Annotated in this window: 208 protein-coding genes and 1 pseudogene (2 of these 209 cut by a window edge); 98 read left to right on the forward strand and 111 right to left on the reverse strand. The window is 69.2% G+C overall.

What is annotated here, in order from left to right; translation table 11 throughout:
- From hisD to hisIE, 7 genes are all read left to right on the forward strand, one after another.
- Positions 1-1249 carry the 3' portion of a histidinol dehydrogenase gene (hisD, locus tag JHW38_RS00925; RefSeq protein WP_207526204.1) on the forward strand. 101 nt of this gene lie to the left of the window's left edge, so the window shows 1249 of its 1350 coding nt (coding positions 102-1350); the start codon falls outside the window, past its left edge; it ends in the stop codon at positions 1247-1249.
- Positions 1250-1314: 65 nt separating this feature from the next.
- Positions 1315-2433: a histidinol-phosphate transaminase gene (gene hisC, locus JHW38_RS00930; protein ID WP_207524173.1), complete on the forward strand. Its 1119-nt coding sequence runs from the start codon at positions 1315-1317 to the stop codon at positions 2431-2433.
- On the forward strand, positions 2430-3566 hold the full coding sequence (hisB, locus tag JHW38_RS00935; protein ID WP_207524174.1) for a bifunctional histidinol-phosphatase/imidazoleglycerol-phosphate dehydratase HisB: 1137 nt from the start codon (positions 2430-2432) through the stop codon (positions 3564-3566). The genes hisC and hisB overlap by 4 nt, the downstream gene beginning before the upstream one ends.
- Complete coding sequence (gene hisH, locus JHW38_RS00940; RefSeq protein WP_207524175.1) at positions 3566-4174, forward strand: imidazole glycerol phosphate synthase subunit HisH; 609 nt, start codon at positions 3566-3568, stop codon at positions 4172-4174. The genes hisB and hisH overlap by 1 nt, the downstream gene beginning before the upstream one ends.
- A gap of 2 nt (positions 4175-4176) precedes the next feature.
- Positions 4177-4926: a 1-(5-phosphoribosyl)-5-[(5-phosphoribosylamino)methylideneamino]imidazole-4-carboxamide isomerase gene (gene hisA / locus JHW38_RS00945; protein ID WP_207524176.1), complete on the forward strand. Its 750-nt coding sequence runs from the start codon at positions 4177-4179 to the stop codon at positions 4924-4926.
- 11 nt (positions 4927-4937) lie between these two features.
- Entirely contained in the window at positions 4938-5726 is a 789-nt protein-coding gene (hisF, locus tag JHW38_RS00950) for an imidazole glycerol phosphate synthase subunit HisF (protein WP_207524177.1), read from the forward strand.
- Entirely contained in the window at positions 5726-6379 is a 654-nt protein-coding gene (gene hisIE / locus JHW38_RS00955; RefSeq protein ID WP_207524178.1) for a bifunctional phosphoribosyl-AMP cyclohydrolase/phosphoribosyl-ATP diphosphatase HisIE, read from the forward strand. Before hisF ends, hisIE begins: the two co-directional genes overlap by 1 nt.
- Before the next feature lie 198 nt (positions 6380-6577).
- On the opposite strand, the gene JHW38_RS00960 is transcribed toward hisIE, so the two are convergent.
- On the reverse strand, positions 6578-7372 hold the full coding sequence (locus tag JHW38_RS00960; RefSeq protein WP_207524179.1) for a hypothetical protein: 795 nt from the start codon (positions 7370-7372) through the stop codon (positions 6578-6580).
- 244 nt (positions 7373-7616) lie between these two features.
- On the opposite strand from JHW38_RS00960, the gene JHW38_RS00965 reads away from it, so the two are divergent.
- The 4 genes from JHW38_RS00965 (at position 7617) to JHW38_RS00980 (ending at position 10717) form a co-directional block, all read left to right on the forward strand.
- A complete protein-coding gene (locus JHW38_RS00965) occupies positions 7617-9266 on the forward strand; it encodes a calcineurin-like phosphoesterase C-terminal domain-containing protein (RefSeq protein WP_207524180.1) in 1650 nt (549 codons plus the stop codon).
- Positions 9263-9856 carry a YdeI/OmpD-associated family protein gene (locus JHW38_RS00970; protein ID WP_207524181.1) on the forward strand — a complete coding sequence of 198 codons (594 nt, stop codon included), beginning with the start codon at positions 9263-9265 and terminating at the stop codon, positions 9854-9856. Before JHW38_RS00965 ends, JHW38_RS00970 begins: the two co-directional genes overlap by 4 nt.
- 168 nt (positions 9857-10024) lie before the next feature.
- Positions 10025-10492 carry a type II 3-dehydroquinate dehydratase gene (locus JHW38_RS00975; RefSeq protein ID WP_207524182.1) on the forward strand — a complete coding sequence of 156 codons (468 nt, stop codon included), beginning with the start codon at positions 10025-10027 and terminating at the stop codon, positions 10490-10492.
- A 12-nt stretch (positions 10493-10504) separates the two neighbouring features.
- Positions 10505-10717 carry a hypothetical protein gene (locus JHW38_RS00980; RefSeq protein WP_207524183.1) on the forward strand — a complete coding sequence of 71 codons (213 nt, stop codon included), beginning with the start codon at positions 10505-10507 and terminating at the stop codon, positions 10715-10717.
- 195 nt (positions 10718-10912) lie between these two features.
- Here the strand turns inward: JHW38_RS00980 and mtnC are convergent, their stop codons facing one another.
- The 5 genes from mtnC to JHW38_RS01005 form a co-directional block, all read right to left on the reverse strand.
- On the reverse strand, positions 10913-11608 hold the full coding sequence (gene mtnC, locus JHW38_RS00985) for an acireductone synthase (protein ID WP_207524184.1): 696 nt from the start codon (positions 11606-11608) through the stop codon (positions 10913-10915).
- A gap of 130 nt (positions 11609-11738) precedes the next feature.
- Positions 11739-12296, reverse strand: a complete 558-nt coding sequence (locus tag JHW38_RS00990; protein ID WP_207524185.1) for a 1,2-dihydroxy-3-keto-5-methylthiopentene dioxygenase — start codon at positions 12294-12296, stop codon at positions 11739-11741.
- Positions 12293-12931: a methylthioribulose 1-phosphate dehydratase gene (locus JHW38_RS00995; RefSeq protein WP_207524186.1), complete on the reverse strand. Its 639-nt coding sequence runs from the start codon at positions 12929-12931 to the stop codon at positions 12293-12295. The genes JHW38_RS00990 and JHW38_RS00995 overlap by 4 nt, the downstream gene beginning before the upstream one ends.
- Positions 12932-13230: 299 nt before the next feature.
- Positions 13231-14664 (reverse strand): amino acid permease, encoded by a 1434-nt coding sequence (locus JHW38_RS01000; RefSeq protein ID WP_207524187.1) that lies wholly within the window; start codon positions 14662-14664, stop codon positions 13231-13233.
- A 249-nt stretch (positions 14665-14913) separates the two neighbouring features.
- Positions 14914-16395: an amino acid permease gene (locus tag JHW38_RS01005; RefSeq protein ID WP_207524188.1), complete on the reverse strand. Its 1482-nt coding sequence runs from the start codon at positions 16393-16395 to the stop codon at positions 14914-14916.
- Positions 16396-16577: 182 nt separating this feature from the next.
- Here JHW38_RS01005 and JHW38_RS01010 point away from each other — a divergent pair, with 182 nt between their 5' ends.
- The 3 genes from JHW38_RS01010 (at position 16578) to JHW38_RS01020 (ending at position 19179) form a co-directional block, all read left to right on the forward strand.
- Positions 16578-17183: an NUDIX hydrolase gene (locus JHW38_RS01010; RefSeq protein ID WP_207524189.1), complete on the forward strand. Its 606-nt coding sequence runs from the start codon at positions 16578-16580 to the stop codon at positions 17181-17183.
- Between the two features lie 173 nt (positions 17184-17356).
- Positions 17357-18637, forward strand: coding sequence for an esterase/lipase family protein (locus tag JHW38_RS01015; protein WP_207524190.1), 1281 nt, complete (start codon positions 17357-17359; stop codon positions 18635-18637).
- A complete protein-coding gene (locus JHW38_RS01020; RefSeq protein WP_207524191.1) occupies positions 18634-19179 on the forward strand; it encodes a demethoxyubiquinone hydroxylase family protein in 546 nt (181 codons plus the stop codon). Before JHW38_RS01015 ends, JHW38_RS01020 begins: the two co-directional genes overlap by 4 nt.
- A 529-nt stretch (positions 19180-19708) precedes the next feature.
- On the opposite strand, the gene JHW38_RS01025 is transcribed toward JHW38_RS01020, so the two are convergent.
- The 6 genes from JHW38_RS01025 to JHW38_RS01050 form a co-directional block, all read right to left on the reverse strand.
- Complete coding sequence (locus JHW38_RS01025; protein WP_207524192.1) at positions 19709-20452, reverse strand: class I SAM-dependent methyltransferase; 744 nt, start codon at positions 20450-20452, stop codon at positions 19709-19711.
- Positions 20453-20506: 54 nt separating this feature from the next.
- Complete coding sequence (locus JHW38_RS01030) at positions 20507-22594, reverse strand: phosphocholine-specific phospholipase C (RefSeq protein ID WP_207524193.1); 2088 nt, start codon at positions 22592-22594, stop codon at positions 20507-20509.
- A gap of 336 nt (positions 22595-22930) precedes the next feature.
- Entirely contained in the window at positions 22931-23392 is a 462-nt protein-coding gene (locus JHW38_RS01035) for a GNAT family N-acetyltransferase (RefSeq protein WP_207524194.1), read from the reverse strand.
- Positions 23393-23462: 70 nt separating this feature from the next.
- Complete coding sequence (efpL, locus tag JHW38_RS01040) at positions 23463-24029, reverse strand: elongation factor P-like protein EfpL (RefSeq protein ID WP_207524195.1); 567 nt, start codon at positions 24027-24029, stop codon at positions 23463-23465.
- A 154-nt stretch (positions 24030-24183) separates the two neighbouring features.
- Positions 24184-24954 (reverse strand): SDR family NAD(P)-dependent oxidoreductase, encoded by a 771-nt coding sequence (locus JHW38_RS01045; protein WP_207524196.1) that lies wholly within the window; start codon positions 24952-24954, stop codon positions 24184-24186.
- A 201-nt stretch (positions 24955-25155) separates the two neighbouring features.
- On the reverse strand, positions 25156-25614 hold the full coding sequence (locus JHW38_RS01050; RefSeq protein WP_242691117.1) for a GNAT family N-acetyltransferase: 459 nt from the start codon (positions 25612-25614) through the stop codon (positions 25156-25158).
- Positions 25615-25823: 209 nt separating this feature from the next.
- Between JHW38_RS01050 and JHW38_RS01055 the strand changes: the two genes are divergently transcribed.
- A complete protein-coding gene (locus tag JHW38_RS01055) occupies positions 25824-27251 on the forward strand; it encodes a hypothetical protein (protein WP_207524197.1) in 1428 nt (475 codons plus the stop codon).
- A gap of 212 nt (positions 27252-27463) precedes the next feature.
- Positions 27464-27709 carry a hypothetical protein gene (locus JHW38_RS01060; protein WP_207524198.1) on the forward strand — a complete coding sequence of 82 codons (246 nt, stop codon included), beginning with the start codon at positions 27464-27466 and terminating at the stop codon, positions 27707-27709.
- A 180-nt stretch (positions 27710-27889) separates the two neighbouring features.
- On the opposite strand, the gene JHW38_RS01065 is transcribed toward JHW38_RS01060, so the two are convergent.
- On the reverse strand, positions 27890-28120 hold the full coding sequence (locus JHW38_RS01065; protein WP_207524199.1) for an XAC0095 family protein: 231 nt from the start codon (positions 28118-28120) through the stop codon (positions 27890-27892).
- A 424-nt stretch (positions 28121-28544) separates the two neighbouring features.
- Between JHW38_RS01065 and JHW38_RS01070 the strand changes: the two genes are divergently transcribed.
- Complete coding sequence (locus JHW38_RS01070; RefSeq protein ID WP_207526206.1) at positions 28545-29516, forward strand: trypsin-like peptidase domain-containing protein; 972 nt, start codon at positions 28545-28547, stop codon at positions 29514-29516.
- Between the two features lie 280 nt (positions 29517-29796).
- Here the strand turns inward: JHW38_RS01070 and JHW38_RS01075 are convergent, their stop codons facing one another.
- Positions 29797-31011, reverse strand: a complete 1215-nt coding sequence (locus JHW38_RS01075) for a glycosyltransferase (RefSeq protein ID WP_207524200.1) — start codon at positions 31009-31011, stop codon at positions 29797-29799.
- An 89-nt stretch (positions 31012-31100) separates the two neighbouring features.
- On the opposite strand from JHW38_RS01075, the gene JHW38_RS01080 reads away from it, so the two are divergent.
- Together JHW38_RS01080 and JHW38_RS01085 are read left to right on the forward strand one after the other, a co-directional pair.
- Positions 31101-31619 (forward strand): hypothetical protein, encoded by a 519-nt coding sequence (locus tag JHW38_RS01080; RefSeq protein WP_207524201.1) that lies wholly within the window; start codon positions 31101-31103, stop codon positions 31617-31619.
- A 22-nt stretch (positions 31620-31641) separates the two neighbouring features.
- Positions 31642-32091 (forward strand): hypothetical protein, encoded by a 450-nt coding sequence (locus JHW38_RS01085; protein WP_207524202.1) that lies wholly within the window; start codon positions 31642-31644, stop codon positions 32089-32091.
- 73 nt (positions 32092-32164) lie between these two features.
- Here the strand turns inward: JHW38_RS01085 and JHW38_RS01090 are convergent, their stop codons facing one another.
- A complete protein-coding gene (locus JHW38_RS01090; RefSeq protein ID WP_207524203.1) occupies positions 32165-32383 on the reverse strand; it encodes a hypothetical protein in 219 nt (72 codons plus the stop codon).
- Positions 32384-32495: 112 nt separating this feature from the next.
- Positions 32496-32711, reverse strand: coding sequence for a hypothetical protein (locus JHW38_RS01095; protein ID WP_207524204.1), 216 nt, complete (start codon positions 32709-32711; stop codon positions 32496-32498).
- Between the two features lie 196 nt (positions 32712-32907).
- Between JHW38_RS01095 and JHW38_RS01100 the strand changes: the two genes are divergently transcribed.
- The 5 genes from JHW38_RS01100 to JHW38_RS01120 all read left to right on the forward strand — a co-directional run bounded on the left by JHW38_RS01100 (position 32908) and on the right by JHW38_RS01120 (position 36489).
- A complete protein-coding gene (locus JHW38_RS01100) occupies positions 32908-33933 on the forward strand; it encodes a hypothetical protein (RefSeq protein ID WP_207524205.1) in 1026 nt (341 codons plus the stop codon).
- A 235-nt stretch (positions 33934-34168) separates the two neighbouring features.
- The gene (locus JHW38_RS01105) at positions 34169-34759 is read left to right on the forward strand and encodes a hypothetical protein (protein ID WP_207524206.1); all 591 of its coding nucleotides are present in this window, start codon (positions 34169-34171) and stop codon (positions 34757-34759) included.
- Positions 34760-34951: 192 nt separating this feature from the next.
- Positions 34952-35452, forward strand: coding sequence for a hypothetical protein (locus JHW38_RS01110; RefSeq protein ID WP_207524207.1), 501 nt, complete (start codon positions 34952-34954; stop codon positions 35450-35452).
- A complete protein-coding gene (locus tag JHW38_RS01115; protein ID WP_207524208.1) occupies positions 35449-35892 on the forward strand; it encodes a hypothetical protein in 444 nt (147 codons plus the stop codon). Before JHW38_RS01110 ends, JHW38_RS01115 begins: the two co-directional genes overlap by 4 nt.
- Before the next feature lie 123 nt (positions 35893-36015).
- Complete coding sequence (locus JHW38_RS01120; RefSeq protein WP_207524209.1) at positions 36016-36489, forward strand: hypothetical protein; 474 nt, start codon at positions 36016-36018, stop codon at positions 36487-36489.
- Positions 36490-36493: 4 nt separating this feature from the next.
- Here JHW38_RS01120 and JHW38_RS01125 read toward each other — a convergent pair whose 3' ends face one another.
- On the reverse strand, positions 36494-37420 hold the full coding sequence (locus tag JHW38_RS01125; protein WP_207524210.1) for a LysR substrate-binding domain-containing protein: 927 nt from the start codon (positions 37418-37420) through the stop codon (positions 36494-36496).
- A gap of 99 nt (positions 37421-37519) precedes the next feature.
- Here JHW38_RS01125 and JHW38_RS01130 point away from each other — a divergent pair, with 99 nt between their 5' ends.
- The 3 genes from JHW38_RS01130 (at position 37520) to JHW38_RS01140 (ending at position 39458) form a co-directional block, all read left to right on the forward strand.
- The gene (locus tag JHW38_RS01130; protein WP_207524211.1) at positions 37520-38344 is read left to right on the forward strand and encodes an aminotransferase class IV family protein; all 825 of its coding nucleotides are present in this window, start codon (positions 37520-37522) and stop codon (positions 38342-38344) included.
- A 79-nt stretch (positions 38345-38423) separates the two neighbouring features.
- Positions 38424-38954, forward strand: coding sequence for a hypothetical protein (locus JHW38_RS01135; RefSeq protein WP_207524212.1), 531 nt, complete (start codon positions 38424-38426; stop codon positions 38952-38954).
- Between the two features lie 312 nt (positions 38955-39266).
- Positions 39267-39458, forward strand: a complete 192-nt coding sequence (locus JHW38_RS01140; RefSeq protein ID WP_207524213.1) for a hypothetical protein — start codon at positions 39267-39269, stop codon at positions 39456-39458.
- 62 nt (positions 39459-39520) lie between these two features.
- Here JHW38_RS01140 and JHW38_RS01145 read toward each other — a convergent pair whose 3' ends face one another.
- A complete protein-coding gene (locus tag JHW38_RS01145) occupies positions 39521-40429 on the reverse strand; it encodes a LysR family transcriptional regulator (RefSeq protein ID WP_207524214.1) in 909 nt (302 codons plus the stop codon).
- A gap of 130 nt (positions 40430-40559) precedes the next feature.
- Here JHW38_RS01145 and JHW38_RS01150 point away from each other — a divergent pair, with 130 nt between their 5' ends.
- Both JHW38_RS01150 and JHW38_RS01155 read left to right on the forward strand, forming a co-directional pair.
- Positions 40560-41228: a DUF1989 domain-containing protein gene (locus JHW38_RS01150; protein WP_207524215.1), complete on the forward strand. Its 669-nt coding sequence runs from the start codon at positions 40560-40562 to the stop codon at positions 41226-41228.
- Positions 41225-42049, forward strand: a complete 825-nt coding sequence (locus JHW38_RS01155) for an agmatinase family protein (protein WP_207524216.1) — start codon at positions 41225-41227, stop codon at positions 42047-42049. The genes JHW38_RS01150 and JHW38_RS01155 overlap by 4 nt, the downstream gene beginning before the upstream one ends.
- 138 nt (positions 42050-42187) lie before the next feature.
- On the opposite strand, the gene JHW38_RS01160 is transcribed toward JHW38_RS01155, so the two are convergent.
- From JHW38_RS01160 to JHW38_RS01180, 5 genes are all read right to left on the reverse strand, one after another.
- Positions 42188-44764 carry a sensor domain-containing protein gene (locus tag JHW38_RS01160; RefSeq protein ID WP_242691119.1) on the reverse strand — a complete coding sequence of 859 codons (2577 nt, stop codon included), beginning with the start codon at positions 44762-44764 and terminating at the stop codon, positions 42188-42190.
- Positions 44761-45681, reverse strand: coding sequence for a hydroxymethylglutaryl-CoA lyase (locus tag JHW38_RS01165; protein ID WP_207524217.1), 921 nt, complete (start codon positions 45679-45681; stop codon positions 44761-44763). The genes JHW38_RS01160 and JHW38_RS01165 overlap by 4 nt, the downstream gene beginning before the upstream one ends.
- A complete protein-coding gene (locus tag JHW38_RS01170) occupies positions 45678-46295 on the reverse strand; it encodes a hypothetical protein (protein ID WP_207524218.1) in 618 nt (205 codons plus the stop codon). Before JHW38_RS01170 ends, JHW38_RS01165 begins: the two co-directional genes overlap by 4 nt.
- A 156-nt stretch (positions 46296-46451) precedes the next feature.
- Positions 46452-48497, reverse strand: a complete 2046-nt coding sequence (locus JHW38_RS01175; RefSeq protein ID WP_207524219.1) for an acetyl-CoA carboxylase biotin carboxylase subunit — start codon at positions 48495-48497, stop codon at positions 46452-46454.
- Positions 48498-49190: 693 nt separating this feature from the next.
- Entirely contained in the window at positions 49191-49973 is a 783-nt protein-coding gene (locus tag JHW38_RS01180) for an enoyl-CoA hydratase-related protein (RefSeq protein WP_207524220.1), read from the reverse strand.
- A 133-nt stretch (positions 49974-50106) separates the two neighbouring features.
- On the opposite strand from JHW38_RS01180, the gene JHW38_RS01185 reads away from it, so the two are divergent.
- Genes JHW38_RS01185 through JHW38_RS01195 form a run of 3 tightly spaced genes read left to right on the forward strand, consistent with a single transcriptional unit; the run spans position 50107 to position 52527 of the window.
- The gene (locus JHW38_RS01185) at positions 50107-50385 is read left to right on the forward strand and encodes a FeoA family protein (protein ID WP_207524221.1); all 279 of its coding nucleotides are present in this window, start codon (positions 50107-50109) and stop codon (positions 50383-50385) included.
- Positions 50386-50402: 17 nt separating this feature from the next.
- The gene (gene feoB, locus JHW38_RS01190) at positions 50403-52274 is read left to right on the forward strand and encodes a ferrous iron transport protein B (protein WP_207526207.1); all 1872 of its coding nucleotides are present in this window, start codon (positions 50403-50405) and stop codon (positions 52272-52274) included.
- A gap of 10 nt (positions 52275-52284) precedes the next feature.
- Positions 52285-52527 (forward strand): DUF6587 family protein, encoded by a 243-nt coding sequence (locus JHW38_RS01195; protein WP_207524222.1) that lies wholly within the window; start codon positions 52285-52287, stop codon positions 52525-52527.
- 101 nt (positions 52528-52628) lie between these two features.
- Here JHW38_RS01195 and JHW38_RS01200 read toward each other — a convergent pair whose 3' ends face one another.
- The 12 genes from JHW38_RS01200 to JHW38_RS01255 all read right to left on the reverse strand — a co-directional run bounded on the left by JHW38_RS01200 (position 52629) and on the right by JHW38_RS01255 (position 65934).
- Positions 52629-53168, reverse strand: a complete 540-nt coding sequence (locus JHW38_RS01200) for a hypothetical protein (RefSeq protein WP_207524223.1) — start codon at positions 53166-53168, stop codon at positions 52629-52631.
- Between the two features lie 38 nt (positions 53169-53206).
- Positions 53207-53581: a hypothetical protein gene (locus tag JHW38_RS01205; RefSeq protein ID WP_207524224.1), complete on the reverse strand. Its 375-nt coding sequence runs from the start codon at positions 53579-53581 to the stop codon at positions 53207-53209.
- Positions 53578-54192: a bactofilin family protein gene (locus JHW38_RS01210; protein WP_207524225.1), complete on the reverse strand. Its 615-nt coding sequence runs from the start codon at positions 54190-54192 to the stop codon at positions 53578-53580. The genes JHW38_RS01205 and JHW38_RS01210 overlap by 4 nt, the downstream gene beginning before the upstream one ends.
- A gap of 323 nt (positions 54193-54515) precedes the next feature.
- A complete protein-coding gene (locus tag JHW38_RS25345; RefSeq protein ID WP_242691120.1) occupies positions 54516-55874 on the reverse strand; it encodes a J domain-containing protein in 1359 nt (452 codons plus the stop codon).
- An 11-nt stretch (positions 55875-55885) separates the two neighbouring features.
- Positions 55886-57418 (reverse strand): hypothetical protein, encoded by a 1533-nt coding sequence (locus tag JHW38_RS25350; protein ID WP_242691122.1) that lies wholly within the window; start codon positions 57416-57418, stop codon positions 55886-55888.
- Positions 57415-59034, reverse strand: coding sequence for a hypothetical protein (locus JHW38_RS25355; protein WP_242691123.1), 1620 nt, complete (start codon positions 59032-59034; stop codon positions 57415-57417). The genes JHW38_RS25350 and JHW38_RS25355 overlap by 4 nt, the downstream gene beginning before the upstream one ends.
- Positions 59031-60041, reverse strand: a complete 1011-nt coding sequence (locus JHW38_RS01230; RefSeq protein WP_207524226.1) for a J domain-containing protein — start codon at positions 60039-60041, stop codon at positions 59031-59033. Before JHW38_RS01230 ends, JHW38_RS25355 begins: the two co-directional genes overlap by 4 nt.
- A complete protein-coding gene (locus JHW38_RS01235; protein WP_207524227.1) occupies positions 60038-61732 on the reverse strand; it encodes a molecular chaperone HscC in 1695 nt (564 codons plus the stop codon). The genes JHW38_RS01230 and JHW38_RS01235 overlap by 4 nt, the downstream gene beginning before the upstream one ends.
- Positions 61733-61767: 35 nt before the next feature.
- Positions 61768-63378 (reverse strand): carboxyl transferase domain-containing protein, encoded by a 1611-nt coding sequence (locus JHW38_RS01240; protein WP_207524228.1) that lies wholly within the window; start codon positions 63376-63378, stop codon positions 61768-61770.
- Between the two features lie 259 nt (positions 63379-63637).
- On the reverse strand, positions 63638-64066 hold the full coding sequence (locus tag JHW38_RS01245) for a hypothetical protein (protein ID WP_207524229.1): 429 nt from the start codon (positions 64064-64066) through the stop codon (positions 63638-63640).
- Positions 64067-64257: 191 nt separating this feature from the next.
- Positions 64258-64635 carry a hypothetical protein gene (locus tag JHW38_RS01250; protein WP_207524230.1) on the reverse strand — a complete coding sequence of 126 codons (378 nt, stop codon included), beginning with the start codon at positions 64633-64635 and terminating at the stop codon, positions 64258-64260.
- 123 nt (positions 64636-64758) lie between these two features.
- Complete coding sequence (locus tag JHW38_RS01255) at positions 64759-65934, reverse strand: thiolase family protein (RefSeq protein WP_207524231.1); 1176 nt, start codon at positions 65932-65934, stop codon at positions 64759-64761.
- 576 nt (positions 65935-66510) lie between these two features.
- Here JHW38_RS01255 and JHW38_RS01260 point away from each other — a divergent pair.
- Entirely contained in the window at positions 66511-69315 is a 2805-nt protein-coding gene (locus tag JHW38_RS01260) for an autotransporter serine protease (RefSeq protein ID WP_207524232.1), read from the forward strand.
- Between the two features lie 218 nt (positions 69316-69533).
- On the opposite strand, the gene JHW38_RS01265 is transcribed toward JHW38_RS01260, so the two are convergent.
- The 3 genes from JHW38_RS01265 to JHW38_RS01275 all read right to left on the reverse strand — a co-directional run bounded on the left by JHW38_RS01265 (position 69534) and on the right by JHW38_RS01275 (position 72691).
- Positions 69534-70691: an isovaleryl-CoA dehydrogenase gene (locus tag JHW38_RS01265; protein ID WP_207524233.1), complete on the reverse strand. Its 1158-nt coding sequence runs from the start codon at positions 70689-70691 to the stop codon at positions 69534-69536.
- 1 nt (position 70692) lies between these two features.
- A complete protein-coding gene (locus JHW38_RS01270; RefSeq protein ID WP_207524234.1) occupies positions 70693-71454 on the reverse strand; it encodes a carbonic anhydrase in 762 nt (253 codons plus the stop codon).
- A gap of 133 nt (positions 71455-71587) precedes the next feature.
- Positions 71588-72691, reverse strand: a complete 1104-nt coding sequence (locus JHW38_RS01275; RefSeq protein ID WP_207524235.1) for a Glu/Leu/Phe/Val dehydrogenase — start codon at positions 72689-72691, stop codon at positions 71588-71590.
- A 418-nt stretch (positions 72692-73109) separates the two neighbouring features.
- Here JHW38_RS01275 and JHW38_RS01280 point away from each other — a divergent pair, with 418 nt between their 5' ends.
- Positions 73110-75239, forward strand: coding sequence for a C1 family peptidase (locus tag JHW38_RS01280; protein ID WP_207524236.1), 2130 nt, complete (start codon positions 73110-73112; stop codon positions 75237-75239).
- A gap of 357 nt (positions 75240-75596) precedes the next feature.
- Here JHW38_RS01280 and JHW38_RS01285 read toward each other — a convergent pair whose 3' ends face one another.
- Positions 75597-75914, reverse strand: coding sequence for a YXWGXW repeat-containing protein (locus tag JHW38_RS01285; protein ID WP_207524237.1), 318 nt, complete (start codon positions 75912-75914; stop codon positions 75597-75599).
- A gap of 572 nt (positions 75915-76486) precedes the next feature.
- On the opposite strand from JHW38_RS01285, the gene JHW38_RS01290 reads away from it, so the two are divergent.
- The 4 genes from JHW38_RS01290 (at position 76487) to JHW38_RS01305 (ending at position 83205) form a co-directional block, all read left to right on the forward strand.
- Positions 76487-80068: a methylmalonyl-CoA mutase family protein gene (locus tag JHW38_RS01290; RefSeq protein WP_207524238.1), complete on the forward strand. Its 3582-nt coding sequence runs from the start codon at positions 76487-76489 to the stop codon at positions 80066-80068.
- A gap of 82 nt (positions 80069-80150) precedes the next feature.
- Positions 80151-80597: a TonB C-terminal domain-containing protein gene (locus JHW38_RS01295; protein WP_207524239.1), complete on the forward strand. Its 447-nt coding sequence runs from the start codon at positions 80151-80153 to the stop codon at positions 80595-80597.
- 32 nt (positions 80598-80629) lie between these two features.
- Complete coding sequence (locus tag JHW38_RS01300) at positions 80630-80863, forward strand: hypothetical protein (protein ID WP_207524240.1); 234 nt, start codon at positions 80630-80632, stop codon at positions 80861-80863.
- Between the two features lie 242 nt (positions 80864-81105).
- On the forward strand, positions 81106-83205 hold the full coding sequence (locus tag JHW38_RS01305; protein WP_207524241.1) for a phosphocholine-specific phospholipase C: 2100 nt from the start codon (positions 81106-81108) through the stop codon (positions 83203-83205).
- 169 nt (positions 83206-83374) lie between these two features.
- On the opposite strand, the gene JHW38_RS01310 is transcribed toward JHW38_RS01305, so the two are convergent.
- Positions 83375-84313: an aromatic alcohol reductase gene (locus JHW38_RS01310; RefSeq protein WP_207524242.1), complete on the reverse strand. Its 939-nt coding sequence runs from the start codon at positions 84311-84313 to the stop codon at positions 83375-83377.
- Positions 84314-84394: 81 nt separating this feature from the next.
- On the opposite strand from JHW38_RS01310, the gene JHW38_RS01315 reads away from it, so the two are divergent.
- The 10 genes from JHW38_RS01315 to JHW38_RS01360 all read left to right on the forward strand — a co-directional run bounded on the left by JHW38_RS01315 (position 84395) and on the right by JHW38_RS01360 (position 92900).
- Positions 84395-84826, forward strand: a complete 432-nt coding sequence (locus JHW38_RS01315; RefSeq protein ID WP_242691125.1) for a winged helix-turn-helix transcriptional regulator — start codon at positions 84395-84397, stop codon at positions 84824-84826.
- 50 nt (positions 84827-84876) lie between these two features.
- Complete coding sequence (locus JHW38_RS01320) at positions 84877-85434, forward strand: DUF3228 family protein (RefSeq protein WP_207524244.1); 558 nt, start codon at positions 84877-84879, stop codon at positions 85432-85434.
- A 178-nt stretch (positions 85435-85612) separates the two neighbouring features.
- Positions 85613-86485, forward strand: coding sequence for a DUF4145 domain-containing protein (locus JHW38_RS01325; protein ID WP_207524245.1), 873 nt, complete (start codon positions 85613-85615; stop codon positions 86483-86485).
- A 131-nt stretch (positions 86486-86616) separates the two neighbouring features.
- Positions 86617-88035, forward strand: coding sequence for a hypothetical protein (locus JHW38_RS01330; RefSeq protein WP_207524246.1), 1419 nt, complete (start codon positions 86617-86619; stop codon positions 88033-88035).
- Between the two features lie 155 nt (positions 88036-88190).
- Positions 88191-89246, forward strand: a complete 1056-nt coding sequence (locus JHW38_RS01335) for a DUF262 domain-containing protein (protein ID WP_207524247.1) — start codon at positions 88191-88193, stop codon at positions 89244-89246.
- Positions 89247-89248: 2 nt separating this feature from the next.
- A complete protein-coding gene (locus tag JHW38_RS01340; protein WP_207524248.1) occupies positions 89249-89890 on the forward strand; it encodes a hypothetical protein in 642 nt (213 codons plus the stop codon).
- Complete coding sequence (locus JHW38_RS01345) at positions 89887-90561, forward strand: hypothetical protein (RefSeq protein ID WP_242691127.1); 675 nt, start codon at positions 89887-89889, stop codon at positions 90559-90561. The genes JHW38_RS01340 and JHW38_RS01345 overlap by 4 nt, the downstream gene beginning before the upstream one ends.
- Before the next feature lie 349 nt (positions 90562-90910).
- Complete coding sequence (locus JHW38_RS01350) at positions 90911-91144, forward strand: DUF2188 domain-containing protein (RefSeq protein ID WP_207524249.1); 234 nt, start codon at positions 90911-90913, stop codon at positions 91142-91144.
- Positions 91145-91228: 84 nt separating this feature from the next.
- Positions 91229-91915 carry a hypothetical protein gene (locus JHW38_RS01355; protein WP_207524250.1) on the forward strand — a complete coding sequence of 229 codons (687 nt, stop codon included), beginning with the start codon at positions 91229-91231 and terminating at the stop codon, positions 91913-91915.
- Positions 91916-92087: 172 nt separating this feature from the next.
- Positions 92088-92900 (forward strand): hypothetical protein, encoded by an 813-nt coding sequence (locus tag JHW38_RS01360; RefSeq protein WP_207524251.1) that lies wholly within the window; start codon positions 92088-92090, stop codon positions 92898-92900.
- Between the two features lie 26 nt (positions 92901-92926).
- Here the strand turns inward: JHW38_RS01360 and JHW38_RS01365 are convergent, their stop codons facing one another.
- Positions 92927-93535 (reverse strand): M949_RS01915 family surface polysaccharide biosynthesis protein, encoded by a 609-nt coding sequence (locus JHW38_RS01365; RefSeq protein WP_207524252.1) that lies wholly within the window; start codon positions 93533-93535, stop codon positions 92927-92929.
- Between the two features lie 221 nt (positions 93536-93756).
- Between JHW38_RS01365 and JHW38_RS01370 the strand changes: the two genes are divergently transcribed.
- Positions 93757-95247, forward strand: coding sequence for a serine hydrolase (locus JHW38_RS01370; RefSeq protein WP_207524253.1), 1491 nt, complete (start codon positions 93757-93759; stop codon positions 95245-95247).
- Positions 95248-95341: 94 nt separating this feature from the next.
- On the opposite strand, the gene JHW38_RS01375 is transcribed toward JHW38_RS01370, so the two are convergent.
- The 6 genes from JHW38_RS01375 to JHW38_RS01400 form a co-directional block, all read right to left on the reverse strand.
- Positions 95342-97162: a peptidoglycan-binding domain-containing protein gene (locus JHW38_RS01375; protein WP_207524254.1), complete on the reverse strand. Its 1821-nt coding sequence runs from the start codon at positions 97160-97162 to the stop codon at positions 95342-95344.
- 21 nt (positions 97163-97183) lie between these two features.
- Positions 97184-98098 (reverse strand): hypothetical protein, encoded by a 915-nt coding sequence (locus tag JHW38_RS01380; protein WP_207524255.1) that lies wholly within the window; start codon positions 98096-98098, stop codon positions 97184-97186.
- Positions 98099-98504: 406 nt separating this feature from the next.
- Entirely contained in the window at positions 98505-99725 is a 1221-nt protein-coding gene (locus tag JHW38_RS01385) for a S1 family peptidase (protein WP_207524256.1), read from the reverse strand.
- 418 nt (positions 99726-100143) lie between these two features.
- Positions 100144-100440, reverse strand: coding sequence for a hypothetical protein (locus JHW38_RS01390; protein ID WP_207524257.1), 297 nt, complete (start codon positions 100438-100440; stop codon positions 100144-100146).
- A gap of 199 nt (positions 100441-100639) precedes the next feature.
- On the reverse strand, positions 100640-100987 hold the full coding sequence (locus tag JHW38_RS01395; RefSeq protein WP_207524258.1) for a helix-turn-helix domain-containing protein: 348 nt from the start codon (positions 100985-100987) through the stop codon (positions 100640-100642).
- Positions 100988-101457: 470 nt separating this feature from the next.
- A complete protein-coding gene (locus tag JHW38_RS01400; protein WP_207524259.1) occupies positions 101458-102948 on the reverse strand; it encodes a S8 family serine peptidase in 1491 nt (496 codons plus the stop codon).
- A gap of 416 nt (positions 102949-103364) precedes the next feature.
- Here JHW38_RS01400 and JHW38_RS01405 point away from each other — a divergent pair, with 416 nt between their 5' ends.
- Positions 103365-105383, forward strand: a complete 2019-nt coding sequence (locus JHW38_RS01405) for a M13 family metallopeptidase (protein ID WP_207524260.1) — start codon at positions 103365-103367, stop codon at positions 105381-105383.
- A 42-nt stretch (positions 105384-105425) separates the two neighbouring features.
- Here the strand turns inward: JHW38_RS01405 and JHW38_RS01410 are convergent, their stop codons facing one another.
- The 6 genes from JHW38_RS01410 to JHW38_RS01435 all read right to left on the reverse strand — a co-directional run bounded on the left by JHW38_RS01410 (position 105426) and on the right by JHW38_RS01435 (position 110845).
- A complete protein-coding gene (locus tag JHW38_RS01410) occupies positions 105426-105671 on the reverse strand; it encodes a hypothetical protein (RefSeq protein ID WP_207524261.1) in 246 nt (81 codons plus the stop codon).
- Between the two features lie 9 nt (positions 105672-105680).
- The gene (locus JHW38_RS01415; protein WP_207524262.1) at positions 105681-106919 is read right to left on the reverse strand and encodes a nuclease-related domain-containing protein; all 1239 of its coding nucleotides are present in this window, start codon (positions 106917-106919) and stop codon (positions 105681-105683) included.
- A gap of 98 nt (positions 106920-107017) precedes the next feature.
- Positions 107018-108196, reverse strand: a complete 1179-nt coding sequence (locus JHW38_RS01420; protein WP_207524263.1) for an XVIPCD domain-containing protein — start codon at positions 108194-108196, stop codon at positions 107018-107020.
- Positions 108193-108750: a hypothetical protein gene (locus tag JHW38_RS01425; protein ID WP_207524264.1), complete on the reverse strand. Its 558-nt coding sequence runs from the start codon at positions 108748-108750 to the stop codon at positions 108193-108195. Before JHW38_RS01425 ends, JHW38_RS01420 begins: the two co-directional genes overlap by 4 nt.
- 295 nt (positions 108751-109045) lie before the next feature.
- Positions 109046-109888, reverse strand: a complete 843-nt coding sequence (locus tag JHW38_RS01430) for a class I SAM-dependent methyltransferase (protein WP_207524265.1) — start codon at positions 109886-109888, stop codon at positions 109046-109048.
- 81 nt (positions 109889-109969) lie between these two features.
- Positions 109970-110845 (reverse strand): alpha/beta fold hydrolase, encoded by an 876-nt coding sequence (locus JHW38_RS01435; RefSeq protein WP_207524266.1) that lies wholly within the window; start codon positions 110843-110845, stop codon positions 109970-109972.
- 113 nt (positions 110846-110958) lie between these two features.
- On the opposite strand from JHW38_RS01435, the gene JHW38_RS01440 reads away from it, so the two are divergent.
- Complete coding sequence (locus tag JHW38_RS01440; RefSeq protein WP_207524267.1) at positions 110959-111522, forward strand: CGNR zinc finger domain-containing protein; 564 nt, start codon at positions 110959-110961, stop codon at positions 111520-111522.
- An 81-nt stretch (positions 111523-111603) separates the two neighbouring features.
- Here the strand turns inward: JHW38_RS01440 and JHW38_RS01445 are convergent, their stop codons facing one another.
- Complete coding sequence (locus JHW38_RS01445) at positions 111604-112065, reverse strand: hypothetical protein (RefSeq protein WP_207524268.1); 462 nt, start codon at positions 112063-112065, stop codon at positions 111604-111606.
- Positions 112066-112252: 187 nt separating this feature from the next.
- On the opposite strand from JHW38_RS01445, the gene JHW38_RS01450 reads away from it, so the two are divergent.
- Entirely contained in the window at positions 112253-114316 is a 2064-nt protein-coding gene (locus JHW38_RS01450; RefSeq protein WP_207524269.1) for a M13 family metallopeptidase, read from the forward strand.
- A 308-nt stretch (positions 114317-114624) separates the two neighbouring features.
- On the opposite strand, the gene JHW38_RS01455 is transcribed toward JHW38_RS01450, so the two are convergent.
- Positions 114625-115629, reverse strand: a complete 1005-nt coding sequence (locus JHW38_RS01455) for a hypothetical protein (RefSeq protein WP_207524270.1) — start codon at positions 115627-115629, stop codon at positions 114625-114627.
- A gap of 192 nt (positions 115630-115821) precedes the next feature.
- On the opposite strand from JHW38_RS01455, the gene JHW38_RS01460 reads away from it, so the two are divergent.
- From JHW38_RS01460 to JHW38_RS01475, 4 genes are all read left to right on the forward strand, one after another.
- Positions 115822-116355 (forward strand): YciI family protein, encoded by a 534-nt coding sequence (locus tag JHW38_RS01460; RefSeq protein ID WP_207524271.1) that lies wholly within the window; start codon positions 115822-115824, stop codon positions 116353-116355.
- 137 nt (positions 116356-116492) lie between these two features.
- A complete protein-coding gene (locus tag JHW38_RS01465) occupies positions 116493-116915 on the forward strand; it encodes a YqaA family protein (protein WP_207524272.1) in 423 nt (140 codons plus the stop codon).
- 145 nt (positions 116916-117060) lie between these two features.
- Complete coding sequence (locus JHW38_RS01470) at positions 117061-117987, forward strand: M14 family metallopeptidase (RefSeq protein WP_207524273.1); 927 nt, start codon at positions 117061-117063, stop codon at positions 117985-117987.
- A 34-nt stretch (positions 117988-118021) separates the two neighbouring features.
- Entirely contained in the window at positions 118022-118474 is a 453-nt protein-coding gene (locus JHW38_RS01475; RefSeq protein ID WP_207524274.1) for a SecDF P1 head subdomain-containing protein, read from the forward strand.
- Positions 118475-118661: 187 nt separating this feature from the next.
- On the opposite strand, the gene JHW38_RS01480 is transcribed toward JHW38_RS01475, so the two are convergent.
- Complete coding sequence (locus tag JHW38_RS01480; protein ID WP_207524275.1) at positions 118662-119126, reverse strand: hypothetical protein; 465 nt, start codon at positions 119124-119126, stop codon at positions 118662-118664.
- Positions 119127-119137: 11 nt separating this feature from the next.
- On the opposite strand from JHW38_RS01480, the gene JHW38_RS01485 reads away from it, so the two are divergent.
- The 3 genes from JHW38_RS01485 to JHW38_RS01495 all read left to right on the forward strand — a co-directional run bounded on the left by JHW38_RS01485 (position 119138) and on the right by JHW38_RS01495 (position 122035).
- Positions 119138-120880 carry an FG-GAP repeat domain-containing protein gene (locus JHW38_RS01485; RefSeq protein ID WP_207524276.1) on the forward strand — a complete coding sequence of 581 codons (1743 nt, stop codon included), beginning with the start codon at positions 119138-119140 and terminating at the stop codon, positions 120878-120880.
- A gap of 103 nt (positions 120881-120983) precedes the next feature.
- Entirely contained in the window at positions 120984-121346 is a 363-nt protein-coding gene (locus tag JHW38_RS01490; protein WP_207524277.1) for a YciI family protein, read from the forward strand.
- 179 nt (positions 121347-121525) lie between these two features.
- Positions 121526-122035, forward strand: coding sequence for a hypothetical protein (locus tag JHW38_RS01495; protein ID WP_207524278.1), 510 nt, complete (start codon positions 121526-121528; stop codon positions 122033-122035).
- A gap of 124 nt (positions 122036-122159) precedes the next feature.
- Here the strand turns inward: JHW38_RS01495 and JHW38_RS01500 are convergent, their stop codons facing one another.
- Together JHW38_RS01500 and phaZ7 are read right to left on the reverse strand one after the other, a co-directional pair.
- Positions 122160-122534 carry a CVNH domain-containing protein gene (locus JHW38_RS01500; RefSeq protein WP_207524279.1) on the reverse strand — a complete coding sequence of 125 codons (375 nt, stop codon included), beginning with the start codon at positions 122532-122534 and terminating at the stop codon, positions 122160-122162.
- Positions 122535-123193: 659 nt separating this feature from the next.
- Positions 123194-124327: an extracellular native short-chain-length polyhydroxyalkanoate depolymerase PhaZ7 gene (phaZ7, locus tag JHW38_RS01505; RefSeq protein ID WP_207524280.1), complete on the reverse strand. Its 1134-nt coding sequence runs from the start codon at positions 124325-124327 to the stop codon at positions 123194-123196.
- A 230-nt stretch (positions 124328-124557) separates the two neighbouring features.
- Here phaZ7 and JHW38_RS01510 point away from each other — a divergent pair, with 230 nt between their 5' ends.
- Positions 124558-125160, forward strand: coding sequence for a DUF6445 family protein (locus JHW38_RS01510; RefSeq protein WP_207524281.1), 603 nt, complete (start codon positions 124558-124560; stop codon positions 125158-125160).
- Positions 125161-125190: 30 nt separating this feature from the next.
- On the opposite strand, the gene JHW38_RS01515 is transcribed toward JHW38_RS01510, so the two are convergent.
- From JHW38_RS01515 to JHW38_RS01530, 4 genes are all read right to left on the reverse strand, one after another.
- Entirely contained in the window at positions 125191-126312 is a 1122-nt protein-coding gene (locus tag JHW38_RS01515; RefSeq protein ID WP_207524282.1) for an alpha/beta fold hydrolase, read from the reverse strand.
- Positions 126313-126556: 244 nt separating this feature from the next.
- Positions 126557-127021, reverse strand: a complete 465-nt coding sequence (locus tag JHW38_RS01520) for a hypothetical protein (protein WP_207524283.1) — start codon at positions 127019-127021, stop codon at positions 126557-126559.
- Positions 127022-127112: 91 nt separating this feature from the next.
- Positions 127113-127688 carry a hypothetical protein gene (locus JHW38_RS01525; protein ID WP_207524284.1) on the reverse strand — a complete coding sequence of 192 codons (576 nt, stop codon included), beginning with the start codon at positions 127686-127688 and terminating at the stop codon, positions 127113-127115.
- Positions 127689-127789: 101 nt separating this feature from the next.
- Positions 127790-128077, reverse strand: coding sequence for a response regulator transcription factor (locus JHW38_RS01530; protein WP_207524285.1), 288 nt, complete (start codon positions 128075-128077; stop codon positions 127790-127792).
- Positions 128078-128618: 541 nt separating this feature from the next.
- Between JHW38_RS01530 and JHW38_RS01535 the strand changes: the two genes are divergently transcribed.
- Positions 128619-128960, forward strand: coding sequence for a hypothetical protein (locus tag JHW38_RS01535; protein WP_207524286.1), 342 nt, complete (start codon positions 128619-128621; stop codon positions 128958-128960).
- A 71-nt stretch (positions 128961-129031) separates the two neighbouring features.
- Here the strand turns inward: JHW38_RS01535 and JHW38_RS01540 are convergent, their stop codons facing one another.
- The gene (locus tag JHW38_RS01540; RefSeq protein WP_207524287.1) at positions 129032-129550 is read right to left on the reverse strand and encodes a hypothetical protein; all 519 of its coding nucleotides are present in this window, start codon (positions 129548-129550) and stop codon (positions 129032-129034) included.
- Positions 129551-129896: 346 nt separating this feature from the next.
- Between JHW38_RS01540 and JHW38_RS01545 the strand changes: the two genes are divergently transcribed.
- From JHW38_RS01545 to JHW38_RS01555, 3 genes are all read left to right on the forward strand, one after another.
- Positions 129897-132032, forward strand: coding sequence for a right-handed parallel beta-helix repeat-containing protein (locus tag JHW38_RS01545; RefSeq protein WP_207524288.1), 2136 nt, complete (start codon positions 129897-129899; stop codon positions 132030-132032).
- A 317-nt stretch (positions 132033-132349) separates the two neighbouring features.
- Positions 132350-133339, forward strand: a complete 990-nt coding sequence (locus JHW38_RS01550) for a lipase family protein (RefSeq protein ID WP_207524289.1) — start codon at positions 132350-132352, stop codon at positions 133337-133339.
- A gap of 292 nt (positions 133340-133631) precedes the next feature.
- Positions 133632-133925, forward strand: coding sequence for a putative hemolysin (locus JHW38_RS01555; RefSeq protein WP_207524290.1), 294 nt, complete (start codon positions 133632-133634; stop codon positions 133923-133925).
- A 200-nt stretch (positions 133926-134125) separates the two neighbouring features.
- On the opposite strand, the gene JHW38_RS01560 is transcribed toward JHW38_RS01555, so the two are convergent.
- The gene (locus tag JHW38_RS01560) at positions 134126-135004 is read right to left on the reverse strand and encodes a plasmid replication/partition related protein (RefSeq protein ID WP_207526208.1); all 879 of its coding nucleotides are present in this window, start codon (positions 135002-135004) and stop codon (positions 134126-134128) included.
- 186 nt (positions 135005-135190) lie between these two features.
- Here JHW38_RS01560 and JHW38_RS01565 point away from each other — a divergent pair, with 186 nt between their 5' ends.
- Together JHW38_RS01565 and JHW38_RS01570 are read left to right on the forward strand one after the other, a co-directional pair.
- Positions 135191-136003, forward strand: coding sequence for a hypothetical protein (locus tag JHW38_RS01565; protein WP_207524291.1), 813 nt, complete (start codon positions 135191-135193; stop codon positions 136001-136003).
- Complete coding sequence (locus tag JHW38_RS01570; RefSeq protein ID WP_207524292.1) at positions 135976-136803, forward strand: hypothetical protein; 828 nt, start codon at positions 135976-135978, stop codon at positions 136801-136803. The genes JHW38_RS01565 and JHW38_RS01570 overlap by 28 nt, the downstream gene beginning before the upstream one ends.
- A gap of 18 nt (positions 136804-136821) precedes the next feature.
- On the opposite strand, the gene JHW38_RS01575 is transcribed toward JHW38_RS01570, so the two are convergent.
- Together JHW38_RS01575 and JHW38_RS01580 are read right to left on the reverse strand one after the other, a co-directional pair.
- Positions 136822-137424 carry a hypothetical protein gene (locus tag JHW38_RS01575; protein ID WP_207524293.1) on the reverse strand — a complete coding sequence of 201 codons (603 nt, stop codon included), beginning with the start codon at positions 137422-137424 and terminating at the stop codon, positions 136822-136824.
- Positions 137425-137474: 50 nt separating this feature from the next.
- On the reverse strand, positions 137475-138110 hold the full coding sequence (locus JHW38_RS01580) for a hypothetical protein (RefSeq protein WP_242691128.1): 636 nt from the start codon (positions 138108-138110) through the stop codon (positions 137475-137477).
- Positions 138111-138253: 143 nt separating this feature from the next.
- Between JHW38_RS01580 and JHW38_RS01585 the strand changes: the two genes are divergently transcribed.
- Together JHW38_RS01585 and JHW38_RS01590 are read left to right on the forward strand one after the other, a co-directional pair.
- Positions 138254-139201, forward strand: a complete 948-nt coding sequence (locus tag JHW38_RS01585; RefSeq protein ID WP_207524294.1) for a hypothetical protein — start codon at positions 138254-138256, stop codon at positions 139199-139201.
- Between the two features lie 205 nt (positions 139202-139406).
- Positions 139407-140279: a LysR family transcriptional regulator gene (locus JHW38_RS01590; protein WP_207524295.1), complete on the forward strand. Its 873-nt coding sequence runs from the start codon at positions 139407-139409 to the stop codon at positions 140277-140279.
- A gap of 33 nt (positions 140280-140312) precedes the next feature.
- Here JHW38_RS01590 and JHW38_RS01595 read toward each other — a convergent pair whose 3' ends face one another.
- Entirely contained in the window at positions 140313-140684 is a 372-nt protein-coding gene (locus tag JHW38_RS01595) for a VOC family protein (protein ID WP_207524296.1), read from the reverse strand.
- A 150-nt stretch (positions 140685-140834) separates the two neighbouring features.
- A complete protein-coding gene (locus JHW38_RS01600) occupies positions 140835-141398 on the reverse strand; it encodes a TetR/AcrR family transcriptional regulator (protein WP_242691130.1) in 564 nt (187 codons plus the stop codon).
- 122 nt (positions 141399-141520) lie between these two features.
- Here JHW38_RS01600 and JHW38_RS01605 point away from each other — a divergent pair, with 122 nt between their 5' ends.
- On the forward strand, positions 141521-141946 hold the full coding sequence (locus JHW38_RS01605; RefSeq protein WP_207524298.1) for a VOC family protein: 426 nt from the start codon (positions 141521-141523) through the stop codon (positions 141944-141946).
- 43 nt (positions 141947-141989) lie between these two features.
- Here JHW38_RS01605 and JHW38_RS01610 read toward each other — a convergent pair whose 3' ends face one another.
- Both JHW38_RS01610 and JHW38_RS01615 read right to left on the reverse strand, forming a co-directional pair.
- Complete coding sequence (locus JHW38_RS01610) at positions 141990-142415, reverse strand: GNAT family N-acetyltransferase (protein WP_207524299.1); 426 nt, start codon at positions 142413-142415, stop codon at positions 141990-141992.
- Positions 142416-142470: 55 nt separating this feature from the next.
- Positions 142471-143364, reverse strand: coding sequence for a DMT family transporter (locus tag JHW38_RS01615; protein ID WP_207524300.1), 894 nt, complete (start codon positions 143362-143364; stop codon positions 142471-142473).
- Between the two features lie 524 nt (positions 143365-143888).
- Here JHW38_RS01615 and JHW38_RS01620 point away from each other — a divergent pair.
- On the forward strand, positions 143889-145427 hold the full coding sequence (locus tag JHW38_RS01620) for a tetratricopeptide repeat protein (protein ID WP_207524301.1): 1539 nt from the start codon (positions 143889-143891) through the stop codon (positions 145425-145427).
- A gap of 40 nt (positions 145428-145467) precedes the next feature.
- Here the strand turns inward: JHW38_RS01620 and JHW38_RS01625 are convergent, their stop codons facing one another.
- Complete coding sequence (locus JHW38_RS01625; RefSeq protein WP_207524302.1) at positions 145468-146352, reverse strand: DUF1684 domain-containing protein; 885 nt, start codon at positions 146350-146352, stop codon at positions 145468-145470.
- Between the two features lie 295 nt (positions 146353-146647).
- Complete coding sequence (locus tag JHW38_RS01630) at positions 146648-146941, reverse strand: cyclic-phosphate processing receiver domain-containing protein (protein ID WP_207524303.1); 294 nt, start codon at positions 146939-146941, stop codon at positions 146648-146650.
- Between the two features lie 672 nt (positions 146942-147613).
- Between JHW38_RS01630 and JHW38_RS01635 the strand changes: the two genes are divergently transcribed.
- The 3 genes from JHW38_RS01635 (at position 147614) to JHW38_RS01645 (ending at position 150316) form a co-directional block, all read left to right on the forward strand.
- On the forward strand, positions 147614-147913 hold the full coding sequence (locus tag JHW38_RS01635; RefSeq protein ID WP_207524304.1) for a PAAR domain-containing protein: 300 nt from the start codon (positions 147614-147616) through the stop codon (positions 147911-147913).
- A 79-nt stretch (positions 147914-147992) separates the two neighbouring features.
- Positions 147993-148586, forward strand: coding sequence for an HAD family hydrolase (locus tag JHW38_RS01640; protein WP_207524305.1), 594 nt, complete (start codon positions 147993-147995; stop codon positions 148584-148586).
- A 335-nt stretch (positions 148587-148921) separates the two neighbouring features.
- The gene (locus tag JHW38_RS01645; RefSeq protein ID WP_207524306.1) at positions 148922-150316 is read left to right on the forward strand and encodes a hypothetical protein; all 1395 of its coding nucleotides are present in this window, start codon (positions 148922-148924) and stop codon (positions 150314-150316) included.
- A gap of 51 nt (positions 150317-150367) precedes the next feature.
- On the opposite strand, the gene JHW38_RS01650 is transcribed toward JHW38_RS01645, so the two are convergent.
- From JHW38_RS01650 to JHW38_RS01660, 3 genes are all read right to left on the reverse strand, one after another.
- Positions 150368-150820, reverse strand: coding sequence for a hypothetical protein (locus JHW38_RS01650; protein WP_207524307.1), 453 nt, complete (start codon positions 150818-150820; stop codon positions 150368-150370).
- A 247-nt stretch (positions 150821-151067) separates the two neighbouring features.
- Complete coding sequence (locus JHW38_RS01655) at positions 151068-152411, reverse strand: S41 family peptidase (RefSeq protein WP_207524308.1); 1344 nt, start codon at positions 152409-152411, stop codon at positions 151068-151070.
- Positions 152412-152481: 70 nt separating this feature from the next.
- Positions 152482-153612 (reverse strand): linear amide C-N hydrolase, encoded by a 1131-nt coding sequence (locus JHW38_RS01660; RefSeq protein ID WP_207524309.1) that lies wholly within the window; start codon positions 153610-153612, stop codon positions 152482-152484.
- Between the two features lie 563 nt (positions 153613-154175).
- On the opposite strand from JHW38_RS01660, the gene JHW38_RS01665 reads away from it, so the two are divergent.
- Positions 154176-155702, forward strand: coding sequence for a PhoPQ-activated pathogenicity-related family protein (locus tag JHW38_RS01665; protein ID WP_207524310.1), 1527 nt, complete (start codon positions 154176-154178; stop codon positions 155700-155702).
- A 30-nt stretch (positions 155703-155732) separates the two neighbouring features.
- Positions 155733-156332: a hypothetical protein gene (locus JHW38_RS01670; RefSeq protein ID WP_207524311.1), complete on the forward strand. Its 600-nt coding sequence runs from the start codon at positions 155733-155735 to the stop codon at positions 156330-156332.
- Between the two features lie 165 nt (positions 156333-156497).
- On the opposite strand, the gene JHW38_RS01675 is transcribed toward JHW38_RS01670, so the two are convergent.
- The gene (locus JHW38_RS01675) at positions 156498-157448 is read right to left on the reverse strand and encodes a chitinase (RefSeq protein WP_207524312.1); all 951 of its coding nucleotides are present in this window, start codon (positions 157446-157448) and stop codon (positions 156498-156500) included.
- Between the two features lie 426 nt (positions 157449-157874).
- Between JHW38_RS01675 and JHW38_RS01680 the strand changes: the two genes are divergently transcribed.
- Both JHW38_RS01680 and JHW38_RS01685 read left to right on the forward strand, forming a co-directional pair.
- Positions 157875-158561, forward strand: a complete 687-nt coding sequence (locus JHW38_RS01680; RefSeq protein WP_207524313.1) for a hypothetical protein — start codon at positions 157875-157877, stop codon at positions 158559-158561.
- Between the two features lie 65 nt (positions 158562-158626).
- The gene (locus JHW38_RS01685) at positions 158627-158974 is read left to right on the forward strand and encodes a RidA family protein (RefSeq protein WP_207524314.1); all 348 of its coding nucleotides are present in this window, start codon (positions 158627-158629) and stop codon (positions 158972-158974) included.
- Between the two features lie 29 nt (positions 158975-159003).
- Here JHW38_RS01685 and JHW38_RS25840 read toward each other — a convergent pair.
- From JHW38_RS25840 to JHW38_RS01710, 6 genes and pseudogenes are all read right to left on the reverse strand, one after another.
- Positions 159004-159171: pseudogene (locus JHW38_RS25840) on the reverse strand (DUF6053 domain-containing protein); the annotation flags it as partial.
- Between the two features lie 51 nt (positions 159172-159222).
- Complete coding sequence (locus JHW38_RS01690) at positions 159223-160470, reverse strand: peptidoglycan-binding protein (protein ID WP_207524315.1); 1248 nt, start codon at positions 160468-160470, stop codon at positions 159223-159225.
- Between the two features lie 48 nt (positions 160471-160518).
- The gene (locus tag JHW38_RS01695; protein ID WP_207524316.1) at positions 160519-160947 is read right to left on the reverse strand and encodes a lysozyme inhibitor LprI family protein; all 429 of its coding nucleotides are present in this window, start codon (positions 160945-160947) and stop codon (positions 160519-160521) included.
- A 59-nt stretch (positions 160948-161006) separates the two neighbouring features.
- Positions 161007-161321: a DUF4189 domain-containing protein gene (locus JHW38_RS01700; protein ID WP_207524317.1), complete on the reverse strand. Its 315-nt coding sequence runs from the start codon at positions 161319-161321 to the stop codon at positions 161007-161009.
- Between the two features lie 183 nt (positions 161322-161504).
- Positions 161505-162557 carry a type IV secretion system protein gene (locus JHW38_RS01705; protein WP_207524318.1) on the reverse strand — a complete coding sequence of 351 codons (1053 nt, stop codon included), beginning with the start codon at positions 162555-162557 and terminating at the stop codon, positions 161505-161507.
- 361 nt (positions 162558-162918) lie between these two features.
- Positions 162919-163626 (reverse strand): helix-turn-helix transcriptional regulator, encoded by a 708-nt coding sequence (locus tag JHW38_RS01710; RefSeq protein WP_207524319.1) that lies wholly within the window; start codon positions 163624-163626, stop codon positions 162919-162921.
- A 52-nt stretch (positions 163627-163678) separates the two neighbouring features.
- Here JHW38_RS01710 and JHW38_RS01715 point away from each other — a divergent pair, with 52 nt between their 5' ends.
- Entirely contained in the window at positions 163679-164119 is a 441-nt protein-coding gene (locus tag JHW38_RS01715) for a VOC family protein (RefSeq protein ID WP_242691131.1), read from the forward strand.
- Between the two features lie 65 nt (positions 164120-164184).
- Here the strand turns inward: JHW38_RS01715 and JHW38_RS25845 are convergent, their stop codons facing one another.
- The 5 genes from JHW38_RS25845 to JHW38_RS01740 form a co-directional block, all read right to left on the reverse strand.
- Positions 164185-164655, reverse strand: coding sequence for a DUF4189 domain-containing protein (locus tag JHW38_RS25845; protein ID WP_428995280.1), 471 nt, complete (start codon positions 164653-164655; stop codon positions 164185-164187).
- A 162-nt stretch (positions 164656-164817) separates the two neighbouring features.
- Positions 164818-165210 (reverse strand): type IV secretion system protein, encoded by a 393-nt coding sequence (locus tag JHW38_RS01725; RefSeq protein ID WP_242691133.1) that lies wholly within the window; start codon positions 165208-165210, stop codon positions 164818-164820.
- 128 nt (positions 165211-165338) lie between these two features.
- Entirely contained in the window at positions 165339-165797 is a 459-nt protein-coding gene (locus JHW38_RS01730; protein WP_207524322.1) for a DUF4189 domain-containing protein, read from the reverse strand.
- Between the two features lie 38 nt (positions 165798-165835).
- A complete protein-coding gene (locus JHW38_RS01735; RefSeq protein ID WP_207524323.1) occupies positions 165836-166933 on the reverse strand; it encodes a type IV secretion system protein in 1098 nt (365 codons plus the stop codon).
- A gap of 30 nt (positions 166934-166963) precedes the next feature.
- Entirely contained in the window at positions 166964-167722 is a 759-nt protein-coding gene (locus tag JHW38_RS01740) for a hypothetical protein (RefSeq protein WP_242691135.1), read from the reverse strand.
- 520 nt (positions 167723-168242) lie between these two features.
- Between JHW38_RS01740 and JHW38_RS01745 the strand changes: the two genes are divergently transcribed.
- Complete coding sequence (locus tag JHW38_RS01745; protein ID WP_207524324.1) at positions 168243-170318, forward strand: S8 family serine peptidase; 2076 nt, start codon at positions 168243-168245, stop codon at positions 170316-170318.
- Between the two features lie 172 nt (positions 170319-170490).
- On the opposite strand, the gene JHW38_RS01750 is transcribed toward JHW38_RS01745, so the two are convergent.
- From JHW38_RS01750 to JHW38_RS01770, 5 genes are all read right to left on the reverse strand, one after another.
- Positions 170491-171291 carry a gamma-glutamyl-gamma-aminobutyrate hydrolase family protein gene (locus JHW38_RS01750; protein ID WP_207524325.1) on the reverse strand — a complete coding sequence of 267 codons (801 nt, stop codon included), beginning with the start codon at positions 171289-171291 and terminating at the stop codon, positions 170491-170493.
- A gap of 9 nt (positions 171292-171300) precedes the next feature.
- Positions 171301-172467 carry a carboxylate-amine ligase gene (locus JHW38_RS01755; protein ID WP_207524326.1) on the reverse strand — a complete coding sequence of 389 codons (1167 nt, stop codon included), beginning with the start codon at positions 172465-172467 and terminating at the stop codon, positions 171301-171303.
- A gap of 332 nt (positions 172468-172799) precedes the next feature.
- Positions 172800-173663: an AraC family transcriptional regulator gene (locus JHW38_RS01760; protein WP_207524327.1), complete on the reverse strand. Its 864-nt coding sequence runs from the start codon at positions 173661-173663 to the stop codon at positions 172800-172802.
- A gap of 236 nt (positions 173664-173899) precedes the next feature.
- Positions 173900-174706: a hypothetical protein gene (locus JHW38_RS01765; RefSeq protein ID WP_207524328.1), complete on the reverse strand. Its 807-nt coding sequence runs from the start codon at positions 174704-174706 to the stop codon at positions 173900-173902.
- 836 nt (positions 174707-175542) lie between these two features.
- Positions 175543-176625 (reverse strand): oxidoreductase, encoded by a 1083-nt coding sequence (locus JHW38_RS01770; RefSeq protein ID WP_207524329.1) that lies wholly within the window; start codon positions 176623-176625, stop codon positions 175543-175545.
- A 184-nt stretch (positions 176626-176809) separates the two neighbouring features.
- On the opposite strand from JHW38_RS01770, the gene JHW38_RS01775 reads away from it, so the two are divergent.
- Positions 176810-178096 (forward strand): MFS transporter, encoded by a 1287-nt coding sequence (locus tag JHW38_RS01775; protein ID WP_343225440.1) that lies wholly within the window; start codon positions 176810-176812, stop codon positions 178094-178096.
- A 104-nt stretch (positions 178097-178200) separates the two neighbouring features.
- Here JHW38_RS01775 and JHW38_RS01780 read toward each other — a convergent pair whose 3' ends face one another.
- Together JHW38_RS01780 and JHW38_RS01785 are read right to left on the reverse strand one after the other, a co-directional pair.
- Positions 178201-178722 carry a YgjP-like metallopeptidase domain-containing protein gene (locus tag JHW38_RS01780; RefSeq protein ID WP_428995281.1) on the reverse strand — a complete coding sequence of 174 codons (522 nt, stop codon included), beginning with the start codon at positions 178720-178722 and terminating at the stop codon, positions 178201-178203.
- Positions 178723-178864: 142 nt separating this feature from the next.
- On the reverse strand, positions 178865-180355 hold the full coding sequence (locus JHW38_RS01785; RefSeq protein ID WP_207524332.1) for a phospholipase D family protein: 1491 nt from the start codon (positions 180353-180355) through the stop codon (positions 178865-178867).
- Positions 180356-180605: 250 nt separating this feature from the next.
- On the opposite strand from JHW38_RS01785, the gene JHW38_RS01790 reads away from it, so the two are divergent.
- A complete protein-coding gene (locus tag JHW38_RS01790) occupies positions 180606-181823 on the forward strand; it encodes a glycosyltransferase (protein ID WP_207524333.1) in 1218 nt (405 codons plus the stop codon).
- 95 nt (positions 181824-181918) lie between these two features.
- Here JHW38_RS01790 and JHW38_RS01795 read toward each other — a convergent pair whose 3' ends face one another.
- Together JHW38_RS01795 and JHW38_RS01800 are read right to left on the reverse strand one after the other, a co-directional pair.
- Complete coding sequence (locus JHW38_RS01795; RefSeq protein ID WP_242691136.1) at positions 181919-183295, reverse strand: MFS transporter; 1377 nt, start codon at positions 183293-183295, stop codon at positions 181919-181921.
- A 209-nt stretch (positions 183296-183504) separates the two neighbouring features.
- Positions 183505-184506 carry an NADP-dependent oxidoreductase gene (locus JHW38_RS01800; protein ID WP_207524335.1) on the reverse strand — a complete coding sequence of 334 codons (1002 nt, stop codon included), beginning with the start codon at positions 184504-184506 and terminating at the stop codon, positions 183505-183507.
- Positions 184507-184627: 121 nt separating this feature from the next.
- Between JHW38_RS01800 and soxR the strand changes: the two genes are divergently transcribed.
- The 4 genes from soxR (at position 184628) to JHW38_RS01820 (ending at position 187916) form a co-directional block, all read left to right on the forward strand.
- The gene (soxR, locus tag JHW38_RS01805) at positions 184628-185116 is read left to right on the forward strand and encodes a redox-sensitive transcriptional activator SoxR (RefSeq protein ID WP_207524336.1); all 489 of its coding nucleotides are present in this window, start codon (positions 184628-184630) and stop codon (positions 185114-185116) included.
- A 64-nt stretch (positions 185117-185180) separates the two neighbouring features.
- Positions 185181-185690, forward strand: coding sequence for a DUF1993 domain-containing protein (locus JHW38_RS01810; RefSeq protein ID WP_207524337.1), 510 nt, complete (start codon positions 185181-185183; stop codon positions 185688-185690).
- Positions 185691-186189: 499 nt separating this feature from the next.
- A complete protein-coding gene (locus JHW38_RS01815) occupies positions 186190-186756 on the forward strand; it encodes an Ig-like domain-containing protein (protein WP_207524338.1) in 567 nt (188 codons plus the stop codon).
- Positions 186757-187622: 866 nt separating this feature from the next.
- Positions 187623-187916 (forward strand): DUF6916 family protein, encoded by a 294-nt coding sequence (locus tag JHW38_RS01820; protein ID WP_207524339.1) that lies wholly within the window; start codon positions 187623-187625, stop codon positions 187914-187916.
- Positions 187917-188021: 105 nt separating this feature from the next.
- Here JHW38_RS01820 and JHW38_RS01825 read toward each other — a convergent pair whose 3' ends face one another.
- The 4 genes from JHW38_RS01825 to JHW38_RS01840 form a co-directional block, all read right to left on the reverse strand.
- Positions 188022-188591 (reverse strand): GNAT family N-acetyltransferase, encoded by a 570-nt coding sequence (locus JHW38_RS01825; protein ID WP_242691138.1) that lies wholly within the window; start codon positions 188589-188591, stop codon positions 188022-188024.
- On the reverse strand, positions 188588-189118 hold the full coding sequence (locus tag JHW38_RS01830; protein WP_207524340.1) for a phage tail protein: 531 nt from the start codon (positions 189116-189118) through the stop codon (positions 188588-188590). Before JHW38_RS01830 ends, JHW38_RS01825 begins: the two co-directional genes overlap by 4 nt.
- Before the next feature lie 66 nt (positions 189119-189184).
- Complete coding sequence (locus tag JHW38_RS01835; RefSeq protein WP_207524341.1) at positions 189185-189715, reverse strand: phage tail protein; 531 nt, start codon at positions 189713-189715, stop codon at positions 189185-189187.
- 70 nt (positions 189716-189785) lie between these two features.
- Positions 189786-190316 (reverse strand): phage tail protein, encoded by a 531-nt coding sequence (locus JHW38_RS01840; protein WP_207524342.1) that lies wholly within the window; start codon positions 190314-190316, stop codon positions 189786-189788.
- 422 nt (positions 190317-190738) lie between these two features.
- Here JHW38_RS01840 and JHW38_RS01845 point away from each other — a divergent pair, with 422 nt between their 5' ends.
- Together JHW38_RS01845 and JHW38_RS01850 are read left to right on the forward strand one after the other, a co-directional pair.
- A complete protein-coding gene (locus JHW38_RS01845) occupies positions 190739-197335 on the forward strand; it encodes a putative Ig domain-containing protein (protein WP_207524343.1) in 6597 nt (2198 codons plus the stop codon).
- 174 nt (positions 197336-197509) lie between these two features.
- Positions 197510-198181: an HD domain-containing protein gene (locus JHW38_RS01850; protein WP_242691140.1), complete on the forward strand. Its 672-nt coding sequence runs from the start codon at positions 197510-197512 to the stop codon at positions 198179-198181.
- Between the two features lie 638 nt (positions 198182-198819).
- Here JHW38_RS01850 and JHW38_RS01855 read toward each other — a convergent pair.
- Positions 198820-199131, reverse strand: a complete 312-nt coding sequence (locus JHW38_RS01855) for an HPF/RaiA family ribosome-associated protein (protein WP_207524344.1) — start codon at positions 199129-199131, stop codon at positions 198820-198822.
- A gap of 210 nt (positions 199132-199341) precedes the next feature.
- Here JHW38_RS01855 and JHW38_RS01860 point away from each other — a divergent pair, with 210 nt between their 5' ends.
- Complete coding sequence (locus tag JHW38_RS01860) at positions 199342-200082, forward strand: sulfurtransferase (RefSeq protein WP_207524345.1); 741 nt, start codon at positions 199342-199344, stop codon at positions 200080-200082.
- A 166-nt stretch (positions 200083-200248) separates the two neighbouring features.
- Entirely contained in the window at positions 200249-200881 is a 633-nt protein-coding gene (locus JHW38_RS01865; protein ID WP_207524346.1) for a hypothetical protein, read from the forward strand.
- A 109-nt stretch (positions 200882-200990) separates the two neighbouring features.
- Here JHW38_RS01865 and JHW38_RS01870 read toward each other — a convergent pair whose 3' ends face one another.
- Positions 200991-202241: a TIGR03862 family flavoprotein gene (locus tag JHW38_RS01870; protein WP_207524347.1), complete on the reverse strand. Its 1251-nt coding sequence runs from the start codon at positions 202239-202241 to the stop codon at positions 200991-200993.
- 239 nt (positions 202242-202480) lie between these two features.
- Between JHW38_RS01870 and JHW38_RS01875 the strand changes: the two genes are divergently transcribed.
- On the forward strand, positions 202481-204103 hold the full coding sequence (locus JHW38_RS01875) for a serine hydrolase (RefSeq protein WP_428995338.1): 1623 nt from the start codon (positions 202481-202483) through the stop codon (positions 204101-204103).
- A gap of 309 nt (positions 204104-204412) precedes the next feature.
- Here JHW38_RS01875 and JHW38_RS01880 read toward each other — a convergent pair whose 3' ends face one another.
- Positions 204413-205324: a LysR family transcriptional regulator gene (locus JHW38_RS01880; protein ID WP_207524349.1), complete on the reverse strand. Its 912-nt coding sequence runs from the start codon at positions 205322-205324 to the stop codon at positions 204413-204415.
- Positions 205325-205509: 185 nt separating this feature from the next.
- Between JHW38_RS01880 and JHW38_RS01885 the strand changes: the two genes are divergently transcribed.
- The gene (locus JHW38_RS01885; RefSeq protein WP_207524350.1) at positions 205510-206844 is read left to right on the forward strand and encodes a PQQ-dependent sugar dehydrogenase; all 1335 of its coding nucleotides are present in this window, start codon (positions 205510-205512) and stop codon (positions 206842-206844) included.
- A gap of 119 nt (positions 206845-206963) precedes the next feature.
- Here JHW38_RS01885 and JHW38_RS01890 read toward each other — a convergent pair whose 3' ends face one another.
- Positions 206964-207644, reverse strand: coding sequence for a hypothetical protein (locus JHW38_RS01890; RefSeq protein ID WP_207524351.1), 681 nt, complete (start codon positions 207642-207644; stop codon positions 206964-206966).
- 127 nt (positions 207645-207771) lie between these two features.
- Between JHW38_RS01890 and JHW38_RS01895 the strand changes: the two genes are divergently transcribed.
- Positions 207772-208134, forward strand: a complete 363-nt coding sequence (locus tag JHW38_RS01895; RefSeq protein WP_207524352.1) for a hypothetical protein — start codon at positions 207772-207774, stop codon at positions 208132-208134.
- Positions 208135-208170: 36 nt separating this feature from the next.
- Here JHW38_RS01895 and pbpC read toward each other — a convergent pair whose 3' ends face one another.
- Both pbpC and JHW38_RS01905 read right to left on the reverse strand, forming a co-directional pair.
- The gene (pbpC, locus tag JHW38_RS01900; RefSeq protein WP_242691142.1) at positions 208171-210471 is read right to left on the reverse strand and encodes a penicillin-binding protein 1C; all 2301 of its coding nucleotides are present in this window, start codon (positions 210469-210471) and stop codon (positions 208171-208173) included.
- A gap of 100 nt (positions 210472-210571) precedes the next feature.
- Positions 210572-216499: an alpha-2-macroglobulin gene (locus JHW38_RS01905; RefSeq protein WP_207524353.1), complete on the reverse strand. Its 5928-nt coding sequence runs from the start codon at positions 216497-216499 to the stop codon at positions 210572-210574.
- A gap of 309 nt (positions 216500-216808) precedes the next feature.
- Here JHW38_RS01905 and JHW38_RS01910 point away from each other — a divergent pair, with 309 nt between their 5' ends.
- From JHW38_RS01910 to JHW38_RS01920, 3 genes are all read left to right on the forward strand, one after another.
- Positions 216809-216961 carry a hypothetical protein gene (locus JHW38_RS01910; RefSeq protein ID WP_207524354.1) on the forward strand — a complete coding sequence of 51 codons (153 nt, stop codon included), beginning with the start codon at positions 216809-216811 and terminating at the stop codon, positions 216959-216961.
- An 83-nt stretch (positions 216962-217044) separates the two neighbouring features.
- Complete coding sequence (locus JHW38_RS01915) at positions 217045-217524, forward strand: hypothetical protein (protein WP_207524355.1); 480 nt, start codon at positions 217045-217047, stop codon at positions 217522-217524.
- Positions 217525-217923: 399 nt separating this feature from the next.
- The gene (locus JHW38_RS01920) at positions 217924-218913 is read left to right on the forward strand and encodes an LLM class flavin-dependent oxidoreductase (RefSeq protein ID WP_207524356.1); all 990 of its coding nucleotides are present in this window, start codon (positions 217924-217926) and stop codon (positions 218911-218913) included.
- A gap of 56 nt (positions 218914-218969) precedes the next feature.
- On the opposite strand, the gene JHW38_RS01925 is transcribed toward JHW38_RS01920, so the two are convergent.
- The 4 genes from JHW38_RS01925 to JHW38_RS01940 all read right to left on the reverse strand — a co-directional run bounded on the left by JHW38_RS01925 (position 218970) and on the right by JHW38_RS01940 (position 222121).
- On the reverse strand, positions 218970-219449 hold the full coding sequence (locus tag JHW38_RS01925; protein ID WP_428995339.1) for an FKBP-type peptidyl-prolyl cis-trans isomerase: 480 nt from the start codon (positions 219447-219449) through the stop codon (positions 218970-218972).
- 91 nt (positions 219450-219540) lie between these two features.
- Positions 219541-220092, reverse strand: coding sequence for an SRPBCC family protein (locus JHW38_RS01930; RefSeq protein WP_207524357.1), 552 nt, complete (start codon positions 220090-220092; stop codon positions 219541-219543).
- A 23-nt stretch (positions 220093-220115) separates the two neighbouring features.
- A complete protein-coding gene (locus JHW38_RS01935; protein ID WP_207524358.1) occupies positions 220116-220592 on the reverse strand; it encodes an ArsR/SmtB family transcription factor in 477 nt (158 codons plus the stop codon).
- A gap of 713 nt (positions 220593-221305) precedes the next feature.
- Complete coding sequence (locus tag JHW38_RS01940; RefSeq protein ID WP_207524359.1) at positions 221306-222121, reverse strand: helix-turn-helix domain-containing protein; 816 nt, start codon at positions 222119-222121, stop codon at positions 221306-221308.
- A gap of 120 nt (positions 222122-222241) precedes the next feature.
- Between JHW38_RS01940 and JHW38_RS01945 the strand changes: the two genes are divergently transcribed.
- Both JHW38_RS01945 and JHW38_RS01950 read left to right on the forward strand, forming a co-directional pair.
- Entirely contained in the window at positions 222242-222646 is a 405-nt protein-coding gene (locus JHW38_RS01945; RefSeq protein WP_207524360.1) for a hypothetical protein, read from the forward strand.
- A gap of 6 nt (positions 222647-222652) precedes the next feature.
- On the forward strand, positions 222653-222850 hold the full coding sequence (locus JHW38_RS01950; RefSeq protein WP_207524361.1) for a hypothetical protein: 198 nt from the start codon (positions 222653-222655) through the stop codon (positions 222848-222850).
- A 138-nt stretch (positions 222851-222988) separates the two neighbouring features.
- Here the strand turns inward: JHW38_RS01950 and greB are convergent, their stop codons facing one another.
- A complete protein-coding gene (greB, locus tag JHW38_RS01955; protein ID WP_207524362.1) occupies positions 222989-223501 on the reverse strand; it encodes a transcription elongation factor GreB in 513 nt (170 codons plus the stop codon).
- Positions 223502-223699: 198 nt separating this feature from the next.
- Between greB and JHW38_RS01960 the strand changes: the two genes are divergently transcribed.
- On the forward strand, positions 223700-224730 hold the 5' portion of the coding sequence (locus tag JHW38_RS01960) for a rhomboid family intramembrane serine protease (RefSeq protein ID WP_207524363.1). It continues 445 nt past the right edge of the window; only the first 1031 of its 1476 coding nucleotides appear in the window; it begins with the start codon at positions 223700-223702; the stop codon falls past the right edge of the window.

A 224730-nucleotide genomic window follows, 5' to 3' on the forward strand; every position in this document is an offset into this window, starting at 1 on the left:
CGCGATCGTCGCCGAAGTGCGCGCCGACGGCGACGCCGCGTTGCGCCGTTTCGCCGAACGTTTCGACGGCGCCGCGCCCGCCGACTTCGCCGTCAGCGCGGCCGAATTCGAAGCCGCCGAAGCCGCCGTCAGCGCGCCGCTGCGCGCCGCCATCGACGAGGCCGCGCGCCGGATCGAACGCTTCCACGCCGCCGGCATGACCCCGGCCTACGCCCTGGACACCGCCGAAGGCGTGCGCTGCGAGCGCGTGCTGCGGCCGATCCCGCGGGTCGGCCTGTACGTGCCGGCCGGCTCGGCGCCGCTGCCGTCGACCGCGCTGATGCTCGGCGTGCCGGCGCGGCTGGCCGGCTGCCGCGAAGTGGTGCTGTGCACGCCGGCGCGCAAGGACGGCAGCGCCGATCCGGCGGTGCTGTGCGCGGCCCGGCGCTGCGGCATTGGCACCGTCTACAAGGTCGGCGGCGCCCAGGCGATCGCGGCGATGGCGTTCGGCACGCAAAGCATCGGCAAGTGCGACAAGCTGTTCGGGCCCGGCAATGCCTACGTCACCGAAGCCAAGCGCCAAGTCGCGTTGCTGGAAGGCGGCGCCGCCATCGACATGCCGGCCGGCCCGTCGGAAGTGCTGGTGATCGCCGACGCCGGCGCGCGCGCCGACTTCGTCGCCGCCGACCTGCTGTCGCAGGCCGAGCACGGCGCCGATTCGCAGGTGATCCTGCTCAGCGACGACGCCAGCCTGCTCGATGCGGTCGACGTCGAACTCGAAGCGCAACTGGCGCGGCTGTCGCGCGCCGACACCGCGCGCACCGCGCTGGCCAAATCGCGCTCGATCCGGGTCGACTCCATCGCCACCGCCCTGCAAGTCAGCAACCGCTACGCGCCCGAGCACCTGATCCTGGCCCTGCGCGACGCACGCGCGTGGCTGGCGCAGGTCGAGGCGGCCGGCTCGGTGTTCCTCGGCGACTGGGCGCCGGAAGCCCTCGGCGACTATTGCAGCGGCACCAACCACGTGCTGCCGACCAGCGGCGCGGCGCGTTATGCCGGCGGCCTCAACGTGGCCAGCTTCCAGGTCGCGATCACGGTGCAGGAAGTGCAGCCGCGCGGGCTGCTGGAAATCGGCCCCTGCGCGGTGACCCTGGCCGAGGCCGAGGGCCTGGACGCGCACCGCGAGGCGGTGGCGCTGCGCCTGGCCGCGCTGGAGCAGGCGGCGTCGGCGCAGCATGCGCACGCCCCGCCGCACCTGCGGCGCGCCTGAGCGAGTCCGCCCGGCCGCGTTCCGGACGAATGCACACTCTGTAGCGAATCAATATCGGCACTTCCATGTCCCAGACCCGCGACGACAACCCCCTCGACCTGCTGCGCGACGACCTGCGCGATTTCGCCGGCTACAAATCGGCGCGCAGCGACACCCGCAGCGGCCGGGTCTGGCTCAACGCCAACGAGGCCGCGTGGCCGAGCGTGGCCGACTGCGACGGCGCGGTGCGGCGCTATCCCGACCCGCAGCCGGCGGCGCTGCGCGCGGCGCTGGCGCGGCTGTACGGCTGCGCGCCCGAGCAACTGCTGGCCGGGCGCGGCAGCGACGAGGGCATCGACCTGCTGGTGCGCGCGCTGTGCCGCCCCGGCGGCGACGCCATCGCGATCGCGCCGCCGACCTTCGGCATGTACGCGGTCAGCGCGCGCCTGCACGGCGTACGCGTGGTCGAAACCCCGCTGCGCGACAGCGCCGACGGCTTCGTCTGCGATTTCGACGCGCTGGCCGCGACGGCCGAGCGCGAGGCCGCCAAGCTGGTGTTCGTCTGTTCGCCGGGCAATCCCTCCGGCACCCTGCAGCCGCTGGCGGCGATCGACGCGCTGGCGCAGCGCCTGAGCGGCCGCGCCGTGGTCGTGGTCGACGAGGCCTACATCGAATTCGCCGACGGCGCGTCGGCGGTGAGCCTGCTGCCGCGGCGGCGCAACATCGCGGTGCTGCGCACCTTGTCCAAGGCCCACGCCCTGGCCGCCGCGCGCATCGGCAGCACCATCGCCGACGCCGGCCTGATCGCCGCGCTGCAACGCTGCCAGGCGCCGTACCCGCTGCCGACGCCGTGCGTGAACCTGGCCCTGCGCGCGCTCGGCGAGGTGCCCGGCAATACCACCAAGGCGCGCGTGGCCACCGCGATGAGCGAGCGCGAGAAGCTGTACCAGGCGCTGCGCGCCTTGCCCGGTGTGCGCCGCGTCTATCCCTCGCAGGCGAATTTCCTGCTGGTGCGCTTCGACGACGCGCAGGCCGCGCTCGACGCCCTGCTCGACGCCGGCGTGGTGGTGCGCGACTTCCGCCACGCGCCGGGCCTGGGCGATGCGCTGCGCATCAGCCTGGGCACGCCGGAACAGAATTCGGCGGTGATCGAAGTGCTGGGCCGCGCGCTGCGCGCCGCGGCGGTCGCGGGAGCGGCCGCATGAGCGCGCTCAAGCCGATCCTGTTCGTCGACCGCGACGGCACCCTGATCGAGGAGCCGGCGGATTTCCAGATCGACAGCTACGCCAAGCTGCGCTTCGTGCGCGGCGTGATCCCGGCGCTGCTGAAGCTGCGCGACGCCGGCTACGAATTCGTCATGGTCACCAACCAGGACGGCCTGGGCACCGAGTCGTTCCCGCGCTGGGCCTTCGACGGTCCGCACCAGCTGATGATGCAGGTGTTCGAAAGCCAGGGCATCGTGTTCCGCGACGTGCTGATCGACACCAGCTTCGCGGCCGAAAACCTGCCCACGCGCAAGCCCGGCATCGACCTGGCGCTGCCTTTGCTGAAGGACCGCGGCATCGACTGGGAACGCTCGGCGATGGTCGGCGACCGCGAGACCGACAACGGTTTCGCCGCCAACCTCGGCATCCGCGCGTTCCAGCTGCGCACCGCGGAATTCGGCGGCGAATGGGAATGGACCGGCATCGCCCACGTGCTGGCCGAGCGCCCGCGCACCGCGCAGGTGACGCGCAACACCAAGGAAACCCGGATCCAGGTCGGCGTCGACCTCGACCGCGCCGCCGAGCCCCAGGTCGCGACCGGCCTGGGCTTCTTCGACCACATGCTGGAACAGCTCGGCAAGCACGGCGGCTTCGCCCTGGAACTGCGCTGCGAGGGCGACCTGCACATCGACGAGCACCACACCATCGAAGACAGCGCGCTCGCGCTGGGCCAGGCGCTGCGCGAGGCGCTCGGCGACAAGCGCGGGATCGGCCGCTACGGCTTCGAGCCGCGCCCGGGGCAGGGCGAGGCCGCGGCCGCGCCGGCCGCGCACGAATTCGTGCTGCCGATGGACGAGACCCTGGCGCGCGCGGCGCTGGATTTTTCCGGCCGGCCTTACTTCGTTTTCTCCGGCAGCTTCGCCCGCGACAAGGTCGGCGATTTCCCGACCGAGCTGCTGCCGCATTTCTTCCGGTCGTTGTGCGAAACCGCCGGGCTGAACCTGAATCTGAACGTGGAAGGTGATAACGATCACCACAAGATAGAGGCTTGTTTCAAGGTCGTCGCGCGCGCGCTGCGGCAGGCCATCGCCCGTCAAGGGCGCGAACTCCCGAGTACCAAGGGAGTTCTGTGATGACGGTTGTAGCTGTCATCGATTCGGGTGGGGGGAACATCGGCTCGGTGCGTTATGCATTGGAGCGGCTGGGTGCGCGGTCGATGCTGACCGCGGATCCCGCGACGATCGCCTCCGCCGATCGCGTGATCTTGCCGGGCGTGGGCGCCGCCGCCCCCGCGATGGCCCGACTGCGCGAACTCGACCTGGTCGACACGATCCGCCGCTTGCAGCAGCCGCTGCTCGGGATCTGCCTGGGCATGCAGCTGTTGTACGAGTCCTCGGAGGAGGGCGAGGTCGAATGCCTCGGACTCCTTTCGGGCCGTATCACCAGGCTGCCCCCCGGACCAGGAGTACGAGTGCCGCATATGGGATGGAATCTCCTTCAGAAGCATGAATCGGCCGTCGCCGACCGTTTGCTCGCCGGTATCGGCGAGCGCGATCAGGCCTATTTCGTGCACAGCTACGCCGCCCCCGTCACCGCCGACACCCTGGCCAGCGCCAGTTACGGCGCACGCTTCACCGCGGTCGCCGGGCGCGGCCGCTGCTTCGGCGCCCAGTTCCACCCCGAGCGTTCCGCCGCGGTCGGTTCGCGCCTGCTCGCCAACTTCCTGGCGTTGGAGGCATGAACATGGGCAACAGCACCCTCTACCCCGCGATCGACGTTCGCGACGGACGCGTCGTGCGCCTGCACCAGGGCGACTACGCGCAGGAAACCCGCTACGAAACCGAGCCGCTGGCCCTGGCCACGCGCTACGCCGAAGCCGGCGCCAAGTGGCTGCACCTGATCGACCTGGACGCCGCGCGCTACGGCGGCTACACCCTGGCGCCGCTGCTGCGCGCGATCACCACCTCCAGCTGGATGCGCGTGCAGACCGGCGGCGGCGTGCGCAGCGAGGCCGACGTGGAAGCCATCCTCGACGCCGGCGCCGACCGGGTCGTGGTCGGCTCGCTCGCAGTCAAGGACCCGGACCTGGTCATCGCCTGGCTGCGCCGGTTCGGCGCCGAACGCATCACCATCGCGCTCGACGTGCGCCAGAACGAGCAGGGCGAATGGGAACTGCCGGTGTCCGGCTGGACCGAGGACAGCGGCGTGCGCCTGGAGGCCTTGCTGCAGCGCTACGCCGAAGCCGGCCTGCGCCACCTGCTGTGCACCGACGTCTCGCGCGACGGCACCATGGCCGGGCCGAACCTGGACCTGTACAAGCACATCCGCGACATCGCGCCGGACGTGCAGTTGCAGGCCTCCGGCGGCATCCGCGACATCGCCGACATCGTCGCCGCCGACAGCATCGGCTGCTCCGGCGCGGTCCTCGGCAAGGCCTTGATCGAAGGCCGCTTCCAACTCACCGACGCCTTGAAGCAGGTCCGCCGTTGCTGAACTCCACGCCCATGCCGTCCACGTCGCTCAGCCGCCGTATCGTCCCCTGCCTCGACGTCCGCGACGGGCGCGTGGTCAAGGGCGTGCGCTTTCGCGACCATGTCGACATGGGCGACATCGTCGAGCTGGCGCTGCGCTACCGCGACGAAGGGGCCGACGAGCTGGTGTTCTACGACATCGCCGCCAGTCCGCAGGGGCGCAGCGTCGACCGCGACTGGGTCGAACGGGTCTCGCGCGCGATCGACATTCCGTTCTGCGTCGCAGGCGGCATCCGTTCGGTCGCCGACGCGCGCGGCGTGCTCAACGCCGGCGCCGACAAGATCTCGGTCAACACGCCGGCGCTGGAACGGCCCGAGTTGATCGGCGAAATCGCCGCCGAATTCGGCGTGCAGTGCGTGGTCGTCGGGATCGACAGCCTGCGCGACGCCGACGGCGAATGGCGGGTGCGCCAGTACACCGGCGACCCCTCGCGCACCCAGGCGCTGCCCAAGCGCACCCTGGACTGGGTGGTCGAGGCGCAGCGGCTCGGCGCCGGCGAGATCGTGCTGAACTGCATGGGCAGCGACGGCGTGCGCAGCGGCTACGACATCGAGCAGCTCAGCGCGGTGCGCGCGATCTGCGAGGTGCCGCTGGTGGCCTCCGGCGGCGCCGGCGCGATCGAGCATTTCGGCGAAGTGTTCCTGCAGGCCGACGTCGACGCCGCATTGGCGGCGAGCGTGTTCCATTCCGGCAGCATCCGCATTCCCGAACTCAAGCGCGCGCTGAGCGGGCAGGGCGTGCCGGTGCGCGAGCTGCACTGATGGACATCGCGTTGAGCCCGCACGAGATCGACGCCCTGGCCTGGGACAAGCAGGACGGCTTGCTGCCGGCGGTGGTCCAGGACGCCGACAACCAGCGCGTGCTGATGCTCGGCTACATGGATCGCGCCGCGCTGCAGACGACGCTGAGCAGCGGCCACGTCACCTTCTACAGCCGCAGCAAGCAGCGGCAGTGGACCAAGGGCGAAAGCTCCGGCCACTACCTGGATCTGGTCTGGATCGAGACCGACTGCGACCGCGACACCTTGCTGGTGCGCGCGCGGCCGCACGGGCCGACCTGCCACCTCGGCCGCGACAGCTGTTTCGCCCACGCTCCGGGCGCCAGGCTGGCGTTCCTGAGCGAGCTCGACGGCCTGATCGCCGAGCGCGAACGCACCCGCCCGGCCGGCAGCTACACCACCGGCCTGTTCGAACGCGGCGTGCGCGCGATCGCGCAGAAAGTCGGCGAGGAAGGCGTGGAGACCGCGCTGGCCGCGGTCGCCGAGGACGATGCCGCGCTGGTCGGCGAAGCCGCCGACCTGTTGTTCCACCTGCAGGTGCTGCTGCGCGCGCGCGGCCTGTCGCTGAGCGACGCGGTCGAGGTGTTGCAGCAGCGGCACGGCAAGCCGCATCGCGGGTTCAAGCCGGCGGAGTGACCGCCCGCTGATGTCCGCAATCTACCTGTAGGAGCGGCGCGAGCCGCGACCGCGAAAACTCGACTACGCCGCAACTCCCATCGCGCGAAATGCCTGCGGGCCGTAGCCCGGCGAACCTGCGCGGGCTGCGGCAAGGTCTGTTGCAGCTGCGTTGTCGCGGTCGCGGCTCGCGCCGCTCCTACAGGGGGCTTCGGCCGGTCAACTCACATCGTTCTCGAACGCCGCCCGCGCCAGCCCGCCGATGGTCACCGAACTGTCGCTGAGAAAGGTCTTCTCGAACCAGTTCAGCGTATCCCACTGATCGTCGATGCCCTTGTGCATGTACTCCTTCTGCAATTCGGAGTACGGCGACACCGGCCCCGGGCCGTTCTGCGGGATCTCGCCGGCCTGCTTCTTGTCCAGGTAGGTATCGACCATGATCCCGGACACGATGTTGTTCGACTTCTGCGTCTCCCAGCGCGCGCGCAGGTAATCGGCGGCGATGGCGAGGTTGGAATCGTAGAAATGGCCCGGCGTCCAGCGCAGGTCGCGCAACTGTTCGAACGCGCCCTGGATGTCGTCGCCGTGCGCGTCCATCGCGGTCTTGATGTAGGCGTCGACCTTGCCGCGGTCTTCCGGCGTCCAGGTGGTCGCTTCTTTCCTGTAATCGCCGATCGCGCCTTCGATGGTTTCGCGCGACGCCGCCGGCAGGTCGGGGTGGCGGTCGAGGATGTCCTGGCCGTACTGGTCGACCAACTGGGCGACGGTCGGCTCGCGTTCGGCCTTGCTGCGGCCGGGCAGGCCGTAGATGTTCAGTTGCACTTCCAGCGCGACCGCCTTGTCGATGGCGGCGCGGTCGTCGGCCAGTTGCGATGGCGCGACGCCGTTCTTGGCGTCGGTTTCGTACTTGGCGATGGCCTGGTCGGTCAGCTCCGAGGCGGTCGGCGGCTCCGGCGGCTCGGGGCGGTGGCGGTAAAGATCGGTGCGGGCGGCGGCATCCAACGAGGGCAGCATGGCGGTTCTCCACGCTTGGGGGGAGTCTGCGACGCTAGACCTGCGCGCGGCTTCGGACCATCCGGGCCGACCCTAGGCGTTTGTTAAACCGCCGCTGCCGTCGTCGAACCGCCGCGTCCGTCGCGGCGGCTTTGGGTCGGCCTCTGTCCGCGATTGCGCCCGCGACCGGCGAACGGTCCGATCAACCCAAGCCGCCGCCGCCGCGTCCGCCGCATAATGCCGGCTTCGTACCGGAGACCGTTCCATGCGCTTGCGCGTCTGCCTTCTCGCCGTGTCCCTGTGCGCCGCCGCGTCCGCGGCGCAGGCCCAGTCGTTGCCGCCGCCGTGCGAAGGCGGCACGGTGTTCGAGGACCGCAACGGCAACGGCCGCCGCGATCCCGGCGAGCCCGGGCTGGCCGGCCAGCGCGTCTCGGACGGGCGCCGCATCGTCCTGACCGACGCGCAGGGCCGCTACGTCCTGCCGCTGAGCGAGCGCAGCAGCCAGTTCCTGATCAAACCGGCCGGCTACCGCGTCGCCGCGCGCGCCGACAGCGGCCTGCCGGATTACTGGCTCAACGTGAGCTTGAGCGAAGCGCCGCCGCTGAGGTACGGCGGCATGCCGCAGGCCGCGCCGACCTGCCGCGACTACGCGCTGATCCCGCAGGCGCGCAACGCGCGCGGCGGCGACCTCGACGTGCTGGTGTTCGCCGACCCGCAGACCAAGAGCGCCGTCGACGTCGGCTATTACCGCCGCGACATCGTCGAACCGTTGCTGGCGCAGCGCAAAGGCAAGGCGCCGGTCGCCGATCTCGGCCTGAGCCTGGGCGACATCACCCACGACGACCTGTCGCTGTACCCGCAGCTCAACGCAGTCACCGCGAGCCTCGGCGTGCCGTGGCTGCACGCGCCCGGCAATCACGACCTCGACTTCGACGCCAAGCGCGACGAAGACTCGCTGCTGAGCTATCGCCACGTGTTCGGCCCCGACACCTACGCCTGGGAAGAAGCGCAGGCCAACTTCGTCGTGTTCGACGACGTGGTCTATCGGCCGGGTTCCAAGCCCGAATACATCGGCGGGCTGCGGCCGGAGCAGTTCGAGTTCCTTGAGGCGTATCTCGCCCATGCCGACAAGCGGCGCCTGTTGGTGCTGGCGATGCACATCCCGCTGTTCGACGCCGCGCCGGGCCGCGAAACCTTCCGCCATGCCGACCGCGAGCGCCTGTTCGGCCTGCTGCGCGAGTTCCCGCACGTGCTGGTGCTCAGCGGCCACAGCCACGCCCAGCGCCACGTCTATCACGGCGGCGACAGCGGCTGGCGCGGCGCGGCGCCGCTGCACGAGTACAACGTCGGCGCGGCCTGCGGCGCGTTCTGGTCCGGAGTGAAAGACGCCAACGGCCTGCCCGACACCACCATGAGCGACGGCACGCCGAACGGCTACGCGCGCCTGCGCGTGCGCGGCGACGCCGGTTACGCGTTGAGCTGGCATCCGGCGCCGTCGGCCGGACGCGCGCTCGATGCGGCCGCGGTCGCCAACGATTACCTGCGGCTGTACGCGCCCAAGACCCTGCGCCAGGGTTCGTATCCGATCCGCGGGATTTACGCCAACGTGTTCATGGGCCGCGACGACAGCCGCGTGGAATACCGCATCGACGGCGGCGAATGGAAGCCGATGCGGCGCGTCGAGCAAGCCGACCCGGCGCTGCTGGCCGAGAACGCGCGCGACGACGCCGCTACGCAACTGCGCAGCTTCGACCGCGCGCCCATCGCCACGCCGACGCCGCACCTGTGGAGCGCGCCGCCGCTGCCGACCGATCTGCCCGTCGGCGAGCACGCCATCGAAGTGCGCAGCTTCGACGCCTGGCAGGGCGAGCAGCGCCTGGGCAGTTCGTATCGCTTGATCGAGGCCGCGCCATGAGCGCCAAACCGACCGGACCGGCCGACGACCTGCCGGTGCTCGCGTTCGCCGATGCGGAAGCGTTCGAGCGTTGGCTGGAAACGCCGCCGGCCAAGACCGGGCTGTGGCTCAAGATCGCCAAGAAAGGCTGCGGCGTAGTTACCGTGAACTATGCGCAGGCGCTGGACGTGGCGCTGTGCCACGGCTGGATCGACGGGCAGAAGCGCAGCCTCGACGAGACCTACTTCCTGCAGCGCTTCGTGCCGCGGCGCGCGCGCAGCCTGTGGTCGCAGATCAACATCGGCAAGTGCGAGCAATTGATCGCGCAGGGCCGCATGCGCGCCGGCGGCCAGCGCGAGATCGACGCGGCCCAGGCCGACGGGCGCTGGCAGGCGGCGTACGCGTCGGCGAGCAAGATCGAGATGCCGGAGGATCTGGCCGCGGCCTTGGCGAAATCGCCGAAGGCGCGCAAGTTCTTCGATGCGCTCGACGGTTCCAACCGCTACGCGGTGCTGTGGCGGGTGACGACGGCGAAGAAGGCGGACACGCGCGCGGCGCGGATCGCCAAGCTGGTGGAGATGCTGGCGCGCGGCGAGAAGATCCATAAGTGAGGCGGGGCCGCCGCCCGGCGACCGACGCCGAAACCATACGCCCGCAGCCGCGCAAGAATTGATGCGGGCTTTACGCCCGCGACCGGCGGCCGGCATAGCGCGTTTACGCCCGCACTTCCTACAGTGACTCCCGTGGCGCACCGCTCCGAGTGCGCAGCGAGTCCGAACGTGTCGATCCTGATCTTGCGTGGTCCCAGCGGGCGTGGTCCGAACACCGGCGCGGCCGTCGATTCGATGGTCCCGCCGCTGGCCGGCGAAGTGCGCGCGACCCTGGTCGAGCGCGCCGCCGGCGCCGGCAAGGCGCTGGCTTTGCGCAGCTGCCGCAGCGAGCGCGAACTGGTGGACTGCATCCGCGGCATGCGCGCGGCCAACGCCGAACTGCTGCTGCTCGACCCGGGCGCCTGCGCGCCGGCCAGCGCCGAACTGCGCGGCGCGCTGGAGCAACTGGCGGTGCCGTACATCGAAGTCCACGACGACGACACCAACGCGCTGGAACCGAGCCTGGCCCCGGGCTGCGGCCGCCGCCTGCGCCTGATCCACGGCTACTCGGCGCAAAGCTACACCCTGGCGCTGTCGATCGCGCTGGAACACCTGGGCTGCGCCGAAAGCGGCAACGACATCCACGTCGGCACCTGAGCCGGCGCCGGCATGGACACGCATTACTGCTACTTCGCCGACTACGAAATCCTGGTCGGCGGCCGCTTCATCGTCTGGGGCCAGACCACGCTCGACTACGCGCCGAGCGCGCCGGGACGATTCGACCCGGCCGAACTGCTGGACTGCATCCGCCGCCGCGCCGCCGCCGAACACGGCGTGGAGCGCGACGAAGTGCGCGTGCGCAACCTGAGCCGCCTGCTGTAGCCCGGTGGGCTACCTGTAGGAGCGGCGCGAGCCGCGACCGCGACATCGCATACACGACAGACCCTGCCGCAGCCGTGCGATTTCACGGACTGCGGCTTGGGGCGTTTCGCGCGTTCGGAGTTGCGGCGTGGTTGGGTTTTCGCGGTCGCGGCTTGCGCCGCTCCTACAGGGAGCCCAGGTAGGCGCCGCGAATGCTCAGAGGACGATCTGGTCGAACGCCGTCGCGCGCGTATGCCCGTGGGTCGCGTCGCCTTCGCGCGGCTGCGGGTAGTCGTCGAGCCGGTCCAGCAGCACCGTGCCGAGGCCGGCTTCGCGCGCGGCGTCGAGTTCTTCGACCACGTCGGACAGAAACAGGATCTCGTCGCCCGGCAGGCCGATGCTGTCGCGGATGTGCGCGTAGCTCGCCGCTTCGCGCTTGCCGCCGACCTCGGTGTCGAAGAAGCCGGAGAACAGTCCGGTCAGGTCGCCGGCGTCGCTGTGGCCGAACAGCAGCCGCTGCGCCGGCACGCTGCCGGAGGAATAGACGTACAGGCGCAGGCCGGCGTCCTTCCACTGGCGCAGCGCCGGCGCCGCGTCGGGGTACATGTGCGAGGTGAAGTCCGCGCTCTTGTAGCCGTCGGCCCAGATCATGCCCTGCAAGGCCTTCAGCGCGGTGTGCTTGCGGTCTTCGTCGATCCAGCCCTGCAGCACCTCGACGATGACCGAATCCTGGCAGGCGCCGCCGTTCTCCAGCGCGACCGTGTCCAGCCACTTGCGCACGTTCGGCTCGCGCCCGCGCGCGGCGACGAAGCCCGGCAGGGCGCGGCGCGCATACGGGAACAGCACGTCCTTGACGAAGGAAATGCTGCTGGTGGTGCCTTCGATGTCGGTGAGGATGGCGCGGATAGGCATAGGGCTGGGAGATAGCGGATAGGAGTTGGGAGATAGCGAGAGGCGTGAAGCGGAAGCAGGGCGAACGGAGGGAGGAAACGGCTTTCGCTATCTCCCAGCTCCTATGCGCTATCTCCTGCTTCAACCCGCTTCAACCCGCCTGGCCGCGCTCGTAGCGCGGAAACTGCTGGGCGATATCGGTACCGGTGAAGTACCCGACCCAGCCGTCCGGCTCGGTGAAGAAGCGGATCGCGACGAAGCTCGGTTCCGGGCCCATGTCGAACCAGTGCAGGGTGCTGTCGGGCACCGAGATCAGGTCGCCCTGTTCGCACTTGATTTCGTAGACGTTGGGTTCGACGTGCAGGGTGAACAGGCCCGAGCCGGCGACGAAGAAACGCACTTCGTCTTCCTTGTGGTAGTGCTCGTCGAGGAACTTGCCCCGCATGGTTTCGCGCTGCGGGTTGTCCGGGGCGATGCTGACCACGTCGACGGTCTTGAAGCCGCGCTCGACCGTGATGCGGTCGATGTCGGCGCGGTACGCGGCCATGATCGCCTCGGGCGTGTCGCCCGGCTTGACCGGCTGGGCGGCCTGCCATTGCTCGAAGCCGACGCCGATCTTGGCCAGCTCGCGCGCGATCTCGCCCTGGTCGCTGGTGCTCAGCGTCGGCGCGTCGGGCTGGTCCTGGGGAAAAATACGCAAACGGCTCATCGGCGCAGCCTCCGCAGTTCGAGTTCGCAGCCCAGCAGGAATTCGAAGGCCTCCAGGTGGCGGCGGGCCTCGCCCATGTCGCGGCCCCACGCGTACAGGCCGTGGCCGTCGATCAGGTAGCCCCACAGGGTCTGCTGGTCCAGGGTGGCGTCGACCTGGGCGGCCAGGGTCGGCATGTCCTGGGTGTTCGGGTAGACCGGCAGGTCCAGCTCGGTGTCGTGGGTGGTGGTGCCGGCGAAGGCCTTGAGCAGCTCGTAGCCTTCCAGGTGCACGTGGCCCTGGCCGGCGTACAGGCGCGAGGCCACCGTCTGGGTCTGCGAATGGGTGTGCAGGACGCAGCCGATCTCGGGGTAGCGCTTGTACAACTGGGTGTGCAGCAGGGTCTCGGCGGACGGGCGGTGGCGGGTCGCCACCGGCGCGCCGTCCAGGTCGACGACCATGATGTCTTCTTCGGTCAGCCGGCCCTTGTCGCGGCCGGAGACGGTGATGGCGACGTGCCCGGCATCGATGCGGCGCGAGAAATTGCTGCTGGTGGCCGGGGTCCAGCCGCGCTGGGCGAGCTCGCGCACGTTGACGATGATCTCGCCGGCGCAGTGCGCCAGGCGCTGCGGGTCGTAGGGCAGGGGGCTGTTCATGCCGGTCAGTTTAGCGCCGGGATGTGGCGCTTGCCGCGTTTTTGGCATAACGCAGCGTTATGGCGGCAGAGCCGGCAAGCCGCCCCGGGCGGGCCGGAGCCCGGGCGGAAGCGCCTTCAGGCCCGGTGCTTTCGCCTCGGCTCGCCGCGACGGCAGCGCAAGCCTCGGGCCCGCAGGCCCGCCTGCCCACGTCGCGCCCGCCTGCCAGGGCGGCCCCGCAAAAGCGAAAGGCCGGCCCCGGGACGCCGGGGCCGGCCTTGGCCGGTTCTCTCGCAGCCGGGCGGTTACCCGCCCAGCGCTCAGCCGCGCGCCTTGCGCAGCTTGCTGTACTTGTAGCCGTAGGCGAAATAGATCGCAAAACCAATGACCGTCCACACGCCCATCAGCATCCAGTTGTGCGCGGTCATCGTCGACAGCAGCACCAGGCAGCTGACGATGCCGGCGATGCAGATCGGCCACGCGAACGGGATCCGGAACGGCCGCGGCAGGTCCGGCTGGGTACGGCGCAGGATCAGCACGCCGAGGCAGACCGCGGCGAACGCGATCAGGGTGCCCATCGAGGTCATGTCGCCGAGGATGTCGAGCGGGAACAGCGCCGCCAGCAAGGCGATGCCGATGCCGGTGATGACGGTGTTGATGTGCGGCGTGCGGTACTTCGGATGGATCTTGGTGAACACCGGCGGCAGCAGGCCGTCGCGGGCCATGATCATGAAGATGCGCGGCTGGCCGATGATCATCACCAGCACCACCGACGACAGCCCGACCAGGGCGCCGACCTCGACCACGATGCGCAGCCAGTTCAGCGCCGGATGCGCGGCGATCGCGGTCACCACCGGCTCGTCGGTGCCCAGGGTGTAGTACGGCGCCAGGCCCGTCATCACCGCGGCCATGCCGATGTACAGCACCGTGCAGATCGCCAGCGACGCCATCATGCCGATCGGCATGTCCTTCTGCGGCTTGTGCGATTCCTGCGCCGCCACCGACACCGCCTCGAAGCCGATGTAGGCGAAGAACACCATCGACGCGCCGCGCAGCACGCCTTCCCAGCCGTACTTGCCGTGGCCCTGCGATTCGGGAATGAACGGCTGCCACAGGTCGGGATTCACGTACTTCCAGCCGACCGCGATGACCAGCACGATCAGGCCCGACTTCAGCACCACCATCGCCATGTTCATCGCCGACGACTTGCGGATGCCGACATAGCACAGCCACGTCAGCAGCAGCACGATCGCCGCCGCCGGCAGGTTGGCGATGGCGCCGGTCGGGCGCAGCTTGGCGTCCAGCGGCGCCTGCACCAAGGCCGCGGGCAGGGTGATGTCGAAGTGTTGCAACAGACTCAGGAAGTAACCGGTCCAACTGACCGCCACCGCCGAAGCGGAGACGCCGTACTCCAGGATCAGCATCCAGCCGATGAACCAGGCCGACAGCTCGCCCAGGGTCGCGTAGGTGTAGGTGTAGGCGCTGCCGGACACCGGCACCATCGCCGCGAACTCGGCATAGGCCAGCGCGCAGAAGGTGCAACAGATCGCCGCGAGAATGAAGGACAGCATGATCGCCGGCCCGGCGTGCTCTGCCGCGGCCTTGCCGGTGATGACGAAGATGCCGCCGCCGATGACCGCGCCGATGCCGAGCGCGGTCAGGCCCCAGGGGCCGAGGGTGCGGTGCAGGCTCAGTCCCTCGGCCTCGGTGTGGGCGGCGTGCGGGTGTTTGGTCGCCCGGAGTTGTTCCAGCATGGTGGTTCGTCCTGGTGTTGCGTGTATCCGCGCGTTGCGATCCTTCGGCCGTCATTCCCGCGAAGGCGGGAATCCAGAGACTTCAGAGCCATGTGTCGGTGAAGCCCTGGATTCCCGCCTTCGCGGGAATGACGGCTTCAAAGAACGACGCACTCGGGTTCGCGGTCGCTGCGGTGGAAACGTCGCTGCATAAAAAGGAAAAAGGCCGGCGGGAAATCCCGCCGGCCTCGAATCATGGATGCGCCGGGCTCAGGCCTTGCCGCCCGCCGCCTTGCGCAGCTTGCTGTTGTGGTAGCCGTAGCCGAAGTAGATCAGCATGCCGATCGCGGTCCAGCCGGTCATCAGGTGCCAATGCTCGGCGAACGGCTTCCAGAACAGGTACAGACAGGCCGCGGCGCCTAGCGGGCAGACCACGACGGCCAGCGGCACGCGGAACGGACGCGGCAGGTCGGGGCGGGTGTTGCGCAGGATCAGCACGCCGACGCAGACCGTGGCGAACGCCAGCAGGGTGCCCATCGACACCAGCTCGCCGAGCAGGTTGATCGGGAACAGGCCGGCCAGGATGCAGGCGAACACGCCGACGATGATCGTGCCCACGTACGGGGTCTGGAACTTCGGATGCACCTTGGCGAAGAACTTCGGCAGCAGGCCGTCTTTCGCCATCGAATAGAAGATGCGCGGCTGGCCCATCAGCATGACCAGGATCACCGAACTCAGGCCGGCGATGGCGCCGACTTCGACCACCAGCTTGAGCCAGCCCAGCGCCGGATAGGCTTCCAGCGCGGTCGCGACCGGCTTCGGCGTGCTCAGCATGTGGTACGGCAGCAGGCCGGTCAGCACGCCGGAGACGATGATGTAGATGATGGTGCAGATCACCAGCGAGCCGAGGATGCCGATCGGCATGTCGCGCTGCGGGTTCTTGGCCTCGCCGGCGGCGGTGGAGACCGCGTCGAAGCCGATGTAGGCGAAGAACACCACCGAGGCGCCGCGGATCACGCCGTCGATGCCGTACTTGCCGGGGCCCTGGTTTTCCGGGATGAACGGCACCCAGTTGTCCGGGTTGACGTACTTGGCGGCGAACGCGACGAACAGCGTGATCACCACGACCTTGATCGCGACGATGATCGTGTTGATGAAGGCCGACTGGGTGATGCCGACGTAGCACAGGCCGCTGAGCGCGGCGACGATGACCACCGCCGGCAGATTGACCAGCCCGCCGGTGTAGACGAACGCGCCGTCGACCATGTTGAGCGGCGCGGCCGACAGCGAGGCCGGCAGGCCCATGCCGAAGGTGGTCAGCAGGCTGTTGAGGTAACCCGACCAGCCGACCGCGACGGTCGAGGCGGCGAACAGGTATTCCAGCACCAGGTTCCAACCGATGAACCAGGCGACGAACTCGCCGAGCGTGGCATAGGAATAGGAGTAGGCGCTGCCCGACACCGGCAGCATCGCCGAGAACTCGGCGTAGCACAGGCCGGCCAGTGCGCAGGCGAAGCCGGCGACGATGAAGCTCAGCACGATCGCCGGGCCGGCGTGTTCGGCGGCGGCGTGGCCGGAGAGGACGAAGATGCCGGCGCCGATGACCGCGCCGATGCCCAGCATCACCAATTGGGTCGCGGTCAGAGACCGTTTCAGCGTTGCCTCGCCTTGGAGGCTGCCCTCTACGGGCTCACCGGCGTCCACATGACCGGCGGGTGCCACCGGCTTGGTGATGAACAGGCCTCTCGACATCGAACTCCCCTCTCTCTCGTAAGAAGTGATCTGTGCCCGTCGTTCTGGCGACGACGTGACCGACCCCGGTACGGGGCGGCGGGCCACCTTAACTCAGGGTGTAAATAAGCGGCAAGCGCACACGGTCATGGTCCGGGCAGCGATAATCCGGCCTCCCGTTCCTGAATCGCCAGCCCGTCTCCATGCCAGCGCAACGCCCCGACGCCATCGCCGAACTTCGTTCCACACTGACCGACTATGCGCGCCGCTGGCCGGAAGAAGCCGAACATACGGCGCCGTTCCTGCAACTGCTGAGCGAGGCCGAGGATTTCGACGCGGCGCATGATGCAGCGCAACATATGCCGGCCGACCCGTTCCGCCGCGACCGCCTGGCCGGCCATTTCACCGGCGGCGCGTGGCTGGTCGACCGCGCCGGCGCGCGCGTGCTGCTGACCCACCACCGCAAGCTCGGCCGCTGGCTGCAACTCGGCGGCCACGCCGACGGCGACCGCGACATGGCCGCGGTGGCGCTGAAGGAAGCCGAGGAAGAATCGGGCCTGAGCGGCCTGCGCGTGGACGCGGAGCTGTTCGACCTCGACCGCCACTGGATTCCCGAACGCCGCGACGTGCCCGGGCATTGGCATTACGACTTGCGCTATGTCGTGCACGCGGGCGACGACGAAACCTTCGTGGTCAGCGAGGAATCGCTGGATCTGGCCTGGCGCGGCATCGACGAGGTGCTGAGCGATCCCGACAGCGACGAATCGATGCGCCGGCTCGCGCGCAAGTGGCTGGCGCGCGCGGGCTGAGCGCGGCGCGCGCGCCTGCCCGTTTGTTTCCTGCGCACGCTGACGACGCGCGGGCGCCGCGCCGCCCGGCCCCGGCCCGAAGCCGCGACCGCGAAAGCGCCCAAGCCGCGGCCGCCGCCTCCGCCGCGCAAGCAACTGCGCTACGCTGAGCTCCCATCCGCCCGCGCCGCCGCATGTCGACCAAACGCTCGGCCCCGAACCCCACCGGCTACGGCGGCGATTTGCGCGGCATCGGCCGCCTCACCATCGACGCGATCACCGGCGTCACCGACCTGGTCGAATCCGTCCACGCGACCATCGCCGCCTTGCCGAGCCCGCTCGGCGCGCCGGTCTACGACCCGACCCGCGGCCTGACCGGGCAGGTGTACCGCGGCGTGCGCGGCATCACCCGTCTGGTCGGCAGCGCATTGGACCTCGGGCTGGCGCAGGTCGCGCCGTGGCTGGACCGGATCGAATCGTTGCCGCAACGCGACGCGGCGATCAGCGCGCTCAACGGCGTGCTCGGCGATCACCTCGACGACACCGGCAACCCGCTGGCGATCGGCATGCGCCTGTGCCGCGACGGCCGGCCGTTGCCGTCGGGCCGCAAGGCCTTGAGCGCGGCGCTGCCGCAGGCCAGCGGCAAACTGGTCGTGCTGGTCCACGGCCTGTGCATGAACGACCGCCAGTGGCGCTGGAACGGCCACGACTACGGCGCCGAACTGGCCCGCGACGCGGGTTGGACCCCGGTCTATCTGCGCTACAACAGCGGCCGCCACATCTCGTTCAACGGCCGCGACTTCTCCGCCCGGCTCGAACGCCTGCTGCGCGATTGGCCGGTGCCGGTGGAACGCCTCGCCATCGTCTGCCACAGCATGGGCGGCCTGGTCGCGCGCAGCGCCTGCCACGCCGCCGCGCAGGCGCGGCACCACTGGATCGACAAGCTCGACAGTCTGGTGTTCCTCGGCACGCCGCATCAGGGCGCGCCGCTCGAACGCGCCGGCAGTTGGTTCGACACGGTGATCCAGCTGAGCCCGTACACCGCGCCGTTCGCGCGCCTCGGCAAGATCCGCAGCGCCGGCATCCAGGACCTGCGCCACGGCAACCTGCTCGATTCGGACTGGCGCGCATACGCCGACCGCAAGCGCGCCGGCGCCGACGCGCGCGCCGACACGCGCACCCCGGTGCCGTTGCCCAAGGGCGTGCGCAGCTACGCGATCGCGGTGTCGACCGACGCGCAGCGCGCGCGCGACGAAGGCGACCAGCGCCGCGACGACCCGCCGTCGGGCGACGGGCTGGTGCCGGTCGCCAGCGCGCTGGGCCAGCACCGCAATCCCGCGTTCGACCTGCGCATTCCCGCGTCGCGGCAATGGCTCGGCTACGGCCTGCATCATCTGGACCTGCTCGGCGACGCGCAGGTGTACGCGCAACTGCGGCGCTGGCTGAAAACCCCGCGCCGGGCGCGAACGCCATGAACGCCGTCGTCCAGCACGCCGGCAGCGACACCGACCTCGGCAGCCGCATCCTCAAGGTCAACCACGCCGGCGAACACGGCGCAGTCAACATCTACGCCGGCCAGATCCGCATGGCCCGGCTGACCGCGCCACACCTGCTCGAAGAACTCAGCGCCTTCCGCGCCGACGAACAACGCCACCGCGCCCTGTTCTGGGCCGAACTCGAACGCCGCGGCCGCCCGCGCTGCCGCAGCTACGGGCTGTGCGGCTTCGGCGGCTACACCCTGGGCCTCATCACCGGCCTGTTCGGCGCGCGCGCGATCGCCGCGACCACGGTCGCGGTGGAGCGGGTGGTGCTGCGCCATCTGGCCCATCAACTGGAAAGGCTGGAAGGCCGCGACCCGGCCGCAGCGACGGCGATTGCCGCGATCCTCGACGAGGAGCGCGAACATCACGACACCTCGGCGGAGCACCTGCACGAAGACCGCTTCTGGTCGCGGCTGCTGTCGCCGGTGGTGTCGGCTTCGACCGAGACGGTGATCTGGCTGGGGATGAAGCTGTAGCGCGGCGAAACCGACGCCGTGCCGGGCGAGTTCGCGGTCGCGGCTCGCGCCGCTCCTACAGGAAGAAACGTCGCCTCCGTAGCCCCCTGTAGGAGCGGCGCAAGCCGCGACCGCGCCAACGCAACCACGGCGCACCATTCACCGCGCAGCGCAACCGCGAATGAAGAAACGCAACCTTCGCGAACGACGCGGCCGCCTACGCCCCCTGTAGGAGCGGCGCAAGCCGCGACCGCGCCAACACAACCACGGCGCACCATTCACCGCGCAGCGCAACCGCGAATGAAGAAACGCAACCTTCGTGGACGACGTGGTCGCCTATGCCCCCTGTAGGAGCGGCGCAAGCCGCGACCGCGCCAGCACAACCACGGCGCACCATTCACCGCGCAGCGCAACCGCGAATGAAGAAACGCAACCTTCGTGGACGACATGGCCGCCTATGCCCCCTGTAGGAGCGGCGCAAGCCGCGACCGCGCCAATCCAACTACGCCGCACCGCTCACCGCGCTGCGCCACCGCCGGAGCTGCGATCCTCACCCGCCCTTGCGCACCATCACGCTGCGCCAAGGCCGCTGTTCGCTATCGATGAAGCTTTCCCACTCCACCGCGAACCCCGCCCGCCGCAACCGCTCATCCATCGCCGCCGCCGACCACCGCACCACCCGGTAATCGCCCGCATCGCCTTCCCACTCGTCGCCTTCCCCGAGCATGTGCGACAGCAGCGCCACGCCGCCCGCATGCAACGCCTGCGCCAGCTTGCCCAGCACGCCGTCCAACTGATCGCGCTCGAAGTGCTGCACCACGTACAGCATCAAGACCCCGTCGTACGTCCCTTCGATCTCGTCGGCCAACAGATCCAGCGGATACGCCCGCTTGCCGCGCTCGATCTGAAACCGCACGAACGCCGCCGTAACATCGGTACGCCGCACCTGCGCGCCCAAGGTTTCGAGAAAATCCGCATCCCACCCCGGCCCCGAGCCGATGTCGAGCACCCGCGCCGGCGGCGCCAACGCGGCGGCGAAGCGGCGCAGATCCTCGGCCGCCTGCGCCGACGGCGTGGCCGACACCGCGGCGGCATAGCCGCGCGCATACCCTTCGTACGCCGCGACGGTGCGGCGGTTGTTGCGGCGGTCGGCGGCGCTCATCGGCAGGCTCCGGTTGCGGCTGGCCTGCAACGTAGCAAAGGTCGGGCCGGCGGGTGAGGGCGTTCCGCCTCGATTCGATGTGCGAAACGCAGGGGCGAGGGGAGCGGGAACGCGGCGATTGCGCGTTCCCACCGTTCCCCGCGTCCCTTGTTCCCTAAGGCGCCGCGCCAGTGCGGCGCCCCCGGATCAAACCCCGATCGCCGGATCGCTGACGCTGTCCTCGCCGTTCTCCGCATGCCCGGCGAAGCGGCGCAGATACTGCGTGTCCTTGTTCGAGGTGACGCTGAGGTCGTACCAGCGCTTGCCGCCCGCCAGCGGCCAGCTGTCGCTGCGCTTGGCGCCCGGCGCCAGCGTGTAGGTACGCGCGGCGGCGCCGCTGTAGCGGTTCGGCTTCAAGGTCAGCGTGCACGCCGCCTTGCCGGTGTTGACCAGTTCCAGCAGCAGGCGCTCGCCGGCGACGTCGTGGCGCACCGTCACTTCCGGGTTGGCGCCGTCGGCGGCCAGGGCCTTGTTGAGGTCGCCGCGGAACGCGCGCAGGAAGCCGTTGGGGCCGTAGGCCGACAGATCGTAGACGCCCTTGGTGACCTGCTTGGCGCTCCAGTAATCCGACAGCGCCGTGCCCGGGTCGAGCGTGTAGTACCACGGCCCGTCGCCGCGGTTGCCCGCATACACGTTGAAGCAGGCGCCGGCGACGCCGCTGTTGCCGAAGTCGAGCCAATAGCGCCCGCTGGACGCTTCGATGCGGCCGCCGACCTGCAACTCGTACGGCAGCGCGCGCGCCGGGCGCTGGCCGCGTTCCTGCTTGGGCAGGCGCTGCTGCGCCGGCGGCTTGGGCACGGCGAGGCGGCAGCTGGCGTCGGCGTTGCTCATGCTGTCGTCGGTGTCCGGCAGCGCCGGCCACGCCGCGTTCGGCGTGGCGAAATCGAACGCGGTGCTGAGGTCGCCGGCCACCGTGCGGCGCCACGCGCTGATGTTCGGCTCGGCGACGCCGAAGCGCGCTTCCAGGAAACGCAGCACCGAGGTGTGATCGAACACCTGCGAATTGACCCAGCCGCCCTTGCTCCACGGCGAGATCACGAACATCGGCACGCGCACGCCGAGCCCGACCGGAATGCCGTTGTAGTTCTCGGTCGCGGTGTCGACGGTGCTCTTGCCGAGGTCGGCGTTGATCGCCGGCAACGGCGCCGGCAGATGGTCGAAGAAGCCGCCGTTCTCATCGTAGTTGATGATGAAGACGGTCTTCGACCACACCTCGGGATTGGCCACCAGCGCCTCCAGCAGGCGCGCGGTCAGCGATTCGCCATAGGCCGGGGTCGCCGACGGATGCTCGCTCATGATGTACGACGGCACGATCCACGACACCGCCGGCAGGGTGCCGTTGCGCACGTCCTTGGCGAATTCGGCGATCAGGTGCTCGCCGCGCGAGGTCTTGGCGTTGGCTTCGTTCGAGCCCGGCACGATCGCGCGGCCGCGCTTGTACAACTGCGAACTCGGATCGAGCTTGCGGAACGCGGCGAAGTAAGCGAGCGAGTTGTCGCCGTAGTTGTCGTGTTCCTGATACACGCGCCACGGAATCCCGGCGTTCTGCAAACGCTCGGCGTAGGTGGTCCACTTGTGCCCGGCGAAATTGGGATTGTCGCGCGAGGCGTCGCCGGTCCAGTTGCCGTCGTCGGCGTTGTTGACCGCCTGCGGCCCGAGGTCGCCGACGGTCATGCCGCTGGTGCCGGCGAACAAATGCATGCGGTTGGGATTGGTCGGGCCGTGGTGCGAGCAGTAATACGCGTCGCAGACGGTGAACGCGTCGGCCAGCGCGTAATAGAACGGCATGTCCTCGCGGGTGAAGTGGCCCATGCACATCGGGCCCTTGACCGAGATCCAGGCGTTGTAGTCCTTCCAGCGCGAATACGCGCCCTTCCAGCTGTGGTCGATGTCGGCCAGGCAGTGCGCGGCGGTCTGGGCGGTGTCGAGGTGGAACGGCAGCACGAACTCGTTGGGCTTGCTCGCCGTCTTGGGCTGCTCGAACACGGTCTTGCCGCCGGGCAGCGGGATCGGCCGCGGGTCGTCGAAACCGCGCACGCCGCGCAACGCGCCGAGGTAATGGTCGAAGGACCGGTTCTCCTGCATCAGGATCACCACGTGCTGCACATCCTGGATGGTGCCGGTGACGCGCGCGGCCGGCGTGGCCAGGGCGGTGCGGATGCTGGGCGGCAGCAGGCTCAGCGCGGCGGCGGAGCCGGCGAGCTTGAGGAAATCGCGACGGGTGGGAGATGACAAGGCCTTGCTCCAAGCTGGGCGCGGCGCGGACGCGCCGCCGGGGAAACGATAAAGCTTGGGAAGCGCAGATTGCAGATTCGTGGCAAGGTTTGCGGCGCGTGCGCGATCACGGAATGGCAAGCCGGCGGCGCGGTTTTTTCGGGATTTTTATGTGAAAGCGGTCGCTGCTATCGATGTCGGGCGTTGTGCGGTTTGAGGTTCGACGGGCGCGGCGCTTGAGGATTCAGCGCAACGAAAGCAGGAGCCGATTTTTTCTTTCGTTTTCGATTGAGCTGTTCGATCCGGCGAAGTATGGCCATGGATCGAACAGCGCCGGCGCTGAAGCCCTTCCGCGATTCAGCCGCGCAACCACAAGGTCATCAATCGCCGCGGATGCGCCACATACCCCGCGCGCTCGTAGATTCCGCGCGCATGCGCATTGTCGTCGTTGACTTCCAGCCGCAACGCGTCCAACCCTTCGGCCCGGCACAGCGCCTCGACTTCGGCCAACGCGCGCTTGGCCAGCCCGCCGCCGCGATGCGCCGGCAGCACGAACAACTCGTCGAGCAAGCCGAAGCGCCCGCCGAATTCAAGGCTGAAGCAAAACCCCAGCACGAAGTAACCGGCGATCTCGCCTTCGCGCACGATCAGCCGCAGCCGCCCCGCATTCGGATCGCTCACCAACGCGCCGAGCGCGCGCCGCAGCGCCGGCTCGTTCCACGGCAGATGTTCGACGGCGTAGAACTCGCGCAGCACCGGAATCAACCGTTCGATATCGGCGGCGGTGGCGGAGACGAAGCGGTAGTCGTTGTTTTGCATGAAGCTCACCTCAGAAACGAACCGGCCCGCACGAGGCGGGCCGGCGTCTAGCGAAAAATCCCGGCCTTGCTCAGTCCGCGCGCCCGGCGAATTCGCCGGTGGCGGTGTTGACCAGCACGCGCTCGCCGGTGCCGATGTACTCCGGCACCATGATTTCGAGCCCGGTTTCCAGCTTGGCCGGCTTCGGCCGCTTGGTCGCGGTGCCGCCTTTGAGTTCCGGCGGGGTTTCGACGACTTCCAGCGACACGTTGGCCGGCAACTGCAGGCCGACCGGCAGGTCGTCGATGATCTGCACGTAGAACCCGGACAGGTCGGCGATGATGTAGCCGGCCGCGTCGCCGACCACATCGGCGTCGAGGGTGTACGGCGTGTAGTCCTCGTCGTCGAGGAACACGAACGCGTCGCCGTCCTTGTACGAATACGTCGCCTGACGGCGGCTCAGCTCGACTTCCTTGAGCTCGTCGTCGCCGCCGACGCTGAGGTCGAACTTCACCCCGGCCGGGACCGAGTACATGGTGAAGCGGAACTTCACGTTGCCGCCGCGGCCTTGCGGCGAGCTGCGTTCGATGTCGCGCACCTGATACACGGTGCCGTTGTGTTCGATGACGTTACCTTTCTTGACGTCGTAGGCTTTCATTGCGTCGATTCCGATCGATGTGTTCGTTGCGTATCCGACTGTAGGCGCTGCGCAAGCTGCGACCGCGGGTCATCCGGTCGCGCCGAAAGTTTCGGCGTAGTTGCGTTGTCGCGGTCGCGGCTCGCGCCGCTCCTACAGGTAGAACGGGTGGGGTTTACTTCGGGGCCAGACGGGTCGCGCCGTCCAGGCGGATGGTCTCGCCGTTCAAATAACGGTTGCCGAGAATGTAGGCGACCAGATCGGCGAACTCCTCCGGCCGGCCCAGGCGCGAGGGGAACGGGATCGAGGCCGACAGCGACTGCTGCACCGACTCGGGCATGCCGTCGACCATCGGGGTCCAGAAGATGCCGGGGGCGACGGTCATCACCCGGATGCCGAAGCGCGACAGCTCGCGCGCCATCGGCAGGGTCATGCCGACCACGCCGCCCTTGCTGGCCGAATACGCGGCCTGGCCGATCTGGCCCTCGTACGCGGCCACCGACGCGGTGTTGACGATCACCCCGCGCTCGCCGTCGTCGCCGGCCTCGTTGTGCTGCATCAGGTTGGCCGCGGCCTTGGCCACGTTGAAGCTGCCGACCAAGTTCACCATCACCGTGGTCTGGAACTGCCCCAGCGGCATCGGCGCTTCCTTGCCGAGCACCCGGCCCGCGCCGAGGATGCCGGCGCAGTTGATCGCCGCGTTCAGGCCGCCGAGGAACTCCTTGGCCGCCTGCAGGTTCGCCGCCACGCCGGCTTCGTCGGTGACGTCGGTGCGGAAGTAGCGGGCGTTGGCCTCGCCCAGCGCGGCCACGGCCTGCGCGCCCTTGTCGTCGTTGACGTCGAACAGCGCGACCTTGCCGCCGGCGGCGACCAGATGCTGGGCGACGGCGAAACCGAGGCCGGAGACGCCGCCGGTGATCGCGGCGCGGGCATTTTGCAGTTGCATGGGGCGGTCCTGAGGGCGGAAAAGGCGCCATTCTAAAGGACCGGGCGACCCGCCGCCGCTGCGCGGCCGGGCGGGCGCGCCGGGAACGCCGCCGAAACCGGACCGGATCGGGCTTTTCGGCGATTTCGCCGCGATGCGCCTGTGGCCCGGCGCGCGCGTTCAGGTCGTGGCGAGGCCGCGCCGGCTGCGGCGCGCCCGCGCTCAGATCGAACGCAAATACCAGGTATTGCTGCCGCGCAACTCGCCGTAACCCAACGGCGCTTGCAGCAACTGGAAGCTGTTGGCCTCCAGCAGACGGTGCGCCACCGCCATGCGGTCCAGCGCCTCGACATAGCACTGCCCGTAACCGAAGCCGCGCGCGGTCAGCAGGCACTTGTCCAGCAGCGCCTGACCCAGGCCCATCCCGCGCACGCCCGGCAGCAGATAGAACTTGCGCAGCTCGCAGATGCCCTCGTCGCCGCCGAGCAGCGGCGCGATGCCGGCGCCGCCGCCGAGCCGGCCGTCGCGCTCGACCACGAAGTAGGCGCTGCGCGGCCGGCTGTAGGCGCGCTGCATCGCATCGATCTCCGGATCGCTGGCCAACCCCGACCCGAACTCCGCCAGCACTTGTCGCGTGACCGCCGCCACCGCCGCATCGTCGCGCGGCAGGATCGGACGCAAAACGACTCCGGGCGGCAAGGTCATAGCGGGCGGGGTCTCGGCAGGGACGCGGCGTTCATCCTCGCTCAGATCGCCGCGTTTGCGAAGCCGCCCGCCACTGCGCGCCCGGTCGCGGTGTGAGCGAGGGTGAGGCCGCCGCCGCGGCCGCGCTGGCCTCGGGCCGGACGCGTTCGCGTTAACAGGGTCAATCCACAGGGGAAGACATCACGATGAAGACCGCACTGACCGTAGCGGTGATTGCCTTGACCTGCGCGCTCGGCGCGGCCGTATCGCAGGAACGCACCGCCGCGCCCGCCGGCGCCGCACCCGCCGGCGCCGCCGCGAGCGCCGCGCGCTTCCCCAGCTACGACCCGCGCTACCCGCCGCCGCCGGGCACGCCGCCGGCGCAGGTGTTCCGGCTCAGCCAGGACTTCCCCAAGACCTACGCCGCCGACACCTTCCCGTGGGAGAAGATCGACTTCAAGGCCTTCCCCAACGAATACCTGCGTTCGGTGCTGAACTACTGCCTGGAAGGCAACGTCGACGTCGACTTCCGCGTGCAGGACAACCCGGTGCGCAAGTGGTACCACGCGCCGTGGCTGCACGACGACGGCGCCCAGTTCGGCGGCGGCCGCGAATGGCGCCGCGGCATGACCCGCGAACGCATGTCGCGCCCGTTCGAACTGCACACCAAACAGACCGGCCGCGGCCAGAACTGGGCGGTCGGCTTCTACAACGACCGCGGCGGCGTCGGCCTCGGCAAGGTCTGGCTGACCGCCGACGGCCGCCCCGACCCGAGCAAGTCCACGTTCCCGCCGAACACCGTCGCCTGCAAACTGCTGTTCACCGACGCGCCGGTCGAACAAGTGCCGTACCTGCGCAACGGCAAGGTGTGGACCGCCAACATCTACCCCGACACCAACTACGACAAGCCGCGCGTCGACCGCGAGATGCGCCTGCTGCAACTCGACGTGGCGGTCAAAGACCCGCGCCTGGCGCGCAGCACCGGCTGGGTGTTCGGCACCTTCGTCTACGACGGCGGCTCGCCCGGCAAGACCGTGTGGGACCGCATGAGCCCGGTCGGCCTGAGCTGGGGCGACGACCAGGCGGTGCGCACCGACGCCCAGCGCAACGGCGTGTTCGTCAACACCGCGCTGACCCAGACGCGGATCAACAGCTTCCTGGTCGAACAGCCCGGCTGGGACTACGGCGACCGCGCCTACGTGCGCCATCACGGCCTCGGCGGCCGGGTCAACGGCCCGATCGACAGCCCGGTGTCCTCGTGCGTGTCCTGCCACGGCCGCGCCGGCACCTTCGCCAACGCCGCCGACCCGGTCAACCGCGGCCGCCCGATGGCGATGGCGGTGTTCAGCGCGAGCAAGCCCAGCGAATACCCGATGGACAAGTTCGACGAGTTCTTCAAGCCGATCCCGGACGGGGCGCATGTGGAGACGCAGGACGGGAGTCAGTTCATGACCACCGACTACTCGTTGCAGGTGACCGGTGGGATCCGCAACTACTACCAGAACCTGCGCAGCCAGCCGGTGGCGCCGGTGGCGGCGGAAGCGGGGCGAGCGACGCGGAACCTCAAGGCGACCGTGCCGGTGGATTTGAGCAACGCGCCGGCGTTGCCGCGGGTGGATCGGGACGCGGATTGAGGGGCGGTTGGGGCGGGGAGGGCGGCGCGCAGGCGCCGCGATGCTCCTCGCGGGCCGCAGCGGCTTGCGCGCAAGCCGCGCACCGTTGCGCACAAGCCGCGCGCGCTTGCGCGCAAGCGCGGCGGCCTTGGCCGCAAGCCGTAAAGTCCCGGCGTTGCCCCAAAATGGAGCGGCGCCGGGCAGGGCGGGACTCGCGCGCAAGGCGGTTTGGCTTGCGCGCAAGCCGCGAAGGCTTGCGCGCAACCCGAAAAGCGCCGCTGGAAATCGTTCAGGCGCCGATTCGCGAGGCATTTTGCCGCGCGCGCAAGCCGTTGCGGCTCGCGCGCGACGCTTTTCGGCTTGCGCGCAAGCTGTGTGGGGTCGGCGTTGAACCAAGTTGGTGCGAGGGTCGGGGAAAAAGGCTTGCGCGCGAGCTATTGGGCTTTGCGGCTGAGCTACAGAAGTATGCGGACAGCTGAATTCGTGCCGGGTGTGCGGCGGAATTCTTTGCGTCCAGGGGCATGCGCGTTACAAGCTAAGAAAAAAGAGTTGCGATTCGATCGAGCTATGTCGCGTGCGAGATAAAAGAGCGTGCGCCACTCCATATGGGCGTGGTGCACGCTGCGTAGACGCCGGTAACGAGCCGTCGCTTCCGTAGATCAATCGGAACGAACGTCGTCCAGGCCGGCCCGAACTTGATTTGCCCAGACACGAAAGACAGATGCTAAGGCGCGACGCCGCGCGTACTCGGTTTTACGCGGGGTAGCTTGCAGCGAGGTTGCAGAGTCAATCGTGTCGGCTGCAAGCAGCATTTCATCATGAAGCGTGCAGAGGGCTTTATAGGCATCGACAGAGAGGCGAAGTGCGGCAGGAGCGGATTTGCGAGACATTAAGCGGAACTCCCAGGTGAGAGGGCGGCCATCGCTTCGTCGACGGCGGTGCGCTGTACGGGAGTTCCGAGGCTCCGGAGGCCAATGTCCGCGAACTTCTGCCTTCAGTCAATGGTGAAAAAATCTTCAAACGTATCTTGGCGACGAACCGTGCTTCTAGATCACTTTTGCTATGTAGTGCGTATGGTGCTTTGGTTGCATTGCGATGTCCCTACCCGAAGTCCTCAGGGCGTCGCTCCCGATCAGGTTCGGACTTGGCAAAGTGACGTCGTCACGCGCATCGACGCTGTTGTCGACCTGGGCCTCCCTCGGTTAGTGAAAGTAACGGCTGCACCTGACGGTCGCGGATTAAATATGCATTGGTCAACTTGCCGAGTGTGTAGCCAGTGGTGATGGTGTGGATAGAGTAATGTTTGATTGACTCATGTTTTTCGTGTCTAGGACTATAAGTAAATATCTTGGAGCTAAGCCTGTGTCGAAATTTTCACACCCTCTTTCAAAGTTAGTGCATGGAACGGTTAGAATTGAATGCATTGGGCGCGACGGTTCTGTGTCGTCAGGCACAGGATACGTTTATGGGTTCTGCGAGAGTGAAAAGGGCTGTCGTCCTGGAGTGGTTACTAATAAGCACGTTGTGAGGGGGGCGGCTCGCGTGATATTTCATCTTACTTTGCGAAAAGAGGATGGAAGTGCTGATTTAGGATCGCATGAGGCTGTGGCTGTCGATAATGTGGCGCAATGTTGCGTCTATCACCCGGATCCTGGTATTGATTTGGTTGCGTTTCCTATTGGGAGTATTCTTAATGACGGCGTCAGTGGACGGCAATTCTTCTTCACGATGATAGGAAAGGATACCGTTGCTGCGGATGATCTGCTTGAGTCGCTATCTCCAATGGAGGAGATAGTGATGATTGGTTATCCGAACGGGCTTTGGGATGAATTTCACAATCTCCCAATTGTCCGAAAGGGGATAACTGCTACCCATCCAAGGCTGAGGTTGAATGGTAAGCCTGAATTCCTTATCGATGCCGCTTGTTTTCCTGGGTCTTCTGGTTCCCCTGTTTTTTTAGCGAATATAGGGACTTATTTAGACTCCAATGGGTTGCTTCACGCCGCCACAAGAATTGCTTTACTTGGGACTTTATATTCTGGTCCGCAGTATACTGCGGCTGGAGATGTGAGGGTCGTAGATGTCCCGACAGATACAAGGGTTGTTTCATTTAGCTCTATTCCTAGCAATTTAGGCTATGTGATTCAGGCTAGAGAGTTGTTTGTGCTGGATGAGGCGATAGCTAAGGCGCAAGAAGAGGGAGGCAATGGACGCCTGCCTTCTAGGAACTCCGACTGTCCTTGTCATAGTGGGTTGAAATATAAGGAATGCTGCGGAGTGATTTGACAATAATAATGGTGGTGGTGTTGTGGGTTGGGGGCGGACTATCACTATGTCGGCATAACGAACTGCGCTGGCGATGCGATGGTCGATGACATCAATTCGGCGTTACAACTCCAGCAAAGCGTGCAACAGGGCTCAAGCACGGGACTATCAGTGGTTGGCCTAGAGTCAAGAGAAGGGGGCAGTCAGTCTCGAATAGTCTTGGCAGCGCGATCTGCTCTACCGACCTTATGAAAAGCTAAGCGCGCGGCGGCCACCCGAACGTGCGCTCAGCGGTTCTCGCTTAGTTATTGACCGAATTAATCAACCGCTTGGCCGCCACCGCCGCGCCATCTCCGCGCACCATTTCAGCGACCACCCGCGCACGCGCCCGCGTCTCCGGGCGCAACGCCGCAGCCAACGCTTCGCCCAGCGATTCCACGCTGGCGATAGGCCCCGCATGCGCCACCCCCATGCCGAGGTCGGCGACGCGCCCGGCCCAATACGGCTGATCGGCAATCTGCGGCACGATCACCTGCGGCGTCCCCGACCGCGTCGCCGCCGTCGTCGTCCCCGCGCCGCCGTGATGCACGATCGCCGCCATGCGCGGGAACAACGCCTGCTGATTGACTTCGCCGACCGCGAAGCAGTCCTCGCCCGCATCGACCGGCGCCAACCCGGCCCAGCCGCCGGAGAGCACGATGCGACGACCGAGCCCGCGCGCCGCGTCGATGGCGACGCGCGCGGCGTCGCTCCACGCATGCAACCCCATGCTGCCGAAGCCGACGTACACCGGCGCGTCGCCGGCCTCGATGAAGTCGCGCAGGTCCGGCGCCAGCGGGCGGTCGTCGGGCAGGATCCACGCGCCGGTCTGCTCGACTTCGCACAGGCTGGTCGGCGCCCATGGGCTCAGCACCGGGTCGGAGGCGAGCCAGGGGCGGTCGGTGAAGACGCGGTCGCGCAGGCGGTCGGCGGGCGGCAGGCCGAGCGCGGCGCGGTGGCGGTTGGCGGCGTCGCCGAACACGTCCTGCATGATCGTCGTGTTCAGCGCCCAGCGTTCGCGGTTGTCGGCGCTGTCCGGCGGCGGCGGGCGGTCCGGGAACTGAAACGGACGGTGGTGCGCCGAGGGCAGGTAGATCGGGCAGTAGCCGGCGTAGACGTAGCGCAGGCCGTAGCGCTCGGCGACCGATTGGGCGGCGACGGTGGACGGGAACAGGCCGGTGGCGAGGATCGCGTCGCAGCCTTCGGCGGCGCGCGGCAGCGCGTCGAAATACATGTCCATGACCTGCGCGCCGCGTTCGCGGATGTTGGGCTTGGGGTCGGCCATCACCTCGCGGATCCAGTCGCGCACGGTGGGGCCGACCGGGAACAGCTCCACCCCGGCCTGCTCGAAGCGCGGGGCGAAGTCCGGCGCCGTGCACACCCGCGCCTGCGCGCCTTGCGCCTGCAAGGCCGCGGCCAGGGCGGCCAGGGGCTCGGCGTCCCCGCGCGAGCCGAACGTCGATAACAAAACACGCATGGCCTTACTCCCGTTTGCGCCGACAGCGGCGGACGGCGGCGATCCTGCGCCCGCGCGGGGGGCTTGCTGCAATCCCTGGAGGCGGTACTATGTTGATACCGGGAAGGGCGAAAGCCCTTCCCGTTTTGTTTTTCGGGGCGGTTTCGCGGCCCCGTGGCGGCTGCGACAGTCGCGGCGAGCCGTTCGTCGCGGGCTTCGCGCATACTGCGCGCATGGACGAATCGATCGAGCAGGGATGGAAGCCGTTGCTGCGCGGGACGGCGCTGGCGGCCGCGGTCGCCGGTGTGGCGCTGGCCTCGACTGAGCCGCTCAGGCGCGGCAGCCTGGAGCTTTCCGATTTCGGCATGGCGCTGTTCGCGTTCTACTTCGCGTTGCCGGCGGTGATCGTGATCGGGGTGCCGCTGTTCCTGACTCTGCGCTGGTTGGGCTGGGCGCGGTGGTGGTCGTCGGCGTTGGCGGGCGTCGCTGGCGGCGCGGCGATAGCGGCGATCGTGCGTTGGCCCGGTGCGCCGAGCCTGAGCGACCTTCCCTTGTTGTGCGCCGTGGGCGCTGCGTCGGCGTTGGCGTTCTGGTGGGCGGTGCGGCGCAAGCCGGCGAGCCGCGGATGAGTCGAACGCAGGCGCGCCGGCAATGAGCGAGATAGCGCTGCGTTACGGCGTTTGGTTGCTGGATCTTCCTGCGCCCTTGGAGGACCGCCGATACTGGGCGGAGAACGAAGACGGGAGTGGGTGCGCGACTTCTTTTTCCAGGGCCCTGGGTATTGCGTCGCATCTCGACGGATCGCTTTGCTTCAGCGGTGGAATCGGGCAGTTTTCCCGCGCCGCTGGGCCGCCGGTCTCGCTTGCGGCGTTGCTGAAGGACCACTTCGGTACGCAACTGCGCGGCATCGTGCCGCGCTTGCCTGCTGCGGCGCTGGCGCAGCGTCTTCGCCGTGCCGGCGGCTATGCCGTACTCGCTGGCCCTGGGCTGCGCATGCGGTCGGTGCCGGGCTTGGCCGGTTTCGTTGCGACGGCATGGGTTCGTACGTCCACCGATGAGCGGCCCGGGTGCGAGGAAACCCGATGGCGATGCTTGCGCTGAGTCGACGAGGGCACCCGCTTGGACGACCGCGAGCCGCGCATGCCTGGCAGGCGCGGATCGCGGAGTGAAGCATTCAGCGCGGCATCGGGCACGGCCGCTGCCCATCGCCGTATTTCAGGCATGCCACATACCACGTAAAGCATTGCGGCTCGCTGGTGCCGCTGGACACGCAGGACTCGTAATTGTTCTCGCAGCGCTTGCACACATCGGTGGCGGCGTTGGCGCCGAGCGATGCGGCCAGGCCGAAGGCGAACGTCGCCAGCGCCAGACGCAGGCGGGTCGGGGTTTGCATCGAAGTCTCCTGAAGTCGGAATGCCGGCGCACGCGCATCGGGCTTTAGCCACGGCGCCGGCGAAGGCGTCCGCGCCGGATGCGCTCCGGCGCGGACGCGGCGCGGGTCCGGATCAGAGCGGGCAGGGCGCGTGGCCGTCGCCGCGCCGCATGCAGGCCAGATAGTTGGTCGTGCACTGCTGGTCGGTGAGGATGTTGGCGTCCAGGCATCGCTGGTACGTCGTCTCGCAGATCACGCAAGGGTTGGGCGCGGCGAACGCGCTGAGCGAGAGCGACAGGCCGAAGGCGAACACGGCCAGGGCCAAGCGGGGGATTCCTTGCTGCTTCATCGAAAACCTCCTGGAAAGTGGCGAAGCCGCTCGCGGACGCCCGACCGGGCGGTCCTTGCGCGGCCGGTCCATGCTAGGAGCGGGGCCTGTTGCGATTTGTGCTGGAAAGCGCAGTTTTCCCGGCGCAAGATGCCGCCGGGCGGAGCCCGCCCGGAAACGCGCGGGTTCAGCGGACGGGCCCAAGGAGCCTCAAGCGATGTATTGGAAGGATATCGAGAGCGATAAAGGCCGCTGGGTCGGACTGCAGATCAAGTGCGGCGAGCGCGAGCCCGGCCTGCGCAAGGCCGCGCTGCGCCTGGAGAGCGGCGCCGACGGTTGGTTGCGGCTGGTCCAGGACTGCGTCGGGTCCGACGAGCTGCGGGTGCGCTTGTGGGCCAGGCAAGAACCGGAGTTCGATGGCGTCCATCTGCTGCGCAGCGATGCGGCGGTGGCATCGCCGGTGCCGGCGTCCGTGCTGGACTCGGCCACGCTGCAGCGGCACGCGGCGCTCGAACCCGAGCTGCGCATGGCCAGTTGGAGCCGTGTGTTCGCCAGAGCCTTGGCCGATGCGTCCACGTCGTTCCTGCACTCGGGCGACTGGGTGTTGCTGGGAGCGCACGAAGCCAAGGACTGGCAGTTCGAGACCGGGCCGCTGCGCGGCATGGAGCCGTATCGCTATCGCTGGGTCGAGAACCTGCGCGAGGCCTTGCGCGAGGATCCGTTGACCTATCTGGACTGGTGGCGTCCGCGGCGCGAAGTGTTGAGCCTGCGCGCCTTGACCGACGCCGACGAAGGGCGCATCGATGGGTGGCGCAAGAAATCGAGGGAGGGCGTGTTGCCGCCGGTGCTGCTGTGGTATCTCAGCTGCCTGGAGGCTTACGTGATCGTCGACGGGCACGCGCGCTTGCAGGCCGCGCTGCTGGAAGATCGGGCGCCGGACCTGCTGGTCGCCCACTCGGTCTACGAACGGGCGCATGAGCGCGATCCGCATGAGCGGCAGCGCATTCTCGAAACCGTGGCGAGGCATGCGGAAGAACTGGAGCTTCGCGTTCCCGGCCGCCGGCCGATCGCTACGGATTCGTTGAACGACCTGCTGATTTCGGCGTTCGACGATCGCCCCTGGGTGTTCGCGCAGACCTACGGTTGGGCGACCCGGCGCAGCGAGGCGCAATGGCTGGGCGAAGTCGGGGCGCGGCTGCGCGAGCTCGGCCGCGACGATGCGTTGGCGTCTTTCCGCCGCTGAGCGGCGGCATCGACCGCACCGCGTCGAAGGATGCGCGGCGCCGCGCTGCGCGGCGATTCAATGCCCGCACGCCGCGACCGCAAGCCGCGCATCTGCGCGGCGGGCCTCGTTCCGCCGCGTTCACGCGTTCCGGCCCGACGCGTTGGAACCGATGCGCGCCGCCGCAGCCCCGATCCGCGGGCCGCGCCGCGCGTCCGTCCCCCGCGGCCGCCGGCCGCGCAGCCAGGAGCGTTCCATGCCCATCGATATCTACCGCGGCGACTCGCGTACGCCGGCCCAGATCCGCGCCGACCAGGGGTTCCGCCCGCGCGTCGCCACCGACGCCGCCACCGGCCGCGGGATCATCACCCGTTGCCTGGTGCCGCGCACGCCGGCGCCGCATCTGCCGCCGCCGGCGAACCAGACCACCTTGCAGGCGTTGTTGCTGACCGACACGGTCAAGCTCATCGACGTGTTGCGCGACATCAAGACCGAGAAGAACCAGCGCACGGTGCACGTGTCCACCGACACCTCGCCGTTGTGCGGCGGTTATTCCAGCGGCTACGTCTACCGGATGCGCTTCACTCTCAACGTGCAGGCCAACGGCATCGGCGCGATCGCCGCGGTCAACGATCCGCTGCAGTTGCAGAGCCGGGTCAGCGGCAATGTGTTCTTCGACGGCGCGACCCTGGCGACCTCGAACCTGTTCGGCATCAGCGGCGGCTCGGTCGATCCCGGCGTGGAGCTGGCGTTCCTGGCGATGATTCCGATGGCCTACATCACCCATTACTGCGATCCGGGCATCGCCGATCCGGGATCGGCCGGCCGGCCCTGGCGGGTGTTCTGACGGGCAGGGTCCGCTGCGGCGAGGCGTTGCGCCGCAGCGGATCGCCGCCGGGCGCGGCGTCTGCGCCGGCGTCCGGGCCGGCGCGGATCCGTCATCGCGGACGGGGCCGCGCCGCGCGGCCGTGCGCCGCGCCGCGGGCCGGGCTAGGATGGCGCGCGTGCCGCGCCGCGGCCCCGTATCGCTGGAGTCCGTATGCAATCGGATCTGCCCCTGCTGGTGTGCAAGGTCGATCAACCCGAGGGCCCGGTGGCCTATGTCACGCTGACGCCGCAGGACCAACTGAGCGTGCGCGGCATCGCGCCGCAGGAAATCGTCGGCCAGATCATCGATCCCAACCTTCCCGGCGTCGCGCCGGACAACTTCGCCCGCAACCGGGTGTTCGTCGAGTTCCTGCATGCGGTGATCGCCCGCCACGGGCCTTCGCTGCCGGGGTTGATCGACGAAGCGCAGCGCCAGGGCGAGGGATTGGTGGTGATCGTCGACGGCCGCGCCGAAACGCCGGCGGACGCGGTGCCGCCGGAGGACGTGGTCGGCGCGTTCCAGGTCGCCGACGGCCGCATCGTCGCCGACAGTTATCGGGCCAATCCGAATCACCGCATTCTCAGCGCGCGCGGGTTTTTCCGCATCGATCCGGAGTTGCAGCGGCATTTGCTTGAGGATCTGGCGGCGAGCGCTGCGGGCGAGCAGGCATGAGGCGCCTGATCGCGGTCGCCGCGATCGTCGGCGCGTTGTGGGCCAGCGGCTGCGCCAGTACGCGGCTGGTCGAGGGGGAAGATCCTCCGATTTGTCATCCCGACACCGGTTACTGCGAGGTCTACGATCTGGCGTCCGCCGATGAGGCGGCGCTGCGCGCGAACCCGCAGGCGGTTGAGGTCAGTTGCAGGGATCTGGCGAACACCGGGACGATCGAGGCGCAACGCGCGCAGTGCGTCGAGTTGATCGCTGCCGCGCTGGTGCTGTTGAACAGCCGTTTTTCCGGCGACTTGGCGCCGGTCTCTGCGGAGCAGGTGAGTTACGAGAAACGCAGCGCGTGCGCGGACACTTTCATTCCAGGACGCGAAGGCCTGGATTGCTTCGATTGGATCGAAGCGCGGGTGCCGCTGCGTTGGCTGAAGCCGCCGTCGAGGCGCTGACTTCGGCCGCTCCGGCGCGACGGCTCTTGTCTGTTGTGTGTCCGGGTTCGAACGGCGTCGCCAGCGCACCGACTACAATGGCCAAGGCCGACTCTCCCACGCGGGGCCGACAGGAGCGAATCAGTGCAGGAACACAAGGTTAGCCGCTACTCGATCAAAGCCACCGCCATGGTCGCGGCCTGCCTGCTGAGCGCCTGCGCCGGCAAGCAAGTGGTCGACAAAGCGCCCGACGCTTCGCCGTGCCTGCCGGGCAGCGCGCAATGCGCGATCTACGACTTCGCGATGGCCGACGAGATCGTGTTGCGGGCCAACGGCGAGGCGATCCGGGTCGACTGCCCCGAATCGCTCGAGGAAGCCTCCGCCGAGCAGCGCCAGATGCGTTGCGCGGCCTTGATCGAAGTGGCCCTGAGCCTGGTCGCCACGCGTCTGCCGGATGCGCTCGGGCCGATTCCGCCGGAAGGCGTGCGTTACGAACCGGCGCAGGCTTGCAAGGCCGCGCCCGCGGCCTGCGCAGGGCGGATGCAGGCGAGAGTGCCGCTGCCGTGGATCGTGACCGCGCCGGGCCAGGCGCCGGCGGCGGCCAGCGAAATTCGCTGAGCGTTCAATCCGGCGCGCGCCGCGCTTCGTCGAGCAGCCAGTCGCGCACCGCGGCGACGCGGGCGTCGTCGTCGCGCTGCGGCGCGTGCACTACGCGATAGGCGTAGCCGTCCGGCATCGGCACGGCGATGTCGAATAGCCGCAGCAGCCGGCCCTGGGCCAGATCGGCGCCGATCAGTTCCAGTTCGGCCAGCCCGACCGCATGCCCGTCGAGCGCGGCCTGGACCACGTGCGCCGAATCGGCGAAGCCCATGCACGCGCTGTCGTCGAAATCGGCGATGCCGGCCGCGGCCATCCACTGCGGCCAGTCCGGCCACACCGTTTCGCCGCTGCGCCAGACCACGTGGCTCAGGCACAGGCCGCGTTCGAGCAGATCGCGCGGCTGCCGCAGCGGTGCGTCTTCGCGCAGCAGCGCGGGGCTGCAGACCGCGACGATGGTCGGCGCGAACAGCGTCGCGCTGCGCAGGCCGGCGTCTGAGCCGGCGTCGAAGCGGATCGCCAGATCGATGTCGTCGGCGTCGAAATCGCGCAGCTCGTCGCTGACGTCGAAACTCAAGCTCAGCTCGGGATGCGCGGCCTTCAAGCGCGGCAGGCGCGGCAGCAGCCAGTTGCTGGCGATGCGCGCGCTCAGCGACAGCCGCAGCGGGCCGTCGCCGCGCGCCAGCCGCCGGGCGCGGCCGAGCGCGCGTTGCAGCGTGCCCAGCGCCTCGACCGCGGCGCGGTGCAGTTCGGCGCCGGCGGCGGTCAGCTGGATGCTGCGGCTGTTGCGCACGAACAGGGTCACGCCGAGTTGGTCTTCCAGTTCCTTGATCTGGTAGCTCACCGCGGCCGGGGTCAGCCCGACCTCCTGCGCGGCGCGGGTGAAGTTGAGATGCCGCGCGGCGGCTTCGAACGTACGCAGGGCGCGGGTGCCGGGCAGGGTGCGGGCCATCGATCTTCAAGCGGAATTTGACGGTGCGGCGAGAACTACTCGTTTCCCCGCGCGCGGTCAATCTTCGATAGTCGCCGCATCGTTCTTCGGAGTGTCGCCATGTCCGCTGTTTTCCCCGACCCGTTCGTCGCTTTGGCCCGCATCGACGGTCGCGACGCCGCGGCCGCCGCGCTGGCGCCGCTGGCGTTCGCCGGCCACGCCCATTTCACCGCGATGCAGGTCCGCGACGGCGGCGTGCGCGGGCTCGACCTGCACCTGCGCCGCTTGCGCGAGGCCTCGCTGGCGCTGTACGGCCGAGCGCTGCCCGACGAGATCGTGCTGGACCGTCTGCGCGAGGCCTTGCAGCGCTCGCCGCGCGATCTGTCGCTGACCGCGACGGCGTTCCTGCCGGCCGGCGAGTTCACCGCGGCCGACGACGGCGCGCCGCCGTCGCTGCTGGTGCGCACCGCGCCGCCGTCGGACGGCCCGCGCGGGCCGCTGGCGCTGGCGGCGGTGGAGCACGAGCGGATGCTGCCGCAGTTCAAGCACGTCGGCGAAAGCGCCAAGACCTACCACCTGCGCCGCGCGGTCGCGCAGGGTTTCGACGATGCGGCGTTCGTCGACCGCGCCGGCCGTTTCAGCGAGGCGACGATCTGGAATCTGGCGTTCTGGGACGGCGAGGCGGTGGTGTGGCCGCAGGCCGCGATGCTGGCCGGCACGACCCAGGGCATCGTCCGCCGCCAGCTCGAACGCCAGGGCATGCCCCAGCGCGAGCGCGCGCTGACGCCGGCCGACTTGCCGGCGCTCAAGGGCGCGGCGGTGATGAACTCGTGGACGCCGGGCGTGGCGGTGCGGCGCATCGGCGAGACCGCGCTGCCGCCGGCGCCCCAGTTCCTGCGCGCGCTGCACGCCGCGTTCGCCGCCGAGCCGGCGCAGGCGCCGTGAGGCCGCGCGCGGCCGCCGCGTGCGGTATCGTGGCCGGCAACGCAGCCGCGCCGCGGCCGCTTCCGCCACGGACCTTCGCATGCTTCGCGCCGCCGCCTCGCTGACCCTGTGCTTCGCCCTGACCGCCGCCTTCGCCGCGCACGCGCTGGAACCCGCCGTCGCGGCGAAACCCGCCGACGGCGCGGCCAAGCCGGCGCTCAGCGCCACCGCGCGCGCGGTTTCGGGCGGCATCGTCGCCGGCATCCGCCAGGGCGCGCAGCAGGACCGCAACGCCAAGCCGGCGCAACTGCAGTGCGTGCGCGCGATCGCCGACGATGCGGTGGCCGCGCCGGTGCAGGAGGTGATCGACGCCAGCCTCGGCGCCGACGACCGCGCGGCGCTGGAGACCTTCTACGCCAGCGCGCTCGGCGCCAAGTACCAGGCGGCGATGCTGGCCAACGCCGATCCGGACAAGACCTTCACCCCGGAGGAATGGGCGCAGGCCAAGGCGACGATGGAGTCGCCGGCGTACAAGAAGCTGCGCGCGGCGACGGTGTCGTCGAATCCGCTCGCGGCGCAGAAGATCGGCGGCGTGCTCAATCCGCTGCTGGGCGGCTGTTTCAAGGACTGATTCGCGCCCGAACGCCGCGGCCGCAGGCGCGCCTCGCAGCGCGGCCGGCCCGCGCTGGGCCGAATCCGCGTTCCAGCGCTGAAACCGGCGCTGCGACCGTGACGCAGTGGGCGGCTTGGCGTTGCGTGCGCGTGTGCGGTGGCCGCCGCCGCAGTGCGCTCTGGCAGCCTGGGCGCAGCTCCGGGTCGGGGCGCTGCCGGGTCGCGCCGGGCCGCGTTCTGCCGCCGTATCGAACCGGACAAGGACGTCGCCTCAGCCGGCCGCGTTGCGCGCCAGGGACGGTAGCGCGCGGTTCCCATCAGGAGACGCAACATGAAGAAGTTCGGTTCGCGGATGAAGTCGGCGCTGTTCGCCGCGCTCGTTGCCGGTTCTTTCAGCTTCGGCGCGGTGGCGGTGCAGCCCACCTTCGTCGACGGCAAGTGCGTGCACCCGGAGACCGGGTGCAAGTGCCGCGCCGGTTGCACCTACGGCGGCGACCGCCTGAGCTGCTGCCTCATTCCGTAAGCGGTCGGCGCGAAGCGCTCCGCTGCGGCGGGGCGCTTCGTCGCTGGATTCGAACCCGTAGTTCAGCGCGCGTCCGCCGCGACGACTTCGCGCAACTCCGCCAGCAAGGCGCGCACCAGCGGCGATTCGGCCAGCGCGTCGCGGGTCCAGGCGTGGATGCGCCGGGTCGGCGGCGCGCCGCGCACCGCGCGCACCGCCACCGCTGCGGCGCTGGGCGCGCGCAGCGCCAGCTGCGGTACGAAGCCGATGCCGAAACCGGCCGCGACCATGCGCAGCATCAGGTCGTAATCGTCGATGGTGTGGGCGATGCGCGGGACGAAGCCGGCCGCGGCGCAGGCGCGTTCGGCCAGCAGGCCGTCGTCGCTCTGGCGCGCGCCGACGATCCAGTCCTGGCGCGCGAGCCGGCGCAGGTCGACCGCGCCGCCGCGGTCGCGCCACGTCGCCGGCAGCGCCAGCAGCACCGGTTCCTCCAGCAGCGCTTGCGCGCTCAGGCCGGCGACCGGCGCGCGCGGCACCAGGTTGTAGGCGAAGCTCAGCGCCAGATCGCAACGGCCTTCGCGCACCGCGGCCAGCGCATCGTCGGATTCCAGTTCGCTCAGGCGCACGCGCAAGCGCGGGAAGCGCCGCTGCGCGCGCGCGACCGCCGGCAGCAGGTAGTGCTTGGCGAAGGTGGAGAAGCCGGCGACTTGCAGCTCGCCGGCCGGTTGCTGGGCGAATTCGCGCAGTTCCAGCGCGGCCGCGTCGAGCTGGCGCAGGACGGTGTCGGCATGCGCGGCGAGCCGCTCGCCCTGCGCGGTCAGGCGCACCCGCCGCCCGACCTGTTCCAGCAATTCGACCCCGGCCTCGCGCGCCAGCGTGGCCAGTTGCTGCGATACCGCCGACGAGGTCATTCCCATCGCTTCGGCCACCGCGGTCATGGTGCCGCGGTGGGCGAGTTCGCGCAGCAGGCGCAGGCGGGTCAGGTCGAACATGCAGAAAATCTTACAGCGATCCTTAGCTTCGTGAAGTGGACCTGCGAAATCGGGGCGGCTAAGGTCGGCGCCGGGTCGGACTGAGGCGGGCCGCTTGGGGCGGGCCGCAGCGACCCGCCAGGACTCGCCCATGCCTCCGATGCCTCCCGTTGCGGCCGCGCCCGCCGCGGCCGCGACGCCAATCCCCGCCGCCGGCGCGGTCGCGCTGCGCCTGCGCGCGGGCCAGCGCCTGCGCGTCTACGACCCGCACGGCGGCCAGAGCGGCGACCTGATGGCGTACTCGGCCGACGGCCGCGAACGGCTCAGCAACGGCTGCACCTTCGACTACGCCGGCACCGTGCTGCTCGGCCGCGGCGATGCGCTGTGGTCGGACCATAGCCGGCGCATGCTGACGATTCTCGACGACCGCGTCGGCCGCCACGATTTCCTGCACGCGGCGTGCAGCGCGCCGATGTATCGCCTGCAGTACGGCCTTGAAGGCCGGGGCATCGAAGGCGAGCCGCGCAACTGCCGCGACAACCTGTGCGCGGCGCTGCGTTCGCTGGGGCTGGCGCCGGAGCCGCTGCCGACGCCGTTCAATCTGTTCATGCACGCCGACCTCGGCGCCGACGGCCGGCTGACGATCCGGCCGCCGCGCTCGCGCGCCGGCGACTGGATCGAACTGCGCGCCGACATGGACCTGGCCGTCGCGGTGTCCGCGTGCCCGGCCGCGACCTGCAACGGCGGCGCGCCGCCGCGGCCGCTGGCGTACCGCATTTTCGACCCCGAACCTTTCATCGACACCAGGATTTCGCGATGACTCCGATCGCGCTGTTGGGCGTTCCCAACGACGAGAATTCTTCCTACCTGCGCGGCCCGGCCGACGCGCCGGCGGCGATCCGGCGCGAGCTGTTTTCCGACGCCTATGCGCAGTGCAGCGAAAGCGGCGTGGATCTGTCGGTGCCGGGCCGCTGGATCGACAACGGCGATGTGGCGTTCGAGGCCGGGCTCGATCCGTGGCTGGCGATCGAAACCGCGGTGGCGCGCGCGCTGGAACCCGGGCATCCGCTGATCTCGCTCGGCGGCGATCATGCGGTGACCCATCCGATCCTGCGCGCGGTGCGGCGGCGTCATCCGCGCCTGACCATCGTGCATGTCGACGCGCATCCGGATCTCTACGACGCTTACCAGGGCAATCCGCGTTCGCACGCCTCGCCGTTCGCGCGGATCATGGAAGAAGGGCTGGCCGACCGCCTGATCCAGGTCGGGCTGCGCGCGACCAGCGCCGAGCACCGCGCGCAGTTCCGCCGCTTCGGCGTGGAGACGGTCAGCGCGGCGCAATGGACCGGCGAACTGCGGCTGAAGATCGACACGCCGGTGTACCTGTCGCTCGACCTGGATGCGCTGGACCCGGCGTATGCGCCGGGCGTGTCGCACCGCGAACCGGGCGGGGTGACGCCGCGGCAGGTGATCGGGCTGATCCAGGGGCTCGGCGCGCCGTTGGTGGCGGCCGATGTGGTCGAGTACAACCCGCGTTGCGATATCGGCAACGCGACCGCGCTGGTCGCGGCGAAGCTGGTCAAGGAGATCGCCGGGATGATGGCGGGCGGGACGCGCGAGGCGGCGCATCTGGCGGCTTGAGGCCTTCGTCGTCGCGACGATGGAAGCCCGACTGTAGGAGCGGCGCGAGCCGCGACCGCGACCTCCGGCTTGCGACGCAAGCGAGGTTTCGCGGTCGCGGCTTGCGCCGCTCCTACAGTTTGAAACGAGCTTGCGCGGTCAGTGGGCGGACTGCGCGAGGCAGTAGTCGCGCAATTCGTCCGGCGCCAATCCGGGCGCGAACAAAAAGCCCTGGCCGATCAGTACGCCGAGCTCGCGCAGGAACGCGCGCTGGCGCTGGGTTTCCACGCCTTCGGCGACCAGGCCGAGGCCGAGGCTGCGGGCGATGCCGGTCACCGCCTGGCAGACCGCCACATCGGACTGGTTGTCGGGCACGCCCTGGACGAACAACTGGCTGAGCTTGAGCCCGTGGATCGGCAGGCGGCGGATGTAGTTCAGCGCGCTGTAGCCTTCGCCGAAGTCGTCGATCGACAGGCTGACCCCGAGTTCGCGCAGGCGGGCGAAGGTGCGCACGGTGTCGGGCGCGTCCTCGATCAGCACGCGCTCGGTGAATTCCAGTTCCAGCGCGCTGCCGGGCAGGCCGTGTTCGGCCAGCGCGGCGGCGACGGTGTGGCCGAGGTCGTCGCCGAGGAACTGGCGGTACGAGACGTTGACCGCGACGCGTTCGATGCCCAGGCCCTGGTCGCGCCACTGGCGCAGCTGGCGGCAGGCTTCGTGCAGCACCCAGCCGCCGATGCCGACGATGTCGCCGGTGGTTTCGGCGTGGTCGATGAAGCGGTCCGGGCTCATTTCGCCGAGCGAGCGGTTGCGCCAGCGGATCAGCGCTTCGGCGGCGACCACGCGGCCGTCGTGCAGGTTCACCTGCGGCTGGTAGACCAGATGGAACTCGTCGTTGTGCACGGCGCGGCGCAGATGGGTTTCCAGCTGCAGGCGGTGCAGCTGCTGCTCGGCCAGTTCCGGGGTGAACGCCTGCCAGCTGTTGCGGCCGCGGCGCTTGCTGTCGTACATGGCCACGTCGGCGCTCTGGATCAGCTGCTGCGCGGTGCGGCCGTCGAGCGGCGACTGGGCGATGCCGATGCTGGCGGTGATGGTGAATTCCTCGCCGTCGACGCGGAAGGTGTCGCCGAAGACTTCCAGGATCGCGTCGGCGAGGCGCTCGGCGCAGGTCGGATCGCCGTCGAGCGAGCACACCACCAGGAATTCGTCGCCGCCGAAGCGGGCGATCTGGGCGCGGTCGCCGACCGCGTGGCGGATGCGCCGCGCGGCCGAGGCCAGCAGGCGGTCGCCGGCGGCGTGGCCGAGGATGTCGTTGACCACCTTGAAGCGGTCCAGGTCGATGTAGAGCACGCCGAGCGGCGCGTGCGGGAACGCGTCCAGGCGCCGCTCCAGTTCGTCCTGCACCGCGTCGCGGTTGAGCAGGCCGGTCAGCGGGTCGCTGCGCGCCTGGATCCGCAACTGATCTTCTTCGAGCTTGCGTTCGGTGATGTCTTGCAGCGTTCCGGTCAGCACCTGGCGGACCACGTCGCCGAGGCCGGCGTCGGCGATCGCGCGCACCCAGAACGCGCTGCCGTCGGCGCGCAGGCCCTGCAGTTCCAGGTCCAGGCTGCGGCCGCCGGCGAGGGTGCGTTCGAGCGCGTTGCGCAGGCGGTGGCGGTCCAGCGGCTGCAGGCAGCCGATCAGTTCCTCGATCTTGGTCGGCGCGGGTTCGCGGCCGAGGATGCGCTGGGCTTCGAAGGTGAGGTAGAGCCGGTCGCGGCCGGCGTCCCATTCCCAGCCGCCGATCTGGGCCAGGGCCTGGGCGCGGTCGAACAGGGCGCTGTCGCGCTTGAGCACGGTGATGTTGGAGAACAGCGCGAACACCTGATGCGGGCGGTCGCCGCCGGGCGGGAACTGCGGCACCGCGGTGATCGCCAGCCAGATCAGTTCGCGGCGCACGCGGTGGTAGAGCCCGAGCACGGTGCTGGCGACGACCGCGCCGGTGTCCAGGGCGACGCGCGAGGGGTAGCGTTCCGGCGCCAGCTCGTGGCCGTGTTCGTCGACCACCATCCAGTCGCCCGAGCGCAGTTCGTCGGCGATGCTCTCGCCGCTGTGCAGCGACAGCAGGCGCATCGCCGCGCTGTTGGCGTAGACGATGCGCAGCGCGTCGTCCTGCACGATCAGGCCGCGGTCGATGGATTCGACCAGTTCGCGGAAGCGCAGCTCGTTCTCCTCGCGGCTGCTGAGGTCGCGCGCGACCGCGATGATCCGGCGCGCGCCGTCGTGGACGAAGCCGGCCGAATGCACTTCGACCGGGAAGCGGGTGCCGTCGCCGCGCTTGTTGGTGACTTCGATGATGTAGCTGTCGCCGCGGTTGAGGCTTTCCCACACCGGCGCCAGGTGGTCCGCGGGCAGTTCCGGGTTGAGCACGTGGATCGGCTGGCCGACGATGTCCTCGCGCAGGCGCCGGTGCGCGCGCATGCCGTGGCGGTTGATCTCGACCACGGTGCCGTCTTCGTCGAGCACGGTGACCAAGTCGGGAATCGCGTCGAAGGCTTCGCGGATCAGGGCCGCGCCGTCGCGCTCGCGGCGCAGCGCGTCGGCGGCGCGTTCGAGCCCGTCGCGCAGGTGCGCGGGCAGTTGCGGGTCGCGCAGGGCCGCGTCCAGCGCAGCCAGCGCGTCGGCCGCGCCCGCCTGCGGCGCCGCATCCGCAGCGGCGCAGGCGGCCGTACCGGCGGGCGCGGGCGGTTCGGGCTTCACGCCGCGGCCAGCGCCTTGCCGACCTTGCTGCCGGTCTCGCGGCCGAGCAGGGCGGCCAGCCAGCGGCCGGTGTCGGCCAGCGCGTCGAGGTCGACGCCGGTGCGGATGCCGAGGCCGTGCAGCATGTAGACCACGTCCTCGCTGGCGACGTTGCCGCTGGCGCCCTTGGCGTAGGGGCAGCCGCCGGCGCCGGACACCGCCGAGTCGACGACCGCCACGCCTTCTTCCAGGCACGCCAGGATGTTCGACAGCGCCTGGCCGTAGGTGTCGTGGAAATGCACGGCCAGCGCCGCCACCGGCACTTCGGCGGCGACCGCCTTGAACATCGCGCGGGCCTTGCCCGGGGTGCCGACGCCGATGGTGTCGCCGAGCGAGATCTCGTAGCAGCCCATCTCGTGCAGGGCGCGCGCGACCCGCACCACGTCGTTGAGCGGCACCTCGCCCTGGTAAGGGCAGCCGAGCACGGTCGAGACGTAGCCGCGCACGGCCACGCCGTCGGCCTTGGCGCGCGCCATCACCGGCGCGAAGCGCGCCAGCGATTCGTCGATGGAGGCGTTGATGTTGGTGCGGTTGAAGGCTTCCGAGGCGGCGGTGAACACCGCGATTTCCTCGACCCCGACCGCGCGCGCGCGCTCGTAGCCCTGTTCGTTCGGCACCAGCACCGGGTAATGCACACCGGGCTTGCGATGGATGCCGGCGAACACGTCGGCGGCGTCGGCCAACTGCGGCACCCACTTGGGGCTGACGAAGCTGGTCGCTTCGATGCTGCGCAGGCCGGTCGCCGAGAGGCGGTCGATCAGGGCGATCTTGTCGGCGGTGGCGATCTGCGCCTTTTCGTTCTGCAACCCGTCGCGCGGGCCGACTTCGACGATGCGCACGGACGCGGGCTGATGCGGGAGGGGGCTCGGCTGGTTCATCGGGAATCCTGGCGGGCGGCCTTGGCGCGTTCGAACACCATGGCCTTTCTGTCGGTGTCGTACAAGAGATTCAGGCGTTGCGCGAGGGTATCGCGCAACTGCTCGGGCGTGCCCTGGACCAGGGCGAAACGTTCGTCGAGTTTGCGCCCGGCGAGCTCGCCGCGGGCGATCGCGGCGAGCGCGCGCTGCGAGTCGGGCAACCAGGCGTCCAGGCTGCCGCGCGCGTTGATGCGGTACAGCACCAGGAACACCGAATCCTTGGGCGCGGTGGCGGTCAGGCTGCCGGTGTCGGCGCCGATCGCGCGCTGGGCCTGCTCGGGCGTGAGCACGATGTAGCGGTCCTGGCCGACGACGAAGCCGGTCAGCTCCAGCGTGGTCGGCTTGTCGCCCATGCCGGGCCAATCCTCGCTGCGGCAGCGGGCGTCGACGTGTACGGTCTTGTGCGCGTTGCCGCCGGCCTTGACCGTCCAGGCGCCGGCGAGGTCCGGGTCGCAGCTCAGCTCGGCGACCGGCGCGCGCTCGAAGGCGACGCAGGCGGACAGGCCGGCCGCCAGCGCGACGGCCAGGGCCGGGCGCAGTGCGGCTTGGAACGCGGTGTGCTTGAGCAGGTTCATGGCGGGCGACTCGCGCAGGAAGAGCGTCCAACGGGGTGAACGTGAAATGGCGGCGGCTACCGGCCGCGGCAAGCGCGCAGCGGACGCGGCGACACAGCGTTGCGCGCCCAGGGTCGCGGCGACGTGTCGGCCGCGCCCCCCGGGTTCAGGCGGCCGTCACGCGCTTTCCAGGGTCACCAGCACCGCATCGGCCTCGACGAAGTCGCCGGCGGCGGCGCGGATTTCGGCGACGGTGCCGGCGCGCGGGGCCTTCAGGCTCAGCTCCATCTTCATCGCCTCGATCACCATCACTTCCTGGCCGGCTTCGACCGCGTCGCCTGGGGCGGCCTTGACCACCACCACCCGGCCCGGCATCGGCGCGTTGACGCTGTGGCCGGACCCGCCGGCGGCGCCGCTTTCGTGGCGGTACACCGGCACCGCGTCCAGGCGCAGGCGGCGCTCGCCGTCGTGCACGACCACGCGCGCGCCGTCGCCGAGGGTGCGCAGGCGGCGCGCGCGGCCGTCGATGCGCAGGCTCAGCTCGTCGCCGGCCAAGCGCGCGCCGCGCACTTCGACCGCGGTTTCGCCGCTGCCGCTGCCGTCGCTGCCGTCGATGCGGTGGATGCCGTCGATGCGGTAATCGCCGCCACTGCCCTGCGCCGACAGTTCCAGGCGCTGCTCGCGGCGCAGGAAGGCGAGGCTGCGGCGGCCGCCGTGGCCCAGGCGCCAGCCGTCGGCGATGGCCCAGGGCGAGGTCGGGTCGGTGGATGCGGCGGCGTCTTCGCGCGTGCGGCGTTCCTGCGCCAGCAGTTCCGCGACCGCCGCGCCGGCCAGCAGGTCGGCGTCGGCGGCCTGGTCGGCCTGCGCGGCCGGCATGAATTCCTCGAGGTGGCGGTCGAGATAGCCGGTGTCGATGGTGCCCTCGACCACCGCCGGATGCCGCGCGAGCCGTTCGAGGAATTCGATGTTCGACTTCGGCCCGGCGATGTCGCTGTGCGCCAGCGCCGCGCGCAGCCGCGCCAGCGCGCGCGGGCGGTCGGCGTCGGAGACGATCAGCTTGGCGATCATCGGGTCGTAGAAGATCGTCACCGTGTCGCCTTCGACCACGCCCGAATCCAGGCGCACGTGCGCGTCGGCGGCCGGCAGGCGCAGGCGTTCGAGCTTGCCCGAGCCGGGCAGGAAGCCGGCTTCCGGGTCTTCGGCGTACAGCCGCACTTCGATCGCGTGGCCGCGCTGGACGATCTGTTCCTGCGCCAGCGGCAGCGCTTCGCCGGCGGCGACGCGCAGCTGCCATTCGACCAGGTCCAGGCCGGTGACGAGTTCGGTGACCGGGTGCTCGACCTGCAAGCGGGTGTTGATTTCCATGAAGTAGAAACCGCCGTCCTGACCGACGATGAACTCGACGGTGCCGGCGTTGACGTAATCGATGGCGTGGCCGGCCTGGACCGCGGCGGCGCCCATCTGCGCGCGCAGCTCGGGGGTCAGGAACGGCGAGGGCGATTCCTCCAGCACCTTCTGGTAGCGGCGCTGGGCCGAGCATTCGCGCTCGTTGAGGTGGATCACCTGGCCGGCGCTGTCGCCGAAGATCTGGATTTCGATATGGCGCGGGCGCTCGACGTAGCGTTCCAGCAGCACCCGGTCGCGGCCGAAGGCGTTGCGCGCTTCGCGCTGGCAGCTTTCCAGATTGGCGGCGAACTCGGCCGACGCGCGCACGATGCGCATGCCCTTGCCGCCGCCGCCGTGCGCGGCCTTGATCATCAGCGGGTAACCGATCGCGTCGGCTTCGCGTTGCAGCCGGGCCGGGTCCTGGTCTTCGCCGGTGTAGCCGGGCACGACCGGCACGCCGGCGGCCTGCATCAGTTCCTTGGCCCCGGCCTTGCTGCCCATCTTGCGCATCGAGGCGGCCTTGGGGCCGATGAAGGCGATGCCGGCGGCTTCGACCGCGTCGGCGAAATCGGCGTTCTCGCTGAGGAAGCCGTAGCCCGGATGGATCGCCTGCGCGCCGCTGCGCAGCGCGACTTCGATGATCGCATCGCCGCGCAGATAGCTGTCGGCCGGACGCGGGCCGCCGATGGGATAGGCCTCGTCGGCCTGGCGCACGTGCTGGGCGTCGGCGTCGGCTTCGGAATAGACCGCGACGGTGCGGATGCCGAGCGTGCGGCAGGTGCGGATCACCCGGCAGGCGATTTCGCCGCGATTGGCGATCAGGATCTTCTCGAACATGGGCACTTCGCAGGTCGGTGGCGCGCGGACGCGCGTGAAGGGAAGGCGGACGGCCGCGGCGGCGGGCCGGCGCGAACCTGGGGATTTTGGCCGATGCGGAGGCGGCTGTCGCCTGATGGCGAAGCCTGGGTGCGGCGGTTGCGCGACGGGGCGCCCGGTTACAGCGTCTGGCGGTGTGTTTGCGGTGCCATACGGTGCAGTGCTGGGGTAGGGCGGGGAGTGCTTGCGGCGTGAAGCATCTTTAGGTTCGTCACTCCGGTAAAACCCGCGACCTGTTTCGCCTTTGCCCTTAGCTTTTCGCTCCCCCCGTCGCTGCGAACTCGCCACAGGCAACCGTAGACCCGAAGGGCGCGCGCATGGATGCGCGCGTGCGGGACCGGGCCAGGATGGCCCTTGTCCCGCATCCCTGCGCAAGCACCGAACCTTAGTGGCTCTTGATTCGAAAACAAGGAAAGCGCCTTTCTTTGGTTACTTTCTTTGGCAAGACAAAGAAAGTGACCCGGCCGCTTGCGGACGGAAGCTCTGGATCTTGGCTTGTCCTCACTCGTCGTTGCGAGTTCCGAAACAGGTTCGTATCCGACTGTAGGAGCGACGCAAGTCGCGACCGCTCCAACACAACGACGCCGAACGCCTCACGCGCCCGTCGTCGCTCGCCGCCTGCGCATCACATACGCCGACGCCGCACAAACGCACTCACACCGTCCACGACGGCGAGCGCTTGCCCAAGAACGCCGACAACCCTTCCTGGCCTTCCGCCGAAACCCGCAACCCCGCGATCAACGCCGCGTTGTCGTCGTCGAGCTTGCCGCCGTCGCGCTCGCCCGCGACGCGCCGGACCAGGGTCTTGGCGGTGGCCGCCGCATGCGGGCCGGCCTTGAGCAGCAGGCCGGTCTGGCGCGCGACCGCGGCGTCCAGCGATTCGGCCGGCACCACTTGATGCAGCAGGCCGATGCTCTGGGCCACGGTCGCGTCGAAAATCTCCGCGGTCGCGAACCAGCGCCGCGCCTGGCGCGCGCCGATGGCTTCGATCACGTACGGCGAGATCACCGCCGGCAATAAGCCGAGCTTGCTCTCGGTCAGGCCGAACTTGGCCTCCGGCACGCCGATGGCGATGTCGCAGCAGGCCACCAGGCCGACGCCGCCGCCGAAGGCCGCGCCGTGGACGCGGGCCAGGGTCGGCTTGGGCAGTTCGTTGAGCGTGCGCATCAGCCGTGCCAGCGCCAGCGCGTCTTCGCGGTTCTCGGCTTCGCCGGCCGCGGCCATGCCGCGCATCCAGTTCAGGTCGGCGCCGGCCGAGAACGAGGCGCCTTCGCCCTCGATCACCACCACCCGCACGCCGGGATCGGCGCCGGCGGCTTCCAGCGCGCCGGTCAGCGCGGCGATCAGCACCGCGTCGAAGGCGTTGTGCAGCTCGGGACGGTTCAGGCGCAGACGGGCGATCGGACCGTCGCGCAGGCTCAGCAGCGGGTGGTTCATCGGGTCGGGGGAGTTTGTGGGAGTTGGCCGAATGATACCGTTCAGCTTGCTCCCTCCGCCCCTGTACGGCGGTCGGTGCTAGAATGAGAACAATTCCCATTTGGGACGCCACCGACTCGTGGAAGCCTCCCCATTGAAGCTGTCCGAATTGCCGCACCGTACCGCGGCGACGGTCGAGACCGTCGATGACCAAGCACCAAACGACACCATCGCAAGACGCCTGCGCGAACTCGGCTTCGTCGCCGGCGAGCGGGTGGAAGTGATGGCCGCCGGCCCGGTCGCCGCCGAACCGCTGCTGGTGCAGGTCGGCTACACCCGTTTCGCCCTGCGCCGCAGCGAGGCGGCGCGGGTGCGCGTCGCGCTGTTGCGCAACGACGGCGCGGAGAACGGCGCCACGGAGAGCGCGGCATGAGCGCCGCCGCCCCCGCGATGAGCGCGCCGCGCGAAGCCGCCGGCGCCAACCTGCGCGTCGCCCTGGTCGGCAATCCGAACTGCGGCAAGACCGCGCTGTTCAACCTGCTGACCGGCAGCCGGCAGAAGGTCGCCAACTACGCCGGCGTGACCGTGGAGCGCAAGGAAGGCCGGCTGCACGCGCCGTCGGGCCGGCACTACGCCGTGCTCGACCTGCCCGGCGCCTACAGCCTCAGCGCCGCCAGCCTCGACGAAGCGGTGACCCGCGACGTGCTGCGCGGTTTCTACCCCGGCGAGCCGGCCCCCGACGTGCTGCTGTGCGTGGTCGATGCGACCAACCTGCGCCTGCACCTGCGCTTCGTGCTGGAACTGCGCGAGCTCGGCCGGCCGATGATCGTCGCGGTCAACATGATGGACGCGGCCAAGCGCCGCGGCATCGGCATCGATCTGGCCGCGCTGGAAAGCGAGCTCGGCGTGCCGGTGGTGGCGACGGTCGCGGTCAAGCGCGGCGGCGCGCGCGAACTGGTGGCGACGCTCGATCAAGTCGCCGCCGCACCGCACGAGCCGCGCGCGCGCCTGGCCGAAGGCGCCGACCTGCACGCGGAAACCCGGCGCCTGCTCGCGCTGACGGTGACCATGCCGACCCGCACCGCCAAGATCGACGACGCGCTCGACCGCTGGCTGCTGCACCCGGTGCTTGGCCTGCTGTCGCTGGCGGTAGTGATGTTCCTGATCTTCCAGGCGGTGTACGCCTGGGCCACGCCGCTGATGGATGCGATCGAGGCGGGCACCGCCTGGGTCGGCGCGCACGTCGGCGAACTGCTGCCCGACGGGCCGCTGCGCAGCCTGCTGGTCGACGGCATCATCGCCGGCCTCGGCGGCGTGGTGGTGTTCCTGCCGCAGATCCTGATCCTGTTCGCCTTCATCCTGGCGCTGGAGGAATCGGGCTACCTGCCGCGCGCGGCGTTCCTGCTCGACAAGATGATGGCCGGCGCCGGCCTGTCCGGGCGCTCGTTCATTCCGCTGCTGTCGAGCTTCGCCTGTGCGATTCCCGGGATCATGGCCACGCGCTCGATCCAGGACCCGCGCGACCGCCTCGCCACGATCATCGTCGCGCCGTTGATGACCTGTTCGGCGCGCCTGCCGGTGTACGCGCTGCTGATCGGCGCGTTCATTCCGCAGCAGAAGGTCTGGGGCGCGTTCAACCTGCAGGGGCTGGTGCTGTTCGGCCTGTACATGGCCGGCATCGTCAGCGCGCTGATGGTGTCGTGGGTGATGAAGAAGTGGCGCCGCGACAAGAGCGAGCATCCGCTGCTGCTGGAGCTGCCGTCCTACCGCATTCCGCACCTGCGCGATCTGGCCATCGGCCTGTGGGAGCGCGCGTGGATCTTCCTGCGCCGGGTCGGCGGCATCATCCTGGCGCTGACCGTGCTGCTGTGGTTCCTGCTGTCGTTCCCCGGCGCGCCGGAAGGCGCGACCCAGCCGGCGATCGACTACAGCTTCGCCGGCCGCATCGGCCACGCGCTGTCGGCGGTGTTCGCGCCGATCGGCTTCAACTGGCAGATCTGCATCGCGCTGATCCCGGGCCTGGCCGCGCGCGAAGTCGCGGTGGCGTCGCTGGCGACGGTGTACGCGCTGTCGGCGGCCGACGACGACGCGGCCGCGCAGGCGCTGACCCCGATCATCACCGACACCTGGTCGCTGGCGACCGCGCTGTCGCTGCTGGTGTGGTTCATCTACGCGCCGCAGTGCATCTCGACCCTGGCCACGATCCGGCGCGAGACCGGTTCGTGGAAGCAGGTGGCGATCAGCGCCGGTTATCTTTTCGCGCTGGCGTATCTGGCTTCGTTCCTGACCTACCAGATCGCGGTCGCGTTGGGCGCGGGCTGAGGAGAATGAGATGAGCGCCGGACTGTTCGCGCAATACGTGGTGATCGCGATCGCGGTGCTGGTCAGCGCGGTCGTGGTCGCGCGCAAGCAGTTCCCCGGCGGCGTGCGCCGCCTGCGCATCGCCTGCGCGCTGCCGCTGGTGCGCGACGGCCGTCCGGCGTGGATGCGCGCGCTCGGCAAGCGCATCGCGCCGCCGGCGCGCGCGGGCGGTCCGAATTGCGCCGGTTGCGACAGCTGCGGGCCGTCGGATTGAGTCGCGCGCGGCGGGGGTTACCGCAGCCGCGTGGCCGCATGGCCCACCTGTAGGAGCGGCGCAAGCCGCGACCGCGACAACTCAACTGCGACGAACCGTGCCTACCCCGCACGGTTCTGCAAATAATCCCAAGCCTCCTGCAGATACGCCCGCGCCTCGTCCAGATGCTCCGGCGCGCAGCTCTCCTCGAACCGGCTGGCGCCGTCGCCGAACCGCAGACAAGCGTTGATCTCCTCCTCGCCCCAGAGGAAATCCAGGATCACCACGAAGTCGTCGGCGTCCGGGTCGTTGAAGCGCGCCGCGCCGCGCAGCGGCGTCAGCAGGCGCAGCATCTCGTGATAGTTCTCCGACGCCTGCAGCATGGCGATGCGCAAGGTGCGCCGGATCTCGTCGTACTCGACCGGCGGGGTGCCGGTCCAGGCGTCCTCGCGCCAGGCCTTGACGACCTCGGCCACGCTGGCCGCGTCGAGGTCGGCGAGGATTTCCGGCGGCACCCGGTTGCCGCCGCTCATCTGCTGGCGGTCGAACCAGGGCTGCCAATCGTCGAACCCGGCCGGACGCGCCGGCGCGGAGCTCATGAAGGCTTGGTACTGCTCGTGGCTGAGGGTGAAACGGGCGTACAACGATGCGGGTTCCGACATCGGCGGGATCCTTTCCTGTGACACCGGCGCGCCGCCGCTCAGCGGCGCAGCCGGCCCTTGCCGGCGGCCTTGTAGCCGACCGCTTCGAACGCTTCGACCGAGAGCGTGAAGGTGCGCTCCTCCCCCGAAAACAGCGCGCCCACGCCGACGACCTGGCGGGTGATCTCCTCGCCGCGGTCGTTCTTGATCGACAGCACCATCGAGTATTCCCACGCGCCGTCGCTGGGCGGGTGGCGGATGGTGCCCTCTACGCTGAGCGGCGAAAACCGTTTCGCCGCCAGCGCGTTGGCGTCGGAATCGAAGCGCAGGTGGTGCCGGCAGGCCGGGCACACGCTGGCCGATTCCAGGATCGTCGCCTTGCAATGCGGACAAACGCGCGTCGCCCCGGGCATGCCCTGGCGTTGCGCGCTCATGAGTCGGCGCCGGTCTCCGCCTTGGCGTTCTTGTCGGACTTGCCGTTGTCGGACTTGTCGCTCTTGTCGTTGCGCGCGACCGCCTTGCCGCTGTCTTCCCAACCGAACTCGACCTGGCCGCGCACGCGCGCGCCGGCGGCGACGGTGACGTTGCCGGCCTTGACGTCGCCGACCACCACGCCGGTTTCCAGCAGTTCCACGCGCTGGGCCGAATCGATATTGCCTTCCAGTTCCCCGGCGATCACGACCTTGCGCGCGCGCACGCCGCCGTTGACCTTGGCGCCGAGTTCGACGGTGAGGTCGCCGTCGACCTGCACGTCGCCCTTGAAGCGGCCGGCGATGCGGATGTGGCCGGCGCCGTGGATCTTGCCTTCGATGGTCAGGTCGGCGGCGATCAGCGATTCCTTGACCGTCTCGCGCGGCTCGGCCTGACGCTGCGGCGCGGCCTGCTGCGGCGGCGGCGCGCTGATCGGCGCGGGCGCCGGCGCGCTGGGCTGGCCGAAGCTGAATTCGGTGGCCGCGTCGGGCTCCTTCTTGAGGGCGGTTTCCGGCTGCAGCGGCGGCAGCGGAGTGTCGCGCTTGGGCGGTGCGGGCTGGTTGAAAATGGCCATGACGCGGTGTTCCTCAGGTCGGGGGATCAGGTGATGACACGCGTGAACTTTGGAGCCTAACACGCTGATACGAAGCGCCCACTGTGACGAATCTCACCGTTTCGCAGCGGCTGTGAAGGCCTGTGCGGATTCAGTTTCGACCCCTCGCGCGCGGCCTTGCGGCGCCTGCGTGCGCGCGTTCGCGGCGCGCGCGAGAACGCGCGCACGCACGACAGTGATTAAGAAACATTTCAGATCGATGAATGCGGCGCGCGGCGGCACGGTCGCATCGGATCAGGCCGCGGCGGCCGGCCGGGGCCGGCGGTCGGGCGCAGCGGAAACGCTCAGGCCGGGTCGCCGGCGCCGCCCGGATCCGGCTCGCTTGCGGCGGGCCGGATCGGCCGCGGCGGCGCCGGGCCGTGGCCGAGCACGCTGTCGTAGGCCAGCCAGCCGACCTGCGCCAGCAGCACGCCGCCGGCGTAGGACGCGGCCCGGACCGGATCCATGAACCAGCACAGCGGCAGCAGCACCAGCGCGGTGCGCAACAGATAGATCGCCCAGCGCCACAGCCCCCAGTAGCCGCGATAGGCCAGGCGCGCATGGAACAGGTATTGGCGCGGATCGATCGACGCCGGCAGTTCGCCGCAAGCCTGGCGCAACTGGCCGCCGAGACGGGCGACGGCGAGCGAGAGTTCGGCTTGCAGCGTCGCCACGCGCAGCGCGCGCCACGACGAGTACGGCCGCTTGAGTTCCTCCACCACCTTCGGCGAGGGATGCCCGAACGCGCGCGCGTCTTCGTGCGTCAGCGCCCACAACGCGTTGTTGCGCAGGCGCAGCGGGTCGTTTTCGGGATAAGCGAAGAATTCGCCGACCAGTTGCATGGCTTCGGGCGGCAGCGTCGAGGCGCCGCGGGCGGCCTCCAGCTCGCGGTACAGCAGCGCGCCGACATAGTCGCGCAGGTCCGGGTCGCGCACTTCTTCCCGATACATCAGCCAGTTGCGCAGCGATTCCGGATTGCGGTGCGCGCAGCGCTCGCGCAGTTCGGCCAGGAACGCGTCGAAATCGACGCCGCTGCGCCGGCGCAGGCGGTGCAGCAGCCAATGCCCTTCGGTGTCGAGCGTGCCGAGCGTGTCCAGGTCGAAGAAGCGCGCGATCGCTTCCAACTGCGCGCTGGGCAGTTGCGGCGCCTGCGCCAGCGCGCGCGGCAATTGCGGCGCGATCACGTCCTTGACGTAGAGCGAGTACAGCGGCGGGAATTCGCGCAGCCACGCTTCGTAGTCGGCCGGCGACAGGCGCAGGGCGCCGACGATGACGGCGTTGCCGATCTGGTCGATCGACAGTTCGATGCGGTCGTCGTCTTCGTCGCTGTCGTTGGTCGAGGCCGCGTCGGCGGGTGCGGCGGCCGGCGGCGCATCGGCATGGCTTCCCGCGGCGCCGGCGGGCGGCGTCGGCGGCGGCGGCGAAGCGTCGGCGCCGGCCTCGGCGTTTTCGTCCTGCGCCTGTTCGGCCTCGCGCTGCTGCAGCCAGCGCTCGTACTCGGCCTGGCGCAGCATCGACAGCGCGGCCTGATACGCCTCGTGCAAGGTCTGGAAGCCCTGCGCGTCCTCGTCCGGGCGGGTCTCGCGCAGCGCCCGCGCGTAGGCGCGCTTGATCGCGCGCTCGTCGGCGTCTTGCTCCAGGCCCAGGCGTTCGTGCGGGGTCATGTCGGCTCGGCTCAGTGCAACAGGTAACCGGCCACGGCCACCGCCGCCAGGATCTGGGCCAAACGCCAGAGCTTGCCGGCGCCGGCGCGGATCTCGGCCAGCGTCACGCCGAAACGGCGGGCCAGGGCGAAGTCGTGCAGCGGCAGCACCGCCGCGGCGGCGACGGCGACCAACGGCACCGCCGCGTCGTAGGCCAGCGCGGACGGCGGCGTCGCCGCCAGCGCGGCGAGCGTGGCGGTCAGCAGGCAGATCACCGCCGGCACCGGCGTGGCGCGCGAACGCGCCTGCACGAAGCCGACGATGCCGGCGATCAACGTGGCCTGGAACGGCAGCCAGTACGCGCCGGCCGCGCACGCGGCGAGCAGGACCAAGGTGTACGCGCTGAGCGGATCCCAGCGCATGCGCTGGGCCATCCAGCGCTGCGCGCGGCACAGCCCGATCCAGGCCAGCGCCGCGGCGGCCCAGCCGGCGAAGATCAGGCCGATGTTGCGCGCGGCGTTCTCGCGCGGCGCCGGGTCGAAGCCCATCAGCATCGAGACGAACCAGACCGTGGCCAGGTAATACAGCGGAATGCGCGCGGCGGCGATGGCGATGCGGCGCGGGTCCAGGCGCTCGGGATCGCAGGCGCGCAGCCAGAAGCCGACCGCGCCGGGGTTCAGGCGCTGCCCCAGCCACTCCGGGCCGACCCGTTGCAGGCGCAGCAACAGGCCGCGCAGGCGGCTCGGCAGCGTCGGGATCAGCGCGATCAGCGCGCGCCGCGGCCAGAACGCCGGCCGTTGCAGTTCGCCGAACAGCCAGCGGTCGACCAGCCGGTCGTGGGCGTTGCGGTACTCGCCGAGGATGCGCTCGAACGCGACGCTGCGCGCGCCGCGGTCGGTGGCGACCGCGAGCCAGTGGCGCAGGCGCGGGTCGGGATCGTACAGCGCGCCCAGATCGAAGTATTCGGCGATCGCGTCGGTCGCCGCCGGCGCCAGCGGCGGCTCGCATTCGGCCAGCGCATGCGCGACCGGCGCGCGCAGCGCGTGCTTGAGTTCCAGCGAGTACAGCGGTTCGCAATCGCGCAGCCAGCGTTGCAGGTCGACGGCGAGGCGGCGCTGGGCGAAGTCGAACAGTTCGGTCAGGAAGGCGCGCAGGTCGAAGTAGCGCGGCTGCGGTTCCGGCTCGTCGGCGTGTTGCGGTTCGTGGCGCGGTTCGGGCTGCGGCTCGGTCGCGGGCCGAGGCCGCGGGGCGTCGCCTGCGGGCACGGCTGCGCGCGTGGGCGCTGCGGGCGGCGAGGGCGGCGCAGGCGCGGCAGGACGAGGCATCGCTTGCGCCGCTGCGTCGGCCTGCGCGCCAGCGCCGTCGCCTTCCTCGTCCTGCGCGACAGCGAGCGCGAACGCGCGTTGCGCCGCGATGTGCAGGCATTGCTGGTAAGTCTCGTTGAGCGCCTGGAACCCCTCCGGATCGTCGTCCGGCCGGCAGCGCTTGAGCTCGCGCGCATACGCGCGCTTGATCGCGCGTTCGTCGCTGTCCGGCGCGAGGCCCAGGCGCTGGAACGGCGTCATGCGAGCGCCGTTCCTGTGACGATGGCGATGCACGCGGCCAGGGCAAGCCCGGCCGCGGCCAGCAGCGCCCACGGCCGCGCCGCCATTTCTCGCGCGTAAACCAAATCGATGCGTTCGCGTCCGGCGCGCCACAGATCCTGCAGCACCGGCGTGGCCGCAGCGAACAGCAAGCACGGCGGCACCCAGCCGATGCGGCCGCTCGGGTCGCTTTGCAGGCCTGTCAGCCAGGTTTGCGGCGAGGGCCGCTCCGGCAAAGCGAAAGCAGCGCCGAACAGTTGCGGAACGCACATCGCCAGCAGGAGGCCCGCGACGTGCGCAGCCAGGGTCCGGGGGACGCGCTCGCGGCCGCGCGCAATCAGCCATATCCAACCGGCGCCGACCGTGGTCAGGGCGGCGAAACCGGTCGAGACCGGCAACAGCGCGAGGCTGGCGATGGCGAAGCCGACAAACAATTGCAGCGGCGCATCGCGCCAGACCGGCACGACCTGGCCGCGCTGGAGAGCGATCAGCCAGCGCAGCCACAGCATGCGGATCGTCGAGCCCAGCAGCCACAGCGCAGCCAGTGTCAGGCAGATCGTCAGCAGTCCATCCGGCGACCCTTTGGCCCTGTCGAGCGAGATCGGGCCCAGCAGCGGCAGGGGATAGAGCAGCATCCGCAGCAATACCACGATCAGGCGCGGCAACGCGATCCGGGTCGGGTCGGCAGCGCGTTGCCATAGCTCGACGCTTTCGTGGTCCAACTGCTGTGCGGCGCGATCGCGATCTGCGCGCAGCAAGTTCATCGCCAGTCTTGCGGCGCGTCCGGGCTGGCCGGGAAACAACGCGATCGTCAATCGTCGCCACCACGAGCGCGGCCCGTGCAATTCGCGCAGCAGCATCAAATCGAGCGAGGTTCCTTGCGGCGGCTGATATTGGGCAAGGATGCGCTCGTACTCCTGCGCGCCGTCGGCGCGAGCTTGGGCGCGACGGGTGTACTCCAGCAACTGCGCGTCGCGCGCGCCGACTTGGTCGAGGGCGAAGAAGGCGAACACCATGCGCAGCACGTTCGGCGGCAACCGCGGCTCGATCTGGGCCAGCGTCTGCGCCAACGGTTCGCGCAGTGCGTATTTAAGTTCGAGTGAATACAGCGGCTTCAGGTTTTGCAGCCAATTCTCAAGCTGCTCAGGCGAAGTCTCTCGCGCGCGCTGCAGCAACTCGTGCATGAACGCGTCGGCGTCGAAGCGCTGCGCGGAGAGCGGCGCGAACCTGCCGTCTGAGGCCGCGTGGGAAGCTGGGGAAGACGGGGGCGAAAACGGACGGGCGATGTCCGAGTCGGAAGCAGCGTCGGGCTGGTCGGGCACATCGACCTCAGCGCCTTCGTCGCCGGGCGCGGCGGGGAACACCGCCGGGCCGTCCTCTCCGAGCGCGATGGTGCAGTTGTCGACGTCGATGTCGCCCGCCCCGACGATCCGCAGTCGTGCGGCGTGGTGCAGGCACTCGCGATAGGCCTCCTGCAGCGCCTGGAATCCCTCCGGATCGTCGTCCGGCCGGCAGCGCTTGAGCTCGCGCGCATACGCGCGCTTGATCGCGCGTTCGTCGCTGTCCGGCGCGAGGCCCAGGCGCTGGAACGGCGTCACGGCTGTCCCGGTCCCATCAGGTACTGCAGCATCGCGCCGATCACGCCGAGCGACAGCATCACCAGCACCACCGTTCGCAGGCGCAGCCCGCGTTCGGGAAACAGGCCGGGCTGGCTGCGCCCGCGCGCGGAGCCGAACTGGACGCCGCTCAGGTCCGCGCCGCTGCGGCGCGCACGCGCGCGCAGTTCGACGATGCGCGCCTGCAGCCCGGCCGAATGCGCGTGCACGGTGTCCAGGTCGAAAAAGCGCAGCAGCGCGTCCAGTTGCGGCAGGTACAGCGGCGCGCGCGCGCTCAGGTGGGCGATCAGCGCCGGCGCCAGCGCGTGCTTGCGCTCGAGCTGGTACAGCGCCGGGTGCTTGACCAGCCAGCGCTCGAGCCCGGCGACGCTGCCGGTTTCGGCGTGGCGGTAGAGCTCGTCGAGGAAGTGTCTGGCGTCGAATTCGGCTTCAGGCGCCTCGGCAATGTTCGCCGGCGCGGCCTGCGCGGCGGCGCCCGCGGACGCGCTCGGCGGCTTCGGCGCGGCGGGCGCAGGCGGCGGCACCGGGACCGGCGCCGCGGGAGCGCTCGGCGCGACCGGCACGGACGCAGCGGCAGGCGCGCTCGGCGGCGAGGGTTGCGCCGGCGCCGGCGGCGCCACGAACGGCGCCCTGGGTGCGGGCGGTGCGGACGGCAGCGGCGCGGCGGGCGGCGTCGGCGCGGTCGAGCCGCCGGCGGGCGCGAGCGGAATCGGCGCCGGCCGCGGCGCCGGCGGCATGCGCATGCCTTGCGCGAGCGCGTCGTCGTCTTCTGCGTCGTCCTCGTCTTCGAAGGCGTCCGTCGCCATCGCGACCTCGGCCGCAACGCGCCGCCGCGCCCATTCCAGGCATTGCTGATACGCCTCGTTCAAACGCTGGAACCCGGCCGGATCGTCGTCGGGCCGGTTCGCGCGCAGCAGCCTGGCGTAGGCGCGCTTGATCTGCGCCTCGTCCGCGTCGGCGGACAGGCCCAGCGCGGCGAACGGGTTCATACGCCGCCGGCCTGCGCCTCGACCGCGTCGAGGAAGTGGGCGAAGTCGCGGCGGTGCTCGGCGATCATCGCGTCGTCCTGCAGATCCAGCACGCCGCGGAAACGGACCAGCGCCGTCTGCACCTGCTCGCGCGCCCACAGCAGTTCTTCATACAGACGCTCGGCGCGCGCGATCAGCGCGACGTTCTCCTGATGCTCGCGCGGGTGCACCTTCAGCGCCGCCAGCGCCTGCAGGCGCTCGCGGATCTGCTCGGGACTCAGCACGCCGGGATTCTTCTCCAGCACCACCTCGTGCTTGAAGCCGCTGGCGACCGCCTCGGCCTCGACCTGGAGCAGGCCGTTGATGTCGTAGGTGAAGCGCACATCGATGGGATTGTCGTGGCGCGCCTTGGCCGGCAGCTCGATGGTGATCGCGCCGAGCCGCACGTTGTTCTCCACCCGCGGGCTTTCGCCCTGGTAGATCTCCAGCTCGACCTTGCGCTGCTGGTCGCGCACCGGGTAGTAGCGCTCGATCCGGCTCACCGGCACGGTGCTGTTGCGGTGGATGATCGGCGAGAACAGGCCGTTGACGAAGCGCCCGTCGACTTCCTGGCCGGTGCTCACGCCGAGGCTGTGCGGGCACACGTCGGTCAGCACCACTTCTTCCAGCGCCTGGTTGCGCGCCTTCATCCCGGCTGCGACGCAGGCGCCGTGGGCGATCGCCTCGTCCGGGTTGAGGTGGCGCAGCGGCAGCCGGCCGAACATGCGCGAGACCAGCTTGGCGCACAGCGGCATGCGCGAGGCGCCGCCGACCAGGACGATCTGGTCGAGCTGCCCCGGCGCCAGCTTGGCGTCGCGCATCGCCCGTTCCAGCGGCGCGCGCAGGCGCTGCACCAGCGGTTCGCACAGGCGGGCGAAGCCGTCCTCGTCCAGGCGCCAGCTGCGCGCCTGGCCGGACAGGGTGAGTTCGAGCGCGGCCTCGCCGCCGCTGGCGAGCTGCTGCTTGAACGCCTCGATGCGCCGCTCCAGCACCGCCAGTTCGCCGAGCGGCAGCGCGCTGGCCGACAGGCCGTGTTCGCGCAGGAAGCCGTCGAGCAGGGCGCGCGAGAAATCCTCGCCGCCGAGGAAGTTGTCGCCGGCGCTGGCGTGCACTTCCATGATCCCGTCGAACAGCTCCAGGATCGATACGTCGAAGGTGCCGCCGCCGAGGTCGAAGATCAGGTAGCGGCCGCCGTCGTCGCTCTGTTGCAGGCCGTAGGCCAGGGCCGCGGCGGTCGGCTCGTTGATCAGCCGCTCGACCTTGATCCCGGCCAGTTCGCCGGCGATGCGCGTGGCCTTGCGCTGGCTGTCGGAGAAATAGGCCGGCACGCTGATGACCGCCTCGGCCACGCGCTCGCCGAGGTCGGCCTCGGCGTCGGCGATCAGCGACTTGAGCACCAGCGCCGACAGCTCCTCCGGACGGAACCGGTGCGAGCCCAGCGCGGTGACCCGGTCGCTGCCCATCCAGCGCTTGAACGCGGCCACGCTCTGGCGCGGGTGCGAGACCAGGCGCTCGCGCGCGGCCTGGCCGACGATGACGCGGTCGTCCTCGTCCACGCTGACCGCCGAGGGCGTCAGCAGCGCGCCCAGGGCGTTGCGGATCAGGCGCGGGCCGTCGGCCCCGTACACGCCGATCAGCGAATGAGTGGTGCCCAGGTCGATGCCGACGATCATACGAACCTACAGTCCATTGCGATGGAGCGCACAGATTACATGCGGAACACGCCGAAGCGGGTGCGATCTTCGATCGGCGCGTTGAGGCTGGCCGACAGGCCCAGGCCGAGCACCCGGCGGGTGTCGGCCGGATCGATGATGCCGTCGTCCCACAGCCGCGCGGTGGCGTAGTAGGGGTTGCCCTGGTGTTCGTACTGTTCGCGGATCGGCGCCTTGAAACCGTCCTCGTCCTCGGCCGACCACTGCTTGCCGGCGGCCTCGATGCCGTCGCGGCGCACCGTCGCCAGCACCGAGGCGGCCTGCTCGCCGCCCATCACGCTGATGCGCGCGTTCGGCCACATCCACAGGAAGCGCGCGCCGTAGGCGCGGCCGCACATGGCGTAGTTGCCGGCGCCGAAGCTGCCGCCGAGGACCACGGTGAACTTGGGCACGTGCGAGCACGCCACCGCGGTCACCATCTTGGCCCCGTCCTTGGCGATGCCGGCGTTCTCGTACTTCTTGCCGACCATGAAGCCGGTGATGTTCTGCAGGAACACCAGCGGGATGCCGCGCTGGTTGCACAGCTCGATGAAGTGCGCGCCCTTGAGCGCGCTCTCGGCGAACAGGATGCCGTTGTTGGCGACGATGCCGACCGGATAGCCGTGCAGGTGGGCGAAGCCGGTGATCAGGGTCTTGCCGTAGCGCGCCTTGAATTCCTGCAGCTCGCTGCCGTCGACGATGCGCGCGATCGCTTCGCGGATGTCGAACGGCTTGCGCGTGTCCTTGGGCACGATGCCGTACAGCTCGTCGGCCGGGTACAGCGGCTCGCGCGCGGGCCGGGTCGCCACCGGCAGGGTTTTGCTGCGGTTGAACGTGGCGACGATGTCGCGCGCGATCTGCAGCGCGTGGCGGTCGTCTTCGGCGAAATGGTCGGCCACGCCGGACACCGCGGTGTGCACGTCGGCGCCGCCGAGCGCTTCGGCGTCGACCACTTCGCCGGTCGCGGCCTTCACCAGCGGCGGGCCGCCGAGGAAGATCGTGCCTTGTTCCTTGACGATGACCGACTCGTCGCACATCGCCGGCACGTAGGCGCCGCCGGCGGTGCAACTGCCCATGACCACCGCGACCTGCGGGATGTTCTCGGCGCTGAGCCGCGCCTGGTTGTAGAAGATCCGGCCGAAGTGTTCCTTGTCCGGAAACACCTCGTCCTGCAGCGGCAGGAACGCGCCGCCGGAGTCGACCAGGTAGACGCAGGGCAGGCGGTTCTCGCGCGCGATCTCCTGCGCGCGCAGATGCTTCTTCACCGTCATCGGGAAATAGGTGCCGCCCTTGACGGTGGCGTCGTTGGCGACGATGACCACTTCCAGCCCCTGCACCCGGCCGATGCCGGCGACCATGCCTGCGGCCGGCGCGGCGTCGTCGTACATGCCTTCGGCCGCGAGCGGCGCGATTTCCAGGAACGGCGAACCCGGGTCGAGCAGGGCGGCGATGCGGTCGCGCGCGAGCAGCTTGCCGCGTTCGGTGTGCTTGGCGCGGGCCTTGTCGCCGCCGCCGTGGGCGGCGCGCGCCAGACGCGCATCCAGTTCTTCGACCAGGGCGCGGTGGTAGGCGACGTTGTCGCGGAAGTCCTGCGAGCGCGGGTCGAGCTGGGAAGTGATCGCGGGCATTGCGGGAACGGCCGGAAGCGGGAGACGCGGCATCAAAACATAAAGCGCCTGCGCCGGCCAATGGCTTCGGCGGGCGTCGCGGCGGCAAACGCCGGCGTATGCGCACGGAATGCGACATGCGCGCTTGGTTTGTGTGAGCGGCTCGGGCCGCTGCGTCGCAGGCCGCCTCTGCCGCAAGCGCGCTGCCGCAACGAGCGCTGGCGCAAAAAAGAAAGGCCCGCACCAGGCGGGCCTTTCAGCGAACGAGAGCGCAAGCCGATTAGTGCTTGGCTTCTTCCTTCTTGGCTTCGGCGGCAGCGGCGTCGGCCTTGTCGGCGACCTTCTGCGCAGCGTCGGCGGTCGCGTTGGCGGCCTTGGAAGCAGCGTCGGCGGCGCCGGCAGCGGCGGCGTCGGTCGCGGCGGCGGCAGCGTCGCCGGCCTTGGCGGCGGCGTCGCCCGCAGCGGCGGCGGCGTCGTTGGCGCCGGCAGCGGCAGCGGCGGCGGCGTCGGACGCGGCAGCGCCGGCGGCTTCGGCGCCAGCGGCGGCGGCGGCGCCGGCCGAATCAGCGGCCTTGGCGGCGTCGGCACCGGCCTGCTCGGCGGCGGCCGAGGCTTCGGCAGCGGCGTCCTTGGCTTCTTCGGTCTTCTGGGCGCAAGCCGACAGGGCCAGAACGGCGGCGGCGAGCAGGACGTAGAGATGGGTCTTCATGAGCTGTCTCCTGAGGAGTTGTCTGAGAAATGGAGCTGTTTGGATCTGTCAGGCAACGCCAGTGCTCGCAGCGGTCCGGCAAGCCGGCTTCGATCGTTCACTGACCTTACGGAAAAAGCCGCCGGAGAACCGGCGGCTTTCCCGTTCGACGCGGATCCCGCGTCGGAACTAGCAGTATCGCTTGCGCGATATTACTTCTTCGCTTCTTCCTTGGCAGCTTCCGCCGGAGCGGCAGCGTCCTTGGCGGCGCCAGCGGCGTCCTTGGCAGCGTCGGCGGCGCCAGCGGCGGCGTCGGCAGCAGCGTCGGCAGCGGCCGGGGTCGCGGCGTTGGCAGCGGCGTCGGCCGAGGTGGCGGCGGCGTCGGCGGCGGTGGCAGCGGCGTCGGCCGAAGCAGCGGCGGCGTCGGCGGTGGCGGCGTCGCCAGCGGCGGCGGCGGTGTCGGCGGCGGCCTGGGCTTCGGTCGAAGCGGCAGCAGCGTCGGCGGAAGCATTTTCAGCCTGCTTCTGGTTCGAGCAAGCGGCCAGGGCCAGACCCAGAGCCAGGGCGATCAGCGCCTTGTTGAAATTCATGATTCGGTTTCCTCGTCGTTTAGTTAGGCAACGCGCAAAAGCGCGCCGATAACATGATGACAAGCCGGTGACGTGTGTCAAGCGGCATGCCGGGTTTTTTTTGTGCAACGCGTTTTTAACTTTTTACAGCAATTCGATAGCGATCGCCGTGGCTTCGCCGCCGCCGATGCACAGCGAGGCGACGCCGCGCTTGCCGCCGCGAATGCGCAGGGCGTTGATCAGCGTGACCACCAGGCGCGCGCCGCTGGCGCCGATCGGGTGGCCCAGCGCGACCGCGCCGCCGTGCACGTTGAGCTTGTCGTGGGCGATGCCGAGCTCGGTCATCGGCGCCATCGCGACCACCGAAAACGCCTCGTTGATCTCGAACAGATCGACGTCTTCGACCTTCCAGCCGGCCTTTTCGAGCACGTTTGAAATCGCTTTCACCGGCGCGGTGGTGAACCATTCCGGGGCCTGCGCGTGGCCGGCGTGGGCGACGATGCGCGCCAGCGGCTTGAGCCCGCGCGCGGCGGCTTCCTGCGCGCTCATCAGCGCGGCCGCGGCGGCGCCGTCGGAAATCTTCGACGAGGCCGCGGCGGTCAGCACGCCGTCCTTGCCGAACGCAGGACGCAGGGTCGGAATCTTGCTGACGTCGATCTTGGCCGGCTCCTCGTCGGCGTCGACGACGACGTCGCCCTTGCGGCCCTTGACCGTCACGGAAACGATTTCATCCTTGAAGTGGCCGGCCGACTGCGCGGCCTGGGCGCGCTTGACGCTCTCTTCCGAATACGCGTCGATGGCGGCGCGATCGTAGCCGTACTTGGCGCAGGCGGCGTCGCCGAACACGCCCATCGCCTTGCCGTCGTACGGGTTGGTCAGGCCGTCCCAGGCCATGTGGTCGAGGAACTCAGCGCTGCCGTAGCGGATGCCGGTGCGCGAGTTGTTGAGCAGGTGCGGGGCGTTGGTCATCGACTCCATGCCGCCGGCGACGACGACCTTGGCCGAGCCGGCCTGGATCAGGTCGTGGGCGAGCATGATCGCCTTCATGCCCGAGCCGCAGACCTTGTTGATGGTGGTGCAGCCGGCCGAGGTCGGCAGGCCGGCGCCGAGCGCGGCCTGGCGCGCCGGGGCCTGGCCGAGGCCGGCCGGGAGCACGCAGCCCATGATGACTTCGTCGACCTGGTCGGCGGCCACGCCGGCCTGTTCCAGCGCGCCGGCGATCGCGGCGCTGCCCAGGGTCGGGGTCGGGACGCCGGTGAACTGGCCGAGGAAGGAACCGATGGCGGTGCGCTTGGCACCGACGATGACGACATCGCTCATGGCGGAACTCCGGAAATCTGTGGCTGTGGGGGCCGGCGCCGGACGGGGCCGGGGACCGGAACCCGCCGATTATGCGGCGCCGTGTTGCGGTGCCGCAAATGTCCGTTCGGGCAGGGGGAAAGGGGATGCCGCGGATAACGAAAAACCAACAAATCCGACGACAAGCCCGGCCCGCGACTGAATTCGGCGCCGGCCTGTGGAAGGGGTTTCAGCGCCGGCGCCGGTGTCTCATGTCGCGGTGATCTGATTGTGGAAGGGGCTTCAGTCCCGACGCTCCGGTTTCGGATCGCGGCGACCGGGCCGGGAAAGCGTCGGGACTGAAGTCCCTCCCGCAGATCCTCGGCCACGCTCGCGTGTCCTCTCCGGCCGCGGTAAAGCGATGCGCCCAAGCGCCGTCCCCGGACTTCTCGCGCTTTTGCTTCGCCGCCGCCCGATTCGTTTGTCGGCCGCCGGTGTTTGCATTAAAACGAGCGGGTTCGGATTGAAAAACGCCGGTGCCGCGCGCTGCGGCCCGTCGCGGCCGGCCGCTGCGGGAGCGGCCGCGTCTTCCTGATCCAGAGCAGCTCGGGGTGAGCCATGAAACGATTCGAACCGGCAGTGCGGCGCAAGACGCGTTGGGCGTTGTGCGCGCTCGCGGCGGCGGTGCTGACCGCCTGCGGCGGCGGCGGAGGCGGCGGCAACGTGCGCCAGGACCCGCCGCCCGGCAATCCGAACACGCCGACCAATCCGCCGACCACGCCGCCGCCGCCGATCGGCGCGCACCTGGATCTGACCAACGCGCGCTCGGCGCAGGCGTTGGGGCTGACCGGGGCCGGCGTGCGCATCGGCGTCGTCGACAGCGGCGTGCGCCGCGACCATCCCGCGCTCAACGGCCGGGTCGGGCCGATGCTGATCTACACCGACCCGCGCAGCAACAACCACCGCGTCGACGACGTGCTCGGCCACGGCACCTACGTTTCGCAGATCATCGCCGGCACCCCGGTCGGCGCCTGGCCGGGCGGCATCGCGCCGGGCGCGACCATCGTCTCCGCACGCATCCTCGCCGACACCCGGCCCAGCGACGACGGCTCGGGCATGGGCAACCAGGCCACCGGCAACGGCGGCCTCGACATCGTCAGCCGCGACCTCATGAACGCCGGCGTGCGGATCATGAACAACTCCTGGGGCGGGCTGTACTGGACCGGCGACAACGTCACCCGCAGCTTCATCGACGCGTACAAGCCCTTCATCGACAACGGCGGGCTGGTGGTGTTCGCGACCGGCAACGAATCCAAGGCGCAGCCGTCCGACAACGCTTCGCTGCCGAGCCAGGGCGCCGGCGCCGACGTGCTCGAGCGCGGCTGGATCGCCGCGGCCGCGCTGGACTCGCTCAACCCGACCCGGCTGGCGAGCTATTCCAACGCCTGCGGCATCGCCATGAACTACTGTCTGGTCGCGCCCGGCGACGTGCAGGCCACCGGCGTCACCGACGCGGTCGGCAATCCCAGCTACTGGGTGGTGCGCGGCACCTCGTTCGCCGCGCCGCAGGTGTCGGGCGCGGCGGCGCTGGTGTGGCAGGCGTTCCCGTACTTCAACAACGATCTGGTCCGGCAGGCGCTGCTCGGCAACGCCAAGGACCTCGGCGCATCGGGCGTCGACCCGGTGTTCGGCCAGGGCCTGCTCGACGTCGGCGCGGCGGTGCGCGGCCTGCACCGGCTCGACTTCGGCAACGTGCGCGTCGCCTTCGACGGCAGCTCGACCTGGAGCAACCCGCTGACCGGCGCCGGCGGCCTGACCAAGGACGGCAGCGGCACGCTGCGCCTGGACAGCGCCGCCGCGCATACCTACACCGGCCCCACCGACGTCGCCGGCGGCACCTTGCGCCTGATCGACGGCGGCAGCCTCGCCTCGCCGGTGACCGTGCGCAGCGGCGCGGTGTTCTCCGCCGGCAACGGCGCCAAGGTCGCCAACCGGGTCGACAACCAGGGCGCGGTGCGGGTCGAAAACGCGGGCCTGCGCATCGACGGCGACTACGCGCAGTCGGCGGCCGGCCAGTTGCAGTTCTTCATCGGCGGCAAGCTCGACGTCGGCGGCAACGCCGCGCTGGCCGGCAATGCGTTCGTGCTCGGCCAGTTGCAGGGGTATGTGCGCTCCAGTCGCGAGGTGTTCCTCAACGCCGGCAGCATCAGCGGCCAGTTCGACAGCCTGTCGAGCGCGTCCGGCGTGTTCCTGACCGCGACGCTGGGCTACAGCAGCACCCAGGCCTGGCTCGACATCAGCGCGCTGAACATCAGCGCCACCGCGCAATCGCTGGGCATGCAGGCGGCCGACGTGGCTTCGGCCGCGCGCGTGGACGCGGCCTTGAACCGCCTCGGCAACGGCGCGGCGGTGACCGCGCCGGGCGGGGCGGCCGCGTTCGAAGGCGCCGCCGGCGCCTTGCAGCGTTCGGCCAGCGCGCAGGCGGCGCAGCAGTCGCTGGCGAGCCTGTCGGGCGAGTTGCACAGCGCCGACGCGGCGTTCGCATTGATGGCGATCGAAGGCAACCGGCGCGCGCTGGAATCGCGCCTGGACGCGCAATACCTCGACGGCACCCGCTTCGGCGCGTGGAGCGACAGGCTCGACGCGCGCCGGGCGATGGCCGGGCGCTTCGACCTCGACGCGTCGGGCTGGATCGTCGGCCACGACCAGCGTTTGGGCGAGTGGAGCGTCGGCGCGGCGCTGAGCCAGACCGATGGCTACGCCTACAGCGCGCAGCGCCGCGACCGCGAGCGCAACCGTCAGGTCGAAGGCCAGTTCTACGCCGCCTGGAACCGCGACGACCGCTACCTGCTCGGGCGCGCGGCGTTCGGCCACATGGATCGGTATCTGCAACGCGAAGTGCAGCTCGGCGCGGCCCAGTTCGGCACCGGCAGCGATTACGGCGAGCGCTATCTGAGCTTGAACGTGCAGGCCGGCCAGCACCTGCGCATCGGCGAGGGCGTGCTGACGCCGTACGTCGGCGCGCAGACCCTGCGTCTGGAACGCGGCGGTTTCGAGGAAGCCGGCGCGGCCGGGTTCGGCCTCAGCGCCGGCGATTCGACCCTCAGCGCGACCCAGTTCCTCGCCGGCGCGCGGCTGGAGCGGCAATGGCGGCTCGGCGCGGCGCGCCTGAGCCTCAGCGGCCGCGCCGAATGGCAACGCACGCTGGCGCAGTCGGGCCGTTACATCGATGCGCGTTTCACCGGGATGGAAGTGTGGTCGCCGATCGTCGGCGACGCGTTCGCGCGCGAGGCCGGCGTGCTGGGCGTGAGCTTCAATGCGCGCTTCGCCCGCGCCGGCGTGTTCGGCCTGGACTTCGACAATCGTTATGAGTTCGGCCGGCAGTATCCGCGCGCGTTCGCGAGTTGGTCGGTGCCGTTCTGAGCGTGGGTTCGGCTGCTACCTGTAGGAGCGGCGCGAGCCGCGACCGCGAAGCCGCGCCGTCCGGCGCGGGCCTGGGGTGCGAGGATACGGGCCGCGTTGGCGTTCGTTGCGGTTGAGGTTTCGCGGTCGCGGCTTGCGCCGCTCCTACAGGTAGGCCATGTACGAAAACGCCGCCGTGTTGCCACGGCGGCGTTTGTTTTTGCGAACCCGCGGCCCGCTCAGCTCTTGCCGTCGAACAGCTCGCGCCCGATCAGCATGCGCCGGATCTCATTGGTGCCCGCACCGATCGCGTACAGCTTGGCGTCGCGCAGGATCCGGCCGGTCGCGAACTCGTTGATGTAGCCGTTGCCGCCGAGGGTCTGGATCGCTTCCAGCGCCACCTCGACCGCGGCGTCGGAGGCGTGCAGCAGGCACGAGGCGGCGTCGACGCGGCTCTTGTAGCCCGAATCGAAATCGCGCGCGACCTGATAGGCGAACGCGCGGCTGGACTGCAGCGAGGTGTACATGTCGGCGATCTTGCCCTGCATCAGGCCGAAGGTGCCGATCGCCGCGTCGAACTGCTTGCGCTCGCGCACGTAGGGCAGGGCGATGTCCATCGCCGCCTGCATCAGCCCGAGCGGGCCGCCGGTCAGCACCAGGCGCTCGGTGTTGAGGCCGCTCATCAGCACCTTGACGCCCTGGTTGACCTCGCCGACCACGTTCTCGGCCGGGATCTCGCAGTCCTCGAACACCAGCTCGCAGGTGTTGGAGCCGCGCATGCCGAGCTTGTCGAGCTTCTGCGCGGTGCTGAAGCCCTTCATGCCCTTTTCGACGATGAACGCGGTCATGCACTTGCTGCCCGCGGACTTGCCGGCCGTGCGCATGTAGACCAGCAACACGTCCGCCTCGGGGCCGTTGGTGATCCACATCTTGTTGCCGTTGGCGACCCACACGCCGTCGCGCAGCTCGGCGCGGCAGCTCATCGAGCCGACCACGTCGGAACCGGCGCCCGGCTCGCTCATCGCCAGCGCGCCCTTCCATTCGCCGCTGCACAGCTTGGGCAGGTACTTGGCGCGCTGGGCCTGATTGCCGTTGGCGTAAAGATTGGACACGCACAGGTTGGAATGCGCGCCGTAGGAGAGACCGACCGAACCGGAGGCGCGCGAAATCTCCTCCATCGCGACCAGATGGGCCAGATAGCCCATCTCGCTGCCGCCGAACTCACCCGGCACGGTCATGCCGAGCAGACCCATCTCGCCGAGCTTGGGCCACAGGTCCTGCGGGAACGCGTTGTCGTGGTCGATGCGCTCCGCGCGCGGAGCGATTTCGGCTTCGGCGAAACGGCGCACGGCATCGCGCAGCGCGTCGATCTCTTCACCCAGGGGAAAACTACGCATATCAGCCCTCGTAACGAATCAGCGGCCGCCCATTGAGCGGTTGGATGTTGCGGTTGTTGCGGCGGTAGTGGGAAAGGAAGCCGTCGATCTGCCGCTTCGACATGGTGACCGGCGCCGGCATCACGTACCACTCGACATTTTCCGTCAGCGGCGGGGTCGTGAGCGAGCCCAGGTAGTGGTAGTAGCCGTGCGATTTCGGAATCAGCCCCTCGATATCGATCTCCTGCTGGGCCGGCTTGGCCTTGCCGGGCTTGAGATCGTCGAGCACGTCCTGCGCCACCGGATTGGCCGCGCCCTGTTCATACATCACCCCGACCACCGCCAGCCGGCCGTCCTGGGCCTTGAACACGAAGTGGCCTTCGAGCGGGAAGTGCTTGCCGTCGAGGGTGTGCTCGCTCTGGGCGTGGAAGTGGAACTGGGCCAGCTTGAAATGGCGGCCGCGGATGATCGCCTCGGTGGCGTGGGTGTCGACCTGGACCGCGTGGCCGTTGTCCTCGACCTTGTCGACCGCGCCGTGGGTGTGGCTGAACTCGATCGCGCGCGGCTCGCCGGGATCGGCGGCGGTGGCGCCGGCGCTGACGATGTCGATCGGCGACTGCGACTTGTCGTGCAGCGCCTGCCAGGCTTCCTGGTGATCGTAGTCGTAGACCTCGTGATGGCCGGCGGCGGCCGCCGGCTTGGCCGGCTCGCTGGCGCCGGCGGCGCAGGCGAGGGCGATGGACAGCGCAGCAACGGCAGGCACAGCGAAAGCGGACGAACGCATGGCTTGGCTCCAGGGGCTGGCGACGCTATGAGGGGGATGTTGCATAACGCGTGCGTCCTGCTAAACGCAGAAACGCACGCAAAACCCTACCGCGAATACGACGACGGGGCCGTTGGCCCCGTCGAAGTGTGCTTCAGTGGCCGCTGCGGATGCGTCCGCGGAAGCTCGGGTTGGAGCGTCCGAGCGGCAGCTTGAGCTTGCCGATCGCGCTGATGCGCTCCTCCGCCAGACGGTCGGCGGCGGTGTAGGTCGGGATGCTGTCGCGCTCGGCGATCTCGAAGATGCGGCCGAGGTTGTGGTAGATCGTGCGCATCATGCGCATGGCGCGCTCGCGGTTGTAGCCGTCGAGTTCCAGCGCCACGTTCATCACGCCGCCGGCGTTCACGGCGTAGTCCGGCGCGTACAGGATGCCGCGCTTGGCCACTTCGTCGCCGATGGCGTTGTTGGCCAGCTGGTTGTTGGCGGCGCCGCAGATGATCTTGGCCTTCAGGCGCGGCAGGGTCTGCTCGTTGACGGTGCCGCCGAGCGCGCACGGCGAGTACACGTCGGCGTTGACGTCGTAGATCTCGTCCAGGCCGACCGCTTCGGCGCCGTACTCGGACACGGCCTTGTCGACCAGGCCCTTGTTGATGTCGGTGACGAAGATCTTCGCGCCGCGCTCCTTGAGCAGCTTGACGAATTCCATGCCGACATGGCCCAGGCCCTGCACGGCGTAGCTGTACTTGCCGACTTCCTCGTCGCCGAAGCGCTTGTTCAACGACGCCATCAGGCCCTGCAGGGTGCCGTAGGCGGTGAACGGCGACGGGTCGCCCGAACCGCCGTGGACCTGGTGCACGCCGGTGACGTACTCGGTCTCGCGGTAGACGTATTCCATATCGTTGACGTCGATGCCGACGTCTTCGGCGGTGATGTAGCGGCCGCCCAGCGAATCGACGAACTTGCCGAACGCGCGGAACAGCGCTTCGGACTTGTCGGCGGACGGGTCGCCGATGATGACCGCCTTGCCGCCGCCGATGTTGAGGCCGGCGACCGCGTTCTTGTAGGTCATGCCGCGGCTCAGGCGCAGCACGTCGTTGAGCGCGTCCTGCTCGGTCTTGTACGGCCACATCCGCAGGCCACCCAGGGCCGGGCCGAGCACGGTGTTGTGAATCGCGATGATGGCCTTCAGGCCGGCGTCCTTGTTATGGCAGAACACGACCTGCTCATGGCCGAAGGTGTCGAGGGTTTCGAAAATCATCGGGTGCTCCGAACCGGGCGGGTTGCGCGGCGCTGATGCGAGCGCGGTTTCGCCTGGCTGTGGGTTAAGTCGTTGAAATGAGTAGAAATCGCCTGTGCGGCGGCGGAACGTCGGCCGGCGCAGGGCCGCTAGTCTAAAGCAATCGGGCAATACGGCTAGGTATGCCCGGCGTACTGGCGCGGCGTATACCCGAGCGCTCGCGGCGCGGGTTTGCCGGGCTTGTTGTTTGGCTCGATCCAAAATTCGCCGCGGCGCGTCGGCGGCGGCGGGCAAGCGCGCCCGACTCGCAACGGTTATGTCCGTCGAACACGATAATGGCGCAAGCGTTGTGTCCGGGCCGGCCGCGCGGCGGCGTTTCCCCGGATGCACCTGCTCTTGCCCGTATTCGCACTCGCCCCATTCAGGACGCCGTTCCCCCATGGCCACCGCAAGGACCGCCGCCGCGCGCAAGCCGGCCCGAGCCGCATCCACATCCACATCCGCCGCCGCCCGCGCCAAGGCCGGCGTGCGCAAGCTCAACACGCGCCTGCTCGACGCCCGCCCCGACACCGCGGACTTCCGCGACCGCATGTTCGAACCGACCCTGGTCGACGTGCCCGCGCACAAGCCGCTGAGCGAGCACCTCAAGCTGCGCCTGCCGATCCTCGACCAGGGCGACGAAGGCGCCTGCACCGCGTTCGGCCTGGCCACCGTCGCCCACGCCCTGCTGCGCAAGCGCAACCCGCGCGCGGCGCTGCGGCCGGTCAGCACGCGCATGTTCTACGACATGGCGCGGCGCTACGACGAATGGCGCGGCGAGGACTATTCCGGTTCCAGCTGCCGCGGCGCGATGAAAGGCTGGCACCACCACGGCGTCTGCGCCGAAACGGTGTGGCCGTACCGGCCCGGCCAGCGCCTGGAGACCTACACCGAGCAGCGCGCGCGCGACGCCGCGCAGCGGCCGCTGGGCGCGTACTTCCGGGTCAACCACAAGGACCTGGTGGCGATGCACGCGGCCTTCGCCGAAGTCGGCGTGCTGTACGCCTCCGCCGCCGTGCACGACGGTTGGGACGATCCGCGCCGCGGCGTCATCGCCTGGACCCAGCAGGACATCGCCGGCTACCACGCCTTCGCCATCGTCGGTTACGACGAAGGCGGGTTCTGGATCCAGAACTCCTGGGGCAAGACCTGGGGCCGCGGCGGCTACGGCTACGTCAGCTACGACGAGTGGCTGGAACGCGGCACCGACGTGTGGGTCGCGCGGCTGGCGGTGCCGGTGCGGCTGCACAGCGCGCAGTCCAGCGCGGTCAGCCATTCCAGCCTGGCGCGCCAGTCCACCGGCTATTCGCAGGCCGACCTGCGCCCGCACATCGTCAGCCTCGGCAACAACGGCGCGCTGCGCGACGACGGCCGCTTCGGCACCACGCTCGACGACGTGCGCAACCTGATCCGCAACGACCTGCCGCGGATCACCGCGAAGTGGGCGAAAAAGCGCGTACTGCTGTACGCCCACGGCGGCCTGGTGGCGGAACAGGCCGCGATCCAGCGCGTCGCCGATTACCGCAACGCGCTGCTGGAACAGCAGATCTATCCGCTGTCGTTCGTCTGGAAGACCGACGCCTGGACCACGCTCGGCAACATCCTGCGCGACGTCGCCAAGCCGCGCAGCGAAGGCATCGTCGACAGCGCCAAGAACCTGTTGCTCGACCGCCTCGACGACACCTTGGAACCGCTGGCGCGGGTCGCCGGCGGCAAGCTGCTGTGGGACGAGATGAAGGAGAACGGCCAGCTCGCGACCACCGCGCGCACCGTGGCCGCCAACGGACAGGCGCAGGAAGCCGGCGGCGCGGCGCTGGTCGCGCGCTTGCTGCACGAATGGAAGGCGCGCGACAAGCAGGTCGAACTGCACCTCACCGGCCACAGCGCCGGCTCGATCCTGCTGGCGCCGCTGGTGCAGCTGCTGACCGCCGACGGCATCGTCCCCAGCGGCCCCGCGGTCGGCATGCAAGGGCTGGGCATGACGATCGAAAGCGTCAACCTGTGGGCGCCGGCGATCACCGTCGAACTGTTCCTCGACACCTACGCGCCGGCGCTGCGCAGCGGCAAGATCAAGCGCATGGCCTTGTTCACCCTGACCGACAAGGCCGAGAACGACGACCACTGCGCCAGCATCTATCACAAGTCGCTGCTGTACCTGGTCGCGCACGCGTTCGAACAACAGCCGCGCAGCTGGATCAACCGACGTTTGCGCAACGGCACGCCGCTGCTGGGCATGGCGAAGTTCCTCGACCGGGGCGCCGAACAGGGCTCGGCCGAATTGCGCGAACTGCTCGACCGCGGCCTGATCGACTGGGTGCAATCGCCGACTTCAGGTCAGGCCGAAGGCTCGCCGCACGCCGCGTTCGCGACCTCGCACGGCGGCTTCGACGAAGACCGCGCGACCTTGGCGGCGACGCTGGCGCGCATTCTCGGCCGCGCCAGCGCCAAGAGCGGTTTCGATCTGCATCGTTCCGAGTCCGGCATCGCCGAGCGCCGCGCCAAGATCGCGCACGGGCTGGCGAAGCGGTAAGCGGACGGCGCCGCAGGGAGGCGGCGCAGGGCAGGGAAGCGGACGCCGCGCAGGCGGCGGGCAGGGACGCGGGGCGTCGCGCAGCGGCGCGGCAAGGACGCAGCGCAAGCAGGCGCGGCAACGCAGGGAACGCAGGTTCGACGCGCGGATACGGTGCCGCGTTAGAACCGGGCCGCAGGACGCGGCACGGCGGACAGTGCGCGACGCGCCCGGATCGAGGCGCGTCGCGCAGGGGAGCCGCCGCATCGGAACTACCCCGCCGCCGTTGCGGCGACGGCCTCGAATCTACCCGACCGTGGTTCCGGCAAAAATCGAAAGGCTTTCAGCTTTGCGGTCGCTGCAAGATCCCGCCGCGGCTCAGCGCCGCACCCAGCGCCCCGCATGGAAACGCCACGCCGGCCCGTACGACACCCAGCGCGGACCGACATAGGCATAGCCCGGCCGCGCGACCACATAACTGCCGCCGATCCAGACGTGACGGCGCCCGTTCCAGCTCCAGTAGCCCGGCGTCCACACATAGCCCGGCCGCACCCGCACCCGCTCGTAACGCGGCGCCGGCGGCGCCACCCGCACATCCACATCGACGTACGCGCGCGCCTGCGCCGGCGTCGCATGCACGCCCGCCATCGTCGCCAGACCCATCGCCGCCGCCACCATCAAAGGACGCATCGCCATGATCTTCTCCTCGTTCCAGCGGCCACCCGCCGGTTCGGGAATGGCAACGTCGCGCCCGCCGCGTGTGTTGACGCAGCGCAGGCGCGCGTTCACGAACGCGCCGGATTGCTGAAGCCGGGCTTGCTGGAAAACGGTTGCGGGGCAGGGCGGTTGACCGCGACCAAGCATTGCTGCGCCCGCACACCCATTCGGCAATGCCGGCAAACCCCCTGTAGGAGCGGCGCGAGCCGCGACCGCGCCAACGCAATTACGGCGAAAGGTTCGGCGCAAGCGGCTACCCCGCGGTCGCGGCTCGCGCCGCTCCTACAGCGGGACTGCGGACAGCGCGCTGAATCGCGCAACTGGCGACGGTGTCGTTCCGGCATAGCGGATCCGTCCAAACCGCCCGCACCATCGCCACTTGCGACCCGCCCGGCAGTTCCCGCACCGCCGCCACACGGCCGCCCTATTGACGCCGCCGCCCCGTCTTCGCTAGCGCCGCCGCCCCCTACGCCCCCGAATGCGCGCCGCAAACCGGGCCGCCGCGCACAGAGCTACAATACGCGCAGACCGTCCTGCGTATCGAGATGCCCATGAGCACCACCGCCGCGAACATCCCCGCCGCCCAGCCCGACGCGACCCCGCTGCGCTTCGTCACCGCCGCCAGCCTGTTCGACGGCCACGACGCCGCGATCAACATCATGCGCCGGCTGATCCAGGGGCAGGGCGCCGAAGTCGTCCACCTCGGCCACAACCGCTCGGTCGAAGACGTGGTCCGCGCCGCGCTGCAGGAAGACGCCGACGGCATCGCGCTGTCGAGCTACCAGGGCGGCCATGTCGAATACTTCAAGTACATGGTCGACATGCTGAAAGAACGCGGCGCCGGCCACATCCGCGTGTTCGGCGGCGGCGGCGGCACGATCACGCCGGAAGAAATCCGCGAGCTGCAGGCCTACGGCGTCGAGCGCATCTACCATCCCAACGACGGCATGCACATGGGCCTCGTTGCGATGATCGAAGACGTGGTGCGCCGCGCCAGCGACGCGCGCCTGGCGACCGAATCCAGCCCGCAGGTCTCCAGCATCGACGACGAGATCAGCATCGGCCGCACCCTCAGCGCGATCGAGGAAGGCGCGTTCGACGAACCGCAGCTCGCGCATCTGCGCAAGCAGTGGCAGCTGGCCGGCGGCAAGACCCCGGTGGTCGGCATCACCGGCACCGGCGGCGCCGGCAAGTCGTCGGTCACCGACGAACTGCTGAACCGCTTCCTCGCCAACTTCCCCGACATGCGCATGGCGGTGATCTCGGTCGACCCGACCCGCCGCCGCACCGGCGGCGCGCTGCTTGGCGACCGCATCCGCATGAACTCGCTGCGCAGCCACCGCGTCTACATGCGCTCGATGGCCACACGCCGGCAGAACTCGGCGACCAACACGGTGCTGAAGGATTGCATCGGCTACCTGCGCAGCCTCGGCTACGATCTGGTCATCGTCGAAACCGCCGGCATCGGCCAGAGCGATTCGGAAATCGTCGATCTGGTCGATTTCCCGATGTACGTCATGACCAGCGACTTCGGCGCGCCGAGCCAGCTGGAAAAGATCGACATGCTCGACTACGCCGAACTGGTCGTACTCAACAAGTTCGACAAGCGCGGCGCCGAAGACGCGCTGCGCGACGTGCGCAAGCAGTGGAAGCGCAACCGCGTCGCGTTCCAGACCAAGGACGAGGACGTCCCGGTCTACCCGACTATCGCCAGCCAGTTCAACGACCCCGGCATCAGCTGGATGTTCGCCAACCTGTGCCGCCTGCTGCGCGAGAAGCTGTCGCTGCCGGCCGACAAGTGGACGCCGGACGTCAACACCGACCTCAAGGAACCGCGCGCCACCGTGCTGATTCCCGGCGCGCGCGTTCGTTACCTCGCCGAAATCGCCGAGCAGGGGCGTTCGATCAACCGGCAGATCGAGACGCAGTCGGAAATCGCCGATCGGGCGCAGTCGTATTGGCAGTCGCTGCACGATCTGGGCGATCAGGTGCCCAACGCGCTCGATCTTTATCACTCCGACGCGCTGCTGCCCTCGAAGGACGAACCGGCGGCGCCGTCCGACGACGACGTCGACGCCGCTTTGCAGAATGTCGATCCTGCCGTCCGCGAACAATTCGCTGCGACGCGCCAGCGGATCCGCGAGATCGAGGCGCGCGCGCTCGCCAAGGGGCGGTCGGTCGACCGCACCCTGCTGACCCTGCGCCAACGCTACAACGACGCCGTCCAGTCGCTGACCTCCGACGCGCTGAAGCTGCTGCGCGACTGGCCCGCGCGCCTGAAGTCGATCACCGACGAAGTCAACGAATACAAGGTCCGCGACAAGGTCATCCGGGTCGAGAACTACCGCGTATCGCTGAGCCACCAGCAGATCCCGAAGATCGCCGCGCCGACCTACAAGAGCTGGGGCGAGCTGCTGACCTTCCTGCAAAAGGAAAACCTGCCGGGCTATTACCCCTACACCGGCGGCGTCTACCCGTACCGCCGCACCGGCGAAGACCCGATCCGCATGTTCGCCGGCGAGGGCACCCCGGAGCGCACCAACCGCCGCTTCCATTACCTGTCCGTCGGCCAGCCGGCCGCGCGCCTGTCGACCGCGTTCGACAGCGTCACCCTGTACGGCGAAGACCCGGCCGTGCGCCCGGACATCTTCGGCAAGATCGGCAACTCCGGCGTCAACATCGCCTCGCTCGACGACATGAAGAAGCTGTACTCGGGCTTCGACCTGTGCGCGCCGAGCACCTCGGTGTCGATGACCATCAACGGCCCGGCGCCGATCATCCTGGCGATGTTCATGAACACCGCCATCGACCAACAGGTCGAGAAATACCTGCGCGAAGACCAAGCGCGTTGGGACGCCGCCCACGACAAGATCGAAGCCCTGTTCGAAGGCCGCAAGCGCCCCGAGTACAGCGGCCTGCTGCCGGAAACCAACGACGGCCTCGGCCTGGGCCTGCTCGGCATCACCGGCGACCAGGTCGTCGACGCCGAGACCTACCAGCGCATCCGCGACCAGACCTTGGCGACCGTGCGCGGCACCGTTCAGGCCGACATCCTCAAAGAGGACCAGGCCCAGAACACCTGCATCTTCAGCACCGAGTTCGCCCTGCGCATGATGGGCGACATCCAGCAGTTCTTCGTCGACAAGAACGTGCGCAACTTCTACTCGGTGTCGATCTCGGGCTACCACATCGCCGAAGCCGGCGCGAACCCGATCAGCCAGCTCGCCTTCACCCTGTCCAACGGCTTCACCATCGTCGAGTACTACCTCGCGCGCGGGATGAAGATCGACGACTTCGCGCCGAACCTGTCGTTCTTCTTCTCCAACGGCATGGACCCGGAATACACCGTCATCGGCCGCGTCGCCCGCCGCATCTGGGCGCGCGCCATGCGCGAGCGCTACGGCGCCGACCCGCGCAGCCAGATGATGAAGTACCACATCCAGACCTCGGGCCGCTCGCTGCACGCCCAGGAAATCCAGTTCAACGACATCCGCACCACCTTGCAGGCGCTGTACGCGCTGTTCGACAACTGCAACAGCCTGCACACCAACGCCTACGACGAAGCCATCACCACCCCGACCGAAGAAAGCGTGCGCCGCGCGGTCGCGATCCAGATGATCATCAACAAGGAGTTGGGGCTGAACTTCAACGAGAACCCCTGGCAGGGCAGCTTCATCGTCGACAAGCTCACCGACATCGTCGAGGAGGCGGTGTACAAGGAATTCGAAGCGATCAGCGAGCGCGGCGGCGTGCTCGGCGCGATGGACACCATGTACCAGCGCGGCAAGATCCAGGAAGAAAGCCTGTACTACGAGCACAAGAAGCACGACGGCTCGCTGCCGCTGGTCGGCGTCAACACCTTCCTGCCGAAGGACCACGGCGGCGACATCGTCACCGAGATCGAACTGATCCGTTCGACCGAGGGCGAGAAGGGCCAGCAGATTGACAACGTCAAGGCCTATCAGGCCGGCCGCAACGCGTACGCCGCCGAAGGCCTGCGCGGCCTGCAGGCGGCGGCGCGCGAGCGCCGCAACGTGTTCGCCAGCCTGATGGAGGCGGTGAAGACGCATAGCCTGGGGCAGATCAGCCATGCCTTGTACGACGTGGGCGGCGAGTACCGGCGCAACATGTAAGCGGCGGCAAGGCAAACACAGGCCAGTCACGGGACCCGCGAACGCGGGTCTCGTGCGATGGGCCGGTCGCATCGGGGGAGCGATGAGTAATTGGATACGGGGAGCGTCGCTGGGCCTGGGCCTGTGCGCCGCCACGGCCGGCGCGCAAACGGCAGCGGACGCGAACAACGAGCGCTTGCTGCAACGTTACGTGGCGGCCTTGAGCGAAGCGGTCGAACAGCAATGGGTGCGCCCCGACAGCGTGACCCTCGAACAGGTGTGCCCGGTCGAGGTCCGGATGCTTCCGGGCGGTTACGTGATCGTCGCGACGGCGAGAGTCGATTGCGAGTTCGACGCCGCCGGCCGCCGTTCGGTCGAAGCCGCCGTGCGCAAGGCGGAGCCCTTGCCTTACGCCGGCTTCGAAAGCGTGTTCCGCCGCTCCGTGGTGCTGCGGTTCCACGCCCGGGACAAAGCGCCTGGGTCCGACGCTGCGGTCGCCCCGCGCGAACCTGGCGCCGACAACGCGGCGCCGGACGAATCGCGACGCTGAGTTCGCGAACCTACGATTCCTTGGGGGAAGGCGTGGTCTGGTGGAGAGGGAACGGCCTGTGGATAGGCTTGCTGGTTGCGGCGGGCATCGCCTCGGCGAACAAGTGCTTGGGCCCTATCGGCGTGGCGATCGCATGCCTGGCATCGGCTGCGATATTGTTCGGCGTGAGGGGCTCGCTTGAGGATTCGTCGCTGTTCTCGATCCCCACGCGGTTCTGGTGGCCGGTGCTGCTGGTGCTTGGCATCCTGGTTCTGTTCAAGGGGTAAGCGCATCGGCCGGACCCGCTTCTAGGGCCGGCCCACGGCGCAAGCGACTGCCGCGGCGCGTCGGACTTCGCCGCGCGGTGCGCACCGCCGCGCAAGCGGCGAGGTCTCCAGGGAAACCTGAAGCGCGCAGCCGATTCCGGTTCCGGACAAAACTCCCGCGCGTCCGCCGATCGGCGGCGCGTCGTCATTCGCGGGTCATCCGCGCTGGTTAGCGTCCTGCGTTTTGCCGCGCAGGCCCGCCCATGTCCGCTCCCACCCGCCGCGACTTCCTCCGCCTCGCCGGCCAATCCGCCGCCGCCCTGGCCGCCGGCGCAATGCTGCCGCCGTCGATCGCCAAGGCCCTGTCGATCGCGCCCGCGCGCGTCAGCGGCACGCTTCAGGATGTTCAGCATGTGGTGATCCTGATGCAGGAGAACCGCTCGTTCGACCATTACTTCGGCACCCTCGGCGGCGTGCGCGGCTTCAACGACCCGCGCGCGATCCGCCGGTCCGACGGCCGGCCGGTGTGGCAGCAGAACTACAAGGGCCGCGACTACACCCCGTACCACCTCGACACCAGCAAGACCTGGGCGCAGTGGCTGGAGAGCAACGACCACGGCTGGAGCGGCCTGCACGACTGCTGGAACCAGGGCCGCAACGACCAGTGGATGCACGTGCAGTGGCCGCAGGCGATGGGCTACTTCACCCGCGCCGACCTGCCGTACTACTACCCGCTGGCCGACAGCTTCACCGTCTGCGACGCCTACCACGCGTCGATGCTCGGCCCGACCAATCCCAATCGCCTGTACCTGATGAGCGGCCGCGCCTCGGCCCAGGGCGACGGCAGCGGCGTGCACACCGGCAACGACATGGCCGACACCGGCGGCTCGGTGAACTGGACCAGCTACGCCGAGCGCCTGCAACAGGCCGGCGTGTCGTGGCGGATCTACCAGCAAGGCGCGGTCGGCTCGTACAACGCGGCGCTGAACTTCCTGCTCAGCCGCTACAAGATCGACGACAACAACAACTACGACTGCAATGCGCTGGCCTGGTTCGGCCAGTTCAAGAACGCCCCGCGCGCCTCGCAGTTGTGGGAGCGCGCGATGACCGTGCGCGGCCTCGACAGGCTGCGCGAAGACGTGCTCAACGACGCACTGCCGCAAGTGTCGTGGCTGGTGCCGTCGTTCTCTTCGTCCGAACACCCGTGGTGGGGCCCGGCGTTCGGCGAGCTGTATGTGGCCAAGATCATCGAAGCGCTGACCGCGAAGCCCGAAGTCTGGGCCAAGACCGTATTCCTGCTGACCTACGACGAATGCGACGGCTTCTTCGACCACATGCCGCCGCCGACGCCGCCGTGGGCGCAAGGCAAGGGCGCCTCGACCGTGCACACCACCGGCGACATCGAAGCCGCCTCCGGCCTGCCGGTCGGCCTCGGCCATCGCGTGCCGATGCTGGCGATCTCGCCGTGGAGCAAGGGCGGCTGGGTCAGCTCGGAAGTGTTCGACCACACCTCGGTGATCCGCTTCCTCGAAGCGCGCTTCGGCGTCGCCGAGCCGAACATCAGCGAATGGCGGCGCGCGGTATGCGGCGACCTTACCTCGCTGTTCGACTTCAGCGTCGACGCCGCCGACGGCGCCGCACCCGCGAGCGCGCGCGACGTCGAAGCGGCCGCCAAGCATATGAACGACGCGTACTGGAAACAGTACTACTACGCCAAACCCGACTACCCGGCCGCCTCGCCGGCGCTGCCGCCGCAGGAGCCCGGCATCAAGCCCGCGCGCGCCGTGCCGTACGACCTGTACGTCAGCTCCTGGAGCGAACCGGCGCAGCGCGAGTTCTGGCTGGAATTCTCCAACGAAGGCCAACGCGCGGCGGTGTTCCAGGTCTACGCCGCCGACGGCAGCGCCGGCCCGTGGACCTACACCGTCGAAACCGGCAAGCAACTCAGCGACTACTGGAAGGCCGACGCGCAAGGCGCTTACGACCTGATCGTCTACGGCCCCAACGGCTACGTCCGCCGCTTCGCCGGCCGCGTCGCCGCCGCCGGCGCGCGCCCGGACGTGATCGCGATCTACGACAAGGCCCGTGCGCGCCTTGCGCTGGCGATCGAAAACAGCGGCGACGTCGCGTGCACGGTGAAGGTCGCCGCCAACGCCTACAGCGCCGAGCCCGCGCGCAGCTACCGCATCGAGCCCGGCCAGACCGTCAACGTGCATTGGAGCTTCGCCGACAGCGGCGGTTGGTACGACCTGAGCGTCACCAGCGATGCGCCCGCCGGCTTCGTGCGCCAACTGGCCGGGCATATCGAAACCGGCGCGGCGAGCATCACCGACCCGCTGCTGAGCGGCGCGCCGGCCGTCTGACCTCGGCGCGGGGTTGCGCCGCGACCTGCAACCCCGCGGTCGCGGCTCGCGCCGCTCCTACAAAAAGCCATCAACTACGCGATCCCACTGTAGGAGCGGCGCAAGCCGCGACCGCGCCGCCACCCCCGCCGGCGTCACCCGCCCGCAAACCCACGACCCACTCCACACCTCAACCCGCCACCAAGCGCTCCCGCACCCACTGCTCCGCGCCCACCACCGCAATCCCGTTGCGCGCGTTGTACGTCCGCGCCACCTCCCACGCCACACCCCGGCCCAGCCCGAACACCGCGCGATACTTGCGCAGGTTGTCGTCCGGCGCCTCGGCCAGATCGGCCAGCAACTGCGGCACGCTGCGCACCTGCCGCTCGAACCTGCGCCCGGTCGCGCGTTCGAGCAGATCCGCCAACTCGCCATAAGTGAGCGTATCCCCAGCGGTGTACACCACCTCGTTGGCGATACGCGGCCGCTGCAACACGATCGCCGCAGTCAACCGCCCGATATCCTCCGGCGTAGTCACCGTCACCGCCGTGTCCAGACTGCCCAACGCAGTCACCCGCGCACCGGCCAGATCCACCACCCCGAACGCAGGCTCGAACAGGAAACTGGTGAACATCCCCGTCGAAATGACGATCCACTCGGTCCGCCGCTGCGCCCGCAGCATATCGCGCACATCGAGCTGCTCATCGAACCCATCCTGCGGGCTGCCGCGGCCGATCGCGTCGTAGTCGACGCCGAACTGCCAAGGCACATAGCGCGCAACACCCGCGTCCAACACCGCCTGAGTCAACTTGCGCTGCATGCCGCGCCCCGCGGCGAAACCGACGCACCCGATCACCGTGTCGTAGCGCGCGAACACCGCCGCCAACTCCGCCACCGACGCGGCTGCGACATCGGCCGGTTCGACCGCGACGCCCAACGCGCGGATCTCGTCGAGTTCCGCAAGCTTGCCCGGCGCCTGACTGCTCACCGTCGCGGGACGCAGCAACACCGCGATGTCCGCCTGCGTTCCGCCCTCGTGCGCAGCCAGCCCGCGCAACACCGCCAGCCCCAGCTCGCCCGCACCCACCACCAAAATCCGCTGTTTGACCTGCGCCGCATCGCCTTGCATCGTGCACTCCTGCGTACATCGCTTCGAATCGAGGCCGGAGATGCTGTCATGCCGCACGACCCATCAGAAGTAGGCACACCGGTGATACCGCACGGCCTCGACCCGCGCGAGATCGTCCGCCGCTCGCAAGCCGCCTGCGCCGCGCTCAGCGACGACCACGACGGCCTCAAGCGCGACATCCTCGGCCACGCCGGCAACCGCTGGTCGCTCGGCGTGGTCTACGCACTGGGCGTAACCAGTCCCTTGCGCCACGCCGAACTGCGCCGACAACTGCCCGGCGTCACCCAGCGCATGCTGACCCGCACCCTGCGCCAGCTCGAACGCGACGGCCTGATCGAACGCCGCGACTTCCACGAAGTCCCGCCGCGGGTCGAATACAAGCTGACCCCACTCGGCCTGGGCCTGCTCGTACAGATGATCCCGCTGTGGACCTGGGTGATCGACAACGCCGACGCCTTCGCCGCCGCGCGCCGGCGCTTCGACGCCCAACCCGGCGCCGCCCCCGCGCCCTGACGCCCGCGTCCGCAGTTCCGCGCACCGGCCGACCGACCGATAATCCCCGCATGACCATCACCCTGACCGACTTCGCCCGCCCGCGCCTGTTCCCGCGCGAACCGCGCCGCAACACCATCCAGGACATCACCCCCGAACAGTTCGAGCGCCACCTCAACGAAACCCCGCCGCTGGCCGTGCTCGACGGCTACGCCCCGTTCTGCAAACTGCACGTCCACCGCAACTGGACCAGCACCCGCTGCCTCGCCGTACCGATCACCGACGCCAACCGCCACCTGCTGCGCAGCGGCTACGACGCCCGCACCAAGGACGAGCTGCCGGTGCTGACGCGCTGGTTCGAAGACATCGACCCGCCGGTGGCCGAGTACCTCATCGTCATCCTCTACAGCCGCGAACAGCTGGCGAAAGAGGGCACCGCCACCGACGCCGACTGGGGCGTGGTCGGCTGCATGTACACCGCCGAGCCGGTGGAGACGCCGATGGCGCCGATTACGATGATGCGCAATGCGTTGGGGGTGGAGGAGGGTGGGTCGGGGGTGGCGTTGGATCGGGAGGCGTATCGGCGCAGCGTCGAATTCTGGAGCGCGCACGCCAACTGGCGCGGTTGAGGTAGGCCGTTCGTACTTGCGCTCACGGACGAGCGTGGTCGGCAACCTCGCGCTTTCTCGTTGAGCGGTGCATCGGCATTCGCCGCTATGCACGAATGTGTCGGGCCGCTATAAAAGACATTCGAACCACCCAGGCCCGGCGACGGCTCTGGGCCGCCACTGCGCAGAGGGGGCGCCAGTGAACGACAAGGTCAAGAATTACTGCGATTCCTGCGGGCAGGACACGCACCACAGCATCGAAGGCGTCCATCGCCTCACCACGGACCCGGATATCTACCACTGCATGACCGAACATGCGGTGGTGAAATGCTGCGGCTGCGACACCGTGTCGTTTCGTAAGGCCTTCCACGATTACGAAGGGGCTTATCCCGATGAGTACAACGAGTGGAACGTGCCCATCACGGTCGAAAACTACCCGCCTGCCAGAGCCGGAAGCGTCGACATCCGTCACTTGCCGGAGATCGTCGAGAGCATCTACAGCGAAACCTGCAGCGCGTACAAGAGCGGGGCACGGATTCTCGCCGGCATCGGCTTCCGCGCCACGATCGAAGCGATCTGCAACGACCAGGAGATCGGCGGCAAAGAGCTTAGCGCCCGTATCAACAACCTGGCGTCCAAGGGCCTGATCTCCAAGAAGGATTCGGGGCGCCTGCACTCGATCCGATTCCTCGGCAACGACGCCGCCCACGACATCAAAATACCGTCGGACCGGTCGCTTCAAGCAGCGCTGGTCATCGTCGAGCACCTGATGACGACGGTGTACGTCCTGGACCAGGAATCCAAGGACGCCCTGGACGCCCTGATCGAAGACTTTCCGAAGTTCGAGGCACTCTTGAACGGCAAGCTCGACGATTTCGCCGCGGGCGACGAATACCCCCTGCAAAAGTATCTCGGCAAGGACTCCCGCCTGATCGCCGGCAAGAAACTGGAGAAGTTGCTGCACGCCGCCATCGGCAAAGGCGAATTCAAGCGCCTGAAGTTCGGCAAGAGAGCGAAATTCCTCGACTTTCCGGAGGAGTTGCAGCACTACATCGTTGTCGATCCGGCCTGAGGCCCCAGCGCCCCGCAGCGGCCTCGGCCGCACCGGTGCGCCAGCGCACCCAAGAGGTAAGCTAAGCCCCACACGCAACGAGAGCGGATGGCGTACCGACGCAGTCCGCCGCACAGGGAAAGGGGAACCGGATGGCCGATACGATCGCGTTGATGTTGTCGCAGAGCGGCGGCCCCCCGTTCCACTCCGTCGGCTACGTCAACCACGCCATCGGCCCGATCCTGAGCCGCAACGGCTGGAACGTGCGTTCGTTCGAACCGCCGCGCAACGACCTCGGCGAAGAAGCCATGCTGCCGTACGGCCTCGCCGGCCAAATCTCCCGCCTGGACGGCGACGCGCCCCCGCACATCGCCCTGTACGACGCCACCGGCACCGCCGTGCGCTCGCCCGAGCGCGGCTGGGCGCGGCACAACGTCGTGCTGTACCACGGGCTGGCTTACGGCACCGGCGCGTGGATGGCCAATCCCGCCGTCGATCTGCATCTGGCCAACTCGCCCTATCTGGCGCGCGTGCTGCAATCGCTGTTCGCCTTTCCCAACTGGCGACAGCGGCGCGTGCTTAACCCGCGTGGGTTGATGCGCACCAAGTCGATACGCCTGCCGCTGCCCAGCGTCGAATGCCGCGATGGGCATCCTGGCTTCGCCCACGGGGTCGATCTGCCGCCGGCGCTGCTGCGGGAGCTCGACAGCGGCGCCACGGTGTGGGGGCATGCCCTGCAACCGGGCAAGCAGGATTGGCTGGCGACGTTGAGCATTCTTTACTGGCTCAACGAGCTGCGCACTGCGCCGGTGCCGCGGATTCGGCTGTTCGTGTCGGAACACTCGCTTACCGAGGACGTTCGTCGCGGGTTGGACGCGATGCTGGCTCCGGCCAGGCGCAGTTGCGCCGACTACTTCGTGCGTGTCCCGCATTTGAGCCAGGCTGCGTTGTTTCGACTGATGCGGGGGTGTCGGTTTGGGTTGGCGTACAACCGATTTCCCGAGCCGTTTGGGTTCTATGTGCTGGAGTCGGTGTACCAAGGGTGTCCGGTTTATACCAACGGGGTCGGAAACAACCGGTTTCTGTTGCCGCCCGAGCACGGGATCAATGTTTACGAGACGTTCGATATGGTCGAGGACGCTCGGGGGCAGAGGGATCCGGGGGCTTGGCGTGGGGTGGCTGAGAGGGTTCTGAGAGACCTGGCGATAGGGGACGATGTGCGGGCTCGGTGCCAGCGTGGGGCTGATTTGATTGCTGCCATGTGGAATCTAGACAGTTTTGAAGCCGATCTTTCCCGGGTCTTGCAAGGTTTTGATGCTACGACGGAACTCGAGGGCCATTTTGACGCTATGCGTGTGGTATTGGGGCCAGTTGTGCGGCAGCTCGACGTAGCGACGGGGCTTTGTCTCAGCGATTATGCGAGTTGTAGATTGGCGCCTAACGCAATAGATATGATCATCGGCCTAGATGGTCGGCTGTGCGAGGATTTGCAAGATGGCAAGAATATGCAGCAGATTGAGAACGAATTTGGCTTGTTCTCTAAGGGGATTTTGGCGATAACGCAAAGCTAAGTCCTGGTTTTTCGTTTCATAATGGGTCATGGCTGCTGTATGTTCTTTGATTGCTTTGTGCGTTAGTGGGCGATCTAAAGCGGAGCTTGTTGAGGCTTTGGTCGATTCTGGGCGCGCAGATGCTTATTGATTAATAAAATTTTGGGATAAAGAAAATGTCTGAAATGTACGCGCAGTATGACAAGCAGCGTCGAAAGGTCGATGTAGATAATTTGGATGTGACTGTTCGAGAATTGGTGAGAATGGTTAATTCAAATGAGATAGATCGTGCGGCTGAATATCAGAGAAAGTTTCGATGGGGCGAGGATCGTGAGTCGAGGCTGATTGAGTCAATTATTCTGGGATTGCCTGTTCCGACTATATTTGTCGCGACGAATAAAGACGGGACGTGGGAGCTTGTGGACGGCTTGCAGCGCGTATCGTCTCTTGTTCATTTCGTTACCGAAATGCCGCACGATGAAGGTTATAAGTCTGTTGGAAAAGTTGAGCCTTTGACTTTGTGCGGATTGGAGCAGTTGGATTCGTTTAATGGCAAGACGTATGCAGATTTGCCGGAGACAATTCGTCTTCAGTTTATGAAGAGGTCGCTTCGAGTTACGGCGATTAGCGATAAATCAGATAGACAGGTTAGGTTTGATACATTTCAAAGGCTCAATACCGGCGGAATAGTCCTGACGTCTCAAGAAATTCGCGCGTGTGTATATCGAGGGCCGCTGATAGATTTTTTAGAGGCGGCGGCCGCAGATGTACAACTGAGAACTCTTATTAAGCTTCAAAGTGGTCGGCAAGATGATGGCACGCTCGAAGAGTTCGTTTTGAAGATGTTTGCCTATAAGAATTATAGATCGAACTTTGATGGCGCAGTTACTGCATTTCTTAATTCCTATAGTGAACAAGTCGCGACGAATTTTGACGCCCTAGCGGGGGCGCGACTCCTTCGCAAAGTGGTTCTGTCTCTGGGTAAGGTAATTTCGGGTCCGATCCTAAAGAAGGGCTACTCGGTGACGCCTCTGAATTTGGCTGAAGGGATATTCGTTGGTGCGGCGGAGTTAATTTCGTCAAGAAAATCTCAGTTTAAGCCTGCAAAGAACTGGTTGGCTGATAAGGATTTGCTGAAGTATTCGACGAAGGGAACTAATACCCGATCTTATCTCGAGGGGCGCATCGCGCGATCCAAGGAGTTGTTGCAGGGTGCGAAACCGAAGGTTTAGTTATGACAGAAGGTATCGAACAGGCGCATGTAGAATTTTTGTCGCGAACAATGCTTATCAGGCGTTGGCTTATTCTGCAGGGTGAGGGTGAGGTGGAAGGGTTTTCTCCAGAGATGGCTGCTAATGTTAGGGGCTGGGCCATTGTTTGGATGGGAGCCGCTGCAGAGTCATTCTGGAAGCCTTTCTTGCATGCTACGTGCAAGGCGTTTGCGCAATCATCCGTCATGGCTCATCGAAGGAATGCGCGGGCGCAATCTATCTTTTTTCTTGAGCGAATGTTTTGCGATGTTACTAAAGAGCTCAATCCTAGATGGGAGCGCTCTTTTGCGCTAATAGAAAGTATGGTGTCAGCTGATAGAAAAGACATGTCCTTTTCTTTGCCTTATGATGGAAAGACTCTTAGGCCACGTCATATCGAGCTTTTCTGGAATCTATTCCGGATAGATGGCAGTCCCTTCCCGTCTATAATTCATAAGCAATCTCTTGAAACCTTGGCGGATGATCGAAATACTGTTGCGCACGGGGAGCAATTGCCGAATACAGTTGGGCGGTTGAGGTCAAAGCGTGATGTTATGTCTACACTGACTAGGCTCGAAGAGACGTTGGAAAAAACATATTTGGCAACATTAGATGTTCTTCGATGAGTCAGAATCTGGTCACCCTCGAAGTCAGCGACGACCAACTCGCCGCCGCCCACGCGGCCTTGTCCCAGTTGGAAACGGTGCTGTTCGGACTGGTGTCGCTGTCCCCGGATGATCGCCGCCGGCTCGCCAAGATGGGCCCGAAGTCCGAGGCGTTCTGCCGGCAGGCGGTGCGGGTGCTGCAGCAGAACCCGCAGGTGGTGCCGCCCAGCGTGGACGTGGCCGGCGCGTTGCTGGACCTGCGCACGCTCGACCGCCTGAGCCCGCTGTTCGTCCGCCTGCAGCGCTTGGCCGAGCGCGGCGACGATACGGAGCTGGCGCTGGGCGCCGCATCATGGCGTTCTCGCTGGAGGCCTACGGGCTGCTCAAGGTGGCCGGCAAGAACCAGGGGCTGGACGGGCTGCGCAAGGAGATGTCGGCGCGTTGGTCGCGTGCCCGTCGCGAGCCCGCCGCGCCGCCCGTTTGAGGCGATGCCGTCTCGGCGCCTGCCCAAGGTTCTGGACCTGTATGCCGCCTTCGGGCGGCTTCTTTTTGTCCGGCAGCGGTTGGGCGTCGGTAGCGCGGCCGGGCGGCCGGTTGTGGGCGGGGCAGGGGGAGCGGTTTGTTGCGCCGTGCTGGTTCGGCCGAGCAAGAAGCTCGGTCGACAGAGCTCGCCGCTCGGGCGTCCGGGCTAAATGCCTGGCGGTTGGAGCGATGGGCTCGGACGTCCGAGCGGCGAGCCTGGTCGATCCAGCGCAGAACTCGGTCGTCCGAGCGTAAAGCTCTGGGCGCTGAGCATTGCGCTCGATCGACGGAGAAAATGGCTTGGCCTAGCCAGCTTCGCGCTTCCTGCGTCGAGCAACCTGCTCCGTCCGGCGAGCTTTTCGCTCCGTCGGCAGTGTCCTCGATCCGAGCCCAGTCTCGTTTTGGTAAAGACGCGGCACACCAGGGCACGCGGATTGCATAAACCGCCAGGAAGATCGCAGCGCCGGTGCTAGCGTCGGTTCGCGCGATCGGCGCGCGAGCCCAACAGGACAAAGGACCATGTCGAAGAAAGACATCCAGGTCGTACCGCACCCCGATGGCTGGGCCGTGAAGCGCGAAGGCGGCGAGCGGGCCAGTTCGGTGCATGAGCGCAAGGAAGACGCGCTGGACGCCGGCCGCGAGCTGGCGCGGAAGGACGAGGTTGAACTCGTCATCCATGGGCGGGACGGGAAGATTCAGGACAGCGATAGCTACGGGAACGATCCGAGTCCGCCTAGGGACGAGAAGCACTAGGCCTGTGGAGGCTGGAGGCGCTTTAGTGCCTCCAGCCACTGAGTAGCTGACTGGCGTATAGGCGGTTGCACACAAGGATGAGCGATGCTCAATGAACTGCTGAAAGAGGATGGGGGGCAATGGGTCATACCAATCGCCATTGCAGCGGCCGCAGTTGTATTGGCCAAGGGGTTGTTTGGTCTGCATCGGTCACGCAGTCAGGACCGAAAAGATTTCCTCGACCTGTGGGCAAAGACAGACAAAACGGATGACTTGTGGCTGCAAGTGGCGATTCGGCATGTGTTCGGAGAGGTAATTCCTCCCGCGCTAATTCATCGCTTTCTCAATCACCCGCAGGGCGCGCGGGCTTTGGGGAATTTGGCGTTCGCATGGCCTTTGTTGGATGTAGACGATGCGACTGGCGCTTTGCGCTGGCGCCGGAGCTGGCACTATTCGAAATTGCTGAGGCGGCTGGAACACGCTGCCAGCCTTATTGCTTACGGTATTTTGGGCGTCGCCGCATTCGTCTTCGCTGGGGCGGGCGCGCTCAGCGGCAAAACCTTTGCCGGCCTATGTTTCTGGATATTGGCTGTGGAGTCGGCGGTATTTGCTTACCGCATGCTGATGGGCGCAGAGCGATTGGACAGCGCGAATGAGTCGGTGCCGCGGTGGACAGCCACGCTTCTATGGGAGCGAGGTTCTCCTAACGCGAAATCGATTGTTGCTACGCGACGCGTTGGTAAACGTAAGTTGCGGCGGAGTCGTGCCGAATCGCCTTCGGCGGCTACGTAGGAGTCGGTTTCGCGTCTGCCTTCGTGCGAACGCTGTGTGGTGGGCGACCAGTGCGATGGGGGAGAGCATGGCAACACGGGGAGTGAACTGGAGCGAATGGGAGTCGGCGCCGTGGTCGATAGAGGTGGCGCCCTGTGTTCTGCCAATCTTGATTAAGCGTGCGAGAGAAGGCATGCCCATCACCTACGGCGAACTGGCGGAAGAGTTGCACCTGCGCTACGGACTTGAACCGAAGGCGCGGAAGACGCTGTATGGCCGGCCTGTCGGTGTGGTTGGGTATGTGCTGCAGGATCTTGAGAAGCGTTGGAAGAGCAGTGTTCCGCCCATCAATGTGCTGGTGGTCAGGAAGAGTACTGGGCTTCCCGGTACCGGTGCCGACGAGATCGTGCGCTACTTCTTCCGCGGGGCGAAGGCTAGCAAGTTCTCCGAAGACGACCGCGCCGAGATGATGCAGAGCGCGACCGAAGCCGTTTTCGACTACGGCGAGAACTGGGTGAAAGTCGCTCGGGCGCTGGGCGTCGATTTATTGGATGTCGCGTCCGGTCCGTTGGACGACGGGGGCGCATTGGACATCCCGTCGCCGCCTTTTGGGGGCGGCGGCGAAAGTCGAGAGCACCAAGCATTGAAAAAATGGGTGGCCGGTCATCCGGAGTTGTTCGCGGACTACGGGAAATACAAACCCGGTGTGACCGAATGGCGTTTGAGCTCGGGGGACCAGGCCGATGTGTTTTTCAACAACCGGCGTAGGCCGTTGGCGGTCGAAGTCAAAACGAGTTCGGCGGCAGTCGGCGAACTGGTGCGAGGCGTGTTTCAAGTGGTCAAGTACCGCGCTGTTTTGAGGGCGGAACAGCAGGTTCGACATCAGGTGCCGAATGCGGCAGCGGTGCTCGTCACACCACAAAAGCCGGATCTGAACACCCGCAAGATCATGGCTCGTCTGAAAGTCGATTGGATTACGGTTCCTCTTCGTGCCGAGCGGAGTTGACTAACTCCGTTCAAAAGGAGCGTTTCTCACGAGCCGTCCTTCTTCGCTGCCGCCATCACCTTAGCCCAATAAGCCAGCGCCGTCTTGCGCACCGCAGCCGGCAACTCGCGGAAGTTCTCGCCAGGCTCGCGCGTCTCCTCGTCTTCTTCTTGATTCGGGATCTGCCCGCGGATCGCGTACTTGCGGTCCTTGTAGATCATGATCAGCTTGACCCGGGTCGCGTCGAGACCGTCGCAGGGAATCCAGTAAGGCACCATCGTCAACGGCTGGCCGTCGCCCGCATCGATCACGTCGAACAGCGGGGTCAGCACCTTCACCGCGCAAAGCATGTCGTGATACTCCTTGATCTCCCAGCGCGACAGCTGGCCGCCGTGGTCTTCGACGAAGCCATAGGCGTGCATGGAGGTATAGCTTTTGTCGTCCCGGGCGTCGAACTTCTCGCCGTTGGGATTGGCGCCGATCGCGACGATTCGCGATGAGCCGTCGGTGTCGCGGTACTTCAGCGCCTTGAGCAGGCGGCTGCCGTTCTTGTAGTAAGCGGCGATGTCCGCCTTTTCCGCGCCGGCCAAGGGCGCGACTTGCAGGCCGGTGGCCGAGGCCGGTCCGGTAAGCAGCGCCCAGATGATCGGGGCCAAAATCCATGTATGCCGCATGACCTGCGTTTCCTGTGGGAGACGGCGAAGTTTACGGGAGAGGTGCGGGTTCGCGCTGCGGAAGCACCGGTGACCGATTGGGGTTCGAAACAGCGCGGAAGATGCGCGGGTTGTGTCGTAAGTAATGCCAGGACTTCATACACCCGCCGCCAGAAAATTCCCGGGGTAGCATCTTCCGCATTCGTAAACAGCGGAGTGGCGCCGTGTTCCTTACGACCCCGCGCTTTGCCTTCCCTATCCGTATGTTGCTGGCGTTGTCGCTGCTGATGCTGCCCCTCTCAGCCATGGCCAAGCCAGCCGCCGTCGCCGCGGAAGCGGCCACCCCGGCCGAGCAAACCGACCGCGCCCTGCGCGCCTACCTGACCCGCTTCCGCGTCCCAGGCGCCCAAGTCGCGGTAGTCAAAGACGGCACCCTCGTCTTCTCGCGCGCCTACGGCTCGGCCAACCTCGCCTTCGATACGCCAGCGACCACCCAGACCGTCTTCACCCTGGCCTCGATCACTAAGGCCTTCACCGGCGTCGCCGCGATGCAGGCGGTGGAAGCGGACAAGTTCGATCTGGCGGCGCCGATATCGCGCTACCTCGACGGCTTGCCCGAGGCGTGGCGCGCGATCACGGTGCGGCAGTTGCTCAGCCATACCTCAGGCCTGCCGGACATCAACCGCGCGCCCACGGTCGAAACCGACGCGGCGCAAGCGTGGAACTGGGCGCTGGCGCAGCCGGTGTTATTCGCACCGGGCGAGCGCTTCCACTACTGCCAGACCAATTACACGCTGATCCAGCGCGCGCTCAATCGGGTGTACGGACGCGAGCCGGACGCGATGCTGGGCGATGCGCAGTTCGCGGCCGCCGGCATGCGCCGCACGCGTTACGGCGATTCGCGCGACGTGATCGTGGGCAAGGGGCCGGATTATCAGTTCGTGCGCGCCACGCCAGGGGCGGCGGGTGTGCTGGAGCAGCGCTTTCCGGTGTCGTTGCCGTTCAAGCGTGCGTCCAACGGCTTGGTCGGCACGGCCGAGGATGTGGCGCTTTGGTTGGTCGCGCTGGAGCAAGGCAAGCTGCTCGGGCCGCAGGCGCTGGCGACGATGTGGACGCCGGTGGCGTTCAACGATGGGCGCGCGGGGCAGTGGGGCATGGGCTGGACGGTGCTTCCGCGCGGGGCGGGGCATCGCGCGGTCGGCATGACCGGCGGGGCGCGTTCGGCGTTTTATCTGTATCCGGAAGACCGGGTGGCGGTGGTGATTCTAACCAATCTGGCCGGGGCGTATCCGGAGGACGAGATCGACCGGATCGCCGGGTATTGGGCGCCGGCGCTGCGTCCGAGCGGGGTGTCGGCGCTGCGCATCGCGCTCGACGACAGCGGTTACGACCGCGCCGTGCGCACGGCGCGCGAGATCGCGAAGCGCGATCCGTCGTTGCAGTGGAACGAGCTGGAGCTCAACGATTGGGGCTATCGCTTGCTGCACAGCGGACGGCCGCGCGACGGGTTGGCGGTCATGAAGCTGGTCGCGAGCTTGTTCCCGCGCAGCGGCAATGCGCAGGACAGTTTGGGCGAGGCGTATGCGATCAATGGCGAGAGCGCGCTGGCCGTCGTGCATTACCGGCGTTCGTTGGCGTTGGATCCGGGGAATGCGAATGCGGCGAAGCAGATCGAGCGGTTGCAGAAAGTGGGGGCGGGCGCGGGTAAGCATTGACGGTCCTGGAGGAATCGTCCGGCCTCTGGCTGTTATCGCGACAGAAAATTCAGTCGCGTTCGTACTCCGGCCCAGCTCTCATCGCGGGCCCCGCTCATCTACCTCCACGGCTGGGGTCCTCGTGGGCGCGCTGATCTGCGTCCTGCGACGGTTTCTGCGTTTGCTGCTGATTGAATGCCTGAGTCTCGCGAAGCGTGTCTTGCATGGGCGGGGCCGGTTCGGAAACGACAACGCTGGCGTGGTATCCCGGCGTAGAGCCTCCGATCCACAACTTGTCCTGGACCAAGCCGATCGCGCCGATTTTGCCGACGTCTGCGATGCCGTTGCGCTTGGCTGCAAGCGTCGCTTCCGCAATCTTTTCGTCCGTGACGTGAGCAGGTGCGCCAGCGCGAATCTTGTCGAACATCGCTTGGTCGTCCCGCGATAGCTTTGGCGGCTCTTGTGGTGCGCCGGATGCGGGAGCCGGTGATGCTGCGGTCGCAGGCTTGGGGCCTTCGGTGGCGGCCGTGGCAGGCAGGCTGGCATGTTCGGCTACTCGCCGACTGTCGGCCGCCGACGCCGGGTCTGGGCGGACGCCCAGGTTGGTATTGGTTGCAAAGTCGCGAGTCGGATGATCGGTCGCCTTGTCGACAGCCCGTTGAACGATCGCCAGCCCGGTCTGGGTGCTGATCGCCGCGAGCGTCTGCTTGTCCGCGATGCCGCTGACGTGCTCGGTGCCGTGCCAGAGCTGGAATGCCTGCACGGCTCGCTGAGTGTCGGGGCCGAAAACTCCGTCGGCTTTGATCGGGTCCTTGAGACGATCGTTGATCCCCAGTTGGATCAGGTTTTCTTGGAGCCTCGCGACTTCGGGTCCGCGTTCGCCGATTTTCAACACCCCATCGGCCATCGCGTCGCGAACGGGCGCGGATGCGGTTGGCGTACGCGAGTGCAGATAGTTCGGCAAACCCTGCGCATTGGTCTGCATCCAGTCGTCGCGGTAACCGGGCGGCTGGAAGCGTTGGGCTGCTTGATGAAAGTCCGGTGCGGCGACGATCGCCGCCGCTCTAATCTGCAGGGCCGAAAGGGTGCCGACATCGGCCCTTCCGGTCTCGGGAAGGTTGCTCTGTCGCTGGAACTCCGCCACGGCTTCCCGGGTATTGTTTCCGTAATCGCCGTCCGCTCGCAGAGGCCTGCCGCTGGAATCGGTCGCGCCGACCAACTGCAAGTTTTCCTGCAAAGCTTTGACCGAAAGATTGGCGTCGCCGGGTTTGAGCTCTTTTTCTACCGGCAGTTTGTACGGAATGCCTTTGAACTGGTCTTGCGGGACGAGCAACTGGTTCAGGCCGTCGCGATTGATCGCTATGTCGTTGTAGTAATCGTAGCTGCTGGTGCCGTAATCGTCTTTCGCAGCGGCGCGGTTTTGCACGACATTCACCGCGCCGCCGTAGCCCGCGATGTGCCGCGCCTTGAGAAAGCCGGCGACGTGTTCTTCGGAATCGCCTGCGTGCAGAACGCCCTGCCTGATCGCGGTGCGATAGGCCGAGTCGCTGTTGCGCTTGAAGGCTTGGTCTTGGAGGTCTGCGGAAGCTTTGTACTTCTCGAGACTGAGGCCATCCTTCCAGTTGCTCGGATCCTCCAGGAAACGGGTCATCCCTCCCGACTCGGCCCACCTCCATTCTCTGCGGTAGCCGGACATGGCCGCCTGCAGCTTGGCGGTATCGACATAGCCGGCGTCGGCCAGCCAGGTGGCGCCGGCCTGATAACGGCCTACGTAGCCGACCGTGTTGGTGATGGCCAGGTCGCCGCCATTGCTTTCGGTCAGCACGGTGGACGCGATCAGTCGCCGCGTTCCATGATCGCTGAGCCCTTCGATGTTGCCCTGCGTGTACTCATTGGCCGTAAGCACGGCCCGCTCTTGCCTGCGCGTCCCTGGCATGGTGTCGCTCCTTGCGTGCTCTTACTCGACTGGCTTGCAGTTCAGTTGCGCGATGGCGTCCGTGGGCCGAGTTCGAGTCAGATCGAAGACGGTGAAGCCATCGGTGTATTTGCCGCCGTCCTTCTGGCTGGCCTGCACGTAGAGCTTGCGGTTGCCAGCGAGCGATACTTCGAAGAAGGCGCCGCTGCCTGCGCCTTCCTCGTACTCGGGAGCGGGGCATTGGTCCGCAATAGTGGCGACCGCGGCGGCGGATCCGAATTGATTCTTGAGGATGCTCAAGTAATCGTCGGAGTAGAGGGGTTTGCTGATCGATACGGTTTCGACCCCGCTCAAGGTGCCTGTCACGTTGAGCGTCGATTCGCCTTCATTGCGTTTGACCGTGGCGTATTCCGTTCCGGGCTTGCTGTTGGGAATGTCCTTGGTCGTGAACCCTTGCAGCAGGATTTCGCCGCTGCGCGAGTAGCGCCCCGCTACGAATTCCTGGGGTACGGAGTCTTTCCATTTGACGGTTGAGAGCGCCGCGTAAGCATCCCAATCGCGTCCCTTGTCGCTGGCGAACACCTCCGCGGCAGCCTGCATATCCGTGGCAGGTACGGGGGCGACTTGCTCCACCTCGCGCTTTTCGACCGATGGCGGGGAGACTTCTTGCTTTTGACAGGCGGCCAGTCCCAGCGTGGTGATGGCTACGGCGGCGGTCAGGTGTTTGAGGCTCACTTCGTCCGTCTCTTGAAGATTTTCGTCGGCGATCGCGACGGGGCGCGGATGGATCGGCAGGGTCGGCTTTCGCCTGGGCGGCGAGGACGCTCTGGTTAAGGGCATAGGCCCCAGTTCAGCGCGAACTGCCTCATTGATGAGATTCACATCCCTGTAGAGCGTATCGGCGTGCGCTTGTTGGATGCGAGAGAACGTGACGGGGCTGCCAGAGGTTTTTGACATAGAACGATCCCTGTCGAAAACGTTCGGAGCCTTTCCTGGCTCCGGCCTTAGCTTGTACTTGCGGCTGAATCGCTCGGCCGCAATGAAGACCTGCGTAGCATCCGTGCCGATTTCGGTCCAGTCAAGGTTATGCGTTTGGCGCGCGTGTAGTGCGCAGTTTCAGTTTGCGTATCTCATCGCGGTGGCGCTGAAATTGAAGATCGTCTCAGGGCCGTCGGGTGCTCATGCCGATCCCTGGCGTGTGTTGGCTAAATCGGCGGGCTTTTGTCGAGGGCTGGAGCTTCGGCGTAGTTGTAGTGGCGCGGTCGCGGCTTGCGCCGCTCCTACAGGGGGCTACGTTCGACTTGCGCAAAAAAAAAGCGCCCCGCCGAGGCGGGGCGCTTAAGGGGGAGGTTCGGTTGCGGAGTTACGGGCTGGTACGCAGCGTCAGCGAGTACGCGCTCAGGATCGCGTTGATCGGGGTGTAGTAGCTGTTGCCGCCGCCGTTGTTGCCCTGGCTGCCCTGGCAGCTGCCGCTGCCGCCCGACAGCACGCCCTGCGCCTGGCCGGCGCCGGTGATGAACGAGCCGCCCGAGTCGCCGCCTTCGGCGCAGGCGGTGGTGCGGGTCAGGCCGGTGACGGTGCCGTCGGGGTTGCCGTTGTCGTCCTGGTACGAGACGGTGACGTTCTTGGTGCGGATGGCGCCGCAATGCCAGCCCGAGGTGCGGCCCGAACGGCACAGCGCGGCGCCGACGGCGGCTTCGGTGCTGCCGCGCACGGTGACGTCGCCGTTGCCGTAGCCGTACACGCTCGGCGACAGGGTGTGGGTGGTGTCGACCTTGACCCAGCCGCGGTCGGGGCCGGTGCTGGTGCCGCTCGGCATCACCGAGGCGGCGAAGGTGCCGACGCGGACGCCCGGGTTCCACTGGCCGGCTTCCTGATAGACGATTTCGCCGACGGTGCCGCAATGGCCGGCGGTGGCGTAGCCCGGGGTGCTGCCCTTGGTGACGGTGAAGCCGACCGAGCAGGCGTACAGGTAGCCGTCGCCCGGGTTGCGCAGCATGCCGCGGCCGCCCTGCACGGCGATGCGGCGCTGCGGGACGTCCTTCATGGTTTCGAAGCGCACCAGACGCGAATCCAGGCCGCTGCGCGCGACGAAGTCGACGCCGGTTTCTTCCGCGCCCGGGGCGACGCCGACGACGATGCTGTTGCTGGGCAGGTCGACCGACCAGCTGTAGACGCCCTTCGGGGTCTTGCCGTTGCGCGCCAGCAGGCTGTCGAGCTGGCCCTTGGCGGCGTTGAGCGCGCTCAGGCTGTTGGCCACGCGGCGGGTTTCCACGCCCGGCACGGCCTTGGCGGCGGTGTTGTTGATCGCGGTGCTGGCGGCGACCAGCGCGTAGGAACCGTCGGCCTTGCGCTCCAGCCAGGTGCCGGCGAAGTTGCGGCCGAGCTTGGTTTCCAGGGTCTGCGCTTGCTGCGCGGCGAGGCTTTCGAGCTTGAGGTACTGGACGAGCTGGGTTTCGTTGAGGCCCAGGTCGCGCTGCATGGCGGTCTTCAACGCGGGGGCGAGGTCGTCGGCGGCGAAGGCCGAACCGGAGGCGATCATGGCAACGGTGACGGCGAGTACCGACGTGCTGAACTTGCGCATATCCGAAAACTCCTCAAAGCGATTAGGGAGGGATGCGATCGATGGAATGCGGCAGGTCCGGCGAATGGGTGTGCGCACGTGCCTGTGCAGGGTGCGCCTTGTTGCCGCACTGTTCGAAACGGGCGCCGATGAAGCGCCCCCTACCCAAGAAGTGAGACGTTTTCGTGGATTCCGCGCATTGCTCCGCCACCGCGAATCGGCTGAAAAGAATGAACATCAAGCGCGAAACGTGATGCGTATTCGGAGTGTGTCTACGCATCTCATCCGATTCGCTTCGCCGGCTTAGCGCGTGCTGAAGCGGAGCCGGAAAACGTGATGCCGGCGCGGCGGTTTCGGTACGAATGCGGAAAAAAGCGAAGGCCTGCCGGAGCCCCGGCAGGCCTGTTTGCCGCGTTTGGCGGATGCGTTTTTCGCGGCGTCAGACGGTGACCTGGATGGTCTTCGACCAGACCACGCCGACCGGCGCGTTTTGGTCGCTGTAGGTGTACGCGGTGCCGCCGACGTTGACGTTGAACGCGGCCGGGCCGCCCCAGTTGATGCCGACCAGGGTTAGGTCGTACTTGCCGGCCGGCAGGACCGAGCCGAGGTTGACCGAGTAGCTCACCGGGTCGTTGTAGCCCGAGCTGATGTGGCAGACCTCGGACGAGCCGGCGCCGGTGGAGGCGATGATGTGGAGTTCGTTGTCGCACTGGCTGATTTTGACGGCGGTGGCCATGAGCTTCCCCTGTGTGATGTTGGTACCCGTTAGGTGTGCGGCGAAGCCTTGCGGCAGCGCGTCGGCCGATGCGAGCTCGGCGGGCGGGCTGTGAGCGGTGCCCGGCTTCGCAGCGCAGGCAGTATTCGCTGCGCCCGCACGGCGCGTGGGGTCACTGCGGGCTCAGGCCGGGATCAGTTCGGTGACGCGGCGTGAGCGCTCACGCCGCGGGCGCGGCGCGCACCAGCGCCATCACCGGCACGCCGAAGCAGCGCGCCAGTTCGTGGGCGATGCGGAAGCGCACGGCGCGGCCGGATTCGGCGCGTTTTATCGTGGCCACCGACACGCGGATGTTGCGGCGCCAGCAGTCGTCGGCGAGGTCTTGCTGGCTCAGCAGCCGGCCTTGCCGCAGGCGCCGCAGTTCGGCGCTGTCGAGCACGACCTGGCCGCGGCCGCTGGGCGCGATGAGTTGCGGCGATGTTGCGTCGGCGCAACCGGTTCGGGTTTGCGCGGGAGGCGACTCAGGCGCGGCGGCGGCGTCGATGTCGGGAACAGTCGGTGCATGCATGGCGCGCGATCCTCGTGGGCGATGCGACAGGGCACCGCGGTCGCGGGTCGCGCGTTCCATCCTTGGTCGCGAAGGCGAGGGATTGGGGCGGCCGTTGTGCGGCGTTTCGCTCGGCAGCGTGGTCGCGGCGACGGCGCTGGCGCCTTTCGGGAACCTGCCGGTTTCGCGCGCTGCGCGAGCGTTGTCAGTGTGCGCCGCGTTTTTCGGCCGAACTCTGCGGATGCGCAGTCGGCCATCGCGACGCGCGTCGCAGCGATCGTTTGCGCTGTGTCGGTTGCAGTTATATGTCGTGAGGCAAGGTGCACGCCGCGCTATCGCGAGGATTGCGAATTCGATCGGGTATGCGTCGCCGGCGTGTTGCGTACGCGAACGTTCGCGAACCCGTCCGCGATGCGCGGGCGCAGGAGCGATGGCCCCTGCGCCCGCGAAACCGCGTTAGCTTCGGAACTCGCCGGTTCGCGAGCGGCGGTTCAATTGCCGAGTTGCGAAATCGCCGCGCGCAGGTTCGGCAGCGGGCCGATATTGCCTCCGCCACCGGTTTGCGCGGTGCCGGTGGTGCGCAGCAGGTCGCGCATCTGCCGCGGGGTCAAGGTGATGCCGCGCTGTTTGGCGATGCCCGACAGCGCCACCACCGCCGAGGCGACGATGGGCGAGGCGCTGGAGGTTCCGGAGAACACCTTGGTGTAATACGCGTTGACGCCGCCGTTGTAGAGGTTGCCGTAGCCGGTGGTGGTGACGCAGCGGCCCCAGGCCTGCACGTTGACGCGCGAACCGTAGGTCGAGAACGACTGCTTCGCGCGTTCGGCGGTGCCGTCGCTGCACCACGTATTGGAGCGCGGGCCGCCGGCGCCGACGATGATCGAGCCCGAGTCGGCGCGGCCGGCCGGGAACGGCGAGCCGAAACACGAGGTGTTGTCGAGATTCATGTTGCCGTTGCCGCCGGCCTGGACCACGTGGATGCCCTTGTTGGTCGCGGTGACGATGGCGGCGTGGACCGAGGCGATCCATTCCACCGGCACGTAGCCGTTGCAGGCGCTGGGGCCGGCGGCCTGCTGTTCGATCAGGATCACGTCGCCCGCGCGCAGGAAGTTGGCGGCGGTCAGGATGGCGTTGGCCGGGTCGTAGCCGCGTTCGGTGTTCATCGCGTTGGTCATGTACGCGCTGGCGCCGTCGACCAGGCCGGTGACGCCGATGCCGTTGTTGTCGGCGACCAGTTGGCCCATCACCGCGGTGCCGTGGTTGTTGTCGTTGAACGGATCGGTCGGGGTGCCGTTGTTGACCCGCGCGCCGGCCAGCCGCAGCTTGGACAGGTCTTCGTGGCCGGTGTTCCAGCTGTATTCGATGTCGAGCACGCGAACGCCGGCGCCGTTGCCGCCGGCGACGGTGCGCGCGTACTCGCTGTCGATGCCGTTCTGCGCGGCCGGCAGCTTGTAGTACTGGTTGGATTCGTAGTTCGGCGAGGCCGGCAGCGGCACCGGCAGCGGCGCGGCGTAGGCGGTTTCGACGATGCTCATCGCGTTGAGTTCGTCGATGACGCGCGCGGCGTCCTGGCCGGGCTTGACCCGGATCCGGAACCACTGGCTCAGGTCGGGCTGCGGGCCTTGCGCCTGCGCACTCTTGCTCAGCGCCGACAGGGTCGCGGCATCGGCATGGAACAGCGGTTCCAGCGCGGCGACCGGGCCGGCGCCGCCGGTGAGGCTGTCCAGCGCGGTCAGGCGGCCGAGCTTGGCCGAACTCAGGCGGCCGCTTTGCAGACGCACCTGGCTGTCGTCGACGAACTTGACCTCGATGATTTCGCGCGAGTCGAAGCGGCCGAGTTTGGTCTTGATCGGTTTCGCCAGCACGTGCTGGGGCATCGGGCTCGACGGCGGCGCGGCGAGCGCGGGCAGCGCGGCGAGCGCGAGGCAGGGCAGCAAGGCGCGGAACAACGGCGTGAGAGCGGAGCGGGCGATAGAACGCATGGGAGGGTCCTGGTCGGTGGAGAGGGCGTCATGCGAAGCGGCGCGCAGTCGGGCTTCGCTGTGGGCTTCGCGGTCGGTGCGGCGGGCGGACCGGCGGGCGATCCGCAGGCGAGGGTAGGCAGCCCCGGCGCGCCCCGGCGCGCGTGCCGTCACGGTTTCGCCGATGCCGTGCGCGGCGATGTTTTTGTTGCCAAAAACCGGATCGGGCACACGGCTTTGGCCGTTGCCGCCGCTGTCGCAGGCCGCTGCACGCGCCGTTGGCGTGGCACGGTGGGCGGCTTTCGCCGGCCGGTCGGGGGCGATCCCGGCCGCCGCCGGTCGCACGGCGCGCGAACGCCGCAGCGACCACGACTTTCGGGACAGGCACGGCGTTGGGCCGAGGCTATAGTGGCCGCACCATTCCGAGGGGAAGTGCCGTGTCCAAGTCCCGCCTCCCGTTGTTGCTGTTGCTGGCCGTGTCCACCGCGTCGGTCGGTGCCGTGCACGGCGTCCAGCCCGGCGACATCGACCGCAACGCCAAGCCTTGCGAGGATTTCTTCGCTTACGCCAACGGCGCGTGGCGCCAGCAGAATCCGATTCCCGACTACATGGACCGCTGGAGCCGGCGCTGGCAGTCGGGCGAGCTCAACAAGGAGCGGGTGCGCGACATCCTGACCGAGTTGTCGGCGCGCCAGGATTGGGCCAAGGGCAGCGCGGGGCAGTTGGCCGGCGATTTCTACGCGGCGTGCATGGACGAGTCGGCGGCGAACGCGCTCGGCGCCAAGCCGGTGCAGCCGTGGCTGGCGGAGATCGATGCGATCAAGGACCGCGCCGGCCTGCAGCGCGAGATCGGCAAGTTGAACGCCGTCGGCATCGCCGCGCCGTTCGTGGTTTCGTCCGGCGAGAGCCTGCGCGAGCCTTCGCGTACCATCGCCCACCTCCAGGCCGGCGGCCTGGGCCTGCCCGACCGCGATTACTACCTCAAGCCCGAGCCGCGTTTCGTCGAAGCGCGCGCCAAGTACCTGGTCCACGTCGCGCGCATGTTCGAACTGGCCGGCGTGCCGGCCGCCGACGCCCAGCGCGATGCGCAGACGGTGTTCGATTTCGAAAAGCGCCTGGCCGAGGCTTCGCTCGACAACGTGCAGTTGCGCGATCCCAAGCGCCAGGACAACCCGACTGCGTTCGCCGAGCTGTCCAAACTGGCGCCCGGTTTCGATTGGGGCGCTTATTTCGACGGCGCCGGCATCCCGCGCGAAGCGCTCAACGTGACCCAGCCGAAGTTCCTGCGCCAGTTCGACCAGGAACTGACCGCCACGCCGCTGGCGCAATGGAAAGCCTATCTGCGCTGGCATGCGCTCGAAGCCTCCGCCGATACGCTGTCGCAGCCGTTCGTGGAGGAGAACTTCGCGTTCAACGGCAAGTTCCTGACCGGCGCCACCCAGATGAAGCCGCGCTGGAAGCGTTGCGCCGAACTCGCCGACGCCCAGCTCGGCGACGCGCTCGGCGCGAAGTACGTGGAGAAGTATTTCCCGCCGGAAGCCAAGGCGCGCATGCAGGACATGGTCAAGAACATCCTCGCGGCGATGGACGACACCATCCGCGAACTGGATTGGATGGATGCGGCGACCAAGCAAAAGGCCTTGGAAAAGCGCTCGACTTTCGTCGCCAAGCTCGGCTATCCGGACACGTTCAAGGACTACGCCGGGGTCGAGGTGAGCCGCGCGTCGGCCTGGAACAATCTGCAGGCGACCTCGCGCTGGAACGTGGCCGACGACCGCCGCCTGATCGGCAAGCCGACCGACCGCAGCCGCTGGGGCATGACTCCGCCGACCTCGAACGCGTACTACAACCCGTTGCAGAACGAGATCGTGTTCCCCGCCGGTATCCTGCAGCCGCCGGCGTTCGACGTGAACGCGACCGACGCGGTCAACTACGGCGCGATCGGCGTGGTGATCGGCCACGAGATCAGTCACGGCTTCGACGACCAGGGCGCGCAGTTCGATGCGCAAGGCCGCTTGTCGAACTGGTGGACGCCGGCCGACGGCAAGCAGTTCGCGGCCAAGGGCCAGTGCGTGGTCGATCAGTTCGAAGGCTATTTCATCGAACCCGGGCTGCACCACAACGGCAAGCTGGTGCTCGGCGAGTCCATCGGCGATCTCGCCGGCGCCAAGATCGCTTACCGCGCGTACCTGAAATCGCGCGAAGGCAAGGGGCCGGAGCCGACCTTGGACGGGTTCACGCCCGAGCAGCAGTTCTTCATCGCCTGGGGCCAGTTCCGCGGCGACGAAACCCGGCTGGAGACCCAGCGCACGATGATCCAGGGCGACCCGCATCCGGTCGCGAAGTATCGCGTCAACGGCCCGTTGTCGAACCTGCCGGCGTTCCAGCAGACGTTCCAGTGCAAGGCAGGCGATGCGATGGTGCGGGCGAAGGAGCAGCAGTGCGAGGTGTGGTGAGGAGCGCTTGAAGGGGCGTAGCTCGGTCGCGACGGCCGGGCCTTACTCGGACCCAGGCGGCAGGTGCCTGGTGTCTTGCGTCCTGCGGCCGAACCACCAATAGCTGATGCCGATCACCGCGCTCTGCAGCACCGCCAGGGGCGGGAAGAACAGGTGCGTGGCGGTCCAAAGCAGACAGACGACGAAGGCTGTCAGCAAGGTCTTGCGGCCGACGCGGCTGGCGATGTACAGGATCAGTACGAACAGCAATTGGTAGAGCAGCACCGGAAGCGTAAGCAACGCGATCATGTTCCGGGCTCAGTCGCGGTTGCGATGGTAGAGAGTGCTGCTGCCGCAATCGGCGCATTCGCGATAGAAGGACAGACCTTCCTTGCGCAGACGCGGCTTGTGGCCGGGTTGGCAGGCGAAGCGGATCGCCGTGTTCGTGCTGCAGCTTTCGCAGCGAAAGTAGTAGCCGTATTTCCCGTACAGGATTTCGCCGGTTTCGCCGTTGCAGCTCTTGCACGCAGGAGCGGCCGTCGCGCTCCGGTGCGCGGGCAAGGGCAGCGGTTCGGCCGAAGTCTCGGCGGCCGGTCGCTGCGGCGCAGACGTCGGCTCGAGTCCGCGCTGCGCAGCCGGAGCCCCGGACGATACGTCGCCAGCCGCTGGCGGCCGCCCGGCGTTCGGACGCGACACGGACAGGGTTGAGTGGGCCAGGTTCGGTCCGGTCTTCGGCTCGGTCGCTGCGGATGTGCGGTATGCCGCTCTATCTTCGGCCACCGTGCTGCGCTGAGCGAGGGTTGGAGCGATGGTGGGTTCGATGCGCCCTCGCGGCGCATACTCGGCTTGTCCTTGGCCAGCGTGCCGGAGCGGCGTGTGCCGTCCGACCAGTTGTCGGGCGACGCCTACGACCGTGTCGCCGGAGACGAGTTTCGCGGTGGTCTTCAGCAACGCCATCAGCGGGCTTTCGGAGCCGAAGTCCTTGTCGATCCGCTTGCGCAGCAAGTCGGCCTTGATGACGCGCGAGGAGTCGAAGCGTTTCGAACGGTCGATACGCGCGTCCGGCGACACCAGCACCAACGAGTGGAATGCCGGAGCGATGCGCAGCCCCATGCGTTGCGGCCAATCGAGCGTGTCTACGACATCGCTCAGAACGGCGATGTGCCGCTCGTTCTGCTCCAACGGCGAGGCCATGCCTTCGTAGGTTTTCCGATACGCGTTCCAGCGCAGGAACTCGCCGTCGTCGGTGATTTTGATTCCGGCGTGGAAATGCTTGGTTTCCAGGACATAGATCTCGAGCCAGCGGTTGATCAGCAGGTGGTCGATCTGAGCGACGCGGCCGCCGTGCTCCACGCGCAGGTCGTGGATCACCGCCCAATTGGGCGAGCGTTCGAAATGGAAATTGATGTGATAGGCCGAATCGCGCTCGCCCTTGCGGCCTGCCTGGCGGATGCGCAGTTCGGTAGCGGCCTGCTGAGCCGCCGGGCCGGCGCCGGTAGCGCGCTGCTCCAATTCCTCAAGCAGGGCCGTATCGTCGTCCTTGATCTTGATGAGCACGCAAGCCTTCCTCCTTGGCGCGAGGATAGCGTCGGACGCCTGGAAAACGAAGGGGATTTATCGCGAAACGCGCGGCGTGTCTGGGGGATTTCGTGAATTCAGAGCGACATCGCAGCAGGGGACGCCTGTTCGGCGTGGCGGGCCGGTGCGTCTTGCTGGGTTTGGGAACGCTCGGAGGCGATCAGCTTGTTGGCCGCATCCAGCTTCTGGTCCGATCGCTCCACCGGCGTTTGCGCGGCCTGCGCGATATCCACCAGGGCGCGTTTGTGCGCGGGGTCGTCCAGCCGGCCCTGCACGGCGAACAGATTGCGGCCGTCGTTGCTCAGTAGCACGTGGTCGACCCGGTCCAGCGCATTGGCGGCGTAGGAAGGGCTGTGGGCGCCGGGATGACGATCGTGGCCGCCTTTGCACGCGGCCAACAAGGCGTGGCCGATGCGTTCGACGGTCTGCGGGTCGTGGGCCTGGCCGGCCGTTTGCAGGCTTTTGAGCGCCCCGGCTTCGATCTGTTCGAGCATCGAGCGGTCGGCGTCGCTCAACTTCGGCGTTGCGGCTGCCGGTTTGTGTGTATCGAGTGCCGGTGGGTGCGCCAACTCGGGGCGCTGCCGGATCAGCTGCTGGTAGTCGCGCAGGTAAGCGTCGCGGTGAGTCACTGCGCCATCGCGGTTCAGGTCGGGCGGCGGATTGCCCAGCGAATAGCGCGTGTCGGGCACCTTGGCCGCGATCCGTTCGACGATGGCCTGATCGTTCTGCTCGCCGGAACGCCATTGCTTGTACAGCGTGGCCAGCTCGATCCCGTTGAGGTAGCCGATCGAGTTGAACGGGAAGTCTTGCTTGAACGCGGGTTCGCGTTCGAGGTCCTTGAAGATCGGGAAGGCGGTGAAGATCGCCTGCGCTTCCAGTCCGGCGCGGTATCGGACGTAGTCGTCGGCGGAGCCGCCTTTGAACAGGACGTTGCCGGTGTTGTAGCGGTCGTGGCCGATTTCGTGGGCGAGGGTGCCGAAGAGGTGGCGTTGGGGGTACTCAGCGGCATCCGGAGATTTCAGCGACAGCCATTGGTTTTGATCGACAACGATGGCCGGTTGCGGGCTTGGGCGGTAATAGGGAAGTCCAGCCTCGGGCTTAACGACGAACGAGCCGCCGTTATCGAAGAAGTCCGAGAACGCCGCCGATGCATTCGGAGATGCCGCTACCCATTCCCGGATGCGCTTCGGCATCGATTGGAATTCTTCGCGGCCGGAAAGGGCCTGGGGGGAAGTCTTGTCTGTCTGCGTGCTCATGGCCTTTTCCCTGGCGCAGGCGAAATGCGTATTGCGGTTACGCAGCGATAAGTCTCGGGCGTGGTGTCCAGGCTAAGCAGGAAGCCGTTGCGGACGGTGTAGTAGATCCGACCGCGATCGACGCCATGCGCATCCTGGAATGCCGGATCCAGAGCTGCGTGTGTGGTGGTGGCGGCCCATTGCGGGTCTACGCATGAGGTTTCATCGACGCCGATTTGGATGCTGGGGGATCGCTCCAAGGTATAGGCGAAGCTGAGGATGTGGCCATCCGCCAGCCGAACCGGGCCATCGCCCGCGTACTGGGCTTCGTCCAGCCGCTTCATGTCGAATGAACGATGCAATGCGGTCAATATTTTCTTGCCTCCTTCCTGCCCTTCGAGGGACCAGCGCAGGAGAATCTCTATCGTCAGCGCGGACTCAGCGCCGGAGCCGTGCGAGGCAGACGTGGTTTGCCCCGGCTCGTGCGGGTTTTCGCTCTTGACGGGATGAGTCGTGCCGCATGCGGACAGGCAGAGCACAAGCGCCAGGGCTGATGCAATATCGATCGTCTTCAAGCCGGCCTCTCCATCGCGCGCTTCGCGGCGATGCTAGCAGACACGGCGCGCCTTTATGGCGCTGAAAAATATTGGTTTGAATTTGGGCGGCGAAACAGTGCCGCGTTGTGCTCAGTTCGAATGTGGCGAAACTTAAAGTTACGCTTTCGCGGTCCGCAAGTGCGGCGCGCAAGACGGCACGCCGGTCGAAGATGTGCACAGCAGCGTGACCTGCGCCAGCCTGTGGCGGGCCGATTCGATCTGGTGCTGCGAAGTTCTGTAGCCGCTGGCGTGCGACGATCGCGCGCGCAGCGCGTCAGCGCTTGGTCGCGAACACGCCGTCCAGCGCCAGATCCGCCTTGAACCCGGATTTGTCCAGTCGCTTGGCGACCTCACGCGGCACATCGCGCCCGGTCGTCAGCTTGTTCGGGCTGCCCGTGTAATGGAACAACCGACCGCCGCGCCGCAGCACGCGCGCGAGATGGTCGTAGAACGTCTGCGAGTACAGCTCGCCGGCGATGCCGAACCGCGGCGGATCGTGCAGCAGCGCGTCGAAGCTCGCGTCGGCGAGTTCGGCGATGGCTTGCGAGACGTCGCCCTGGGCCAGTTGCAGGCGGCCGCCGCTGGCGGGCGCGTCGGGATCCGGCGACCACGGGTTCAGCGTGCGCAGCCACAGCACGCTGGGGTTCTTCTCGAACGAGCGGATCTGCGCGGCGCCGGCGTCGAGGCAGCAGGCGGCGAAATAACCCAGGCCGCCGCAGGTGTCGAGCACCTGCTTGCCGCGCGGTTGCACCAGTTCGACCTTGCGCCGCGCGTCGTCGACCGGCGAAGTCTTGGACGTGGGCAGCATCTTGATGCCGTCGATTTCGAAGGTCGGCGCGCCCCAGTCGGTCGGCACCAGCTTGATCAGCGAGCCGGTGAAGCGCGAGACGGCGGCGAAGTCCTCGCCGTCCCAGTAATAGATCGTGCGGTCCTTGAGCGCGGCCGGATACGGATAGCGCTGTTCGCGCCATTCCCAGGCGTCGGCGTGCAAGCGCGCGTCGCCCTGGCTGCGGCCCAGGTCGAGCGACCCGGTCCATGCGGCCGCGCCGGCGTCGCGCGCCGCGCACAAGGCCTCGGCATCGGGGCGGGTCAGCAAAGGGCCTGAGTAATGCGGCACGGCGGGCGGTCCGGGGATTGCGGGAGGCGGAAGCATAAAGCCCGCGGGCCGATATCTCGACCCGCGGGCATCGCGCCGCGCTCAGTCGCGGCGCGCGCCGAACACCTGCGCGATGCGTCGGGCGATATGGCCGCCGTGGGTGGCGAGGGCGAAATGGCCGGCGTCGAGCAGTTCCACCTGCGCGTCGGGGTTGTCGCGGCGGTACGCGTGCGCGCCCGGCGGGATGAAGAACGGATCGTGTTCGCCCCAGATCACCAGGGTCGGCACGCGATGGTCGCGGAAGAACTGCTGGAACTGCGGATACAGGGTCAGGTTGTTGGCGTAGTCCAGGGTCAGGTCGAGCTGGATGTCGGCGTTGCCGGGGCGCTGCATCAGCAAGGTGTCGAGGTGATAGGCCTCCGGTGCGATCAGGCTGATGTCGCGTTCGCCGTTCTCGTACTGCCAGCGGGTCGCGTCGAGGGTCAGGAACTGGCGCAGCGCCTCGCGGTTTTCGGCGCTGGGGTCGGCCCAGTAGCGGCGCATCGGGTCCCAGGCGTCGCCGAGGCCTTCCAGGTAGGCGTTGCCGTTCTGCGAGATCAGCCCGGCCACGCGCTCGGGCTTGGCCAGGGCCAGGCGCAGGCCGGTCGGCGCGCCGTAGTCGAACACGTACAGCACGTAGCGCTGCAGGTTCAGGGCGTCGACGAAGGCTTCGAGGGTATGGCCGAGGTGGTCGAAGTCGTAGACGTAGCCGCGCTGCGGCGGCACTTCGGTGAAGCCGAAGCCGGGCAGGTCGGGGGCGACGAGGTGGAAGCGGTCGGCGAGCTTGTCGATGAGCTCGCGGAACATCAGCGAGCTGGTCGGGAAGCCGTGCAGCAACAGCAGGGTCGGCGCGCTCGGGTCGCCGGCTTCGCGGTAGAAGACGCGCAGGCCGTCGGCTTCGACGTAGCGGTGGTGGACGGGGTGGTGGGTGGACGACATGGGGAGGCTCCTGGAAGGGTTGTAACCTTTGTTTTTATTTAACAAGGGTTACGAAAGGCTAGTCATGCCCGGTGTAACTTGTCAATAGTTATTTTTATGGTTACATTGCTGCCATGACGACCCCGACCCCCCTCGACTGGCCGCCGCTGATCGCGGGCCAGCCCGCGCTGGACCTGCTGAACACGCTGACGCTGGAGAACGGCGCGCTGGTCGAGCACCTCGGCGACGACGCCGACGCGGCCAACTGGCTAAGCCGCGTCACCGGCGCCGCGCAGGCGCCGCAGCCGCATCTGGCCGAACGCGCGCGCGAGTTGCGCGAGGCGATCCGCGCGGCGATCGAAGCGCGCAAGCAGGAGCGCGCGGTCGATCTGGCGCCGCTCAACGCGCTGCTGGCGCGCATGCACAGCCACGTGGTGCTGCAGGCCACTGAGTCCGGTTATGCGTTGCATCGCGCGCCGCTCGGCGAGGCGGCGTGGCTGGCGCTGGCGCCGCTGGGCGAGGCCGCGGCGCGGCTGATGGCCGAAGTCGATTTCGGTTTGGTGCGCCAGTGCGAACACAGCGAGTGCGTGCTGTGGTTTCACGATACGACCAAGTCGCACCGGCGCCGTTGGTGCAGCATGGCGCTGTGCGGGAACCGGCATAAGGTCAGCGAGTTCCGCAAGCGGCGCGGCGCGTGAGCGATTCGCCGGCGGCAGGCAGCGGGAATGCTGTGCTGGATCGGCCATCCTGAGTGAACGGATGCGCGGTCGCCGATGCGCTCAGCAGTCGTGGATTCCGCTAGCGCTGGCTTCGTCGGCGCGCGCGAGTTCGCGGCAAGTCGGGCAGTACCAAACCGCATGCATCGGCTCCGGATGCGGTGCGCCCTGGGTGTAATACGGTCCCAGGGACGCATGCGGAAACAGGCTCGCGCTGCGTTCGCCGCTGTCGCGAACGTAGTAAACGGTCGCATGTATCACGCGCACATGATCGGGCTGCAAGTCCTGCCGATGCAGCAGGCAAAAGCGCAGCAGGTCCGCAAGCTGGGGCAGGGCCGCCGCGAACTGCGGATGGGCTTCGATGAAACGGTCCCACTCGCGCTCCTGCCAATAGAACATGCGCGGCTCGAACCCGGCCGTTATGAATTTGACGAAGCGCTGTTCGCCGAGAAAGGTTTCCAGCGCGGCGCGCAGTGTGCGGGCATCCATGACCGGACCTGAGGTCGTTGACGTGAGCGCCATCATGCCGCAGCGCCAAAACCGAGTGAATCCGCCCCAGTCAGGAATCGATGCGATCGGAATCGGGGGAACAGGGCCGATGTGCCGCCGCTTTGCCGCGCCGGGCCGTCTGCCCACCCAAACCAACGGCCCACGACACTGGCCGTCCGCCTGCGCTAGTCTCCCCGCCTTTCCACCGGGGACCGCACCACCCATGAATCTCTCCCGCCTGAGCCTGACCGTGGCGCTCGCCGCCGCGCTGGCCGTTCCTTCCGTCCACGCCGCCGGCAACGCCGCGGCCAAGGCCAAGCCCGTGCTCGGCGAGTTCGGCGTCGATCTGACCGCGCGCGACCCCAACGTCAAGCCCGGCGACGATTTCAACCGCTACGTCAGCGGCCATTGGCTGGCGACGTACGAGCTGAAGGACTACGAAGTCGCGTACGGCTCGTTCCTCAAGCTGCGCGACGAATCCGAAGCCGACGTGCACGCGATCATCGACGAGCTGACCAAGCAGAAGGACCTGCCCGCGGGCAGCGAGAAGCAGAAGCTGCGCGACTACTACGCCAGCTACATGGACCGCGCGGCGCGCGACGCGGCCGGGATCAAGCCGCTGCAGCCGGTGCTCGACAAGATCGCCAAGATCGATTCCAAGGGCGCGCTGGTCGCCGCGTTCGGCGCCAGCGACCTGGACGCCACCGCCGCGCCGCTGCGCTTCAGCGTCGACCTGGACCGCAAGAATCCGGACCAGTACCTGGTCGGCCTGCGCGTCGCCGGCCTGGGCCTGCCGGACCGCGATTACTACCTCAACCAGGACGCGCGCTTCGTCGGCATCCGCACCGCGTACCTGGCCCATATCGAGCGCATGCTCGGCTTCGCCGGGGTCAAGGACGGCAAGGCGCGCGCGCAGGCGGTGCTGGATCTGGAAACCGCGCTGGCCAAGCCGCAGTGGGAACGCGCGCAGCTGCGCAACCGCGACAAGACCTACAACGTCTCCGCGTTCGCCGACTTCGCCAAGCAGTACCCGGGCTACGACTGGGCCGCGCAGATCAAGGCGCAGGGCATGCCGGCGCTGGACAAGGTCAACGTCAACACGCCCAGCGCGGTGCAGCCGGTGATCGATGCGATCGCCGCGACCCCGCTGCCGGTGTGGCGCGACTACCTGACCTTCCACGCCGTGCGCAACAACGCCGCGCTGCTCAGCCGCGAGATCGACGATGCGGCCTTCGCCTTCAACGGCAAGGCGCTCAGCGGCCAGAAGGCGCAGCGCGACGACTGGAAGCGCGCGGTCGCCGCGGTCACCGACAGCGACGGCCTCGGCGACGCGATGGGCAAGCTGTACGTGGAACGCCACTTCTCGCCGCAGGCCAAGGCGGCGATGCAGCAACTGGTGGAGAACCTGCGCAAGGCGCTGCGCGCCAACATCGAGAAGATCGACTGGATGGGCGCGGACACCAAGACCGAGGCCTACCGCAAGCTCGACAGCTTCCGGCCCAAGGTCGGCTACCCGGACAAGTGGCGCGACTACTCCAGCGTGACCATCGTCGCCGGCGACCTGATGGCCAACACCCAGCAGATGCGCCGTTACCAGCGCGCCGACCAGGTCCGCCGCATCGGCACCCGCACCGACCGCGACGAGTGGTTCATGACCCCGCAGACGGTCAACGCCTACTACAACTCGACCTTCAACGAGATCGTGTTCCCGGCCGGCATCCTGCAGGCGCCGTTCTTCGACCTCAACGCCGACGCGGCGGTCAACTACGGCGGCATCGGCGCGGTGATCGGCCACGAAATGGGCCACGGCTTCGACGACCAGGGCAGCAAGTCCGACTACGCCGGCATCCAGCGCAACTGGTGGACCGACCAGGACCGCAGCCGCTTCGAGCAGCTGACCAAGGCGCTGGGCGCGCAGTACGACGCGTTCTGCCCGCTGCCGGGCCAGTGCGTCAACGGCCAGCTGACCATGGGCGAGAACATCGGCGACCTCGGCGGCGTGTCGATGGCCTATACCGCGTACCAGCTGAGCCTGGGCGGCAAGCCGGCGCCGAAGATCGACGGTTTCAGCGGCGACCAGCGCTTCTTCCTGTCGTGGGGCCAGATCTGGCGCGGCAAGTACCGCGACGAGGCGCTGCTGAACCAGCTCAAGACCAACCCGCATTCGCCGTCGCAGTACCGCGCGAACGGGCCGCTGCGCAATTTCGATCCGTGGTATCGCGCGTTCGAGGTCAAGCCGGGCGATGCGATGTATATCGCGCCGGAGCAGCGGGTGCGGATCTGGTAAGTCGCGCGATGTGAGGGCCGCGGCCCGCTTCGGCGGGGCGCGGGCCGGACTCGGGGCGGATCGGCGGGCCGGGAGGGCCGTCGGTTCGCCCTTTGTTTTTCGCGCGGGAGTGTAGCCGGCGTCGTGGTTCGGTTGTCGCGGTCGCGGCTCGCGCCGCTCCTACATGGGCTCCCTGTAGGAGCGGCGCGAGCCGCGACCGCGAAAATTCGAACGCCGGCGCAACCCAGGCCCGACCTGCCGCGCCGCGTTCTCGCGAACGGGTAAAACAGCGTCGGGCCTGAGGTTCCTCTTGCAAAAGCCCGCTGCGATCAGGCCGCCGCTGCGGCCGACGGCCCGACGTCCGGTCGCTTCGCGCGCGGCGGTTCGCGCCAGTCGTACGGGTTGTCGGTGGTGCAGTACCGCACCGTCTCCACATGCTGGATGCCGAGGAACTCCATCACCGCTTCGCGATGGAACAGCCCGCTGCGATTGATGACCGTGCCCGGCGTACTGTCGATGAACAGATAACGGCAGGCGTCGTCGTTGAGGTAGTACCAGTTGGTCGTGCCCTTGCGGCAGACCACGTACTCGTTGGCGCAGATCAGATGGAACGGCGGCTCGTAGCCGCCCTGGTAGTCGTAGTAGCAGTAGTACACGTACGGGTAATAGCCCATGCGATAGCGCGCCCACTCCAGCGGCAGCGTCTCGGAGCTGCCGTAACCCTGGCCCTTGTGGTACCAGGTGTAGTACAGCGCCTCGTAGTTTTCCTGCAGCATGCTGCGCCACAGCGCCCGCTCCTGCGAGAGCACCACCGCGTCGACCATGTTGTCGAAGGCGTTGCTGTCCTCGCTCGGCGGCAGGCCGGCGTTGGACAGGTCGGCGACGGTCGCGGTCTGGCCGTTGAAGCCGAACTGGGTGTTCCAGGTTTTTTCGACCGTGGCCGGGTCGCTGCTGCCGAGTCCGTCGTTGAGCGTGTCCAGCTGATGGTTGAGTTCGCGCCAGCTGGCGTCGTAGCGCTGGGTGTACGACGAGAACGACGCCGCCAGCGACGGCGGCGGGCTGTTGATCCAGCCGGCGATCATGCCGCCGAACAAGGTCGCGGCGGCCTTGCCGGCCGGGCCGAAGGCTTCGCCGGCGAGGATCGAAAACACGTTCTCGAAAATGGTCAGCACCAACGGCAGGCCCGGATCGGCGTTGTCGGGCTCGCCGACCAGCAGGGCGTAGGCGTTGATGATCTTGATGGTGTGGTGTTCGCCGGCTTCCTGGTTGAGCTCGCGCAGGATGTCGAGGTTTTTGCGGGTGGCGGCGATTTGCGCCGGGGTCGGGGCGGTCATGGGAGTCTCCTGCCGAAAAAGGGGGCGCGGCTGCGCCGGGGCGCTCGCTGGCGGCGCGCCGGGGCGGGTGTGGGAAGCGAAAGAAACAACGCTGCCCGGCTGCGGTACCGGCCATCGCACAGGCGCGCGCCCGGACGCCGGGCCGCGCGCGGCGCGCGCTACACTGGCGCGACCTCGCCGCGAGCTGCCGCCATGCGCATTGTTCTGTCCGTCGTCCTTGTCGCGTTCATGGCGGCCGCCACCGTCGCGGCGGCCGAGCCTGCGGTGCCCGAGGCCAAAGCGACCGATGCAAAGGCGCCAGACGCCAAAGCGCCCGACGCCAAGCCCGCCGCGCCCGCGTTCGACGCGGCGCTGGCCCAGCGCGTCGGCGCCGACGCGCACGGCATGCGCGCCTACGTGCTGGTGATCCTCAAGAGCGGCCCCAAGCGCATGCCCGAGGGCGAGGCGCGCAAGGCCATGTTCGCCGGGCATTTCGCCAACATGGAACGGCTCAGCGAGCAGGGCAAGCTGGTCGTCGCCGGGCCGTTCGCCGCCGATCCGGATGGCTGGCGCGGCTTGTTCGTGTTCGCGGTCAAGGACATCGAGGAAGCGCGCGCGCTGACCGCGACCGACCCGGTCATCGCCAGCGGCGAGATGGTCGCCGAGTACCACCGCTGGTACGGCTCGGCCGCGAACATGCTGATACCGGAGCTGCACAAGCAGGTGACGGCGCCGGCTAAGCCTTGAGCGGCTGCGGCGGGGCGTGCGCGGTTCTGAGCCGCGCGCGGATCGAGGCTGCGCAGTCGGCTCGCGTCGCTCGCGGCTGCGTGCGGCGGATCGTTCGGCCGGCGCGCATCGAATCGCGGCGCCGCTAGAGTCGCGCGATGGTCTACCTCGGCCTGTTCCTGATCGCCTTCGTCGCCGCCACGCTGCTGCCGGCGCAATCGGAAGCCGCGCTTGCGGGCCTGATCGTGCAGGGCTACGCGCCGTGGCTGCTGATCGCCGTCGCCACCGTCGGCAACGTGCTCGGCTCCACCGTCAACTGGTGGCTCGGCCGCGAGCTGACCCGCTTCGGCGATCGCCGCTGGTTCCCGGTCAAGCCCGCGCATCTGGCGCGCGCGCAGGCGTGGTACGCGCGCTACGGCCGCTGGAGCCTCTTGCTGAGCTGGGCTCCGGTGATCGGCGATCCGCTGACCTTGGCCGCGGGGGTCATGCGCGAGCCGTTGCGGGTGTTCCTGGCGTTGGTCGGCGTGGCGAAATTGCTGCGCTACCTCGTGGTTGCCGCGATCGCGCTGCGTTGGCTGTGAGCGGTGCGCAGCGGATCGATGGCGCGCTGCCGATCACGATCGCGCACGCGCGCCCGAAGCGGCCAAGTGCGGCACGCCGACGGCGCGAACCGGCGCGACGGCGGTGCTAAAGTTGGCGTCTCCGCCGCGAACACGAGCCGCCGCCATGAGCACCGCCACCGCCTCCTATCCCATCGGCATCCCCGGCCAGCCTTGGGGCCCGGCGGAAGTCGCCGAATGGCGTTCGCGCCAGGTCCGCCACCGCAGCTACGAGCAAGAGGTGCTGAGCCAGATCCAGCGCCTGGGCGAGCGTTACGAGCTGGTGCGCTACGGCGAACTCGACTACGGCGACGACGGCCGCTTCCCGCTGTTCGCGCTCAAGAGCCGCAACTGGGACGAGGCGCTGCCGACGATGCTGGTCACCGGCGGTGTGCACGGTTACGAAACCAGCGGCGTGCACGGCGCGCTGCTGTTCCTGGACCAGGACGCCGGCGCCTACGCCGGCCGCATCAATCTGCTGGTGGCGCCGTGCGTCAGCCCGTGGGCGTACGAGCGCATCCATCGCTGGAATCCCGAGGCGATCGATCCGAATCGTTCGTTCCGCGAGGCCAGCCCGGCGCAGGAGTCCGCCGCGCTGTGGGCGCTGGCGACGCCGCTGCGCGAGCGCACGGCGATGCACATCGACCTGCACGAAACCACCGACACCGACGAAACCGAGTTCCGCCCGGCGCTGGCCGCGCGCGACGGCAAACCGTGCAAGCAGGGCGAGATTCCCGACGGTTTCTATCTGGTCGGCGACAGCGCGGATCCGCAGCCCGCGTTCCAGCAGGCGATCATCGCCGAGGTCGAGAAGGTCACCCACATCGCGCCGGCCGACGCCAACGGCGAGATCATCGGTTCGCCGCTGGTCGCGCACGGCGTCATCAACTATCCGGTGAGCCCGCTCGGCCTGTGCGCCGGCATCACCCAAGCGCGTTACCGCACCACCACCGAGGTCTATCCGGACAGCCCGCGGGCGACGCCGGAGCAGTGCAACCAGGCCCAGGCCGCGGCGGTGCGCGCGGCGATCGACTACGCCCTGGCGCACGGCTGAGATGGCGATGCGCTTACGCGGGTCGGTTGCGGCCTTGGCCGCGGCGCTGGCGCTGGGCGCGGCCGGCTGCGCGCGCGTGCCCGAGGCCGAGCCGGTGCGCGGCGATGTCGCGTTCTATCTGGTCGACGAAGGCGCGGTCGAAGGGGCCCGGACCGTGCCGGTGCTGCGGCCGTATCCGGGCCAGCCGCCGCGCCTGGCGCTGCAATCGGTGCCGGCGGTCGCGCGCGGCCAGGTCGTGCAGGTCGCGCTGCGCGACGAAGACAACGGCGGCGCGAGCCTGGAACTGAAGCTCAGCGCGGACGGCGCGAAGCGTCTGGGCCAGGCGACCCGCGACAACGTCGGCAAGCGCATGGCCGTGGTGGTCGGCGGGGTGGCGGTCAACGTGGCCACCATCCAGAGCGAAATCTCCAGCGATCGCCTGCAGGTGAGCGGCTTGAGCCGGATCGAAGCGCAAGACCTCCATCGCGAGCTGGTCAAAGGGCGGTAACGCGGCGTGCCGCGCCCGCGGCCGCGCGAACCTGGGGCTCGGCGAATCAACCGCGTTGCGCACCGCCGCCCGGCGGACCGACCGCGCTGCGAACCGGCAGCCGACGCCGGCGCCGGACACCCGCGATAGCGAACGCGAGAGCAGACCCGCGCAACGTCCCGTTGGCGTATGCGCGAGTCCGCGCTACTTAGTTTCCGCGTTCCTGCACCAGCTTCAACGCCTGCACTTCATCGGCCTGCGGCTCGCGCGCCGGTGCGCCCGCGCGGGTCACGCTGAGGCGAACGCGCAGCCGCCCGTCGCGTATCGCCTCGGCCGGCACCGGCAACACGAAGGTGCCGCTGCCGCGTTCGCCGTGCGGACCGTGCGGCGCGCCGGCCGCAGCGATGCGGCGTAAAGGTGAACGCGGCGACGGTGCGGCGAAGGCCAGCGCGGCGGCGGCGATCGCGCGATTTGCTAGGGTTTTCACAAAAACCTGAATGCGCGGCGGGCGCGGTCGCGCCGAGGCCGCGCCGAGGCCGCGGCCGCTTTGCGCTGGCGGCGGTAGCGAGCGGGCCGATATCATCGCCGCCAGGAACCAGTGCGGGCGCTTGCCGGCCTGATCCGGGCGAGCGGCGGACGGTCCGGCGCGACCCGGGTTCCACAGGGGGAACACGGATGCGTTGGTTGGCTTGGAAGATGTGGATCGGCGCCGGCGGTTTCGCGCTGATCGCGGCCGTGTCGTGGTCGCGCGCGCCGGCGGCGAAGCCGGTTCAGGACGCCGCAGCGGCGGCGCAGGACAGCGGACCCATCGGCGGCGCGCCGGCGCCCGACCGCAGCCGCGGCGAATTCGCCGCCGGGCCCGCGGCGCCGGCGGTCTCCGCCCCCAGCGACAACGGCTATGCGCTGAGCGAAGGCCAGCGCTACCGGCCGCGCAGGACCGGCAGCGCGACCCGCTACGCCGACTTCAGTTCGGTCGAAGCCGGCGACGTCAACGGCGACGGCCGCATCGACCTGGTCGCCACCACCTTGGACCATACCGTGCAGGTGTTCCTGCAGCAGGCGCAGGGCGGGCTGAGCTTCACCCCGCAGGTGTGGGGCTATCCCAGCAATCTGGACCGGCCGGTGCGTTTGCTGCTGGCCGACCTCAACGGCGACGGCGCCGCCGACATCGTCACCCAGCGTTCGGCGATGAGCGCGGCGCAGAGCCTGCCCAGCGATTTCAACGTGCTGCTGTCGAACGGCAACGGCGGCTTCCTCGCGCCGCGGCCGTTCCCGCTCGACTGGGCGATCGATTCCCCGGCGGCCGCCGACGTCGATCAGGACGGCCGCCTGGACATCGTCGGCCTGACGCTCAATCCCATCGACGCCTGCCGCTCGTTCCCGTCGCAACGCAACGACTGCTGGCGCCTGCGCGTGCTGTACGGCGACGGCAACGGCGGCGTGCGCGAGCAGGCGGCGCTGCCGTTCGAAGGCATCGACATCCGCCTGGAGGCGGTGCGCGATTTCGACGGCGACGGGCTGCGCGACATTCTCTATTCCGAGACGGTGCCGGCGAACGGAACCCGGCGCCTGCGCTGGTGGCGGCAGTTGCCGCAGGGCGGTTTCGCCGCGCCGGCGGTGCTGATCGACACGGTTCCGAGCGCGCCGGCGAAGGAGCTCACGTTCGGCGACTTCAACGGCGACGGGCGCCTGGATGCGCTGACCATCGGCGGCAGCCCGGACTATTCCTTGCTGTTCGTGCAGCAGGCCGGCGGCGGTTTCGCTCCGGGCCAGCCGCAGCCGGCGACGCAGACGGCGAAGTCGCGCGTGCTGAGCGAGGATTTCGACGGCGACGGCCGCACCGACCTGGCCTACATCCGCCAGGTCGACTACGTCGGCAACGTCGCGGTCGACGCGCTCGGCTACCACCTGCAGCGCGACGGCGCGCTGGGCGCGGCGCAATGGAACTCGACGTCGACGACCCTGCCGCAGCGCACGCCGGGTTATCGCCAGATCGACTACGGCGATTTCAACGGCGACGGTTGCCTCGACGTGGCGGTGGCGGCGTCGGACCAGGGGCTGGCGTTCTTCTACGGCAGCGGCTGCCAGCAGGCGTCGGTAAGCTCGCAGGATTACCGGATCGAGCAGAACCAGTCGCTGACCGGCGCTGCGACGGCGGCGATGGCGGTCAGCCCGCCGACGCCGCAGCCGCCGATCCAGCGGCAACCGCCGGCGCGCCGGCAGGTGTTGCTGGACCGCGGCGAAGGGCACGGTCAGGGACTGGCCCGGCGCCAGCCGCTGAACCAGCGGCAGATGCAGTTGCGCAGGCAGATGTTGGCGCAACGCCAGTATCAGACGCAGAACCGCCGCGGCGGCCTGTCGCGGCGCGTCACCACCGCGCCGGCGCGCACGCCGATGCGGCTCATGCGCTACTGGCGCAAGCGCTGACGCGCGCAGGCGCCGGTTTGTCGAAACCGGCGGTCCGTATTCGTCGTGAGAGCAGGGGCCCGGCTGGTCGGGCCCTGTCGACCCCGACCTTACGGAGAATCCCATGCGCTTTTTGTCCCTGATCCGCATCGACGAAACCACCGCCCGCCCGCCGGACGAGCGCCTGCTCGCCGAGATGGGCCGGCTGATGGAAGAAATGACCCGCGAGGGCGTGCTGATCCAGACCGCCGGCCTGATGCCGAGCGCGAACGGCCGGCGCCTGCGCTTGCGCGGCGGCAGGATCAGCGCCACCGACGGCCCGTTCGCCGAGAGCAAGGAAGTGATCGGCGGCTTCGCCTTGTTCGAAGCGCCCGACCTGGACGCGGCGATCGCGCACACGCATCGGTTCCTCGCAGTGCACGGCGACGGCTGGGATCTGGAATGCGAAGTGCGGCCGCTGATGCCCGACAACGCCTGCGGCGGCTGAGTCGCTTCCTGTAGGAGCGGCGCGAGCCGCGACCGCGACAACGCAACTGCGCCGTAAGCTGCGACGCAGTTGCGTTGTCGCGGTCGCGGCTCGCGCCGCTCCTACAGGGGACGCATGCAGCGACGCGGATGGTAGGCTGTCGCGCTGCGGGCTACGCCGCGATAAGGAGATCCCACCCGATGAAGTTCCCCACGACGCTCGCCTGGCTGGCCTGCGCGCTGTTGCCGCTGGCCGCGTTCGCCGCCGACGATGCCGCCCTGGAAAAAGGCCTCACCGACGCGATGCGCTACGACCGCGCCAAGAGCGAGCGCGTCGCGCCATCCGGCCCGGCGTTGCAGGGCTACATCCAGGCCGGTTATTTCGGCCTCAAGCCGGACGTGCGCGCCGACTACACCGACTACCGCCTGCTCAAGCGGCCGGCGCCGTTCATGGGCCAGAGCCTGGTGCTGGTGGAGGAGGAATACATGAGCCAGTACATCGGCTGCTGCGTCGACGAAGGCGTCAGCGCGGTGGTACGGGTGTCGGGCAGCACCGCGAAGCTGGAAGCCTTCGCCAAGGCCAACGCCTGCCGCTTCGAGCCCAAGTACGATCCGGCCGAGGAGCTGACCGGCCGCAATCTCGGCATCTCGTTGCCGCCGGGGAATTACGCCAGGCTCAGCTGCCACGAGAACGACGCCAACCGCGAGTAATGCCGGATAGCCCCCTGTAGGAGCGGCGCGAGCCGCGACCGCGACAACGCAACCACGTCGTTGCTTCCGCCGTAGTTGCGTTGTCGCGGTCGCGGCTCGCGCCGCTCCTACAGGAGCTACGTCGTCAGGTCCCGCAGATCTGCGGCGTACCCGCGTAACCGCAGCACAGCGTACCGTTGCGGTTGACCAGGTTGCGGCCGCCGAAGAAATCGGAATAGCACTGCGGGAACTTGTTCATGTCGAAGGTGGCGTTGCGCCAGCTGCCGTCGGCCTTGCGGCAGTTCGCTTCCAGCGTGCAGCCGTTCATGCGCACGTCCTTGCAGCTGTCCCAGAAGGTGAAGGGATCCACCTTGGGCGGCAGCGCGCACGCCGAAGCGGCGGCCTTGGGGAATCCGGCGTCGAGGCCCTTGCCCGCGGCGGGCTTGGCCGCCGGCGGCGCGGCGTGGGCGAGGCCGAGGCACAGCAGCAGACAGACGGTCGATACGATCGAGCGATTCATGGGAACCCCTGGGTGACGGTGGCGAGGGCGGCCGTGCCGGCGCCGCGCCGGGTGGCGATGTCCGCGCGGACCGGGTCCGCCGGCGTTGGCATGCATGCCGCGGCGTGTCGCGGCGCTAATGGCAACGCGCTGCCGGGCCGGCGCCGGTCATCGCGGCGCGGCCGGTCGGCCGTTGCGCGCACGCGGTCACGGATGGAGCGTGAGTGCCTGCGGATAACGATGACGCTGAAGTCTCTGGATGCCCGCCTTCGCGGGGATGACGTTCTTGAAGGGCGACGCGAACGCCGCCTCGCCCGTCATGCCCGCCCAGGCGGGCATCCAGGGCCTTATCGCGGTATGACTCTGAAGTCTCCGGATCCCCGCTTTCGCGGGGATGACGGCTTGTGAGTGGCGCAACGAAAGCCACCTTTCGTCATGCCCGCGCAGGCGGGCATCCAGGGCTTTATCGCGGCATGACGCTGAAGTCTCTGGATCCCGGCTTTCGCGGGGATGACGGCTTGTGAGTGGCGCAACGAAAGCCACCTTTCGTCATGCCCGCGCAGGCGGGCATCCAGGGCTTTATCGCGGCATGATTCTGAAGTCTTTGGATCCCCGCTTTCGCGGGGATGACGTTCTTGAAAGGCGACGCGAAAGCGACGTCGCACCGCACCGCCTCGCGCTCAGCGATTGACCGCCGGCCCGTTGACGCCGACATAGCCGTTCGCGCAACCGGTCGTGCACGTAGTCGCCAGCATGTTGTAGACGATGCGCCCGGCATTGGTCTTGGAACGGAAGTGCCCGACGCCTTGGCTGGTGTCGCCGCCGCCGATGTTGTACGGGCTGCCGTCGCTCCAGTCCCAGTCGTAGGCGTACGCCGACGAGCCGAAGCCGATGTCGACCTGGGCCTTGAGGTTGCTCGCCGCGGCGAACAGCGCGCTGTCGGCGCAACCGGCGGAGTAGCTGGTGGTGAAGCACTGGATCTGGTCGTAGCGCCCGGCGGTGATGGTGTAGAACGCGATCGAGGAATACATCGCCGGCATCGCCCGCAGGCTGTTGCTGCCGCTGCCGGTCCAGCGGTTGTAGCCGTAATAGGCCACGCCGGTGCTCGGATACAAGCCGAAGGTGTAGTAGTCGTACGGGAACACATAGGCTTCGGCGTTGCAGGTCGGCGCGTACGGCGACTGGTAGCCGGTGCTCAGGCAGGTCTGCAGGCCGCGCAGGCCGCCGCCGATGTTGACGAAGCGGCGCACGCTGGCCTGGTAGCCGTAATAGCGCAGCGTGGCCAGCGCCATCGACGACCCCAGCGAATGGGCGACGATGTCGACCTGGCTGCGGCCGGTGTAGAGCTTCACCTTGTCGATGAAGGTCTTGAGGATCTGGTACTTGCCCGGCTGGTGGTAGTTGTACTGCGGCGAGGCGCGCTCGTCGGCGTCGAGGTAGGTGATGCCGAACAGTTCGCAATCGTTGTAGCCGCGCGCCTTGAGTTCGTCGTAGACCGAGTTGGCCGGGGTCGCGTAGCCGCCGACCGCGGCCGGCGGCATGTCGAAGCTGATCGCGCTGTCGCCGTTGCCGGCGATGAACACCACCGGCGTGCGCGTGGCGACGCAGTCGCCGCCGCCGAAACCGCCGCTGCCGACGCCGGGCGCGAAGCCGCCGGCGTACTGGCTGGCGGCGCCCTGGCAGGTGTAGCCGTTGTTGGCGCCGCAATCCAGCGCGTAGGCGTCGGCCGGCACCAGCGCGGCGAAGCCGCCGGCGGCGGCCAGGGCCAGCGTCGCGGCGCTGGCGGAAAGCCATTGGAGCGTGCTGCGGAACATGCGCGTTTCCCTCCCCAGGGTGTGTGCGCGGCCGCGGCGGGCGCCGGGCCGTCCGGACAACGCATCGATGCTGGACCCGCGCCGCGGGCTTGGGTATTGCACCAAAGGGCGGGGAGGGCTTTGGGTTGCGGCTCCGTCTGGTGCGGGTCCGCGCGGTCGCCAAGCGCACGGGCATCGCCTAACATGGCCGTCGCGCCATCGACCGCGGCGCGCCCAGGACTCTGCGCCGCATGACCACTTCGCTGATCGTCGTCGACGATTTTTTCGGCCACGCCGAAGACCTGCGCCAAGCCGGGCTCCGGCTGACCTATCCGGATCAGCAGGGCGCGTTCCCGGGGCGCAATTCGCAGGAGCGGATCGAGCTGGAAGGCCTGGAGCAGCACGTCTCCGGCATCGTCGGCGAACGGCTCAAGACCATTTCGCCGCTGGGCTCGCACGCCAAGTTCCGCATCACCCTGGGCCGCGACGAAGGCCGCGGCAAGGTCCACGTGGACCCGGGCTATTGGTCGGGCATCTTGTACCTGAGCCGGCCGCAGGATTGCCGCGGCGGCACCGAGTTCTTCCGCCACCGCCGCACCAACACCGACCGCCGCCCGATGAACGACCGCGAGCTCGCGGAGTTGGGCTACGCCTCGATCGACGACGCCCACCGCGACATCATCGAGCGCGACGGCATGGACGACAGCTGCTGGGAACCGACCATGACCGTGCCGATGCGCTTCAACCGGCTGGTGCTGCTGCGGCCGTGGCTGTGGCACACGGCCGGTCCGGGCTTCGGCGACACGCCCGAGAACGGGCGCTTCGTCTATCTGATGTTCTTCGCCGCGGGCTGAGCGCGGCGGGGCGAGCGCCCCGCCGAGTCTTCAGCGCTTGGCGTCCGCGCGGCCTTCCTCGGTCAGCGGCCGCACATAGCTCAGCAGGCTGGTCAGCAGCTTGCCCGGCTCCTCCCACTGCATCATGTGCGAGGAGCGTTCGAACCAGACGCCGCGCTTGTACGGCGCCTTGACCCGCTGGAGCCAGGCATCGGTCGGCTGCGACGGCGTGGTGTAGTCGTGGCGGCCCATGAACATCAGCACCGGGATCGGGAACTCGCGCACGCCGCTCATGTCGGTGGCGAGGAATTCCGGCAGCAGCTTGCCGAGCGAATAGACGTTGCCTTCGTCGACCGCGGCGCGTTCGCAATCGTCGGTGTAGTCCGGCGACAGCCGCCCGGCGCGGTAGAAGTACGGCGATTCGGCGCGGTAGGCGGTCATGCCGCCGTAGTACTGCGCCCACTTGCGCGCGGTGATGATGCGTTCGCGGGTCACCGGCTGGTCGCCGGGATACGGCGCGATGGTCTTCATCTCCTCGACCGCGGCGGTGTTGCCGTGGGCCAGCGCCTGCTGCATGCCGTAGTCGAAGCTGATGCGTTCGTTGTCCATCACCTTGATGACCTGGCCGATGCCGATGTAGGCATAGAACAGGTCCGGGCGCTTGAGCGCGGCCTGCATGCCGACGATGGTGCCCCAGCTGTGGCCGGCGAGGACGATCTTGCGCTTGCCGTAGCGCTTGCGCACGTACTCGGCGACCTGCACCGCGTCGTCGACGTAGGTCGGGATGTGGATGCTGTCGGCGTAGCTCTGCGGATCCTGCAGGGTGTAGGTCTTGCCGGCGCCGCGCTGGTCGTAGTTGACCACGGTGAAGTATTCCTCGAGCGGGCGCTGGAACTGCCACAGCCCCGGAATCAGCGGCGACGCCGGGCCGCCGTGGACGAACAGCAGGATCGGATTGTCGCGGTCCTGGCCGCGCACGTTGATCCACTGCTTTATCCCGCCGATCGGCGCGGCATAGGCTTCCTGCACGCCGTTGGGGGCGACGATGCGGTCGAGGTCCTCGATGACCGCGCGGGCGTCGGCGTACTGGGCGGTGCTCTTGCAGTCGGCGGCGAGCGCCGGCGCGGCGGCTGCGGTCAGCATCAGGGCGAACAGGGCGGGCAGTGTGCGCATGGCGATGTTCCTGGCCTCGGGTTTAAGCCCTTGGATACGCCCGCCGCGCAAACGGTTGCAATCCCCCTGTAGGAGCGGCGCAAGCCGCGACCGCGACACCTCGCCTACGACGCCGGCCCGAGGCCGCAGTCGTCGCCCGCACCCGAGCCCGCAACAAAAACGCCGGCCCCGGATCGCTCCGGGACCGGCGCGCGAACGGCCGGGAAGGGGATGGGGATCGGACCGGCCCGGCCGCGCGGAGGACTCAATTGTCGACCGCGGTGATGCCGTACACGACCGCGCCGCCGCTGCCGGGCAGGGTGCACAGCACCGAAACGTGGCCCCAGTAGCTCACCGTCGGCAGAGAGACGTAGCCCGGCAAGGTGGTGCTGGCCGAACTCAGATAGGTGCCGTTGAACTCGTAGGCGTAGGCCGAGCAGTACACGGCGGCGCCGCTGGTGTTGCTGCCGTCGATGTACAGGCCCTGGGCCGGTCCGGTGACCGGATGGCGCGCGACCGGACAGATCACCGTGCGCGCGCTGGCGTTGATGTTGCGCGCGCCGGAAGTGAGGTAGTCGATGTCCAGGGCTTCGGACGCGTTGTAGTTGCGGCAGGCGCTGCCGTGGTTGCCGACGTTCTGCGAGGTCGCGGCGCGCGCGGGCTCGGCGTACGCGCCGGCGAGCAGGCCGGCCGCGAGCGACAGGCCGAGGATCGATGCGTGGATGTTCATTGGGTCACCTCATGGTTGTGGTTGGACGTCCCGTTCCCCCCCTCGGACCGGCGGCGCAGCGCCGCCGGCCCCCGTGCGTTCGCGCGCGGCGCTATCGCGCTTGCGCCGGCGCGGCCGGCTGCGGGCCCAGCAGGTACAGCACCAGCGCGCGTTCGCCGTTCGGGCGGACCACGGACTGGGCGACCGAGCGCGGCAAGGCGTCGGCGAGCTGCAGCGACCACAGCGGCAATTGCTTGCTCACCGCGCCGGCGGCATCCAGGGTCAGTTCGACCCGGCAGCTGCTGGAGCGGCATTCGATATCGCGCGCCGCGCCGCGCAGCGCGTCGTCGCGCTGCAGCGAATCGAGCAGGCGCGCGGACGTCGCGGCGGACCAGCGCGGATCGGTCGGCTCGAGCTGGAACGAGGACTGCAGCTTGGCCAGATAGGCCGCATGCTGTTGCCGTTCCTGCTCGGCGAGGCGACGCGCCTGATCGGGCGACATCGTCGCGGCGGCGTTGCCGTCGCGGCGGCCCGACGCGGCGATCTGCGCCTGCATCGCCGCGACTTGTTCGCGCAGCTGGCGCAATTCGTCCTCGCGCGCGGGCTTCGCATCGGCCGCGGCGGTCGGTTGCGCCGAGGCTAGGCCGGCGGCGTCGGCGACGCGGCCGGAGCGGGCGGACCATGCCAATGCCAGCGCGCATGCAGCCAGCGCGGCACCGCCGATCCATAGCGGGGCGAAAGTTTTCATGGACGAAGGTGTAACCCGGCCGGCGCCCGCGCGCACGTCGCTTAAACAACGACAGCGCCGAGTCCGCGCAGCGCTTCCGACCACAATGCGGCGACCAGCTTGCGCCGCGAATGGCGGCCGGTCTTTTGGTAAATGCGCTGCCACATCGTGCGCACGGTCGAGATCGAGCAGCCCAGTTGCGCCGCGATCTGCTTGTCCTCGGCGCCGCGCGCGGCGGCGAGCAGCACCGCGCGTTCCGTCGGGCTCAAGGGCGGGCAGGTGCGCGCGGCGGCGGCCTGCAACAGGTCGTCCTCGCCGTCGGGCGCGGGACGCAGTGAGATCGTAGACATCCGATGTCCGCGAAGGTGAGGGGGAACACTAAGCCAACGTCGCCGTGCGTGCGGGCAGGACAGCGCCGGCGTTCGCGCGATTCACGGTCGCGGCCGCGATTGCGCCGCTGCGACGCAGCGCGCAGGTCGTCTCCGCTGCCTGCGAGAAGATTTCGTCTGCATCGCCGCGTTGTCCGCCGCCGCGCAGCGGCCGCGTTGTACCCGATTGTCGCCGCGCCGCCACGTGCAGACCGCCCGCGCCGCGCGCGATCGCAACCGTCAGCGAAGGACTGCCTATGACCGTACCCGCTTTCGGCGCGAACGCCGCACAGGCCTGAGCGCGCGGCCGCGACGGACTCGATCCGCCGCATTCGCCGCCGCCGCGCCTGCGCTGGCCCGACCGCGCGCCGCCTCGACACCGCGTTCCCCGACACCGCGTTTCCCGTCTTGCGGGCCGCGCGCGGACGGCTGCGGCCGTGCGCGCGGCCGCAAGCGCCGGCGCGCGCCCGCACTGCGGCGCGCCGGCGCATCCGTGTGGTCTCACTCAAACAAGGAGCCGAACATGAATCGCCGCACTTCCCGTCACCCGCTCGTGCGTTGCGCGCTCGTCGCGTTACTCGCCGCCGCGATGCCCGCGGCCCTGGCCGCGACCCTGGACTGCGCCAACTACACCTCCGCGATCACGCCCGCGCCGTTCAACACCTGGACCGCGGTCGACGCCTATTGCCCGTCCGACCGCAGCGCCACCGGCGGCGGCTACTACTTCCACGAAGGCAGCCTCGGCGTGCCCGGCATCTGGGTGATGCATATCCCGCTCACCAACGGTTGGCGCACCTGGGTCGACAACCAGAACAGCACGCCGCGCAATGTGCAGACCTATGTGCGTTGCTGCAAGGTGATCTGAAGCTTCGCCAGGACGACGAAAAAGGCGGCCTCGCGGCCGCCTTTTTCCTGCGCCTCGTTATGCCGCCGGCCTTACGGCAGGCGCGTGCCCTGATCAGCCACCGCCAGCCACTTGAATCCGTCGTGGGTGTAGGTGACGCCGGTCAGCGCGCGCTGGCGGTAGCCGATGCGCGGAATCTCGTACACGGTTTCGTACAGGATGTAGGCCGAGCGGCAGCCGTCGACCACGCGGTAGCGCTCGGTCCAGCTCCACTTGGCTTCGCGGTTCTGGAAGTGGCTGGCCAGCGCGGCCATGATCGCGTCGATGCCGGTGCGCAGGCCGCCGCTGTCGAACACGGTCACCGCGCGTTCGTCGTGGCCGGCGCGGAAGGTCTCGGCGTCGTAGTCGCGGAAGGATTCCATGTCCACGCGCTGGGCCACCTCGAACTGGCGCGCGCACCAGCGGTGCAGCAGGTTCTGCGGTGCGACCGCGCTGTGCGCGGACGCCGCAACAGGCGGCGCGGCGGAGGCGGCGCCGGCCGCCGCGCACAACACGGCGGTGCAGGCGAGGACGAGCGGGGTGCGGTAAGCGGGGCGGTGCGGGACGGTCATGGCGCGCTCCTGTTTGCGGCGGATGGTGCGCTGACGCTAGCGGCGCGGCGCCGGCGGCGTTGTCCCGCGATCGCGGCGCCGCGTGCCCGCGGCCGCGATTGCGCCGCTTGCGCAAAGCCGGACACGCGAACGCGCAAGCGCGGGCTAGCCGGCCCCGCGCCAGGACGCGACCGCGATCACAGCCTGCGCGCGAGGTGACAGCCACCACTGTTGCGGTATGACGCGTTCGGCTGCAATGCGCCGACGCACCGCGCGCGCGACGGGGAGTTCGTCGCGCGAGGTTGCGCGCGCGGCGCGACCGGCGCTGCGCGCATCGCCACGACTTTTCCAGCAGGGGAACCGCGCCTTGAGCCACGCATCCGCATTCCGTTCCGTCCGCCGCCGCCCGTGGTGGCTGCTCGCCCTGACCGCCGCCGCGCTGACCGCGCCGCTCGCCGCGCCGGCCGCCGCGCGCATCGGCGGCGCCGGCCAGGCCCACGCCGGCCTGGCCTGGCCGGCCGCGCCGGCCGCGAACTACTGCCAGGCCCTGCGGCCCGGGCCGACCGATGCGCCGGCCGGCGCCATCATCGTTCCGGCCGGCGACAACAGCCGTTTCGACTTCGCCCGCAGCGGCGTGTTCTGGTTCGAAACCGGCGAGCACACCTTCGGCGAGGACAAGTTCGGCCAGATCATCGCCCGCGCCGGCAACAGCTACCTCGGCGCGCCCGGCGCGATCCTCGACGGCAAGAACAAGAACATGTACGCGATCACCGGCGACGTGCCGAACGTGACCGTGCGCAACCTGACGATCCGCAACTTCGGCCGGGGCCGCGACAACTTCGACCAGGGCGTGGTCAACCACGACGCCGGCGAGCATTGGATCGTCGAGGACAACGCCATCGTCGACAACGACGGCGCCGGCGTGTTCCTCGGCAGCCGCAACGAAGTGCGGCGCAACTGCCTGAAGAACAACGGCCAGTACGGCTTCAGCATGTACCGCCCGCCGTTGCAGAGCGATCCGGCCAGCGAGACCAACCCGGTGCCGGGACGTTCGGCCATCGTCGACATCGTGCTGGAAGACAACGAGATCGCCGGCAACAACACCGACGATTGGGAAGCCTCGACCAAGTGCGGCTGCACCGGCGGCGGCAAGTTCTGGGACGTGCGCGGCGCGGTCGTGCGCGGCAACAACGTGCACGGCAACCGCGGCACCGGCCTGTGGGCCGACACCAACAACATCGACTTCCTGTTCGAGAACAACTACATCCGCGACAACGACGGCGTCGGCCTGTGGTACGAGATCAGCTACAACGCCACCGTCCGCGCCAACACCTTCATCGGCAACGGCTGGGTGTCGGGCAACGCCGACCGCGGCGCGCCGGCGCCGGCGATCTACCTGTCCGAATCCGGCGGCGACGCGCGCCTGCCTTCGGCCACCAGCGGCTCGGACAAGCTGCGCATCTACGACAACTACTTCGAGAACAATTTCTCGGGCATTTCGATCTACGAGAACGCCAACCGCTTCTGCAACTCCAACGGCAACACCAGTTCGGGCTATTGCACGCCGTTCGTGCATCCGGTGCGGATCGTGCGGCCCGACCCCGATCATCCCAGCGTCTATCCGGATCCGGTCAGCAACCAGCACCCGTGCTACACCCAGATCGGCAGCGACGCGACCTTGCAGCGCGACTGCCGCTGGCGCGCGCAGAACATCGAGGTGACCGGCAACGAGTTCTACTTCGACCCGGCCGCGGTGCCGTGCGGCCTGTCGAGCTACTGCGGCGCGCAAGCGCTGTACGCGACCGGCAAGGACAACATCGCCTGGTCGCCGTACACGGTGACGCAGGTGCAGAACGATGTGATGTTCAACAACGGCAACCGCTTCGCCAACAACCACTACTACGGCCCGTGGCGCTACGCCAAGCGCTTCGGCGAGGCGATCGGTTTCAGCGCCTGGCAGGCCGCGCCGTACCTGCAGGACGCCGGCAGCACCACCGACGGCGCCGCGTTCAACCTGATCGATACGCCGACCGCTACGCTGGAAGAATCCATCGGCCTGTGGAGCGCGTGGTACGGCAGCGCGGTGGAGCGCAGCGACCTCGGCCGTTCCGGCGCGCACAGCCTCAAGGTGATCGCGCAGGACGGCTATTGGGGCGTGTCGGTCGCCAACCATCCGGGTTACCTGGCCGACAACGGCGCCAAGCGCCTGAGCTTCTGGGTGCGTCACGTCGCCGGCACCGCGCCGCTGCCGCCGAACGCGCGCGTGCGCCTGCGCTGGCTCAAGGAAGACGGTACCGCGGCCACCGGCGACGACGATACGTCTTACAGCGATGTGGCCTTGAACGCGGTCGGCGACGACTGGACCCAGGTCTCGGCCAATGTGCAGCCGCCGGCGTTGACTGCGAGCGTGTGGGTGCTGTTGATCGGCTCCAGCGATTCGGGCGCGTACGCTGGCGCGAGCTTCCTGCTCGACGACGTGGTGCTCGAAGACGCGCCGCACTGAGATCCCAGACCCCGCCGCTTGCGGGGTTTATGGCCGCGCTTCGGCGCGGCCTTTTTTGCCTGGGTTTTTCGCGCGCGATTTCGCTGCGCGATCTCGCCGCGCGGTTTTTTCCGCATCGCTGTCCGCCGCCGCCGCCGTTTGGCGTACTTAGAAATGCCGTGCGGACAGCAAGCCCTCGCTGATCCGCGAAATCCGTCACAGGACGTGGTCCATTCGCGCGCCGCCCGCCGGAATGCGGGTAGCGGCCGGCGCGCGTCTCCGGCTGTACCGATCACACCGCGATCCACTCGATCCTTGTCCTCAGACGGAACGATTCCATGAATGCGAGCAATGCCGCGCTGCGCGCGCTGCCCCAAGCCGGCGCTTACGCCGCCAATCCGGTGCTCGACACCGGCCTCACCCTGGCCCTGGCGATCGCGTCCAAGGCCGCGTACGACTATTACCAGGACCCGACCCAGCCGGTGGTCGCGCCCGACGGTTACCGCATGGTCGACAGCTGGACCGGCTGGGACGCGATCGCGCTGACCGGCGCGGTCGAAATCTTCGGCGTGGTGTTCCAGTCGCTGAGCGAACCCGGCACGTGCATCTTCGCGTTCCGCGGCACCGACTCCGACCTCGACGCTTGGGAAGACGTGCATTTCATTCCCACCGACTTCGTGCCGACGCACAACAGCCTCAACCCGGAGCCGTGGGTGTCTTCGGGCTTCTACGGCATCTACGACGGCAGCGGCGGCGGCATGGCCGCGTCGATGCGCCAGCAACTGTTCGCGCTGTTGGCCAAGTACCGGCCTACGCAGCTCTACATCACCGGCCACAGCCTCGGCGCGGCCTTGAGTCAGTTGTTCTCGCTCGACGTGGCGGTCAGCCAGCCCACGCCCGCGCTGAACATCAATTTCGCCAGCCCGATGGTCGGCACCGACAGCTGGGCCAGCGCGTACGCGGCCGCGATCGACGCCAGCCAGAGCATCCGCGTCTACAACTACTGGGACTACGTGCCGTCGATGCCGCCGTCGGCGTTCGACTATCGCGCGGTCGGCACCGGCTTTCGCACCTCGTTCTATGTCGACAAGGAATGGTTCCCGCATCTGCTCGCGCGGCATGCGCTGCTGAATCTGACCGTGGTGTTGGACAACGCCTTGCCGGCGTCGCCGCAGCAGTGGCAGGGCACGTTCCCGGATCAGGTCGCGGGCGAGACCCAGTGGACGATGATCAGCACCTATCCGCCGGCCGGCGCCGACGTGCGTTGGGCCGATCAGGCGCAAGCCTTGATGAAGACCGAGGCGGCCGCGGCGATCAAGCCGGTTTGACGCGGCCAACGGCGTGCGCGGCTGCGGTTCGGCCGCGTGCGCTTTTGTCGTGGTCGAGTCGGTGGATGGCGTGCGATTGCGGTTTGACGGCGCGAATTCGAAGCGGCGTGGTCGCGGCTTGCGCCGCTCCTACATTGGCTGCGCAACTCCCTGTAGGAGCGGCGCGAGCCGCGACCGCGAAAACCGGCCGACGACGCAGGCCCGCAGCACCGCGCCGCCCGCGCCTTCACCCGGGCATCAATGCACGCCGCCGTATAGTGGCCGCCGTTTTCGCCCGCCACAGGTATCCGCCATGACCTCCCGCCTCCTGACCGCCGTCCTGCCGCTCGCGCTGCTGAGCCTGGCCGCCTGCAGCACGCCGTCCGAACCGGCCGCGCCGCAGACGCCGCAAGCCGGCGCCGATGCGCCCAAGGGCGTGGGCATGGCCAATCCGGCCTCGGTGCATTGCCAGAAGCTCGGCGGCACCCTGGAGATCCGCACCGGCAAGGACGGCGGCCAATACGGCCTGTGCCATCTGCCGGACGGCCGCGTGTGCGAGGAATGGGCGCTGATGCGCGATGGGAAGTGCGAGAAGCCGGCGGAGTGACGGCGCTCGGCGCGGCGATGCCGCGCAAGCCCGCCGATATTGCGCCCGGGGCTTGCCCGGGCGCAGAGATGGGAACCGCGCGTGCGGTGGATCCGCCTCAGTCGCGCTAGCCGAAGATCGAAATGGCTTCCGGCCTTCGCCGGAACGTGGCTGCGGGAATTTCGCGGCTCGCGACGGTTCCGCGACGTTCCCGGCGACGCTCAATCGCGCCCCAACGCCACCCGTAGCCCGACCACTTCCAGCCGCAGCGCCTCGTTCTCCGCGCTCAGCTCGGCCACGCGCTGGCGCAGCGCCTGCAATTCCTCGCTCTCGTCCGCGTTGGCCACGAACTTCGCCGGCGACGCTTCCTCCTCGACTTCGACCTCCGGCTTGGCCTCGCGCGGCTTGCGCTTGGACTCGCGCACGCGCTTGGCCGCCTGCTTGAGCTCGGCGCCGCCGGCCAGGGCCGCGGCGCGCTGCTCGTCTTCCGGCAGCGTCGCCACCGCGGCCGCGGCGTTGATCGAGATCGCGCCGGCTTTGACTGCGGCGACCACTTCCGGCGCAGCCTGCTTGTGGATGGTCTCGATCATGCCGACCTGGCTGTTGCTCAGGCGCGCGGCCTTGGCCAGCGCCTGGCGGCTGTCCAGCGGCGGCGCCTTGAAGGTCGCATCGTCCGACCACGGCGGCGCGTCGCCGGCCTCGCCCGCGCTTTCGGCGCTGGCGGCTGCGGCTTCGGCGTCGGCCTGGGCCGCGCGCTCGGCCTCGGCGCGCGCGCGCCGCTCGGCCAGGATCTCGCGCTTGCGCAGCGCCAGCACGCCGCGCTGGAAATCCGAGACGCTGCGCCGGCCCAGGTGCTGGTCGATCATCCACAGGTGGACGTCGTCGAGGGTCTTGAAGCGCTTGTTCTGCACGGTCTGGAACGGCAGGCCGTGCTGCTTGCAGATGCCGTAGCGGTTGTGGCCGTCGACCAGCACATCGCCCCACAGGATCAGCGCGTCGCGGCAGCCTTCGGCGAGCAGGCTGGCCTCCAGCGCTGCGTGCTCCTCCGGAGTCAGCGGATCGATGTAGGCCTTGAGCGATTCGTTGATGACGATATCCATGCGGCGTGCGGCGTTCGGAACGGTGGGGGCGGGCATTGTAGGCAGTCGCGGCCGCCGCGTCAGGCCGCGGGCGGCGAGCCGGCGCGTAAGCGCGCCGCGCACGCCGCCGCGCACGGCCCGTGCGCCGCGCGATTCGGCCATACTGAGGACGCCGCGCTACGCGGCCAACCGCGCTCGAGGGGACGGATGCGGCAAAGTCGGATCGCATGGGCGGCGCTGTGCGCGCTCGCCGTCGGCGCCGCCGGCGGATGGAACGGCCCGGCCGCGGCGTCGGCCGGGATCGTGGTCGGCGCAGGCGAGGTGCCGCGCGGCTGGGCCGCGATCGCCGCGCCCGAGGGCAACGCGCAATGGCAGTGCGCGATCGACGCGCTGCAAGCCTGGGACGTGCTGGGCGGCCCCGGCGGGCGCGTGCGGATCGCCCCGCAACAACCGCCGCCGCCGCTGCGCGTGGCCCTGGACGACGGGGTCATGGCCGCCGGCGACGGCGGCCGGATCGAATGGACGCCGAACCGCGCCGCGGCCGGTTTCGTGCTCAGCAACGCCGACATCCGCCCGCAGGCCGCGACCGAGTACGGCGGCGACGTATTCGTCGCCGAAGGCCGCCACCGCGGCGGCCGCTCCGAGGGCGCGATCCTGCGCTTCGAGCGCCGCGACGCGCAGCGCTGGCGCATCCACCGCATGCTCGAACTCGACGCGATGCCGGTCGCGGCCGCGCGCAGCGGCGCCGGCGATTGGGTGGTGCTGACCGACGCCGGGTTGATCCGCATCGATCTGGCCGCGCAGCGCCAGCAGCCCTTGCACCGCAACCCGCGCTGGCCGCAGTTGCAGCCGCAGTCCTTGCAGCCGTCCGGCACCGGCTGGCTGATCGGCACCGACCATGGGGTGATCCGGCTGATGCCGTTCGGCGAACATTTCAGCGAGCAGTGGCTGGTGCCGGAAAACTGCCGGCGCCTGGCCGCGCCGCAGTGCGGGTGCGGGCCGCAGCGGGTGGAGCGTTAGCGGTCCGGCGACGGGTTTTCGTCGATAAATACTGGAGCGGGACGATGGCGGCGATGGCATGGATGCTGGCGGCGGCGCTAACGGTGGGAGCGGACGGCGCGCCGCCGCAAGGTTGGGTGGCGGTGGATCCGCCGAAAACCGAGGCCGAGTTGCGTTGCGCGAATGTTTCGCGCGATCGCTGGAACGTCGAGGTCGCCGGCGCCGATGTGCAGTTGAGGCCAGCGAGCCGTAGCCGTCGCACGACGATGGTCGGCGCGGCGCTGCGCGACGGCGCGCTGATCGGCCACAACCACGGCGAGTTCGGCGGTTCGATCGAATGGTGGCCGCGCGACGGCGGTGCGCGTTTCGAGCTGCTGCACGTCAACCCGGTCGCGTGGACGCTGTATCGCGGCGAGGCGGTGGTCGCCGAGGGTTTGATCCACCTGGGCACCGATCGTGGCGCGGTACTGCGGTTCGAACGCCGCGATGGCCGGCGTTGGCGCATCCATCGTCTGGCCGAGCTCGACGCCGCGCCGGTGGCGGCGTTGCGGGAAAGCGAGGACCGCTGGCTGCTGCTGTTGTCCGACGGCCTGGTCCGGGTCGATCTGGCCAGCGGGCAGGCGCAACGCCTGTATCGCAATCCTGATTGGACCTATCTCGCTCCCGACACGATCCGACCGCTCGGCGCTGGCTGGCTGCTCGGCTCCGCGCGCGGCGCGATCCGCCTGGAGCCGGCGGCGGGCGGCGGCTATCGCGAGCGCCTGTGGGTTCCGCGTGAATGCGCGTCGCTGCAACCGCAGTGCAGTTGCGGCGATGCTTGACCGGAGGCACGCGCCGCTTCAGCGCACGCGCCGGTAGCGCGACACCCAATTGGTCTCCCAGCTCTTGCCGTCGTCGGCCGAATAGGCCTGCTCCCACTGCAACCCGTCCGCGCTGATGTCCTTCCACAACCCGCGCACCTTGACCTTGGCGCCGCGCAGTTCGTCTTCGCCGTAGAACGTGCCGACGCCGTCGGCGAAGCCGCCGATCATCGGCGGGTCGATGCGCTGCGGGTTGCGCGTGTCGAGCCACCAGTCGGCCCAGGTGCGCGTGACCGGGTCGTAGCTGCGCACGCCGAGCCCGTGGTAGGGCAGGCCGGGGCGGCGCACCGTGCTTTCGTCGAAATTGGCCCGTCCGTCGAACAGCGGATGGGTCTTGCAGATGCCTTCGAATTCCTCCCAGTCGTGGTTGTCCATCAGCCGCTCGCGCAGGCGGCGATAGCGCACCTGCCAGGTGCCCAGGAAGAAATCGAAGGCGCGCGCAGGGTCGGCCGGGTCGGCGGGACGCGCGGCCTGCGACGGCGCCGCGGCGAACGCCGGTAGCGTGGGCAGGACGCCGGCGACTGCGGCGAGCAGCGGTACGCGCAGCAGGGTACGGCGGGAGGCATCGTGTTCGGCGGTCATGGGCGTTCCTGGAAACGGGGACATCGCGGGCTGGACACGGCGGCGGTCGGTCAGGCGCCGCCGTCGCCGATCCGGGTATCGGTGGCGAGCCAGTTGGTTTCCCACTGCTGGCCGCCGTCGGCCGAGAAGGCCTGTTCGAACAGGCAGCGTTCGGGTTGCGGGCAGTGGATGCGGAAGCGCACCCGGATCGGCCGGCCGTCGAAAGTGTCGTCGCCGAAGAACTCGCCGCGTCCTTGCGCGAACCCGCCGGTCAGCGCCGCGGTCAGCGCGCCGTCGCGCAGGTTCGCGTAGTGGATGCGCCATTGCCGCGTCGCCGGTTCGTACAGACGCAGGGCCACGCCGTCGATGCGGCCGGCCGGACCGGCGATCGCCAGTTCGGCGAAGTTGGCGCGGCCGCCGAGCACTGGGACGACACGGGTGGTGCCGGTGTAGTCCAGCCATCGGTCGGAGCCGCTCAGCGGCTTGGCCAGACGCCGCACCTGGGTGCGCCACAGGCCGGTTTCGAAATCGAAGTCGTGTTGCGCGCGGTCGATAGCGGCAGGCGGCGCGACCGGCGCGGCGGCGCGCGCGGCCTGCGTGCCGGCGCTTTGCGCCTGGGTCGGCGCCAGGGCCAGGGCCAACAGCGACGCCAGCGCACCGGCGGTCAGGGACAAGCTCAGGCAGCGGGAGGTGGCATAGCCTTGCATGGCGCGCTCGCGGGGAAGTCCGCCGCGACTGTGCGTCGCCGCGCGGTGCGGCCTCAAGGGCCAGTTTGCGGTTCGCGGGCAGGCCACTTCGCTACCGCCGCGGCGCGCGTTAGGCTGAAGGCCGGAACGCAAAGGAGATGCGCATGCCGGCGAGACCTCGCAACGCAGCGGCAGGCTTGATCTGTATCGCCGCGCTGTGCGCGGCCTGCTCGGGGCCCGAGCGCGGCGCCGCGTCTGCGTCCGCGCCCAAGCCCGCCGCCGCGCCCGCGCGCGCCGCGGCCACGCCGTTGCCGCCGCAGGCGCGCGAGTACCGCACCGACCACTACGCGATCTTCAGCACCGCCACGCCGCGCCAGACCGTGCAGGTGGCGACCGCGGTGGAAGCGCTGTACCGCGCCTACGGCGAATTCTTCGCCCTGCCGCCGGCCGCGGCCGACGCGCGCCTGCGCCTGATCCTGTACCGCGACCGCGCCGAGTTCTCCGCGTTCAACACCTCCATGCCGTGGGCCGAGGCGTATTACCGCAAGCCGTACTGCCACGCCTACTTCGCGCAGGACGCGGCCAACCCGTATCACTGGATGCTGCACGAGGCGACTCATCAGTTGCACACCGAACGCGCCGGTTTCTCGCGCGCCAAGTGGATCAACGAAGGCGTGGCCAGTTACTTCGGCGCGAGCCGGCTCGACGGCGCGCGGTTGCGGCCGGGCAGCATCGACGCGCAGGCGTATCCGATCTGGTGGCTGCCCGATCTGCCTCTGACCGGCTCGCTGGAACGCGACCTGCGCTCGGGCCTGCTGATTCCGCTGCGGCAACTGATCGAGGACACCGGGCCGCCGATCGGCGGCAAGCACCTGAACGTGTACTACCTGGAGTACTGGAGCCTGTCGCACTTCCTGTTCCACCACCGCGACGGCGCGCATGCCGCGGCGTACCGGCGGCTGATGCGCGGGCGCGGCAGCGCGGCGGAATTCGAGGCCGAGCTGGGGCCGATCGAGACGCTGCAGACGCAGTGGTACGCGTATCTGCTGGAAAAGCGCGCCGAAATCGCGGATGGCGGTGCGTTGGCGGATGCCGCGCCGGCGCGGCGCTGAACGCGCCACGGCAAAGGGCGAGGTGCGTTCGCCCGCTGCGGCCTCGCAGGAAGCGGCGCCAGCGCGCGCGGGGCGCGATTGCGCGCGCAACCGGTACCTCCGACGTTGACAGCGCCAGCGGCGGAGCATTGAATTCTCCGTATCGGGCCGGTGTGCGAGACACGAAGATTTCTTTGGCCAGCCTCAATTATTTCTTGGAGCGGTCATGGCCCACACCCGTATCAACCTCGGCGCGCTGAAAGCCTTCGAAGCCGCCGCGCGCGCGCTCAGCCTGACCCGCGCCGCCGACGAGCTCAACGTCACCCAGGCCGCGGTCAGCCATCAGGTGCGCTTGCTGGAGAACCAGCTCGGCGTCGAACTGTTCCGCCGCCTGCCGCGCGGACTGGCGTTGACCGACGAAGGCCTGAGCCTGCTGCCGGCGATCCAGGAGGCCTTCGACCGCATCGACAGCGCGCTCGACCGGGCCGGCGACGGCCTGGCGCGCGAAGTGGTGCACGTCGGCGCGGTCGGCACCTTCGCCTGCGGTTGGCTGTTGCCGCGGCTGGCCGAGTTCGCGCGTCTGCATCCGTCGGTCGACGTGCGCCTGAGCACCCACAACAACCGCGTCGACCCGGCCGGCGAAGGCCTCGACTACGCGGTGCGCTTCGGCCGCGGCACCTGGCCCGGCATGGAGAGCCGCTTCCTGATGCCCGCGCCGCTGACGCCGCTGTGCACGCCGACGCTCGCCCAGCAACTGCGCGACCCGGCCGAACTGGCGCGTTTCCCGCTGCTGCGCTCGTACTTCGTCGACGACTGGCGGCTGTGGTTCGAAGCCGCGCAGGCGGTGCCGTGCGGCCCGATCAACGGGACCATCTTCGATTCCTCGCTGACGATGGTGCAGTGCGCGCTGCAAAACCTCGGCGTGGCCTTGGCGCCGCCGTCGATGTTCGCGCGCGAGATCGCGCAAGGCTCGCTGGTGCAGCCGTTCGCGACCATGCTCGACGCCGGCAGCTATTGGCTCACGCGGCTGGCGTTGAAGCCGGCGGGAGACGGCGCGTCGGCGTTCGCCGCCTGGCTGGAGCGGGCCTGCGCGGAATAAGCACGGACGCGGCCGGACGTCGCGGCCGCCGGGTCACTCCGGCGCGGGCGCGAACACGCGCAGGCGATGTCCGTCCGGATCGAGCGCGACGAAGCTGCGGCCGAAATCCAGTTCCACCGGCGCTTGCGCGATCGACAGCCCGCGGCTGAGCCAGTCGGCGTGCAATGCATCGACGGCCTGATAATCGGCGACCGCAAACGCCAGCTCGACGCCGCCGAACGCCGGCGGCGCGGCGGGCTCGACGGTATGCCGCGACCACAGCCCCAGGCGCAGGCCGGAATCGAACGCGAACAAGGCGAAGGTCGGCGACGCCTCCAGCGGCGCGCGGCCGAGCAGGTCGGCGTAGAACGCCGCGCTGGCGTCGGGGCGGTCGACATAGAGCAGAACGAGGTTGCAGTCGGGCATGGCGGGGTCCTGTCGGTGGGGCCGGTGGCGGCGGGTCGACAGGAGCGTGGGGTGGGGGTGCTGACAGGGGTTGTCAGCAGAGGTGCGGGCGCCGATGTTCGAAATTGATTGCGGGCTTGGACGCTGCGCGAATGCTCGGGCCACCGCAGATCAAGCGAGCGATTTGCGCAACAACCACACCATCGCATTCTCCACCTCAACCGCATCCGCGCCCGCATCGATCTCCAACGCCGCGCGATCGAACGCGGCCGAAAGCAAACGGGCCAGCGCGTCGCAGTCGACGTCTTTCATTCCCAATGCCTCGACCAGCCCTTCGCGCAAGGTGCTGCCGGCGTTGGCCTGATCGATCGCCAGGGCCTGCTCCGCACCTAATGTGGCCGGGCCCTCGATCAGCAACAAACGGGTACGGCCGGGCATGGTCATGCTGTGCAGATACGCCTCGGCGCCGGCGATGAGCGCGGCTTGTGCGCTCAGGCCGGGGCGGGCGGCGGCGAGGATGTCGTCGCGCACGGCCGCGGCCTCGGCCTCCAGCACCTGCCGGAACAGGTCCTGTTTGTCGCTGAAGTGGTGGTACAGCGCGCCGCGGGTGATGGCGGCGGCCGTGGCGATCTCGGGCGTCGAGGTGCCGCCATAGCCCTTGAGCACGAACAGCGAGCGTGCGGCCTGGAGCAGGGCGCGGCGGGTGGATTCGGTGCGTTCGCGGTTGCTGCGCACGGTGCGGGCCGATGGACGGCCGTCGCTGGGTGTTTTCATACATGCAGCCTGTATGTTAATTTTTACCTACATACAGACTGTATGTAAAACCCTTGCGACCGACAAGCCAGAGGCCGACCTCCATGAAAATCAGCAGCTACTACCCCGTGATCATGACCGGCGACGTAGCCGGCACCGCCGCCTTCTACCAAGCCCATTTCGGCTTCGTAGCCCTGTTCGCCGCCGACTGGTACGTCCACCTGCAATCGGCCCAAGACCCCTGCGTCAACCTAGCCGTCCTCGACGGCACCCACTCCACCATCCCCGAATCCGGCCGCGGCCTGGTCGGCGGCCTGTTGCTGAACTTCGAAGTCGAAGACGTCGACGCCGTCCACGACCGTTTCCTCGCCGCCGGCCTGCCGATCCTGTTGAGCTTGCGCGACGAAGCCTTCGGCCAACGCCATTTCATCACCGCCGATCCCAACGGCGTGCTGCTCGACATCATCAAGCCGATCCCGCCGAGCGCGGAGTTCGCCGCGCAGTACGAGGCGGGCGCGCTGCCGGTTTGAAGGCAACAGGCAACGCCGCCCAGAGGCGAGCATGGCGCCGTCTTCAGCCCGCGCTGACCACGCCCGTCGCCAACGCCGCCGCCTCATCGGCGAACATCGCCATCGCGGTGTTCATGCGCTTGAAGCCCAGGTGCAGATAGAAACCTTCCTTGCCCGGATTGGCGTAGAGCAGGATCTTGCGGTGGCCCTGCGCGCGTTGCACCAAGGCTTGGACGATGGCCTTGCCCAGGCCGGTACCTTGCTGTTGCGGATGCACGGCGACGTCGCTGATGTAGGCGCAGTCCACGCCGTCGGCCAGCGCGCGGCCGGCGCCGACCAGGCGGCCATCGGCGTAGACCAGGACGACGTAGCGGCTGTTGCCGAACGCGGTGCGCAGGTAATCCGGGCTTTTTTCGCCAAGCGGCGCGATCCGGTACAGCTCGGACAAGGCGTCCCAGTCCACATCGCGAAGATGGTCGATCCATTGCATGGTGCGGGCTCCAGATGAGTCGGTTTCGAAATCGGCGCATAGGCCGTTCGTCGGGTCAGTGCGCTTCGCGCCGTGCCAGCCACACGCCGGCCAGAATCAGCGCGCCGGCCGCGGCCATCGATGCGGTCACCGGTTCGTCCAGCAGCAACCACGCCCAGGCCACGCCGAACAACGGAATCAGGTAGGTCACCAGCGAGGTGCGCGCGGCGCCGATGCGCGCCACCAGGCGATAGAACAGCGCGTAGGCCAGACCGGTGCACAGCAGGCCGAGCATCAGCGCCGCGCCCCAGGCGCGCGCGGGGATCGCCTGTTGCGGCCAGTGCGCGATCGCCAGCGGCAGCATCAGCAGCGCCGCGCTGAGCAGGGTCGCGCCGGCCACCGCCGCCGGCGGCAGGCCGCCGAGATGGCGCCGCACCAGATGCAGGCCGACGCCGTACAGGAAGGCCGCCGCGCAGCCGGCCGCGACCGCCCAGCCGATGCCCGCGCCGGCGGTCTTGCCGGCCGCCAGCACGCCGACTCCGGCGAAACCGCCGAGCAGCGCCAGCGCGCGCCGGCCGCCGATCTTCTCGCCGAAGAACACGAAGCCGACCAGCGCCGCGAACAACACGGTCAGGGCGCTGGTGATCGCGCCGATCCCGGCCGGCGCGCGCTCGGCGCCCCAGGCGAACAGCACGAACGGCACCGCCGAGTTGACCGCGCCGACCAAGGCGAGCTTGGGCCACAAGCGCAGCGGAAACTGCGCCCGCGCCCGCCACAGCAGCGGCGCCAGCACCGCGGCGCCGAGCGCCAGGCGCAGTTCGACCAGCGGCACCGGCCCGAACGCCGGCGCGGCCAGACGCATGAACAGGAACGACACGCCCCAGATCGCGGCCAGCGCGGGCAGTTCCAGCGCGTCCAGGCGCAGGCGGGCGGCGAAGCCGGTTGAGGCGGGGGCGAGGGCGGCGTTCATGGCGGTCCTACCTGAAAGGTGTGGGACCACTGTAGGCAGATGCTGGACCCATTCGTGATCCAGAACTTGGCAATTTTATGGAGCCAGTTGGCGGGCCGGCCCAAGCCGGCGCGACGTGCTCAGTCGTTGCCGCCGGGCCCGGCGGTTACGGGCCGCACTCGGCCACAGCCGCGCTTGCGGGCTGCGCGGTTCCCGGTGCGCGACCTTGCTGTGGCCCATTCGCCGAGACCACCTCGGCGCGATCCGTCGCGTCGCCCTCGCAACGCCTTTCGGCGCTGGCGCAACGCGCCGCCGTGCTGCCAGAATTGCGCGGCGCTGTGCAGGGGCGGCGTACGGAAACGGCGAAGGATGCCGGTTCCCGATGCGATTCTGGATGCGGATTCCCGATGTGGATTCCGAAGCCAGCCGACCGCTTTCGCGCGGCCGGCTGCGCGGTCCGAGGACGCGCTCGCTCCGGCGCTGCGCACTGCACCCGCCCATGCGGGGCGCGGCTTCGCTTTCCTCTCTCAAGCAAGGATGCCTGCATGCCTGTTCGACTCCGTTTCGCCCATGCCGCGGTGTTGGCCAGCCTGGCCGCTCCGGCGTTCGCCGCCGCACCGGCCGTGCCGCCGCAGTGGCAGGTCTACTGGGACAAGGTCCAGGCGGCCGACGCCATCGCCGACGACGAGGCCCGCTGCAAGGCCTATCCCGATCTGCCCGGCAACCAGTGGCTGCCCGGCGCCGCGCAAGGGCGCTGCAGCCTGCTGCGCGCGCCGGCGTGGTCGTTGGATCAGATCGAACAGTCGCTGCGCGGCGGCGGCGCGGCCGAACTCGACCGGCGCTTCGCCGCGTTGCTGGCCCAGCACTACAACGATCAGGCGCAGCGCGAACAGATCTTCCGCGCGTTCAAGGCTTTCGACGCCAGCGCGCGCGCCAGCGCGGCGGCGCAGCGCTGGCTGAAAGATTCGCCGCAAAGCGCGTTCGCGCGCGTCGCGTTGGCCAGCCACTACCAGACCATCGGCGAGGACGCGCGCGGCTTCTCGGCGCTGAGCCAGGTCGGCGAAGCCCAGCAGCAGGACATGCGCACGCAGTTCGCCAAGGCGGTTCCGCTGTACGAGCAAGCGTTGAAGCTCGAGCCCAGGCTGAGCGTCGCCTGCGTGCAGGAAATGGCCATCGGCCGCCATCTTTCGAAGGAACTGGAGGCGAGCGCGACGCAATACTGCCAGGCGATCGACCCGGATTCTTACTACGTCGTCTACGGCCGCATCCTCGCCTCGCAGCCGAACTGGGGCGGCTCGATGCCGGCCTTGCGCGCGGCGGTCGAAGACGCGCGCCAGCGGGTCGAGCGCAATCCGATCCTCGGCGCGCTGGTCGGCGAGGCCGACGGCTTTCCGGTCTCGCCGATCTCCGGCACGCCGATGGTGGCCGGCGAACTGGCGCGGGTGTCGCAACTGGCGCCGAGCGGGACGCTGATGAGTTATGCCGCGCGCGCCTATGGCCAGCAGGGCGACCATTGGCAGGCGTTCGTCTACGCCTCGCAAGCCACCCGCTACTGGCCGCACAACGCGGATTTCCGCGCCTTGCGCGCCACTGCCCTGGTCAGGCTGGAGCGAAGCGACTGGGCCTTGCGCGATTTTCGCCAGGCCGTCGAAGACGCGCCGCAGGACGCCGACGCGCTGAGCCAACTGGTGAACTTGCTGTTGCAGGAGGGCAAGACCGACGAAGCGCGCGCGTATGTGGCGCGGATGCGGACCGTCGCGCCGGAAAACTTCGGCCGCGCCCAATATTTCCTATGCGCGCAGCTGGCGCAGTCCAGGCAGGTCGGCGGCGAAGCGGTTCGCTGCGTGAACGAACTGGCCGCGGCGGTACCGCAGGTTCTGGAGGTGGTGCAATTGCGCGCCTACATTCTGTACATGGCCAAGGACCCGGGCGCGCTGGCGGCGGTCGACGCCTTGGTGGCCTGGCCCAACCCCGACGACGATGTGCGGCTGCGCGCCGTGATCGACCGCGCGCGCGCCTGGAAGAACGAACTGCAGCCCGGCAATGCGCCGGCGGCGACACCCGCACCGGCACCGGCGCGCTGAGCCGCCGCGCCGCCGGCGCCGGATCCGCATGCCCGCCGGGTCAGCTCCCCGGCGGGTACTTCTCGCCGAACTTCAGCTCCACCGGCACATAGGTGGTCAGATTGACCGGACAGTTGTAGTAGTCCGAATGCGCGCACAGAAAACTGTAGAGCGTGTTGAAGTTCAGGCTCAACGTCTGCGGCGGCTGGCCGGCGGGAAAGTGCGCTTCCAGCGAACGTCCGCCGCCGTAGCTGGTCTTCTTCGAGGTCTTGTCGGTGAAGAACAGCAGCAGGTGGTCGATCCTGTTCCAGTCGTTGCTCTTGTTGAACGCGCGCAAGGTGTAGGTCTTGCCTTGCAGCGGCAGTTCGACGTCGCCGATCCAGTACATCGTGCCGGTATGGTTGCGCGAGTCGAGGTGGCTCACCGCCTTGGGCACGTCCTTGCGCGCGAATTTCGCGTCGATCACGCCCTTGGGGTCGTAGGGGAAGAACGACAGGCCCTTGAAGCGCTGCTTCACCAGCGCCGGGTTGTACAGCCAGGCCTTGACCGAATTTTCGTAAGCCGTGGCGCGCACGCTCAGACCGCCGGGCAGCGCTTTTTTCTGGTCGGTCGCCTTGAGCAGGTCGACCGGCTGCTTGATGTCCGGCGCGTACAGCATCGCGCGGCCGTCGCGGAAGACCACCCGCACATCGTTCGCGCCGCCCGCGCCCGGCGACCAGCGCAGCGCGGCGACGTCCGCGCCGGCGGACAGATGCGCGGAAGCGCCCGGCGCGATCACCGCGACGTCCTGGATCGCATACATGCCGGCCGGCCCGCTGGCCTGCTCGGTGAGCCCGGCGCGGAACGCGTCGTAGTCTTCGCGCGGACCGGCCGCGGCGACGCAAGGCAGCGCGAACAGCAGCGCGAGGCCGAAGACGGTTCGCAGCGGCAAGGAGGACGGGCGCATCGCGGGCTCCGGCAGGGCGGGACAATGGGCGCAGCTTAGCCAAAGCGCGCGCGCCGCGCGCCGGTCGAACGTCGGGTCGGCGGGGTGATGTTTGTCAGCCCGATGCCGTCGGCGCGGTGGCGCGGCGCGCGCCGGACAGGCAGAGCGCGGCGGATCGACACGACGCGCGGCGCGAGGCGTCCGCCGCGAGAAGTCGCGCAGCGTCCGTCGGCGCGGCTCGCCTGAATCGGGCGCAGGATCGGTCGGGCGCGATTTGCGCGATGCGCGCTCCAGCTTGCGGCGCTGCGGTGATCGCTTATTCGCCGCGCAAGCGCCCGATCGCCTCGATCGCCGCCAGCATCCGCCGCCGTCCCGCCGGGTTGGCCGAATGCACGCGCATGCGCGGCGGCGCGAAGCCGCGTTCGGCCACCGCTTGTTCGATCCACAGCAGCACGTCGTAGCCGGTGCCGCGCTCGTCGTCGCCGAGGTCGTGGTCCAGGCTCAGTTCGGTCACTGCGCCGGTTTCGAGCAGTTCGATCGCTTGTTGCGGCCAATACACGCGGACCCAACCGGGCGGGGTGTCGCGTTCGTCGTCCAGGTAGACGCGCATGTCCGGGGTTCTCTCGGCGGCGGCGGCCGATGCTGACAGCGCGCGCGCGCATCGGCAAGCATCCCGCCGGCACCCGGCAAGGATCGTGCCGGAACCATCGCCGGACCGTGCCGCTATCGCAGCTTGCGCGCGCGGTTTGCGCGGAATGGGCCGGCCGCCACGGATCGCGATATCCGCGGCGAAATCCTGTCCTCCGCGGACGCCTTGCGAGCGTTAGACCTAGCGGATGCCGCCGCGGCGAAGGAGCGCAAAGGGCCACGGCCGTTTCGTACGGCGCGTCATTCGAATCACGCGTTTTCGAGCAACGCGCCGTCGAACACAGCGATTTCAATCAATGCGTTTCAAACGCCTTTATCGATCCGTCATCGAAACTTCGCAGGCCCTTCATGCGCGCTCCGCCCGCTCCCGCCGAACCGGCCCGGCGCCCCGCCGGCCGCCGTCGCCGTGCCGGCCGCACTGCATCCGCCGTCGCCGTCCTTCGTATCTCCTGCTGCCGGTTCCGCGTCGGCATCGGGCGCGCGGACGGGTCCCACAGCGATGACGAGGCAAGCCGATGACCGCCCAGAACCGGAATTTCCCGCGCCCGCCGTCGCAATGCGCGCAGCGCGCGGTCACGCCGGCAGCGCTGCGCCGTTGTCCGGTCTGACTGCGCACTCGGGAAGGAGGCAGACGATGACCCGCTATTGGATCCAGGCCGGCGACACCACCAGCGGCGGCGGCCGCGTGCTCGGCGGCGCCGTCGCCGGCGGCCGGCCGCGCTGGGCGCGGATCGGCGACGCGGTGCAGTGCGGCCTGCACGGCGCCACGACGATCGTCACCGGCGATCCCGAGCAACCCATCGACGGCCGCGCGGTCGCGCGTCACGGCGACTTCTGCGCTTGCGGCTGCATCCTGATTTCGCTGAGCCAAATCCAGTCGATCGTCGAACTGGGCACCGACCTGATCACGCAACCGCAGGCGCGGCGCGGCTGAGGCCGAGCGACGGCCGGGCGCGACCGGCTACACTGCGCGCGGGCCGCTTCAGGTCCGCTGGCAGGACGCGCTGCGCCGCATGGATCTGGCCCTGTTCGATTTCGACGGCACCATCACCGAACGCGAGACCTTCGCCGGCTTCGTCCGCGCCAGCATCGGCCGGCGCCGCCGCTGGCTCGGCGGCGTGGCGGTCGCGCCGCATTACCTGGGCTACAAGCTCGGCTGGCTGTCGGGCGAGCGCGTGCGCCGGCGGGTCATCGCGGTGGCGCTGCGCGGCCGGCCCGAGCGCGAGGTGCGCGCGGCCGCCGAGCGGCACGTGCGCGAGGTGGTGTCGGCGATGATCCGACCGCAGGCGCGCTCGCGCATCGACTGGCACCGCGCGCGCGGCGACCGGGTGGTGGTGGTGACCGCGAACCTGGACCTGTTCGTGGCCCACTGGTGCGAGCAGCAAGGCCTGGAATACATCAGTTCGCGCCTGGAAAGCCGCGACGGCGTGCTGACCGGCCGCTACCTCGGCCGCGACTGCTGCGGCGAAGAAAAGCCGCGGCGGGTGCGCGAACGCATCGATCTGCAAGGCTACGGCGAGGTTTACGCCTACGGCGACACGCCGGAAGACCACGGCTTGCTGGCGCTGGCGGACCGGCGTTTCTATCGCTGGCGCGAACTGGCGTAAGCGCGGCGTCCCGCGCAAGCCAAGCCCACGGTCCGCGCGTTGCGCGCCGCGCATCACGCGCGAACCGCGACGCGGCGCCGAACCCGCACGCGGCGCGGACGCGCGCCCGATCGTCCCGCATACGCTCGCCGACGCGCGCCGGCGGCGATTCCATGACCGCGTAAGCGCCGCGCGCATGACCGCGCGCACTGCGCTTAACGCCGCCGTCGCGCGTATAGCCATGCGCTATGGCAACCATCGGTTCAAACGATTTCCGCCCATCGCCGCGCCGGCCTAGCGTCGCTGCGGGCTGTCGCGGCCGCGACGGCCTGTCCTCCATCGATGGGAGAAACCGCATGAGGCACCGCCAGTCTCCGCGCCGGCGCGCGTGGGCCTTGCTCGCAGTCGGCGCGTTCGGCGCCTGCGGCATCGCCGTGGCCGCCGATCCGCCGACCAGCTATATGCCGGTAGTCATCAAGGAAACCTTCGCCGCGATCAAGGCGCGCATGGAACGCGACAAACCGGGCATCGAGCAGCGCCAGCGCAGCCTGCTCGAACAACGCTACGACCTGTCCGACCAACCGGTGCGCGGCGTGACCATGTCCGGCGGCAAGCCGGTGCAGGGCGGGGTGCGCGTGCGCCTGCCCGCCGGCACCGGTTGGGAAGAACTCGCGGCGATGACGCCCGAGCAAATCCGCGAACGCGGCCTGTTTCCGGCCGGCTTCCTGCCGCTGCCGCATCCCAACCATGCCGAAGGCGGCATGCTGTTTCCGAAATTCCATATCGAAGCGGTCAAGCGCGCCGAGCAGCGCGACCTGACCCGCTTCGACCTGGACTTCGACTTGCCCGACCGCTTCCTGCCGGATTTCCCCGCGCCGATCTACCTGACCACGCGGCCGGACCTGGGCGATGTGTCGAAGGGACAGTTGGTCACCATCAACAACTACTACGAACTGTTCAACGGCGTGCTCAATCCAAAGCAGCTCGAAGGCCTGCGCCTGCTGGTGACGCCGTTCGCGCAGCAGCAGTTCAACCAGACCGAGGACCGGCGTTCGGCGCTGCCGAGCCGCGGCGTGGCCTGCCTGGATTGCCACAGCAACGGACACACCGTCGCGGCGACGCATCTGGTCGGCGACATCCGCCCGCAGCCGTTCCGCCATCGCATCGACACGCCGACCTTGCGCGGGGTCAACATCCAGCGCCTGTTCGGCTCGCAGCGCGCGCTCAAGACGGTGGAGGATTTCACCGAGTTCGAGCAGCGCGCGGCGTATTTCGACGGCGATCCGGTGATCGCGACCAAGAAGGGCATCAACATCCTCGACCGCGGCCATCAGGTGCACGCGATGGGCGAGTTCCAGGCGATCCTGGATTTCCCGCCGGCGCCCAAGCTCGACCTGTTCGGCAAGCTCAAGCCCGACGCCAGCGAGGCCGAGAAGCGCGGCCAGGAACTGTTCTTCGGCAAGGCGCAGTGCTCGGCCTGCCATCTGCCGCCGTACTACACCGACAACAGCATGCACAACCTGCAGGTCGAGCGGTTCTTCAAGCCGCAGACGATCAACGGCCGCTACGCCAGCGCGGACGGGCCGATCAAGACCTTCCCGCTGCGCGGGATCAAGGACTCGCCGCCGTACCTGCACGACGGCCGCCTGCTGACCCTGGAAGACACGGTCGAGTTCTTCAACGTGGTGTTGCAGACGCGCCTGGAGAAGCAGGAGAAGCAAGACCTGGTCGCGTTCCTGCGGACGCTGTGAAGCTCGGGCGGCGGCGTTGCCGCCGTCGCGACCCCGGCCGCGCCGCCGCGCTCAGAACGGCGGCGGCACGGCCTGGTTCCAGCCCGCGGCCTGATGCGAGGCCGCGCCGGGCACGGCGTAGAGCCAGACGTGCGCGTCTTCGCGCAGGCGCAGCAGGTCGGCGGTGAAGACGCCTTCGGCGAAGCGGATGGTCTGGCTGCCGTGGATCGGGCAGGCGACGGCATGCACTTGCTCGTAGCCTTGCAGCTCGACCGCGCGCGCGAGCGCCGCGCGGTAAGCCTGCCAGTCGGCCTGTTCGCTGATCGCGTTCTGGTCGGCGCTGCCGACCAGCACCAGCACCGACATCGTGTCGGCGGAATCGTCGAGCACGTGGCTTTTGCCGCCGGGCCACCACATTTCGCAGCGGCCGCTCGACGCCGGCAGCGGGCTGGCGCCGTCGAGGATCATTTCGATCGCGCGCATCACCGTCGGATGGGTCGGTTCGAGGGTGGCGATGACGTACATGGCGGGCTCCGTCGGCTGGGATGCGGTGCCAACGCGCGAACGCGGCGGTCGTGAAGCCGGCGCGCACGAAAGCCCCCTCCCGCGCGGGGAGGGGGCTGCGCGGAACGGCGCCGGCTATCGGTGAGGTTGGGATGGGTAACCTCAGGGGCTCGTCCGGCGGCCGCGCTGCGCATCCATGAGAACGCGCGGCCGCGGCGGTTGTGAATCCGGATTCGCGAAAGTCGCCGGGCCGGACGTGCGCGGCGCTTCAGCGCCGGTAGCGGCTGCTGCGGCCGTCGCTGCGCTGGGTTTCCAGCGCGCTCACGCGGCCGTCGGCGCCGCGTTCGAAGCGCAGGCGCACGCGCGGGTCGTCGCTGAGGCAGAACAGGTCGCGCTGCAGCGCGGTCAGCGCCTGCGCCGGGCGGCGGCCGTCGCGCAGCAGCAGGCGGTCGCCGTCCTGCTCGATGCGCAGGCGCTCGTACTGGCCCAGGTAATCGGTCGGCGCGGCCGCCACCGGCGCGGCTTGCGCGCGCAATGCCTCCAACGCCCAGCGCGCTTCCAGCGCGGCGGGGCCGTCGCTGCGTTGCGCCACGATCCGCTCCAGCGCGCGGCCGCGCGCCGTCGCCAGCGCCTGCGCCGCGTCGACCGCGAGGTCGGGCTGCACGCCGCGGCCTTCCCAGTTGCCGCCGGTGATGGGGTTGGTCGGCGAACCGGTGGCGACGAACACGCGGTAACCCGCCGGCAAGGCGAACTCGCCGCCGGGATTGGCCGCGCCGCCGCTGGCTTCGCCGATCACCGTGGCGCGGCGCGCGGCTTGCAGGGTGTAGGCCAGCGCTTCGGCGGCCGAACCGGTGCGCGCGCTGGTCAGCACGTACAGCGGCACGTCCAGGCGCGGCTGCGGATACCACTGCCGCGGCGCCTCGCTCTCGCTGCGCAGGCGGCCGCCTTCGCGCCAGCGGAAGGTGTTGTAGATCGGCGCCTCGCGCGCGGTGAAGGCGCTGACGAGATAGCCGACCGAAGCCGGCGCGCCGCCGCCGTTGCCGCGCAGGTCCAGGATCACCGCGTCGCTGCCGGCGAGCAGGGCCAGCGCGGCGTCGAGCGCGCGCCGGGCCGGATCGGCGGCGTCGGCGAAGTCCAGGTCGGGCAGTTCGCGCAGGTCCAGATAGCCGAGGTTGCCCGGCAGGGTTTCCAATGCGCGCACGCCGTAGTTGCCGCGGCGCGCGGCATCGGCGTAGTCGGCGTCGGGCGGAGCGGGGCCGCGGCCGGGCGCGGGTGCGGCCGGCGTATGCGCGGGATCGCGCCATTCGACCCGGAAATGCTTGTCTTCCGGGCTCAAGCGCTGGCTCAGCGCGGTGGCGAGGTCGCGCGGGTCGGCGTAGGCGTCGTAGCGGCCGGCGCCGGCTTCGGCGCGCAATTGCGCGGCCAGGCGCGCGGCGCGCTCGGGATCGTAGAAATTGCGGTCGACGGCGGCGGCGACCGCGTCGACGATGGCGCGCGGCGCATCGGCGGTGGCGCCCGCACCCGCCGCCGCGCGCGTAGCGGCGGCGACGGGCAGGCTCAGGGCGATCGAACACAGGACGGCGACGAGCGAACGCAGGCGGCGCGGGTGCATGCAGGCTCCGGAATCGGGAAGGTGTCATCCCCGTGGATGCGTGCGAGCGCCGGAGCGTCGCATACAGTTGTCACAAGCTGGCGCTGACATCCTGGAACCACGGACCTTGCGCCGGCATCACCGGCACCGACGGCCAGTTTTTCGGCGCGGCGCTGCCGCCGCCGAAGTCGATGCCGCTGAGCTGCACGCCGTTGACGGTGGCGTTGAACGCGGTGTTGAAATAGAACGCGATGTTGGTGTGGTCGCGCGCGACTTGCCACATGGTCCAGTCGCCGAGCTGCGGGCCCGCCTTGCCGTCCTTGTGCACCAGCGCGGTGCCGTAAGGCGTGGCCTGGATCGTGGTCACCAGTTGCAGGGCGACGTTGACGATGGTCTGGGTGCTGCCGGTGACGCCGTCGAGCTTGGCGGTCGGCAGCCAGCCGCTGCCGTCCTTGGGCAGCTTGGCGAAGCCCTGGCGCAGCGTCCACGCCTTGACGTAGCGCGAGACCGAAGTGATGTCGCCCGGCAACCCGATCAGCCCCGCGCCGACCGGCACGCCGCCGGCCTTGCGCGAAGTGCCGGTGCCGACCACGTCGAGGTGGGCGTAGTTCTCCAGGTTGGTGCGTTGCCAGTCGTAGGTCGGCGCATTGGTCAGCACGCCGTCGTTGGTCGCGCCGTCGCGGTAGTCGGGACCGTAGACGACGGTCTGCCCGTCGACGCATTCGATCACCGCGGTCAGGCCCTGGCTGTCGGTGGCGATGAAGTGCACCGGCAGATACGTCGGCGCGCCGGGTTGCGGACCGACGATGCGCACCTTGCTCAAGGCCATGACCAGCGACGGCACCGAGTCGAACTGACTCATCACCCAGGCGGTGAAATCGTGGAACGCCACCGGTTGCTCGCCGGCGCCGGCTTTTTCGGCGAACACGCTGCCCGGCAGCCACAGCGCCGCGCACGACAAGCCGGTCTGGTTGATGCCGTCCATGAACATGGTGAACTCGGGGATCGTTTCCGGATCGCACAGGCCGACGAAGCCGTAGCTGCCGACCCACGGCTGCGAGTGGTTCTTGAACACCGGAAACTGCTGCAACGCCGGCACCCGGTACAAGCGCGTGGCGAGGGTGCCGGTGAGCTCCATGCAGCGCGCGGAGATGTGTTGCAGCGAAGGCTGGCCGGCGACGGCGGGCAGGTTCGGCACGGACAGCAGGAAGTTGGTGCACATGGCGGAATTCCTCTCTCTTGGCGTGGCGTGACGGGAACGCGCGCGACCGGGCCGCGCGCGATCGCGTGTCGGCGTGCGGACGGTGGGTCGCGGTGGCGGCGCTGAAGGCTTCGGACGCGGTCGGACGCGCAGTGCGAAGGCGATGTCGAAGATAACAACGCGACCGAAACGCACGACAGGTCAGCGGTTTTGTGACCGTTCGCGCGCATCGGACGATTCGTGTGCACGGTCGCTTGCGGCATGAATGAACGACGCGACGGTGATCGCGTACTCGTCGTCACGCGGCATGCACGCGAGCGATCGCGCGGCGGTGGCGGAAGCCTGCAAGGAGGTCGTTGCGTCGTTCCACACATGCGCACAGGACCTGCGCGGTCTGCGCCGAAAGACGCGACGATGCATCTAGCGACGGTTCGTCGTGCGGCGACGCACGCGCATGGCGCGAGCGCGGCGGCTGCGGCGTCGGCGCTCGCGCCGGGTCTCACCGCGTCGGGGTGACAATCCGCGCGGGCGTCCGCCATCGGCGCGGTTTATGCTGCGGCCCTTAGCCGCCCAGGATTCCGCACATGGCCCGTTCCCGTCTTGTCCGCGCGTGCGCCGTACTGCTGCTCGCGGTCGCGCTCGCCGCCGGCTGCGCCGCGCATGCCGGCTCCGTCGCGCCCACCGTCGCCGATTCCGCCGCCTCGCATCGCCCGTACGACTTCGGCCACGCGTGGCCCGATTACCGCCAGCGCCAATCGCGCCTGCCGCTGCGCTACGAAGCGATCGAGCGCGTGCGCCTGGACGGCGCGGAGAAACGCAGCTACCGGCTGTACTCGCAGAGCTGGCCGGAAACCGGCGGCGCCGATCCGGCGCAATGGAGCCATCGCGTCGATCTGTACGTGCCCGATGCGGCGCGGCCGAAGTCGGCGCTGCTGGTGATCAACAACGGCACCAATCGCGCCAACGGCAGCGACCCGCAGCGCCCGCCCGGCGATTTCGACGAGGCGCTGGCGCTGGAAACCGCGCTCGCGACCCAGACCATCGTCGTCTCGGTGTCCGACGTCCCCAACCAGTACCTCACGTTGCCCGGCGAAGCGCCGAAGAAAGAGGACGTGCTCGTCGCCGCGACCTGGCGCCGCTTCCTCGACGAACCCAACGCCGCCAACGCGACCGTGCCGCTGCACGTGCCGATGGCCGAGAGCGCGGTCAAGGCGATGGACCTGGCCCAGCGCGAACTGGCGCCGTGGCGGCTGCGCTCGTTCGTGGTCACCGGCGCGTCCAAGCGCGGCTGGGCGGCGTGGCTGACCGCGATCGGCGATCCGCGGGTCAGCGCGATCGTGTCGTACGTGATCGACATGCGGATCGCGCCGTTGATCGGCCACATCAACCGCGCGTATGGCGGCGGCTGGCCGATCGCGTTGCAGCCCTACTATCAGGAAGGCGTCACCCGGCGTTACCAGGAGCCCGCGTTCGCGCAGCTGATGCAGGTCGAGGATCCGTACGCTTATCTGCGCGGGCCTTACCGCTCCAGGCTGGCGATTCCCAAATACGTGGTCAGCGCGAGCGGCGACGATTTCTTTCCGCCCGACGCGCAGCGCCTGTACGTCGACGATCTGCCCGGCGCGACCGCGTTGCGCGCGGCGCCGAACTCCGATCACGGCGGCATCCGCCGGCATATCCGCGAGACCCTGATTCCGGCTTTGCGGCGCTGGAACCGGCAGCAGGCGCTGCCGCGGGTGCAGGCGCGGCTGAGCGAGCGCGACGGCCGTCTGAGCCTGAGCGCGCGCGCGTCCGAGCGTCCGGTGTCGGCGCGGCTGTGGCTGGCCGAGAATCCGGATTCGCGCGATTTCCGCTTCGCTTGCGGCGTGCGCTACCGCGAACAGGCGCTGGACCTGCGCCGCGGCGCGGTCGACGCGGCGCTGGCCAAGCCGGCGCGCGGCTGGGGCGCGGCCTTCGTCGAGTTCTCGTTCGCCGACGGTTTCGTCGCCACCTCGCCGGTGTTCGTCTATCCCGAGCGCGAGTTCCCGAGCCAGCCGCCGGCCAACGGCAGCGGCGCCTGCATCACCCTGCCGCCGCACGCCGCGGCTGCGCCGGCGCCGGCGAACGGGTAGGCTGTCGCCGGATCCAGGGAGAGGACAGGCATGAGTTCGAGCAGGTTCGGGGCCGCGCGCGCTGCGTTCGCGGCGGTATCGGTCGTATCCGTCATGGCGTTGATCGGCTGCGTTGCCGCGGACGCGCCGCAAAGCGCCGCACAGCCGGCGCCGCCTGCGCCGCCGCCGGTCGCGGCGGCCGCGCCGGCCTTCGATTTCGAAGCCTGGATCGCCGCCAACGCGAGTTGCAAGGGCGACTACATCGCCGACTTGCAGGACGCGCAGTTCGCCCGGCGCCTGCGCGCGGCGGGCGTCGGCATCAGCGACGACGCCAGCGTCGGCGAGGTCGGCGTCGGCTCGGGCACGCTGACGCCGGCGCGTCCGGTGCGTTTGCACGGGTTCCCGGTGCGTCAGGTGAGCTACTACTTCGACAGCGGCGCGATGTTCGCGGTGCAGGTCGACGCCAGCGCCGAACAGGCGCGCGCGGCGATCGGCGCGCAGGCCTTGCCGGCGGTGTACCGCGACGATTACCGCGAAGGCGTGCCGACCGCGGCCGCGAGCGAGGACGTGCCGATGCCGGACATTCAGTTCGTACGCGCGGGCAAGCGGCCGGGGACGCAGGAGATCGGGTGCGCGGCGTTCGATGGTTGAGTCGTTGCTGGGGTAGGCGGGGTTCGGCGTAGTTGGGTTTTCGCGGTCGCGGCTCGCGCCGCTCCTACATGGGCTGCCTGTAGGAGCGGCGCGAGCCGCGACCGCGACGCTACGCCCACTGCGCAACCACGCCCGACCGCCGCAGCGGCCGGGCGCAGCCGCCCCTCAACACTGCAGGTTGTTGCCCGTCGGCACGCCGAGGATCGCGGTGAAGCTGCGGTAGTTCGCGACCCGGTTGAGCATCTGCTGGTGGCCGACGCCGCTGGCGTTGCACTCGATCCCGCCGTTGATCGCGCGGATGGTCTCGCCGAACGCGCGCAGGTTGACCATCGCCTGGTGCGGGGTGTTGCTGGCGGCGCCGCGTTGGGTCATCCAGTACCACAGCGCGGTCTGCCAAGAAATCGCCGCGTTGGTCGCGACCCAGTCTGGGTTGTTGAGCAGGTCCAGGCCGAGCGCGTTGCCGGCGGAGGCGTAGTTGTAGTTCCAGCTCAGCTGGATCGGGCCGCGTCCGTAGTACTGCTTGCCGCCGCAGCTGCCGGCCGGCTGGCAGTAATGGTCCCAGTTGGCCTGGTTCTGCTCGCGGATGTGCACCAGCCCGCCGGTCTCGTGGTGGACGTTGGCCAGGAACGCGGCCGCTTCCTGGCGCGCGACGGTGTCGCCGCCGTCCTTGGCGAAGCCCGGATACGAGCGCAGCGCCGCGATCAGGCCGGCGTAGGTGTAGAACGAGTTGCGGTTCGGGAACATCTGGTTGAACTGCGCCTCGCTGACGACGAAGCCGCCCGGCGCCGGGCCGCTGTCGCAGGTGGTCGGCTGCCAGTACCAAGTGCTGATGGTCGGGTCGGTGCCGTCGCTGCCGTTGCTGCCGACGTTGACCAGCTTGTAGAACTGGTTGTTCGGCGGATAGCGCACGATGGTGCCGAGGGTGTAGTTGACCCCGCGGGTCCAGTCGACGTAATTGCAGGCGGCCAGGGTCGAGGCGGCGGGCGCGAGCCCGGCCTCGGCCGGCGCCTGCGGCGCGGCCAGGACGTTGTGCGCGCACAGCAGGCCGAACAGGCCGGCGGCGCGGACGAGGGCGGTACGGGAGCGGAGCGTGAGCGAAACCAGGTGCTTGGGCATGACGATTCCTCAGGGTTGGCGGTGCCGGTTCCCCCCAAGGCGCGTCGCGGCGGATGCGCGATGCGTCGACTGCGTTGGCGATGGTGTCGTTATCGGTATGCGGCGCTCAGAACGCCCGCCGCGGCCGGTGCGATATCCGGCCGTCGCCGCGCGGGGCGGCGGAGCGGGCGCGCTGGCGATGCGCCTGGAGCCGAATGTAACGGCGCGATGAAGCTGAATTCGTGCGCCGGTCGCGGAAGGCGCGCGGCCGCCGTTGCGGATTCGCAAGATACGCCGGGCAATCGCCCCAAGCGCGATAGCGGTCGCAGTTGCGCTGCGATGCGACAACCGTTTTACGCCGCGGCGCGGTATAAGGCCGCTGTGGCTTGGCGGCGTCGCCGTCCGGGCCCGGTCCTTGGCCAGGCCGCGCGGCGGCGAGGTGCAGCGATGAAGCGCAGTGCGATCGTGGGAATTGTGGCGTTGTCGGCGGCGCTGTCGGCCGGTTGCGGCAAGGGCGGCATCGGTGGCAACGGCAGCGCCGAAAGCGAGGCGCCGCCGCAGCGCGCCGGCAAGCCGCTGGATCCGGCCGAAACCGCGCAGCGCCTGGTCAAGATGCGCGCGCAGGCGCTCGGCGGCGACCAGCAGGGGCTGCAACAGAACCTGCAGCAGCTCAATCAGGACTTCAACCGTTCGATCAAGCTCGCCGACCCGAGCAAGCGCGTCGACCGCGAGAACGCGCGGATCGCCGCGCGCAGCGTCAAGGGCGTGCGTTCGGTGGTGTGGATCGACAACGAGAACCTGTTCGCCATCGTCGGCCACAACGCCGAACGCAGCTACGATACGGTCGATGCGATCTGCCGCCAGCTCGAACCCTTGGGCGACACGCTCGGGGTCGTGGTCAACCTGCAAAGCGGCGCGGCGCGCAACGGCGACGAACTGGAAATCCTCAGCCGCAACTGCCAGCTGCCGCCGGGCGAGCGGGCCATGCTGCAGCCCAATCGCCAAGTGGACGCGCTGCCGCCGCAGATGCGCGCCCAGCACCGCGCCAACGCCGACGCCGCGCGCCGCGCCGAGCGCGCCGACGAGCGCGCCGAGAGCGACCGCATCATCCAGTCCAACACGCCGGAGATGTAAGCTCCGAGGCTGTACGCGGCCGCGCGATGCGGGACAATGGCCGCCCCACAGCAGCGAGGTGAAGCATGATCCAGCGATTCGACGTAGGCGCGCGCCTGTCGGAAATGGCGGTCTACAACGGCGTGGCCTATCTGGCCGGGCAGGTGCCCGACAGCGTGGACCTCGACATCGGCGGCCAGACCCGCGAGACCCTGGCCTCGATAGACGCGCTGCTGGCGCGCGCGGGCACCGACAAGAGCCGGATCCTGATGGCGCAGATCTTCCTCGCCGACATGGCCGACTTCGACGGCATGAATGCGGTGTGGGACGCCTGGGTCGTGCCGGGCCAGACGCCGCCGCGCGCGACCGTGCAGGCGCCGTTGGCCAATGCCAAGTACCGGGTCGAAATCGTGGTGACCGCGGCGGTGGGCTGAGCCCCGGGTTGGTTTCCGGGAGGGCCTTCAGGCCCGATGCGTTCGTGTTGGATCGCAGCGATGCTAGCGGAAAGCGTCGGACCTGAAGGCCCTCCCACAGTAGCGATGTGCCCGTTCGAAGCACGGCGGATTGCGCGTCGGAGCTCTTGTGGGAGGGCTTCAGCCCCGACGCTCTCGTTCCCGTCATCGCGATCCACAGCGGTCGCCGCACCGCAGCGAGCGCATGTTCCGGCGGCCTCGCCAGACGCTCAAACCTGCCTCGGCGCGCTCGACTGCGCCGCCGCCGGCTGCGCGTGTGCGGGCGCCATCGCCTGCGCATCCTGCGCGAGCGCGCGCGTACTCTCCTGCACGCTCTGCGCACAGGCCTGGGCCTTGTCCGCGACCGCGCGCCGGTGCGAAGGATCGTGCGGGTCGCCTTCGACCGCGAACAGGCGGCGTCCGTCGGGGCTCAGCAACACATGGTCGATGCGTTGCAGCCCGCCGATGCGCGCCTCGTAGGCCATCGTCGCGGCCGCGCGCTGCCGGTCTTCGCGCTGGCCGAACGCGTCGCCGAACTTTTCCAGCGCGGCGCTGGCTTGCAGGTACAAGGCGTGGTCCGGATGGCCGCGCTGGTCCAGGCGCGGACCTTGCGGCGCCTGCGCGGATTGCGCGGCGACGGCGGCGTCCAGCGCGCGCAGCGTCGATGCGTCCAGCCGGCCGTCGTCGTGCAAGCCGCGTTCGCGTTGGAACGCCTGCAAGGCCTCGCGGCTGCGCGCGCCGAGCCGCCCGTCGAGCTCCAGCGGCCGTCCCTCGCGGTCGCCGATGCCGAGCGCGTTGAGCGCGGCCTGGGCGCGTTCGACCTCGGCCGAGCGCGGCGCCTGCGCGCGTTCGTGGCGATCCGGCGCGCGGCCTTCGGCCAGCGCGACCAGGTCTTGCTTCTCGTGGCGCGCGCGATTGCGCAACCCTTCCCACGCCTCCGGCGAGCTGCGGAACAGGCGCTCGGTGTGATGCAGCTTGTAGTCCTGGATCGCTTCGACGATATCGCGGTCGGACAAGCGGTCGAGGCGGTAATCCGGGCCGAATTTCTCCTTGAGCCCTTTCTCGACGATGCCCGGCGTCAGCGCGCGCAACTGCACCGAGGTGCTCCACAGCGCGTCCTGCACGGCCGGGCCGCGATCGCGCAGGTCGATGCCGCGCGCCTTGAGCCGGTCGCGCTCGGCTTCGTAGTGGCTGCTCTTGATGTATTCGTGCTGGTCCGCGGCGAACCCCGGGTCGGTGCGCGCGAGCTCTTTCCAGCGGGCGTTGAACGCGGGCGTGGCCGGCGTCAGCCCGGCGAAGCGGTCGCGGTAGTCGGACTGCTGCAGGTACTCGCGCAGCGTCCCGGCGCGCGAGGACAGCTGATAGGCGCCGTAGGACACGCCGCCGTGATCGCCGTTGCCGGTCGATACCGTCGCCGCGCCGCGGCCGCCGGTCTCGTAATGCTCGGACGTGCTGCCGAGTTTCCAGTCCTTGGTCATTAGCGTGGTTCCTTGTCGCGTGGTGGGTGTGGGGGCGCGGCGTCGGCGTCAGCGCAGGCGGTCGAGTTGCGCCTGCAATTGCGCGGCGCGTTCGGCGGTCCGGCGCGTGCGGCAGCTGTCGGCGTCGAACAACTGCCCTTGTCCCGGCGCCGCGCCCGGATCGCAGTCGCGGTCGCGCTGCCGGATCCAGGCGCGCTGGCGCTCGCGCAGCGTCGCGGCTTCGCTCGCCGGCAAGTGCGCGACGAGGCGGCGGTACGTCTCGTTGAGGCGGCGATCCTGCCAGGCATGCTCCTCGTCGATGCAGTCCTGCATCGCGGGCGCGACGCCGCCGCTGGCATCGAGGCAGCGTTGGTACTGCGGCCGCAGGACGCTGGCGTGCGCGCTCCCCGCGTTCTTGCGCGCCGGCGCGGCGACGCAGGTCGCGCAGGCGAGAATGAGGGAAAGAGGAAGGACGAAAACGACGTGCTTCGCAGGCATGGGACACCGTCTTGATGAGAGGGGCGCGGGCGGTTCGCGTTGCGGGATTCGAACCATCCTCAGAGTTGGCTGCAGGCGGCGTACCTGATGCGGCATTCGCGGCCCTGCGCATAGCCGGCGCAATCGCTCAGCGCGGCGTCGACGGCGGCTTCGCGGGTGGGGCGGACCATCGCCACCGCGGTCGCGCCGTCGGACGCCTGGGCTACGCATTGGTCGCCGTAGGTCACCGTCAGCTTGCAGCGCTCGCCGCCGTTCTCGCGGCATCGGCGCAGCGCTTCGCGCGTCGCCTGGATGCGGTAGCGGCGCGAATCGGACTCGCCCCAATGGCCCCGGCCGTCGCCGGCGATCGCGCCCCAGCGTTGCGTCCATTGCACGGGCGCGGGTTGCTCGGGGATCGGGGCGCAGCCGATGTAGCCGCCTCCGCTTGGATTGTTCTGGTAGTAGCCCGCCGGACAGCCGCCTTGAGCGGTGGCTGCGCCGACTACAGCGTAGAAGAGTACGGCGAGCGACCAAGGCTTTGATTTCATATTTCCTCTGCGATCAGCGCGTGAGTGAGTTCAGCGGAACGGGCCGCTCGGATGCGAGGGCGGCGCGGTGCGGGCACCGCCGGCATCGCGTTCGTAATGGCCGCCGGATGCGGGAAGTCCGCTTCCGCGCGAGCCAGGGTCAGGCGGCGGCGAGCGGCCGCCGATCTGGGAGAGGCTGCTGAAGCTGCCGACAGTTCCCTGAAAGAACATCGCCGCCGCCGGCGGCACGGTCACCAGCAGCACCGACATCAGCAGCCCGATGCCGCCTTGCTGCATCGCCTGCGCCGTCAACCCTTCGCTGTTGTCGCCGAGCACGCCGGCGATCTTCGACACCCACAACGCCACCGCGACCTTCGCCAGCAGCTTCATCGTCATCGCCGTGACCACGCTCAGCGTCGCCATCGAAAACAGCGTGCCGAGGCCGTACATCAGCCATTTGCGGAACAGATCCTTGGTCTGCTCGAAGATCAGGCACAGCACGAACAGCGGGCCGAGGCCGACGAACAGGGCGAGGGTGAACTTGTAGAGCAGCAGCATCGCCCCGGCGACCATCGGCGGCCCGGCCGTGCCGAGCCCGGCGAACAGCAGCGCCTGCTGCTTGCGCGCCTGCAGCGCTTCGTCGCCGTCGGGCACCTGGATCGCGTCGATGGCGTTGAGCGCGACCTGCATGTAGGCGAGGTTGCGGTCGATGGCGTCGGCGCTGGAGCCGGTTTGCGCGGTGAACAGCGTGTGGATCTCGCGATCCAGGTCCTGGGTCAGGAACCGGTGCAGCGGCGCGCCGCCGACCGACATCGTGGTCGCGACCGCGACGATGCAGACGATGCGCGCGCCGCCGACCACCAGCCCCATCATCGGCTCGCGCGACTGGCCGGTGACCATGCGGTAACCGGCGATCATCACCCACAGCGTGACCAGCACCTGGGCGATGCCGGCGGCCCAGGCCATCATCCGCCGCATCAGCCCGAGACCGAAGCTGTCGATCTCATGGCTGAAGTAGTCGTTGACCAGCTTGAAGAACACGTAGTCGCCGATGCCTTGCGCCTGCGGCAGCAGCCAGTGGAGCAGCGATGCGGTGGTGGGCATGATTCAGTCCGTTGAGCGGGCGACGCCGTGCGGGTCCGATCGGCGGGCCGTTGCGGCGGGCGCCGGCTTCAGCCATTCGACGGTGTTTTCTTGTGCACGTTCGGGTTGTCGATTCGGGCGCAGTTAAACCTGCAACTTCGGCTAAATCAATAGCCAACTTTCAGTTGCGTAGGTGTGGGTACAGAAACTGTGCCGTCGACAGACGCGGCGTCATCGAAAGAAACAGCGCTGCCGACCCATGCGACGGCGGCGACGCTGACCGGCGCGGCCAGCGCATGCTCAGGCGGCGAACCAGGATCCGGCCAAGCGCAGGGCGGGGTGCGTGCGCGACGGTCCTCGCGGCGACGCGCAGCCTGGTCGCTTACGCGCCCTCGCCGAGCTGTCGGCGCTCGGCTTCGCGCCAGCGCACCCAGCGCTTTCTCAACTCGCCGCGGCGCACGCCGATCGGCTCGTCGAGCACATCCATCGCCAGGATGCGGTCGGTGCGGAAGTGGCGGAAGCCGGCCTTGTTCTCGCACCAGGCGATCAGAAGAAAGTGCGTCTGCGCATAGCCCAGCGCGACCGGCCAGACGATCCGCTCGCTGAGTTCGGCGTCCGCGGAACGATAGCGCAGCCGCAGCTTGCGGCCCGAGTGGATCGCGGCGCGCAGCGCGCGGCTGTCCGCTGCGTCGGCTGCATCGTCGGGCGAAGGTTTGGCCGCCACGCCCGGTTCGGCGAAATGCCCGTGCAGATGCTCGGGCGCGACCGCGGCGAGCTTGGCGATGACGTCGTTCGCGGCGCCGGCCAGGGCCGTGTCGCGAAGCTCGGACACCATCTGCGCGCCCAAGACCAAGGTGTCGATTTCGTCGGGCGTCAGCATCAGCGGCGGCATCTCGTAGCCCGGCCCGAGCAGGTAACCGAGTCCCGGCTCGCCGTAGATCGGCACCCGCTGGCCGATCAGATCGGCGACGGCCCGGTACACCGTGCGCCTGGACACTTCCAGCTCATCGGCGAGCCGCTGCGCCGTGACCGGGCGATGCGAGCGCCGCAGTATCTGGATGATCTGAAAGAGCTGGTCGGTGCGACGCATGCGCGCCGGTTCCTGTTGCCACGACGCTGTCAGCATGGGCCCGGTAGGGTGCGTGCGCAAGCTTCCTCCCCGAACCGCTGAGCAAGGAATTCCCATGAAATTCGCATCGGTACGCCTCATCGCCGCCGACATCGGCGCCCTGGTGTCGTTCTACGAGAACATCACCGCGACCCCCGCCCAATGGCTCGCGCCGGTGTTCGCCGAGATCGTCACGCCCGCCGCGACCCTCGCGATCGGCAGCGTCGAAACCATGGCGCTGTTCAAGCCCGGCGCGGCGCAACCGGCGGCCAACCGCACCGCTATTCTGGAATTCATGGTCGCCGACGTGGACGCGGAGTTCGCCCGCCTGCGGGCCGGCGTCGACCTCGTGCACGAACCCAAGGACATGCCGTGGGGGAACCGGACGTTCATGTTCAACGATCCGGAAGGCAGCCCGATCGCGTTCTATACGCCGGTGACCGAGGCGGCGCGGCTGCGGTTCGCGGGGCGTTGATCGATTCGGAACGGGTAGCCCGCGGCGGTGGAAGTATCCGTCAGGTCGCGAGTGCGGGGTGCCGGTTATCGAACTCTTTCCGGAAGACTGCAGCTCGAGTAGATGAGCCGGCACCCCTCGTTTTCCTTTGTGCATTTGTCGAGGCTATTGGAGACGGCCAGATCCAGAGAGTAGTCGGCGCGAACGAAGTACTTGGTTTTTCCAACGACGAAACCGATGCACTGATTGTGGTAGCTGATTTCCATCCTGCACGCCTCGCCTCCCTGCTTCCTGCAATTCGCAAGTGCGTTTTTCTCGGCTTTTGCTTGTGTTCTCTCCAGGCTCGAGGCGCCGGTGGCGCCCGTCGCGTCATCGAGCGCCAGCGCTTTTCCCAACTCGGCGCTGGTGCGGCTTCGGGCCCTGTGACGCAGCCTTCCCAGCCGTTGCCTTTCTGCGCGACGCTTCCAGGCGGGCAGGCCGGAGCAGGGCCGGGCAAAAGCAGGATAGTCGGAAGCAGCAGTAAATTCGCAATTCTCATGGCACGCTCCAATCCTCATGTCCGAGCGATGTGGTTGCTCGGCCTTTCGCTCTGCACCGGGGTGTCAGATTTTCTTTACTTCGTGCTCCTGCTTGATTCGATCGCTATTGCCGGACGGCTGCTCATTGGGCGATCGGTACTGCTGTTGCAGGATCGGGCCACCGACATCTCTAGCGGCGGGCTATTGAGTGTTTGCATTGTCGGTCGTTCGATCGGTAGGGGACGGCTTCGCGAACGCCGAGCTATAGTTGAAACTCCCGACGGTCCCCTGGAAAAACATCGCCGCCGTCGGCGGAATCGTCACGAGCAGCACCGTCATCAACAACCCGATGCCGCCTTGCTGCATCGCCTGGGTTCCAAGGCGCTCGTAATCCGTGCCGGCGATACCGAGCTGCTTGGCCACCCAAAGCGCCGTTGCCACCTTGCCCATCAGCTCCATGGTCATGGCCGCCACGCTTAACATCGACATCGAGAACAAGGTGCCGATGCCGTACAACAGCCATTTCCGGAACAGGTCCTTGGTCTGGTCGAACAGCAGGCAAAGGATGAAGATCGGGCCCAGGCCGATGAACAAAGCCGCTGCAGAAGCCACTGCTCAGGTCGGGTAATCTGGGCCGTAAATTCGGGGCTGTATACAGCCAGAAGCGTCGCTATCCCGTCTGAGGAAGATGGCTTTTGGGCTGTCTATTCTTTGTTGGGGGGCTAGTTTCCGAGTTCTGCAGTGCTGCAGGCCGAATAGAAGATTTCACATTCCTGGTCCTCTTGCCGGCATCTGTCCAAGCCACGCGAAACCGCGTCGGCGATGGTGTTGTGGCTTTGCGTGTAGTTCCAGCGCTTTCCGGCGATGACGCTTGCGCATTGGTTGAAATAGGTGAACTTGAGTTGGCACTTGTTCTTCTTTCCGCCCTCGCAGATGGAAATGGCTTTTTTTTCAGCTTTCTTCCTTGAAGTTTCAGAGTTGGACGCACCGAAGGCGCCACTGGAGTCATCCATTGCGATCGCGCCCCAACGGTCCTCCCAAGTCGTTCTATTGGACGCGGGAGGGCCCACGCACCCCTCCCAGCCGTTTCCTTTTTGCAGGACGCTTCCCGGTGGGCAAGCTTGAGCGAGGCCAAAACTCAGAATCAAGGCTGTATAGGAAACCGCACTCATTGCCTTCATGGTGTTCTTCCTGAATGTGTGGGTTGCTTCTCGCTCGATCACCGGTTTCGCTGCGTTTCGTCGAACGTTTTAATCCTGTCGTTGCCGAGGGGCTCTCCTGAGCCGGGTTGGTGGTGCTTTATCGGAGCGCCCGATCTTTCTCCATCTCGCGGAGCGGTTTCCGGAGGTGGTGCGCTGGATGGGCGGTCTTGAGATTTGTCTTTTGAGCTCGCTGCAAACGCCGAGCTATAGTTGAAACTCCCCACCGTCCCCTGAAAAAACATCGCCGCCGCCGGCGGAATCGTCACGATCAGCACCGTCATCAACAACCCGATGCCACCCTGTTGCATCGCCTGGGTTCCCAGTCCCTCGTAATCCGCGCCGGAAATTCCAAGCTGCTTGGCCACCCAGAGCGCCGCCGCCACCTTGGCCATCAGCTCCATCGTCATCGCCGTCACCACGCTGAGCATCGACATCGAGAACAAGGTGCCGATGCCGTACAGCAGCCATTTCCGGAACAGGTCCTTGGTCTGGTCGAACATCAGGCAGAGGATGAAGATCGGGCCGAGGCCGATGAACATGGCCAGGGTGAACTTGTAGAGCAGCAGCATGGCGCCGGCGACCATCGGCGGGCTCGCCGTTCCCAGCCCGGCGAACCACAAAGCCCGTTCCTTCTTGGCCTGGAGCTGGGGGTCGTCGCGCGGGATCTGCACCGCGTCGATCGCGCTCATCGCCACCTGCATCAAGGCCAGGTTCTTGTCGATCGAGTCGGCGCTGGAGGCGCTGTCGTCGGTGAACAGCGCGTGTACTTCCCGGTCCAGGTCCTTGGTGAAGAACCGGTGCAGATTGGCGCCGCCGAACGACATCGTCGTCGCCAGCCCGACCACGAACGCGATCCGCGCGGCGTTGGTCACCAGCGCCATCATCGGTTCGCGCGACTGGCCGGTGACGATGCGGTAGCCCGCCAGCATGATCCATAGCGTGGTCAGCACCAGCGCGATCTGGCTGACCCAGGCCATCGTCCGCTGCATCAGGCCGATGCCGAACTTGTCGATCTTGTGGTCGAAGTAGGCGTTGATCAGCTTGAAGTAGACGTAGTCGCCGATGCCTTGCGCACTCGGGATCAGCCAGTCCGACAGCGTGAGGAGCAATTGCATGTTCGATCCTTCGAATGGTCAAACGCCGCTTCAGAACGACAGCGCGCCCTGGATGGCCTGGCTCTGGATGACGTCGCCGATCCCGCCCTTGCGCTTGCCTTCCAGCGCCCGCCGCGCCAGCCGCGACTGGTCTTTCTGCAGGGCCACGATGTAGTCGTCGTAAGCCTTCATGCGCGCCTGCCAGTAATCGAGGTCCATGCGCGTGCGGACCATGAAGCGTTGCGCCTCGTTGTCGTTGGCGGCGAGCTTGCCCTGGTTTTCGCCGACCTGGGTGCGCTGGCTTTCGACGTTGCCGAATTCTTGATTGCGCCGGATCAGCTGCTTGAGCATGCGCACCGATTCGTTGTACTTGGCGTTGTCGGCCAGGACCATGCGCTGGCACAGGCGGCGCTGTTCGGCGACCAGGTCCGAATCGAGCTGCGGATTGAACGCCGCGAACGCGCCCGCCGCGCCCGCGCGGCCGGCGCCGGGGCAGATGTCTTCCATGCCGTAGGACGGGTCGCGCTCGGGGAAGTCGTCGCGCATCGCCGATTGCTGCATCTGCAACTGCTGCAGCTTGATCAGTTGCTGCTTGTAGTGGTCGTACTGCTGGGTCCAGCGCGCGGCTTCCTTGCCGTACTCGATGCCTTTTTCGATCAGGTCCTTGATCCCGAGGCCGAGGTTGCCGGGGTCGGTGACCACCAGCTGCGCCTGCGCTGCGGGGGCGAATGCGAACATTCCGGCCAGCAGCGCGCAGACAAGGCGCGGATGCGGCGAAACGCGGCGGGTGAGGTTCGGGCGAACGATCATGGCGAGCTTCCTTGTCCGGGTGGCTGCGGTGGAACGCGACCGAAGGCGCATTCCGGAGCCGATGAAATCCCAGAGAAAATCCGAAAGCAATCGAATTTTTCGGCGCCGGCGCAGGCTGCTGGATTTTTTCAGAACCGAATGCGCGCGAAGCATCGATGCGCAGTGCGCGCAGCGCGCATGTCTTTCCGGAAGTACTCAATTCAAGTGCGGAATATGTTGTCGGACGAACCGCTGTTTCATTCGGAGGCGGCGTCGAACGGCCGTTCTAAAACGCATCTTCGATATGTATGCAAGGCGTATTTTCTCTAGTTCATTCGATGTTCTGTGATCGCCCGCAACAGCCTGATCTGCGCCCCGTTCGTCTGAGCGTGGACGCGCGGCGCGCGCGCGAGCAGTGTCGCCTCAGCGTTCCCGCGACGCAGGCAGCAGGGACGCCGCTGTCCGGTGTATCCACGATCGCTTCCCTCCCAACGCCGTCCACGCGGACGGCGACGGCCGAACTTTTTCTGGAGATGACCGCATGAACCGTCGCATCACGCTCACGGCGCTGGCCGTGGCTCTGGTTTTGTCTTCCCCGCTCGCCGCCGCGCAAGCGCCGTCGGGCTATGAATTGGATCTGGGCGGATTGCGCTTCGATCCGCTCAAGCAGCAGCCGGTGCAGGCTGCCAGCGTCTGGGGCCGCGCCCGCGCCGACGGCGAGGATTGGCGCCTGGTGCAGTTCCAGGGTCCGGTGCGCCAGGCCTGGCTCGACGAGTTGCGCAGCAAGGGGCTGGAGCCGGTGCAGTACGTGCACCCGTACACCTACATCGTATGGGGCAAGCGCGATGCGCTGGCGCGCGTGGCGGGGCAGCGCGAAGTGCGCTGGAGCGGCGACTTCCTGCCGGCATACAAGGTGCTGCCGCAACTGCGTCAGACCGCGACGGCCAAGAGCGCCGGGCCGCTCGACGTGCGCGTGGTCAGCCGTCGCGGCAGCGCCGGCGTCGCCGCGACGCTCGGCAAGATCGGCGCGGCCGACGCCGGCAACGGCGTGCAGGCGGTCGACCGTGCGTTGCAGAGCCAGACCGTGCGCGTGCCGGCCGATCAGATCGCCTTGCTGGCGCAGGCGCCGGGCGTGTACAGCGTGCAGAGCGTGCCGACCGACGGCGGCCTGCGCGGCGAGATCAGCGGGCAGATCAACGCCGGCAACGTCAACGCCAGCAATCTCGCCGTGCCGGGCTATCTGAGCTACCTCAGCGGCGCCGGCGTCAACGGCACCGGCGTGACCATCGCCAACGTCGACGGCGGCATCCACCAGACCCATCCGGATCTGGCCGCGCGCATGGCCGCGTGCACCGGCACCACCTGCGGCGGTTCGGCCAGCAGCGCGCACGGCACCCACACCGCGGCGATCATGGCCGGCGACGGCGCGTCGAACGTCCGCGCCACGGCGTCCACCGGCAGCTTCCTGCGCGGCCTCGGCGTGGCGCCCGGGGCCAAGCTGGTCGAGCAGGTGTATTCGCCGTTCTTCACCCAGCCCGGCGGCATGCTGTTGCTGATGACCCAGTCGGTGCGCAACAACGCGACCATCTCCGGCAACAGCTGGGGGCCGGCCGGCTCGCCGCGCGGTTACGACGGCGACACGCGCCAGGTCGACGTCGGCGTGCGCGACGCCGATCCGAACGCACCGGGCGACCAGCCGCTGAACTACGTGCTGTCGTTCATGAACGGCAACGGCGGCACCCAGAGCCAGGGTTCGCCGGACGAAGCCAAGAACACCTTCACCGTCGGCTCGACCAAGGGCCAGAGCTCGGCGACGGTGCAGATCGCGGCGATCAACGACCTGTCCAGCAACACCGCGCACGGGCCGGCGCTCGACGGGCGGCGCATTCCGGGCATCGTCGCGCCGGGCTGCTCGATCGATTCGGCCAACAGCGCCACCGGCCACGGCCTGATGTGCGGCACCAGCATGGCCTCGCCGCAGGTCGCCGGCGCCAGCGCCTTGTTCACCCAGTACTACCGCAACAAGTTCGCCGGAGCCACGCCGAGCCCGGCGCTGACCCGCGCGGCGTTCACCGCGGTGGCCCTGAACCTGGTCGGCAAGCTCGACGCCGACGGCGGCACCCTGACCACAGCGCCCGACGCCAAGCAGGGCTGGGGGCGGATGCTGATCGATCCGGTCATCAAGCCGGCGCAGACCGTGCAATACGTCGACCAGAGCCACGTGTTCAACAACAGCGGCGAGAACTGGACCCGCAGCTTCCGCGCCGCCGATGCGAGCAAGCCGGTGCGGATCATGCTGGTGTGGACCGACGCGCCGGGCCACGGCCTCGGCGGCACCACCCCGGCCTGGAACAACAACCTCGACCTGCGCGTGAGCGCCGGCGCCAGCACCTTCCTCGGCAACGTGTTCAACGCCAGCGGCTGGTCGGCGACCGGCGGCGCGGCGGATGCGCGCAACAACAACGAGGGCGTGTTCCTGCAGGCGGCGCAGCACGGCGGCAACGCGTTCACCATCGAGGTGCGCGCGACCGACATCAACTCCAACGGGTTGCCGAACGTGGGCGACGATACCGACCAGGATTTCGCGCTGGTCTGCTACAACTGCGTCGCCGGCTGAGCGGCGCGGATGGGGCGACGGAGGCGGCTGCGGCCGCCTTCGTTGTTTCTGGCGATGGGTTGCGCGGTGAGCGGTGTGTCGCGGTCGCGGCTCGCGCCGCTCCTACAGGTAGCCCATGTAGGAGCGGCGCGAGCCGCGACCGCGAAAACTCAACTACGCCGCAACCGCGCGATCACTCCACCGCCGCACGCTCGCGCTGCCGCGCCGCCTCGATGAAGGCCATCAGCAACGGCCGCCCCGACAGCAGCTCCGGGAACCGGTGGTCGTGGAATTCCGGATGCCACTGCACCCCGACCACGAACCCGTCGCCGCGGCCGCGCACGCATTCGGCGATGCCGTCTTCCGACCAGGCCTCCACCTCCAGACCTTCGCCGATCTGCTTGATCCCTTGATGATGGATCGAATTGACCTGCGGCTGCGCGACTTGCGGGTACAGCGACGCCAGCCAGCCGCCTTCGCGCAGGCGCAAGGCGTGCTTGTGTTCGTCGTACTGGGCCGGAATGTAGTGCTGCGACCGCGTCGCGCCGGCCCCGACCAGATCCTGATACAGGCTGCCGCCGTGGGCGACGTTGATCAGCTGCATGCCGCGGCAGACGCCGAGCACCGGCTTGCCGACTTCGACGAAGGCGCGCAGCAGGCTCAGTTCGAAACGGTCGCGGTCGGGATCGGTGGCCATCAGCAGTTCGCTCGGCCGCTCGCCGTAGGCGACCGGGTCGATGTCGGCGCCGCCTTGCAGGATCAGGCCGTCGAGCGCGCCGGCGTAGTCGCGCACCGACAGGTCGCTGGCCTGCACCGCGCCTTCGGCGTCGACGGTGGGGATCATCACCACCAGCGCGCCGCTGCTCATGACCCAGTGGGCCATCGATTGTTCGAGGTATTGCAGGGTCTTGTTGCGGAAGCCGTATTCCGGCGGCAGGTTGCGCATCATCCGCGGGGACAGGCCGATCAGCAGTTTGCGGGCGGCGGTGGGCATGGCGTGGGGTCAGTGGGTTGCGGTGGCGGGAACGCGTGAGGACGCATCGGCGGCCGGCACGGTGGCGCGCAGCAGCCAGTCGACCACGGCCTTGAGCGCGGTGTTGCGGCTGGCGCCGGCTTGACGTTGTTCACGGTAGATCGCCAGTTGCGTATGCGCGCTGGTGCCGCGTTCGGCGATGGTGTCCAGGTGAGCGAGCGCGGCGGTGCAGTCGAGCGCGGCGGCGTCTTCGGCGACCAGCTCGCGCAGGCGCCGCAGTTGCGCAAGCGCCGGTTCGACCCGGCCCTGGGCGTCGAAGAACTCGGCCTGCAGGCCCGAGCGCTTGGCCCGCCAGCGGTTCTCGTCGATGAGCCGGCGGGTGCCGGCGTCGCACGGCGGCGCGGGCGCCGGGTGCCGCGCGATATGCCGCATCAGGCAGCGGAACAGCGCGGCGATGGCGAGGCTGTCGTCGAGGTGGGTGCAGGCGTCGGCGATGCGCAGTTCGACCGTGGGAAAGTTCGGCGAGGGCCGGATCGCCCACCACAACGAACCGGCATCGCTGATCGCGCCGGCGCGCACCAGCAAGTCGGCGAACGCGTCGTACTCGGCCTGGCCGGCGAAGAAATCGGGAATGCCGGTGCGCGGCCATTCGTCGTACATCGCCTGGCGATAACTCATCAGCCCGCTGTTCGAGCGGTCCCAGAACGGCGACGAGGTCGACAGCGCCAGCAGCAGCGGCAGCCATGGCATCGCCCGGTTCATCGCCTGGACCCGGTCGACGCCGTCGGGCAATTGCACGTGCACGTGCAGGCCGCAGACCTGGCTGCGGCGGGCGACGATCTGGAAGTCTTCGACCAGCTGCCGGTAGCGCGGCTTGTCGGTCGGGCTCTGCTCGCGCCACTGGCCGAGCGGATGGGTGCCGGCGGCGAGCAGCGCCAGACCGTGCTCGTGGGCGAGCGCGGACAGCCCGCGGCGCAGTTCGCCGAGCTGGCGCCGGGCCTGGGCGATGTCGCACTGCACCGGCGAAGCGATTTCGATCTGCGCCTGCAGCAGTTCGCTTTCGATGCTGTCGCCGAGTTCGGCGCGCGCGCGCTTGAGCAGGCGCGTGGGCACCTGGGTCGCGAGCAGCCGGCTGTGGGGGCGGACGAGGAAGAACTCCTCCTCGATGCCGAAGCTGTAATCGCACTGCGCGCTCATCGCAGGCGATCCTGGGACTGCGGTCGGGTCGGTGGCGTCATGCACGCACGGTAGCGGTGCGAACGCTAAAAATCCGTTGAGGCCGCGCGAGCGGTGCGGTGCCCGGCGTGAGCCTGGCGTCAGTCGGACGGCTACCTGTAGGAACGACGCAAGTCGCGACCGCGACCTCGCAGATACGACGCAAGCGCGGTGTCGCGGTCGCGACTCGCGTCGCTCCTACAGGGGCTGTCGGCAGTTTGCGGTGCGAATCGGGCCGCTCCCTGTAGGAGCGGCGCAAGCCGCGACCGCGATGCCGCCGCCGACGACGCAGGCACGGTTGCGTTGCGGGCGGATTACTTCAACGGCAAACAGATCGCAGTCTGCCATTGTTCCGGCGGCAAGCTGCGGCTGTCGTTGAGATATTCCTCGTACACCGGCGCATCGCCGGCTTCTTCGCCGCTGGCCGGCAGCCACTGGCAGAACAGCCAGTCGTAGGCGCGCTGCAGTTCGCTGTAGGGGCCGGTGTGCACGACCACGGCGTGGCGGCCGCCGCCGATCTCGACCCAGCGCATGCCCTCGCCGGGCGCGGTCGCCGCGGGCACCGCCAGGCAGGCGTCCGAGCGCAGTTGTTCGGCCGGGGTGTCGTTGGGGCTGTCGTAGTAGATGCCGAACGCGCGCGGCGGCTGCGCGCCGAGCAGGCCCAGCGCGCCGGCCCAGCCGTACAGGCGCTCGAACTGGGCGCCGATGCCGTTGTAGTCGCCGCGGTGCGGCAGGGCCACGGCGCGGTGCGGGGCTAGGGTGGAAATCTGCGCGGTGTACATGAGGCTCTCCAGAGTCGGGTCGAAGTCCGCACGGCTCAGCGCGGGCGGGGCGGCACGACGCTTGCGGAACGCCGCCGGGGTCTGCTCGTAGGCGGCGCCGAACGCGCGGGTGAACGCGGCGACGCTGGCGTAACCGGCGCGCTGGGCGATGCGCGCGATGCTGTCGGCGCTGTGCAGCAGTTCGTGCGCGGCGCGGTGCAGGCGCAGGCGGCGCTGGGTGCTGGCGATGGTCTCTCCCATCAGGCCGCGGTAGACGCGGTGGAAATGGTAGGGCGAGAAATGTCCGGCTTCGGCCAGTTGGGCCAGGGTCAGCGGCTGGTCGAGGCGTTGCGCCAGGAACGCCACCACCTTCTCGATGCGGGCGCTGTACTGCTCGAAGGTGGTGCTGCGAACCAAGGGCGTGCTCCGTCGTCGTCGTGCCGCGCCAGGGTGGCAGGGGAGAGTTGATCGAGGTTGCGCAGTTGCGACGGGCGGCAGGATAGCGTTTCGGGGCAGGGGGATGAGCGGACGCGGCGGATCGGGCAATCGCGGGCGAGGCGACGAAACCGCCATTCCCTGTTCGTTCGTGTCCCGCAAAAGAGAACGCCCCGCGTCGTTGCCGACGCGAGGCGCTTGCGGCGAAGCCGGACTTCTCAGTCCACGGTCACGGCGGTGAACGGCGTACGACCGGTGACGTTGATCGTCGACGGGGTCGCCGCAGCTTCGACCTGCACGCCGATCAGGCCCAGGCCGCCGACCGAGACGCTGCCGCCGAGGGTCAGCTGGACCGGCTTGTGGCTGACGCTGACGTTGCGGCTGCCGACGCCGGCGGTGTCGACGCGGTTGAGGGTCAGCGCGCCGCCGACCGGCACTTCCACCGGAATGCCGAGCACCACCAGGCGGATGCTGCCGCCGACCGGCACCGCGAAGTTCTGCGGCAGCGGGCTGGGTACGGTGATGACGCTGCCGCCGGCGATGCGCACGTTGGCGACATCGGCGCTGGCCTGGCATTGCAGCACGGTGCTGCCGGTCAGCGAGTCGCACGACAGCGCGCCGGTGGCGCCTTCCAGGCTGACCAGGTTCTGCACCAGGCTCAGGCCGGCGACGCTGGAGCGGCCGTCGAGCGCGGTCGCGCCGCTGAGGTTGGTGTAGTCGGCGCGCTGGCGGGCGACGTCGAGCTTGACCACGCTGACCAGGCCGAGCAGGCCGACGTCGAGGCCGAGCGCGCTGTTTTCCTTGCTGCCCGGCGCGGTGACCTGGGCCTGGCCGGTGCACGGCAGCGGCAGGGTGGTGTTGAGGCCCAGCACGGTGACGGTGACGCCGCCGCTGAGCGCGCAGGCCTTGGCCCCGGCGGAAACGACTTCCGCGCTTTGCGCGCTGGCGTGGGTGGCGACGAAGGACATGCCCAGGGCGCAGGCGAGGGCGCTCAGACGGACGGAGCGGAGGATGCGCTGATTCATGATGTTTACCTGCTCGGTGGAGTTGATGGAGTGCGATGTCGCGATACGGCCGCGCACGCGCCGCCGTCGACGCATGCGCGCCGCGGTTGGCGATGGACGAGGCCGCCGGGTGACTCCCCTGGACGCGGCGCAGCCGTGGCTTCGCCGCAATTGCTGCATGGCGCGGATCCGGCGCGGGCCGGGCCTGGCGCAATCGAACAACGGCCCGCGCGGGGGCCGGGGTGGAAGGGCGCATCCGATGCGTCGCGGCGCCGCGCCGGGGAGTGGCGGCGCCGCTCGGTTGGAGCGCGCACAGAGTAGAAAAGCGGGTGCCGGCGAAACTTTGATGTTTCGCGCATTAGCCGATGGGCTTAGTTCCGCTTTGCCGATTTGCGATGAGCTAATCGCTGCGTGTGTGCGCGATGAGTGCTTGTTAGTTTCGCTGCGCTTGCAATTCGGGGCGGAAACGTCGTGAGGCTGTGCGCGTGGTCGGTGCGCATGCGTGACGTGCGGCGGGGCGGTTCATGCTCGTGCGGGTTGGGCGCGTGCGGGTTTTTCTGCGTTTGGCATCGGGCTTTCGTATTCGTGCAGTACTTGCGCGTATGCGCTGCGGGTCGTTCATCGCGGCATGAGCGAAGGTGAGCTTCGAAGCGTGCGCGGTGTGCGCCGTCGTTTCGGTGGACGCTGGAGTTTGCGCGGCTTTGCGGTTGCTTCTGCTGTTGTCTTCACCCGTAGCCAACACGCTTGGGCGACATTCGTCGCAGGTGCGTTGGCGCGGTCGCGGCTCGCGCCGCTCCTACAGGGGGCGTTCCGCGGTAGGTTTCGGCTTTGTCCGTTGCGTGCGCTCTACAAACGCCTCACGCCGCCACCCGCTCGCGCTCGAACCCGGCGCGCTCGTCCTCGCTCAACGCCGGCGTCAGCGCACGCCCCTGCACAGCCGAGGCCGCCGCCGCTTCCAGCACCGCCATCAACGCCACCGCCTGCACCGGCGTGACCGGATTGGCGCCGCGTCCGGCCACGGCGTCGCGCACTTGCGCGTAATAACGGCGCTGATCGCCCGCCGGCGTCGGCCAACGCTCGTTGCGCTCGGCGCCGAACCATTGCAGCTCGTCGGGATCTTCGCCCCAACCCGGCGCGCCCGGCGTCAAACCCGCGAGCAACTGCGCCTCCTGCCGGTCCGCCTGCGCCTTGACCAGACTGCCGGCGCTGCCGTGGACCAGGAACCGCGGACTGCCGCCGGCGGCGAGCATGCCGGCGTGCAGGATCGCGCGCCGGCGCGGGTACTCCAGCACCACGTGCGCCCAGTCGGCGACCACCGCGCCTTCGCGTTGGGTCGCCAGGCTCGCGAATACGCGCTCGGGCAGGCCGAACAACTGCAGCGCCTGATCGGCCAGATGCGGGCCCAGGTCCCACCACACGCCGGTGCCGGGCCCGGCCTGCTCGCGCCAGCGCTCGCGCACCTGCGGGCGGAAGCGGTCGATATGCGATTCGAAATGCGCGACCTCGCCGAGCCGGCCCGATTCGATCGCCTGCCTGACCCCGAGGTAGTCGCTGTCCCAGCGCCGGTTCTGGAACACCGACAGCACGCGGCCGTGGCGCTGCGCCAGCGCGGCCAGTTCGCGCGCTTCGGCCAGGTCCAGGGTGAAGGGCTTGTCGACCACCACATGCTTGCCGGCCGCCAGCGCGGCGCGCGCGAGCGGGGCGTGGCTGTGGTTCGGCGTGGCGATCACGACCAGATCGGCGCGCGCGTCGGTGGCGGCCTGCAGCGGGTCGGCGACGACCGCGGCGCGCGGGAAATCCACGGCGACCTTGGCCGCATCGCTGGAGCCGATCAGGTTCAGCGCCAAGCCGGGGGTCGCTGCGATCAGCGGCGCGTGGAAGGTCTTGCCGGCGAAGCCGTAGCCGATCAGGGCGACGCGGAGAGGGGCGGTTTCGCTCATGGGCGCGCGAGGGTGCGAACGGGGGGAGCGACCACCTTGCCGGATCGCGCCGCGCGCGGCCAGCGACGGCGGCGCGGTTTGCGCAAGCGGGTTGCCGGAAGCGTGAAGGCCGCGCCGCCGCGGACCTTTGCCCAACCGCCCCGGGATCGGGTATCTATGCACCACCTCCCCCCAAAACTCGGACATGCCGATGAGCGCAGCCGCCCAGGCCCCGGCCAATTCGCCCTCGCGGGTCCTGTTCGCGAGCCTGATCGGCACCACCATCGAGTTCTTCGACTTCTACATCTACGCCACCGCCGCGGTGCTGGTGTTCCCCAAGCTGTTCTTCCCCTCGGCCGATCCCAACACCGCCACCTTGCAGTCGCTGGCGGCGTTCGCGCTGGCGTTCTTCGCCCGCCCGATCGGCGCGGCGGTGTTCGGCCACTTCGGCGACCGCATCGGGCGCAAGGCCACGCTGGTCGCGGCGCTGCTGACGATGGGCCTGTCGACGGTGACCATCGGCCTGCTGCCGACCTACGCCAGCATCGGCATCGCCGCGCCGATCGCGCTGGCGCTGTGCCGCTTCGGCCAGGGCCTGGGCCTGGGCGGCGAATGGGGCGGGGCGGTGCTGCTGGCGACCGAGAACGCGCCGCCCGGCAAGCGCGCGTGGTACGGCATGTTCCCGCAACTCGGCGCGCCGATCGGCTTCTTCCTGTCGACCGGCATCTTCCTGGTGCTGACCGACCTGATGGGCGACGACGCGTTCTTCGCCTGGGGCTGGCGCATCCCGTTCCTGGCCAGCGCGGCGCTGGTGTTCGTCGGCCTGTGGGTGCGGCTGCGGATCAGCGAAACGCCGGCGTTCCGCAAGGCGATGGATCACCACGAGCGGGTCAAGGTGCCGATGCTGGGTGTGCTGCTGAAGCATCCCGGCGCGTTGATCGCCGGCACCTTCGCCGCGCTGGCGACGTTCGTGCTGTTCTATCTGATGACGGTGTTCGCGCTGAGCTGGGGCACCGCGCACCTGGGCTACACCCGCCACCAGTTCCTGCTGCTGCAGCTGGGCAGCGTGCTGTGCTTCGCCGCGACCATTCCGCTGTCGGCGATCTTCGCCGACCGCAAGGGGCGGCGCCTGGCGATGATCGTCTCGACCCTGGCGGTGATGCTGTTCGGGGTGCTGTTCGAGCAGTTGTTCGTCGCCGGCAGCCCGTGGGGCGTGTTCGCGTTCCTGAGCCTGGGGCTCGGGGTGATGGGTCTGACCTACGGGCCGTTGGGCACGATCCTGTCGGAGATGTTCCCGACCGCGGTGCGCTACACCGGCGCCTCGCTGGCGTTCAATTTCGCCGGCATCCTCGGTGCCTCGCTGGCGCCGTCGATCGCGACCTTCCTGGCGCAGAGTTACGGGCTGGCCTATGTGGGTTACTACCTCGCCGCGGCCGGGGCGCTGACGCTGATCGCGTTGTTGATGGTGCGCGAGGACGAACGCCACGAGTGAGCGGGGCTTTCCTGTAGGAGCGGCGCGAGCCGCGACTGCGACAACGCAACTACGCCGTAACTTTCATCGTGATTGCGTTGTCGCGGTCGCGGCTCGCGCCGCTCCTACAGAGGCTTCGCGGTTTCCTGCGCGGTCAGATACAGCCGCAGATCGAATTCGAGCTGGTGGTAGTCCGGGCTCATGTGCGCGCACAGCTGGTAGAAACCCTTGTCGTGGTCGCGATGCTTGAGGTGGGCCAGCTCGTGCACCGCGATCATTTCCAGGAACGGCGCCGGCGCGTCGCGGAACAGCGTGGCGATGCGGATCTCGCGCGCGGCCTTGAGCCGGCCGCCGTGCACGCGCGAGATCGCGGTGTGGGTGCCCAGGGCCTGGCTCACCACGTGCAGCTTGTTGTCGTAGACGACTTTGTTGAGCGGCTCGGCCTTGCGCATGTAGCGGTCCTTGATCGCCACCACGTATTCGAACAGGGCCTTGTCGTCGCGCACGCTGTGGCCGCCGTGGTCGTAGCGCTTGCGCAGGACCTCGCCGAGCTTGCCGGCGTCGATCAGCGCCTGCACTTGGGTCAGGACGTGCGGCGGGTAACCGCGCAGGTAGCGGAGCGGATCCATGCGCGCACGATACGGCATGGCGCGCGCGGGGGCGAGGCGGAGTTTCGTCGTGGGTGGTTCGGCGCGGTCGCGGCTCGCGCCGCTCCTACATGGGCTTCCTGTAGGAGCGGCGCGAGCCGCGACCGCGAAGCTTCCGTTCGCGCCGCAACGATCCGAACCGTCAGAAACTCGACAGCCCGGACGCTTCGGCGATGCGGTACCAGACCTTGCGCAGCGCCGAATCGTCGGCGTATCTAGCGTAATCGGCGCTTATCGTGCGCCCGCCCGCATTGCTCCAGCTCTGCTCGAAATACGCCCGCGCCTGCTGCGCCACCGGCGCGTCGTCGAGCGCGACCACGCGCGCGCTCGATTCCAGGTTGTAGTCGTCGAGGTTGCGCCGGGTGTAGTTGGCCGAGCCGGCGATCAGCTCGATCTTGCCGTCGCTGCCCGTGCGCAGCAGCAGCTTGGCGTGGCATTGCTCGCCGTGGGTGTCGCACCAGCGCAGCGGCACGCCGGCGGCGACCAGCTCGGCGGCGACCTGGCGGTTCGGCACGCCGTTCTTCTTGCGCCCGAACGCGTCCTCGTTCGGGTCCAGCAGCACGCGCACGCCGACCCCGCGCTTGTGCGCGGCCGCGACCGCGTCGACCAGGCGCCGGTGCGAGAAGTAGAACACCGCGATGTCGAGGCGATCGCCGCCGCGGGCGCCGTCGACTGCGGCGAGCAGGGCGTCGCGGATCCTGGCTTCGGTCAGCACCTGCACGCGCGGCGCGCTGGTGGTGTCGACGATGCTCTCGCGCGGAACCGTCGTCGGCAGCGCGCGCGGCCAGGCCGCGCCGGAGAACGCCGCGACCGCGCGCTCGCTGGCCAGCAGATCGAGCGCAGCGGCGCCGCTGAAGCGCACGGCGACGTTGCCGTGCAGGCTGCTGGCGTCGTGCGGGTTGGCCGAGGCGACCAGCGCGGTCCAGTCCTCGCCCTGGTCGACGACCAGGGTCTTGCGGTGGTTCGCGTTGAGATTCAGCAGCGCCAGCCAGCTGCGCAGCCCGACCTGGCCCGGGCCGAGCGGATTCGGCAGCCAGCCGCCGTCGCTGTCGTTGCCGGCCCAGCGGCAGCACAGCTGCCACAGGCCCGACCACGCCGGGTTCGGCGTGCGCAGGCGGGCGAGGTCGGTGATCACGACCTCGATGCCGGCCGCGCGCAATTGCTCCAGATGCGGCGAAGCGCGGCCGCCGTAGACGGTGTTGATCGGGTCGGTGATGAGCACCACGGTCAACGCCGGCCGCGCGCGCTTGCGCGCGATCAGCGCGTCGGTGAGTTCCTGGCTGAGCTTGCGGTAACGCGTTTCGCCGGGCTGTTCGCTGCCGAAATCGTTGAACAGGAACTGGTCGGCGACGATGGCGCGGTCGGCCTGGCCGATCAGGCGCAGGGTTTCGTCGAACACGTGCTGGTCGCTGTGGCGCGCGCCCTGCGGGTCGGTCCAGGTGATGTCGGTCAGCAGGGCGACGTCGCGCGCGCTGCGCAGCGGGCCGGCGAGGCTGGTGCCGGCGGGCAGCGGTTTGTAGACGTGGTAGACGGCGCTGGCGATCCAGGCCAGCAGGATCAGCGCGAGGATGCGGCGCAGCCGGCGCGGGCGGCGGGGCGGGGTGTCGGGGGCGGTATCGGAGGCGGTGGGCATCGGTGTTGCGGTCTAGACGGTGAGTCATGGTGGGAAGGTGGGGCGGGTTACGCAACCACGGCGGTTTGCCCGGTGTGGCGGCCCTCACCCCCAGCCCCTCCCCGGCCCGAGCGCAGGGCGCTCGGGCGTTCGGTGCTGCGCGAGCCGATGGCTCGCAAGCGCAGCCCCTCACCCCGCTTGCGGGAGAGGGGTTGGGGTGAGGGCCGTCCAGGACACAAATCGGTCATCCACCCCCTCTAGGCTGGGCAGGATGAACATCCTGATGCTCTCGGACGTCTACTTCCCGCGGGTCAACGGCGTGTCGACCTCGATCCGCACCTTCGCCCAGTCGCTGGCGCGGATGGGCCACGCCGTCACCCTGGTCGCGCCGGACTACGGCCCCGGCAGCGGCCAGGAACTGCACGACAGCGACGAGTTCGAGATCCTGCGCCTGCCGGCCCGGGTCATCTTCTTCGACCCCGAGGACCGCCTGATCCGCGCGCCCGAGGCGCGCCGGCTGCTGCCGCAACTGGCGCAGCGGCACTGGGACGTGATCCACATCCACACCCCGTTCCGCGCCCACAGCCTCGGCGTGAGCCTGGCCGAACAGACCGGCCGGCCGACGGTGGAGACGTACCACACCTATTTCGAGGAATACATCGGCCACTACCTGCCGTGGGCGCCGGTGGCGCTGCTGCGGCTGGTGGCGCGGCGGCTGTCGCGCACGCTCTGCCACGGCGTCGACCACCTCATCGTGCCGACCGCGCAGATGACCGAAGTGCTCGATCGCTACGGCATCACCACGCCGTCGACGGTGCTGCCGACCGGCATCGACCTCAGCGAATTCGCCCACGGCGACGGCGCGCGCTTCCGCGCCGAACACGGCATCGAGGCGAACCGGCCGACGCTGGTGACGGTGAGCCGTCTGGCGGTGGAGAAGAACATCGCGTTCCTGTTGCAGGTGACGCGCCGGTTGATCGCCGATTTCCCCGATCTGATGTTCATCATCGCCGGCGAGGGGCCGGACGCGGAGCGGCTCAAGCGGCTGTCGAAGGAGTACGGACTGGAGCGCAACGTGCGCTTCTTCGGCAATCTCGACCGGCGCACGACCTTGCTCGACGCCTACCGCGCCGGCGACGCCTTCGTGTTCGCCTCGCCGACCGAGACCCAGGGCCTGGTGCTGATCGAGGCGATGGCGCTGGGCGTGCCGATCGTCTCGACCGCGGTCATGGGCACCGCCACGGTCCTGCGCGACGCGCGCAGCGCGGTGGTCAGCGAGGAGAACGTCGAGGCCTTCGCCGCGCACGTGGCCGGCGTGCTGCGCTCGCCGGAGCTGCGCGCGCAGTTGTCCGCGGCCGGCCCGATCGACGCGCGCGGCTGGAGCACGCAAGGGCTGATGGAACAGGTGGTGGCGCTGTACCAGCGGCTGGCGCAGGCGGCGCCGCGCAAACTCGAAGCGACGCGGACGCAGGCGCAGACTGCGCGCTGAGCGCATCGCAGGCCTTTAGGTCCGACGCTCCGCGATCCGATCGCCGCGGTCCAGAATTAAAGCCTCGGACCCGAAGGCCCGCCCACACAGAACGTTCAAACCGCGGCCGCCGGCGCGACCCGCACCCGCGCCGCCAGCGCGAGCCCCAGCAAGGCCAGCGCGAACGCGATCGCGAACCCGCACACATAAGCCAGCGTGTGCGAACGCGTCAGCAGCGCCGCGAACAGCGAGCCGCCGAGCGCCAGCGCGGTCGCGGTGTAGATAGCATCGCCGAGGTGCAAGGCCGAAGAATTGCGGCCCTGTTCCTGCGGCGGCGACAGCTCCAGCATCAGCACCGACAGGGTCGGGTAGATCAGGCCCATGCCCAGTCCCGACACGATCCAGCCGGCGATGCCGAGCGCGATCGGCGCGTGCGCCAAGGCCAGCGCCGCGACCGCGGCCACGCCGAGCGCGATCATCGCCATGCCGGCCTGCAGATAACGCCACGGCCGGCGCGCATGCGCGCTGCGGCCGCGCAGCCACGAGCCGGTCGACCAGCCGATCGCGCCGAGGGTCACCACCGCGCCGGCCCAGGTCGGCGACAGCCCGCGTTCGGACGACAGCAGCAGCGGGATATACGCCTCGGTGAGGAAATACGCGCCGGCGGCGATGCCGCGCAGCGAGACCACGGCCGGCAGGCCGCGCGCCGCGCGCAGGGCGCCGGGCGGCAGCAGCCGCGATGCGGCCAGGACCAAGGCCGCGGCGGCCGGCAGCAGCCACGCCAGCGCGACCGCGCCGCGCTGCTGGCCGCCGTAGTGCAGCGCCAGCAGGCTGGCGGTGGCCAGCAGCGCCCACGGCAGGCGCAGCGCGTCGCCGGGGCGCCGCGGTTCGGCCGTCGCCACCGGGCCCAGACCGCGCAGCGCCGGCAACACCCAGCACGCGGCCAGCGCCGCGACCGCCGGCACCGCCAGAAACACCCAGCGCCAGCCGGCGTGTTCGACGATGGCGCCGCCGATCGCCGGGCCGATCACCGCCGGCAGCACCCAGGCGGCTGCGAACGCGGCGAAGATCTTGACCCGCAGCGCCGGCGGATAGACCCGCCCGACCACTACGTACAGCGCGACCGAGATCAGCCCGCCGCCGAAGCCCTGGATCACCCGGCCGGCGACCAGCCAAGCCATCGACGGCGCCAGCCCGGCCACGACCAGGCCGACCGCGAACCAGGCGATGCCGTGGCGCAGCGGCGCGGCCGGTCCGCGCGCATCGGCCCAACGCCCGGCGGCGACCATGCCGACCACGCTGGCGGCGAGGGTGCCGGCGAACGCCAGCGCGTACAGCGCGAGGCCGTCGAGCGCGCGCGCCACGGTCGGCATCGCCGTGGTCACCGCCAGCGCTTCGAAAGCGACCAGGGAGACCAGTGCGACCGCGCCGGCGGTGAGGCCGCGGTAGCGCGGCGCGAACAGGCGGTCGTCGGCTGCGGCACCGCCTCGCACGGACGCTCCCACCCCGGCCGGTCCGCTCCGCAGCGCCAGCATAGGTTCGTCGGGGACCGGGGTGGAAACGTCCGCGCCAGGCGGCGCGGCGGCGATGCGGTCGGGAGAGCCTTCGGCGCCGCAGCCCTGCGACCCGATCACCTGGCCCATCGGCTCCGAAGGCTCTCCCGACCGCACCCGCGCGCCGGACGCGTCGCCGCTGCGCTCGCTCATGCGCTCAGCCTCAGCAGCGACAGCGGCATGGCCTCGTACACCATCAGCACGACCTTGCCGCGCGCCGGGCCGCGTTCGACCGCGCGGTGCGCTTCGGCGGCGCGGGTCAGCGGGAACATTTCGCGCACCGGCACCATCAGGCCGTGGCGCTGGTGCATCGCCAGCAGTTCGGCCAGGCGTTCGCGGCTGCGCTGGCTGCGCAGTTCGGCCAGGCCATAGCGGCGCGACAGGCTCAGCGCGCGCTGCGGCGCGGCCAATCGCAGCCATGGCGCGAAATCCTCGCGGCCGCAGGCGTCGAACAGCGCGTCGATGCCGTCCGGCGCCAGCGCGCGCGCCTGTTCGACGCCGGCGGCGCCGGCATCGACCGGCTGCGCGCCGAGCGTGCGCAGGTAATCGTGATCGGCCGCGGCGGCGCTGCCGATCACCCGCGCGCCCCACGCCACCGCCAGTTGCACCGCCACGCAGCCCAGCGCGCCGGCGGCGCCGTGGACCAGCACGGTCTGGCCGGCGGCGAGGCCGAGCTGGCGCAGCGCGGCGTGCGCGGTCTGGCCGGTCGAGGGCAGGGCGCCGGCGACCGCCCAGGTCATGGTGTGCGGCTTGCGCACGGCCTGTTCGGCCGGCACGGTCAGCGCTTCGGCGTAGCTCATCGCCGCGGCCCAGCCCATCACTTCGTCGCCGACCGCGAACTCGTCGACGCCGGCGCCGACCTGGTCGACCACGCCGGCGAACTCATTGCCGAGCCGGCGCGGAAAGCGCGCGCGGGCGCCGCCGTCGCGGGCGCCCAGGCCGCTGCGCACGGCGATGTCGCTGGGCCGCACGCCGGCCGCGCGCACCCGCACGCGGATCTCGCCGGGCCCGGCCTGCGGCATCGGCAGATCGATCGCGCGCAGCACTTCGGCTGCGCCGTAACGGTCGAACACCACGGCTTTGACGCGGGAGCTCGCGTCCGCGGCGGAGGAGGATTCGTTCGCGGTCGTGCGGTTGCGCTGCGAGGCCATGAACTTGACGCCTTGAGGAGACCGGGCGCAGCATAGAACCTTGACTTAAGTTGAGGTCAAGGGGTTGCGCGCGATCCGTGCGCGGTTTTTTGCCGCAGCCCCGGCCCGGAGCGAAGCGAGCATGAGCGTGGCGAGCGAACTGAGCGTGGGACAGGTGGCCGAGCGTTCCGGCGTGGCGGTGTCGGCGCTGCATTTCTACGAGGCCAAGGGCCTGATCCACAGCGTACGCACCGCCGGCAACCAGCGCCGCTACAGCCGCGACACCTTGCGCCGCATCGCGGTGATCCGTGTCGCCCAGCGCGTCGGCATGCCGCTGGCGACGATCCGCGAAGCGCTCGACACCTTGCCCGATTCGCGCGTGCCGACGCGCGCGGACTGGAGCCGGCTGTCGGCGGCGTGGAGGGACGAATTGGAGCAGCGCATCGCCCACTTGAGCTTGATGCGCGACACCCTGGACCAATGCATCGGCTGCGGCTGCCTGTCGCTGGACCGCTGCCGGCTGGCCAATCCGGAGGACGCGCTCGGCGATCAGGGCGCGGGCGCGCAGCGCTGGGCGACGGCGTTGCAGGAGAGCCGCGGGCGGCGCGGCGCGAAGCGCTCGCGCGAGTGAGGTTCGTGCCCGTTCGCCGCGCAACCCGTACCATAGGCGCCCTCCCTCCCAACCCGGTTCCGCCATGACCGTTTCGATGTACTCCACCAGCGTCCCGGTGCTGCAACAGCTGCTCGGCAGCCTGTCGGCGATCCTCGCCCGCACCCAGGCCCACGCGGCCGAACGCAAGATCGACGCCGACGCCTACCTGCAGGCGCGGCTGTTCCCCGACATGTTCCCGCTGCTGCGCCAGGTGCAGATCGCCTGCGACTTCGCCAAGGGCATCGGCGCGCGCCTGGCCGACGTGGCGGTGCCGGTCTACGACGACAGCGAGCGCAGCTTCGACGAATTGCAGGCACTGATCGCCAAGACCCGCGCCTTCCTCGAAAGCCTGGAACCGGCGCTGTTCGAAGGCGCCGAAGACCGCGAGATCGTGCTGCGCCCGGGCACGCCGAAGGAGCGCCGCTTCAACGGCCGCGACTATCTCGTCCACTACGGCCTGCCGCAGTTCTTCTTCCACGCCAGCACGACCTACGCGATCCTGCGCAGCAACGGCGTGGAGATCGGCAAGCGCGATTTCATGGGCCAGTACTGAGCCGCCGGATCCGCTTGCGGCACGTTCGAAAAAGCCCGCTTCGGCGGGCTTTTTCTTTGCCTGCGATCCGGCGCGCGACGGACCCGCGCGAGGGCCCTCGGCCCGGCGCTTTCGCAGCCTTCAGCCCCGATGCCCGCGCTGCGGGAGGGGCTTCAGGCCCGCCGCTTTCGTCTGCGCTCGCCGCGCATCCGCGCGGCCGCGCTGCAACGGATCTCTCGCCCGATCCAGCGCTCGCGCACACGCCGGCCGCCGTCGAATCCGCATCGCTGCGCAAGCCGAAAAAACTCGACGAAACGACGATTTTTTCGACCGCGTTCGCGTCGGGTCTCGGCCCCTGCGACGCCCTCTTGCGATCATGTTCTCCCGTTGGCGACAGGCGCTCGCGAACGGCTCCGGAACCCGCCAGGACCGCCCGCATCCGCGTTCGAAAACGCGAGCCGCGCAAGGACGCGCGGTCCGGAATCCATCTTCGCGCCCCATCCAACCAGAAGGAATTGGCATGCCGTACAAGAGTATCCAGGGGCCCCTCGCGTTGAGCCTTGCGCTGATCGCGCTGGGAGCGGGCGCGATCGGTGCCCCGCAATCGAACGACGGGCTGATCGGTCTGTCCCTCAGCCAGGTTGTCTCGGCCGCGTCGCAGCAGGCGCGAACCGACGCGGACGACCGCGACGCCGACCGCGCGCGTTTCCAGCGCGCGCTGGCGCTGCGCGAACGCGATCCGGCCTTGGCGCCGATCGCGCGCGAACTGGCGCGGCTGCGCCGTTTCGAACCGCTGCGCGCGGGCGACGTGGTGACCCACAGCGTCGACGGCCGCGATTCGACCATCGTGTTGCGCGGCGAAGTCGGCAACGGCGCGCCGCTGCGCTACAGCCTGGCCCAGGCGCCGCGCCACGGCCGGGTCACGATCGAACGCGACCGCGCGACCTACCGGCCCGATCCGGGTTTCGCCGGCGTCGACACCTACACCTATCGGGTGCAGGCAGGCGGCGAAAGCGCCGAGGCGGTGGTCGCGGTGACCGCGATCCGCGCGCGCGCGCTGCCGGCGACGGCTGCGGCGGCCTTGTAAGCGCCGCGCGCAGGTTCAGGGGTTTTCGGCGCCGCCGTGCAATGCGGCGGCGCCAGCGGGTACCCCGCGGGTGCGGGGTAGGGGACGGCTCCCGGCGCAAGGCGCGCGAGCCGCTGCCGCCGTCGCGGCGCGCCTTGCGCGCTGGCGCGGACGCTCCGCCGGCCGTCTCGTCGTGGTGACGGCCGGGCCGGGCGCGTGCGCAGTCGTCGCCGGGCGCGGCGACGGCGGCAGTCCCTGGTATCGGCCGGCCGCGGCGTGCGCAGACGCATCGATCTGCGCCGTCGCGGCCGGCGCGAGCCGAATCGAGCCGAATCGAGCCGAATCGAGCCGAATCGAGCCGAATCGAGCAGGCGCGCGGCGACGCGCGCGCGGCGAACGCGATGCCGGCGCCGAACCCGCGGCGTCGCGCACACAAGAATCCTCGTCAGTGAGGAAGCAGGGCGGGCAGGGACGCCCGCGTCATCGTCGGCTCCGGCCGCCGCGCCGCACTGGGCGCGGCGTGGCGGCCGGGGCCGGGCGATGGATCGCGCGGCGCGCCGTGGCGTAGCGCCCGCGCTGTCGCGCTGCGGCCGCTTGCGCCGCGATGTTTCCGCCCGGCGCTCGAACTCGATGGCCGGGCGCGATGCGAGAGCTCGATCGCGCGGCCCGCGCTTCGGCGCCGATGTTCGGCCCCGACTTGACGGCCGACGTTTCGGCTCCGTCCTCCGCGCTCGCTGTCGCAGTTTCGAATCCGGCAAACGCCGGCAAATGTCGGCGAATCCGCAACGCCGCCGGTCGGCCGAAGCGAGCGCCCTCGCATCCGGGGCTTGCATCCGCGCGCCGTCGCGGAGAGGATGCGGCCTCGGCTTTCGGGGAGGCCCGCATCGATGGATTTGCTGACGCTCGACCATTTCGCTCCGCACGTGAACGAAACCTACGCCGCCCAGATCAACGACGGCGAAGTGCCGTTCGTGCTGGTCGAAGCGCGCGCGCTGGGCACCAGCCCGCAGCCGATGGCGGCGCGCGCGCCGTTCTCGCTGCTGTTCCGCAACGGCTCCTCGTTCCTGTTTCCGCAGCAGATCTATCTGATGCGCCACGCCTCGATCGGCGAGGTCGGCATCTTCCTGGTCCCGGTCGCGCGCGAGCGCGAGGGCTTCCTGTACCAGGCCGTGTTCAACTGAAGCCGGCGCGGCGGCCGTGCGCCGCCTTCGCGCCGCCGCGCAGCGCGCAGCCTGTGTCATCGGCCTGCGCTGGCGCGCTGCATCCCGCCGCGTCGCGGCGGGAATTCAACGCAAATCCGCTTCCCAGCGCATCAACGCGTGCGTCGGCAGGGTTTCGGCCACGGCGAATCCCAGCCGCTCGTACAGACGGCGCGCGCCGTGGTTGCCGTGCTCCACGTGCAGGCGCATGCCGCGTCCGCGCGCGTGGGCCTCGTCCTGGGCCCAGCGGATCAGCGCGCCGCCGAGGCCGTCGCCGCGCATCGCCGCGTCCAGGGTGATGTCGATCAACAGGTGCTCGGGCGCGTTGCGCTGCAGGTAGATGCGGCCGGCCGGGACGCCGTCGCGTTCCACCACCAGGAAATCGGCGCGTTCGTAATGGCGCACGTAGTGCAGGTGCTGCATCGCGAACTGCTGGTCGAGGAACGCCGCCAGCGCTTGCGGCGGCCAGCCCATCGGCGCGAACTCGTGCGCGCGCAGTTGCCGGTACAGCGCGCGCAGCCAGCCGATGTCGGCGTCGACCGCGTGGCGCAAACCGATCCCGCGCCCCTCCAGGAGCGCGGGAAGGTCCAGGTGGCCGGCGCGCGGCGGCGGGAACGCCAGCGCGGGCGGCTGCGGAATCGCGGCGTGCATGTTCATCCGAACGCCGGGAACACGCCTTGCAACGCGATGCAGAAGTTCATCGCCAGATAGGGCTGGCGGTTCTCGTGCGGCTGGCCGCCGCCCATCGGTTGCAGCACGGTCGGGGCCAACGGCGCGTTGGCGGCGTTGGAGGCCACGAACGCGTTCATGCTCGGCGAGCCCAGCGAATTGTTGTTGGACGGCGAGGCCGCCTTCTTGGTGTCGGTGGGCTGGTTGTAGACGTTCAACGAATGCGAGTGCGCCGGCATCTGGTTGAGGTTCAGCGTGACCGAATTGACGCCGAACGGCTCGCCGGCGCTGTGCGGCGTCAGCCCGGGCCCGTTGCCCTGGTTGGTGGCGGCGCGGTTGACGAAGTTCGGCAACTGGAAAGTGGTCTGGCCGTTGCCGCCGTACTGGGTGCCGAGCAGCGAGAACAGCGCGGTGTTCTGCTGGATCGCCATCGTGGCGCCGTTGCACGCGGCCCAGCCGCGCGGCGCGAAGTTGAAGCCGAATACCTGGATTTGGGCGATGAAAGGTTCGGTCATGGGTAGATCCTCGATCTGCGGCCCGTCGCAGCGTTGTCGCCGGCGCGGGCCAGGGAATGCGGAAAGTCAGCCCTGCGACGGGTAGATGCCGTAGGCGGCGATGCAGTACTGCACGGTCAGGGTCGGCATCTGGTTCTCGTGCGCCTGATTGCCGCCGACCGTGCTGACCGACAAGGGGCTGCAGGCGAAGGCCGTCGCGCCGGTGGTGTCGGTGACGTACAGCACGTCGCCGTTGAGCGCGCCCATCTCCAGCGTCGCCGCCGGGGTTTTCTGGCTGGCGGTCAGCGTGGTCGCGACCATGGTGTGAGTGTGCTGCGGCATCTGCTGGCCGATCAGGGTGACGCTTTCGCTGCCGGCGCGCTGGCCGATGACGTAGGTGCTCAGGCCCAGGCCGGTGCCCTGGTGGATCGGCACGCGGCCTTGCAGGTCGGGCATGGCGAAGGTGCTGATGCCGTCGCCGCCGTAGATGGTGCCGATCAGGTTGAACAGCGCGTCGTTTTCGGCGATGGAGACCAGTTGCCCTTTGCAGGCGTACCAGCCGGTAGGGACGCGGTTGAACCCGAACAGGCGGATCTCGCCCAGGTATGGCTCGCTCATGAGAGTTGCTCCAGGAATGTCGTAAAGCGGATAGGAGTGGCCGCGGCGCGGCCGCAGGCTCGTTCGCGAGTCAGTTGCGCGAGGGATAGATGCCGCTCAGGGCGATGCAGAAGTTGATCGCCAGGTAAGGCTGCACGTTGGTGTGGGCCTGGGTGCTGCCGGCGGTGCCGATGGTGGCCGGGCTGAGCACGACCTGGGCCCCGCCGGTGGTGGAGTACATCTCTTTGTCGGTGGTGCCGAACAGCAGCCCGGTCGGATTGCGGCTGGTGGCCGCACCGGAATTGCAGCCCAGGGTGTGGTTGTGGTTCGGCATCTGGGTGACCAGCAGGGTCACGTTCTCGACGCCGCCGATCTCGCCCTGGGTGTAGGGCGTGGGGTTCCAGCCCGGGTCGGTCGAGTTGCCGGCCCCCACCGGCGTGCGGCTGCGCAGGTCGGGCAGCACGAAATTGGTGGTGCCGTTGCCGCCGTACATGGTGCCCAGCAACGAGAACAGCGCCTGGTTCTGCGCGATCGGCAGGGTCTGGCCATTGCACATGGCGAAATACTTCGGCGCGAAATTGAAGCCGAAGGTGTTGATCTGCCCCAAGAATACTTCTGTCATCTCTTCCCCCAGAGTGTTTTCCGGGCGCCGTGCGCGCCCGGGACTGCGTTCCCGAAGCCTCGGCCGCACGCCCCGTCCGCGCACGGCGGAACGGGCCGGTCCGGCCGGGTCCGGGTATGGCGCATGAGCGCCATGACCTTGCTTAACGCGAAGCGGTGCCGGATGCGGCCGCTTCCGCGTCCGTTTTGCGTATCAGGTCAATGAAAGGGATGCGCCAGGGGCAGTCGGCGCACTGAAACCAGATCGCTCACGGGCACAACCCCGGCGGATCCGCGCATGAAGCGCGCAGCGCCGGGCGTCAGGGGATGAACAACATGCAACAGCAGTCGGCGCAGTTTGCGGGCGTTTCGCACGTCTCGCACTGGGGGCACTCGACCGCAGCCAGGACCTGGCGGCGCGGTCTGGCGGCGATCCTTATCGTTGTGGCAGGGCTGTGGTCGGCCGCCGCGTTCGCGGCGCCGTCGGTGCTGTGCCCGGTCAAGACCCTGGCGGTCGCCAACGGCGGCACCGCGGTCCTGGACGCCGACCTGTGCGACGGCGGCCCGCCGCCGGGCGGCTTCGGCATCGGCACCCTGATGACCCCGCCGCAGCACGGCAACGTGACGGTCAACCAGAGCACCGACAAGGTCACCTACACCCATAACGGCGACTCGGCCCTGACCGATCTGTTCACCTTCGGCGACGGCGTCGGCGGCGAGGTCACGGTCAACGTGACCATCTCGCCCGCGACCAGCCCGATCACGGTCAATCCGGCGTCGATCACGCCGCAGCTCGGCGTGGCCTACAGCCAGTCGATGAGCGCCACCGGCGGCGTCGCGCCGTACACCTATGTGCTGAGCGCCGGTTCGTTGCCCACGGGCCTTAGCTTCGCGTCCGGGACCTTCTCCGGCACGGTCCAGCAGCGCGGCAACTTCCCGATCCAGATCAGCGTCACCGATTCGACCGCGCCGACGCCGCTGACCACGGTCAAGTCGTACACCATCGCGATCCCCAACACCCAGCACGACTTCACCCCCGCGGCCCTGCCGACGCTGTACCGCACCGCCAGCTACAACATCGCCCTGGTCGGCAGCGGCGGCTACGCCCCGTACAACTACGCGATCGAAACCGGATCGCTGCCGGCCGGCCTGAGCCTGAGCGGCGGCGCCATCGTCGGCACCCCGACCGCGTCGGGGCCGTACACGTTCACGATCAAGTCCACCGACAGCAGCACGCCCGGACCGGGCGTGCCGGCGGTGGCGTTCCGCACCCGGACCTTCACCGGCACCGTGCTCGAGCCGCCGACGATCGTGGTCAATCCGGCCACCATCCCCGGCGCCACCGTCGGCGCCGCCTACAGCCAGACCTTCACCGCCACCGGCGGCACCGCGCCGTACACCTTCGCCATTTCCGCCGGCGCGCTGCCGGCCGGGCTGACCCTCAACACCACCACCGGCGCGCTGACCGGCACGCCGACTGCGGCCGGCACGTTCAACTTCACCGTGCGCGCGACCGACGCGAACAATTTCCCGGGCACCCGCGCCTACACCCTGGTGGTGGCGCCGCCGGTCATCGTGGTCGCTCCGGCCACCTTGCCCAACGGCGCGGTCGCGGTGGCCTACAACCAGACCGTCAGCGCCACCGGCGGCATCGCTCCCTACAGCTTCGCCGTCACCGCCGGCGCGCTGCCGGCCGGGCTGACCCTCAACGCGACCACCGGCGTCCTGGCCGGCACGCCGACCGCGGGCGGCACCTTCAACTTCACCGTCACCGCGACCGGCAGCAGCACCGGCACCGGCGCGCCGCACACCGGCTCGCGTGCCTATGCGCTGTTGATCTCGCCGCCGACGGTGGTCATGCCGGCGACCGCCCTGGCCAACGCGACCCAGGGCGTGGCCTACAACGCGACGCTCAATCCGGCCAGCGGCGGCACCGCGCCGTACACCTACGCGGTCACCGCCGGCGCCTTGCCGCCGGGCATTACCCTCAACGCCGCCACCGGCGCGCTGAGCGGTACGCCGAGCGCCTCGGGCACCTTCAACTTCGCGGTCACCGCGACCGACAGCAGCACCGGCACCGGACCGTACAACTCGGCGCCGCGCGGCTATGCGCTGCAGGTGATCAACATCCCGCCGGTGGCCAATCCGGTCTCGGCGACGGTCGCCTACAACAGCGGCGCCAACCCGGTCACGCTGAACATCACCGGCGGCGTGCCGACCTCGGTCGCGATCGGAACCGCGCCGGCGCACGGCACCGCGATCGCCTCGGGCCTGACCATCACCTATCAGCCGACCCCGGGCTATGCCGGCCCCGACAGCTTCACCTACACCGCGACCAACGGCGCCGGCACCTCGGCCCCGGCGACGGTGACGATCACGGTCGGCAACCCGACCATCACCGTGACCGCGTCGGGTCCGTTCACCGCGCAGATCGGCGTGGCCTACACCCAGACCTTCACCTGGAACGGCGGCGCCCAGCCGTTCACCGGCTTCCAGGTGACCGGCCTGCCGGCCGGCCTCAGCGTCACCGCGACCACCGCCAACACGGCGACGGTGTCGGGCACGCCGAGCGCGGCCGGTTCGTTCTCGCTCAACGCCAGCGCCACCGACGCGAGCACCGGCAACGGGCCGTTCACCGTCGGCCAGGCCTTCACCCTGAGCGTGTCGGCGCCGACCCTGACGCTGACGCCCGCGGCGGGCACGCTGACCGCGACCTACGGCGCGGCCTTCAGCCAGACCTACGTCGCCGGCGGCGGCACCGCGCCGTACAACTACACCGTCAGCGCCGGCGCCTTGCCGGCCGGGCTGAGCCTGGATGCGGCCACCGGCGTGCTCGCCGGTACGCCGACCGTGACCGGCCTGTACACCTTCTCGGTGCGCGCACGCGACAGCTCCACCGGCGCCGGCGCGCCGTTCGCGCGCACCCAGAACTATGTGATGCAGGTGCAGGCGCCGACCATCGTGGTGTCGCCGACCAGCTTCGCGGCCGCCCAGGTCGGCGTCGCGTACAGCGCCACCGCCACCGCCAGCGGCGGCATCGGGCCGTACACCTTCGCGATTCCGGCCGGCAGCGCGCCGCCCGGTCTGACCATGTCCAGCAGCGGCACCCTCAGCGGCACGCCGACCGCCGGCGGCACCTTCAACTTCATGGTCATCGCGACCGACGCCAACGGCCAGACCGGCAACCGCCCGTACATCTTCACCGTGGCGACGCCGACCCTCGCGATCGCGCCGGCCACGCTGCCGAACGGCGGCGTCGCCCAGCCGTACAGCCAGACGCTCACCGCCAGCGGCGGCACCCCCGCCTACAGCTTCGCGGTCACCGCCGGCTCGCTGCCGGCCGGGCTGACCCTGAGCAGCGGCGGCGTCGTCAGCGGCACGCCGACCGCGGGCGGCACCTTCAACTTCACCGTCACGGTCACCGACTCCAGCACCGGCAGCGGGCCTTACACGTCCTCGCAGGCGTATTCGCTGAACATCGGCGCCTCGACCATCGTGCTGCCGGCGACCACGCTGGCCAACGCGACGGTGGCCTCGCTCTATAACGCCACGCTCAATCCGGCCAGCGGCGGCACCGCGCCGTACACCTATGCGGTCACCGGCGGCAGCCTGCCGGCCAGCGTCGTGCTGAGCGCCAGCGGCGTCCTCAGCGGCACGCCGAACGCGCCGGGCACGTTCAACTTCACAGTCGTCGCCACCGACTCCAGCGGCGGCACCGGTCCGTACAGCTCCGCGCCGCAGAGCTACACGCTGAAGGTCGACGACATCGTGCCGGTGGCCAATGCGGTCACGGCCAACGTCGGCTACAACGCCGCGGCCACGCCGGTGACGCTGAACATCACCGGCGGCATCGCGGCCTCGGTCGCGGTCGCTGCGGCGCCGGCGCACGGCACCGCGATCGCCAGCGGCACGTCGATCACCTACCAGCCGACCGCGGGCTTCTCCGGTCCGGACAGCTTCACCTACACAGCGACCAACGTCGCCGGGACTTCGGCGCCCGCGACGGTGACGGTCAACGTCGCCGACCCGGTCATCACCATCTCGGCCTCGGGACCGCTGACCGGTCAGGTCGGCACGGCGTACACCCAGACCTTCACCTGGTCCGGCGGCGCCGCGCCGTACGGCAACTTCAACGCCGCCGGCCTGCCTGCGGGCCTCAGCGTGACCGCCACCGGCAGCGACAGCATGACCGTGTCGGGCACGCCGACCGCGTCGGGCACGTTCAACGCCACCGTCAGCGCGCGCGATTCGGGTACCGGCCACGGGCCGTTCACCGTCGGCCAGGTGTTCGCGTTCGTCATCGGCGCGCCGACCTTGTCGATGACGCCGGCGCCGGGCAACCTGCCGATGAACTACGGCGTCGCCAGCAGCATCAACTTCGCCGCCAGCGGCGGCACCGCGCCGTACAGCTTCAGCCTGGCCGCCGGCTCGCTGCCGGTCGGGGTGAGCCTGACCTCGGCCGGCGTGCTCAGCGGCACGCCGACGGTGCCGGGCAACTACAACGTCACCGTGCGCGCGACCGATTCGAGCACCGGCACCGGCGCGCCGTTCCGCATCGACCAGAGCTACACCATCGTGGTCGCGGTGCCGACCATCGCCATCGACCCGGCGTCGATTCCGAACGGCACCGCGGCGGCGCCGTACAACCAGAGCTTCAGCGCCACCGGCGGCGTCGCGCCGTACACGTTCTCGCTGACCGCCGGCGCCTTGCCGGTCGGGATGAGCATGAGCTCGGCCGGCGTGCTCTCGGGCACTCCGCGCAGCGACGGCAACTTCAGCCTGACCGTGCAGGCGACCGACGCCAACGGCCAGACCGCGTCGAAGGTCTACACCTTCACCATCGCCCCGGCGACGGTGACGATCTCGCCGGCGACCCTGCCGGGCGGCGTCGTCGGCACGGCCTACAGCCAGAGCCTGAGCAGCAGCGGCGGCATCGCGCCGTACACCTATGCGCTGGCGTCCGGCTCGCTGCCGACCGGCATCGCCCTGAGTTCGGCCGGCGCGATCAGCGGCACGCCGACCACCGCGGGCAACTACAGCTTCGCGATCCGCTCCACCGACGATGCCGGCTACAACACCACCGTCAACTACACCGTCGCCATCGCCGACGCGGTGCCGGTCGCGGTCGACGACAGCGCCAGCACCCCGTCGAACCAGGCCGTCACCATCAACGTGATCGCCAACGACACCGGCATCATCACCTCGGTCGCGGTGGCCTCGGCGCCGACCCACGGCACCGCGACGCCGAGCGGCACCACGGTGGTCTACACCCCGGCCAGCAACTACTTCGGCACCGACAGCTTCACCTACACCGCGACCGGTCCGGGCGGCACCTCCGCGCCGGCCACGGTGACGGTGACGGTCAACGCGCTGCCGGTCCCGGTCGGCCAGCCGCAGAACGTGACCACGCTGTCGACCCAGGCGGTCACCATCGACGCCGCCGCCGGCGCCAGCGGCGCGCCGTTCACCGGCGTGACCCTGCTGACGCCGCCGAGCTCGGGCACCGCGGTGGTGCAGGGCACGACCCAGATCGTCTACACGCCCGCGGCCGACACCGCCGGCGCGATCGCGCTGACCTACACCCTCAACAACCCGTTCGGTGCGTCGGCGCCGATCACCTCGACCATCACCGTCAACCCGGTGCCGGTGGCCACGCCCAAGCGCGTGCGCACCATCGCCGGCGCCACGGTCACGGTCGATCTGACCCAGGACGCGCGCGGCGGTCCGTTCACCGGCGCGGCCCTGGTCTCGTTGAACCCGGCCAGCTCGGGCACGGCCACGGTCGTCGCCTCGGGCGGCAGCTACAAGCTCAGCTACACCCCGGTGATCGGTTACTCCGGCCTGACCGTGGCGACCTTCACCCTGAGCAACGCGTACGCGACCTCGGCGCCGGCGACGGTCGAGATCGACGTCGCGCCGCGCAGCGATCCGTCCAAGGACGCCGAAGTGCTGGGCATCCTCAACGCCCAGGCCGAGGCCGCGCGCCGCTTCGCCAACGCCCAGATCGGCAACTTCCAAAAGCGCATGGAAGGGCTGCACGACGGCGGCACCAGCGGCTCGCGCTTCGACAACGGGCTGAGCTTCTCGGTCGACCCGCGTTGCCGCGAAGGCGCGCGCCGCACCGCCGGCAGCGATTGCCGCAACGCCGACCTCGGCGACGAGCAGGCCGGCGTGGACGGCAAGCCGGGCGTGCCGGGCACCGGTCCGCAGTACGGCTTCTGGACCGGCGGCACCATCGAGAGCGGCAACCGCGACGGTCGCGGCGGCGGCTCCGGCGGGCTCGACTTCAAGACCAGCGGCATCAGCCTGGGCGCCGACTACCGCGCGCGCCGCGACTTCGCCTTCGGCGGCGGCATCGGCTACGGCCGCGACGACACCGACGTGGGCAACCGCGGCAGCCGCAGCAAGGGCGAGAGCTACAGCGCGGTGTTGTACGCCAGCTACCATCCGGGCGAGAGCTTCTACCTGGACGGCCTGCTCGGTTACCAGTGGCTGTCGTTCGACTCGCGCCGCTACGTCACCGACACCGGCGGCATGGTCAACGGCCGTCGCGACGGCAACCAGTGGTTCGCCTCGGTGTCGACCGGCCTGGAGTACCAGCGCGAGCAGGTGCGGATCACCCCGTACGCGCGCCTGGACGTGGCCCGCGCCACCCTGGACGGCTACACCGAGACCGGCGACGCGCAGTACGTGCTGAAGTACCGCGACCAGGACATCGACACCACCACCACCAGCCTCGGCCTGCGCGTGGATTGGCGTTACCCGGTGCGTTGGGGCACGTTCTCGCCGCAGCTGCGGTTGGAATACCAGCACGACTTCCAGGATGCGAGCTACGCGATCATGAGCTACGCCGACATGGTCGGCGGCCCGTTCTACCGCGCGCGCCTGCAGGGCCTGGACCGCAACCGCTTCGTGTTCGGCCTCGGCGCGGTGCTGCAGACCGAGCGCGACTGGGCGCTGCGGCTGGAGTACCGCGGCCTGTTCGGCAGCGGCAACGACGACGACAACAGCTTCATGATCAACGTCGAGAAGAAGTACTGATCGAAGCGAAGTGAGCGACGACGGCGGGCGCCTGCGGGCGCCCGCCGTTTTTTGTGCGGCGGTCCGACGGCGTCGCCCGGCTGCGGCCGCGCCGCGGCGGCGCGAAAATGCCCACACGCGCCGTCGCGGCGCGAAAATGCCAAGATGCGCGCAGTCCCCCCGCGACACGCCGCAATGTCCGATTCCGCCACGCCCGCCTTCGCCAGCGCCGCCAAGGACCGCCTCGGCGCCGCCGCGCTCGACCTGCTGCCGCTGCGGCTGCCCGACGAACAAATCGCCGCGCTGCACGCCGCCTACGCCGAGCCGCCGCGCGCTTACCACAACATCGGCCACGTCGCCGAAGTGCTGCGCCACTACGCCGACGTCGCCGCCGGCCCCGGCTGGGAGCGCCCGCGCGAGGTCGCGCTGGCGGTGCTGTACCACGACGCGATCTACCAGGCCGGCCGTCGCGACAACGAAGCGCGTTCGGCCCAGCTCGCGCGCGAGCACATCGCGCGCTGGCTGGCGGACGCCGGGATCGACGCCGACCATGTCGCCGAACTGATCGAACTGACCGCGCGCCACGGCGCCATCGCCCGCGACGACGTCGCCGAGCAGGTGCGGTTGTTCCTCGACGGCGACATGGCCATCCTCGGCGCCGAACCGACGGTGTTCGACGCCTACGACCGCGGCATCGCCTCGGAGTACCGCGGCCACGTGCCCGGTCCGCTGTTCCGGCTCAACCGGCGGCGCTTCCTCAAGGCGCTGCTCAAGCGCGAACGGATCTTCCTCAGCGATTTCTTCCATCAGCGCTACGACGCCGCGGCGCGCAACAACCTGCGGCGCGCGGTGACGACCAAGCGCTGAGCGGCTCCCGCTTTCAGTTAGGCAGGCTGTTGTGGGAGGGGCGTCAGCTCCGACGCTTTTCTGTCGGCGCTCGCATGAAGTTCCGGCCGAGCGGAACCGCGTTTGAACGCGTCGCCACAACCGCGTCGCCGCTGTTCCCTCTCCCGCTTGCGGGAGAGGGTCAGGGTGAGGGCGTGCGGGATCGCCGCGTTCCGGCCCTCACCCCCGACCCCACCCCGGCCCGAACGCATAGCGCTCGGGCGTTCGGTGCTGCGCGAGCCAATGGCTCGCAAGCGCAGCCCCTCACCCCGCAAGCGGGAGAGGGGAGCGAAAGGCCTCGGACTGAATCGCTTTCGACAAAAACCTGGGCCGACGAAAACGGCTGGCGCACAAACGAAAACGGCGGCCGCTGCGTGCGGCCGCCGTGGCGGTGGGGAAGGACGGCGGCCTTCGGCCGCCGCTGCCGTCGAACGGATGACGCTCGCGCGTCGCTTATCGATGGAACAGGCGCCTCCGGATCGCCGTTGCGGGGAGAAGGGCGGCGTCGCAACGCCGCGCGGATGCGGTCGCGATGATTCGATGCGCTCCTGATGATTCGAAACGGGCCGCGGCGTCGCCGCGGCGGGGAAGGGCGACGCCGCAAGCGCCGCCCGCTTGGCTCAAGCCGACAATCGTCCCAGCGAACTGTCCAGCACCCGTTGCAGCTTGCGCGCCGCGCCGCTGATCGCCGCGCGCATCGTCGCCGCGTCCTCGGTCGCCGCCACCGGCGGCCGGCCTTCGACCCGCGCCTCGATCGTGCAGTGCTTGTCGTGGCCGCCGGCCTTCTCGCCGTTGAGGTCGCGCAGGTGCACTTCGACGCGGGTGATGTGGCTGCTGAAACGCTTCAGGTTCTGGTCGATCACGCCTTCCACGTGCTGGCCCAGCGATTCGTCGCCGCGGACATGGTGGTCGGTGTTGAGCTGGATCTTCATGCAAACGCCTCCTTGTGGCGCAGATGTCGGGTCGACGCGCGGGCCCTTGCCCGGCGTCTGCGCGGTCCGCCGCTGTTCGGTCGGCTTGTCGGCCACGCAAAACTTCCGACCGGCGTCCTCGTGGAAGGTTCTCGTTGCGTTCAGCTTCGGCCCAGCCGGGGCATGTCAGGGTGTGGGATCGCCGCGGCGGCGGGGCGCTACAATGGCGCCATGGTCGTCAACATCGCCGCTTACCATTTCGCCGTCATCGACGACCCGCCGCAGTTGGCCGCGCGCCTGCGCGAGCAGGCCGAAACCCTGCAACTGCGCGGCACCGCGCTGGTCGCGCCGGAAGGCGTCAACCTGTTCCTCGCCGGCGCGGCCGAATCGATCGAAACCCTGCTCGACGGCCTGCGCGCCGATCCGCGCCTGGCCGGCCTCGCCGTCAAGTACAGCCGCAGCCGCGTTCAGCCGTTCGCCCGGCTCAAGGTCAAGGTGAAGCGCGAGATCATCGCGTTCCGCCGCGACGGCAGCTCGCCGCTGCACGGCCGCGCACCCACTGTGACGCCCGACACATTGGCGCGCTGGCTCGACCAGGGCCACGACGACGCCGGCAAGCGCGTGGTTTTGCTGGATACGCGCAACCGCGAGGAGATCGGCTACGGCAGTTTCGACGACGCGCTGACCCTGCCGATCGACAACTTCACCGAGCTGCCCGAAGCGCTCGCGCCGCACCGCGAAGCGCTGCGCGACGCGACCGTGGTCAGCTTCTGCACCGGCGGCATCCGCTGCGAAAAAGCCGCGCTTTGGCTGCGCGCGGACGGCATGGACAACCTGCTCCAGCTCGACGGCGGCATCCTCGGCTACTTCGAACGCGTCGGCGGCCGCCACTACGACGGCGGCTGCTTCGTGTTCGACGAACGCGTGGCGCTGGACCCGCAGTTGCGGCCTTTGCGCGACGCCGCCGCCTGATTGCCCTTTTTTGCCATTCATTACAAATCGTTAACCCGTGCAAATGCGGGCTGCGGTTAGGCTGCGCGTTCGCGACGGACCGGCCCCGCGCCGCGCCCGGCCGTCGCGCATGGACGCCGCGCGCCGCCCGCCGCCGCCGGCCTGGAATTGTTTACGAGGATTACCGATGAACCGACGCCTGTTCCCCGCTGTGTGCCTGCTCGCGAGCGCCGTCCTGGCGCTGACCGCGTGCGGCCAGGCCGCGCCGGTCAACACCGCCGCCCCGCAGGAAACCACCGCCGCCGCGCCGGCGCCGCCGAAGGCCGTGCCGGACCCGGACGCCGAGCCGGTCTCGCGCGCCTCGCCGCCGATGCTGACGCCGGTCGCGCTGGGCACCTTCGACCCGGGCAACCCGGTCGCGCAGGCGACCACCGGCAAGCTCACCATCGACGACCTGGAGATGAAGGGCGAGAACGGTTCGCTGTACAAGACCGAGCGGGTCGCGATCGTGCGCGGCGGCGACCAGTACAGCGCCGGCCAGACCTATGGCGCGACCATGCAGGTCGAGGCCAGCCAGGCGATCGAATTGCGCCGGGTGATCGAGCAGACCCCGCCCAAGGAAACCCCGGCCAATTCGTTCTGCGGCACCCATCCGACCGGCTTCATCGCCCTGGCCAAGGTCAGCGAGAGCAGCGGCGACGTGATCAAGCTGATCGCGCTGCAGGGCAGCGACCTGCCGGCGGCGAGCGCGCAAGGCGTCGGCCTGTGCGCGTCGATGTTCTATATGGGCAAGGCGTTGCCGGAGAAGGCGACGTCGTAAGCGGCCGGCGCGACGCTTCGGCGCGCGCGGCGGATGTCCGCTTCCGTCGTTCTGGCGCTCGCTGAAACGACGGCGACGATGAGCGCGCGCGCCGCCGCGCGTCGACGGCTCAAGCCGCGGCGTTCTCCAACAGCGCCCGCGCCGCCGCTTCGCCCGCGATCAGGCCGCTGGCGAAGCACGCGGTCAGCAGATAGCCGCCGGTCGGCGCTTCCCAGTCCAGCATTTCGCCGGCGCAGAACACCGCGGGGCCGAGCGCGTGCGCGCGCAGGGATTCGTCCAGCGCTTCCAGGCGCACGCCGCCGGCGCTGCTGATCGCTTCGGCGATCGGGCGCGCGCGCAGCAGCCGCAGCGGCAGGCGCTTGATCGTGCGCGCGACCGCGGCGGCGTCGTTCAATCCGTCCTTGCCCAGGGTTTCGAACACCAGCGCGGCCTTGACCGCATCCAGCCCGGTCTGCCGGCGCAGGTGCTCGCCGACGCTGCGGCCGCCGCGTGGACGGGCGAAGTCGCGCTGCAGGCGTTCGAACTCGCGGCCCGGCGCCAGGTCGAGTTGCAGCAGCGCTTCGCCGTGCGCGGCGATGCGTTCGCGCAGCCGCGCCGACAGCGCGTAGATCAGGCTGCCCTCGATGCCGGTCGCGGTGGCCACGCATTCGCCTTGCAGCGAATGCTCGGCCTCGCCTTCGCGCCAATGCGCGACCACCGGCTTCAGCGGCGCGCCGGCGTGGCGCTGGGCGAAGTGCTCGCTCCAGCCGATGTCGAAGCCGCAGTTGGCGGGCTTCAGCGGGGCGATGTCGAGGCCGCGCGCGCGCAGCCAATCGGTCCAGGCGCCGTCGGAACCCAGCTCCGGCCAGCTGCCGCCGCCGAGCGCGAACACGCAGGCGCGCGCGCGGGTGCGCGCTTCGCCGGCGGGCGTGGCGAAACGCAGCGCGCCGTCGGCGTCGAGGCCGATGCAGCGGTGCTGGACGTGGAAGCGCACGCCGTCCTCGCGCAGCCGCCGCACCCAGCCGCGCAGCAAAGGCGCGGCCTTGCGGTCGAGCGGGAACACCCGGCCCGAGCTGCCGACATAGGTGTCCACGCCGAAACCGCGCGCCCAGTCGCGCAGCGCATCGGCGTCGAAGCGGTCGAGCCAGCGTCCGACTTCCGCGGCGCGTTCGCCGTAGCGCGCGTCGAAGCCGGGGCGCGGCTCGCTGTGGGTGAGGTTGAGCCCGCCCTTGCCGGCGATCAGGAACTTGCGCCCGACCGAGCCCATCGCGTCGAACAGGTCGACCTCCACGCCGAGCGCGCGCGCGGCCTGCGCGGCCATCAGGCCGGCGGGGCCGCCGCCGACGATGGCCAGGGCGGGGAGGGTGTCGGGCAGGGACATGGCGGTGCGCGGTTCGGACACGAAGCGAGGGACGGATGAGCGGGCGCGCATTATGCCCGCTGCGCCGTCGCGGCCGGGTGCGCCGCGGTCTTGCCCGATCGGCCGGCATCGCCGGCAGGGAGAACCGGCTCTGGCGCGGCGCCGCCGCTTGGCCCACAGTCCGGGGCTCCCAGAACCGCCAGGAACCCTCGATGCGAGCCACCGACTGGAAGGCGCAAGGCGCCGGACTGCTGATCTGCATGAGCGCCGCCGCCGGCGCCGCCGAGCAGGCCCCCGCCGCCACTGCGCCTGCCGCGCCCGCCGTCGAGCAGGCCGCCGCGCCGCTGCCGGAGCAGTTGCAGGACTTCGACGCCTACGTCGACGCGGTGCGCAAACAGTTCGACGTGCCCGGCATCGCCGTGGCCATCGTCAAGGACGGCCAGGTCGTGCTCGAGCGCGGCTACGGCCTGCGCGAGCTCGGCAAGCCCGAGCCGGTCGACGCCCACACCCTGTTCGCGATCGCCTCCAACACCAAGGCCTTCACCGCCGCGTCGCTGTCGATGCTGGCCGACGAGGGCAAGCTGAGCCTGGACGACCGCGTCGTCGACCACCTGCCGTGGTTCCGCATGTCCGATGCGTACGTGACCCAGGAGATGCGCCTGCGCGACCTGCTCGCGCACCGCAGCGGCCTCGGCCTCGGCGCGGGCGACCTGCTGTATTGGCCGGGCACCGACTACAGCAACGAGGACGTGGCCCGGCGCCTGGCCCACGTGCCGCTGAGCGGCAGCTTCCGCGGCCAGTACGCCTACGACAACATCCTCTACGGCGTGGCCCAGCTGGTGGTCGAGAAGGCCAGCGGCCGGAGCTATCGCGAGTTCCTCGCGCAGCGCATCTTCAAGCCGCTGGGCATGGACGAGACCCGCTACAACGCCGATGCGCTGCGCGCCGGCGACGCGGTCGCCAGCGGCCATGCCAAGGCCGATTTCAAGGACTTGCAGGTCGCGCCGCGGATGACGTGGTCGAACGTGGCCGGCGCCGGCGGGCTGTATTCGTCGGTGCACGACATGAGCAAGTGGATGCGCGCGCAGCTCGACGGCGGCGTGTACGCGCGCGAGGGCGACAAGGAACTGCGCTTGTTCAGCGCCAAGCGCCAGCGCGAGATGTGGTCGGTGGTGACGCCGATGCCGATCGCCGAGCCGTCGGTGCCGGAACTGGCGCCGGCCAAACCCAACTTCGCCGGCTACGGCGAAGGTTGGCAGCTCACCGACTACCGCGGCGAGAAGTTGGTGTGGCATACCGGCGGCTGGCCGGGGATGGTGTCGCGGGTGACCCTGGTGCCGTCGCGCAAGCTCGGCGTGGTGGTGCTGACCAACGCCGAACTCGGCGGCGCGTTCCAGGCGGTGACGATGCGCGCGCTGGACGCGTACCTGGCCGCGAACAAGACCGATTGGAACGCGGCCTACGCCGCGGCGCTGGCCAAGAACCAGGGCAAGGCGAACGACGACTGGGCCAAACACCTCAAAGCGCGCGACGCCAAGTCCAAGCCCTCGCTGCCGCTGTCGGGCTATGCCGGCACCTACCGCGACCCGTGGTACGGCGAGGTCTTCATCGAACAGGCCGGCGGCAAGCTGCGCGTCCGTTTCGGCCGCACCAAGGACCTGGTCGGCGAACTCAGCCACTGGCAGCACGACACCTTCATCGTGCGCTGGGACCAGCGCTGGCTCAACGCCGACGCCTTCCTCAACTTCGCCCTGACCCCCGACGGCAAGGTGCGCGAGCTGCGCATGGAGGCGATTTCGCCGCTGACCGATTTCAGCTTCGACTTCCAGGACCTGCGGCTGACGCCGGTGGCCAAGAGCGAGGCCGAGGCCAAGGCGCACTGAGCGGTGGCATGAGACCAAAGGAGGTAGGGAGGCGGCGTACCGGCGGCGTTACTAGCTAAGACTGGACTCCAGTCCAAGCGCCGGCATTTTCTCCAGGTGACGGCGCCTTAGCTTGTGGCGACGCGGTACCGTGACCGTTGAGCCACTTCCGGCCCCGTACCGCGGCGCTACGCGGTGCGGGGCCACCTTCCCTCAGGCCCGGTCTTCGGGCTCGATGCTCGAGGCCCGCTTCTTCAGGGGCCCTGTTCTTCCCGGACCCGATTCTTCGAGGGCAGGGCCCGAACGGCCGGCCGTTGCGGCCGCGCCGTCTCATTCCCACGCCGCTTCGCCGCCTTGCGGCGCCAGCCGCGCGGCGACGAAATCCAGGAAACAGGCGATCCGCGAAGCCAGCTGGGTGTTGCGGTAGTAGACCGCGTTGATCGGCTGGCGCACGTCCGCGGTGGTATCGGCGAACAACTGCACCAGCGCGCCGCTGCGGCGGTCCTGGCGGGTCATGAAGTCGGACAGGCAGACGATGCCTTCGCCGGCCAGCGCCAGCTGGCGCAGGGTTTCGCCGCTGGACGCGTGCAGGCCGGCGGCGATCTCCAGTTCGTCGCCGTGCGCGTCGCGCAAAGGCCAGCGGTTCAGCACCTGGGTCGGGGCGAAGCCGAGCAGGCTGTGCCCGGCCAGCTCGGCGACCTCGCGCGGGGTGCCGCGCGCGGCCAGGTAGGCGGGGCTGGCGAGCACGCGCAGGCGGCTGCCCGGCAGCGGGCGCGCGTGCAGGGTCGAATCGGTGAGCCGGCCGATGCGGATGGCGACGTCGGTGCGTTGTTCGAGCAGGTCGATGATCTGGTCGTTGCTGTTGAGCTCGAGTTCGATCTGCGGATAGGCGCGGCGGAAATCGCCGACCAAGGGCACGATCACATGCAGCATGAAAGGCGAGGCCGCGTTGACCCGCAGCCGCCCGGCCGGTTGCTGCCGGCGCAGCGCCAGCGCTTCCTCGGCGTCCTCGACGCTGGCCAGGATCACCCGCGCCCGCGCCAGCATCGCCTCGCCTTCCTCGGTCAGCTCGAGCCGGCGCGTGGTCCGGCGCAGCAGGGTGGTGTCGAGCTTCTCCTCCAGCCGGCTCAACGCGCGGCTGACCCCGGAGACGGTCTGGCCGAGCGCTTCGGCCGCGGCGGTGATCGAGCCGCTGTCGACCACGCTGACGAAGGCGAGCAGTTCGTCGAGGGAGAGTTTCATCGCCGCATTCTAGACAGAGCGCGAGGCGCGGCGCGGGCGGGGCGCACGCGCCGGCGTGTGGCGCCAGTCGCAGCCGGACTGCGACCTGGGCGTTACGCGCGCGGCAACGCCGCGGCGGCGGTTCTTCTCGCGCGCTTAATCGCCAAATCCGCATGCTCGCCGGTCCGCACGGGCGAGGAGCCGAGATGACGCAGCACCGTCGATTTGCCGGGACCTTCGCCCTGATCGCCCCGGCCGCGCTGGCCCTGGCGCTGGGCGCCTGCGGCGAGCGCGCCGCGTTGCAGGTCGCCGACGGCACCGGCCCGGCGCCGCAGTTGCCGAAGCCCAACCAAACCTTCATTCCGACCGTCGACGTCGCGCCCGCGGTCGGCTGGGCCGCCGGCGCCAAGCCCACGCCTGCGCCGGGCCTGAGCGTCAACGCGTTCGCCCAGGGCCTGGACCATCCGCGCTGGCTGTACGTGCTGCCCAACGGCGACGTGCTGGTGGCCGAGAGCAACGCGCCGCGCAGCGAGCACAAGCCGTCCGGGATCAAGGCCTGGTTCGCCGCGCGCTTCATGAAGAAGGCCGGCGCTGCGGTGCCGAGCGCCGACCGCATCAGCCTGCTGCGCGACGCCGACGGCGACGGCGTCGCCGAAACCCGCACGATCTTCCTGCAGGGCCTGCATTCGCCGTTCGGCATGGCGCTGATCGGCGACCGCCTGTACGTCGCCAACGCCGACGCGGTGTGGCGCTTCGCGTATCGCCCGGGCGAAACCGCGATCGCCACGGCGGGCGAGAAGGTCACCGACCTGCCGGCCGGCATCAACCACCACTGGACCAAGAACCTCATCGCCGACGCCGGCGGCGGCAAGCTCTACGTCACCGTCGGCTCCAACAGCAACGTCGGCGAAAACGGCATGGACGCCGAGGAAGGCCGCGCGGCGATCTGGCAATTGGATCCGGCCAGCGGCGAGAAGCGCCTGTTCGCCACCGGCCTGCGCAATCCCAACGGCCTGGCCTGGGAACCGGCGACCGGCAAGCTGTGGACGGCGGTCAACGAACGCGACGAGATCGGCAGCGATCTGGTCCCGGACTACATCACCTCGGTCGAAGACGGCGCGTTTTACGGCTGGCCATACAGCTATTACGGCCAGCACGTCGACGAGCGCGTGCAGCCGCCAAGGCCGGACCTGGTGGCCACGGCCAAGGCGCCGGATTACGCGCTGGGCCCGCACACCGCATCGCTCGGCATCGCCTTCGCGCAGGGCGCGAAGTTGCCGGCGCAGTTCGCCCAGGGCTTGTTCGTCGGCCAGCACGGCTCGTGGAACCGCAAGCCCAAGAGCGGCTACAAGGTGATCTTCGTACCGTTCGCCGGCGGCAAGCCCGACGGCGCGCCGCGCGATGTGTTGACGGGTTTCCTCGACGCGCGCGAGCAGGCGCAAGGACGGCCGGTGGACGTGCGCATCGATGCGCGCGGGGCGTTGTTGGTCAGCGACGATGTCGGCAATACGGTATGGCGGGTGACCGCGGCGGGCGGGTGAGCGCGCGGGGGGCGTCGGATCGCCGCGCTGCGGTTCGTCGCTGCCGCGGGCGCGGTTGAGCCGCCGGGCGACGGCGCTGCGCGCGAATCGGTGCGGCCGGGTCGGCCGCACCGTGCGCTTCAATCGCAACCGTCGCGGCGGCCGTCGAACAAGGCCAGATCGCGCTTCTGCCCGCTGCCGGCCAGCAGCGTCAGCGTCAGCCGTTCCTGCGAGGCCTGCACGCGCAGCCGGCGGGTGCCGGTGGCCGCGGCGCCGGCGACGTAGTCGGCGCTGAGCGCATCGGCCGGCCAGTCCGCAGCCGGCGTGGTCACCGTCGGCACGCGCACGAATTCGATCCGCGGCTGCGGCATCAGCACCAGCGACTGCGTCGAACCCGGCGCGCGTCCGGGCGGATGGGTTTTGGCCAGCGGACGGATCTGGGGTTCGGGCTTGCCGCCCGCCGGCGCGCGCATCGGATCGTCGAGCGCCTGGCTGGCGAGCACCGCAGTGCGGCCGTCGCGCGAAAACCACAGGTGCAGGCGCCGGTCCGGATCGTCGCCTTCGGGGCGGCTGATCTGGCCGACGAGCCACTGCGGGCGCTCGTGGTCGGGCAACAGCCGCAGCAGGGCGGTGGCGCGGCCGTCGGGTTCTTCGCGGCGGATCCAGCAGCCGCGCAGGTGGTCGAAGCGCGCGCTTTCGGGCGAAGCCGGCGTTTCGGACGAGGCCGACGGCGCGGCGTCCGCCGGCGTCTGCGCCGCGGCGGCGGTCGCGCTGCAGGCGAGGGCTGCGGCAACGAGACAGGCGAAGATCGGACGGGGCATGGCGGCATCTCGCGCGTGGGTAGCGCCACCCTAAACCGACGAAGTTCAAACCGGATGAATGTCCGCTGCAAGCGCTGCGCCGCCGCCGGCGGGTACGATGGCTCGTGCAGGGCCGGTCGGAGCAGCGATGACGCACAGTGCGATCCGCTATGGAGCGAACGATCTCTATTTGAACGATGCTACGCTGCGAGAGCTGCTCAAGGCGTTGGCTTGGCATTTGCCGGCGCGGCTCGCCGAATCCGCAAACGGTATCGATGAGTGGCTGGTCGTCGCGTGCGATCGCTGGATCGACGGGCATGAAAACCTGCCGCCGGGCCTGCGCGATATCGAACTGGACGCGGCGTTGACCTCGCTGCAAAGGGCGCAGTCGTTCGCGCGCTACCTGGCCTGGGTGCGCGACCGCGACGGCGACGGCGCCTACGACGAAGCGGCGGTGCGCGCGGCGATCGACGCGATCGTCGCCCGCTTGCTCACGCCGCGCGGGCCATAAGCCGCCCGAGCGGTCCGCATCGCGGGCCGGCCGCGGTCACTGCACCACCGCCACCTCGATCTCGCGCTCATCGCTGCGCCCATGATCGTCGACCACCGACAACCGGAACTGCCCGGTGCGGTCCGGCGCCCAGGCCAGCGCCTTGCCCGCATCGGCGCTGCCGATGAAGGTGTTGCCGACGAACCAGTACAACTTCGAGACGTCGGCGTCGACGGTCGCGGCGAGGCTCAGCGACAGCTGCTCGGGATGCGAGAGCCGCATCGTGTAGCGGGTGGCGCGATACGGCGAGGTGATGCTCGGCGCGCTGCCGAGCCAGTCCTGGGCGCCGCCGCAGTCGCGCGCCGGCGGGCGCCGGCGCGGGATGCCGGCCTGGACGAAGACCTGGGCCAGGTCGGACGGCCAGAATTCGTAGACGTCCTGGCGCATCGTCGCCGGGTCGAAGCGGCCGCACACCGGTTTGCCGCTGGCTTTGTCGACGACCACCGCGCGGTGCACGCTGCTGATGCGGATCGGCGATTTGCCGGGAATGAACCAGGTCGTGCCGCGCTGCGGGCACCAGGCATTCGGCAGGTCGCCGCTGGCGCGGCAGACTTCGACCCGTTTGAGGTTGAGCGGCCATTGCCGTACCGGCTCGGCCAGGTCCGCGCGCGCGGCCTGCAAGCCGTCGACGATGTCGAAGAACAGCGGCGCGGCCGCTTCCACGCCGATCAGCGCGGGATTGCTGGAACCGTCGAAGTTGCCGAGCCACACCACCAGCACGTAGGGGCCGACCAGCCCGGCGCTCCAGGCGTCGCGGAACGCCCACGAGGTGCCGGTCTTCCACGCCACCGGCAGCGGCCGCGAGGAGGGTTGCGAGCCGGCGTCGGGGCGCGGGTTGTGCCGCAGCATGTCGCGGGTGACGAACGCGGCCTCGGCGCTGAGCAGGCGCGCGCCTTCGTCCTGCGGATCGCTGTCGCGCCAGCGCAGCGCGCGCAGGCGGCCGTCGTTGCCGAGCATCGCGTACATGCGCGCGAGTTCTTCCATCGTCACTTCGCCGCCGCCGAGCACCAGCGCGAGACCGTAGTGGTCGCGGCTGGCCATGCGGCTGACGCCGGCCTGGCGCAGGAAGTCGTAGAAGCTCGGCTGCTTGAGCTGCGAGGCGACGTAGACCGCGGGGATGTTGCGGCTGCGCACCAGCGCGTCGGTCGCGGTGACCGGGCCCATGAAGCGGCCGTCGAAATTCTCCGGCGTGTACGGGCCGAACGCGCTGGGCACGTCGCGCAGCACGGTCTGCGGATGCAGCACGCCCTGGTCCAATGCCAGCGCGTAGATGAAGGGCTTGAGGGTGGAACCGGGCGAGCGCTTGGCGGCGCTGCCGTTGACCTGGCCCTGGATCGACGCGTCGAAGTAATCGGCCGAGCCGACCAGCGCGCGCACGCCCATGTCGCGGGTGTCGATCAGGATCGCGCTGGCGTTGCGCAGGCCGCGTTCGCGGCCGCGGCGCAGGTAGTTGCGTACGCGTTCTTCGAGCAGGCGTTGCAGGCGCAGGTCGAGCGTGGTGGTCAGCTCGGGACCGGCGTGCGGATGCCAGGCTTGCTCGGACAACACCCGGTCGACCAGATGCGGCGCGCGGTACGGCAGCTCGCGCGCGCTGCGCAGGCGCAGCGGCAGGCGCAGCAAAGCGTCCTGGGCGGGGTCGTGCGGGTGTCGCTCGCGCCAGCGCGCGTACAGGCGCGCGCGTGCCGCTTCCAGGCTGGCGCCGATGTAGTAGGCGTCGTCCTCGCGCGCGGCCAGCCGGCCGCGCCGCGACGGCGCCTGCGGCAGCACCGCCAGCGCCAGCGATTCGGGCAGGGTCAGCTCGCCCGCGGGCTTGCGGTAATAGATCAGGCTGGCCGCGCCGACGCCTTCGATGTTGCCGCCGTACGGCGCGAGGTTGAGATAGGCCTCGAGAATCTCGCGCTTGGAATAGCACAGCTCCAGCTGCGCCGCGCGCGCGATCTGCACCAGCTTGCCGCGGATGTCGCGGGTCTGCAGGCGCCAGCGCAGCCGCGCCAGCTGCATGGTCAGGGTCGAGCCGCCGACGCGCGCTTCGCCGCTGCCGTAGGTCGACCACGCGCCGCGCACCAGGCTGACCGGGTTGAAGCCGGGATGCCAGTAGAACCAGGCGTCCTCCTGCAGCATCACCGACTCGACCAGCTGCGGCGAGATCTTTTCCAGCGGCACCCACAAGCGGTAGCGCTGGTCGCTGGCCAGGGCCAGCCGCAGCAGCCGGCCCTCGCGGTCGCGCACCACGGTCGACAGCGGGATCGCGTCGGCGAGGCCGGGGCGCGGATAGAAACGTACGGCGATCAGCGCCAAGGCGAGGGCGGCGAGCGCTAAGAGCACATTCAGTGCTGGCGCCCACCGCCACCGCTTCAGTCCCCGGCGCAGGGACGGCAACACCATCATGTCGGCAGGCTCACGGCGTCGGCGCGGTCACCTGCAAGGTCCCGGCCGGACCGCCCTGCGCGTACACCGAGCGTTCGTACATCGACTCGGCATAGACCGGCGGCACCACGAAACTGCCGCTGTTGTTCGCGCGCACCTTGTAGCGGAACTCGCTGGCTTCGCCGCCGACGCTGCCGTACAGGATCACCCGGTCCTCGCGCTGCTCGACGTGCTCGGGCTGGAAGCTCGAACCCGGCAGGGCCAGGGTCTGCGCCGGCGCGGCGTTCGGATCGGGGCCGTCGCGCGAGGGTTGTTCCTCGCCGTCGCTCTCGCCGTCGCCGCCTTCGCCGCACTCGTCGCCGCACTCGTTCTCCGATTCGCTGCTCTCGCTCGCCGCCGCGGCCGGCGCGGCGTACTGCATCACCGTCTCGAAACCGCCCGGCAGCAGGTCGACCACCGCGATGTCGTCGCGCATCGGCGCGCCGAGCGCGCGCACCCGCAGACGCACGGTCACTTCCTGGCCCTGCTTGATCGAGGTCACCGGCTTGCCGGCGTCGTCGAGGTAGTCGCGCACGACTTCCAGGCCCTTGTCCTGCACCGCCTTCGGCAGCGCGCGGTCGTAGCCGCTCTGGTTGACCAGGTACCACACCGGCGCGTCGCCGCCCGGCGCCACCCACAGGCGCAGGTCGCCGCCGGCGAAGTCGCCGCGGGCGACCACGCCCGCGGGCGCGCCGATGCGCCGCGACTTGCCGTCCTTGCCGGCCGCTTCCAGCACCGGCAGCGGCTGCTGCTGCTGGGCCGAGGCGTAGGCGTCCAGCGCCAGCACGGTCAGGGCCGAGGACAAGGTGTTGTAGCGGTTGTGGCGCAGCGGATCGAGCAGGCGGTCGAGCGCGGTCTGCTTGAGCAGGTCGCGGCTGAGCGCGCCGAAGTGGCGGTTCAGCAGGTACACGGTCCAGGCCTGATCGATGCCGCCGTCGTAGTAGTGCGCGTAGGCGGTCGGCACCGTGGCGGAGGCCGCGTTGGCGCGGCGCAGCGCCACCGTCGCCAGCGCGCGCGCCGGCTTGTCCTGCTGCAACAGCTGGTAGCTCGCGCCGATCAGCAGGCCGGCGACGTCGTTCTCCCAGGTCTTGGGCTGGTCGCGCTTGATCTGCTCGTGCACCGCGCTGAGCAGATTGCTCGCGGTGCGGCCCTGGCGCACCAGCAGGTACACCGCGAGCGCGCGATGGCGCAGCGCCGGCAGATCGTTGCCGGAACGGTCGGCGGCGCGCTGCTCCAGATAGCCGTTGAGCGACTTGAGCAGATCGTCGGGCACGTTCTGGCCGCGCTCGCGCGCTTCGATCAGGTACAGCGCGGCGTAGCCGGTGACGAAGTCGTCGGCGTCCGGCGTGGCGGTCCACAGGCCGATGCCGCCTTCGCCGTTCTGGCGCGCGCGCAGCAGGTCGATCACGCCCTGGCGCGGGTCGCCCTTGCTTTGGGCGACCAGCTTGCCGAGCTCCGGATGCGCGCCCAGCACCAAGGCCGGGAACGCGCCGCTGAGCACCTGCTCGCTGCACTGGTACGGGTAATCGCTCAGATACGCGCTGAGTCCGTCGACCGCGACCAGCGGCGACACCGAGGCGGACACCCGCCGCGTCGCTTGTTGATCGAACATCGCGCGCAGCGGCTGAATCACGGTGCGCTTATCGGCGCGGCCGGCGATCAGGTCCTGGCGGGCGACGATGGCCGGACGCAGCGACAGCTCGATCCGGCGCTTGGCGCTGTACGGACTGGCCACCGCCTGGATCGTAACCGGCAGCGCACCCAGCGCATTGCCGGCGCGCACGCGGAAGCGCACCGTGGTTTCGCTGCGCGGGGCGATCGACACCGGCGCCGGCGCCGTGCCGACCAGGCTCAGGCCGGGCGGCAACTGTAGGTTCACCGCGACCTTCGACGCCAGCTTGGCGCCTTCGATGGTGTTGGCGACGCCGACCGGCAGGTCGAACTCGTCGCCCGGCGCCACGTGGGTCGGCAGGGTCGGCGTCAGCACGAAGTCGCCGCGAATGATCGCCTCGTCCTGGACGATGCCGATGCGCTGCGGCGTCACCGCCACCGCGACCACCCGCACCTTGCCGTTGAAGTGGTCGGGCAGCACGAACGGGAACTCGCGGCGGCCGTCGACATCGACGATGCCCGACCACCACACCGCCGGTTTTTCCGACTTGCGCTTGAACGGATTGAGGTGCTTGGCCATGCCGCCTTCGCCGTCGCCGCCGGGCGCGGCGGCGGCCGCGAGCCGGCTGAACTCGGGCAGCAGCAGGTCGAGGATCTGCGCGGTGTCGACCTGCAGCATCTTCTTGCGGAAGAAATGATCCAGCGGTTCGCCGACGCGGTAGCGCGCGACCTGCAGGATGCCTTCGTCGACCGCGAACAACACCACCCGCGCCTTGCCTTCGGTGGTGATCGTCGCGTTCAAGGTCTGCCCCGGCTTGGTCACCTTCGGCAGCGACACGCTCAGCGGCTGGGTGCGCGCGCTGCGGTCGACCGCGAACGGCGCCACGCCGAACGACAGCGGGCTCATGTAGATCTCGTCGGAGTTCGGATCGCGCAGGAACTGCACGTTGACGTAGCCGTTGCCCTCGAAATCGGCCGGCAGCACGATCTTCTGCACGCTGGAGGTGCTGTCGGCGCGGAACCAGGCGTGGGCGTAGACCTTGTCGCGTTCGATCGTGATCAGGCCGGCGCCGGGGTAGGGCGCGCGCACGCTGACTTCGACGGTCTCGCCGGGCTTGTAGCTCGGCTTGGACAGGGTCAGGCCGAGCTCGGCGTTGCGTTCCAGCGAGCGCGACAGGTTGGCCGCACCGGCCACGCGGTAGCCGATCTGGTTCAGCACTTTGCCGTCGGCCGCGCGCACTTCGATCACGAAGTCGCCCGGCTGGTCGGTTTGCAGGTTCATGGCCTGGCGGCCGCCGGCCAGGGCCAGCGGCTGCTCGCGCAGGTCGTAGCGGCGCTCGTGCGAGACGTAGCGGTACAGGCCCGAATCCTGCTTGGTCAGCACCGAGACGTAGCGCTTCTCGACCACCACCGCGCGCAGCCCCGGCACCGGCTTGGGCAGGCCGTCCTGGCCGATGCTGAGCAGTTGCAGCGAACGCTTGGCGCCGCGCTGCACGTAGTCGAGCGAATCGGCGGCCTTGATGCCGACCAGGAAGTCGTTGTTCGACACCAGCGCGCTGGTCTGCGCGGCGACGTTGCGGCCGCTGCCGGGTTCGAACGCGCGCGCCAGGAAGCTCAGCTGGTAGGTCGCGCGTTCGTACTTGGTCAGGTCGAGCTTGAAGGTCGCATTGCCCTGCGCGTCGGTGGTCTGGTCGCTGAGCGACTCGTCGTAGCCTTCGCGCGCGGCCTGCGGGTCGGAGAACTGGTAGTCCGGGTATTGGGCGAAACGCGGCAGGTACGGCCGCAGCACCATCGTGCCCTCGACCTTGCGCTGCTGCGCCGGGGTGCCGAACAGGTTCTCGGCGCTGACCACGGCCGAGAGCTGGTCGGGCTTGATCCAGCCCTTGGGGTTGTCGGCCGAGAGCTTGACCGCGACCTTCATCGTGTCGGGGGCGAACTCGCGCACCTGCACCGAAGTCGAGCCGATGCTGGTGCGCTGGTCGTCGCGGCCGAGCAGGAACAGCTGGACCTGCCAGGTGCCGCTGGGCGCGCTCTCGCTCGGCGCGAAGCTGGCGCTTTCGAAGCCTTGCTCGCTGAGCTTGAGCTTCTGCCGCTGGGCGACGTTGCCGCGCGGGTCGGTGAACTCCCATTCCAGCGGCAGGCCGGCGAGGGGGCGCTTCCAGTCGGCGGCGCGCACGATCATGCCGATGTTGATGGTGTCGCCGGGCCGGTACAGGCCGCGGTCGGAGAACAGGAAGGCGTTGAGCGCGCCGGCTTCGATGTCGTTGGGCTCGCCGCCGATGTCGAAGCGCGAATAGTCGAGCTTGCGCCGGTAGTCGTCGATCGGCAGGAACGAATAGTCCTCGCCCTGGCTGACGGTCAGCATGGTCGGGGTCTTTTCGCGCTTGAAGCCCTTCAGCGACGGCAGCTGGGCGCGGCCGCTGGCGTCGGTGTCGGCCTCGACCAGGGTTTCGCCGTTGCGCGCGACCGCGCGCACCCGCGCGCCGGCGACCGGCGCGCCGTTGGACAGCGACTGCACGAACACGTCGCGGCGGCCGTCCAGGGCCTGTTTGACCGCGATGCCGAGGTCGGTCAGCACGACCAGGCGGCTGTCTTCCTCGCTGCCGGCGTCGTCGGCGATGGTTTCCGCGCTCGGACGCTCGGCGTCCTCGTCGCTCATCGTGCGCAGGCTCAGCAGGAACACGCCGCGGCGGCCGGACTTGAGGTAGGCGCCGAGGTCGACGCCTTCGTAATGGGCCTTGGCCGGGTTCTCGGCCGGCAGGGTCAGGCGGCGCTCCTCGCGCTCGACCAAGCTGTCGGGGTTGACGTTGTACAGGCGCGGCTTGGCGTAGGTGCCGTTGTTGTCGAACACCAAGTGCTGGATCTGCTCGGGCAGGACCCGGGCGATCTCCAGCCGCGCGCGCGCCACGTTGCGCGAGACCACGCTGACTCGGCGCTCGCCGCGCAGCGACAGCAGCGCGCCTTCGCCGACGAAGCGCAGCAGCTTCGGGTACTCGGGCACGCTCAGCACGGCGTTGTGGTCGCGGCCGAGCAGGAAGCCGCCGAACGCCTTCAGGCCCTTGTTGACGCGCACGTAGACGTAGCGGCCGGGCGGGGCCTGGAACTTGAAGCTGTGCACCGGGGTGTATTCGCGTTCGGCCGGAATCGGGCTCAGCGGCAGCGCGGTGGCGGCCTTGAGCACGGCTTCGTCGACGTTGCCCGACGACCAGGACATGTCGCCGCCCTGTTCCTTGGCCGGGCGGCGCGGGTCCTTGGCCGGCAGCAGCCAGGCGCGCGTAGCGCCGGCGACTTCGGTGTCGCGCATGGCGTTGTTGAAGCTCAGCACCAGCGCCTGCTCGGGTTCGAAGCGCTCGTTTTCGACCAGGGTCGCGGTGACGTCGTCGACGCTGACGCTGTACAGCGACGGCAGCTTGACCTGCGAGGAGAGCTTGTCCGCGCTGCCTTCGCCGCCGAGCGCGCTGACCACGCCGGCGGCCACGTCCAGGGTCAGGGTGCCGCCGTTCTCCGGCAGCTTCAGCGGTTCGGAATGGACCCAGGCCTTGAGCCGGGCGTCGTCGTAGGTGAGGGTGTACTTCGGCGCGGCCTGGACGCTGCCGCCGCCGTCGACCAGGGTCAGGGCGATGCGGCGCTGCAACTGCGCCTCGTCGACCGGGTGCGAGAACTTCAGTTCGAACACGCCCTTCTTGAGCGCCGGGTCCTCGGGGTCCTGATAGAACTCGCTGGTCGACAGCTCGGCCTTGAACGGCGCGGTCTCGAATTCGAATTCGTGTTCCTGCAGCGCCACCTTCGGCGCGACGCTGGTCTTGGGATCGATCTCGACCTTGTACTTGGTCTTGACCGGCCAGTCGGTGGCCGGCACGAACACCAGGGTCTTGTCGTCTTCCCAGGTCCACGCGCCCTTGAGCTCGGGCGTCAGGCTGACGCCGACCGGCGCGTTGCCGATCTGCTGCAGCGGCGCGGCCGAGTCGGAGAAGCTCAGGCTCAACCGGTGTACGGTCGGCGGCTTGCGTTCGTAATCGGTGAGTTCCGGCGCGTGCAGTTCGACGCTGAGCGCGCCGGGGATCACCGGCTTGGGCCGGGTGATCAGCCAGTACGACAGCCACGCCGCGGCGAGCAGGCCGAGCAGGCTGCCCAGGTACAGGCCGGGGCGTTGGCGGATGCGCGCGAACAGCGCGGCCAGCCAGGGCGGCGGAGTCCACGCCATCCGGCCGAACACGGCCTGGGTGGCGCGGGTCCAGGCGTTGGCGCGGCCGGACGCGCCGGCCTCCGCGGGGGGAGCCGGTTGCGACGGCGAGGGCGTGGTTTGCATTGCGATGTTCCGATCCGTGGTGCGGTGGCCAGTGCCGGGCCGGGCGTTCCTTTGCCTGGCCGGTCCCCGATTGGTGTTGTTGCGTTGCGCTTGGTGCCGTCTGCGTCGGCGCGCTCGCGCGGCGTTGGGCCGTTGAGCGTTGGCGTCGGTGGCAGTAGACCCAAATGTTAGGAAATTGTTCCTGCCGTTCGTCGGCTTGTCGAGATTTTTTTATCGCGGCGTTCGCGCGGCGGTCGCGCAGGAAGGATGGCAGGGGCGGGCGGGGCGCGCGGCGGGGTAAGCTCGGGGCCGTTTTGCGTCGGAGTCGGCATGGACATCGTTGCCTTGTTGGTGGTCGCCGTAGCCTTGTGGCTGGCGTTCAAGCTGGTCGGATTCGTATTGCGCGCGGCGATGTGGGCGCTGGTGTTCGGCGGCTTGTATTGGCTGATCGCGCCGCTGGCGGGTTGGCCGATGCCGTTCTAGCCGCGGCCGGCGCCGTTCGCTTCGTCCGCCGCGCTCGCTGCGCTGCGGATCCGTCCATCGCGTTCCGACAGGAGTTCGCCGCCATGCCCGACTCGCCGTCCGCTTCGCCCGCCGTCCCCGCGCACTGGGTCGCCGACACCCAGGACATCGGCCGCCTGGTGCGGGCGGTGTACGAATGCATCTCCGGCCCGGCCGGGGCGCCGCGCGACTGGGCCCGGTTCCGCTACCTGATGCACCCGCGCGCGCTGAGCCTGCGCACCGTGGTCGAAGCCGACGGCTCGACCCGGGCGATGGTGTTCGACGTCGAGCAGTACATCGCCGACGTCGAGCCCTTGTTCGCCCGCACCGATTTCTTCGAGGTCGAGACCGACCAGCGGATCGAGCGTTTCGGCCAGATCGCGCACGTGTGGAGCAAGTACGACGCGCGGCCGGCGCCGGGGTCGGAGGTGTTGCTCAAGCGCGGCGCCAACAGCATCCAGGTCTGTCACGAGCACGGGCGCTGGTGGGTGGTGTGCACGGTCTGGGACAACGAGCGCGAGGGGTTGCGGTTCGATTTGTTCTGAGCGATTCGGCGGGGCGCCCTCATCCGCCCCTTCGGGGCACCTTCTCCCGCTAGCGGGGTGAGGGGGCGCGCTTGCGAGCCACTGGCTCGCGCGCCACCGAACGCCCGAACGCTATGCGTTCGGGCCGGGGAACGGGCTAGCCAGACGCGGCGCAGGGTGGCTGCCCTCATCCGCCCCTTCGGGGCACCTTCTCCCGCAGGCGGGAGAAGGGACAGCAATCGGCGTCGCCGCTTTTAGCCCCTCTCCCGCTTGCGGGAGAGGGGTTGGGGTGAGGGCCGCGCGCCCTCAACACAGCCCATCCGGCAACACACAAGCGCCGATCCTTCCCCAATCCGCGCTGGATACGCCGCCCACCCGGCCCCAGATCGTCGGCATCCCCTCCGGAGCGCCGACCCCCGCATGCTGCCGTACTCCGTCCTAGACCTCGCCCCCGTCACCCAGGGCAGCGACACCCGCCAGGCCTTCGCCAACAGCCTCGACCTGGCCCGCCACGCCGAAGCCTTGGGCTATACCCGCTACTGGCTGGCCGAACACCACAACATGCCCGGCATCGCCAGCGCCGCGACCGCGGTGCTGATCGGACATATCGCCGGCGGCACCTCGACGATCCGCGTCGGCGCCGGCGGCATCATGCTGCCGAACCACGCGCCGCTGCAGGTCGCCGAGCAGTTCGGCACCCTGGCTTCGCTGTATCCCGAGCGCATCGACCTCGGCCTCGGCCGCGCCCCGGGCACCGACCAGGCCACCGCGCGCGCGCTGCGCCGCTACTACGACGGCGCCGACAGCTTTCCGCAGGACGTGGCCGAACTGCTGCACTACTTCGAACCGGCGCAGCCGCAGCAGGCGGTGCGCGCGGTGCCGGGCGCCGGGCTCGACGTACCGGTGTGGCTGCTCGGCTCGAGTCTGTTCAGCGCGCGCCTGGCCGCGCAGCTCGGCCTGCCGTTCGCGTTCGCCTCGCACTTCGCGCCGGACGCGATGGATCAGGCGCTGACTTTGTACCGCCGCGATTTCCAGCCGTCGGCGCGCCTGCAACGGCCGCACGCGATGCTGGCCTTGAACGTGGTCGCCGCGCAGAGCACGGTCGAAGCGCGCAAGCTGTTCACCACCCAGCAGCAGGCCTTCGTCAACCTGCGCCGCGGCCAGCCGGGCTTGATCCCGCCGCCGATCGACGACATCGAAAGCTATTGGACGCCGCTGGAGAAAGCAGGCGTCGCGCAAGCGCTGGCCTGCGCGGTCGTCGGCGACCCGGACGAAGTCGCCGCCGGCATCGCCGCGTTCGTCGCCCGGCACCAGCCGGACGAGTTGATGGTCACGGCCAACATCTTCGAACACGCCGCGCGACTGCGTTCGTTCGAACTGGCCGCGCACGCGCTCAAGTCGTTGCGCTGAGCGCGCGGACGGGCCCGGCGCGCGTTCGCGCCGGGCGCTGCGTCAACGGTTTGCGCTCAGCGCGCTTCCACGCCGAGCAGTTCGACCTCGAACACCAGCGAGGCATCCGGCGGAATCGCGCCGCCGCCGGCGCCGTCCTTGCCGTAGGCGAGGTCGGACGGAATCATCAGCACCCGCTTGCCGCCGACGCGCATGCCGGCGACGCCGTCGTCCCAGCCGCGGATCACCCGGCCGGCGCCGAGCAGGAAGCTGAAAGGCCGGCCGTTGTGGTCGTAGGAACTGTCGAACTTGCTGCCGCGCTTGTTCGCCGCGGTTTCGTCGAAGAACCAGCCGGTGTACTGCACGATCACTTCCTGGCCGGACTGGGCGACCGCGCCGGTGCCGACGCGTTCGTCGATGGCCTGGAACTGGTCGATGCGGCCGTGCATGACCTTCGGCGCGGCCGCGGCTTGTTCTTCTTGCTGCGCCGGACGCTGACAGCCGGCCAGGGTCAGCGCGGCGCCGGCCAGCAGCGCGGCCAGCGCCGGCGCGCGCAGGGCGGTGAAAACGTTGGTGCGGGACGCTGCTGCCACGGAGACCTCGGGAACGCTGGGCGAAAGGACGCACAGCTTACCCGCGTCGCCGCGCTCAGGCCTGCGGGATGCGCTTTTCGTACTCGGCTTCGAGGCGGCCGTGGGTGCGCCAGAAGCCTTCGGATTCGCGCTGCGACAGCTGATCGATCAGCAGGCCCAGATGCGCGTGCCAGCCGCCGGAGACGCTGACCAGGCCGTTGCGGTTGGACAGGTGGCGGTGTTCGACGACCAGATGCACCTCGCCGCCGCGTTCGCTGAGTTCGAAGGTGACTTCCGACTTGCTGCCGGAATTCTCGTTCCAGGTGTAGCTCAGCAGGCGCGGCGGATCGATCGCGGTGATGCTGCCGTGCATGCTGTTGACGCAGTCGCTGGCGTACTTGGCCGGCGGCGGGTCGTCGTTGCGGGTCAGGCGGTTGTTGTCGAAGTTGAGTTCGACCGCGCCGCCGACGCGCAGGTCCATGTCGCCGGCGGCGAGCCAGCGTCCGCGCTTGTCCGATTCGGTGAGGTAGGCCCAGACGCGTTCGATCGGGCCGGGCAGGACGCGCTCGATGCGCACGGAGTCGGGAGCGGTGAGGACGCCGAAGGCGTCGTTGGCGGGCAGGTTCATTGCGGTCTCCAGGGGCGGGGCGTTCAGGGGCGCGGCTTGCGCCGCGATGGACGTGGGGTAGTGGCGGATCGGGCGGGGCTGGATTTCTTCGCGCCGGATTTGGCCGAAGCGGATCTGGCCGAAGCGGACTTGGTCGAGGCGGCGGGCGACGCCGGGGGCGGCGGTTTGGCGGCGTCCTCGGCGCGCAGCAGCGCTTCGAGGTCGTCGAGGCGGTGGTTCCAGAAGCGTTCGTAATGGCGCAGCCATTCGAAGCCGCCGTGCAGCGGTTCGGCGTCGAGGCGGCAGACGTGGATGCGGCCGCGCACTTCGCGCCGCACCAACCCGGCGCGTTCCAGCGCCTTGATGTGTTTGGACGCGGCGGCCAGGGTCATCTCGAACGGCCCGGCCAGCTCGCCGACGTTGCGCTCGCCGTCGGCGAGCTGGCGCAGCATGGCGCGGCGGGTGGGGTCGGCGAGGGCGTGGAAGACGGCGGTGAGCCGTTCGGAGTGATAGTCAACCATGGGGTTGAATATCCGCCCGTGCCCGACAACTGTCAACCGATTGGTAAAATATTTGCAGGCGAGCCGACAGGCGGTAGGGCGGAGTGGTCCAGGCTTGGTGCGATCGTCGCCGTCGCTGCTGTTGTTGTTAGCTCCCCCCGCCGCTGCGAACTCGCCACAGGCAACCGTAGACCCGAAGGGCGCGCGCATGGATGCGCGCGTGCGGGACCGGGCCAGGATGGCCCTTGTCCCGCATACCTGCGCAAGCTACGAACGATAGTGGCTCTTGATTCGAGAACAAGGAAAGCGCCTTTCTTTGGTTACTTTCTTTGGCAAGACAAAGAAAGTAACCCGGCCGCTTGCGGACGGAAGCTTTGGATTGTGGCTTGTCTTCACCCGCAATGAAGACACCGACGAAACCCACCGCGGAACGCCCGCTGTAGGAGCGACGCAAGTCGCGACCGCGAAACCACAGCCCTTGCGCAGGTTTCGTCGTAGTTGAGTTTTCGCGGTCGCGACTTGCGTCGCTCCTACAGTCGGATACCAACCTTTCGGGTCTAGGGTTGCCTGTGGCGAGTTCGCAGCGGCGGGGGAAGCAAAGAGCAGCGGCAGTCGCAACAACAAAATGGGTTCCGGCTTTCGCCGGAACCCTTTTTGATTTCCCCTCGACGCAAGCGACGACGCAGGCAAACGCCGCGTGACAGCCTGCACCCGCCGCCGAACGCCCCGCCGCCTCAACCCGCCGCAGGCGAAGGCGCCAGACTCGCGCCGAACTCGCGCATCGCCTGCGCAGTCGCCGGATCGGCGGGGAAGAAGGTTTCGATCGCCAGCTCGGCCAACGTCACGTCCATCGGCGTGCCGAACACCGTGGTCGTGCTGATGAAGGACAACTCGCCGAACGGCGTGCGCATGCGGCACGGCACCGCGACGTGCGCGGCGCCGGTCAGTTCGGCCGGGTCGTAGTCGGTCGGTGCCGGGTAGGCTTCGAGTTCGGCGTACAGCGCTTCCAGCACCGGGTCGCCGCTGGTTTCGATCTGATGGCGCAGCCGGTGCAGGATGTGCGCGCGCCATTCGCCGAAGTTGAGGATGCTCGGCGCCATGCCCTCGGGATGCAGCGCGGCGCGCAGCACGTTGGCCGGGCGCGCGAGCAGGTGTCCGGCCACGCCGGCCAGCATCGGCGCCAGCGCGCGGTTGTGCTGGATCAGGTTCCAGTGCCGGTCCACCGCCAGCGCCGGGTGCGGTTCGTGCGCGTACAGCACCAGTTCGACCGCGGCATAGGCCTCGCGCATCGCCGGGTGGTCGAGCGGACGTTCGGCGTAGATCGGCGCCAGGCCGGCGGCGGTCATCAAGGCGTTGCGCTCGCGCAAGGGCACGTCCAGGCGGTCGGCCAGGCGCAGCAGCATCGCCCGGCTCGGCAGCGAGCGGCCGGTCTCGATGAAGCTGACGTGGCGGGTGGAGATCTCGGCCATTTCGGCCAGATCGAACTGGGTCAGGCGGCGGCGCTGGCGCCATTGGCGCAGCAGTTCGCCCACGGAGGCGGAATCGTTCATGCGGCCACCTTAGCCCAGCCGCGCCGGCGCCGGCATTACCTGCCAGGTAATCGACCCGCCGCGCGCGCCGCGGTGTGATGGCGGCGTCCAAAACGAACGCACTCACGACAGGAGAACGCAATGGCCATCGTCATCGAACGCAATCCCGCCCACTTCCTTCGCCGCGTGGTCCAGGCCGACCTCGCCGTATCCGCCGCCGCCGGCGCGCTGCAACTGGCCGCGGCCGAACCGCTGGCGCGGCTGACCGCGATCGACGCTGGAATGCTGCGCGGCTCGGGCCTGGTGTTGATGGGCTGGGTCGCATTTCTCGGCTGGGCGCTGAGCCGGCCCGCGATCAGCGCACCGATGGTGCGCACGATGATCGGCGTCAACCTCGCCTGGATCGCCGCCTCGCTGCTGGTGTGGCTGGAAGGCGCGATCGCGCCGAATCCGCTCGGCGTGGCCTACCTGCTGGCGCAGGCGGCGGTGGTGGCGGTGTTCGCCGACCTGCAGTACTTCGGCCTGCGCCGGCAGCGGCGCGGTTGAGCGGCGATGTCTGCGACCGGGGCGAATCCGGATGTGCGCGCGGCCTCGCCGCCGGCCGCGGCGCGCGGCGTGCCGCGCAACCTGCCGGCGCGCTGCGCGTGGTGTCCGGACCTGATCGGCTGCCGGGTGCCGGCGCCGGTCGCGGCGCCGGTGCGGACTGCGCGCTGCGATGCGCGCAGCGGGCCGCGGATCGTCGCTGTGTGACTTCGCTGTGTAACATCCGTAGCCCCTGTAGGAGCGGCGCGAGCCGCGACCGCGACAACACAACTACGTCGGAGCTTACGTCGCAGTTGCGTTGCCGCGGTCGCGGCTCGCGCCGCTCCTACAGCCTTACTGCGCCGTTCAACCCGCCGGGGCCGCGTACGCCACCTCGACGATCGCGAAGCGCGCCGGCCCGGCCGGCAGCACCGCTTCGAATTCGTCGTCGACGCGGCGCTTGAGCATCGCCCGCGCCAGCGGCGAATCGATGCTGATGTGGCCCAGGCGCGCGTCGGTCTCGTCGGGGCCGACGATGCGGTAGCGCGCCAGCTCGCCGTTGGCGACGTTCTCGAGCTCGACCCAGGCGCCGAAGAACACCGACCGCGGGTCGCTCGGCGTGGTCTCGATGACCCGCAGCAGCGGCAGGCGCTTGCTCAGATAGCGCACGCGCCGGTCGATCTCGCCCAACTGCTTCTTGCGGTAGGTGTATTCGGCGTTTTCCGAGCGGTCGCCTTCGGCCGCGGCCGCGGCCAGCGCCTTGACCACCTCGGGCCGGCGCACCCGCCACAGCTCGTCGAGTTCGTGCTTCAGGCGCGCGTGGCCCTCGCGCGTGATCAGCGCGGTGCTGTGTTCGGCGGGCGGGCGCCATCGGCCCATGTCGGCGGTACTCGCGGCGGCAGGGCGGTCGTTATCGCAGAGCCGGCGGCGGGGTTCAAGCCCGCCGCGCCCGCGCGTGCGCGCAGGCGGCCGCGACGGCGCCCCGCGGGGTTTGCTTCGGTCGCGGGCGGCGCCGCCGCGCTTGCCAGTGCGCGGACGATCGGCAAGGCTGTGGCGACCTGTCCGCCCGCCGCGCCCATGCTGATCCTGCCGCTGCACCGTCCGTTCACGCGCGCCAATTTCCCGTTCGTGACGGTGCTGCTGGCGCTGGCCAACGTGTTCGTGTTCTTCGCCCTGCAAAGCGGCGACGGGGCCAAGCTCAAGGCGCTGTATCGGCAGTATCTGGACTCGGGGCTGGCGGCGATCGAAGCGCCGGCGTATCGGCGTCATCTGGAGCGTAGCGGCCAGCGCGAGGCGCTGGCGGCGCTGGACGCGGCGCCGGAGCGCGAACGCGCCGGTCTGGTCGCCTCGCGCAGCCTCACCGATGTGACCTTCGCCCGCGCGCTGGCCGGCGGCGAGCTGTTCGACGATCCGGCGCAGTTCGAGCGCTGGAAGCCGTTGCGGGCGCAGTACGAGGACCAGCGGGACGGGGTGTTCACCTTGCGCCACATCATGCGCAGCTCCGAGATCGACCCGTGGCGGATGCTCTCGGCCGCGTTCCTGCACGGCGACGCGATGCATCTGCTCGGCAACATGATCTTCCTGCTGGCGCTGGGGCTGCTGGTGGAAGGCGCGGTCGGCGCGGGGCTGTTCGCGCTGTTGTACGCGCTCGGCGCCTACGGCTCGGCCGCGCTGTCGCTGTGGTGGCGCTGGGGCGAGGCCGGCGGCGGGCTCGGCGCGTCCGGCGCGATCGCCGCGCTGATGGGCGCGTTCTGCCTGGTCTGGGGCCTGCGTCCGGTGCGCTTCTTCTATTGGATCGGCGTGGTGTTCGACTACGTGCGCGCGCCGGCGATCTGGCTGTTTCCGGCGTGGCTGGGCTGGGAAGTGTTCAACCTGCTGACCCGCAGCGATCTCAATATCGGTTTCGACGCCCACGCCGGCGGCTTGCTGACCGGCGCGTTGGTCGGCGCAGCCTATGTCGCAATGGGCCGGGTGCGTTCCGGCTTCGTCGACGAAGACGCGACGGCGGCCGCGCCCGACACGCGCTGGGAACGCGCGCAGCAGCACCTGGGCCGGATGCAGTCGTCCGAAGCCGAGGCGCTGCTGGCGGAACTGGTGCAGGAACAGCC

This window comes from Lysobacter enzymogenes (assembly GCF_017355525.1).
Classification (GTDB): Bacteria; Pseudomonadota; Gammaproteobacteria; order Xanthomonadales; family Xanthomonadaceae; genus Lysobacter; species Lysobacter enzymogenes_C.

Coding starts and splice junctions, on each gene's coding strand:
- JHW38_RS01850 (WP_242691140.1), top strand. CDS start 197,510: ATGTCCGATTCCGCCACGCCCGCCTTCGCCAGCGCCGCCAAGGACCGC.
- JHW38_RS01630 (WP_207524303.1), bottom strand. CDS start 146,941: ATGCGCGTCTACCTGGACGACGAACGCGACACCCCGCCCGGTTGGGTC.
- JHW38_RS01010 (WP_207524189.1), top strand. CDS start 16,578: ATGCCAGCGCAACGCCCCGACGCCATCGCCGAACTTCGTTCCACACTG.
- JHW38_RS01905 (WP_207524353.1), bottom strand. CDS start 216,499: ATGCAAACCACGCCCTCGCCGTCGCAACCGGCTCCCCCCGCGGAGGCC.
- JHW38_RS01820 (WP_207524339.1), top strand. CDS start 187,623: ATGGATTTGCTGACGCTCGACCATTTCGCTCCGCACGTGAACGAAACC.
- JHW38_RS01075 (WP_207524200.1), bottom strand. CDS start 31,011: ATGCGTGTTTTGTTATCGACGTTCGGCTCGCGCGGGGACGCCGAGCCC.
- JHW38_RS01680 (WP_207524313.1), top strand. CDS start 157,875: ATGAAGCGCAGTGCGATCGTGGGAATTGTGGCGTTGTCGGCGGCGCTG.
- JHW38_RS25345 (WP_242691120.1), bottom strand. CDS start 55,874: ATGACCCCGCACGAACGCCTGGGCCTGGAGCAAGACGCCGACGAGCGC.
- JHW38_RS01265 (WP_207524233.1), bottom strand. CDS start 70,691: ATGCGTAGTTTTCCCCTGGGTGAAGAGATCGACGCGCTGCGCGATGCC.
- JHW38_RS01150 (WP_207524215.1), top strand. CDS start 40,560: ATGCCTCCGATGCCTCCCGTTGCGGCCGCGCCCGCCGCGGCCGCGACG.
- JHW38_RS01920 (WP_207524356.1), top strand. CDS start 217,924: ATGCTGCCGTACTCCGTCCTAGACCTCGCCCCCGTCACCCAGGGCAGC.
- JHW38_RS01180 (WP_207524220.1), bottom strand. CDS start 49,973: ATGAACCACCCGCTGCTGAGCCTGCGCGACGGTCCGATCGCCCGTCTG.
- JHW38_RS01745 (WP_207524324.1), top strand. CDS start 168,243: ATGAACCGTCGCATCACGCTCACGGCGCTGGCCGTGGCTCTGGTTTTG.
- JHW38_RS01020 (WP_207524191.1), top strand. CDS start 18,634: ATGAACGCCGTCGTCCAGCACGCCGGCAGCGACACCGACCTCGGCAGC.
- JHW38_RS01655 (WP_207524308.1), bottom strand. CDS start 152,411: ATGCACCCGCGCCGCCTGCGTTCGCTCGTCGCCGTCCTGTGTTCGATC.
- JHW38_RS01200 (WP_207524223.1), bottom strand. CDS start 53,168: ATGTCGGAACCCGCATCGTTGTACGCCCGTTTCACCCTCAGCCACGAG.
- hisF (WP_207524177.1), top strand. CDS start 4,938: ATGCCGTCCACGTCGCTCAGCCGCCGTATCGTCCCCTGCCTCGACGTC.
- JHW38_RS01535 (WP_207524286.1), top strand. CDS start 128,619: ATGAATCGCCGCACTTCCCGTCACCCGCTCGTGCGTTGCGCGCTCGTC.
- JHW38_RS01490 (WP_207524277.1), top strand. CDS start 120,984: ATGCGCTTTTTGTCCCTGATCCGCATCGACGAAACCACCGCCCGCCCG.
- JHW38_RS01510 (WP_207524281.1), top strand. CDS start 124,558: ATGACCACTTCGCTGATCGTCGTCGACGATTTTTTCGGCCACGCCGAA.
- JHW38_RS01585 (WP_207524294.1), top strand. CDS start 138,254: ATGCCGGCGAGACCTCGCAACGCAGCGGCAGGCTTGATCTGTATCGCC.
- JHW38_RS01785 (WP_207524332.1), bottom strand. CDS start 180,355: ATGCCCACCGCCTCCGATACCGCCCCCGACACCCCGCCCCGCCGCCCG.
- JHW38_RS01580 (WP_242691128.1), bottom strand. CDS start 138,110: ATGCAAGGCTATGCCACCTCCCGCTGCCTGAGCTTGTCCCTGACCGCC.
- JHW38_RS01465 (WP_207524272.1), top strand. CDS start 116,493: ATGGTCTACCTCGGCCTGTTCCTGATCGCCTTCGTCGCCGCCACGCTG.
- hisB (WP_207524174.1), top strand. CDS start 2,430: ATGAGCGCGCTCAAGCCGATCCTGTTCGTCGACCGCGACGGCACCCTG.
- JHW38_RS01500 (WP_207524279.1), bottom strand. CDS start 122,534: ATGAATCGCTCGATCGTATCGACCGTCTGTCTGCTGCTGTGCCTCGGC.
- JHW38_RS01605 (WP_207524298.1), top strand. CDS start 141,521: ATGAAAATCAGCAGCTACTACCCCGTGATCATGACCGGCGACGTAGCC.
- JHW38_RS01550 (WP_207524289.1), top strand. CDS start 132,350: ATGAATGCGAGCAATGCCGCGCTGCGCGCGCTGCCCCAAGCCGGCGCT.
- feoB (WP_207526207.1), top strand. CDS start 50,403: ATGAGCGCGCCGCGCGAAGCCGCCGGCGCCAACCTGCGCGTCGCCCTG.
- JHW38_RS01495 (WP_207524278.1), top strand. CDS start 121,526: ATGAAGTTCCCCACGACGCTCGCCTGGCTGGCCTGCGCGCTGTTGCCG.
- JHW38_RS00995 (WP_207524186.1), bottom strand. CDS start 12,931: ATGAACAGCCCCCTGCCCTACGACCCGCAGCGCCTGGCGCACTGCGCC.
- JHW38_RS01590 (WP_207524295.1), top strand. CDS start 139,407: ATGGCCCACACCCGTATCAACCTCGGCGCGCTGAAAGCCTTCGAAGCC.
- JHW38_RS01170 (WP_207524218.1), bottom strand. CDS start 46,295: ATGAACCTGCTCAAGCACACCGCGTTCCAAGCCGCACTGCGCCCGGCC.
- soxR (WP_207524336.1), top strand. CDS start 184,628: ATGAGCGTGGCGAGCGAACTGAGCGTGGGACAGGTGGCCGAGCGTTCC.
- JHW38_RS01130 (WP_207524211.1), top strand. CDS start 37,520: ATGTCCGCTGTTTTCCCCGACCCGTTCGTCGCTTTGGCCCGCATCGAC.
- JHW38_RS01625 (WP_207524302.1), bottom strand. CDS start 146,352: ATGCGCCCGTCCTCCTTGCCGCTGCGAACCGTCTTCGGCCTCGCGCTG.
- JHW38_RS01735 (WP_207524323.1), bottom strand. CDS start 166,933: ATGCAATTGCTCCTCACGCTGTCGGACTGGCTGATCCCGAGTGCGCAA.
- JHW38_RS01395 (WP_207524258.1), bottom strand. CDS start 100,987: ATGCATGCACCGACTGTTCCCGACATCGACGCCGCCGCCGCGCCTGAG.
- JHW38_RS01290 (WP_207524238.1), top strand. CDS start 76,487: ATGAGCACCACCGCCGCGAACATCCCCGCCGCCCAGCCCGACGCGACC.
- JHW38_RS01155 (WP_207524216.1), top strand. CDS start 41,225: ATGACTCCGATCGCGCTGTTGGGCGTTCCCAACGACGAGAATTCTTCC.
- JHW38_RS01400 (WP_207524259.1), bottom strand. CDS start 102,948: ATGCGTTCTATCGCCCGCTCCGCTCTCACGCCGTTGTTCCGCGCCTTG.
- JHW38_RS00965 (WP_207524180.1), top strand. CDS start 7,617: ATGCGCTTGCGCGTCTGCCTTCTCGCCGTGTCCCTGTGCGCCGCCGCG.
- JHW38_RS01410 (WP_207524261.1), bottom strand. CDS start 105,671: ATGATCGCGTTGCTTACGCTTCCGGTGCTGCTCTACCAATTGCTGTTC.
- JHW38_RS01540 (WP_207524287.1), bottom strand. CDS start 129,550: ATGACCGTCCCGCACCGCCCCGCTTACCGCACCCCGCTCGTCCTCGCC.
- JHW38_RS01125 (WP_207524210.1), bottom strand. CDS start 37,420: ATGGCCCGCACCCTGCCCGGCACCCGCGCCCTGCGTACGTTCGAAGCC.
- JHW38_RS01710 (WP_207524319.1), bottom strand. CDS start 163,626: ATGCGTCGCACCGACCAGCTCTTTCAGATCATCCAGATACTGCGGCGC.
- JHW38_RS01775 (WP_343225440.1), top strand. CDS start 176,810: ATGCCGATGAGCGCAGCCGCCCAGGCCCCGGCCAATTCGCCCTCGCGG.
- JHW38_RS01615 (WP_207524300.1), bottom strand. CDS start 143,364: ATGAACGCCGCCCTCGCCCCCGCCTCAACCGGCTTCGCCGCCCGCCTG.
- JHW38_RS01285 (WP_207524237.1), bottom strand. CDS start 75,914: ATGGCGATGCGTCCTTTGATGGTGGCGGCGGCGATGGGTCTGGCGACG.
- JHW38_RS01305 (WP_207524241.1), top strand. CDS start 81,106: ATGTCCGCTCCCACCCGCCGCGACTTCCTCCGCCTCGCCGGCCAATCC.
- JHW38_RS01105 (WP_207524206.1), top strand. CDS start 34,169: ATGCCCATCGATATCTACCGCGGCGACTCGCGTACGCCGGCCCAGATC.
- JHW38_RS01085 (WP_207524202.1), top strand. CDS start 31,642: ATGAGCGAGATAGCGCTGCGTTACGGCGTTTGGTTGCTGGATCTTCCT.
- JHW38_RS01245 (WP_207524229.1), bottom strand. CDS start 64,066: ATGAAGACCCATCTCTACGTCCTGCTCGCCGCCGCCGTTCTGGCCCTG.
- JHW38_RS01770 (WP_207524329.1), bottom strand. CDS start 176,625: ATGAGCGAAACCGCCCCTCTCCGCGTCGCCCTGATCGGCTACGGCTTC.
- JHW38_RS01435 (WP_207524266.1), bottom strand. CDS start 110,845: ATGTCGTCCACCCACCACCCCGTCCACCACCGCTACGTCGAAGCCGAC.
- JHW38_RS01330 (WP_207524246.1), top strand. CDS start 86,617: ATGGCCGATACGATCGCGTTGATGTTGTCGCAGAGCGGCGGCCCCCCG.
- JHW38_RS01675 (WP_207524312.1), bottom strand. CDS start 157,448: ATGCCCAAGCACCTGGTTTCGCTCACGCTCCGCTCCCGTACCGCCCTC.
- JHW38_RS01815 (WP_207524338.1), top strand. CDS start 186,190: ATGCCGTACAAGAGTATCCAGGGGCCCCTCGCGTTGAGCCTTGCGCTG.
- JHW38_RS01250 (WP_207524230.1), bottom strand. CDS start 64,635: ATGAATTTCAACAAGGCGCTGATCGCCCTGGCTCTGGGTCTGGCCCTG.
- JHW38_RS01320 (WP_207524244.1), top strand. CDS start 84,877: ATGACCATCACCCTGACCGACTTCGCCCGCCCGCGCCTGTTCCCGCGC.
- JHW38_RS01355 (WP_207524250.1), top strand. CDS start 91,229: ATGCTCAATGAACTGCTGAAAGAGGATGGGGGGCAATGGGTCATACCA.
- JHW38_RS01260 (WP_207524232.1), top strand. CDS start 66,511: ATGAAACGATTCGAACCGGCAGTGCGGCGCAAGACGCGTTGGGCGTTG.
- greB (WP_207524362.1), bottom strand. CDS start 223,501: ATGGGCCGATGGCGCCCGCCCGCCGAACACAGCACCGCGCTGATCACG.
- JHW38_RS01685 (WP_207524314.1), top strand. CDS start 158,627: ATGATCCAGCGATTCGACGTAGGCGCGCGCCTGTCGGAAATGGCGGTC.
- JHW38_RS01530 (WP_207524285.1), bottom strand. CDS start 128,077: ATGTCTACGATCTCACTGCGTCCCGCGCCCGACGGCGAGGACGACCTG.
- phaZ7 (WP_207524280.1), bottom strand. CDS start 124,327: ATGTTCCGCAGCACGCTCCAATGGCTTTCCGCCAGCGCCGCGACGCTG.
- JHW38_RS01145 (WP_207524214.1), bottom strand. CDS start 40,429: ATGTTCGACCTGACCCGCCTGCGCCTGCTGCGCGAACTCGCCCACCGC.
- JHW38_RS01385 (WP_207524256.1), bottom strand. CDS start 99,725: ATGCGCAAGTTCAGCACGTCGGTACTCGCCGTCACCGTTGCCATGATC.
- JHW38_RS01870 (WP_207524347.1), bottom strand. CDS start 202,241: ATGTCCCTGCCCGACACCCTCCCCGCCCTGGCCATCGTCGGCGGCGGC.
- JHW38_RS01035 (WP_207524194.1), bottom strand. CDS start 23,392: ATGCAAAACAACGACTACCGCTTCGTCTCCGCCACCGCCGCCGATATC.
- JHW38_RS01865 (WP_207524346.1), top strand. CDS start 200,249: ATGAACCGACGCCTGTTCCCCGCTGTGTGCCTGCTCGCGAGCGCCGTC.
- JHW38_RS01565 (WP_207524291.1), top strand. CDS start 135,191: ATGCGGCAAAGTCGGATCGCATGGGCGGCGCTGTGCGCGCTCGCCGTC.
- JHW38_RS01890 (WP_207524351.1), bottom strand. CDS start 207,644: ATGCCCCGTCCGATCTTCGCCTGTCTCGTTGCCGCAGCCCTCGCCTGC.
- JHW38_RS01880 (WP_207524349.1), bottom strand. CDS start 205,324: ATGAAACTCTCCCTCGACGAACTGCTCGCCTTCGTCAGCGTGGTCGAC.
- JHW38_RS01390 (WP_207524257.1), bottom strand. CDS start 100,440: ATGGCCACCGCCGTCAAAATCAGCCAGTGCGACAACGAACTCCACATC.
- JHW38_RS01945 (WP_207524360.1), top strand. CDS start 222,242: ATGGCCATCGTCATCGAACGCAATCCCGCCCACTTCCTTCGCCGCGTG.
- JHW38_RS01840 (WP_207524342.1), bottom strand. CDS start 190,316: ATGACAGAAGTATTCTTGGGGCAGATCAACACCTTCGGCTTCAATTTC.
- JHW38_RS01830 (WP_207524340.1), bottom strand. CDS start 189,118: ATGACCGAACCTTTCATCGCCCAAATCCAGGTATTCGGCTTCAACTTC.
- JHW38_RS00970 (WP_207524181.1), top strand. CDS start 9,263: ATGAGCGCCAAACCGACCGGACCGGCCGACGACCTGCCGGTGCTCGCG.
- JHW38_RS01695 (WP_207524316.1), bottom strand. CDS start 160,947: ATGCCTGCGAAGCACGTCGTTTTCGTCCTTCCTCTTTCCCTCATTCTC.
- JHW38_RS01780 (WP_428995281.1), bottom strand. CDS start 178,722: ATGCCGTATCGTGCGCGCATGGATCCGCTCCGCTACCTGCGCGGTTAC.
- JHW38_RS25845 (WP_428995280.1), bottom strand. CDS start 164,655: ATGAGGATTGGAGCGTGCCATGAGAATTGCGAATTTACTGCTGCTTCC.
- JHW38_RS01660 (WP_207524309.1), bottom strand. CDS start 153,612: ATGTGCACCAACTTCCTGCTGTCCGTGCCGAACCTGCCCGCCGTCGCC.
- JHW38_RS01360 (WP_207524251.1), top strand. CDS start 92,088: ATGCCCATCACCTACGGCGAACTGGCGGAAGAGTTGCACCTGCGCTAC.
- JHW38_RS01520 (WP_207524283.1), bottom strand. CDS start 127,021: ATGAACATCCACGCATCGATCCTCGGCCTGTCGCTCGCGGCCGGCCTG.
- JHW38_RS01440 (WP_207524267.1), top strand. CDS start 110,959: ATGACGACCCCGACCCCCCTCGACTGGCCGCCGCTGATCGCGGGCCAG.
- JHW38_RS01420 (WP_207524263.1), bottom strand. CDS start 108,196: ATGAGCACGCAGACAGACAAGACTTCCCCCCAGGCCCTTTCCGGCCGC.
- JHW38_RS01275 (WP_207524235.1), bottom strand. CDS start 72,691: ATGATTTTCGAAACCCTCGACACCTTCGGCCATGAGCAGGTCGTGTTC.
- JHW38_RS01885 (WP_207524350.1), top strand. CDS start 205,510: ATGACGCAGCACCGTCGATTTGCCGGGACCTTCGCCCTGATCGCCCCG.
- JHW38_RS01015 (WP_207524190.1), top strand. CDS start 17,357: ATGTCGACCAAACGCTCGGCCCCGAACCCCACCGGCTACGGCGGCGAT.
- JHW38_RS01940 (WP_207524359.1), bottom strand. CDS start 222,121: ATGAACGATTCCGCCTCCGTGGGCGAACTGCTGCGCCAATGGCGCCAG.
- hisA (WP_207524176.1), top strand. CDS start 4,177: ATGGGCAACAGCACCCTCTACCCCGCGATCGACGTTCGCGACGGACGC.
- JHW38_RS01135 (WP_207524212.1), top strand. CDS start 38,424: ATGCTTCGCGCCGCCGCCTCGCTGACCCTGTGCTTCGCCCTGACCGCC.
- JHW38_RS01825 (WP_242691138.1), bottom strand. CDS start 188,591: ATGAACATGCACGCCGCGATTCCGCAGCCGCCCGCGCTGGCGTTCCCG.
- hisC (WP_207524173.1), top strand. CDS start 1,315: ATGTCCCAGACCCGCGACGACAACCCCCTCGACCTGCTGCGCGACGAC.
- JHW38_RS01835 (WP_207524341.1), bottom strand. CDS start 189,715: ATGAGCGAGCCATACCTGGGCGAGATCCGCCTGTTCGGGTTCAACCGC.
- JHW38_RS01045 (WP_207524196.1), bottom strand. CDS start 24,954: ATGCAACTGCAAAATGCCCGCGCCGCGATCACCGGCGGCGTCTCCGGC.
- JHW38_RS01005 (WP_207524188.1), bottom strand. CDS start 16,395: ATGTCGAGAGGCCTGTTCATCACCAAGCCGGTGGCACCCGCCGGTCAT.
- JHW38_RS01375 (WP_207524254.1), bottom strand. CDS start 97,162: ATGCCAGGGACGCGCAGGCAAGAGCGGGCCGTGCTTACGGCCAATGAG.
- JHW38_RS01230 (WP_207524226.1), bottom strand. CDS start 60,041: ATGAACCCGTTCGCCGCGCTGGGCCTGTCCGCCGACGCGGACGAGGCG.
- JHW38_RS01175 (WP_207524219.1), bottom strand. CDS start 48,497: ATGTTCGAGAAGATCCTGATCGCCAATCGCGGCGAAATCGCCTGCCGG.
- JHW38_RS01055 (WP_207524197.1), top strand. CDS start 25,824: ATGAAGACCGCACTGACCGTAGCGGTGATTGCCTTGACCTGCGCGCTC.
- JHW38_RS01895 (WP_207524352.1), top strand. CDS start 207,772: ATGACGCACAGTGCGATCCGCTATGGAGCGAACGATCTCTATTTGAAC.
- JHW38_RS01000 (WP_207524187.1), bottom strand. CDS start 14,664: ATGCTGGAACAACTCCGGGCGACCAAACACCCGCACGCCGCCCACACC.
- JHW38_RS01765 (WP_207524328.1), bottom strand. CDS start 174,706: ATGAATCAGCGCATCCTCCGCTCCGTCCGTCTGAGCGCCCTCGCCTGC.
- JHW38_RS01730 (WP_207524322.1), bottom strand. CDS start 165,797: ATGAAGGCAATGAGTGCGGTTTCCTATACAGCCTTGATTCTGAGTTTT.
- JHW38_RS01095 (WP_207524204.1), bottom strand. CDS start 32,711: ATGAAGCAGCAAGGAATCCCCCGCTTGGCCCTGGCCGTGTTCGCCTTC.
- JHW38_RS01350 (WP_207524249.1), top strand. CDS start 90,911: ATGTCGAAGAAAGACATCCAGGTCGTACCGCACCCCGATGGCTGGGCC.
- efpL (WP_207524195.1), bottom strand. CDS start 24,029: ATGAAAGCCTACGACGTCAAGAAAGGTAACGTCATCGAACACAACGGC.
- JHW38_RS01595 (WP_207524296.1), bottom strand. CDS start 140,684: ATGCCCGACTGCAACCTCGTTCTGCTCTATGTCGACCGCCCCGACGCC.
- JHW38_RS00990 (WP_207524185.1), bottom strand. CDS start 12,296: ATGAGCCGTTTGCGTATTTTTCCCCAGGACCAGCCCGACGCGCCGACG.
- JHW38_RS01335 (WP_207524247.1), top strand. CDS start 88,191: ATGTCTGAAATGTACGCGCAGTATGACAAGCAGCGTCGAAAGGTCGAT.
- JHW38_RS01665 (WP_207524310.1), top strand. CDS start 154,176: ATGGCCCGTTCCCGTCTTGTCCGCGCGTGCGCCGTACTGCTGCTCGCG.
- JHW38_RS01235 (WP_207524227.1), bottom strand. CDS start 61,732: ATGATCGTCGGCATCGACCTGGGCACCACTCATTCGCTGATCGGCGTG.
- JHW38_RS01080 (WP_207524201.1), top strand. CDS start 31,101: ATGTTGATACCGGGAAGGGCGAAAGCCCTTCCCGTTTTGTTTTTCGGG.
- JHW38_RS01755 (WP_207524326.1), bottom strand. CDS start 172,467: ATGAGCGCGCAGTGCGATTACAGCTTCGGCATCGAGGAGGAGTTCTTC.
- JHW38_RS01930 (WP_207524357.1), bottom strand. CDS start 220,092: ATGAACCTGCCCGCCAACGACGCCTTCGGCGTCCTCACCGCTCCCGAC.
- JHW38_RS01195 (WP_207524222.1), top strand. CDS start 52,285: ATGAGCGCCGGACTGTTCGCGCAATACGTGGTGATCGCGATCGCGGTG.
- JHW38_RS01455 (WP_207524270.1), bottom strand. CDS start 115,629: ATGACCGCCCCGACCCCGGCGCAAATCGCCGCCACCCGCAAAAACCTC.
- JHW38_RS01810 (WP_207524337.1), top strand. CDS start 185,181: ATGACCGTTTCGATGTACTCCACCAGCGTCCCGGTGCTGCAACAGCTG.
- JHW38_RS01740 (WP_242691135.1), bottom strand. CDS start 167,722: ATGATCGTTCGCCCGAACCTCACCCGCCGCGTTTCGCCGCATCCGCGC.
- JHW38_RS01380 (WP_207524255.1), bottom strand. CDS start 98,098: ATGTCAAAAACCTCTGGCAGCCCCGTCACGTTCTCTCGCATCCAACAA.
- JHW38_RS00980 (WP_207524183.1), top strand. CDS start 10,505: ATGGACACGCATTACTGCTACTTCGCCGACTACGAAATCCTGGTCGGC.
- JHW38_RS25350 (WP_242691122.1), bottom strand. CDS start 57,418: ATGACGCCGTTCCAGCGCCTGGGCCTCGCGCCGGACAGCGACGAACGC.
- JHW38_RS00960 (WP_207524179.1), bottom strand. CDS start 7,372: ATGCTGCCCTCGTTGGATGCCGCCGCCCGCACCGATCTTTACCGCCAC.
- JHW38_RS01875 (WP_428995338.1), top strand. CDS start 202,481: ATGAGCGCCGCCGCCGGCGCCGCCGAGCAGGCCCCCGCCGCCACTGCG.
- mtnC (WP_207524184.1), bottom strand. CDS start 11,608: ATGCCTATCCGCGCCATCCTCACCGACATCGAAGGCACCACCAGCAGC.
- JHW38_RS01575 (WP_207524293.1), bottom strand. CDS start 137,424: ATGACCGCCGAACACGATGCCTCCCGCCGTACCCTGCTGCGCGTACCG.
- JHW38_RS01670 (WP_207524311.1), top strand. CDS start 155,733: ATGAGTTCGAGCAGGTTCGGGGCCGCGCGCGCTGCGTTCGCGGCGGTA.
- JHW38_RS01450 (WP_207524269.1), top strand. CDS start 112,253: ATGAATCTCTCCCGCCTGAGCCTGACCGTGGCGCTCGCCGCCGCGCTG.
- JHW38_RS01280 (WP_207524236.1), top strand. CDS start 73,110: ATGGCCACCGCAAGGACCGCCGCCGCGCGCAAGCCGGCCCGAGCCGCA.
- JHW38_RS01635 (WP_207524304.1), top strand. CDS start 147,614: ATGACCCGCTATTGGATCCAGGCCGGCGACACCACCAGCGGCGGCGGC.
- JHW38_RS01460 (WP_207524271.1), top strand. CDS start 115,822: ATGCGCATTGTTCTGTCCGTCGTCCTTGTCGCGTTCATGGCGGCCGCC.
- JHW38_RS01165 (WP_207524217.1), bottom strand. CDS start 45,681: ATGAACCAGCCGAGCCCCCTCCCGCATCAGCCCGCGTCCGTGCGCATC.
- JHW38_RS01070 (WP_207526206.1), top strand. CDS start 28,545: ATGTTTTTCGTGTCTAGGACTATAAGTAAATATCTTGGAGCTAAGCCT.
- JHW38_RS01140 (WP_207524213.1), top strand. CDS start 39,267: ATGAAGAAGTTCGGTTCGCGGATGAAGTCGGCGCTGTTCGCCGCGCTC.
- JHW38_RS01240 (WP_207524228.1), bottom strand. CDS start 63,378: ATGCCCGCGATCACTTCCCAGCTCGACCCGCGCTCGCAGGACTTCCGC.
- JHW38_RS01210 (WP_207524225.1), bottom strand. CDS start 54,192: ATGGCCATTTTCAACCAGCCCGCACCGCCCAAGCGCGACACTCCGCTG.
- JHW38_RS01915 (WP_207524355.1), top strand. CDS start 217,045: ATGCCCGACTCGCCGTCCGCTTCGCCCGCCGTCCCCGCGCACTGGGTC.
- JHW38_RS01470 (WP_207524273.1), top strand. CDS start 117,061: ATGAGCACCGCCACCGCCTCCTATCCCATCGGCATCCCCGGCCAGCCT.
- JHW38_RS01555 (WP_207524290.1), top strand. CDS start 133,632: ATGACCTCCCGCCTCCTGACCGCCGTCCTGCCGCTCGCGCTGCTGAGC.
- JHW38_RS01935 (WP_207524358.1), bottom strand. CDS start 220,592: ATGGTTGACTATCACTCCGAACGGCTCACCGCCGTCTTCCACGCCCTC.
- JHW38_RS01345 (WP_242691127.1), top strand. CDS start 89,887: ATGAGTCAGAATCTGGTCACCCTCGAAGTCAGCGACGACCAACTCGCC.
- JHW38_RS01560 (WP_207526208.1), bottom strand. CDS start 135,004: ATGGATATCGTCATCAACGAATCGCTCAAGGCCTACATCGATCCGCTG.
- JHW38_RS01110 (WP_207524207.1), top strand. CDS start 34,952: ATGCAATCGGATCTGCCCCTGCTGGTGTGCAAGGTCGATCAACCCGAG.
- JHW38_RS01860 (WP_207524345.1), top strand. CDS start 199,342: ATGGTCGTCAACATCGCCGCTTACCATTTCGCCGTCATCGACGACCCG.
- JHW38_RS01255 (WP_207524231.1), bottom strand. CDS start 65,934: ATGAGCGATGTCGTCATCGTCGGTGCCAAGCGCACCGCCATCGGTTCC.
- JHW38_RS01340 (WP_207524248.1), top strand. CDS start 89,249: ATGACAGAAGGTATCGAACAGGCGCATGTAGAATTTTTGTCGCGAACA.
- JHW38_RS01855 (WP_207524344.1), bottom strand. CDS start 199,131: ATGAAGATCCAGCTCAACACCGACCACCATGTCCGCGGCGACGAATCG.
- JHW38_RS01750 (WP_207524325.1), bottom strand. CDS start 171,291: ATGCCCACCGCCGCCCGCAAACTGCTGATCGGCCTGTCCCCGCGGATG.
- JHW38_RS01090 (WP_207524203.1), bottom strand. CDS start 32,383: ATGCAAACCCCGACCCGCCTGCGTCTGGCGCTGGCGACGTTCGCCTTC.
- JHW38_RS01620 (WP_207524301.1), top strand. CDS start 143,889: ATGCCTGTTCGACTCCGTTTCGCCCATGCCGCGGTGTTGGCCAGCCTG.
- JHW38_RS01640 (WP_207524305.1), top strand. CDS start 147,993: ATGGATCTGGCCCTGTTCGATTTCGACGGCACCATCACCGAACGCGAG.
- JHW38_RS01205 (WP_207524224.1), bottom strand. CDS start 53,581: ATGAGCGCGCAACGCCAGGGCATGCCCGGGGCGACGCGCGTTTGTCCG.
- JHW38_RS01295 (WP_207524239.1), top strand. CDS start 80,151: ATGAGTAATTGGATACGGGGAGCGTCGCTGGGCCTGGGCCTGTGCGCC.
- JHW38_RS01950 (WP_207524361.1), top strand. CDS start 222,653: ATGTCTGCGACCGGGGCGAATCCGGATGTGCGCGCGGCCTCGCCGCCG.
- JHW38_RS01790 (WP_207524333.1), top strand. CDS start 180,606: ATGAACATCCTGATGCTCTCGGACGTCTACTTCCCGCGGGTCAACGGC.
- JHW38_RS01515 (WP_207524282.1), bottom strand. CDS start 126,312: ATGCGCACACTGCCCGCCCTGTTCGCCCTGATGCTGACCGCAGCCGCC.
- JHW38_RS01705 (WP_207524318.1), bottom strand. CDS start 162,557: ATGCCCACCACCGCATCGCTGCTCCACTGGCTGCTGCCGCAGGCGCAA.
- hisIE (WP_207524178.1), top strand. CDS start 5,726: ATGGACATCGCGTTGAGCCCGCACGAGATCGACGCCCTGGCCTGGGAC.
- hisH (WP_207524175.1), top strand. CDS start 3,566: ATGACGGTTGTAGCTGTCATCGATTCGGGTGGGGGGAACATCGGCTCG.
- JHW38_RS01115 (WP_207524208.1), top strand. CDS start 35,449: ATGAGGCGCCTGATCGCGGTCGCCGCGATCGTCGGCGCGTTGTGGGCC.
- JHW38_RS01310 (WP_207524242.1), bottom strand. CDS start 84,313: ATGCAAGGCGATGCGGCGCAGGTCAAACAGCGGATTTTGGTGGTGGGT.
- JHW38_RS01910 (WP_207524354.1), top strand. CDS start 216,809: ATGGACATCGTTGCCTTGTTGGTGGTCGCCGTAGCCTTGTGGCTGGCG.
- JHW38_RS01065 (WP_207524199.1), bottom strand. CDS start 28,120: ATGTCTCGCAAATCCGCTCCTGCCGCACTTCGCCTCTCTGTCGATGCC.
- JHW38_RS01650 (WP_207524307.1), bottom strand. CDS start 150,820: ATGTACGTCATCGCCACCCTCGAACCGACCCATCCGACGGTGATGCGC.
- JHW38_RS01690 (WP_207524315.1), bottom strand. CDS start 160,470: ATGACCAAGGACTGGAAACTCGGCAGCACGTCCGAGCATTACGAGACC.
- JHW38_RS01610 (WP_207524299.1), bottom strand. CDS start 142,415: ATGCAATGGATCGACCATCTTCGCGATGTGGACTGGGACGCCTTGTCC.
- JHW38_RS01270 (WP_207524234.1), bottom strand. CDS start 71,454: ATGCGTTCGTCCGCTTTCGCTGTGCCTGCCGTTGCTGCGCTGTCCATC.
- JHW38_RS01800 (WP_207524335.1), bottom strand. CDS start 184,506: ATGGCCTCGCAGCGCAACCGCACGACCGCGAACGAATCCTCCTCCGCC.
- JHW38_RS01445 (WP_207524268.1), bottom strand. CDS start 112,065: ATGATGGCGCTCACGTCAACGACCTCAGGTCCGGTCATGGATGCCCGC.
- JHW38_RS01100 (WP_207524205.1), top strand. CDS start 32,908: ATGTATTGGAAGGATATCGAGAGCGATAAAGGCCGCTGGGTCGGACTG.
- JHW38_RS01645 (WP_207524306.1), top strand. CDS start 148,922: ATGAGGCACCGCCAGTCTCCGCGCCGGCGCGCGTGGGCCTTGCTCGCA.